The organism is Paracoccus saliphilus (genome assembly GCF_028553805.1).
GTDB lineage: Bacteria > Pseudomonadota > Alphaproteobacteria > Rhodobacterales > Rhodobacteraceae > Paracoccus > Paracoccus saliphilus.
The window spans coordinates 1,424,116-1,649,077 of the sequence record NZ_CP067140.1 but is presented as its reverse complement, the minus strand read 5'-3'; the positions used below and the strand labels follow the sequence as shown (position 1 = coordinate 1,649,077).

The window sequence follows — 224,962 nt, the reverse complement described above, 5'->3', positions numbered from 1 at the left end:
TCGTGGCGCAGGTTCTCGACGAGTTCGCGACCGTAGTTCAACTCGTCGGCGGTGCGGCAGGTATGCATCATGATGACCTGCTCGTAACGCTCATAGGTCTCGGGGTCGCGCATCAGGCTGGCGAAGGGCGCGATGCCGGTGCCGGTGGCCAGGAACCACAGCCGCTTGCCCGGCAGAAGCGCATCCAGCACCAGCGTACCGACCGGCTTGGGACGCAGGATGATCTCGTCGCCTTCCTTGATATGCTGCAGCTTCGAGGTCAGCGGCCCGTCCTGCACCTTGATCGAATAGAATTCCAGCTCATCGTCCCAGTTGGGCGAGGCGATGGAATAGGCGCGCAGAAGCGGCTTGCCGTTATCGCCAAGCAGCCCGATCATCACGAATTCGCCCGACCGGAAACGCAGCGAGGCAGGCCGCGTCACCCGGAACGAGAACAGGTGATCGTTCCAGTGCTTGACCGCGGTCACGGTCTGCGCATCGGGCAGGGTCTTCTTGGCAGTGGTCTGAGCGGCCTCGGTCACGGGCATATCCAGAGTCATGTGTGAATTCCTGAGCGTTCTAGTGTTTCTTTCGGCCGGGCGAAAGGCCCGTTCCGTATCTGTGTGCATTTCCGGAATGGGAACCGGTGTCCCGTTCCCCTGAAAAAGCTTCAGCCGGCAAGCTGTGCGCGATGATCCCAATCGCGCCAGTCGGCCCGCGCCAGCCATTGTTCCTGCGGTTGGCGTTCGGCGAGTTCCGGTGCGATTTCGACCTCGTCGAAGCCGACGCGGCGGGCCATGGCGTATTGATCCGCGATCAGTTTTCCGGTGGCCCGCAGGCGACCCTCGTAGCCGAGCGAGCGCAAGCGGCGGGCCAGGGAAAAGCCGCGCCCGTCACCCGTTGCCGGGAAATCTATGGCGATCAGCGCAAGATGCAAGTGATCGACCAGTTCCTCCGGGGCGGTATCGGGCGCCAGCGTGATCTCTGCCGCATCGCTCAGCGGGTGGAAGCCGTCGTCGCGGACGATGATCTGTTCGCTCATGCCGGAACCTTTCCGCGGACCATGCGTCCGCCAATGAAGTGAATGCCGCATTCGGATTTATCGCTGCCACGCCAACGCCCTGCACGGGGATCTTCACCTGGTTTCACGGGCGAGGTGCAAGGCGCGCAGCCGATCGAAGGATACCCTTTCGCGACCAGCGGATGACGCGGCAGGTTATTCTCGGTCATGTAGGTCTGCACATCCTCCATCCGCCAATGGGCCAGCGGGTTGACGCGCAGGCGCAGGGGCGGCTCGGGCTCGAAGAAATCCAGATCGGTGCGCTGCCCGCCCTGAAAGCGCTTGCGCCCGGTGATCCATGCGTCAAAGCCCGAGAGCGCCGTTTCCAGCGGCACGGTCTTGCGTAGGTCGCAGCAGGCATCCTGGTTGAACTGATGCAGGGTGCCGTCGGGATCGAGGCGCGAAACCTGCGCCTCGTCCGCCCGGATCACCCGCACATCGGTCAGCCCCAGCTTGGCCGAGACCTCGCGCTGATATTCCAGCGTCTCGGGGAACAGCATCTGGGTATCGATGAACAGCACCGGCAATCCCGGCGCCACGATCGAGACCATGTGCAGCAATACGACCGACTCGGCTCCGAATGACGATACCAGTGCCACCTTGCCCAGATCGGGATCGGTGACGGCACGGCGCAGCACCTCGGTCGCCGCATGGTGCCGGTATCGCTCGTTGAGCCGCTCGGCCCGAATATCGAGCGATTGATCAAGCATCAGCCGTCTCCGGATACAGGGCGGCCTTGAAGGGCGCGGGACCAAGGCGGCGATAGGCGTCGATGAAGGGTTCACCGGCGTCCTCGCGCAGTTCCAGATAGGCGCGCAGCAGCCGGTCGATGGCCGGAACCACCTCTTCGGCGGGAAAACCCGCACCGGCGCGCTGGCCGATGGCCGGAATGTCGTAGCCGTCGCCGCCAAGGGTGATCTGGTAGTTCTCGACCCCTGCCCGGTCCAGCCCGAGGATACCGATATGGCCCAGATGGTGATGCCCGCAGGCATTGATGCAGCCCGAGATGCGGATATTCAGCTTGCCGATCTCTTCTTCCAGCCCCTCGGCGCGGAAATGCTCGGCGATCTCCTGCGCGATGGGGATCGAGCGGGCGGTGGCCAGTGTGCAGTAATCCATGCCGGGGCAAGCGATGATATCGCTGGTCAGCCCGGCATTGGCCGTGGCCAGCCCGGCCTCGCGCAGCGCCAGGTAAAGCGCCGGCAGGTCGGATTTATGGACATGCGGCAGCACCACGTTCTGATCGTGGCTGATCCGTAGATCGGCATGGCCGTAACGTTCGGCCAGATCGGCGAGCAGCCGCATCTGTTCCGCCGAGGCATCGCCCGGCGTCGCCCCGGGAGCCTTGAAGGTCACGATGACGCTCGTATAGCCCTCGATCCGGTGGCTGTGCAGGTTGGTATCGGCCCAGCTACGGAAAGCGGGATTAGCCTTGCGCTCGGCCTCGAACCCGTCAAACGGCGCATTGCGGAACGCGGGCGGCGCGAAACGGTCACGGAACCCGGCCAGCGCCTCTTGATCGGCGCCGCGGAAATCATGGCGGCGGCGGGAAAATTCATCCTCGACCTCGGCCTTGAAGACATCCAGCCCGCGCTCGGACACGGTGATCTTGATCCGTGCCTTGTACTTGTTGTCGCGGCGGCCACTGAGGTTATAGGTCGCGATGATCGATTCCAGATAGGGCAGCAGATCGCCTTCCGGCAGGAAGTCGCGGATCACCTGGCCCAGCATCGGCGTGCGGCCAAGACCACCGCCCACCCAGACCTCGAAACCGGTCTGACCGTCACGCTGCACCAGCCGCAGCCCGATATCATGAGCAGCCACCAGCGCACGGTCGCGCGCACCGCCAGAGATGGCGATCTTGAACTTGCGCGGCAGGAACTGGAACTCGGCATGGTCGGTGGACCAACTGCGGATCAGTTCGGCATAGGGGCGCGGATCGGCGATCTCGTCCTGCGCCGCCCCGGCGAATGCGTCGGTGGTGGTATTGCGGATCGTGTTGCCCGAGGTCTGGATCGCATGCAGCCCGACCGAGGCCAGGTGATCCAGCATATCCGGAATATCCACCAGCTTGGGCCAGTTGAACTGGATGTTCTGGCGGGTGGTCCAGTGGCCGTAGCCCTTGTCGTAATTTTCGGCCAGATGGGCGAGCATCCGCATCTGGTCGGGGCTGATCGTGCCATAGGGGACTGCGATCCGCAGCATATAGGCATGCAATTGCAGATAGACGCCATTCATCAGGCGCAGCGGGCGGAATTCCTCTTCCGTCAGGCTACCATCCAGGCGACGAGCAACCTGGGCGCGGAACTGGGCCGCACGGTGGCGAACATAGTCGGTATCGACGGGGCGGGCGTCAAACATGGCTTGCCTCGGTTTTCTTGGCGGCCTGAATGCCGTGGTAATAATTGGAGGGACCGGTCTGGCGGAACGCCTCGCGGAAATGGGCGGGCTCGGGACCGTTCGGACCGCGGCGCGCTTCGACCATATAGGGACCGACCACCAGATCGGATTGCCCGATGGCCTTCAACAGCGCCAGTTCGGCGATGGCCTCGTCCTCGAACAAGGTTGCCTGCGCGGGATCGGCTGTCCAGCCATCGTCGCACATCCAGACGTTATGGCCTTCGCGCAGATCGTTCGCGGTGATGACGCCGGGCTTGGCAGTCGTCGGAGTGAAGGCTTTGCTCATCGTTCGGACCTTTCCATTGACACCCTCAATATAGAATTTTGTTCTGGATCTTTGCGATAGGGTCAGGAAAATAAGGACGAACGGTTCGGAGGACAGATCATGGCGGAAAAAACGTCGCAAGACGCGGGCTCAACGCAAACAACCGTCCGCCTCGACGAGGTGGATCGCAAAATCCTATCCCTGCTGCAAAAGGATGCCAGCCTGTCGCTGGACCAGATCGCCGACCGGGTGGGCGCCTCGAAGACCCCGGTCTGGAACCGAATCCGCAAGCTGCGCGAGGCGGGGGTGATCCGCCGGCAGGTGGCGATCCTGGACCCGGAGGCTTTGGGGCTGGAAGCCTGCTTCTTCGTGCTGATCCGCACCAGCGAGCATGAAAAGGACTGGGCGGCGCGGTTCCTGCAGGCGCTGCGGGATCGGCCCGAGGTGATCGAGGCGCATCGGCTGGCAGGCGATATCGATTACATCCTGAAGGTGCAGGTCAGGAACGCGCGGGCCTATGACCGCTTCTACCAATCGCTCATCGCCGAGGTGAAAATCCACAATGTCACCGCGCTGCTGTCGATGGAGGAGATCAAATCGACCAGCGCCCTGCCGATCCCCGAAACCGGGCGCTGATCCGCTGCGCAACAGCAGCGTGCGCAGCAAAGCGCAACAGCGGCGCACCAGATCCGGCTTTACCCAGCAAATGCTGGGAATCCTGCTGCACAGCCCGTACACTGAATGTGCACAGAACGTACACCGGCAGCGCAGGTTGCGCGGCGATTCTCCCGTTTTCGCGCGGAAGAAGAGGCTGCCCATGCAGGAACCCAAAACCGGCGCGCCAAATCCAGTACGAAAAACATACTGGACCGGGTTACGATGAAAATGCCTCTCCCCTTCTTCTTCACGCAAATATCCCCGGGGGGCACCGGGGGGCAGGCAGCCCCCCGGCCGTCGCGGGACGCAAAACCGGATTCCCCTCTCGCCGGAAATGCCCTAGCCTGCGGTGAATTCAAAAGGAGCCATTCCATGCCCGACGGTTACGTGATCTGGCACAATCCGAAATGCTCGACCTCGCGCTTCGTCCTCGATGCCCTGCGCGAGGCCGGGATAGAGCCAGCGGTGCGCAACTACCTGAAAGAGCCTCCGGCACGGGAGGAGCTACGCGAGGCACTGGCCGCGATGAAGATAGGTGCGCGGCAACTCCTGAGGAGTAAGAACAAATACTATCATGATCTTGAACTGAATAACCCAGAATTGACAGAGGATGATCTGGTCGCTGCGATGGCCGAGTATCCCGAGCTGATTGAGCGCCCGGTCCTCTTCGGTCCCAAGGGCGCGGGTTTGTGCCGTCCGAAGGAGACCGTGTTCGAGATGATCTGAGCGGCCCGCCCCATGCAGCAATCGATGAAACGCCACCCGCCCCTGCGCGACCTGATGACCGCGCTGCCGGATATATGCGCCGCGCCCCCGGATGATGCACCGATCCGCTATCTGTGCCAGCGGCCGGATTTCGGACAGCGCGATTTCGTGGACCGGCTGAACCTGACCGTCGAACAGGGCATTCCCGGCGAGCGCTGGCTACGTCATCCCTGGCTGCGCCTGCCCGATGGGCGTCCCGATCCGGCGATCCAGGTCTCGATCCTGCCTGCGCGCGTCTGCGACCTGATCTGGCAGCCGGGAGACGCCGCGCCGCATCCCGGCGATCCGATCGTCGCGGATCTGGATACCGGCCTCGACAACCTGCCCACCGGCAGCCTGATCGGGGCCGGAAGCGCGGTGCTGCAGGTATCCCCGGTCTTCAACACCGCCTGCGTCAAATGGCGGGTGCGCTATGGCGAGGACGCCTTCCGCTGGATCAATATGGAGGATCACCCCCGCCTGCGGCTGCGCGGTATCCTGTGCGCCGTGATCCGGGATGGCGTGGTCACGATGGCCGATCGGCTGAAGGTGTTACGACGGGGCGATGGGCCGGGTTCGGATATCGCCAAGGCCGGCTGAGACGTGTCCCGCGATGACCGGGGGCGAGCCCCGTCACCGGCAGGTCCCTTGAATCGGCGATGCACCCGGCGGTGCTGCCGCAGTGGATATTTACATGAAGAAGAAAGACTGATGCAGCGCGCGTTTCGACAATTTCTCACAGAAGATCGCAGAGGGGGGCCGCGATGATACCGCGTCACATGCAAGCGATGGTCCTGACCCGGCATGGCGGGATCGATGCGCTGGAATGGCGGACCGACATGCCGGTGCCGCAGCCCGGACCCGGCGAGGTTCTGCTGCGCATCACCGCCACCGCCAAGAACAATACCGACCGCAAGGTGCGCGAGGGGCTTTACGCCACGCAAGAGACCGGCGAGGCGATCAGTTTCCGGATGGCAGGCGAGACGCTGCGATTCCCGCGCATCCAGGGAGCGGATGTCGTGGGGCATGTGGTGGCGGTGGGCGAAGGCGTTCCGCCCGGGCGGATCGGCGAGCGCGGCCTGCTGGATTTCAACATCTATCGCGGCGATGATCCGCATCTGAACCTGACGCCGGATTATTACGGTCATGGCGCGGATGGCGGCTTTGCCGAATACGGTGTTTTCCCGTCGGACCAGGTTCACCATGTCCCGAATCCCGGCCTGTCGGATGCCGAGCTGGCCAGCCTTGGCATGTGTTCGTGGCAGACCGGTTATCACATGCTGACATCGGCCGGGGTGCGCGCGGGCGAGCATGTGCTGATCACCGGCGCGTCAGGTGGGGTCGGCACCGCGTTGATCCAGCTGTGCCGGGTGATCGGGGCGGTGCCGCATGCGGTCTCAAGCCCCGGCAAGGCCGAGGCTCTGCACGCCCTCGGGGCAGAGACAGTGATCGACCGCAAGCGGGTGACGGATTGGCCCGCCGACATCGCGCGGGCGACTGGCGGAGGTATCATCGATGCGGTGATGGATCTGGTCGGCGGCGATATCACGCCAGGGCTGATCGAGGCGATGTGCCGCGACCTGGGGGCACGCAAGACGCCTCCGCGACTGGCCATTGCCGGGGCGTCGGCGGGCAATGTGACACAGGTCCTGTGGACGCAGATCTATTTGAACCAGGTGCAGATCTTCGGCGTCTCTCATGGCACGCGGGCCGAGGCGCGGCAGTTGATCGACTGGATCCGCGCGGGGCGGCTGCGCCCGGTGCTGGCCGGGACCATGAAACTGTCGGAGCTGCACGAGGCCGAACGGATTTTCGTGGATCGCGGGGTGGATTTCCTGGGCAAGCTGGTGATCGTGCCGGATGCGGAATGGGAGCGGCACGGCGCCGGTCATGCGCTGAAGCGCTGATTCATTTCCACAGGACCGGTAGCATCGAGGCCACCAGCAGGATCGCCATCGTGATGTTGAACAGGCGCAGCCGCGCCGGCGTGGTCAGAAGGCGGCGCAGCCCCTGCCCCGACATGGCCCAGATCGAGACGCTGGACAGGTTGACGACCGCAAAGACCGCTCCGACGACCAGCGCCCCACCGACCCCCGCCGCATAGGCCGACAGCGCCCCCAATGCCATCGCCCAGGCCTTGGGGTTCACCCATTGGAAGGCGGCGGCCTGCAGGAAAGTGAAGGGGCGCGCCTGCGGTGACGAGGGTGCCTGTTGCGGTGGGGCGGCATTGGCGATTTTCCATGCCAGCCACAGCATATAGGCAAGGCTGATCCATTTCAGCGCGGTCTCAAGCGCCGGGTTCGAGGCGATCAACCGGTCGATGCCAAGCCCCACAAGCACGATCATCAGCGCAAAGCCCCAAGCGACGCCCAGCATATGCGGCACCGTCCGCCGGATCCCGAAATTCGCACCCGAGGCCATCAGCATCATGTTGTTCGGCCCCGGCGTCGCCGAGGTCACGAAGGCGAAGCCCGCAAGGGCCAGCAACAATTCGGTATTCATTGCGCCTCTCTTTCCAATCACGCAATCATGGCGCTTATTGCCCGCAATTTCATTGCCAAATAATCGGTATTCACTTTAATCTAGCAACTAATGAGCGCAGACGATCATATAAACGACCGGATATTGCGGGAACTTAGCCGCGATGGCCGCCTGCCCAATACCGAACTTGCGGCACGAGTCGGGTTATCGCCCTCGGCCTGCCTGCGCCGGGTTCAGGATCTCGAGCGGCGCGGGGTCATCTCGGGCTATCGGGCGGTCATCAGCCCGCAGGCGCGTGGAGTGGGCTTTACAGCCTATGTCACGATCGGATTGTCGAAGCACTCGACCGAGACGCAAAAGAAGCTGGAAAGGCTATGCCTTGCCGCCCCCGCCGTGCGCGAATGCCATAACATCACCGGCACGGTGGAATACCTGCTGCGGGTCGAGGTTGCGGACCTGACCGCATACAGGGAGTTTCACGCCGATGTGCTGGGCAATTTTCCCTGGATTGCGACCATCACCACGCATGTCGTGATGGACAGCCCCAAGGATGAGCGGGCATAGTTTACCGCCATTTTGCCAAGGGCGGCAGGCTCATCAGCACGGCATCGGGGTTGTGGCCGGTCTCCAGTCCGAATTTCGTACCGCGGTCATAGACCAGGTTATATTCGGCATAGAGCCCGCGATGGATCAACTGGGTTTCGCGGTCGGCCTCGTCCCACGCCTGCGCCATGCGTTTCTCGGCCAGGGGCAGGAAGGCGGGCAGGAATGCCTCGCCCACGGATTTGGTAAAGGCGAAATCGGCCTTCCATTCTCCGCTGTTCAGATCGTCGAAGAAGATCCCGCCGACACCGCGCGCGCGGCCGCGATGGGGAATGTAGAAATATTCATCCGCCCATGCCTTGAAACGCGCGTAATACTCGGCGCCATGCGGGGCGCAGGCAGCGCGGAGCGTGTCATGGAAATGCGCGGTATCCTCGGGATACTCGATGCAGGGGTTCAGGTCCGTGCCACCGCCGAACCACCATGCGCCCGGCGTCCAAAACATCCGAGTGTTCATGTGGACGGCGGGGGCGTGCGGGTTTTGCATATGCGCGACAAGGCTGATGCCGCTGGCCCAGAAACGCGGATCACCTTCGATCCCCGGCACACCGCGGGCAGCCATCGCGGATTGCGCCTTGGGCGACAGCGTGCCGTGAACCTCGGACCAGTTCACGCCGACCTTCTCGAACACGCGCCCGCCGCGCATGACGGCCATCATCCCGCCGCCACCGCCCTCTTCGCGCTTGGTGGGGGTGACGTCGAAGCGTCCGGCGGCAGCATCGCCCGGTCCGCGATCCTCCAGCGCCTCGAAGGCCTGCGTGATGCGCTGCTGCAATTCACGGAACCAGTCGGCGGCGCGGCGGCGTTGATCGTCCATGTGACCCTCGATAGTGAATTGTCAAACCCATGTCCGGGCGGTTAGCATTACTCGATCCGCTGTAAAGAGACTGGCCATGCCCCGCAACTCTGCCCTTTTCCTGATCGCAACCCTGCCACTGCTTGTCGCCGCTTGCGGTACACCGCAGGAACGCTGCATCAGCAAGCATACCCGTGAATATCGCAATGTCAGTCGCCTGCTGACCGAGGTCGAGGGTAATCTGCAGCGTGGTTATGCCTGGGAGGAGCGGCAGGTGGTACGTGACCGATTGACACAGTGCCGCGATGTCCGCCGCGACAAGGACGGCAATGTCCATGTCACCTATACCCCCTGCTGGCGGGATTACGTGGATACCGAGCGTTATCGCGTGCCGATCGATCCGGCTGCCGAAGCCCGCAAGCGCGACGGCCTTGCCGAGCGCAAGGCCGGGCTGGCGGCGCAGGCCGAAGCTTATGTCGAAGCTTGCAGGAAAGCCTTTCCCGAGGCTGAAGCCTGACGACCCTCGACTGGAGGGCGTCGCATCCTACAGGTCGAAATCATCCTCGTGCCGGACCGAGCCGATGGCCATCCAATCGGCGCGAATACGGGCGACGCGGGTATCGCCCCAGGTACGGAAAAGGATCTCGAAACCTTCGGGCGTGATATTCTCTGCCGTGATATCGGCACGCTGATTGGCCCGGCTTTCGATATCCCACATGCTGATCGAGACATGAACGAGAGGCGGCGCGAGGAACGGCTCGGAGAATTTTACGTTCCGCGTTTCCCTTCGGGGGCCATGTCCGGACCACATGATGCCGTTATCTTCAAATGCTGAAAAAAGCTGCACCGATCCACGCGTTACACCAACCGCTGTATGTCCGAATTTCTGCATCACCCCTCACTTCTAACCCGCGATCTTATAACGTGAAGTTAAAAAAGCGAAAGCCCCGGTTACAACCGGGGCTTGAAAACTTGATGGCCTCAACCCGGCCAAAAAGAAATGATCAATCAGGCCTCGAGGCCTGGTTCGGGTCCAGCCCGATATGGCTGCCCAGAGCTTCCATATCCGCCAGCAGCTTGATGGCGGCGGCGACGAATTCCTCGCCGGCCGAATGGGTCTCGGCCTTCTTCTCGGCGGCCTTCTTCTTGCGATGCGCCTCGGTCATCATCTCGTTGAAGATCTCTTGCGTGATCTCTTCCCTTGGATGTCCGCGCTCGGCCAGAAGGCTGACGGATTCGGCATTGATCTCGGCAAATCCGCCGGTCACGGCGAATTCATTGCTGGCGCCATCATCGGCGACCACGGTCACGAGGCCGGGACGCAGGGAAACGATGACAGGCGCGTGGCCGGGCATGGCGGTCAGATCGCCCTCGGTGCCCGGCAGGCGCACCTCGCGCACCGGGACGGAAATCAGTTTCCGTTCCGGCGAGACGAGGTCGAACTGCATGCTATCGGCCATTTTGCCTCCTTATGCGGCTTCAGCCGCGAGACGCTCGGCCTTGGCCTTGGCGTCCTCGATGTCGCCGACCATGTAGAAGGCGGATTCGGGCAGGTGATCGTATTCGCCGGCAACCACGGCCTTGAAGGAGGCGATGGTCTTTTCCAGCGGCACCTGGATGCCGTCGGAGCCGGTGAACACTTTTGCCACGTCGAAGGGCTGCGACAGGAAGCGCTGGATTTTCCGGGCACGGGCCACGGTCAGCTTGTCCTCTTCCGACAGTTCGTCCATGCCGAGAATGGCGATGATGTCCTGCAGCGACTTGTATTTCTGCAAGATACCCTGAACGTCGCGGGCCACCTGGTAATGCTCTTCGCCGACAACGGCCGGGTCGAGAATCCGCGAGGACGAGTCCAGCGGGTCAACGGCCGGGTAGATGCCAAGCTCGGAGATCGCGCGCGACAGCGTGGTCGTGGCGTCGAGGTGGGCAAAGGTCGTGGCCGGTGCGGGGTCGGTCAAGTCATCGGCCGGCACGTAGACGGCCTGGATCGAGGTGATCGAGCCCTGCTTGGTCGAGGTGATGCGTTCCTGCATCTGGCCCATGTCGGTGGCCAGCGTCGGCTGATAGCCAACGGCCGAAGGGATACGGCCCAGAAGCGCCGACACCTCGGAACCCGCCTGCGTAAAGCGGAAGATGTTGTCGACGAAGAACAGAACGTCGGTCCCCGAAGTATCGCGGAACTGTTCGGCGAGCGTCAGGCCGGTCAGGGCGACGCGCATACGGGCCCCCGGAGGCTCGTTCATCTGGCCGTAAACCAGGGCCACCTGCGACTCGGCCAGGTTGTCCGGCTTGATAACGCCCGACTCGACCATCTCGTGATAGAGGTCGTTGCCCTCGCGGGTCCGTTCGCCGACACCGGCGAACACGGAGTAGCCCGAGTGCACCTTGGCGATGTTGTTGATCAGTTCCATGATCAGAACGGTCTTGCCAACGCCGGCACCGCCGAACAGGCCGATCTTGCCGCCCTTGGAGTAAGGCGCCAGCAGGTCGATGACCTTGATGCCGGTCACCAGGATTTCCGAGCTGGTCGCCTGTGCGGCGAAATCCGGCGCGGGCTGGTGAATGGCGCGGGTTTCCGAGGCGGTGATCGGACCGCCCTCGTCCACTGGATCGCCGACGACGTTGATGATCCGGCCCAGGGTCGCATCGCCCACCGGGATCGAGATCGGGCCACCGGTATCGCTGACCGGTTCGCCGCGGACCAGACCTTCGGTCGAGTCCATGGCGATGGCGCGCACGGTGTTCTCGCCCAGATGCTGCGCCACTTCCAGGATCAGCTTCTTGCCGTTGTTTTCAGTTTCCAGTGCGTTCAGGATCGCCGGCAGTTCGCTTTCGAACTGCACGTCGACGACGGCGCCGATCACCTGGGTAATCTTTCCTTTGGCCTCTGCCATGTTGTCACCTCTGCGTTACGGTCAGAGCGCCTCGGCGCCCGAAATGATTTCAATGAGTTCCTTGGTGATCGCAGCCTGACGCGAGCGGTTGTACTCGGTCGTCAGCTTGTCGATCATGTCGCCGGCGTTGCGCGTGGCGTTATCCATGGCGCTCATCCGCGCGCCCTGCTCGGACGCCGCATTTTCCAGAAGCGCCGCAAAGATCTGCGTCGCGACCGAGCGTGGCAGGAGTTCGGCCAGAATGGCCTCTTCCCCGGGCTCGTATTCGTAGAGCGACGATGCGGAGGCCGCGTCTTCACCCTCGTCCACTTCGGCCGGAATGATCTGGCGGGCGGTCGGAACCTGGCTGATCACCGATTCGAAACGATTGTAGAAGATCGTGGCGACGTCGAATTCGCCACTCTCGAACCGGTCCAGAACCTCGTCGGTGATGTCGCGGGCGTTTTCATAGCCGACGCGCTTGACCTCGGACAGGTCGACGTGATGGACGAAGCGATCGCCATATTCACGCTTGAGCTGCTCGCGGCCCTTCTTGCCGACGGTCAGGATGGTGACATCCTTCCCCTGCCCGCGCAGCTTTTCGGCATGAGCGCGGGCCAGTTTGACGATGGAGCTGTTGAAACCGCCGGCAAGGCCACGCTCGGCGGTCATCACGACCAGCAGGTGCCGCTGGTCGCTGCCGGTGCCGGACAGAAGCCGCGGCGCCGATTCCGATCCCGCCGCACTCGCCGTCAGGCCGGCCATGACGGCGGCCATCCGGTCGGCATAGGGACGTGCGGCTTCGGCAGCTTCCTGCGCGCGGCGAAGCTTCGCCGCGGCGACCATCTGCATCGCCTTGGTGATCTTCCGCGTGTTCTTGACGCTTCCGATCCGGTTCTTGAGATCCTTGAGGCTGGGCATCTATTCCCCCTCTCAAGCGCGGGTTTTGTTGTATTCGTCCAGCGCCGCCTTGATCGCATCCTCGAGATCACCGACAACCTTGCGGTCATTCGAGGTGATATCGTCCAGCAGAGCCTTCTTCTGGTTCCGCAGGAACTGGATCAGCCCGTCTTCCCAGGCCACGACCTCGCGCACGGGCACTTCATCGACATAGCCCTTGGTGCCGGCATAGATCACGATGACTATCTCGGCATTGGTCAGCGGGCGGTATTGCGGCTGCTTCATCAGTTCGGTCAGGCGCGCACCACGGTTCAGCAGGCGCTGCGTCGCGGCGTCAAGATCCGAGCCGAACTGCGCGAAGGCCGCCATCTCGCGATACTGCGCCAGTTCCAGCTTGACCGGACCGGCGACCGATTTCATCGCCTTGGTCTGGGCCGAGGAGCCAACGCGGGACACCGACAGACCGGTGTTCACGGCGGGGCGGACACCCTGGAAGAACAGGTCGGTTTCGAGGAAGATCTGACCATCGGTGATCGAGATCACGTTGGTCGGGATATAGGCCGACACGTCGCCCGCCTGCGTCTCGATGATCGGCAGGGCGGTCAGCGAACCGGCGCCGTGATCCTCGTTCAGCTTGGCCGAACGCTCCAGCAACCGGCTGTGCAGGTAGAAAACGTCGCCCGGGAATGCTTCGCGTCCGGGCGGACGGCGCAGCAGCAGCGACATCTGGCGATAGGCAACAGCCTGCTTGGACAGGTCGTCATAGATGATCAGCGCATCCATGCCGTTGTCGCGGAAATATTCGCCGATCGCGGTGCCCGAGTAAGGCGCGAGGAACTGCATCGGCGCGGGGTCCGAAGCGGTTGCAGCGACGACGGTGGTATAGGCCATCGCGCCGGTCTCTTCCAGTTTCTGGACAAGCTGGGCGACGGTCGAACGCTTCTGGCCGACGGCGACATAGACGCAATGCAGCGTCTTCATGCCTTCGTCTTCGCGGCCATTATAGTTGAGCTGGTTCAGGATGGTGTCCAGCGCGATCGCGGTCTTGCCGGTCTGGCGGTCGCCGATGATCAGCTCGCGCTGACCGCGGCCGATCGGGATCATCGCGTCGACCGATTTCAGGCCGGTCGCCATCGGCTCGTGCACCGATTTCCGCGGCATGATGCCCGGCGCCTTGACGTCGGCCACGCTGCGTGCCTCGGCCTCGATCGGGCCCTTGCCGTCGATGGGATTGCCAAGGCCGTCAACGACGCGGCCAAGCAGGGCCTTACCGACCGGAACGTCCACGATCGAGCGCGTGCGCTTGACGGTGTCGCCTTCCTTGATCGAGCGGTCGTCGCCGAAGATCACGATACCGACATTGTCGGTCTCGAGGTTCAGCACCATGCCCCGGATACCGCCGGGGAATTCGACCATCTCACCGGCCTGCACCTTGTCGAGGCCATAGACACGGGCGATACCGTCGCCAACCGACAGCACCTGGCCCACTTCGGCCACTTCGGCCTCTTGTCCGAAATTCTTGATCTGATCCTTGAGGATCGCCGAAATCTCGGCTGCCTGGATTCCCATTATCCGACCTCTTTCATAGCATTCTGCAGGGAGGCGAGCTTCGAGCGGATCGAACTGTCGATCATCTGCGAGCCCAGCTTGACAATCATACCGCCGATGAGACCCTCATCGACACGGGTGTTGAGTTTGACCTTCTTGCCCGATTTCTCGGCCAGTGCCTTGGTCAGGCGCTGCTGTTGTTCATCGGACAGGGCGATGGCGCTGGTGACATCCGCGGTCACCTCGCCACGTTCTACCGCGATCAGTTCGCGCAGGCGTCCGACCAGCTGCGGCAACACGAACAGGCGGCGGTTGCGCGCCATCAGCTGCAAGGTGTTCGCCAATGTCGCCGACAACCCCATCTTCGCGGCGAGCTCAGCGATGGCTTTGCCCTGCTGGTCGCGGGAATAAAGGGGCGACGCGATCAGGTCGCGCAGATCGGAGCTATCATCCAGCGCATTCTGCAATTCATCGGTCTGGCGGGCGAGATCATCCAGCCCTTTTTCTTCCTTCACGATGTCGAAGACGGCCTGCGCATAGCGCCCGGCAATGCTCTGGGACATGGAAACAGAGTTGGCCACGGTCATCCTTTACGTTTGCGCAACCCCGCTGGCGGGCCGGGGCTTTGTCCGGTCTGTCGCGGGGTGCGGGTCGCGGTCGCACGGCTTTTGGAGGGCCGTCCTGAATTCTGCGCAGTCTCTAGCAGGTCGTTTACCGACCGGCAACCACTTAGCACACGGAAATGAGAGGCTTTGCGACCAAGGATGCGCTCAGCTTGGCGGGATGACCTGTCCGACCGGCGACAACCCGCCCCGAAGGGTGCGACAGGCTGTCGCAGGGCGCCGAGAGGGCGGGCAAATCGCGGCTTCGCGAGACCGATATGCCCGGCGTGATTCCCCGCCCGTCTCCGGAGGACGCGATGCGATCTCCTCAGCCATTCGAGCGCAACGGCTGCGACCGGCTGTCCGGCGATACGATGATCCGCCCCCTGACTGTGGGCGACCTGACCGGGCGCGGCCGTGTCACCCCGTCCAGAATGTCCAGCGGGCTGGGCACCTGCATCTTGACGCCCGGCCCGACCGGCCCGCGGACCTGCTTGCTGAGTTCGATCAGCACGACACCGGCGATCAGGACACGGCTGATCCTGGCCCCGGTCCGCTCCCACATCTGCGCGCTGCGCAGCCAGAAACGCCGGTCCGAGGGCGGGATATAGACCGCGGAGCCATGCCATTCGGTCACGAAGCCCGCTCTCAGCGTCTGCCCTTCCAACTGCCCCGCGGTATAGCTTCGGCCCAGGCCGAATGGCGTGCGGTCCGAGGCCGCCCATAGCCCCGCCCGGTTCGGCACCATCACGATCATCCGCCCACCGGGCCCAAGCACTCGCCAGGCCTCTGCCAGCAATGCGGCGGGGTAATCGCTGGTCTCCAACCCGTGCAGGATCACGAGGCGATCGATACTGCCGGTCTCGATCGGCCATGCGGTTTCGTCACAGAGCACGCTGTGATTAGGCAGTCCCGCCGGCCAGCCCATCACTCCCTGCGGCCCCGGCATCAGAGCCGTGACCCTGCGCGCCACGTCCAGATAGGGACGGAGCATGGGTGCCGCGAAACCGAATCCCGCCACATTCATGCCGGTGCAACTGCCTGACCGCCAGCGCCCGGTCAGCCTGTCGCGCAGGATTCGCTGCACAACGCGGCCCAGGGCCCGTTGATAATAGAAACGCCGCAGATCCTCGATATCGTGATGCATTGCACCCCGGCCATGCTTTTGTCAGTTTCGAACACATCATATGGGGAAGGATTTGCCAATGCCGCTGGAACTGATCACCATTCGATGCCTGAAGGACAATTATGCCTATCTTCTTCGCGGCGAGGCGGGCACCGCGCTGATCGATGCCCCCGAAGCCGCGCCGATCCTGGCGGAACTGGATCAGAGAGGCTGGGGGCTGGACAGGATTCTGCTGACCCATCATCACGGGGATCATATCGACGGCGTCTCCGAGATCGTGAAACGGACCGGCGCAACGGTCATCGGCGCAGAGGCGGACGCGCATCGACTGCCGCCCCTGGATATCCGGGTCACGCCGGGCGATTCGCCGCAGGTTCTGGGCGAGACTGTCCATGTCATCGACGTATCGGGCCACACGGTCGGGCATGTCGCGTTCCATTTCCCGCAATCGAGCTATGCCTTCACCGCCGACAGCCTGATGGCGATGGGCTGCGGACGGCTGTTCGAGGGTGATCCGGCAATGATGTGGAACAGTCTGGGCCGCCTGAATGCCCTGCCCGGCGAGACGCTGATCTGCTCGGGCCATGATTACTGCGCCGCCAATGGTGCCTTCGCCCTGTCTGTCGATCCGGGCAATGACGCGCTGAAGGAACGATTGGCCGGGGTCGAGGCGGATCGCCTGCCCTGCTCTCCCGCCACATTGGCCGAGGAACGGGCGACGAATCCCTTTCTGCGTGTCAAGGAGCTCCGTAAGTTCCTGAACATGGAAAATGCATCTGATGTCGAGGTTTTCGCACGGTTGCGCAGCATGAAGGACAGTTTCTGATATCTTTTCAAGGTAACAACCCGAATCCACATGCCTGCCAGGGGACCTTGAAAACCGCCCATGGTGACATCACATTTGCCTCAGCCGTGGCAAAAAACCCGGACAAATTTAAAAAACTGCTTGAAGCCGGGCCGATTCCACCAAATCTTAAAACTACCATGACAGTCTGGGCCGGTGGGCACATCGCCCATACCGCCAGCCGACTGACAGGAGACGACCGTGCCAAGTTTCTCGACTTCCCTGGAACAGGCCATTCACCAGGCGCTTGCGCTGGCGAACGAGCATCGACACGAACTGGCCACGCTGGAACATCTGCTTCTGGCGCTGACCGAGGAGCCGGACGCCGTCAAGGTGATGCGCGCCTGCAATGTCGATCTGGACGAATTGCGCAAGCTGCTGATCGATTTCATCGAGGATGACCTGTCCACGCTGATCACCGATGTCGAAGGGTCCGAGGCCGTGCCGACCGCGGCCTTCCAGCGGGTGATCCAACGTGCCGCGATCCATGTCCAAAGTTCGGGCCGGCAAGAGGTGACCGGCGCGAATGTGCTGGTCGCGATTTTCGCCGAGCGGGAATCGAATGCGGCCTTCTTCCTGCAAGAGATGGACATGACCCGCTATGACGCGGTGAATTACATAGCCCATGGCGTGGCCAAGAACCCGACCTTCAGCGAGCCGCGCAAGGTGGTGGGTTCGGACGAACCCGAAGAGGCCAAGCAGGCAGAGCCCGTGCAGGAGGCCAAGGAAGAAACCGCACTCGCGAAATATTGCGTCGACCTGAACGCCAAGTCGGAAAAGGGCGATGTCGATCCGCTGATCGGCCGCGAGAACGAGGTCGAACGCTGTATCCAGGTGCTTTGCCGCCGCCGCAAGAACAACCCGCTGCTGGTGGGCGATCCGGGCGTGGGCAAGACCGCCATCGCCGAGGGGCTGGCCAAGAAGATCGTCGAAGGACAGACACCGGACGTGCTGTCGGGCGCCACGATCTTTTCGCTCGACATGGGCGCGTTGCTGGCCGGCACCCGCTATCGCGGCGATTTCGAGGAACGTCTGAAAGCCGTCGTCAAGGAGCTTGAGGGCCATGAAGACGCGATCCTGTTCATCGACGAGATCCACACGGTCATCGGCGCGGGTGCGACCTCGGGCGGGGCGATGGATGCATCGAACCTGCTGAAACCTGCCTTGGCGGGCGGCAATATGCGCTGCATGGGCTCGACCACCTACAAGGAATTCCGCCAGCATTTCGAAAAGGACCGTGCGCTCAGCCGCCGGTTCCAGAAGATCGACGTGAACGAGCCCTCGGTGCCCGATTCGGTCAAGATCCTGATGGGATTGAAGCCGCATTTCGAAAAGCATCACGAGCTGCGCTATACCAATGACGCGATCAAATCGGCGGTCGAACTGGCCTCGCGCTATATCAACGACCGCAAGCTGCCCGACAGCGCCATCGACGTGATAGACGAGGCCGGGGCGGCGCAGCACCTGGTTGCAGAGAGCAAGCGTCGCAAGACCATCTCGCCCAAGGAGATCGAGGCGGTGGTGGCCAAGATCGCCCGCATTCCGCCCAAGAATGTCAGCAAGGACGATGCCGAGGTACTGCGCGACCTGAACGGCTCGCTGAAGCGTGTCGTCTTCGGCCAGGATTCCGCGATCGAGGCGCTGTCATCGGCGATCAAGCTGGCGCGGGCCGGGTTGCGCGAACCCGAAAAGCCCATCGGCAACTACCTGTTCGCCGGGCCCACGGGCGTCGGCAAAACCGAGGTCGCCAAGCAACTGGCTTCGACTCTCGGGGTGGAACTGCAGCGTTTCGACATGTCGGAATACATGGAGAAACATGCCGTCAGCCGCCTCATTGGCGCGCCTCCGGGCTATGTCGGTTTCGACCAGGGCGGGCTGTTGACCGATGGCGTGGACCAGCATCCGCATTGCGTGCTGCTGCTGGACGAGATCGAGAAGGCGCATCCGGATGTCTACAACATCCTGTTGCAGGTCATGGATCACGGCAAGCTGACCGACCATAACGGTCGGCAGGTGGATTTCCGCAACGTGATCCTGATCATGACCTCGAATGCCGGGGCTGCCGACCAGGCCAAGGCCGCCATCGGTTTCGGCCGCGAACGGCGCGAGGGCGAGGATACTGCCGCGATCGAACGAACCTTCACGCCCGAGTTCCGCAATCGCCTGGACGCGATCATCAGCTTTGCGCCGCTGTCGCGCGAGGTCGTGGTCCATGTGGTCGAGAAATTCGTGCTGCAACTCGAGGCGCAGTTGATGGACCGCAATGTCCATATCGAACTGACCCCGGAAGCTGCCGACTGGCTGGCCGAAAAGGGTTACGACGATACGATGGGTGCGCGCCCCCTGGGCCGGATCATCCAGGAGCATATCAAGAAGCCCCTGGCCGAAGAGCTTCTGTTTGGAGGGCTGCAGAAAGGCGGCGTGGTCCGGGTGAAGATCGAGGACGACAAACCGGCCTTTGACATCACCGGCCCCGACGCCCCGCGTATCGGGAAGTCGAAAACGCCGTTGCTGACGGCAGAGTGACAACCAACTCCCGAAAGGGCGATTGAACGATGACCCGCCTTGCGTCGCGCAAGGCGGGTTATTTTTATGGGTTTATCCGTTTCGCAGCCGTGCCCGGATCAAGCCGCGCAGGGAATTGCCGCAGAACAATTCGCCCCGCGTCAGATCCTCCGGATACAGAACCGCCTCTTCTGCCTCGTCAGTATTCAGGAGCGATTGCCGCAGCACGCCGGGCAACAGCCCGCAAGATGCGGCGGGGGTCAGCAACCGCCCTGCCCTGCGCAGGAAGATATTGGTGATCGTGCCCTCGCAGATTTCGCCCTGTTCGTTCAGCAGGATGGCCTCGTGGCAATCTGCGGGCATATTCGCGCGGGCAGCATCATAAGCCGGACGACGCGAGGTCTTGACCCGCAGCCACGGATCGTCACGCTCCAGCCGCACCTTTGAGATCGCGACATCCCAATAATCGGGATTCGGAGGTAGCGTCTGATGTTCCGCCGTGACTTTCCCATCGGCATCGACGGTGAGGCGCACCCGCAGAGTCTGCTGCGTCGGCAGGGTGGCAAGGGATGCCATGACCGCATTTTCATCCAACGGAAAGCCCACCGCGGCGCAATCCCTGCGCAGCCGTTCCAGGTGCAGCGGCCAATGGCGAATCCGGCCATCCGGCCCGGCCCGCATGGTCTCGATCACTTTCAGCCCTGCGGGGACAGGCCCAGAAATGCGGATTTGCATATCGCCTCCTCCCATTCCGATCCGGCGCGGCTGTCATGGGTGATGCCGCCGCCGACATTCAGCCGCAGACGCCCTTCACCATCCATGACCGGCGTCCGGATCGCGACATTGAAGCGCATCGGTCCCGCCGGATCGGCCCAGCCAATGGCCCCGCAATAGACCCCGCGAGACGCCTGTTCCAGTTCGGCGATGATCTCCATCGCGCGGATTTTCGGGGCGCCGGTGATCGAGCCGCAGGGAAACAACGCCCGCAGGACATCGCTCAGCCCGGCATCATCGGTCAACTGCCCGGTGACGGTCGAGGTCATCTGGTGAACCGTCGTATAGGGCTCGATCTCGAACAGTTTCGGCACGCGGACGGAACCGGGCAGGCAAACCCGGCTGATATCGTTTCGCAGCAGATCGACGATCATCAGGTTCTCGGCCCGGTCCTTTTCCGAAGCCGCCAGCGTCTCGGCCGCTGCCTGATCCTCGGCCGGGGTCGCACCGCGCGGGGCGGTGCCTTTCATCGGCCGGGTCTCGATCCGGCCCGCGTGATCGGTGGCGAAGAACAGCTCGGGGCTGCGCGACAGAACGACCGGACCGCCCAGATCGACGAAAGCCCCCTCTCCCACCGGCTGGCGTGCCGCCAAGGCGGCATAGATGGCCAGCGGATCGCCCTCTGCCTCGGCCTCCATCGGGAAGGTCAGGTTGATCTGGTAAGTGTCGCCCGCCTCGATATAGCGATGCACCTCGGCAATCGCCCGGTCATAGCGGTCGCGGGACCAGAGCGGGCGCGGCGCGCCAAGACCTATCCCGGCGGAATCGGGAAGTGCGGGAGCGGGGCGGGGTTTGTCGAACACCCCCATCAGGATCAGCGGCACATCGCGGTCCGACGGCATCAGCGGTGCAAGCCGGGGTGTCAGCGCATAGCCCAGCTCGTAGGACAGGTATCCCGCCAGCCAGCATCCCCGCGCCCGCGCTGCCTCCATCGCCGCCAGTGCCGGAATGATCCCGGCCGGCGTATCGGCGCGGATCACCGTTTGCGGGGCGGTGAACAGCGTGCCCCCCGGCAGCGGGCCGTGATCGAAACGGACCTGCCCGCTCACTTCGCCACCTTTGCCTTTGCGGCCAGGTCACGGGCAACGGCAAAGGCGCCCTTGATGCGATCGGCATCCGTCTTCCAGTCGCGGCGAATGATGATCTTGTTATCCGTGACCTTGGCCTGCCCACGCTGATCGGTCAGGAATTCCACCAGCCCCGCCGGGTTGGGGAACTTGTCGTTATGGAATTGCACTGTCGCGCCTTTCGGCCCGGCATCCAGCTTGGCGATCTGGGCGCGCTTTGCCATCGCCTTGATGCGGATCACCAGCAACAGGGTATTCACCTCTCGCGGCAGCGTACCGAAACGGTCGATCAGCTCGGCGGCAAAGCCTTCGAGTTCGACCTTGGTAGTCAGCTCGGCAAGGCGGCGATACAGGCCAAGCCGCACATCGAGATCGGGGATGTAATGTTCGGGGATCGTCACCGGCACGCCGAGATTCAACTGTGGCGCCCATTCGTCTTCTGGCGTGCCCTCGATCTCGCCCGATTTCAGCTTGGCGATGGTTTCCTCGAGCATCGCCTGGTAAAGTTCGAAGCCGACCTCCTTGATATGGCCGGATTGCTCTTCCCCCAGCAGGTTGCCGGCCCCGCGCAGGTCCAAATCCTGCGAGGCGAGGTTGAAACCAGCCCCGAGGCTGTCGATGGCGCCAAGGAATTTCAGCCGCCGGATCGCCTGCGGGGTCAGGGGGCTGCGCGGTTTGGTGGTCAGGTAACAATAGGCGCGGGTCTTCGAGCGCCCCACCCGGCCCCGGATCTGGTAAAGCTGCGCCAGCCCGAACATGTCCGAGCGCCAGACAACCATCGTGTTCGCCGTCGGAATATCGAGACCGCTTTCGACGATCGAGGTCGCCAGCAGCACGTCATGGCTGCCGTCGTAAAAGGCGTTCATCCGCTGATCCAGATCGCCCGCCGCCAATTGGCCATGCGCGACGATAAAGGTGATCTCGGGGACGTTCTCGGTCAGCCAATGCTCGACATCGGGCAGGTCCGACAGGCGCGGGACAACGAAGAAGCTTTGTCCGCCACGGTATTTTTCACGCAGTAGCGCCTCGCGGATGGTCACGCTGTCGAATTCGCTGGCATAGGTGCGGATGGACAGGCGGTCCACGGGTGGCGTGCCGATGATCGACAGGTCGCGCACCCCGGTCAAAGACAGTTGCAGCGTGCGCGGGATCGGCGTCGCGGTCAGCGTCAGCACATGGATATCGCTGCGCAACTCCTTAAGCCGTTCCTTGTGGGTGACACCGAAATGCTGCTCTTCGTCGATGACCAGCAGGCCAAGGCGCTTGAAGCGCACCTGCTTGGCCAGCACGGCATGGGTTCCGACGACGATATCCACCGAGCCGTCGGCCAACCCCTCACGCGTCTTGGCAGCATCCTTGGTGCCGACGAAGCGCGACAGGGGACGGACGCTGATCGCGGTGCCGCGGAAACGCTCGGCGAAGGTGTTGAAATGCTGGCGGGCAAGCAAGGTGGTCGGCGCGATGACGGCCACCTGCAATCCCTGAGAGGCGGCGACAAAGGCTGCGCGCATCGCTACCTCGGTCTTGCCGAAACCGACATCGCCGACGACCAGCCGGTCCATCGGACGGCCCGCCGACAGATCGGACAAAACATCCTCGATCGCCGCCGCCTGATCGTCGGTTTCGCTATAGGGAAACCGCGCGGAGAAAGCCTGCCAGTCGTGATCCTCTGGTTCCAGAACCGGGGCGGGACGCAGCAGGCGTTCGGCGGCGACTCGCATCAGCTTGTCGGCGATCAGCTTGATACGTTCCTTCAGCCGCGCCTTGCGGGCCTGCCACGCACCGCCGCCGAGCCGGTCCAGCATTCCCTCTTCATGGCCGTAGCGGCTGAGCAGTTCGATATTCTCGACCGGTAGAAACAGTCGGTCGCCGCCCGCGTATTCCAGCGCCACGCAATCATGCGGCACGCCGGCGGCCGTGATCGTTTCCAGCCCGGTATAGCGCCCGATACCATGCTCGACATGCACGACCAGATCGCCGGGGGTAAGGGCTTGTGTGTCCTGCAGGAAATTCTCGGCCCGGCGGCGTTTCTTCGCGCCACGGATCAGGCGGTCGCCCAACACGTCCTGCTCCGAGATCACCGTCAGTCGGCCAAGCGCCCGTCCATCCGCCGTGAACCCCTCTTCCAGCGGCCAGACGGCCAGGCCTAGGGCTCCGGGCCTGTCGGGCAGGTCGCGAATATCGCCGATCTGTTGCGCACCGGTGACGCCTTCATCCGAGATCAGCCCGGCCAAACGGTCGCGGGCACCATCGGAAAAGCTGGCGATGATGACGCGGCCATCCTTGCACAATCCCTGAATATGATCAGATAGCGCATTGAACAAATTCAGATTTTCCGACTGCCGCTCGGGCGCGAAATTGCGCCCCGGCCGTCCGCCCGCATCCAGCACGCCCGGCCCCGGAGGCTGGGGCAGCACAGACAGGCGCAGCACCCGATGCGGGTCGAGCCAATTGCCCCATTCCTCTTCGGTCGGGAACATCTCGTCGGGCGGCACCGGCTTGTAGACGGTATCGCTGCGCCCCTTCATCGCCATCGCTTCGCGGCGGGCCTGAAACTGTTCGCGGATCATCTCGCGCCGGGCATCGATGACCTGCCCGACATGATCGTCCATCACCACCGAGGCGCCGGGAAGGTAGTCGAAAAGACTCTCCATCCGGTCATGGAACCATGGCAGCCAATGCTCCACCCCCGACATCTTGCGACCGGCACTGACCCCTTCATAGAGCGGATCGTTGCTGCCGCCCCCGTATTCGGCGCGGTAGTTCTGGCGGAACCGGGTGATCGCGGGCTCATCGAGGATGACTTCGGACATCGGCGCGATCTCGACGCGCGACAGCTTTTCGGTCGTCCGCTGGCTGACCGGATCGAAACGGCGCGCACCGTCCAGAACGTCGCCGAACAGGTCCAGCCGGATCGGCCCGGATTCGCCCGGCGGGTAGATATCGATGATCCCGCCACGGATGGCGTAATCGCCGGGCTCGGTCACGGTCGGAGATTGCACGAAGCCCATCCGGATCAGGAAATCGCGCAGCCCCGCCTCGTCGATGCGATCACCGACACGGGCGGCGAAACTGGCCCCGCCGACCAGCTCACGCGCCGGGACCCGTTGCAGCACCGCGTTCAAAGTGGTCAGCAGGACGAATGGCCCCCTGACCGCCCCCTGCGCGAGACCGGCCAGCGTTGCCATGCGCGCCGCCTGTATTGCGGGTGCGGGCGAGACCCGGTCATAGGGCGTGGTATCCCATGCCGGGAAATCCAGGATCGCCAGCCCCGGCGCCAGGAATCCCAGGGCCTCCCGCATCGCCGCCATGCGGCGGTCATCGCGGGCGATATGGATGACCGGCGCACCGCCATTCTCGGATCGCGCCGCTTCGCGGGCGATCAGGGCGGCGTCATAGCCTTCAGGCGCGCCAGAGAGGATCAACTGGTTGGACATGGGGCGTCAGGTAAAGTGCGGGGCAGCGGTGTCAAGGTCACATCCCGTTCGGGTGCATCAGTGACCACAGAACGCCCCACATCGCTGTTATTGCCACGGCGAGGATCGACAGGACAGTCACCAGCCTGCGATGCCAGATCATGCGCCGAATGGCTTCCTTGGCGATGGGCTCCAACTGCCGATCTGCCTCTTGGTTCTGTAGCAGGGGGGTAAGCCGATAGGCCAGCCGGACCCGCATCCAGAACAGAATCAGGAAAGGCAGCAACAACAATGTCAGAGCCTGCGCCATTTCAAGATCATGGCCAAAGCCCAGCCCCGCCAGCGACGTCATCAGGAAAACCGTCACCCCCAGAAAGATCGATCCTTCGCGGCGGCTCAATTGCCAGCGCGGCAGGGTCAGCGACAGCCAGTCCAGCAGCGAGATCACGGCGGGCCCGTCCATTTCATCGCGTGACATCGCACGATGGGCACGAATGAGAATCTCGACCGGCACGCCGATGATATTGCGGCCGCTGACCGACCACATGCCGATCACGACCAGCCAATACCAGATCGTCCCGAAAGAGCGGCTGTCCAGAAAGCTGATGATCCCGTCGATTTGCGGCACGCGGCTGGTTCCTTGTCCTTGGTCGCGCGCGACCTTAGAACGGCTGCAGGCGAAGGGAAAGCCGGTCCGGCGGCCCTTTTGCCTCGACCCTGATGAGGATACCGCCATGGCCAACCCGATCATTGCCCCCTTCCCCTCCACGCGGCTGCGCCGGATGCGCCGCACGGCCAATCTGCGCGCCATGATCTCGGAAACCGATCTGAGCGCCGCCAACCTGATCTGGCCGATCTTCGTGACCGAGGTCGCGGGCGCCGAGGGCGAGATCCCCTCGATGCCGGGTGTCGAGCGGCTGACCCTGGATGGGGCAAAGCGGGCGGCAGAAAAGGCCGCCAGGCTGAACATTCCGGCAATATGCATCTTTCCGCATTCGGATCAGGAGCTTAAGACGGAAAGCTGCCAACGTGCATGGGATCCGGACAATATCGGCAACCGGGCGATCCGCGCCATCAAGGAGACAGTGCCGGAACTGGCGGTGATGACCGATATCGCGCTCGATCCCTATAACATCAACGGTCATGACGGTTTCGTGGTCGATGGCGAAATCGTCAATGACGAGACCGTCGAGGCACTGGTCAAGATGGCGCTCGCGCAGGCTGACGCCGGTGCGGATATCCTCGGGCCATCGGACATGATGGACGGGCGGATCGGCGCATTGCGGGCCGCGCTGGAACTCGAAGGCCACAAAGACGTCGCGATCCTGTCCTATGCGGCGAAATTCGCCAGCGCCTTCTATGGGCCATTCCGTGACGCGGTCGGCGCCTCGGGGCGGCTGGTCGGCGACAAGAAGACCTACCAGATCAATCCCGGCAACCGCCAGGAGGCGCTGCGCTGCGTGGCCCGCGATCTGACCGAGGGGGCCGACATGGTGATGGTCAAGCCCGGCATGCCCTACCTGGATATATGCCGCGAGGTGAAGGATCGCTTCGCCGCACCGACATTCGCCTATCAGGTCAGCGGCGAATACGCGATGCTGGAAGGCGCGATCCGCAACGGATGGTTGTCGCGCGACGCGATGCTGGAAAGCCTGCTCGCCTTCCGCCGGGCCGGATGCGACGGAGTTCTCAGCTATTTCGCGCCCGCCATTGCCGAAATGCTGGCATGATAGCCTCGTCTCGCGTATCCTGACGCCAACGGGCCACCAAGGAGCCCGACGGCACAAGCGAGGCGAAGACATGAGCAGTTTCGAAAAGATGACCCGGCGCAAAATGCTGGCCGCGGGTGGGGCAGCATTGGCACTGACCGGGTGTAGCAACGCGGTGGGAACGAATGCGGCATCCCGGCTGGACGCCCGCGTGGACCAGACACATCAATACCTGATCCAGACCTACCCCAGTGCACAATCCATGGTGCAGAACGCCAAGGGTGTGCTCTACATGCCGCTGATGACCGAGGCGGCGATTGGCTTTGGTGGAGCCTATGGCCAAGGCGCGCTTCGGATCGGCGGAGCGACGGTGGACTACTATTCCGCCACACAGGCCAGTGTCGGCTTTCAACTGGGAGCACAGCAATTTGCGCATGTGCTGATTTTCCAATCCGATGCCGCCCTGGCCGCATTCCGCGCCGCCCCCGGTTGGGTGGCCGGGGCCGATGCCTATTACGCCATTCCAAAAGGTGGCATGTCAGTGGGTGCTGACTCGGTCACCGCACAGCATCCAGTTGTCGCACTGATTTTCGGGCAAGCGGGTCTGATGGCAGGCGCGGCGATCGAAGGCACGAAATACACCCGGGTGATTCCGTCGTCGCTCAGCGACATACGCTTTGGCGGCCTTGGCCTGCCCGCCAGACAGCCGGGCTGAACGCCCGGCTCTCGACCTACAGCACCTGCGCTGTCACCGGATCGGCCAGACAACGTCCACCATCGACGGTAATGATCTGGCCGGTCACGAAACGCGATCCTTCGCTGACCAGGTACAAGGCCGTGTCCGCGACCTCTTCGGCGCCGGCGATCCGGCCCAGTGGCGTGCCGGCGATGATCTGGCCGCGCAACTCGCCGTCTTCCTTCAGCGCACATTTCAGCTCATGCGACATGACGCTGCTGAAGCTGACTCCGTTCACGCGGATACGATGCGGCGCCAATGTCAGTGCCAGCCCCCGCGTCGCCTGTTCCTGTGCCGCGCAGGCGATGGAATAGCCGAGCATCGCCGGAACCGGCCGGGTTGCCGCCAAGGTCGAGATATTGACGATCGATCCGGCCTGCGACACCTCTTCCTCGCTTGCGGCTTGCTTGATCATCCGCTTGGCGACCATCTGTGACAGGCGCAGCACCGAGATCATGTTCTGCCTCAGCATCTCTTCGAGCACGCCGGGATCGGTATCCAGCGGGTCCGAGCCCTTCACGAAACGATGTGCATTCACGAGAATATCGACGCGGTCGAAGGCATCGAGCGTTGCCGATAACAGGTTCGCCATCGCCAGACGTTCGGACAGGTCGCCTGCGAAATAGCGGACCGGACCACTCTCGGTATCGTAATCCGACATCTGCGTTTCGAGCGGCGCCTCGTCGCAATCGGCGAACATGACATTTGCCCCGCGCTCGACGAAATGCTTGGCGATGGCCAGGCCGATGCCCCGCCCCGCGCCGGTCACGATGGCTGTCTTGCCCTGAATGGAAAGGCTCATCTACGTCCCCTTTGACGTTTCCCGCCACGGCCTGCGCCGCTGGCTTCGAACAGCTTGAAACGATTGTCCCCGCCGATTTCCGTCACTTGCGCGAAATGCTCGCGCAGCACGGTTTCATAGGGCAGATGGCGATTGGCCACCAGCCACAGTTTTCCCGCGCCAGTCAAAAGCCCTGCCGCCGTCGCGATGAAGGCCGCGCCCAGCTTGGGGTCGGCATCCCGGCCATTGTGAAAAGGCGGGTTCATGATCACGCCATTGACCGGATCGGGCAGGTGAAAATCCCGCGCATCGGCCCAATGGAACTGCGCCCGCGGATCAGGGATATTGTCGCGGGCCGATTGCAACGCGGCATGATCGGCCTCGACCAAGTGAACCACCTCGACGCCCGGATGTGCAAGCGCCTGCGCCGCCAGCCAGCCCCATCCCGCGCCCAGATCGACCAGCCGGGTCGGAAGGCGCTCGGGCAGACGCCGGGCCAGCAGGGCCGAGCCCGGATCGATCCCGTCCGCCGAGAATACGCCCGGACGGGTCACGAAGCCCGGAGCGACCTCGACCGGGCGTGCGGCCCAATCCTCTGGCAGCCGGTCATTTTCGGTCAGCATGACGCGAAAAATCTTGCCATGCGCCTTGCTGTGAACCTCGTCCACGCCACACAGGCTTCGCAATTCCTTCAGGATTGAATCGACGCCATCGGTCTTTCGGCCATCGATCCACAGGACTCCGCCGGACAACAACCGTTCCACGGCGGCAGCGATACGGGCGCGGGCCTCGGATTTGGCGCGCGGCAAGATCACGATCGCGGTCTCGAACCGCCCGTCTACTTGCGGCTCCACGCTGAACCCGCGCGAAGCCAGCATCCGGTGATCGGGGAAGTTTCCCTGCACGATCCTGGTTCGTGCCGGGTCGAGCGGCGACAAGTCATCGCTACCGCCTGCGCCAAAAACCAACACATCGCCCCCGGGATGGCCATCCGGGAAGGCCAGTTGCAATCTTGATCCTGTCAAGGTCTACTCTTTTTCCATGGTACATTGCAGGGGATGCTGCTGACGTCGTGCCAGTTCCATCACCTGCGCCACTTTGGTTTCGGCAACCTCATGCGAAAAGACACCGACCACGGCGACCCCTTTGCGATGAACGGTCAACATGATCTCGATCGCTTGCGCATGGGTCATGCTGAACAGGCGCTCCAGAACATGAACGACGAATTCCATCGGGGTGAAGTCGTCATTCAGCATCAACACCTTGTACATCGGTGGCCGCTGCGATTTCACGCGCGGCTTCACCACCAGATCGGATTTTTCGTCCGGGTCGTTCGGGTCGGTCATCCAATGCGTCATCGCGGTTGAGCTCTGGCCTTTCGCGGATTGAGGGGCGTGTTGCAATCATTGCGGCGCCCTGCGTTCCTTGGCCAAAATATAGTCAAATTATGCCGGGATGAAAGCCCCCCGTTTGCGCAGCGACGCAACGCGACAAACGACACCCGGCGGGAGATACGCGATCAACCGTTACGCGCAATAAAATATGTAAAATGCACTGTTTTCTGAATTATCCAATCATGCTATAGTCAAAAAATTAACAATAGGCGTGCGATAAACGACGCGCCGCATGAGGCAGAAGAGACCGCGACAGTGACCCTATTACCCCTGACAGCCCGGCTGTGGGCTCTGACCCTGCTGGCCGTAATGGTGCCCGCGACCTTGTCGGCTGCGCCTTTCGCGGCCTATGTCATGGACGCGCGCACAGGAAAGCCCATCTACACGCAGAATGCAGACACCAAGCTTCATCCTGCGTCCCTGACCAAGATGATGACCCTCTATCTGGCATTCATGGCCGTTGAACGGGGGCAGGTCCGATTGGATACCAAGTTCCCGATCTCGTCCAATGCCGCTGCCGAGCCGCCCTCGAAACTGGGACTGAAGGCCGGACAAAAGATCGAGCTGCGCTACCTGATCCGCGCCGCGGCGATCAAATCCGCCAACGATGCCGCCACCGCCATCGGTGAGGGGCTCGCCGGATCGGAAGAGGCCTTCGCCCGGCAGATGACACAGATGGCCCATGCCCTGGGGATGAGGAATACGCAGTTCCGCAATGCCAACGGCCTGACGCAGGACGGGCATTATTCCACCGCCCATGACATGTCGATCCTCGGGCGGCGGGTGTTTTACGATTTCCCGCAATACTATAACCTGTTTTCGCGCCGCTCGGCGGATGCGGGAATTGCCAAGGTCTCGCATACGAACAAGCGTTTTCTCGACAGCTATTCCGGCGCCGACGGTATCAAGACCGGCTATACCAGGGCTGCGGGCTTCAACCTGACGGCTTCGGCCAAGCGTGGAAACAAGCGCCTGATCGCGACCGTCTTCGGCGGCACATCGACCGCACAGCGCAACCAAGTCATGGCGCAGCTTCTCGATTCAAGCTTCACCCGCGTGCCAAGCCGCGTACGTGAGGTGCGGCCGGGCCCGCCTCCCACACTGAAACAACGCATCGTGCGCCGGGCCCGGGTGGCGCCGACGCCCGCCGCAACGCAACCGCAACCGCAGCAGTTGACGCTCAAGGCCTCGGCCCCGCCCGAGCGGACCAGTGCCGCGACCCCTACCCCGCCCACTCCGGCGGCTCAGCCACAATCCTCCGGCCGTCTCGCCTTGAATGTCAGCGCGAGGCCCCGCCTGCGCCCAAGTGCAAACGCGGATGCCGTGGCCAAGGCGGTCCAGATGGCGGTAGCCTCGGATGAGGTCGGCGACACGTCATCGGCCAGCCTTGCGACTCCGGTCCTGGCGAATTCGTCTCGCCCGGTTCCGGCACCCCGCTCACGCGGGAGCAGCAGCGACCAGGGCAATGCAAGCACGGCCGCGGTCGTGGCAGAGGCAAAGCCTTCCCCGCAGGCAGGCTCGGGATCGCTGGCACTTGTTGCCTCGACACCGCCCGAACCGCGTTCCGACACGGTCATTCTCGCCGCAATGGGCGAAGGCGACGTCGCGAATCCCGCTGCCCTTGAAATCGTGTCACGTGCCGAAAACAGCGGACGTCATTGGGGGGTGGTGCTCGGCCTCTATCGTTCGAAGGCCGAGGCTGACGAACTGCTGATGCAAACCGCACTGCAAGGCGGGGACATACTGGAAAACGCCAATCGGCACGTCGCCGATACCTTGCGCGGCTTTCAGCCGAGCCTTGCGAACCTGACCAAGGCGAATGCGCAGCTCACCTGTGAACGGCTGCAGGCAAAGCAACAGGACTGCCAAGTGGTCGGTCCCTGAGACCAACGAAGAACCGGATGAATCAGAAAGGGCGAGGCATGACTGCCTCGCCCTTTTTCCATCTGCCGGTCCATCCGGACCAAGCGGTTTTTCTTTTCAGTTGTCCATCTTCAGCGCCTGGATAAACGCCGTCTGCGGAATCTCGACCTTGCCGAACTGGCGCATCTTCTTCTTGCCGGCCTTCTGCTTTTCCAGCAGCTTCTTCTTTCGCGTCGCATCGCCGCCATAGCATTTCGCAGTCACGTCCTTGCGCATCGCCGACAATGTCTCGCGCGCGACGACCCGGGAACCGATCGCCGCCTGGATCGGGATCTTGAACATGTGGCGCGGGATCAGCTCTTTCAGCTTCTCGACCATGATGCGCCCCCGGCCCTCGGCCCGGTCGCGATGCACCATCATCGCCAGCGCATCGACCGGCTCATCATTCACAAGGATCGACATCTTGACCAGGTTGTCTTCGCGATATTCGCTGATCTGGTAGTCGAAGGAGGCGTAACCCTTGGTCACCGATTTCAGCCGATCATAGAAGTCGAAGACCACTTCGGCCAGCGGCAGGTCATAGACAACCATCCCACGGCTGCCCGCATAGGTCAGGTCCAGCTGGATGCCGCGCCGATCCTGGCACAGCTTCAGCACATCGCCCAGATATTCGTCGGGCACCATGATCGTCGCCTTGATGCGCGGCTCTTCGATGTGATCCACAAGCGTCAGGTCGGGCATGTCAGCCGGATTGTGCAGCTCGCGCATCTCGCCATCGCGCATATGCAGCCTAAAGACCACTGAAGGCGCAGTCGTGATCAGATCAAGGTCATATTCACGCTCCAGCCGGTCGCGGATCACTTCCAGATGCAAAAGGCCAAGGAAACCGCAGCGGAAGCCGAACCCGAGCGCCGCAGAAGTTTCCATTTCATAGCTGAAGCTGGCATCGTTGAGGGCCAGTTTCTCGATGGCGTCGCGCAGGGTGTCGAAATCATTCGCATCGACCGGGAAAAGGCCACAGAACACCACCGGCTGCGCGGGTTTGAAGCCCGGAAGCGCCTTGGTCGTGGGCTTTTTCTCGTGCGTGATGGTATCGCCCACGCGGGTGTCGCGAACCTGCTTGATCGAGGCGGTGAAAACGCCGATCTCGCCCGGTCCAAGTTCCGCGATATCGCGCATGGCCGGGGTCAGCACGGCCAGCTTGTCCAGACGATAGGTCGCGCCGGTCTGCATCATCTTGACCTGGTCGCCCTTGCGGATCACACCATCCATGACGCGGATCATCACGACCACGCCCAGATAGGGATCGTACCAGCTATCGACCAGCATCGCCTTGAGGGGCGCGTCACGCTCTCCCTTGGGTGCGGGCAGGCGTTGCACGATGGCCTCCAGCACATCGGGGATGCCAAGGCCGGTCTTGGCGCTGATCGGAATGGCTTGGGACGCGTCGATGCCGATCACATCCTCGATCTGCTCCTTCACCCGGTCAGGTTCCGCCGCGGGAAGATCGACCTTGTTCAGCACCGGGACGATCTCGTGATCGGCGTCGATGGCCTGGTAGACATTGGCCAATGTCTGCGCCTCGACCCCCTGCGTGGCGTCCACGACCAGCAGCGAGCCCTCGACCGCGCGCATGGAGCGGCTGACCTCATAGGCGAAATCGACATGGCCCGGGGTATCGATCAGGTTCAGGATATAGGTATGCCCATCCTGCGCCGGATAGCTGATCCGCACGGTATTGGCCTTGATGGTGATACCGCGCTCGCGCTCGATATCCATGGCATCCAGGATCTGGGCCTTCATGTCGCGCTCGGCGACAGTGCCCGTCAGCTGGATCAGCCGGTCGGCCAAGGTGGATTTACCGTGGTCGATATGGGCCACGATCGAGAAATTGCGTATATGGGACAGCTCGGTCATGGCGAGGCTATACAAGGCCGCGCAGGCCGCGAAAAGAGGGATTTGCGTCCATCGCCAAGGTTACTTCCAAGGCAGGGCCACTCTTACCTCTCGCCGCGCCGGATCAGGCCGTCCGGCGGGCGGCGCTTTTGTCCACGCAGCCGCGCCTCTCGCCACATGGCATACCCGCCCGAGACCGCGATCAGCGCCGCGCCCGCCAGCGTCGGCGCGTCCGGACGCTCTGCGAACACCACGACCGCGACGATCAGCGCAAAGCCAAGTCGCGTATAGCGGAACGGCGCCACTGCCGAGGCTTCGCCAAGGCGGGACGCCGTCACCAGCGCGGAATAGGCCGTGACACCGAAGACCATTGTTCCCGACAATAGCGCCCAGTCCTGAACACTCGGCACGACAGGCGCCCCGGCAGCGACCAGCCCCATCAGCAACCCGGCCGGAACCATCGCCCCGTAAGCCGCCCCCGACAGCTGATCCGAGGGTATGTCCGCCGGGATCCGGCGCGTCGCCAGGTCGCGCATGGTCAGGGCCGCGACGCCCAAAAGCGCCCAGAGGCCCGCAGGCTGGAACGCTTCTGTTCCCGGGCGCAGGATCAGCAACACGCCGACGAACCCAAGCAGGACCGAGCTCCAGCGTCGCCAGCCGACCTTTTCCCCCAGGAACAGCGCCGCTCCGAGCACAAGCGTCAGGGGCAGCACCTGCAGGATTGCCGAGGCCGCCGCCAATTCGCCCACCGCCAGCGCGGTCACAAAGCCGAACGCTCCGCCGACCTCGCCGAGATTGCGGGCGACGACCATCGGATGCAGCAATGCCCGCGACCACATCCGTTGCCCGCGCCATGTCATGCGCAGCCAGAAAATCAGCATGCCGAATGCCCCGACCATCGCCAGCAATTGATAGACCGGCATCCCCGCGGTCAACTGCTTGATGAAGGCATCCTCGAGCGAGAACAGCGCCATCGACAATGTCATCAGCACTGCCGCGCGAAGATTGTCACTCATTCCCTGGCCTCGATCCGCTCGATCAGCCCCGGCAGCTCCGAGATCGCCCCGAGCCTGTGAAACTGCGGATGGTCGGGATCGTCGTCCCGCTCCACCTGCCAGGTCAGGTCATGCGGGATCAGCACCCCCCGCGCCCCCAGTTCCAGAACCGGCAGGACATCGCTTTTGACCGAATTCCCGGCCATCAGGAAACGCCCCGGTTCAATATCATGCCGTGCCAGGACCCGCGCATAGGCATCGGGGGTCTTGTCCGCCACGATCTCGATTGCCTCGAAACGCTCGACCAGCCCCGAGGCCGCGACCTTGCGCTCCTGGTCCATCAGGTCGCCCTTGGTGATCAGGATCAACCGCCGCCCGGCCAGTGCCTCCAGCGCCTCGGGCACGCCATCCAGAAGATGCAGCGGATGGGACAGCATCTCGTATCCCAGATCCAGTATCTGCCGGATCACCGAACCCGGAACCCGGCCATCGGTCAGCTCGATGGCAGTCTGAACCATCGACAGGGTAAAGCCCTTGATCCCGAAGCCATAGCGCGAGAGGTTCCGCTTTTCGACATCGTAGAGGCGGCGGCTGATCTCTTCCGGATCGCCGTGATCGGCGAGCAATTCGGCAAAGCCGGTCTCGGTCAGCCGAAAGAAGCGCTCGTTCTCCCAAAGGGTATCGTCGGCATCCAGCCCCACCGCCTCTATCATCATGTCCCCCTTGATCACGTTCGGATGATCGAGATCACGCCGCCTCACGCTTGTCAAATCGCTGCTTACCCGAATCGCCCCTTCGCGAAACCTTTACAGACGCCCGGCCCACAAGATGTTGACGAAACTGATCTTCCCTGTGCCATCTACTAAGGGCCGTTACAGATTGAGTCGAAGTAACGTTTTTGCTATATCTTGTGTCTATAAGGGCAGAACAAGCCGGCCAACCGGCCGCCCGAGGCAGTAAGGAACCGAGGAGACAGTTCATGTTCAACCGCATCGTCATTGCGGCCGCGGCCGTTGTGTTGACCACACCGCTTGCCATGGCCGGCCCCATCGACAACGCCTGCATCCGATCCGACCGCGCACGCGGCAATGCACCGCTTTGCGGATGCATCCAGCAGGTGGCGGACCAGACATTGTCCCGCTCGGACCAGCGCCGCGCCGCGCGCTTCTTCCGCGATCCGCACAAGGCGCAGGAAGCCCGGACATCCGACAGCAGCCGCGACAGCGCCTTCTGGTCGCGCTACAAGAAATTCGCAAATACCGCCTCTGCCTATTGCCGGTAAGGCGATGCGCATCACGGTCCTGACCGGCGCCGGAATTTCGGCCGAAAGCGGACTGGCGACTTTTCGTGCCTCGGACGGGTTATGGGAAAACCATCGCATCGAGGATATCGCCACGCCCGAAGCGCTCGAGCGCGATCCGGCGCTGGTCCATGACTTCTACAACATGCGCCGCCAGAAAGCTGCCGAAGTGCAGCCGAATGCCGCCCATCGCGCATTGGCGAAACTGGCCGGCGCGCATGACCTGACCCTGATCACCCAGAATGTGGACGATCTGCACGAGCGAGGCGGAAGCCCCGATGTCATCCACATGCATGGAGCGCTGAACAGCGCGCTATGCGGATCATGCGACGCGCGCTGGCAGGCGCCGAAACTCATGCGCCCCGAGGATCGGTGCCCCGCTTGCGGTGCTTGCGCCACGCGCCCCGACATCGTCTGGTTCGGTGAGGTGCCCTATCACATGGAGCGGATCTGGCAGGCATTGGACGAGGCCGAATTGTTCGCCGCCATCGGCACATCGGGGAATGTCTATCCAGCGGCGGGATTCGCGCAGCATTCCGCACGATCCGGGGTGGAATGCATCGAGTTGAACCTGGAGGAAAGCGCCAATAGCCGGGATTTCTCGCGACGCATCCCTGGACCAGCCAGCCGGACCGTGCCCGAATGGGTCGAGACGCTGCTGGCCTGATCCGCGTCTCGCAACAACATCCACCTATCACCGCAACTGGGGCTTTGTTCTCCCGGATTCCTTTGGGAGCATTTGGAGGATGCCCCTGATCGAGGCATTCCAGCGGATGGTTCCCGCATGAACTGCGCAAATTTTATTTTACCATTTGATAAAATTTCTGACCTGTGCCAGCCTGATCATATCCAACAGGTGAGCCAGGAGACGAAAATGTCCCAAGCCAGACTGTCGCCGGGTGTCGCGCCCGGACGCCTCAGCAAGGAAGAACTGTCGGCGAATTTCGCCGATGTCGCCCCTCCGCTGGACGGTCACGAAGCGCGCGTCGCCGCCGACCGCTGCTATTTCTGCCATGACGCGCCCTGCGTCACGGCTTGTCCAACCTCTATCGATATTCCCCTGTTCATCCGCCAGATCGCGACCGGCACGCCGGATGCGGCGGCGATGACGATCCTGCATGCGAATATCCTGGGCGGCATGTGCGCCCGTGTCTGCCCGACCGAGAACCTGTGCGAAGGCGAATGCGTGCGCATGGATGCCGAGGGTCAGCCGGTCGAGATCGGCGCCCTGCAACGTTATGCGACCGACGGGCTGATGGCGCAGCAGGGCCATCCCTTCCGGCGTGCCGAGCCCACGGGCAAGCGCATCGCCGTGGTCGGTGCAGGCCCGGCGGGCCTGGCAGCGGCGCACAGGCTGGCCGCCAAGGGCCATGATGTGATCATCTTCGAGGCGCGCGAGAAACCGGGCGGGCTGAACGAATATGGCATCGCCAGCTACAAGGCCGTGGACGATTTCGCTCAGGCCGAGATCGAATGGCTGATGGGGATCGGCGGGATCGAGCTGCGCCACGGGCAAAGCCTCGGTCAGCAAATCACGCTGGACGGCCTGCGGCAGGAATATGACGCGGTGTTCCTGGGCATGGGGCTTGGCGGAGTGAACGCGCTGCGCGCCGAGGGAGAGGATCGCGAGCATGTCACCGACGCGATTTCCTTCATTCGCGAACTACGACAGGCCAGCGACCTGACCGCCCTGCCCGTCGGCCGCGACGTTGTGGTGATCGGCGGCGGCATGACCGCCGTAGATGCTGCCGTGCAGTCGAAATTGCTGGGGGCCGAGAATGTCACCATGGTCTACCGCCGCGGGTCCGAGCGCATGGGCGCCAGCCGGCACGAACAGGATCACGCCACCTCATCCGGCGTGAAAATCATCTGCAATGCCGCCCCGGTCGCCATTCACGGCAATGGCGCGGTGGCCGAGATCGAGTTCTGTTATACGCAGGACGGCCTGACCATAACCGACGACCGGTTCCGGCTGAAGGCCGACCAGGTCTTTCGCGCCATCGGCCAGCAGTTGCAGGATCCCCCGGACGGCCTGGCGCTGGAGGGCGGCAAGATCGCCGTCACCGGTCCGGGCCGCACGGGCCTGCCCGATGTCTGGGCCGGGGGCGACTGCGCCTTGGGCGGTGATGACCTGACGGTGACCGCCGTGGCCGAAGGCCGCGATGCTGCCGAGGATATCGACGCCCGCCTGACCGGCCGACCCGCCGAGATCCCCGGCTGACCCAATTTCGCGCTTTGACAAGGAGGCTGAGACATGGCCGATCTGCGCAGTGACTTCATCGGAATCAAATCTCCCAACCCGTTCTGGCTGGCCTCTGCCCCGCCGACCGACAAGGAATACAATGTCCGCCGGGCCTTTCAGGCAGGCTGGGGCGGCGTGGTCTGGAAAACCCTCGGCTCCGAGGGACCGCCGGTGGTCAATGTCAACGGCCCCCGCTATGGCGTGGTGCACGGCCCCGACCGGCGGGTTCTGGGGATCAACAATATCGAGTTGATTACCGACCGCCCACTGGAAGTGAACCTGCGTGAGATCAAGCAGGTCAAGCGCGACTATCCCGACCGGGCGCTGGTCATCAGCCTGATGGTGCCCTGCGACGAGGAATCCTGGCGCACCATCCTGAAACAGATCGAGGATACCGGCGCCGACGGGGTTGAGCTCAATTTCGGTTGCCCCCATGGCATGAGCGAACGCGGCATGGGCAGCGCCGTCGGCCAGGTGCCGGAGTATATCGAAATGGTGACGCGTTGGGTGAAGCAATATTCACGCATGCCCTGTATCGTAAAGCTGACACCCAATATCGCGGATGTCCGCAAGCCGGCCGAGGCCGCCAAGCGCGGTGGGGCCGATGCGGTCAGCCTGATCAACACGATCAACTCGATCACCTCGGTCGATCTGGACCTCTTCGCCCCAGAGCCGACCATCGACGGCAAGGGCGCGCATGGCGGCTATTGCGGCCCGGCGGTCAAGCCCATCGCGCTGAACATGGTGGCCGAGATCGCCCGCAATCCCGAAACCCACGGCCTGCCGATCAGCGGTATCGGCGGGGTGACGACCTGGCGCGACGCCGCCGAGTTCATGGCGCTCGGCGCCGGTAATGTGCAGGTCTGCACGGCGGCGATGACCTATGGTTTCAAGGTCGTGCAAGAGATGATCTCGGGCCTGCGCGGCTATCTCGACAACCACGAGATGGCGTTGTCGGATCTGATCGGGCGGGCGGTGCCCAATGTGACCGACTGGCAATACCTGAACCTGAACTATGTCACCAAGGCGGTGATCGACCAGGAGGCCTGTATCAAATGCGGGCGGTGCTATGCCGCTTGCGAGGATACCAGCCACCAGGCCATCGCGATGAAGCCGGGCCGCGTCTTCGAGGTCATCGAAGAGGAATGCGTCGCCTGCAACCTCTGCCTCGATGTCTGCCCGGTCGAGGATTGCATCACCATGCGCGAACTCGCCCCCGGAGAGCTGGACAAGCGCACCGGCACCAAGCGCGGCGATTACGCCAACTGGACCACGCATCCCAACAACCCTATGGCAAAGGCGGCGGAATAATGCCGCTGGCCGCCCTGCCCCGCGGGTTCGTCGTCCAGAGCGCGGCGCGCCTGTCCGGGTTCGCTCCTACCGCTTCTTCTTCATCCAAATATCCCGGGGGTCCGGGGGCAGCGCCCCCGGCCATCGCGGGACGCAACGAACCGGGCGTTTCGATTCAACGCGACACGCTCTAGCAGGGCAGCCAGGCCTTCCGCATCACGTGATGGTCATCAGCAGTCCTGCCGCCAGTCGGGCGCGCTCGGTCAGGCTGTCGATCTCGATATGCTCGTTCAGTGTGTGCAGCCCTTGCCCCCGTAGGCCAATGGAATCGAGCGTCGGCACGCCCATAGCGCCAGTGAAATTGCCGTCGGAACCGCCCCCGGCGCTGCCTGCACTCAGCTCGAAACCTATCTCGGCAGAGAGCGACTTGGCGATGTCATATAGCTCAAGAGTGCCGGGCTTGTCAGGCGACCAGACCGGCCTTGTGACGCCCCGGGTCACTTCGAAAGCAACGCCGTTCTCTTCGGACTGAAGCGCCTCCATGGCGGCGATGCCCCGGTCCAGATCCTCCTGCGTCTTGGCCATGCTGAGCGCCTCGGCCCGGCATTCCGAAGAGACACAGTTCACCCATTGCCCGGCATGGATGACACCAACCGAAAAGGTGCAGTCCTCGGTGGTCATCGCCTCGATTTCCAGGATTTTCTTCGCCATGGCGGCGATGGCGGAACGCCCCTCTTTCAGGGCCCATCCGGCATGGCTGGGCCGCCCCTTGGTCAACAAGTTGAAACGGGCGATGGCATAGCGGCCAATCACCGCGCCACCATCGGCTTTCGCGGGTTCGGGGACCAGCACGGCGCGCATGTTCCGTGCCTCGTCCTCGATCAGTTGCCGCGTCGATGGGGTTCCGACTTCTTCATCGGGGGTGAAAAGGAAGGTGACGGGCAATGGCGTTTGCAGCCCGGCCTTTATGATCTGGCGCATTGCCTCGAGGTAGACATAGTTTCCGCCCTTCATGTCCTGGATGCCGGGTCCATAGCACAGCCCATTCTCGCGCCGGAAAGGCAGCTTCTCCAGTGTGCCGATCGGGTGAACCGTATCCAGGTGCCCCGACACGAGAATCCCCGGCTGGCCCTGATCTGGATGCGGGAATGTTGCGCGGATCGAATCTCCGAAACCGCCGGTGCCGGGGATCGTCTCGACCGTGGCGCCCGCTTCGGTCAGGTCGCGTGCGGCCAGCGCCATCATGCGGCTGACCGCGGAAGCATCCCATGTCGGGCTTTCACATTCGATCCAGGGGCGCAGCCCGGCCAGAATTTCTTCGGTGTCGAATGGCAGGTTCAGGGGATTCATGCGGCCTCCAACGGCAAGCGGCGCTCGATCAGCCGCGCGTAAATCGAAGCGCCCACTGGCAGGATCGCCGAGTCGAGGACAAAGCCCGGATTATGCAGGGGCACGGTGCCCGCGTGCCCCAGATTGCCATAGGCGCCGGGAATGACTTGCAACATGTCGGCAAAGTCTTCCGAGCCGGTAAAGGGCTGGCTGCGGTTGCTGACATTGTCTTGCCCGACGATATCGGCGGCCGCGGCGAGCCATTCATCCGACAGCGCAGGATCATTATCCAGAACATCGAAGATTTCGCGGAATTCCACATCGACGCTGACGTCAAAGCCGGTGGCGAAACCCGCGCATATCTCGCGCATGCGGCGTTGCATCAGGTCGCGCACCTCGGGTTTGAAGAAACGGATCGTGCCGGCGATCTGCGCGGTTTCGGGCACGACGTTATAGGCACTGCCCGCATGGATTTGCGTCACCGACAGCACCGCGCTGTCCAAGGCGGGCATGTTGCGGCCAAGGATCGTCTGGAACTGCCCGACCAATGCCGAAGCGGTCACCAGCGCATCGCGGGATTGCTGCGGCATGGCGGCGTGGCTGCCCTTGCCCGTCACGGTAATATCGAAAAACGAGGCCCCCGCCATGGCCGTTCCCTTGCAGATCGTCGCCCGGTTCGGCTGTCCCGTCGGCTGGTTGTGCATGCCGTAGACCTCATCGACCGGAAAGCGCTGGAACAGCCCTTCGGCGATCATGCCGCGCGCGCCGCCCAACCCTTCCTCGGCGGGCTGAAAGATGAAAACAGCCGTGCCGTCAAAGTTGCGGCTGGCCGCCAGGTATTTCGCGGCACCGAGCAGCATCGTGGTATGGCCGTCATGACCGCAGGCATGCATCCTGCCGGGATTCTGAGAGGCATAATCGAGGCCGCTGGTTTCCTGGATGGGCAGCGCATCCATATCCGCACGCAACCCGACTCGGCGGTTGCCCTGACCGCGCCCATGCAGAATCCCGACCACGCCGGTCTTCGCGACACCTTCGTGAACGTCGTCGAACCCGAATTCACGCAACTTTTCGGCCACGATTCCGGCGGTGCGGGTTTCCTCGAAACCGATTTCCGGATGCGCGTGCAAATCGCGGAAGATGGTCTCAAGCTCGGCTGTTCCGGCTTCGATCTCAGGCAGGGCTGGCATGTGTCACCTCGGTCATCTCTCTGAAGTTCTGGAAATCCCACGAGCGGCCGGGAGCGGCCTCGATCAGCGCGCGGGTATATTCATGGGCGGGGTTGACCAAAACCTCGGCCGCCGCGCCCTTCTCGACGACCGCACCGTGTTGCATGACGATCACCTCGTCGCAGATCTGGGCGGCAACCCGAAGATCATGGGTGATGAAGACAATCGCGATGCCCAACTCGTCCTGAAGCTGCTCCAACAGCGTCAGCACCTGCGCCTGAACCGAGACATCCAGCGCCGATACGGCCTCGTCGGCGACCAGCACATCGGGGCGCATCATCACCGCGCGGGCAATCGCGATCCGTTGCCGCTGCCCGCCCGAGAACTGGTGCGGATAGCGCTTCAACGCATTCTCGGGCAGTCCCACGACGGTCAGCATCCGGGCGGCCTCGGCCAGCGCATCGGCACGCCGGGTGCCATAGTTCAGCGGCCCCTCGATCAGGCTTTCGGCGACGGTCCAGCGCGGGTTCAGCGACCGCATCGGATCTTGGAACACCACCTGCAGCTTCTGGCGATGCGGGCGCAGGGCATTGCGGGACAGGCCGGCGATATTGTGACCGTCCAGCATGATCCGGCCGGAGGTCGGATCGATCAGCCGCATGATGCAGCGCGCCACCGTGGATTTCCCGGACCCGGATTCACCGACGATGCCAAGGGTGCGCCCGCGAGTCAGGGTAAAGCTGACATTCTTTGCCGCATGGGTTTGCGGCAGCTTCTTCAGGATGCCGCCGCCGCCGTAAATCTTGTCCAGCGACTCGACTTCCAGCACGACCTCGCCTTTTTCAGGACGGGCCACGCGGGGCGACAGGCTTGGCACCGAGGAAAGCAGCTTGCGGGTATAGTCGGCCTGCGGGTGACGTAGGATTTGCTCGACCGGACCGTTTTCGACGATCTCGCCATGTTTCATCACATAGACGGTATCGGCGATCTCTGCGACGACACCCATGTCATGGGTGATGAACAGAACCGCCGTGCCATGATTGGTCTGCAATTCCGCGATCAGCGACAGAATCTGCTGTTGGGTCGTCACGTCCAGCGCAGTGGTCGGCTCGTCAGCGATCAGCAGCACCGGTTCCAGCACCAATGCCATGGCGATCATGATCCGCTGCCGCTGTCCTCCCGACAACTGGTGCGGGTAAGATCGGAACACCCGCTCGACATCGGGCAGATGTACCTGCTCCATGATGGCGATGGCGCGCGACCGACGCTCTGAAGCCGGGTAGTTGGTGTGAAGCTCCATCACCTCCATGATCTGGTCGCCGACGCGCAAGACCGGGTTCAGCGCCGTCATCGGTTCCTGGAAGATCATCGCGACACGCGCGGCGCGAAGTTCGCGCATCTGTGCCTGACTCAGTGGCAGCAGATCCCGGCCCTGCAGGTTGATCCGCCCCTTCGAGACCTTCAGCGCCTCGGGCAGCAGCCCCATGATCGCCAGCGAGGTCACGGATTTACCGGAACCGGATTCACCGACCAGGCAAACCGTCTCGCCCTGACGGATGGTTACGTCAATGCTTTCCAGCACCTGCGGTTGTCCCGGCGTGTCGGGCAGGTTCACGCTCAGCTTCGCCGTTTCCAGCGCGACGGGGGATGTCTCGAATGTCTGTGTCTTGAAACGCATCGTTCAGCCCGCCCGTTTCTTCAACCGAGGATCCAGCATGTCACGCGCGGCATCGCCCAGAAGATTGATCGACAGGATGCACAGTGACAGCATCACGCCGGGATAAAGGATCAATTCCGGCTTGATCCGGAAGAACTGCCGCCCCTCGGCCATGATATTTCCCCAGGTCGGTGTCTCGGTGCTGACGCCTGCGCCGAGGAAGGACAGGATCGCCTCGGTCAGGATCGCCGAGGCAAGGATATAGGTGCCCTGCACGATCAGCGGCGCGAGCGTATTCGGCAGCAGATGCCGGATCAGGATCTTGGGCATGGAGGTACCGAGGGCGATGGCGGCCTCGACATAGGGTTCCTCGCGCGCGGCGAGGACGACGGCGCGGACCAGCCGGACGGCGCGCGGGATCTCGGGGATGGTGATCGCGGCGATGACCGAGCCGACCGAAGGACCGTTCAATGCGACCAGCGCGATGGCCAGCAGGATCGCGGGGATCGCCATGAGCGCATCCATCATCCGCATGATGATGGCATCGGCACTGCGGAAAAATCCGGCAACCATGCCGATCGCGAGGCCCAGTATGACCGAGACGACGGCGGCGGCGATGCCGATCACCAGTGACAATCGGCCGCCGATCAACACCCGGCTGAGGATATCGCGGCCATAATTGTCGGTGCCAAGCGGGTGGCCATCGACCGGGCCTTTCAGCCGCACCAGCGGGTCCATCGTCAGCGGATCATGCGGGGCGAGCCATGGCGCGAGGATCGTGATGACGACGATCAGCAGCAAGACGACGGCCGCTATTTTCGGGCCGATGCCAAAATGCGGCAGGCTGATCGCCCGCAGGACCGGCTGCATGGCCGAGGAAGGCGGGGGTGTCTGTGACATCAGTAGCGAATCCTCGGATCGAAGAATGTATAGCTGAGATCGATGATCAGGTTGACCAGCACATAGAGAAAGCTGGTCAGCAGGATCATCGCCTGGATCACCGGGTAATCGCGCGCAAGGATCGCATCCACCGTCAGGCGGCCGATACCGGGGATATTGAACACGGTCTCGGTCACCACCACCCCGCCGATCAACAGCGCAAAGCCGGTGCCGATGACGGTCAGGATCGGCACCGCGGCATTCCTGAGCGCGTGCCGGAACAGCACCCGCTTTTCCGGGGCTCCCTTGGCCCGCGCCGTGCGGATGTAATCCTCGCCCAGAACCTCCAGCATGTTGGCGCGCGTCATCCGGGCAATCAGCGCGACATAGATCGTCGTCAGCGTCAGCGCGGGAAGAAAGGCGTTATGCAGGAATGCGCCCAGTCCCGAGGAAATCGGCGCGTAACCCTGGACCGGGAACCAGCCCAACTTGAGCGAGAAGACCAGGATAAGGATATAACCGGTCACGAAAACCGGAACCGAGAAGCCCAGCACCGAAAAGGTCATCACCGCGTAATCGGCTCCGCTGCGATGTTTCCAGGCCGCGAGTACGCCCATCGGAATTGCAAGCGCCACCGACATCAGGATCGTGAGCAGCGCGATGGCCAGCGTCGGTCCCATCCGCTCGGCGATCATCCCCGCCACCGGTGTGCTGGAGATGAGCGACGTCCCCAGGTCACCACGCAGAAGCTGTCCGACCCAGCTCACGAATTGCACATGCAGGGGCTGGTTCAGGCCCATCGCTTCGCGGATACGTTCAAGCTGCGCGGGCGTGGCCATGTCGCCAGCGATGATCGCCGCCGGATCGCCGGGGGTCAGCCGCAACAAGAGGAAAACGAAGACCGCCACCAGCAGCATCACGGGAATGACGGCCAGAATACGGCGCAGGATGTAACCTAGCATTGGAAGTCCTTGGTTCTGCAGAACGGATCGGTCCGGGTCCGGGGCGGCAATCTCTCACAGCCCCGGACTGTCAGAATGGCAGGATCATTCCGCCTTTTCGATGTTCCAGAATACCGGCACGGGGGATTCGATCATTCCGGTGATCACGTTCCGCCGCGCCTGCGGAAGACTGTACTGGCCAAGCGGGACCAGCAGCACATTGTCAATCGCATGGGTCTGGATTTCCTCGCTCACCTCTTTCTGGCCAGCCTCGTCCTCGGCGGCGATGTAGTCGGCTTTCAACTGCTCGATCGTTTCATCGGTCGGCCAGCCGAACCAGGCATCGTCTCCACGTCCGTTCAGCATCGGGTTGCTGATCGGGTTCGAGATTTCAGGCACCATCCAGTTGGTGATGAACATGTTCCAGCCACCCTCTGCAGGGACCGCCTGCCCGGCACGCCGCGTCACCAGCGTCTGCCAGTCCATCTGCTGCATATCGACATTGAAGCCCGCCTCGCGCAGCATCTGCGACACCACGACCGGCTGCGTCGCGAGTGCGACCAGGTCGGTCGGCGCCATCAGCAAGACCGGAGTGCCGTCATAGCCGGCCTCTTCCAGCAATGCCTTGGCCTTTTCCATGCCGCCGCCCTCGGTCAAGGTGCTTGCATCCGTCTCGCTGCCCAAAGGCGTGCCGCAACCCAGGACCGCGCCGCAGATCTGATAATATTCCGGATTGCCGATCATCGCCGCGAGAACCGATTCCTGCGAGATCGCGGCAAGCGCTGCCTGACGGATTTTCGGATCGTCGAATGGCGGATGCAGGAAGTTGAGCCGCGTCATCGTCTGCATCCCCGTCGGTTCGCGCACCTCGACGGTGACATTCGGATCGCCTTCCAGCAGCGGCAGCAGATCGACCTGCAACTGTTCGATATAGTCGATCTCGCCCCCCAGCAGCGCGTTCACGGCCGTCTGGATATCGGGCATGTTCACCCATTTCACCTTGTCGACATTCACATGCTTGCCACCGGCCATCCAGTCCGCCGGCTCATCGCGCGGGACATAGTCGTCATATTTTTCATAGGTCACGCTGACGCCCGGCTGGAACTCTTCCTCGACAAAGCGGAAGGGGCCCGAGCCGGTGTAATCGGTGATCGCTTCATCAGCTGGGGTCTCGGCAACGCGGGCGGGCATGATGAACGGGGGCAGCGCCGATTGCTTGGAGAGCACGTTCAACATCGGAACGAAAGGCTCGCTCAACACCCAGGCGATGGTCTTGTCATCGGTCGCCTCCAGGCTTTCGGTGCGATCCATGATGACCTGACCGCCTGCATCGTTTTCAGCCCACCGCTTCAACGAGGCGACCGCATCCGTCGCCGTCACCGGTTCGCCATCGTGGAAGGTCAGCCCATCGCGAAGCGTGAAGACATAAGTCTTGCCGTCCTCGGATATCTCCCAATCGGCCATCTGGGGCTGTGGCTGAAAATCGGAATCCTGGGCGATCAGGACGTCATAGATCATATAGGCGTGGTCGCGGGTGATATGTGCGGTGGTCATCACCGGATCCAGCACGCGCAGGCCGGAATGCATCACGGCGGTGACGGTTTTCTCGGCCCAGGCCGCGCCTGCCAGCATGGAGGTGGCAAGCAGACTCGCAGTAAGTGTCTTGAACATGATGTTCTCCCTGTTGTGTATTTCTGCGCAGGCTGATCTTGGCGTCAGTTTTGCGCGGGTGAAGTAAAAGGTGGTCCGCCCGGTGCCAGCCGCATGTCAGGCCGCAGATTCCGGAACGGCAGGCTTTTCGGGCTGACGGGCATGGGTCCGGGGGCGGTGCATGTCAGGATCGCCCCGGAAATGTCGTTGAAATCCGCGCGGAAATGGACCGAACTCTTGTTGACGAGAATGGCCTGGGCCTCGGGTTCGATGCCGACGAAACGATACATCTCGCGATCGGCCATCTGGGCTTTTTCCGAGGTCACGACGATGCGAACGCCGCCGATGCGCAAACAGACTGAGGGACCAAGCTGCAGATGCGCGCCACCATAAAAACCACCCGTCGCGCGACAAGCGCCGTCGGACAGCCTCTCAACGATAAAACGGCCCTCGAAAGGGGCATCGCCGGGTATGCCGGACTTGCCGCCAAGCGCAATATCGATCTCGGCACCTTCACCGGCAGCATGGGCAGCGGCTGCGGCGGCGGGATCGGTCAGTAATCCAAGCGCCGCGTCCCGGGCATCGCAGGCCACCAATGCGCGCAACATGCCCGTCGTGTCGGAATTGCCCCCTGCACCGGGATTGTCCTGCGTATCCGCAATGATGATCGGACTATCCGCATGTTGCGCCAAGCGCATCGCCTCGCGGACCCCGTCTTCAGGGCCGAATGTGCACCCCTCGAATTCCGCCTCTGCCTCGGTCACTGCGGATGCGATCCGCTCTGCCGCCGCATCCGCCTGTGCCTGCGTATCGCCGTAAGCCACGACCGAAGGTCCGCAATCCGCGAAATCGGCTGCCGGGAACCCCATGAACAGCGATGCCGAATGCACCCCCTCCATGGGCTCCGACGCCAATGCGTAGAGGCGCTTGCCCGGTTGCGCCAATGTCGATTGCCAGGCGATCGCGATCAGAAAGTCCAGCTGCCGGAATGCCTTGAAATTCGGTCCACCTCGCAACAGCCGTTGCAACTGGACAGCCGCGCGCCGTCCCGTTTCGGCCATGTCGATATGCGGATAGGTCCGGAAACCGATCAGGGCATCCGCGTGTTCAACCATCTCCTTCGTGATATTGCCATGGAGATCCAGCGCGGCGACCACGGGCACATCCGGGCCGACCTCTTCGCGCACCCGGCGGATCAGCGCCCCCTCACCGTCAGGGACGGTTTCGGCAACCATGGCCCCGTGCAGATCCAGAAACACGCCATCCACCGGTGCGGCATCACGCAGCCGCTGGAGGATCTCGTCCGTGATGGCGGTGTAGCATGGCAAGGTCACCGGCGCGGATGGAACCGCGCCCGCCCATAAAAGCGGAAGCAATTGCCACCCCGCCGCCTCGCCAAAGCCGACGGCACCGGCAACTGGCAAATTCACATTGCGGGCACGCTGAAGAATCTCTTCCCCACGGGAAATCGGCAGATACCCTCCTCCGTGTCGGAAAGCATCCAGCCCCGCCGGACTGGGCGCAAAGGAGTTGCTCTCATGAACGAAGCCAGCCACCGCGATACGGGGTGCTGTCCTGTCAATCTCTCGCATGGTGTATTGCAATCCGATACAACTGCATTGAAAATCAAGCTTAGGGGCTGGCTCTTCAACCTGTCAATGCTGCGGATCAAATGTCATCGATAAATCGGGAAAAGTTCATGCGAACTCAGGACGACCCAATTTTTGTGCAGTCTCTGGGCCGTGCGGTGCAGGTTCTCGAAGCTTTTCAGCAGGCCGACGGGCCACTTTCACTGGCAGAGATCGCCTCGCGCGCCGGAATCACCCGCAGTGCCGCCCAACGAATCGTGCATAGTTTCCGCGAGTTGGGATATATGCGGCTCAGTGCCGATGGTCGGGGCTTCATGCTCGATCTCGGCATACTCGACCTGGCCTATAACTATCTGCGCTTGAACCCGCTGCTGCGCCGGGCCAGCCCCATCCTCCTGGAACTGCGCCGCAATGTGCGCGAACGGGTAGATCTGTCGCTCTTCAACGGTCAAAGGATGGTGTATGCCGCAAGGATGCAAAGCAAGCGCGAGATGTTCTTCGCGACGCTGATCGGTAATAGCGTTCCCACATTCTGCACATCCGGAGGCTGGGCGGCGATGGCAATGCTGCCGGACGATGAAGTCGACGAGCTTCTCGCTGCCGCTGATCTGAGACCACTGACCCCGCGCACACTGACCGATCCGCAGGCCATCCGCGATCAGATCGCCTTGACCCGTCAGAACGGGCACGCCCTGGCAATCGAGCAAATCCTGATGGGCGAGGTCGCCGTCGGCGTCGCGATTTCCGGTGCCGACAATCGGCCGCTCGGCGCCATCCACATCGCCGGCTCCCTGTCGGAATGGCAGCCCGAAGAGTTTCGCCGCCGCGTCGCCCCGCTTGCATCCGAAGCCGCCAACGCGATTGCGTCAAGCTGACCGTTCCGGATCGAAACACGATCACCCATGGCCTCTTGTCGATTTCGCTCGACCTCCTGTTATTTCTTCGCGGCTATCCAGGAGACAAAGATCACTGGCACAAGGCACGCACAGCACCGGAAAAGGCAGAATTCGTCATTGCACAACCCGATTTCCGCGGCTATTCACCCGTGTAGGCACCCGTAGCTCAGCTGGATAGAGCGCTGCCCTCCGAAGGCAGAGGCCATAGGTTCGAATCCTATCGGGTGCGCCAATCATTTCAACAACTTACAGTGAAAACTGGCTGCGGCGCTATTTGCTTAGCTAGCACATAGCTAGCAATGTCAGATGGATTTGCGCTGGAGAATCGTCCAACGCCCACCATACGGATCGCGGTAGAGGCCAGTTCGGCACATCAGGTTTTCATTGACGCGAGGCCACATCCTGCACAACCTAGTTTCCCCAACGAGGAAGTTTTCATGGGCGATTTACTTGCAGTCTTTGCCGCGAAGATCGTCAGCATCGCTCTTTACAAGCGCTGGTCATTGAAAATCGCGCTGGCGTGGTGCCTGCTTCCCGCTCCCTTATCGGCGGAGGACGTTCCCCTCTTCACCCCTACGGAGCGCATATACGAAGCCTGCGGAGGCTTCGGAGACGGATCAGATGTTCACCTATCAACCTGCTTCGCCTATCTCGTTGGTGTTGTCGATACTGCGAACGAGGCTAATTTTTTGGCCCAAGGGTTGCGGTTAGGACATTTCAACGAGAGCACAGGTGAATTCCACCCGAGAGTTGTTCACCAGCATTGCCCGCCGAAAGCACTTCCTGTTGATCTCGTCAGAGACATTTTCCTGGATTATGTCGAGAACACCTTGCCTGACCGCGATATGGATGCTCCCGCAGCAGGTACGGTCTTATGGGCCCTCGCCAAGAGATATCCCTGCGATGGCTAAAGCAAAAGCCCCCGTGCTTGGCAGGGGCTTCGGCTTGGATTGCTCCGACCGGAGCCGGGGCGATCAGTCAGGCGACGAGTGCGCGTGCCTCGACCCAGAGACGTTTACCCAGGTGGCTTTGGTCAAGCTCATGTTCGCCATCGAGCGTATAACCCATGATCTTGTATATGAAGTCCATCGGCCCTTGGCTCGGCATGTCGATAATGCCGTCCGCTAGTTCCATCACCTTGTCGCCCCAGGCGTCCACCTGATCGTCGGACAAGCCATCAGCATTCTGTATGGCTCGCAAACGCACGATCTCTCGGTATGTTGCCTCGATTGGCGTGACGGTGCCGGATACGGCAGAACCAGCGATGAGCGTAGCTGGCGCGGCGGCTATAAGCTGACGGCGGTTCATGCTGCATCCTCCTTTTTCCAGATGCCTGCTCCGACTTTTCGGCCCAAGACTTCCGTTCCATCAATCACGATGGCCATGAGGGCCTGCGAAACCTCAAGAGTAGTGGAAACCGAGGCGGTGCGTTCTTCAATGGAGCAAAGACCACTGCCATCGTTATCAAGCGCTAGGCACGCCGTGCGGATCATCTGAGAAGCCATATAAGCGCAAGCCTCTGCCCATTCTTCTGGGTGCTGCGTCTTGATCAGATTCTCGGGGCTGTATTGGTAAGTCATGCGTCACCGCCTTGCCGCAACTCATTCGCGATGCCGTCGAGCTGGCGCAGCACATCCCTGATGATCTCGGTTGTATGGCTAGCTCCGAAATTCAGGTGCGCATTATCCCGATTGCAGGTTGCGTCATACAAGAGCTCGTTTTGCATCAGCCCTTCATTAAGCCGATCGTGTGCGTCGTTGACCTTGTGAATGAGTTCCTTGCTCATGCCATCTCTCCTTCCATGATACGATTGACGCGGCGCAGAGCCGCGCGGGTGTAGCTGCGATATTCACGCTCGGCGGGCGAATACCCGGCGGCGCGTTCTGTGGCGTCCAGCGCCAGGGTGAGAAGATCGTGGATCTCGGCCAGCCATTCAGCAGGCAAGCCGATCCCGTTCGCCCGAGGGCGGTGTTTGAGTGCCATTGTGGTAATTCTCCTTCTTGGGTATGATCCCTATAGATCATCATAACATATGATCCCAACGGATCAAGAGGAAAATATGACAGGCAATCAAATCCGTGCTGCCCGATCACTTCTAGGCCTATCTCAGGCGCAAGTTGCCGAATCTGCGGGGATATCTGTACCGACCGTGAAGCGTGCAGAGGGAAGCGGCGCGATCAACGCCTCAGCCGATGCCGTCGCCGCGATCCGCGCGGCCCTGGAAACCGCTGGCGTTGAGTTCATTGCAGAGAATGGCGGCGGTGCTGGGGTTAGACTCAGAAAATGACCATCGATATCAATCAGGCTAACGAAGGAGTCCGCAGCTTTATTCGTGGGGGAATTGCGGGAGTTTTGGCGCTGAATTCTGGAGCCATGATTGCGCTTCTAACGCAATTATCTGATCTTGCCGAAAAGACTGGTTCGGACGCATTGCGCTGTTCGTTTCGCTTATGGATCATGGGTGATGTATTTGGTGCGCTCTGCTGGATGTTTGCAAGTCTGGCTGCATCAGCGCATGTTCGCGAGATGAAAACACAAGAAAGAATCTGGACGCCTGTCGGATACCTATCATTTCTTGCCTCTTTGACTTTCTTCGCATTTGGTGCATGGCAACTTGCCGATTCTACGCTGCCAAATTAGTACAAATCGAAACTATAGGTTGCTGTTTATCCAATCATTTGTTCCTGAATTAGCCTTCTGATGCGCGGGTCGATCATCAAACGGCACAACGATCAACTGATCATTATCATCTATGAACTTCGCAAGATGCTCACGTAGTGTCGCTGCTTTGGCAGTGTTGACATTGAGAAAATACACTGATTGCAGTGGCTTATGGCCTCCAAGCCTATCCATTTCATCCCAGAGAGGTTGATAATCTTTATTTGGGGCCCTCAGGTCATAGCTGATAACATATAGCGGCATTCTTCACTCCAAATTAAAGGATTCAGTGTGCCGCCTTGTTCTTCGATTCTGCAAGCAAAAAACCGCCTATTAATGAAGTCACAGGCATGTGAATATGCGTAAACGAATCAATCGATCTGGAGATATTCATGCGCTTCACAGCTTTCAGTTTTAGCATCGCAATTGCAGGGCTTAGCGCCTGCACCCCTGTTGATCCGATCGTTAGCGATTTCAACGGAGCCAGCGTGAAAATTCAGCGCAATACATTGACTTCGGATTCGGAGGAGGTTGCGAAAAGTAAAACCTTAGCTGAGGCAACCCGAATCTGCCAAGCTGGAGGAAAGGCACGAGCCGAGCCCGCGTCAACTCGGACGCTTCCTGGCAACGAATATGTCGTTGAAGACCTGTTTCTGTGCCTTGATCGCTGACGAATATTGAGGCCGGGCATTACCTGCTCGCCCATCATCTAGCCGATACGCACCGGGTAAAGCTGTGGAAGTGATTTGGCAATCTTGGAGTGATTACATCGTCGGTTATGTTAAGGCTTGGAGCCACGTTGTAGCGCTGGTTAGTTGGTCTGACGCAATGGTCCAGTTTTTGGCAACATTGCTAGCGGGGATAATGTCGTTTGTCGTTGCGTACTGGACAGTTTCACGGCAGGAAAAGCTGAGTGCAGAAAAGAAAGCGACAGCGGATCGAGCTGTCGCTGAGAATGCCGCAACAATAGCCTTATATAAGCTGATCGATTGTGGCGAAATTTTGGGAAGCATGCGAAACCTTCTTGATGAACAATTCATAACTGCCGCTATTGATGGATATGCTAGCGAGCCTTTTCAAATTGTACGTCCAATGCAAGGCAAAGATTATCCGCCAGAAAGGGTAAACCTTGATGAGGTTTCTTTTCTGGCAAAATCTAAGAACATCGATCTCATATCCGATATTTCTCTGGTATATAGGCGCACGATCAACTGCACTCACCTTTCTGAGACACATAGCAGAGAGCGCATTGCGCTACATGAGTGGATTCATAGCCTGCCCGGGCACACGGGCGATCTTAATGGCGACATCGCTCAGGACGCTATCCCAATCGAATTTCGTTCACAATTTGAACGTAGGTCTGCCAATCTGAACCTTATAATCGCCTCGTGGATAGACCAGCTTGAAGACACCATCTCTCTCACCGAGAGTGTGATTGATCGGCTGGGTAAAGCAAGTAAAGCGGAGTTTGGAGACCAGTTCCTCACTCTCGCGGTTCAATTCCCTAGCGCACCTATCAGCTTCGAAGATGTTCGAGGCGCATGTCTAGCCGCAAGTTCTCGCTTCATCATAAAATGCGAACAATCATCATCGGCTTAATCCTCGAACAGTCGCTTCTGCGCTTGTTCTGGTGGCAACGGCAGGTCCAACACACCAAGAACGGTCAATTCAGACCCAGCAGCTTTTTTGACGTGCTTGTCTGACGAATAGATTATTGACGCCCCAGCAGTCCGCGCGATAGATACAATCTGATAATCGAACTTTGCTTTCTGTTTGCCCTGCGTCAATGGCTTCGGCGCAACATTCATTTGCGCAGCGTGCTCAACTGCTGCCAGCATGTCAAAATCGACAACCTCGAAGTGCCGTGATTTGTTTATGATGTTCAGCCATTCCGTTGCGGCACCATTGGCCATCACCAAGACTTCTGCCAGTGCTGGCGTGGGTATGATAATCTTTGCAGAATTTGCCGCGAGTTCTAAAATCAAGTGGTTCACACGATCATAGCAGCGATGCAGCGGTTCTCCCGTATCGGGATCATTCGGGCTCTTTGCGTCTTTCTCGAAAAAGAAGATCAGAACAGATGCATCAAGGGCGACAATCAATGTGTCTCTCCGTCGCCGTTCCGTTCGGCCAGCAGCGCCGCAACTGGGTCTGGCACTTCACCCCACTTGCTACCCCCGACATCGCGCAGGCGGGCAACGACATCGCTTAGCGGAGTGTCGTCCAGAACCTCGAAACTGTCGATCTTGAACCTGTCCAACCGCCACACACCATTCGATTCACGAAACCAAGTGCCAGTTCCGTGCACTCGAACAATCCCGCCGAGATAATGCTGCGCAAGCTGCCGAGCAGCTTCTTCGCTAGTATAAAGACCTGTCAAAGGAGTTTGCCCGTCGCGAAGGTGAACCGGGATCGTATCACCCGTTCCTCCCACCCGAACCACTTGACCGGTCAGGCTGCCCTTTTGTTTGATCGGCCCAAAGACGGGGGGCAGTTGTTTTTCAATACCGGGGAACGGGATCACGACACGATCTCGGCCATCACGCAAACTACCGGTTGCGTGGTCTTTCCGCAACATTTGGTCCAGCGTCTCAACCGAATTCACTATGTCCTTGGGCGGCGCAGGGCTATTTGCTGCTTCGATACGACCTGCGACACGAGTCTGTGCAGGCGAATCAACCAAGGCATGGAGGGCCACGCATCCTTCGGTCACTTCCTTGAAATGCACATTGGGCTTTTCCCCTAGAAGCTGGGCAAGAGCGTGCAAATACTCGGCAAGGCGATCCATGGGGATCGTCTCCGGGTGGTAGCTGCCCTCGATATGAAAACTATATTCCATTGCTCACAGTCCAAGGTTCAAATGAAAGATAGCCAATCACCGACCATATGGCGAGAGGGCAGGCATGGGCCTGGGAAACGCCCTTGCCTATTCTATAAGTGCCAGAGGCATGACGGGATCATGACCAGCCGCTCGCCGGGATACTGCGCCTGCAATTCTTCCGCCGACACATCGTCCAGTCGCTCCACGACTCTGATCGGGCGATCACGTGCCTCCAACTTTTCCAAGCGCCGCTCGAAGTTCTTCATTGGTTTGCTCCTGCTCAAAGCGCACGATCTGCGTAATCGATGACGACCACCTTTTCGCCGGGATAGCGGGCCTGCACCTCTGCCTGCGTTTCGCCGGGTTCCGCAATCAAGATACGGATCGGCTTTTCGCGTTCTTCCAGGCGTTCCAGCCTGCGCTCGAAATTCTTCATTCGATAGCCTCCTTGATTTCGGGCACGGCCCATAGGTTCAGGAATTCTTTCACGCCGGGATGATTGCCGAAGGGCAGCAACCGACGCCCTGCGGTGACCTCGCCTGAGCCGAATTCCCCGGTCAGTGCGCCGCGTGCCAGCATCGCAGCATTCTCCAGCGCGCCGGCGGTTGGTCCGGCAAGGGCGCTCGACGTGTTGCGCACCTGGTAGCGCGAGGCTCGTTCGGGATCGTCATCCCCGGTCATGAGGGCGAGCAGGTAATACGTGCCCGGCGCTCCAAGCGATTCCGCGATATTGTTCATCTCCATCACGAGGGGAACGACGCCGGATCGGTCCACGCCTTCCGCCAGCCATGTTCCGGGATTGTCGCTCGGCTCGCCATCATAGCTGAGCGCCTTGAGCCAGTAGACGAACATTCCCATGCTGGACATCAACAGGGCGTTCTGAATGAATCGCGCCTGATCCTCCTGGAGCCCCACCATCATGGTCTTGCGATGCGAGGCCAGCGCGAAGGATTTGAACTGCATCGCAGGCTTGAGAAACCAGTATTCCTCGATCAGGGGCATCTTGTCACCGATGCCGGGTGTGACGATCACCGTATCCGCCTCGCCGCGCAGGGCTGCCGAATAGATGCGCCGGATATCGGCGGGCCAATGTTCCAGGCCGGGATCGACAATCCCGTCGATCTTCGTGGCATGCGCCGCAAGCTGCCCCTTGATCTTCTCCCAGTTGGCCGACGTGATCTTGAGCCGTTGCAGCATCCGCTGATCCCGTGTCGCGAGGCCATTCTCGGCCATCCGCAGCATCCGGGCATTGGCGAGATAAACGACGGATTCTTTCAGGAACTGGTTCCAGTGCAGCATGCCGGACAGTAGGCCCGACTTTGAACCCATCCAGCTCAGTGTCTCCTCCGCGCGGCCTCTGCGGGCATAGGGATCGGTGATATCCGCAATGCGCATCAGGCGATTGTTCAGGAGAACTTCGGCAATGCCCGCCGCCTCCGCTGCCTTCTTCTGCGACACCCGGAAGCCTTTCAGATCGCGCATCATCGGCAGCAGCGCATCGCGGGCGACCGGCGCGATACCATTGGCCATGGTGATCTTAAACACATCCGGCAGGGACGAGCGCACCACGTCGCCAAGAGCACGGATGTAGTTGTAGGTCATGGCCATCTGCATGGCGCGGTAAGGCCTGGACGCCCGTTCCTTGGCTAAATAGGTGCCGCGCACCATGTCTCGGGCCGCTTCAAACGAACGGATAACCCGCTGGCCTTCATCGTGGATGGCCTTGCGATCCTTCTCGGTTTTCGCCGCATCGCGCAGGGCGTCATATTCGCTGCGGATTTCCCCGATCTGGTCCTTCATGTCGGCGCGACCGAACCTGCGGGTCAATTCGACTTCTGCCGTCATGATCCGGGAATAGCGGTTCATCACGAATTCAGCGTCGTTGATCAGGAAATCCTCGAAATCGACATCGGCGACATTGAGTGTCCGTTCTTTCAGCGGGCCGCGCGCCTTTACCGTCACCCGCATACCGTCCAGCGGGCTGTCGGCGTCCACGAGCTGGTGAAATACGTCCTCGGCGGCAACACGGGCGTAGGTATCAACCTCATCCGCAGAGAGCGTCGGATCGGCCCGAGACATATCGCCGGAAAACTTGGCCGAGAGACGATCCTGGAATTCCCGCGAGCGCGCCACGATGCGGTTCTGGTCCCACATGCGGGTGAGATAGCTTGCCGCCGTGGTGGGCCGGACATCCTCGGGCAGCTTGCCCATCCTGATAGCTTCATCCTTGAGCGGATCGACCACGGATTGCCGCAATCGCTGCGCCGTCTGGCTGATGGCCTCATGCTCAGGATCAGCATCACCGCGCCGCATGGCAGCCGCCACACGCTCCGAAAACTCCCGACGAGACAGGGTGCCGCCGGAACTGGCGAATGTCTTGAAGTCTTCCCGGAACGTCTTGGCGATGACAGCCTGATACCTGTCGTTCTCGACATCCACCACCCGCTCAACGCTTGGCTCCATCCCGAGACGATCCGTGCCGGAATAGGCGTATTCATTCGCAATGAGAGCATCGCCGTATTGCCTCGCTTTCGGGCTCTGGGCCTTGGCGAAACGATCCGTATAGCTGAGCCCCGACACCGGCAGCCCGCGCACCCTCTCGGCTGCTCGCGTGGGCAATGCGAAGTCGGTCAGTTCCGGCCTGATCGGCACATCCGCCCCGGCGGCAGCGGGTTCTCGCAATTCCGCCTCAATCGCCTTGCTGGTCGCCTGGAACGCTTCCTTGCCCTCTGCCGATCGCGACAAGGCTATACCAGCGGCACCACCAAGGATGCCCCCGAGAATGACGGAGCCACCGATGGCAAAGGCGCTTTCCTCTGCCGTCCGGGTTTCCTGCTGAGATTGCAATACAGCCTCCACAGTCGCCGCCTCAGTGCCCGCAACGCCTGCGGTGGACAAAGCAAGCCGTCCTACCGTTGTGCCGGTCCTGACGCCGCCTGCGAGCGCACCGAAGGGCACCAGGGACGGAACATCGGCCACACCGGCAAGCATCTGCGCCGCAAATCCCGAGATACCCGCCTCTTGCAGCATTCGGCGATCTGAGTTCTCGCGATCAATCCGGGCTTTAACCGCACCCACCTCGATCATCGTTTCGGCATCGAGAAAGTTTTCGAAATACGGCTCATACTCGGTCCCGGCAATCTGATCCCACACATTCACCGATGGCGAGGCATGGATCTCGGATAGCGTCGGCTGGCTGTTGATATAGGCCGCCGTGGACCCGACAATGTTCTCCGTGCGGAACGCGGGGCCAAGCGCATCGAGGAAACCGACATCGGCATCCACGCGGCGCGGGGTTTGCGGGAAATCGGACCGCGCTACAGAGGGCGTGCTATCGACGATCATGATTGACCTCCGTGATTGATGGGATCGAACGTGCCCGGCTTCGGATTACCCATGAAATCGCGGTTGAAAGAGAGTGCCGCCGCCGGTTTCCGGGCCGCGTCAATGCGGTTTCGCGCGACCTCGGCCTTGTAGCTGGCATCGCCCGCCAGCTTCTTCGCCGTGAGTTCCAGCGCCTGTTGCACGATACTGGCCACGAATTCCGGCGATACATCGTTATTCTTGTCGTCCTGTGCCTTGGCCTTCGGTTTCGCGACCGGCTTGTGCGGCGTGGTGATCCCGGCAGGTTGCGCCAATTCACGCTGCCTGCCGCCTGAAACCAAGCTGAGAGGGTTTTTCATTTCGGTTTATCCTTGTTTTGAATGCATTCCTGCGCTGATTGCTGATCGTCATCCGGCATCCATGCGCACCATTTCCGCGTCGACATGATCACGGTGCGGGAAACGGGCCGTTGTTCGACCCGCTCCTGATTGCGCTCGGCTGTCATGCCGCCTCGCCATCTGGTTTGCCGTGCAGTTCCTCATTCCGCACGCGGCGCTCCGCAGCCTTTTCCGCATGCTGCTGGATGACCTGCTCGATGATGCTGATATGCGGGAAGCCCTCGCCTGGCAGTTCCGGGCCGGGTTGATGCGGATACGCGCCAGCGCCGTTGCGGAGCGGGGCGAGTGCATTGTTGAGCCAGGTGTGGATCGATTTGCGCCCCAGCACGTTGGAATCCCAGCCGGGCGCCAGTTCGTATATCGCGAGCTCGATTTTTTCTGCCTCGCGCAGGTCATCCAACAGTTTCTCGGTAGCCTTGGCAATTTTCGGCATCTGCTTGGCCAGCCTGTCGCGCAGCTTCGCCGCTTCGGCCTTGGCTATGTCCGTTTCCGGCTTGGCGGCGTCCATCAGTTCCTGACGGCGCACCAACAGATCGCGCGCCGTCTGCGCCTTCTCGATCTCCTGGTTCAGCCACCAGATTTGCCCCTCCGCCTCGGACGATTTCGCCTGGCCCCGCGCGGCGGCTTCGGACATCCTGTGATTGGTGATGGTGTCGGTCAGGTAGACAGCGCGTTTGCGTTGTGCCGCAGTCATCTGCTCGCGCAGATCGGCCAGCGTGTCGTCCAGTTTTGCAATTTGCTGTTGAGGGTTTTGCATCGGAATGTTCCTTGTGTTGATGCGGGGTCAAGTTTTGGAATTTTCGAGGATCGCGATCCGCGCCTCGATGTCATTGGTCTCCAGCGTCTTGCGGAAGCCTTCGATCAGCCCCATAATGCTCGCGCCTTCCAGCGGGGTGATTTCCCCATCGGACACCGCGCGCAAAACCGACTGTGCGGCCTTCACGGCGTCCTCTGCGCCCGACATGGGCGGCAAGTCGAACTCGACGGACTGATCCTTCCGGGCAGGCGCGATCCGTTCGAGACAGAGGCGTAGAGCGGTCGTGTCGCCCTCCAGCGCCGCGTCGATTGCCCGCCGGGTCAGTGCCGCAGCTTCGCCCTGCAGCATGGCCTCCACGGCCTGCGTGGTCTTGTGGCGGGCGCCACGTGGCCGACCGGGATTGCCGGGGGCAAACGTGCCATCGGAATTGCGGCCCGTTTTTTTGCCGTTGATACGGTCAGTCATTGCCTGCCTCCTGACGCATGGCGAACTCCAATCCCTCAGCGGCGCTTTCGAGGAACATGGCCGCACCTGACGTTTTCGTCTCGCCTGCTTTGTATGCGGACGCGGCATAGATCATGCGCAGCGCCTGGTTCACGTCGCGGCTGACACCCTGAATCGCCGCGAGCATGTGCTGATGCTTGGGAGTGATCATGCCGGTGCCTCCAAATGAGACTTCCCGGATTCGCCCACAATCATAATACACCCTCTCCCCTGCCTCTTAGGTGCTGAGAGAGAATAGAGACCCGATTGGCGCTTGGCCTTGCTCGGTGGGGCGAGTTCCACCAGAAACCCACGATCCAGAAGCACATCACGGGCATGTTCGATTTGGCGGCGAGGCCATGCCGGATTACCTGCGTCGCTCATCGCACGCGGGGCGAGATTGAACGCCTGACGGTTTCTGTGCCAACGCTGCAATAGAACATAAAGCCCATGCGCAAGCGGCTCATCCATCAGCAGCTCATCCATGATCCTGTCTCCTTCGGTGAGTTGCGGTTTTTTGAGGCCGAGATAATTTCGGCCCATGGCTTCGTATTTCCATGCAGAGCGGGCGCAGCGTTCGGCCTCGGAACTGGTGAGAGGGTCTGGAAAGGCGGCATTCCATGTGGCGCAGGCATCGATCAGGGTCTCCACATCGTCACAGTGCCGCGCCTGGGTCATCGCCCAGCGCCAGAGGGTATCGTTGCGCTTGCCATTTCTGACGGTCTCGGCGGCGTGGGCTTCGAGGGCATCCGGCGGGATCGTCGGCAGGTTGGCGACATCGGACAGGCTGCCCTTGGTGAAGGCATAGGCGGTGCCCAGATCATCGCGCCAGGATGGAGGGGCAATGGTGAAACCGCTGCCCAGAACGTCAATCGGCTGGCCGTGGAATGGCCGGATTTGGCGGCCTTCACCATTATGGCGATACCATAGCTTGGCCTTGCCGCTGGCCGTGCGAATGACAATCGGGGTTTCGCCGAACTGTTTGAGTGCCGATGAGATCCATGCATCACCGACGGCATCGACATCAATCTCGGTCAGGCCGGATGGCTTCCCCATGACAATGCCAAGGCCATCAGCTGCGCCCAGCTGGTCAATTGACGCCCAGAGCCGCCCGCGTCGAGGCGTAGCATCCTGCCAGCCTTTCACTGCGGGCCGCTTATTGCGGGTATCCACCGGAAAAACCGGAATCCCGCTATCCGCATATTCGGCGGCGTTCTGGGCATAAATTCCCATCAGGCATCGCTCCGCGCATGATGCTTCCGATGGCAAGACCGGCACCAAAACTTGACAGACAGCGGGGCGAGATAATCGTCGTGGTGAGCATCTACCGGCCCCGCAGCGCCGCATTTCTCGCAAGCGTCGGGGCGCTTTAAAATGCCGTTACGGATGGCATTATCCGTGGCGACATGAGCCCATCGCTTGAGCGGGTTGCGCTTCCGCCATTCAGCCTGGGCGCGATAGGCTTTGCGCGGCGTGGCGTTCGTGGTATTCTTCTTATGACAATGTTCCCGATCCGCCGTTCCCGTTCCTGCGGGGGCGGCGTTCTGTTTTTCAGTGGGCGAGGCGGACATCATTATGCGGCCTCGCTCGTACTAACGACGACAGGAGTGGTTCGTCCTTGAGCCCATTCGAGAGCGTCGCACCAACGGTAAAGCACACGCGGGCCAAACTTAGAAAAAGCGGGCCCGCCGCCGCGCGTTGCCTTCGTGGCAAGTGTGGCGGGGCTGACGGGAAAACCCGCCGCGGTGAGAGCCTCTGCGGTTTTGACCCGCGTCAGAAGCGTATCCGGGGATATCGTCATTTCTGATCCTCATCATTTGCGCGCGATGGATTGCGCTTGTGATGGATCAGTCATAGCAACCGGGTCTGATACGACCGGACCAGCCTTATCAACTATTTCGTAGGCTTTGAAATTTTCTGCCTGATTGAAGTTTCACTGTAACCTGTCGAAGTTGCCCCAACGAGCGTTTGTGCGACGGCTGATTTGCTCCAATCTGGATGGCGCCGCCAGATTTCGTCGGCCTCTCCTTGGAGCTGACGCTCATTATCCTTGCGGTCTTGATGCCTCTCATCATTTAGCCATTCCAAGGTTGGTCTGGTCTTTCCAAGGCCGAGTTTCTGTTTCGCGCCACGCTTGGCACTTTGGATCAGCGGCTCTCCGGCAGGCGTCATTGCCCCGAGAGCAATGAGTTGCTCATGTAGTTGGCCGAGCGACATGGATGCCGACAGGAACGTATCGAGCAGTTTTTCCTTGTCAGGTAATTGTGCAAGTTCCGAGCGAATGTCACGCACAACGGCGGATTGCTCCAAGAACATCAGCGCGACATGGTAAACGGAACCTTCGCCACATATCCTCTCGGCTTCCTTTGAGTTTCGAAGCCCAGACTTGTGCGCAAGATTGACAAGACACGCGCGCACCTTCTCGAAATGTCCAAGATGGTCTTCAACAGAAGTAACCTCCCGGCGAGGTGGCAGAACGTCCCGATGTGGTGCGGGTGTCTTTGGCGTCTTGCGGCCCGCGTTCAGTGGATCGATGCTCATCCGCGCACCTCATCAAGGTTGATGATCTCTCCGGTCGGAACAGGCTCTCCCATCGCCTCGGCAATCTTGTCGGCCACCTTATCCGCAGCCGCCAGCAGCACCGCGTCAGCATGGTGAGTATATCTGGACGTCACCGAGCCCGCCCGATGTCCGAGCAGGGCTGCGATTGTCAGTTCACTCGCCCCACCATCGGCAGCGACGCTAGCAAAGCTATGCCTGAGCACATGCGCAGTGACATCTGGAGGCAGGCCAGCCACCGCGACGATCTTTTTCATATACTTGGGAAGGCCCGACATAATCGTATTGCCGCGAGCGGGGCGGAATACGAGTGCACCGGGTTCCCCGCGAACCATAGCCTGAAGTACGTCGCAGGCCCTATGCGATAGTGGCCGGATACTCGCGCCGGTTTTGGTGTCATGCAATGTTGCCGTCCTGGTTTCCAAATCCACGGCACGCCAGCGCAAGTTGAGCGCCTCGCCTCGCCGCCAGCCGGTCAGCGCCAGGAACCGAACGCAGGCAATGGCATCGGGCCAGATCGCCCCATGTTCCGCAACAGAAAGGCCGTGCAGTGCATCGCCGAGCGATTTATATTCCGCAGCGGAAAGACGTCGGTTGCGCTTGCCATCTGCGTATCTTGTGACACCGCGCACCGGGTTGTCGTCGCGCCAACCTTTCTCTTGAGCATATGTGAAAAGTGCCCCCAAAAGACCAACTGTCCGCGATGCCGAACCCTTGCCGCCGCGAACATTCGAGATGGCCCGCGGCTTGTCCAGCCTCACCCGCCGATGCGTTTTCCCCTCTGCCACAGCGGCCATGAATTTTTTCACATCGTTCCTGGATACGGCAGCAACCTTCATCGAACCGAGAAGCGGCTTGATATGTGCATCAATCCGGCTGCGATCAGTTGCGATGGTGGAAGGCTTCTTCGCGATGCCTCGCCTTGTCAGGAGTCGCCCGTTCTCAGCATCGGCCATATAGATGTCCGTCAGATCGGAAATCGTCGGCGCTTCCCGCTTGTTTCGCCTGTCGGCTGCCGGGTCCCTGCCCTGTGCCACCTCCCCAAGAATGCGCCGGGCTTCCTCGCGGGCTTCATCCGGCGTCCAAGGCGAACCGTGTCGGCCAATCGTCTGCATACGCTGCCTGCCCTCCGCAGTTCGGTATACGACGATATAGGATACCGCTTCGCTACGCTGGCGACGCGCGCCAAACCCTGTCACCGACGCGTCGTAAATCGTCTGCCCACGCTGTAGGGCGCGAATATCGCGCAGACCAATTCGCTTTCTTTCGGGCATTGCGCTCTCCATCCCCTAGCTAGCACGAAATTTGCTAGCTAGGCCGCCTCTAGCTAACATATAGCTAGCACATTTCAACAAACCGGCGCAACGGCGAGCAACTAAGATCAATAATTAATTGATGTTTTACAGGTAATTAAACAGATATACGCAACTCCGAACCAACAAGATCAACTCATAGAAATTGCCCTCCGAAGGCAGAGGCCAAAGGTTCGAATCCTTTCGGGTGCGCCATAAAATCAACAACTTAGAGCTTTGAATTTTCGACTTCGGTCCTGTTTTGGTGCGAAAATGAGTCATTTCACCCCCGCATATCCATAGCCTTGACGGCTGTTGCTTGATGATTCGAACTGTGGTGTCCGTAGGTGCGCTCGATGGTCTCGGCGCTGATCGAGAAATACCCGGCCGCGTCCCAGATCGTCGCCCCGCGCTGCAATGCCCAGGTGATCGCAATGTGTTTCAGAGTGCGCGGCGTCACGCCCGAGAGGTCAATGTTCACCCCATGCAACCGGGCGAGGATTTCCACCTCGCTCCAGGCACTCACCCATGCGTTCTTGTCGTCCTTGACCGTTTCCCGGCGCAATTTACCGTCACGCTCGATGCGGCGCTCAACGATGTAGATGCGGCCGTTACCCGCCTGCCAGCGAAGTTGGGCGGGGTAGCGGCTCGGCAGCCGGGCCGGTCGTTGGCGCTTGTGGGTTTCTACCTTCTTTCCGGGCTTGCGGTAGAGGACACCGGTTCTCGTGTCCACATGGCCGCCGACAGGACTTGGCCGGTCAATGTGCATGGCTAGGATCGTTTCCTTCCGGCTGCCGGTATAAAGGCCATGCAGGATGAAATCCGCCAGATGCCTGCCGTCGCGGTTCAGGGATCTGGCTCCACGGATCAGCCATGCGGCTTCCTGCCGTGTCAGTCACCGTACGCGGCTCGGCGGCTTGTCCTTCGGTGCGTGGATCAGGCAGCCCTCTCCGTGGCAGTAATTAATCGCGGCCTGCAGGACGTTCAATTCACGCCTGATCGTTCCGCTGCTGATCGCGTCCTGCCCTTCTTCGTCCTGCTACGCGCATATAGGCGGCAGGCCTCGCCCTTCACATGTGCCATGGTCAGATCGTTTCAGAATTGGTCTAGGGCGTCGATGGAACGGGCGCGGGACAATTGCCAATCAGCCTTCCCTCATCACTGCAGCCACATGGCCCGTTCGATGGCTGTACGCGTGCAGATCGACGAAGCAGCTTCTTCCACAAGATCGCTCGACCAGCGCAATCGGCTCCATGCACCTAGAACACATTCCTCGCCAGATAGAGCCCGACCGTGATAACCTCTGACATGACCGTCCTCCTTTGTGGATCATCGCAGCCCTACCTTGGCGCTGAAATGCCGTCGGAGGGCGGTCACATCATCAGAGCCGTGTAGCTCCCATCACATCATTTCAATATCACTCTCAGAAGGCAGCTTTAAGCGCATCGGTAAGAGCCACCTTATCTGTCTCGGAAACCGTGAACGGAAGCACAGCAGGATCTTTCGAGGTTAATGCAGTGAGTTCATCAATCCCTAGACGTGGGAAGATGTTTCTTCCGAAGCCACTACAGTAATCAGCAAATTTATAGTCATGTGATTTATGGCTCTTTATATCCAACCAATAGCAGGGAACTTGAAAGCTGTCTGCTACTATGAGGCCATGCAAACTAGATGATACGATCCCTCGACAAGAAGATATTGCCTTCAGGACATCTAGCGCCGGAGCAGTTGGATCGATGAACATACAATTATTATCTTGTGCCGCCTCCCGAATTTTTGGCGAATTACGGTGTGAAAAATGTGGAACAATCCCCCATATGTGCGTCTTTTTCTGAGGTTCAACAAGTAAATCAGACAGCACACCTGGATCACCCAAGGGAAGATCATCTTTAAGCCCTAGGGCTGTGCGTGTTTTTACCCCTCTAACTGCCAGCGGATTAAGACAAGTATGCAAGCGCTCAATATCTTCCTCCATCAGGCCGCTGCCCCAAATCAGCAGTTTGCTACTACGTTTCGCTCGTTTAGCAGCTTTCGAAACCTGCGATAAGATGCTGCCGATACTTGCCAGATCACATCTATCAGGTTCGGCCCATTCGACAGGGCGTTGGAGAATATGCGAAACGAGAAGTGGCCCGAGTTCGTCACCAAAATTTCCGGCCGCTCTCCCCCCTCCCCTACGAAACCAGTAGACTTGTAGCGCTTTTGAAGTTGCTGATCTGGTATTCATTTCATCTGCACTCATTAGATTCTTTATTTTATACAAAGTCATCTCTACTTCCCAGATACAGGCATCTCGCCAATCGCATCCTTCAAAATGCGGGAGATAGATTCTGATGCTGATTCCGCAAGGTTTAGCTGTGAAATTTGCCGCTCAACGTTCTTAGGTTGATCTATATTTATAACGATAGTACCCGGATGCTCGGCAATAAACTTATTAAATCTTGAAAAAGGATCGTCTATTTTTCCAGACGCAATCATCTCTTCGACATCAGCTGCCGTCTCGCCCCCACTAAAAAGAGTCTTCAGAGCAGGAAAGCCTTGCCTTTTCTTTTGCATATATTTCGCGCGGCTATGCATTATATACTCACCAAAGCCATCCAAAACTGATGATCTATCGCGCGTGATAAATACAATCACTTCTTCGTCGAGAGGCCAATCCGTTTCAGGGCTGGTCATGGTAAAGTTATCAAAATATCGACAGCCAAGTTGTGTCGATCTATCATTCTTCTTGGCGCGCTTTAATCCCTCGACTAGATGGGTGATAGGGCGTTTATCAAAATCCTTAGCGTACCAAAACATAGCAGCATTATCTCGACAGCTCTCAGCCAATCTTTTTACAATACTTGGTGTGTCCCGCAAGCCAATAGTTGTGACACTCAGAAGAACAGACTTCGGAATATCACCCGTTAGAATACTTTCGGAGACCTTCACTGGCGACATAGTCTGCACCAGATGACGTGATTCAGAGATTTCTGATTCAGTGATATTACCTTCTGTGCAACGCTTCAGTATATCCCTCAACTTATCTGATGATTCGTTCTTTAAAATTTCTTTCAATCGATTTTCGCTACTTGCGACAGCATGATGATGAAGATCACTCAACTCCTTATCAGATTTCAGTCGCTTTAATTTTGCTCGGAATTTCGGAGCGAGTTTAGAAAGCCGAAGGTCAAGTGCCTCATTTTTATCCGCTGATTTCCAATAATCAACGCCATGACGGCTCGAATTCATCAGGCCGTCACCTCTAAATATCTTCAACATATATTCATCTAAACTCTTAATCATAAAATGGGCCACCTCTGCACTTTCCCGAAGAATCTTATTTTTCCCGCCATTCCAAGTGAGTATTTCGGGATCTATTCGATTCCCGTCAGGGTCGATCCATAAAAATTCTTCCTCGCTCGCAAGGCTTTTTCCCTTTTGCATCACTTTTTTTGGAAAATGAATTGCAAGACGCAGGTTCTTATTTTGCTTAAATAGCGTCTTAACACCGGATTTCGGATTATCCGAGACATCCATAGAATAGGTAAATCGATCGATAGCCGGGCGATCTTTAAACGTAATTTGCTTGGATGATCCAAATATTCGCCACGGGATAACCATCATCGTTGCATTTCTTGCCTCCATGGATGCGATCAGAGATTTAACATCAAAAGGCTTTTTTTTGACTGCAAGAAATTCATCTGCATCCAAAACCATAACATAATCTGATGACCTTACCTCGTCGGTTGCGTTAGCCATTTTCAGAGCATGCGAATGTGGTTTTTTTCCAAGCGGCACTTCGTTTAAATAATAATAAATTTCGCCTTTTTTATGTAGCCGTGACAACATTTGATGTGTTCCATCAGTACAGTCATTTGCGAAAACAACTATACGATCGAAACCAATTGATCGATGATATGCGACCCATTCCAAAATATAAGGCGCTTCATTCTTCATTGACGTAACTATGGTCGCTATAGTCATATACTCAAACCCTCTCTTGTAACGCACGACAAACTTCAATGAGTGTAGCATCTACACCTTCATCGGAGTGGCCGTCAATTTGAGACATATTTTTGGTATCCACACCCTGGTGCATGCCCCCGACCTCCAGTCGGATCTGCTTCAGCGCAAACGAATCGTGCTCTGATCTTACACCGGCAAGCACTGCGTTTTCTACCACCCCCATCATCTCGTCTGGTCGATCCAAGTATCGCTACAAAGCGCTGAGCGGAAACTTGCGCCTGCGGGCGCGCGGCATTTGCCGGCAGGTCTACCGAGAGAACGAGGTTCACATCTTGCGTGAGGTATTGTCGAGCGATCACGTACACATGTTCGTGTTGGTGCCGCCGAAGCTCGCCATTTCCGATCTGGCTGGCGCTGTTGCAGAATGCGTCGTCGGGACGGGCTTTCCCCTTTCCCCGGAGACCTCGGGTCACGCGTTCAATCTCGGCCTAGCCGAGTGCGTTGAAACGGTTCATGAGGGCGATGCGGAGCTCGCCTCGACTTCGGCGGTCCGCCGGTCGGGGTCTCGCGAGGCGATCCTCTCTCCGAAGAATTTGAGGCCGCGCATCTTCGCCTCGATCCGACTTCGGACGTGATAGCCCGTCCACCGCTTCCAGATCGCCCGACCAAGGCGCCGGGTCGCCATGGAAATGTCATTGCGGGCCATTGCCGCGGGGCAATCTTCCTTCCAGAGGCGACCGTTCTTGCGGATGGGTATGATGGCAGTGCCGCGCCGCGCGCGAGGATCGCGCTGTGGCAGCGACGGGTGTCGAAGGCCCCATCACCAGTCACGGTCCCGATCTGCTGATCCGGCGGGATTTGGTCCAGCTGGCCTGGCAGAACGGGACTGTCACCCTCGCGGCGTGACGTGAATTCTACGGCCCGGATGTCTCCGGTGCCCGTGTCCATCGCAAGATGAACCTTGCGGTATTGGCGTCTGCGGTGGGTGCCGTGCTTGCGGGCCAGCCATTCGCCATCACCAGGAAACTTGATCCCCGTGCTGTCCACCAGCAGGTCGAGGGGCCTGACGGCTCGAGATCGCGACGGCGATGTTCCTCTGTCTGCGGCTCAGGGTGGAAAAGTCGGGAACCGGCCAATCCAGCCCAGCCATCTGCAGAATGCTCGACACCATCCCCCTCGCCATGGTCACTCGGACCGGTGGCGTTTCCATGGCTCGATTTGCCGGAGCGGCAGACCGAACAGCACTTTCACCATCAGGCAGAACTGAACCGCCGCGTCGGAGAATACCGGTGGTCGACCCGGAAGCCCGGCCTCGGGGGCATGCCAGGCCATGTCCTTGTCGAGCCAGATCAACAATGATCCACGCCGCTTCAGGCCTTCGTTGCAAGACGTCCAGTTCGTTGTGCGGTGGCGGGCAGGTTCGGGCTTGCGCATGCCGAGCGCTCTAACCTACCGGATGCGCAACGTGAATTCTGCCGACGACGAGGCCTGAAACAACGCCCATGCGGTCTGGGCATAGGTTCTATCGCGAACCTTTCCACTTGAGGCGAAGGTATTGTCGGATCGACGTTCATGTCTGACACAACAGTCATTGGGACGGCAGGTGATGATCTCGGCCAAAGGGGCGTAGTTTCCCAAGGATGTGATCCTCTTCGCGGTCTTCTTTTATGCCCGCTACACCGTGTCGAATAGGGATCTCGAAAAGATCACGGCTGGACAGGGGGGGGGTGTGGACCATGCCACACTAAACTGTTGGGTCGCGAAACATGCAGACCAGACGGCAGAACAGGTGCATCGGCTCAAGCGTCCGGCAGATCGGTTCTGGCGGATGGATGAGACTACATTCGGGAAAGGGCCACCCTTCTGGAAGTTCAAGCCCTGAAAAGTTTCGCGGCCAGTTCCAACGTATACGGAAACGACGCCGCAAAAGTTTTGCCATGACCCAATCCTTCGAGGACAGTGACTTCCACGTCCAGATCCTCGCGCTGTGCGAGACGTTTCGCCAATGCCATCGTTTCCGGTGAGGGTCGATTCTCGACCGGAGGCGGGGTGCCATGGCGATGTTCGTTGTCGCCGAGCATGATCCGAACCGGAGCAATCTTGCCAATCGGAAGCTGCGGGGCTTCGAGAATCATTTGCTGTAAGACACTGCCACCGAAGCCGCTCGAGGGGCTTATCGGCGCCCAGCCTGCAAAGGCTTGAGGCTGGGACAAAAGACAGTGCAGCGCTATAGGCCACCATAGGAATGGCCCCATAATACTCGTCGTAACGGATCAAGCGGACATTCGGCCTCGACGGCTTCACGCAGCGCTCCGGTCAGACGGGCGCGGAATGCATTGGCGCCACCGGTTTCGCGCCCTCTGCCTTCTTCGGGATTCGAAACAAGACTTTCCGGAGTATAGTCCAATGCCCGTGCCGTTGTGTCGAAGATCCGGTCTACTGGATAGCCGACGCCAATAATGACAAGCCCCGAATGGCGTGTCAGGTGATCCGCATGGATGCGATCGAATACCGCATTCCCGTCCAGCATCCAGAGTGATGGCCAACCTTCCGGAGGTGCGATCGCCTTCGGCACGGCCAGAAAGAGACGATAGCCACGCCCATCCACGACAATGTCGAACCTGGAGAGGGCGTGGGTTTCAGGCGGATTGTCGAACACATGATATTCCGGCGGTTTGTCAAAACGATAACGGGAGGTTCCCTGCGCGGCCAGTTTCCCGGCAAGACAAATCGCCGGTAGACTGGCCAGCAGGGATCGGCGACTTGTATCAGTCACAACGGCGTCTCTGTCCGATTGGCTGAAATCGAGCTGCCGGGCAATAAACCGGATCTCAGAAATTCGTGGTCAACCCGAGCCATAGCCTGCGCCCCTCCTCCACCGTCCGGAACTCTTCCTCGCGGATCTCCTTGTTCAGCACATTGTATATGGCTGCGTTCAGGGTGGCATTTTCATTGATCCGGTAATTCACGCCCAGATCGACAGTGGTATAGGGTGCGTATTTCTGTCCGGTTTGTCCGTTGATTTCCACTTCGCGGCCATCATCACCGATCCGCAGGCCGGAAGCAATTTCAGAACCATGGTAGTTTGCACTGATCCATGTATCCAACCCGTCAACCGGGGTTACCCAGTCAAACCGGAGGCTGGCCATGTGCTCGGGCGTCCGGGCAAGCGGAAAGCCCGCAAAATCGCCGGTTTTCTGCTCGGAATCTGTATAGGTATAAGAGGCCCGGGCAGAAAGCGACGGAGTGATCGACCAGTCCCCGGCAAGCTCTAGCCCGGTGATCTCGGCACGATCAACGTTGAAGTTCCGATATATGACGTAATCGTATCTATTACCATCCGATCCAAGATATTGTGGACCGTCCAGCCAAGGGTCTCCGGTGTTGATTTGCTGTAGCTTGTTCTTGAATTTCGTATGAAATGCCGTCGCGCTGAGCGTGAAGTTATCGGCTTCATACATCGCGCCGATCTCGATATTCGTCGTTTCCTCCGGCTCCAGATCCGGGTTGCCCAGGATAACCCCGCAAGACGGCGGTGTATTGCTGCTGCATCCACTACCTCCAGTGGTATAAGCATAACCCGGTGTGATGGTCCGAATGTCAGGCGCGCGATAACCTGTCGAGACACCCCCCTTTATCGTCAGGCTCGGCGAGGCATTCCAGACCCCGTAAATGCGTGGGTTGACCTGTTCGCCATAATGCTCGTGGTCGCTGTAGCGCATGCCAAGGGTCAAGGCGAAGTCATCGCGCAGCCGCCATTCATCCTCGGCATATAGCGCCCATTGATCGACCGTGAATTTTTCGTCGTAACGCTGATCATCGGGCAGATCGGCCTGGGCGCCAGGGTTCTGGTCGTGCAGCGTCGTGCGTATGAACTGTGCCCCGAAAGTCAATTGATGTTGACCATGCCAGTTGAAAGGCTTGCTCGCCTTGGCATCGAGAACCGTGTTGCGGATCTCGGGTGAACGCAGATTCTTGATATATTCTGCACCCAGTTCATCACGGTCGAACGTGGTTCGCTCACCAATTTCTTGCGACAGACTGATATCCGTTTCCATGTCACCATACCGGCCTATATGAGACAAGGACCAATGCTTTCGATCATGGTCCCGGTAGCTCAGATCACCATATTCCTCGCTGGTGATCTGGGTCCGCCCTGCCTCAAGGCGCAGTTCGTTCTGATCATCAATCTGCCAGGTCAATCGACCAGTCAGATCGTAATCATCCGATCCGGCGGGTCCGCCTTCGACCGAGGACGCGTCCTGATCGAACTTCCGCCCCCAGATCTGCAAGCCCAGCTTGTCTTTGACAATTGGGCCGGACGCATAGAATGATAACTGCCTGCTGTTTTCAAAGCCATCTTCGCTGGGCAGAGTGGTTTCAGCGGTAACCGAACCACTCCAGCTATCGGCGACAGGCTTGGTGATGATATTGCTATGCCCCGCGCAACGCTACTCGTTCGCAGGATATTTCAATAACTTCGATATGGCGGGTCAGAACATCAATCCCACGGAAACGATGGATGAGGTGAATGCGCAAGTTCCGGCAAATACCCTACCTGCTTTCCCGCCGATCGCATCACCACAACCATCATGGGGCGGACAACAGGAGGAGCAACTGTTGCGACATTACAGGATAGGTAGGGCGGCATTGTCGATTGCCTGCGTCTTGATGGCATTCTCGACGATGTCGAATGCAAAAGACACTCGGCTTGGACCAGTGAAGGTGGAAGGTGGGCTCGTTGCGGGCGTACCTTCCGACACTGAGGGAATTACCGCCTTTCTTGGCGTGCCATTCGCCGGAAATGTCGGAGGCGATAACCGCTGGCGCCCCGCGCCTCCTGTCAAACCCTGGGAGGGAATTCATCTTGCGGATACCCCCGGCCCAAAGATGTTCCAAGACCACGATCCGGAAGGCAACGAGATCGCCAATGATGATGGGCTGGTGCTCAACATCTGGACCCCAAGCCAGGGCGCTGACGAGAACCTGCCGGTTTATATGCTGATCCATGGCGGCGCGAACCGGACCGGCTCGGCGCAATATGATGACCTTCAGGCAGCCGAACTGGCCTCACACGGCCTTATCGTCGTATCGGTCCAGTACAGGTTGGGACCTTTTGGCTTCATGGCCCTGCCGGAAATGGCCGAAGAAAACCCCCAGGGCGCTGTGGGTAATTACGCAATACTCGACCTTGTCGACGCGTTGGAATGGATCCGCGACAATATCGATGGCTTTGGCGGCGATCCTGAAACCGTCACCATCGGCGGCCAGTCGGCGGGCGCAGAGAACACGGTGGCACTCTTGCGCTCACCGCTTGCGGAAGGGCTTTTTGACCGGGCGGTCATATCGTCAAGCTTCACCGGATTCCTACCGGGCAAGACCATGGCCGTCGAAGCAAAGATGAAGAATAATCAGGCCGCAGTCGACGAACTTTTCGGGCGGCCCATGACACTTGCGGAACTGAGGGAAATTCCCGACGAGACTTGGCTCGCACCGTTCAATGGCAGTGACAGATCACTCTACCGCCTACTGTCCAATGCAACGGCCAGCAACCAGTTCTACACCATTGACGGCCATAGCTTCACAGAAGATTCGGTGGACCTGCTGCAGCCGGGCGATTTCGGCGGGCTCGACATCATGATCGGGCAGACCGCAGATGAACGCACCAGCCTGGGCGGCGATCCGGATGGCGAGATGACGCCTGAAGAGTATCGTCAGGCAGTTCTCGATTTGGCGACTGCCCGCCCCTACATGGTGGGCTGGGAGAATGAGGAGGTATTTGATCTCTATGTGCCGATGACCGATCTGGACGCCTACCGGCTTCACATACGGATGCAGAACGACCGGATGTTTCAATATGTGCGACTGGGCGCTGAATTTGCCAAGGCCCATAGCGAAGACGCGGATATCTGGTTGTGGTATTGGGATCACGCGCCTCCCGGCGACAACGAGGGATTCCGTGGTGCTTATCACGCGGCGGATATCTATTATTTCAACGCTTCACTGCGTGAAGATGACCCGAACCAGCGCCCATGGACCGACCCGGATCTTGCCATGCGGGATTTGGCAAGCGGCTATCTCGCCAACTTCGTCAAGACGGGAGATCCCAACGGTGAGGGTTTGCCCGAATGGGGCCAGGTCACCGCGGAAACGGGCGGCCAATTCATACGGTTCCATCAGGGCGAGGCCAAAATGCGGACACAAACCCTCTACCCGTCCCGAGACGCCTATCATCGCAAGATGGTGTTGGAGGGGCTAGGCAAGGCCGAAAACGACATATTCGGGCAATGAAAGCACTAGGCTCCATCACATTGCGTTTCAGGGCCAAAATAGGATCGTGGCGGCAAGTGCGATGGTGGAGAGGAAGGTCTCCGAACAGCGATCATATCGGGTTGCCACGCGGCGCCAATCCTTCAGCCGGCCGAACATGATTTCAATCCGATTGCGGCGTTTGTCTCGCCGCTCGTCGTATTTCATAGTCTTCTTGCGGAACTTTCGACCCGGGATGCAAACCTTCATCCCTTTGTCTTTTAATGTTTCTCGAAGCCAGTCGGCATCGCATCCACGGTCCCCGAGGATCCAATCCGCCTTCGGCAGGCCGTCCAGCAGGGCCGCCGCACCGGTATAATCGCTCACCTGTCCGGCCGACATGAAGAACCGGATCAGGCGGCCCTTCGCATCTGTGACGGCATGCAGTTTGGTGTTCATCCCGCCCTTGGTTCTGCCGATCAGGCGCCCACGCCCCCTTTTTTAACGCCCAGGCTGGTCGCTGTGCGGTGTGCCTTGAGATATGTCGCATCGATCATCACCGTTTTCTCCTCGCTGGTTTCGGCAGTCAGGCCAATCATGATCTGTGCGAAGATTCCCTTCTCGCTCCATCGCTTCCAGCGATTATAGAGCGTCTTATGAGGGCCATATTCTTTCGGCGCATCGCGCCAACGTAACCCATTGCGGTTAATGAAAATTATGCCGCTCAAAACACGACGGTCATCAACACGTGGCTTGCCGTGGGACTTCGGGAAATAGGGCTCAAGACGCGCCATCTGCTCGTCACTCAGCCAGAAGAGATTGCTCATATTACCGCTCAATTTCCGACCGGTGAATCACGCCATGCAACGAAAATCAATGGGGCCAGACCCTAGGGGAGCAAAACCCTTTTTTCCTCCGAAGGTGGAGGCCAAGGGGGGAATGAAACCCACCGGGTTCACAAATTATTTCAACATCTTATCATAAAAATACGTCACGGAATTTCTCCTTGGCCAGCTCATAGCTAGCGATTTCGTACGGAAACGAACTGGAGAATGGCCCCATCGAGATTCAGCTGGTTGCGTCAGCCGTGCCGGGAAACAGCCAATGATCCTGACAAGCTTGTTCCATAGCCTCTGGATGAGGTATCTGCAGGCAAAAAGAAACTCAGGACTTATCTGCCTCTGCCGCAAGAACCATTCTCACGAGTGCCGGCAAGTTCCTGGCATTCATTCTGGCCATGACATTCGCACGATGAGCCTCCACCGTCCGCGGACTGATATTGAGATTGTAGGCAATGGTCTTGTTGGGCAAACCCGCGACAATGCCCTCCATCACCTGGCGTTCTCTTTCGCTGAGTTGATCGATCCGCTGGCGCGTAGCCAAGACATCCTCCGCATTGCGCAACTTTCTCCCCAATTCGGCAATTGCCCCTGCAACCGCATCCAGCAGAACCTCATCCACGAACGGCTTCTCGATGAAATCGAGCGCACCGGCCTTCATCGCCTCGACCGCCATCGGCACATCGGCATGCCCGGTGATCACAATGGCCGGTATCATCGCATCCTCGCGTTGCAATTGTTGAAGCAGTTCGACCCCGTTCATTTCGGGCATCCGCAAATCGGTCACAAGACAGGCATGATCCAGATCCTTGGCAACCGAGAGAAAGGAGCTTGCCGAGTTATGTACCCGTACCGCATGACCCGATACGGTCATCAGGAAGGCCAAGGATTTTCTGACAGGCTCCTCGTCGTCAACGATATGGATTACCACTTCATCGCTCATCTTCCAGCTATCGCTCCGTCTTCATGGGCAGGGTAAAGCGGAAAACCGCTCCTCCCTTCTCGTTGTTCTGCATGGTCAATTTACCGCCGTGGGATTCGATGATCCGCTTGGATATGGACAGCCCCATCCCCATGCCCCCGGGCTTGGTCGTCACGAAAGGCTGGAACAACTGACCGGTTATTTCCTCGGACACGCCGGGGCCGGTATCGCAAACCTCCACCACGGCTTGTTCTGCCGCGCCTTGCCGAATGCGTACCACCAGTTCGCGCATTTCGCTTTCCTTCATGGCATCCATGGCGTTCCGCATGAGGTTTATCAGCACCTGCTGAATCTGGATGCGATCCACCACGACCTGCTTCGGGCCCGTCTCGAAATCGAACACCGTATGCAGGCTCATCTCGCGCGAACCGACCAGGGCCAGGGCACCAGCCTCTTCGACCAGCTTGTTGAGGTCCTCGGGTCGCTTCTCGGTACTGCCGCCCGTCACGAATTCGCGCAGGTGATGAATGATCTTCCCCGCCCGCAGCGATTGGTCCGCGGTTTCCTCCAGCGCCTCGCGCAAGTGCAGGGCAGCCGCATCATCCATATTCTTCAGCAGCCGTTTGCACCCCTGCACATAATTGGCAATCGCCGATAACGGCTGGTTCAACTCATGCGCCAGGGTAGATGCCATTTCACCCAGCTCGTTAAGCCGGGACAAACGCGCCAACTCTCCCTGTATTTCTTCGAGTCGAGCCTCTGATTCCGCGCGCTCGGTAAGGTCGCGGATGAAGCCGGTGAAAAAGGTTTCGCCGCCACTCCTCGTTTCACCGACCGCAAGCTTCATCGGGAATGTGGAACCATCCTTCCGCCTGCCGACGACGACACGATCGACGCCGATGATCCGACGTTCACGCGTCGTTTGATACCTGTGAATATAACCGTCATGTTCACCCCGGTACGGCTCCGGCATCAGCATATTGACATTCTGCCCCACCGCTTCGGCTTCGGGATAACCGAACTGACGAACCGCGGCCTGATTGAACGAGATGATCCTGCCTTGCTTGTCAATGACGATTGTCGCGTCAAGAACCGTGCAGAGAATCGAGCGCAGATGGGCTTCTCGCGCCTCAAGCTGCTCCCGCAGATCGCGCACTCGCGCTCTTGCGTCGCGATGGCCCAGGCCCACAAGGACCAGGGCCACTGACAGCAACAGGAAACAGATCGCATCGACCAGATCGATGCCTGGCAACAGTTCGATCGCGACGACAGGAACGATGCCGCCTGCCACCAGTACGAACAATCCGGGCCGCCGTCCTGCGAACAAGGCCGCAACAAGTACTGCCAGCGAAAGAAGTGGCGGAAGCCACGAAAATCCCACTCCGTCAAAAATCATCTGTCGCCTCGATGCTTCCATCGAAATATCGGCGCAAGATCTTAATATTTGACGGCAGAGCGAATGAAAGAATCGTCAGATATCTGTATGATTTTAACAAAAACAAAAACATATTAACGGTTTACGCAGGCGGGCGCCTCCAACATATCGGGTAGGCAATATCGTGGAAATGACCTGTTCCCCAGTTGAAGCATGCTGTCAAGCCGCGTGGGGTGCTTGACATGTCGGCAGCCTCATTCCTGCCAAATGTCCCCTTGACAGATTTGCCCCCGGAACATTCGGGAACATCGCCTCGCACGGCCAGTGCTTTGAAAGTCATCCAAGATTATGCAAGGCAATCATAACCGTGCCTGTCCCCATGCTGTGGCGAAGCCCATGCCGGAGATATCCGCCTCGGCACCAGGACCACTTATATCATGGGCGACCCCGATGATCGGTGGGCCGGAAGCCAGCAGGAAACGCTTCAGGCCGGCAGGTTCTCGTCCAATCGGACCATTCAGAATACCGACAGGATCTCGTCAAGCGGCTTCTTGACCTTGGCAATGGCCGGGACATGAGCTTCATCGGCAGGTAACCCGACGGGCAGGATCATCACCGGCTTTTCATTCTCGGGCCGCTCGCAAAGCTCGTTGAGGAACTTCATCGGATTGGGAGTATGCGTCAGGGTGACCAGTCCGGCATGATGGATCGCGGCAATCAGCAACCCGCAGGCAATGCCGACGCTTTCGGGAACATAGTAATGCTTGTGCCGCTCACCGTCCCGCACCCCGTAGCGCTGCGCGAAAACCACGATCAGCCACGGGGCAATGGTCAGGTGGGGCTTTTCGGGTCCGGTGCCAACCGGCTCCAGCGCCGCCAGCCAGGCATCGCCGCCACCGCCGGCATAAAAGGCCCGCTCTTCCTCTTCCGCCGCCTCGCGGATACGCGCCTTCATTGCCGGATCTCCGATCGCGACAAAATGCCAGGGCTGCTGGTTTGCCCCCGATGGCGCGCTTCCCGCGGTCTCGATACAGGCCTCGATCACCGCGCGCGACACCGGCGCATCGGAAAAGTCGCGCACGCTATGCCGTCGCCGCATGTGGTCCCGAAACGCCCGCACTGACTCCAGCGAGGCATCGGGCGACAATTGCACGCGGTCGGGCAAGGGCACGGGTTCGTAGGTCACGCTTTCCTCCGTCTTTCGCTCAAACAACAGTCCTTGCCGCGATACGCCCAAGATATCCACAGCATCGCAACCGCAGGTTTGCCGAAGGAGGCCTTCATGTCCAGCGTGACGGAACCCTCCCTACCCTTCGATCTGCGCGATCATCCGTTCCAGCCGCTCCATCGCGCGGGCCGCATCGGCGATATCGGGCGCGCCACGCGGATCGCCGCGAAATGTCGCGGCGACGTCGGATAACAGGGCGGCATAGCCCTTGTGATCCTCGTTCGCGGCGGCGGTGAAATTCGGCGTCCAGCTGAGCGTATCGCAAGCCGGATCAAGCGTGGCGCCCGGATCGTCCGCCTTGAAGGGCGGGTCGCGGTACAGGGACACGTTGATGATATTGTCGATATGCAGGCGGGCATGATCGCCCATGATCCGGATCTCTTCCATCGGCGTGCCGCGCGACTGAACTGTGCCCATCACCACGTTGCCGATGATCCCGCTTTCCGTCGTGAAGCCCATATGCAAGAGCAGCTTGCCGGGCTGCGGCGAGATTTTGCGAATCCGGACATCCCCGAAATCCTCGCCGATGAACCACGGGATCAAGTCCATGTAATGCACGCAGTGATGCAGGTAGAAGCCGGTATAGTCCGGCTCGCCCTGGAAATAGGTCGGCGCGGTCATATAGGCGCCGGTGATGCCGAGGATATCGCCGAAATCGCCGCCGGTCAGGACATTTCTGGCGATCCGGTTGCCGGTGGAATAACGCTTCATGAAGCCCACGATCACCGGCTTGTCGGCCTTTTCCGCCGCCCGCGCCAGTTCTTGCGCACCAGCGGCGGTTGCGGCTGGCGGCTTCTCCATGAAAACCGGCAGCCCCTTTTCCAGCGCCGCAAGACTGGCCGCGTGGTGAAGCTCGGGTCCAACCGCCATACCGATTGCATCCAGCCCGGGCGTCGCGACCAGTTCGCGGAAATCGGAATGCAGCTCTGTCACCCCGTATTCGGCAGCAGTCCGTTTCAGCGCCTCGCCATCGCGGTCGCAAAGCGCGGCAATGCGGATATCGTTGCGCCCCAGTTGCGGCAAGAGCATCTGCCGCGCATGACGGCCGCAACCGATCCAACCTATATTGATCATTGGTCCACCTCCGCCAGCGTCAATGCGTTCCGGATCACGCCAAGACCCGCGCGCAGCTTGGCGCTCTCGTCCTCTCGTGGGGCGCGCCAATGGGCGATGGGCAGGCCGACGCGGTCGTCATCGCGGCGGAAGGGTTCGAGCGAGATCGGCCCGCGGTAATCGACTTGGTGCAGGGCGCGCATGATCGCCGGCCAGTCCAGATGACCGGTGCCGGGATGGCCGCGATGGTTCTCGTTGGCCTGGAAATGCACGATACGGTTCCCGGCGAGGCGGATGGCGTCGGGGACCGAACGTTCCTCCATGTTCATGTGGAAGGTATCCAGCATGACCCCCAACCCCTTGTCGCCGACCGCATCCACGACCTCGACCGCCTGACGCGTCGTCGAGACGATATCGGTTTCGAACCGGTTCAGCGCTTCCAGCGCGAATGTCACCCCTGCAGCCCGCGCGATGGGCGCAACCTTGGCCAGTCCACTGATCGTGCGCTCTGCCCGTGCCGCGATCTCGGCATCCGAGCGCGGCACCGGGGGCCGCCCGGCAAAAACCATCGGCTCACCGTAAAGCGGACCGCCGACGATGTCCGCACCGATCTCCGAGGCGGTCTCGACGCAGCGTTTCAGATAGTCGATCCCGCCCTGCCGGTTCGCCGCAACCTCCGAGGCGATGCTGCGCTGCGGGTTCACCCGCGCCGCCAGTACGAAAAACATACCGGCATCCTCTGCGGCCTTCCGGACATCCGCAAGCGGCAGGTTGTCCTCGGGTTCGGGCACCAGAAGTTCCACGAAATCAAAGCCAAGCTCGGCTGCCTTGGCGACGTAATGCAGATCCTTGCCCGTGAAGGGGCGGGTAAATTGCATCGAGATGATGCCAATCGGGTTGTCCAAGTTCTTTTCCTTTTCGTCTCAGCCCTTCACCGCGCCCTGCGTCAGGCCGGAGATCAGGCGTTTTTGCACCAGCAGGAACAGCACGGTGGCCGGCAACGCGCCGACAATGCCGCCGGCGGTCAGCAAGCCCCATTGCACCTCGTATTCCCCGATCAGGGTCTGCACGGCGACGGTGATCGTCCGCACGTTCCGCCCGCCGAGGGTGAGGGCATAGAGATATTCGTTCCACGAGGTGATGAAGATATAGATGCCGGTGGCGATGATCCCCGGCAGACAGAGCGGCAACACGACACGGCGCAGCGCCTGCATCCGCGTGCAGCCATCGGTCATCGCCGCCTCGTCAAGCGAACGCGGGATGCCGTTCATGTAGCTGACCATCATCCAGATCGAGAAGGGAATGGCGACCGTGGAATTGGCGATGATCAGCGCCAGATGGGTGTCCAGCAGCCCCAGGATCCGCATCAGCACGAAAAGCGGCAGGATCAGCAGCACCAGCGGGAACATGTTGATCAGCAGGAATTGCAGCATCAGGATGCGCTTGCCGCGGAAATTGAACCGCGAGAACGCATAGGCGGCGGTGACCGACAGGGACAGGCCGACCGCCACGGTTCCCGCGGCAACGATGAAACTGTCGATCAGGTTATCCGCGAAGCCCACCGTGGCGAACAGCCTCGTATAATTCTCGATCGTGGCGTTCCAGATCGACGGGCCCTCGGTGAAGAGCGTCGATTCCCGGCTGATCGAGGTAAGGAACATCCACAGATACGGGCCAAGGGTGAAGGCGAGGATCGCCAGAATCGGCAGATCGACCGTCAGGATACGACGCAAGGTAGAGGGTTTCCGCAGGGCCATTATTGCACCGCCTTTCCGGTACGGCGCAGGTAGAAGAGCACCACGACCATCAGAAGCAGGGTGAACATGACGGCGATTGCCGAGCCATATCCGAAATCCAGATTGGTGCGCGCCTTGATGAAGGCATAAAGCGGCAGCGTGTGGGTCGAATATCCGGGTCCGCCTCCGGTCATCACGAAGATGACGTCGAAGCTGTTGGCCACCCAGATCGTCCGCAGCAGCACGGCGGTTACCATCACGCCCGAGATGCCCGGCAAGGTGATGTGCCAGAATTGCCGCCAGGTGGAGGCCCCGTCGATGGAAGCGGCCTCGTAATAGCTTTGCGGGATGGATTGCAGACCGGCAAGGATCATCACCGCGAAGAAGGGAAACCCTTGCCAGGTCAGCGTCAGGATGATCGAGGCCAGCGCGGTATCGGGATCGGCCAGCCACGGGATCGCCTTCTGGATCAACCCGAGACGCAGCAGGAACTCGTTCGCGACGCCGTAATTGCTGTCATAGATCCAGACCCACATCAGCGCGATCACCACCGAGGGCAAGGCCCAGGGAATGATGATCAGCGCGCGCGCCAGCGGCCGCCACGGAAAGCTCTGGTTCAACAGCAGCGCCGTCACCAGCCCCAGCAACAACTGCGCCGGAATGGTGGTGGCCATCCAGATGATCGTGTGCCGCAGGGAAATCCAGAACACCTCGTCGGCAAGCGCGGTCCTGAAATTCTCGAGCCCTACCCAGGTGAAATCATTCGGGCGGAACAGCACATATTCATGCAGGCTCATCCAGGCGGTCTGGACCATCGGGAAGAACACGATGGCCAGGGTGACTAGCACCGCGGGCGAGAGCATCGCATAGGGCAGCACCTGACGCGACAGGGGGCGGCGCGGCGTCGTGCCGGTGGTCATCGGGGCATCGGTCATGTCCGGGACAATCAGGTTCTGGTGGGGAATGGGAAATAGACGGAAAGCCGGGGCAGCGATGGCGTCAAGCCACCCCTGCCCCGTACGCGCCGAGGATCAATCAGCGCTTCCGAAGAGCTCGGCGATCTCGGCATTCATCTGCTCTGCCGTGATCTCGCCGGTCAGGACGCGCTGCATATTGGTGGGCCAGACCGTGTTCACGAAATCGGCGGTTTCAGTCACATTCGGCAGCATATGTGCGAAGGGCAAGGACTCCACCGTCGCCTTCACAAAGCGCTCGGGATGCATGTCCCAGCTGTCGCTGTCGGATTTCACCACCGGCAACTGGCCGGTCGCCTCGTTGAAGCTGGCATTGTTTCCGGCGGAGGACAGGAACGAGATCCATTTCCACGCGGCATCCTTGTCCTCGGCATTCGCCAGCACGGCGGTGCTTTCATCGCCGAAGGCGGTCCATCTGCCGCCGCCGCATTCCGGCACCGGCGCTGCCGAAACCTTGTCGCCAAGCGCCTCGACCATGTCATTGGACGAACCGATATGGTGGATGGTCATCGCCGTCTTGCCGGCCTTGAATGCGCCGATGATTTCCTGGAACCCGTCATTGGGTGCCGAGGGCGGGAAAACCTCGTCTTTCTGGAACAAATCGGCGACGAATTGCGTGCCCGCCAACCCGGCCTCGGATGTCAGGCCGTCGCCCATGTCCACGCCTTCGCGGCCAAGGGTGAAGCTGGCCCAGTGATCGTGACCGCCCTTGGCGCCGCGCAGGCCGAAGCCATAGACATCGGTCTGCCCGTCGCCATCGGTGTCACGGGTCAGTACCTTTGCCGCCTCGCGGAATTCGTCGCAGGTCGCTGGAATCTCAAGGCCAAGCTCTTCGAACATGTCCGCGCGGTAATAGAGATACAGCACCACATATTGCACCGGCAGGTAATACTGGCTGCCGTCCGGGCCTTTGGTCAGATCCAGCAGGTTGTCCTGCAACTGATCCCTGCCCTCCCAAGTCTCGATCCGATCATCTATAGGCTCAAGCGCGCCCATCTCGACCAGCCGAGGTTGGGCGAACATCTTGACCATGGCCGCATCCGGGGCGTTATTGCCGATCACCGCCGTGTAAAGCTGATCGTAATAGCTGTTCCACGGGATATTCTCGGCCTCGATGGTGATATCCGGATTGGCCTCTTCGAAAGCGGCGACAAGATCGTCCATCGGATTGTCGGCATTGTCAAAATGGTACCAGAACCGGACCGTCGAATCCGCATGCGCCAGGCCCGCCGTGACGGCCAGCACCGATGCCAATCCAAGAGTTCTTGCACGTAGCATGTCTTTCCTCCCTGTCTGTGATCTGACCGCGCTCCTCACGCGGCCCTGTCCCTGAAAACCTCTCCCGCGCGAGCGAATGCCTGCCGCGCCTCGGGCAATGCCGAGCCCATCTGCATGAAGCCATGGATCACGCCCTCGACCGGATCGAACGGATCGTCCCGGCCAATCGCGCGCAGCCGCGCGACCATCTGCTCGCTCTCGGACCTGAGCGGGTCCAGCGCCGCCGCGTTCAAGTAGAGCGGCGGTAGTTGCGCGAGCGCCTCGTCGCGGGCAAGCAACGGCGCAACAAACGGATCGTCGCGACCATCCACCGGCACATACCATTCCCAGTAACGCTGCATCTTGGCACGCGTCAGGCCCGGACCCTCGGCATGCTGGTCATATGATTCCGTGGTGAAATCAGCGCCATAAACGCCATAGAATAACAGTGCCTGTGCAGGCAGTTCCTCGCCCCCGGCAATCAGGCGCAGCATCGCGGCCATAGCCAGGTTCGCACCGGCGCTGTCACCGCAGATACTCCACCGACGAGACGCATCACGCGCTTGCCATCCCGCGATCACGTCATCGAGCCCGGCGGGATAGGGATGCTCGGGCGCGAGGCGATAATCGAAGGTCAGCACCGGGCAGGCACAGGCCAAGGCCAGGCGGCGCGCGGCATCCTCATGGGTGGTCGGGGAACAAAAGGCCCATCCACCGCCATGCACATGCAGCAGCGCGTCGCGACCGTTATCGTTCGGCGGCACGACCCATCGCGCGGGCATATCGGCATGCATCACGGTCCGTGCCTCGGCCATTCGCGGCAGATCGGCATTCCAGCGCTGGTTCCCCAGTGCCGCAAGGCAACGGCCATGCTGCGGCGGCAGCGTGGTCGGATCGGCCAGACCGGCATCCTCCTGCGCCAGCCGGTCCAGGATCGCTTGCATGGAGGCGCTCGGCCGCCTCATGCGTCTCCCTCCCCGGTCAGCGTCGGACCGAAATCGACAATGGTGGTGATATGATGATCCAGCACCGCGCCAAGCGCCGCCACGTCCTGCGCCGCGAGCGCATCGAGGATCTGCACATGCCGCTCGGCCGTTTCCTCCAGCCCGCGATTGGGCTGTGAGTTGAGGATCTTGTAGCGATGGTTGTGCAGCAGGCAGCGGGTCAGGATCGGTGTGACGAGCGGCAGATCCGCAGCCTCGAAAAGCCTTGTGTGGAAACTGCGGTCATGCACCGAAAGCAGGTATTCGTCCCCGTCGCGCGCGGCGTTGCGCATGGCGTTCAGCAGATCGTGCAGATCGGATTGCAGCCCGGAATCCGCATGCTGTATGACGCGCTCGAGGTATCCGCATTCCACCTCACGGCGGATGGCCAACAGGGCGCGAGCGTCATCGGCGCGGCAGGCGGCGACATGGGTGCCGCGATGCGCTTGCCGCTTGACCAGCCCCTCTTCGTTCAACTGCATCAGTGCCTCGCGCACCGTGCCCTGACTGCAGCCGAAACGCTGCGCCAGATCAAGTTCGGTCAGTGCCAGTTCCGGCGCGAGCTTCCCAAGGATGATCTCTTTCTGTAGCGCCACGTACAGCGCATGGCTGCGCCTGCTTGACTGGCGCGGGACCAGATCGGTCACGGGTGACTTGCTGAACGTCTCGACGGCCATGTGTCGCGCCTTTTCCTCGCCGCTCTGGTTTTGGGCTTGATTGCGATTATCAATATCGATAACATTGCAATTATCGATAATGCAAGTCCGAAAATCGGGCGACTATCCGGGAGGAAACCCATGGCAGAGATCCGCCTCGATGGAATCGTCAAGGATTACGGCGCGGTGCGCGCGATCCACGGTGTCGATCTGCACATCAATGACGGTGAGTTCGTGGCCTTTGTCGGCCCGTCTGGCTGCGGCAAGTCCACCATGCTGAGGATGGTTGCCGGGCTCGAGGAAATCTCGGGCGGACGGCTCTATATCGGCGACAAGCTGGTCAACGAGATCGAGCCACGCGGGCGCGATGTCGCCATGGTCTTTCAGGATTATGCGCTCTACCCGCATATGTCGATTGCCGAGAATATCGGCTTCGGCCTGAAGATGCGCGGATGGAAAGCAAAAGACATCCAGCGCCGTGTGACCGATGCCGCGCGCATCCTGCAAATCGAAAGCTATCTCGAACGCAGGCCCGGTCAGCTTTCAGGCGGACAACGTCAGCGCGTTGCCATGGGACGCGCCATCGTCCGCGAGCCATCGGTGTTCCTGTTCGATGAACCATTGTCGAATCTCGACGCCAAGCTGCGGGTCGAGATGCGCACCCAGATCAAGCGGCTGCACGCCATGCTGGGCACCACGACGATCTACGTGACCCATGACCAGACCGAGGCGATGACGCTGGCCGACCGGGTGGTCGTATTGCGGGCGGGGCATATCGTGCAGGAAGGCCCGCCGATCGAGCTTTACACCCGCCCAAATTGCCGTTTCGTCGGGGAATTCATCGGCTCGCCACAGATGAACATCCTTTCCGGCGTGGTGGATCGTTCGAATGGGCGGCCGAAGCTGCGAGCCGATGGCGTCGCGCTTGAGCTGGGCGAGGTCGCCGCATCGGATGGTGCAAAGCTGGATGTCGGGATCAGGCCCGAGCATCTGAGCTGGGCGACACCGGATACCGGCCGTGTCTCGCCCGTGGTCGATGTGTTCGAACCGCTCGGATCGGATACGATGGCGATCTGCCGCTTCGGCGATTTCGAACTGACGGCCCGGCTCGATCCCGGCATCACCTTGCGCCGCGAACAGGCGATCCACCTGGATTACGACCCGGCGAACCTGCATTATTTCGACGGTGAAAGCGGCGTACGGCTGAACGCCGCCTGACGCCCTGCCCAAGCCGGGATAAACTTATGGCGCGATGATCTCGATCAACGCGGGCCCTCCGTGTCGGCGTGCCGACCGCAAGGCTGCGACCAGCAGCGTCAGGTCGAGTTGCCCCGGAGCCAATGCGTCCTGATGATCGGTTTCGCATAGCCGGATACGTTCGGCAGGAATGTCATATGCCGCCGCGATCATTGTGAAATCGGGGGCGCTCGGCCTCACACCGATGGGGGTGATGTCGCGCGAGAGCATGTAATCCTCGATCTCCTGGTAGCCTTGATTGTTCCAGACCACGAAGATGACGGGCGTCTTCTCGTCCCTGGCGGCGCCAAGCGCCCCAAGACAGAACTGGAAGCCGCCATCGCCGACGAGGCAGATGACAGGCGCATCGCCCAATGCGACGCCCGCCCCCACGGCGGCAGGCGGACCGTATCCAAGCGCCCCGTAGCCGGTGGCAGCGTTGAACCAGCGCCTCGGGCCCGAAGCCTCCCAATAGAGGTTCCCGGCATAGACCAGCTGCGTCGAATCCCCGACCATCGTGGCATCGGGAAGCGTGTCCCGGATCGATGACAGCACCTCGATCATCGCTTTCATCTTCGGCAGCAGGCTGGCGAGCGTAGCGTCGCGTGTATCGGCGGCACGGGCAGCCCCCGCTTTCGCCACGCCAGCGAGGGGCAGATGCGAGGACAGCAGCCCCGTAGCTTCGGCAGCGTCCCCCTTGATGAAGACCGTGGCCGGGATGCTGCCGGCTTCGACCGTCTCGTCGCGATCAATGCGGATCAGGTTCCCGGGCGGAACGAAACCGCCATCCACATAGGCATCATAATCCGTCGGCCCGAACTGCGTGCCGATGGCGATCACCAGATCGGAGTCTCGCATCAGGTCCCGGACGGCGGCAAGGCTCGGGCTTGCCGGGACATCCAGGGGGTGACCCGCAAGAAGCCCCCGCCCGTTCGTCGTCGTCACCACCGGGGCATCGAGCCGTTCGGCCAGATCGCGGATCTCGGCCTCGGCCCAGACTGCACCGCCACCGGCAAGGATGAGAGGCTTGGTAGAGGCCGCACATATCCGGGCTGCGCGTTCAACGGCCCCATGATCGATGCCGGAGGCCGGCTTTTCCGGAACAGCAGCGGGCGGCAACGCCCCCACCTCCGCCTCCATCAGATCGGTCGGGATCTCAATATGCACGGGACCGGGACGGCCCATTGTCATCTTCGCGAAGGCGTGGTCAATCAGAGATGGCAGATCCTTTGGCCGCTCGAGGCGTTCGGAGGACAGGGCCAGCGTCCGGATCATGGCCGCTTGGTCGGGCAGCTCGTGCAGATAGCCTTCATACCGGCCCAGGGTCGCCCGCGCATTCACGCCGGAAATCACCAGCATCGGGATGGAATCCGCCCGCGCCTGTGCCATCGGAGTGATGGCGTTGGTCAGACCGGGTCCGGTAATCAGCAGGCAGACGCCGGGCTTTCCCGATGCGCGCGCATAGCCATCCGCCATGAAACCGGCATCCTGTTCGTCGCGCGGCGTCACGTGATGGATGCCTGAACCGGCAAGGCCACGGTAAAGCTCGGCCGTATGGACGCCGGGAATTCCGAACACGGTATCGACGCCGTGACGTTCCAGCAGGCGGACCAGCATCACGCCGACAGTCATGGTTCCGCTCATGTCGCCAGGCACTCCGCCCGCTGCACGAGATCACCGGCAAAGGATGCAATCCGCCCGCAGGCCTCTGCCAGTTTCTCGTCTGGAACGGTCAGGCTGAGCCGGACCAGCTTTCCCCCGGCATTGCCAAAGGAACTGCCCGGCATGACGGACACGCGCCGTTCCTCCAACAGCCTCAGCGCGAAGTCATGGCCGGTCAAGCCGGTTCCCGAGACATCCAGCAGGACGAACATCCCGGCTTCCGGAGGCACCACCCTCAGCCCCGAAACATTGTCGAGCCTTTCCGCGATCATCGCGGCGCGGGCCTTGTATTGCCTACGCATCCCGCCCGCGGTCGGCAGGTCATGCGTCAGGGCATAGGCGGTCATATCGGCGATGAAGGGCTGCCCCCCGAACAGCATCGACTCGGACAGTGGAAGTAGCCGCTGACAGAATTCCGCCGGTCCGACCGCCCAACCGCTGCGGAAACCGGGGGCGGCATGCGACTTGGAAATCGACGAGACCGCGATCACCCGATCCGCCAGCTCGGGCAGATCGAAGGGCGAGGCAAAATCCGCGTCGAAGGTCAACTCTTCATAGACCTCGTCGCTGACAATCCACAGGTCGTGCTTGCGGCAGATTTCGCCGATGGCGGCGATCTCGTCGCGCGACAGGACCGCGCCGCTTGGGTTATGCGGGCTGTTGAGCAGAAGGACCCGGCTACCCGGCGTAATCGCGGCTTCCAGATCCTCAGGTTGCAAATGGAACCCTTTCTCCGCCCGCAGCGGCACGGGCAGAATCCCGGCGCCGGGCGCACGGATCACCGCTTCATATGTTGCGTAATAGGGATCGGGCACCAGCACCTCGTCACCCGCCTCCAACAATCCCATCATGACAGCGAAAAGCGCGGTCTGAGTGCCCGGAAAGCACAGGACATTCTCCTCGCGGATCTCGCGGCCGGTGCGGCGCGAGTATTTCCGCGCCAGCGCCGAAACCACCGAATCCTCGCCCCGCCCGTTGGAATAGCGGGTGCGACCGGCACGCATCGCCTCGGCGCAGATGTCCAGAAGCGCGTCGTCAGGCGGCACATCCGGCTCTCCGATGGTCAGTTCGATGACGGAAGCGTCATGCGCCGCAAGCTCGCGGCCCCGCAGATGAATCTCCCATTTATCGGATCCGAGATTGGCGAGGCGATCGGTTATCGAAGCATAGCGCATGGTCATGTTCCAGTTTCAGCAGTATCGGGCAGCTTGATATCAAGCAGTGATTCAATGGCGCGAAGGCCAAGATCGATCAGCCGGTCTTCGTCGAAGTCATCCATCAGGCAGCCCTCCAGCCACAATCCGTCGATGATTGCATTGACGATGATTCCGAGACGTTCGAGTTCTTCCCCAGAGATCCGACGTCCATCGGCTAACAGGGTTTCGTCGATGATCTTTTCGGTGGCGCGACGAAAGGTGAGATAGCCATTCTTGTGTTCCTGCGCGAGTTGAGGCGACAGGCGGACATGGCTGATAAATGTCGCCCATACCGAAAGCAGGCGTGGGTCCGAGACCGTTCCGCCAAGGCAAGCCGTCACGAATTTCACCATCCGCTTATGCGGTGGCGTATCGGGCAAGGCGACAACCTCCAGCGCGGGACGGATCATCAATTCGATCGTATGGCGATAGGCCGCCATGATCAGGTTGCTCTTCGATTCGAAATGGTGACGGATCAGACCGTTGCTGATCCCGGCTCGGGCCGCCACCGCGCGAACCGTTGTCGCCTCGATCCCCAGATCCGCGATGCAGTCCAGCGTGGCCTCGATCATGTCGCTGCGGCGCTCGAAATCCGGTGCGCGCCTGAATGAACCTGACATAGCCTGCCCCCCTGCTGCGCCCCGATGCCATCGATACCTACTACTATGCACTTGCATAATAATTATTCAACTGTACAGTTTGTCGGAACGCAAAATAGAAACCACTGAACCATGCCGCAACCAGGGGGTGACGCAATCCTTGCATGACACCCCGTCGGTCAGGTGCCGCGACTAATGGCGCCGACCCCATCGGAACGGCTCAATCTGGAGGCGATTTGCACATGAGCGAAGGTGATCAGGCGATTTCGGTTATCGACCTGCACAAACGCTTTGGACAGCTGAAGGTGCTGAAAGGCGTTTCGCTCGACGCGCATGAGGGCGACGTGATCGCCATCATCGGCGGCAGCGGCTCTGGCAAGTCCACATTCCTGCGCTGCATCAACATGCTGGAACACCCCTGCTCGGGTTCGGTCGCCATCCACGGCGAAACCGTCACCATGAAAAGCGACGGGAATGGCGGTCAGGCTCCGGCCAGCCGCAAACAGGTCGAGAAACTGCGGGCACGCCTTGGCATGGTCTTCCAGAACTTCAATCTGTGGCAGCATAAGACCGTGCTTCAGAATGTCATCGAGGCCCCGATCCACGTGCTGGGCACCCCAAGGGACGAGGCCATCGCCACGGCAGAGACACTGTTGCGGCGCGTCGGCCTGTTCGAGAAGCGGGACATCTATCCGGCCTTCATGTCGGGCGGCCAGCAGCAGCGCGCCGCGATCGCACGCGCGCTCGCCATCCAGCCGCTGGTGATGCTTTTCGACGAGCCGACCTCGGCGCTGGATCCCGAACTGGTCAGGGAGGTGCTGTCGGTGATCGGCGATCTCGCCGAGGAGCAGCGCACCATGATCCTCGTAACGCATGAGATGGAATTCGCGCGCAATGTCGCCAGTCACGTGATCTTCCTCCATGACGGAGTCATCGAAGAACAGGGCCCGCCAGATGCCATATTCGGCGCCCCGAAATCCGAGCGGCTGAAGAAATTCATCAGCTCGGTCCATTGAACAACGACAAAGAAACGACAGCAAAGAAAGGGAGCAACATGACATCATTTTTGAAAACCGCCTGCATCGGGCTGGCAATCGGGTTCGCGGCAAGCGCCGCCCAGGCCGAGGAGATCAAGCTGGGCATCGCCGCGGAACCCTATCCGCCCTTCACCTATCCCGACGCATCCGGAAAATGGCAAGGCTGGGAGGTCGATTTCGCCAATGCAGTCTGCGAAGAGGCCGGGCTGGATTGCGTCATCACGCCCCTTTCATGGGACGGCATAATCCCCGCGCTGAAATCCGAGAAGATCGACATGATCGTCGGCTCGATGTCGATCACGCCCGAGCGGCTCGAAGAGATCGACTTCTCGGATAAATATTACAACACTCCGACCATCGTGATCGGCCTGAAAGAGCTCGATTTCGACGCAAGCCCCGAGGGCCTATCCGACAAGATCCTCGGCGTCCAGTCCTCGACCATCCACCAGGTCTATGCCAACAAGCATTTCGCTCCGGGCGGCACCTCGATCAAGGAATACCAGACCCAGGACGAGGCGAATAACGATCTCGCCTCCGGTCGCCTCGATGCCGTTCAGGCCGACGCCATCGCGCTGAAAGCCTTCCTCGAAACCGAGGCGGGACAAGCCTGCTGCGAGGAAAAGGGCCAGGTCGCCGATGATGTCGAGGTCCTTGGCCCCGGTGTCGGCATCGGCCTGCGCAAGGGAGATACGGAACTGAAGGAAAAGCTTAACGCCGCCATCGCGACGATCCGCGAAAACGGCACCTATGACGCTTTCTCCGAAAAGTATTTCGACTTCGATCCCTATGGTTCGTGACCAAGGCACCGGCGGTTGCGGCGAATGCCGCAGCCGTCACGACACATCCGGCAATAGAAACCATTCGGGGAGTGGAGCACCGTGATCGATTGGAGCCTGCTTGCGCTCAACCCGCCTGGCTGGGGCGGTGTGCTGCTTCGGGGTTTGCTGAGCACGATGCAAATCGCGGTCGGTGGCTACTTGCTCGGCCTTGTGATCGGGCTGTTCGGTGCAGTCGGCAAACTCAATGGCGGCCCATTGATGCGCGACCTGCTGGAGATCTATACAACTGTCGTCCGCGCCGTCCCCGAACTCGTCCTGATCCTGATCCTCTATTACGCAGGCACCGATTTCCTGAACAAGATGCTGGCGCTGTTTGATTACGACGCGGTCGATATCAGCGGCCTCGTCGCGGGTATATTCGTCATCGGAATCGTGCAGGGCGCCTATTCGACCGAGGTCATTCGCGGTGCGATCAAATCCATCCCGCCCGGCCAGATCGAGGCCGCCCGCGCCTATGCCATACCACCGGCCAAGATCCTGCGCAGGATCACCATCCCGGCCATGCTGCCATATGCCATTCCCGGCCTCTCCAATCTCTGGCTGATCGCGACGAAGGACACGGCGCTGCTGGCCGTGGTCGGCTTCAGCGAACTGACATTGGTGACGCGGCAGGCTGCGGGAACGACCAAAAGCTATATGCTCTTTTTCCTCGCGGCCGGTGCGCTCTACCTGGCGATCACGCTGATCTCGAGATTTCTCATCGGCATCCTTGAGCGCCGCTCGCGTCGCGGCCTTGCCGGGGTGAATTGACATGACGACAGCTCCCCTCCCCGCGAATGAAACCGCCCGCCGCGATCCCTGGCTGAAACCCCATCGCCTCGTGCTGATCCTGATTGCCGTGGCGCTGGTTGCCGCCGCCATCATCTTCGGCCGTTGGGACTGGCTGCCGCGCTACCTGCCGCGGCTTTGGTCTGGCCTGCTGGTCACATTGGCGATGCTGTTCGGCTCTGCCCTGCTCGGCTTTGTCCTTGCCGTGCCGCTCGGTCTGGTTCAGGTCACCGGCCCGTGGTGGCTGAAAGCCCCTGCCGCGGCATTCTGCACGATGATCCGGGGCACGCCCCTGCTGTTGCAACTATGGCTGCTCTATTACGGGCTCGGCTCACTGTTTCCGATGATTCCGGGCATCCGGGAGTTCTTCCTCTGGCCCTATCTGCGCGAGGCCTGGCCCTATGGGCTTGCCGCGCTGACCATCTCTTTCGCTGCCTATGAGGGAGAGATCATGCGCGGCGCCTTCGCGGGCGTGCCATCCGGCGAATTGCAGGCTGCCCGCGCCTTCGGCATGAGCCCGGCAAAGCTGCTCTGGCGCATCTGGCTGCCGCGCGCGCTGCACCGGGCCTTGCCGACACTGAATGGCGAAACGGTCCTGCAGCTCAAATCCACGCCGCTCATCGCCACGATCACGGTGGTCGATCTTTACGGCGTGATCTCACGCGTCCGCCAGGAAACCTATCTCACCTATGAGCCGCTTTTCCTGCTGGCGCTGATCTACATGCTGCTGACCGCCATCCTGGTCCTCGCCTTCCGCTATTTCGAGAACCGCATCCCGACCCGAGGAGTATGAATTGAACTCTCAGCCCCTGCATAACGACCTTGCCGAGCTTGTCGCCATTCGCCGCGACCTGCATGCGCATCCCGAGCTTGGCCTCGAAGAGGTCCGCACATCGGACCTGGTGGCAGGACAGTTGAGCGAGATGGGCTACAAGGTGGAGCGCGGCCTTGCCCGGACCGGGCTGGTGGCAACGCTGAGCCATGGCAGCAGCCGGAAATCTATCGGCATCAGGGCCGATATGGACGCGCTGCCCATCGCCGAGGAAACCGGCCTGCCCTATGCCAGCACGACGCCGGGCCTGATGCATGCCTGTGGCCATGACGGCCATACCGCGGTATTGCTGGGCGCGGCGCGGGCCATCGCCGAACGGCGCAATTTCGACGGCACGGTACACCTGATCTTTCAGCCGGCGGAAGAAAATTTCGGCGGCGCGAAACTGATGATGGACGAAGGGTTATTCGACCGATTCCCCTGCGACGCGGTCTTTGCCCTTCACAACGATCCGATGCGGCCATTTGGGCAATTCGCCTTCCGCGACGGCCCGATCATGGCCGCCATCGACGAGGTTACCATCAAGCTTCGCGGCTATGGTGGCCACGGCTCCGAGCCTGAACATGCCGCCGATCCGATTGTCGCCGGTTCCTCTATCGTGATGGCGCTGCAAACCGTGGTCTCGCGCAATATCGCTGCGCTCGACGCGGCCGTGGTGAGTGTCGGGGCCTTCCATGGCGGAACGGTCAGCAACATCATCCCATCCGATGCCGAGATGATCGTGGGCGTCCGCACATTCGATCCGCTGGTCCGTGACGAGATCGAGGCTCGCATCAAGCGTATCGCCGCGCATCAGGCCGAAAGCTACGGGCTGACCGCCGACGTGGACTACCAGCGCAGCTACGATTCGACCGTGAACCACAAGGCGGAAACCGATCTCGCACGCGAAGTTGCCATACGCGTTGCCGGGGCGGAACAGGTGCTCGACATGGAACGTCCGATGATGGGTAGCGAGGATTTCGGCTACATGCTGGCCGAACGTCCGGGCAGCTATTTCTTCCTCGGCGGCGCTCGCGGCTCCGATGACTATCCGTTGCATCATGCGCGCTACAATTTCAACGACGACCTGCTGCCGATCGGAACGGCATTCTGGACCGATCTGGTCGAAACGTACCTTCGCCCGCTTTGATTCTCTCCCATTCATGAACAACGAGGCCCTCATGACAACCGTCCCCGTCCATTCATTCAACTCTGCCATCGTTCGGGTTCCGGGCAGCTCTGTTGTAAAGGGACTGCGCGCCGATGATCGCGGTGACCCCTCCTTCGAGGGGATCAGGGCCGAACACGAGGCCTATATCGCCGCCCTGCGCGCCGCCGGAGTCGAGGTCACCGTGCTGCCCGCGCTGGAAGGCTTTCCGGACTCGATCTTCGTCGAGGATCCCGCGCTGGTCTTTTCCGAAGGCGCGATCATCCTGCGTCCCGGCGCCGAAACCCGGGCCGGAGAATCCTCGGAAATCGCTCCGACCCTGCGCGAGATGTTCCCGACGGTGGTCGAGTTGCCTTCACCCGGCCACGCGGATGGCGGCGATGTGCTGAACACAAGCGGCAAGGTGATGATCGGCCTTTCGGCGCGGACCGACCGCGAAGGGGCGGAAGGGTTGATGGCCTGCCTCGAAAATCTCGAGCGCAAGGGACAGATCGTCCAGACGCCCAAGAATGTGCTGCATTTCAAGACTGATTGCTCTTTGCTGGACGACGAGACCGCGCTGGTGACGCATCGCCTGGCCGGCTCCGGGATCTTCGACGGGTTCCGCGAGGTCGTCGTGCCCCATGGCGAGGAAGCAGCAGCCAATGCCCTGCGCGTCAATGACGTGGTGCTGTTGGGAAGCGATTTTCCACGAACCGCCGAGATGCTTGACGGGTTGGGCTACAAAGTCGTCACGTTGAAAACTACGGAAATCGGAAAGATCGACGCGGGACTTTCCTGCATGTCCCTGCGCTGGCGGCGGTAACTCGCCCGGCTGTCTTGCAGCCCGGGCGTCCCTTGCGGCACGGCTTTTCACTATCGCGCTGCAAACACAGGCTAAAAAACCAGACAAGAGGCAATACAGATGCGATTTGGCTTGGATGAGCAGCAGGAGATGATCGTTTCCACCGTCCGTAGCTTCGTGGAGAACGAGATCTACCCCCATGAAGCATTGGTCGAGAAGACCGGCGAGGTTCCCACAGAGATCGCGCAGGAGATCAAGCGGAAGGTCATCGATCTCGGCTTCTATGCCTCGAACTTTCCCGAAAGCGTGGGCGGGCCGGGCCTGTCGCATCTCGAATTCGCGCTAGTGGAGCGGGAGTTAGGGCGCGGCTCGATGGCGCTGACGCATTTCTTCGGCCGTCCGCAGAACATCCTCATGGCCTGCAAGGGCGATCAGGTCGAACGCTACCTGATGCCCGCCGTCCGGGGCGAAAGGATGGACGCGCTGGCGATGACCGAGCCCGATGCCGGTTCGGATGTTCGGGGGATGAAATGCACCGCCACCCGCGATGGTGGCGATTGGGTCCTGAACGGATCGAAGCATTTCATTTCCGGCGCGGATCACGCGGATTTCTTCATCGTCTTCGTTGCAACCGGGGTCGATGAGACGCCCCGAGGTCCGAAAAAGCGGATCACCTGTTTTCTCGTCGATCGGGACACGCCGGGTTTCGAGGTCGCCAAGGGATACAACTCGGTCTCTCATCGCGGCTACAAGAACTGCATTCTCTATTTCGACAATTGCCGCTTGTCCGACGCCCAGGTTCTTGGCGAAGTGGATACCGGTTTCGACGTAATGAACGAGTGGCTCTATGCGACGCGGATCACCGTGGCGACCATGTCCGTGGGGCGCGCGCGCCGGGTTTTCGACCACGCCCTACATTTCGCGGCGGAGCGCGAGCAATTCGGCCAGCCGATTGCCAAGTTCCAAGGGATCAGCTTCCAGGTCGCCGACATGATCACCGAGATCGACGCGGCCGATTATCTGACCCTGGCGGCTGCATGGCGGCTGGATCAGGGTCTGCCCGCCAATCGTGAAATCGCCTCGGCCAAGCTTTACGCCTCCGAGATGCTGGCGCGGGTGACCGATGCCACATTGCAAATTCATGGCGGCATGGGGCTGATGGATGAATTGCCCATCGAACGGTTCTGGCGCGATGCCCGCGTCGAGCGGATCTGGGACGGAACATCCGAGATCCAGCGCCATATCATCAGCCGCGAACTCTTCCGGCCATTGGGGGCCTGATCCATGGCGGATCTGAACCGTCTCCTGTCGCCGCGCGCGGTCACGGTCATCGGCGGCGGGACATGGTGCGAGAATGTCATCCGGGAATGCCGCGGGCTCGGCTTTTCGGGCCCGATCTGGCCCATACATCCCACACGGGACGAGGTCGGCGGGCTGCCCGCCTATCCCGGCATTGATCGATTGCCCGGAACACCGGATGCCGCCTTTATCGGCGTCAACCGCGCCCTGACGGTGGAGATCGTGGGGCAATTGTCCGATCTCGGTTGTGGCGGGGCGGTCTGCTTTGCCGCCGGTTTCCGGGAAGCGGCGGCAGAGCTTGCCGATGGCGAAAGCCTGCAAGGGCAGCTTGTCGCCGCCGCCGCCGCAGGAATGCCGATCCTGGGGCCGAATTGCTATGGTTTCGTCAATGCGCTCGATGGGGTGGCGCTCTGGCCGGACATGCATGGGCTGCGGCTAGTCGAGCGAGGGGTGGCCGTGATCGGCCAGTCCTCCAACGTGCTCATCAACCTGACCATGCAGCGCCGCGGCCTGCCGCTGGCAGCGGTGATCGCTGCTGGTAACCAGGCACAGGTCTCGATGGCCGATGCCGGAATCGCCCTACTGGAAGATTCGCGGATCACCGCGCTCGGCCTGCATATCGAGGGGATCACCGATTTGCCGTCCTTCGAGGCGCTGGCCCGCCGGGCCCGGGAGCTCGACAAGCCGATCGTCGCCCTCAGGGTCGGCGCCTCGCAACAGGCGCAAGAGGCAGCGGTTTCGCATACCGCCTCTCTCACCGGCAGCGATGCCGGGGCGCGCGCGCTTCTGACGCGGCTTTCCATCGCGCAGGTGAACAGCGCGTCGGAACTGATCGAAACCTTGAAAATCCTCCATGTCACCGGTGGCCTTTCGTCGCCGCGCATCGCCTCGGCCTCCTGCTCGGGCGGCGAGGCCGCCTTGATGGCCGATCTCGGCCAGGCGGCGGGGGTGGAATTCCCGGTGCTGGACGAGCATCAGGAATCCAATTTACGCAAGGTTCTCGGGTCACGGGTCGCTCTGGCCAATCCGCTTGATTACAACACCTATATCTGGGGCGATGAGGCGGCGCTGACGGCCTGTTTCACCGCGCTCTGCCAAGGCGACATCGCGCTCGGCTGCGTGGTGATCGACTTCCCGCGCAATGACCGTTTCAAGGCCCCCGATTGGGACAAGGTTGTCCGCGCCGTGGCCGCGACGCGGATCGCGACGGGAAAACCGATGGCGCTGCTGTCGCTCTTGCCCGAAGGCATCCCCGAAAATGTGGCCAAGCAAGCCATCGCCCGAGGGCTGTTACCCCTGTGCGGCATGGGAGAGGCCATGGCCGCCATCCGTGCCGCCGCGACAACCACGCGACACGAGGATACTCCCCCGCCTCCGCTGCTGGTACCCCGCGACGGCAGCCCTGCCCGGATCCGCGTTTACAGCGAGGCCGAGGCGAAGTCCCTGCTGGCCCAGGCTGGCCTGCACATCCCCGGATCGGGTCGGGCCCATTCGCCCGAAAAAGCCGCAACCGAAGCCGAGCGGATCGGTTTTCCGGTGGTTCTGAAAGGCGAGGGCATCGCCCACAAGACCGAGATGGGGGCCGTCGTGCTGAACCTCGGGTCCGCCGATGCGGTGCGACAGGCCGCCGAGGGAATGCCCGCCACCAGTTTCCTCGTGGAGCAAATGATCTCGGGCGGCATCGCCGAGCTTCTGATCGGCGTCACCCGCGATCCGGCGCATGGTTTCGTCCTGACCATCGGCCTTGGCGGCATTCTGACGGAACTGCTCGCCGATACCGTCTCGCTGCTCTTGCCCGTGAGTGAACAGGATATCCGGGCCGCTCTTGGCCGGTTGCGCAGCGGTGCCCTGCTGACCGGCTATCGTAACCGGGCGGCGGCAGACCTGGATGCGGTGATCGCGGCCATCATGTCCGTGCAGGATCTGGTCCGTCGGAACGCGGATATCCTGTATGAAATAGAAATCAATCCGCTGATATGTCTGCCCGAAGGGGCCGTCGCCGCGGATGCCCTGATCCGAATGGGAGAGGTAGAATGACCAGCTCAAACCTGAAAGAGGAACGCCGTGGCGGGGTCCTGGAGGTCACCCTGAACCGGCCGAAGGCCAACGCCATCGACGCCGCGACCAGCCGAGAGATGGGAGAGATCTTCACCCGGTTCCGCGATGATCCGGAATTGCGGGTCGCGATCATCACCGGTGCCGGGGAGAAATTCTTCTGCCCCGGTTGGGACCTGAAGGCAGCCAGCGCAGGCGAAAATCCCGACGCGGATTACGGCAAGGGCGGTTTTGGCGGGCTTCAGGAACTGCGCGGCCTCAACAAGCCGGTCATCGCGGCCGTCAACGGCATCTGCTGTGGCGGTGGGCTTGAACTCGCGATCAGTGCCGACATCATCCTTGCCGCCGATCACGCCAGTTTCGCCCTGCCGGAAATCCGCTCGGGCACCGTGGCCGATGCGGCGTCGATCAAGCTGCCCAAGCGCATCCCCTATCACATCGCGATGGAGATGCTTCTGACCGGACGCTGGCTGGATGCCGAGGAAGCCGCGCGTTGGGGGCTGATCAACCGGATCGTGCCGCGTGGGCAGCTGATGGATCAGGCCCGCGCCATGGCGGATGAACTGGCCGCTGGCCCGCCCCTGGTCTTCGCCGCGCTGAAGGAAATCGTGCGCGAGGCCGAGGACATGAAGTTTCAGGATGTGCTGAACCGTATCAATGGCAGCCAGTTCGAGACGGTCGAGCGGCTCTACCGCTCCGAGGATCAGAAAGAGGGCGCCCGCGCCTTCGCAGAGAAACGCGACCCGGTCTGGAAGGGCCGATAACAGAAAAAGGAGCCATCATGCCCCTGCAGATGAACCGGAATGTCTTTCTCACCGCGGCCATCACCGGTGCCGGTGCAACCCAGGACAAAAGCGCCCATGTCCCGCGTTCGCCCAAGGATATCGCCGACAGCGCCATTGCCGCCGCTCGGGCGGGCGCGGCAATCGTGCATTGCCATGTCCGCGATCCCGATACCGGCGCGCCGTCGCGCAAGCCCGAATATTACCGCGAACTGACGGACCGGATCCGCTCGGCAGATGTCGATGTGGTGCTGAACCTGACCGCCGGGATCGGCGGCGACATGACATTCGGCGATCCGGAAACCCCGCTGCGGCTGGACGAGGCGAATACCGACATGGCCGGTGCGAGCGAGCGGATGATCCATATCCGCGAATGCCTGCCCGAGATCTGCACGCTGGATTGCGGTTCGATGAATTTCGGCGATGGCGAATATGTCATGACCAACACGACGGGAATGCTGCGCGCCACCGGCCGGATGATGACCGAGCTGGGCGTGAAACCCGAGATCGAGGCATTCGATACCGGTCATCTCTGGTTCGCCCGGCAGCTCGTCGAGGAAGGCGTGCTCGATTCTCCCGCGCTGGTCCAGCTTTGCATGGGTATCCCGTGGGGCGCGCCGAATGACCTGAATACCTTCATGGCGATGGTGAACAACATACCGCAGGGCTGGCACTGGTCGGGTTTCAGCCTCGGCCGTGACCAGATGCCATATGTGGCCGCCACCGCCCTCGCCGGAGGAAATGTCCGCGTCGGGCTGGAGGACAACCTCTACCTGGAGCGCGGGGTTCTCGCGACCAATGCGCAACTGGTCGAGAAAGCCGTCGCGCTGCTGGATAAACTGGGAGCGAAGGTGATGGGACCGGCGGAAACCCGCGAGTTGCTGGGGCTGACGAAGCAGGCTCCGGGAAGCCGCGACGCATGAGCCGCGCGGCCATCATCGGCGGCGGTGTGGTGGGCGGCGGATGGGCCGCCCGGTTTCTGCTGAACGGTTGGGACGTCGCGCTGTTCGACCCTAACCCCGAAACCCGGCGCCGGATCGGCGAGGTGCTGGACAATGCCCGCCGCGCCCTGCCCGCCATCTATGATCGCGCAATGCCCGCCGAAGGGCGGCTGGAGTTCTGCGACAGCATCGCCGAGGCGGTGTCCGCCGCGCAATGGGTGCAGGAAAGCGTGTCTGAACGCCTGTCCCTGAAACACGCGGTCTATGCGGAAATCGCGGAATCCCTCGATGAGGGATGCTTCATCGGCTCCTCGACATCGGGTTTCAAGGCCAGCGAGTTGTCGGCCTGTGGCGTGCCGGTGGCGGTGGTGCATCCGTTTAACCCGGTCTACCTGCTGCCATTGGTCGAGATCTCGGGCGAAGCCGCCCTTTGCAGGCAGGCGGCAGGGGTCGTGACCGGGCTTGGCATGTTTCCCCTGATCCTGCGCAAGGAAATCGACGCCTTCATCGCGAACCGCTTTCAGGAGGCGGTCTGGCGAGAGGCCTTGTGGATGCTGAAGGACGGCATCGCGACCACCGGGGAAATCGATGACGCGATCCGCATGGGCATCGGCCTTCGCTGGGCGCAGATGGGCCTGTTCGAGACCTATCGCATCGCCGGGGGCGAGGCCGGGATGGCTCATTACCTCTCGCAGTTCGGCCCAACACTGAACTGGCCATGGAGCAGGCTCACGGATGTGCCGGAACTGGACGACGACCTGATCTCTACCATCAGCACCCAATCCGACGAGCAATCCGGCGCCCTGCCGGTCCGCGAACTCGAACGGCTGCGCGATGACAATCTCGTCGGCATCCTCCGCAGCCTGCGTCAAAGGGGCAGCGGCGCGGGGCGGGTGATCCTCGATCATGAAGCGGCGCTTGCCGCAGGCGGCGAGATCGATGGCCTGCCCGTCACCGCACGGCGGGCCGTTCCCGTGACTTGGACCGACTATAACGGCCACATGAACGAAGCCGCCTATCTGGAGCTTGGCACGGGGGCGACGGACGGGTTGATGAAACTCGTCGGGGCGGACGAGGCCTATATCGCCTCGGGCAAAAGCTTTTTCACGGTGGACAGCCGCATCCGTTATCTGGACGAGGTGCATCGCGACGAGATCCTGACCGTCACCACGCAGGTGATCTCTGCTATCGGGAAAAAGATGCATCTTTTTCACCGGATGCTGAAAACCGATGGAAGCCTGGCGGCCACCATCGAAACCCTGCTTCTGCATACCGACCTGAGCACGCGCCGCAGTTGCCCGCCGGATCCCGTCGTGGCCGAAGCACTGGCAGGATTGGCAAAGGCTCATACGTCGCGATCTGTTGAAGGTTGCGGCGGCGCGGTCGGAGACCGAGGCTGATCCTGCTTGCCCTCTGGGGAACTGCAGTGAAGGCCGCCGGATGTCCGCTTCGCGGCTTCGGGTAAAAACCGTTGTCGCGAACTTCTCGAACCTGTGGACAGGCCGAACTGTGACCGGCCGCACAGAACCACCTTATCTGGGAAAATCACGCCTGAAATTAAATGAGGCCATGACATAGGTCATGGCCCCGCGCGTATATAACGCTGTCTCCCTGCCGGACTGGCCGGTCATCATTGCGTGCACGCTAGTCGCGCGTCTGTGATACGTCAACAGTCTTAGCGATCACTTTTCCACATAATGGGCCGGTCGGCACTCTCACGGGACCACTCTACCCCCGGGAGATGCGGAATCATGCCTTCGCATGTCGAAAGTCAAGGCAAGGTGAAGCCCTGTGTATTGTTCCGCACTGACAAGCCTTCAAAGACGTGCTAGGCGATTGCAAAGCATCGAGCAAAGGGAAGAAACGACGATGTCCATTAAACCTTCGCATACGCTTCTGGCAGCTTTGGCCGTCATCGCGGCCCCCGCCTTCGCGCAGGACGCGGAAACGCCCGAAACAGACGCACCCGCCAGCGACGGCACCGTCCAACTGCCCGCAGAGGCGGAAGGAGCTGCCGCCCAGGCCGAAGAGCTGGCAAATGAAGCCGAAGACGCGGCGGCAGAGGCCGAAGCGGCCATCGACGACGCCGCAAAAGCGGTAACAGGCGCCGAGGAAGCTCCGGCCGAAGAGAGCGCCGAAACCGAAGCCAGCGAATCGACCGAGGGTGAAGCGGCACCCGATGCCGCCGAGGCGGCCGACGACGCGGCGACCACGGAAGATGCTGCAACCGCAGACGAAGCCACGGACGAGGCTGCGCCCGCAGACACAACAGAGGCTGCCGAGACCGAGGAAGCCGCCCCGACTGCCGAAGAGACCGCACCCACAGAGGGCGCACCTGCAGGGGAAGAGGCCGCTGCGGAAGAATCGGGCGAACCGGAAACCGGCTCCTATTATGCAAAGTCCACACATCAGGACTGGACCATCCGCTGCATCAGGGCCGAAGAGGGAACCGATCCCTGCGAGCTGTATCAACTCCTGAAAGACAGCGAAGGCAACTCGGTCGCCGAAATGACCCTGATCCCGCTGAGCAACGGTGATGTGGCAGCCGGCGCCACCATGGTGGCGCCGCTGGAAACCGACCTGACCAGGGGCCTGAGCCTTTCGATCGACAACGGTGAAATGCGCGGTTATCCGTTCAGCTTCTGCGCCCCGGTCGGCTGCGTGTCCCGCATGGGCTTCACCGATGGCGAAGTGAACGAGTTGAAGCGCGGTGCCAAGGCCACCATCTCGCTCTTGCCTTTCGGCGCAGATCCCGAGAACCCGGTCAATCTGGACCTGTCGCTTGCTGGCTTCACCGCCGCATTCGACGAGATGTCCACCTTGGCCGCAGAGGCTCAAGCGGCTGCCAGGGCCCAGGCAGAAGCCGACGAAGCGCCTGCAGAATAATCGCTGTTTCGACAGCCGGAAAAAATGGAAAACCGCGCCATTCCCTGGCGCGGTTTTTTCTTGTCCGGCATATCCGGTGTTTTCAGACGCGTTGCAGGGCGATCACCGCGTTCAGCCCGCCAAAGGCAAAGGCATTGGACAATGCCGCATCGATCTGCGCCTCGCGCGCCTCGTTCGGGACCACATCCAATGCACATTCCGGATCGGGCTCCTGGTAACCGATGGTCGGCGCAATGACTCCGTCGCGCAGCGCCATGATACAGGCCAACAGCTCTACCGCGCCGGTCCCTCCGATCAGGTGACCATGCATCGACTTGGTCGAAGACATCATCAGCCGGTCGGCATGATGGCCGAAGGCATGGGCGACAGCGGCGCATTCGGTCTTGTCATTCGCAGCCGTGCCAGTGCCATGGGCATTGATATAACCGATCTGCTCGGCATTCAGTCCGGCATCCTGCAAGGCCCCACGGATCGCGCGCTCTGCCCCCTGGGCCGAGGGCATGACGATATCCTGCGCATCCGAGGACATCGCGAAGCCAACCACCTCGGCCAGGATTTCCGCACCGCGAGAGCGTGCAGCCTCGTAATCCTCGAACACGAACACCCCGGCCCCCTCGCCCTGCACCATGCCGTTGCGGTTGGCGCTGAACGGGCGGCAGGCGTCCTTGGACATGACCCTCAGCCCCTCCCATGCCTTGACCCCGCCAAAGCACAGCATCGCCTCGGACCCGCCGGTCAGCATCACCTGCGCGGCACCCGAACGGATCATCTGGAAGGCCAGCCCCATGGCGTGATTCGAACTGGCGCAGGCTGTGGCGACGGTGAATGAGGGTCCCCGCAGTCCGAATTCCATCGAGACATGGCTGGCGGCAGCATTGTTCATCAGCTTGGGAACAACGAAGGGATGAACGCGGTTCTTGCCCTCTTCATAGACGGCCCGGTAATTGTCGTCCCAGGTATTCAACCCGCCCCCGGCAGTCCCCAGAACCACGCCCGCGCGCAGCCCCAGCTTGCCCTGGAAATTCAGCCCCGCCTGCGCGACCGCCTGTTTGGCCGACAGGAGCGTGAACTGGGTGAATTTATCATAGAGCAGGATTTGCTGGCGGTTGAAATAGCTCTCGGGCTGCCAGTCATGGATCTGCGCGCCGATCTGGATCGACAGCCGGTCCACATCGCGGAAGTCCAGCTGGGTGATCCCGCAGCGCCCCTCGCGGAAGGCGCCGAGCGTAGATGCGACATCATGGCCAAGCGCATTTATCGTGCCGGCCCCGGTGATGACCACCCGGCGCAGGCCATCTCGCGTCAATGGATCGAAGGGTGCTGAGGATTTCGGGGTCTCGGCCTTCTTCTTGCCGGTCCTTTTCGCACTCATGCAGCCTTTTCCGCCACCAGCCGCTCGACCGCGGCGATGATCGTGCCCATGTTCGAGATGTCGAAATCCGATTTCTCGGGTTCATTGGCGTTGAAGGGAATCGTGATGTCGAATTCCTCTTCCAGCGCGAAAATCGATTCGACCAGGCCCAGGCTGTCGATGCCCAGTTCCTCCGGTGTCGCCTCGTCGCTCACCTGGTCGGGTTCGAGCATCGCCTGCTCGGCAATGATGTTCTTGATTCGGGATTTTACGGTGTCAGTCATACGGCCTCCTGTTCATCCCTTTTCCAACAGGCGTGTAACGGTTTCTTGAAGCTTTGCAACTTGGCCTGCAAGTCGCGGTAAACGACGGGTCGCCTTCTGGATTTCCATCTGGGTTTCCATCTTCACCGCCGGATGACCAAGTATCACCCTGCCCGCAGGCACGCGGGTGAATATCTTGCTCGCCCCGCCCGCGATCACGTCATCGCCGATCTCGATATTGTCCGAGACCCCCACCTGCCCCGCCAACACCACCCGGTCGCCGATCTTCGAGGATCCGGCCACACCGACCAGGCCGCAAAGCAGGCAATCCTCTCCGACGGTGACATTGTGGCCGATCTGGACCAGGCTGTCGATCTTGGTGCCCGAACCGATGCGGGTGGCGCGAATGGTGCCGCGATCTATCGTGGCATTCGCACCGATCTCGACATCGTCACCGATCTCGACCCCGCCCAATGAATGAATACGGGTCCAGTGCTGCTGCTTGATCCCGTCCCGCGCACCAAGCGTGCGGCGGATTTCCTCGATCCCGGATTCCTCGGGCGTCACGAAGGAAAACCCGTCGCCCCCCACGGAAGCCCCGGGCTGGACGATCAGCCGGTCTCCAGCCGTCACGCCGTGGGCGATCCTCGCGCCGGGATGGATCAGCGCATCGCGGCCAAGAAGGGTTCCTCGCCCGATAGAGACATGCGCCCCGATCCGCGCGCCCGGCCCGATGCGCACATCGCCACCGATCACCACGAATGGGCCGATTGCCGCCCCCTCGCCGATCTCGGCGCTGTCCTCGATCACGGCGGTGGGATGAATGCCGGGCGCGATGTCGGGACCGGGATCGAAAGCGCGGGTCAGCCCGGCCATGACGAGACGCGGGCGCGGCGCAAAGATCGCCGCCTTCAGCCCGTAATCCTGCGGGTCCATCCCCTCGGCAAGGATTGCCATGCAGCCCGGTTGCAGGGTTTCGGCATATTTCGGCGCCATCGCCAAAGCGATCACCCCGCCATCCGCCCCGACAGGACTCGTGCCGGACGGTTCGGCCGCGCCGGTCACGGGCAAGGACAGATCGCCCCAAGCCTGCGCATCCAATGCGCGCGCAAGTTCGCCAATGGTTACAGACATGTTGCACCCTTTCGGGAGCGATTTAATCCCTTTACGCGCCCAAATCCAGAGCAGCCTTTTCCATCCGCGCCCAGATCGCGGCGTCACGCCCATATATATCGTTGAAATAGCGGATTTGTCCCGTCTCGTCCGGAAAGGCGGTAAAATAGACCAGGTGCACCGGCACGTTCGGCTTGAGATGCAGCCATGTCTCGCGCCCGCTATCCAGCGCACGGTGGAATACCGCTCGCGGATCACTGCTCTGCGACGACAATAGCTGATAGGCCAGATCGAAAGGATCGCCGATCCGGACGCAGCCATGCGAATAGGCGCGTTGCTGCTTGGCAAAGAGATATTTCGTCGGAGTGTCGTGCAGATAGATGTTCCAGCGGTTGGGGAAAATGAACTTCACCAACCCCAAGGCATTGTCACCACTCGGTTTTTGCCGCATCCGATAGGGGAAACTGGATTCCGTGTAGCGGGCGAAATCGATATTGTCGCGCGGTACGACATTGCCATTGCCGTCTATGACATCGAGATGCGAAACCGCATGTCGGTTCGCCTTCAGCTTGGGCAGATATTCCTTGACGGTGATCGAGCGCGGCACGTTCCAGCGCGGATTGACCACCACATATTCCATCTGATCCGAGAATTCCGGCGTCTGCATATCCGACGCGGTCTTGCCGACGACGGCGCGGGTGCGGAAGACCTCCTCGTCATTCTCCATGATCCGCGCGGTGAATTCGGGGATGTTGACCCAGACCAGCCGATCTTCCAGATCCTCGCCGCCCATCCAGCGCATCCGCTCCAGCGCGACGAGGACAGCGCGGCTTCGCGCATCCGCACCGTCCGAGTTCAGCCGCCGGATCGTGTTCGGCCCGGCCACGCCATCGGGCCTCAGCCCAACCGCCTCCTGATAGCGGGACACGGCTTGCGACAGCGCCTCGTCATAAAGCCGGGGCTGCGTGGCGGCGGCATCGAAGCCGATGCTTGCCAGGCGCCGGCGCAGCGGCAAGACCCCCTCGCCCTGCATTCCCACGCGCCAGACCGCCTCGGGCGCCTTGGGCAAATCCGCGGAAGGAGTCAGGGAAGTTCTTTCCCGCAAGACCGCCTGCAACGCCTTGTAGGCCCTGTTCTGCGGCGCCAATCCCGCCAGGAACCCCGCGGGATCGTCATGCGCCGCAAACTCGTTCATCAGCTTCGCGATCGAAGGACGGGTCACTTCGCGGTGAATGCCCGGCACCTCGGCGGGATCGATCATGCCGCCGGTCAGATCACGGATCAGCCGCGCAAGGATACGGGCATGCAGCATCTCGGCCGCGAAATCCTGACCAGCCCCGGCAAGCGCCTGCGGGCGGTAACGTGACGCGGGAATGCCATGCGCGGGCATCGCCGAGATCGTATCGCGCAGGGCCTTGCGAAGAGTTTCGCCTTCCGGCCCCGTGAAAATCGGCTTCAACTCGTTCGCGCCATAGAAGGCCGCCAATGAGGGATGGCTTGCCACCGCCTCGGCCAATGCCATCTCGTCGGGCGAAAAATGCAGGCGTGGCGCCATCGCCACAGTCGCTGCCCCACCCTGAAGCGCGGGAGACTGCGCAGCCACGCCCTGCGCGCAGCCAAAGACCATGACCGAAACCGCGAGGGCCTTGAACTCAAAACGCCGCATCGAAACCTCATCAATTATGTACTATTTTTGCCATCGCCCCTGCCCATGGTCCATTGGTTGTCATGCGGTGCCAGCAACATCCTTTCGCGTCAGTTGCAAAATCACCACAACCCGCAACCTATGAGCAACAGATCGCGGTATCGGCAATTTTTCGCCGATACCTTCCGCAAATTAACTCGGCCGGAACAAATTAGTTTCTACATGAACGGAATTTTGACATATTGTTAAGCATCTGGGGATATCTCTCAAGAAGCCGCAGAAACGCGGCCAGTAGAACGAAGCAGGACAGGCGATCTGACATGACAACGGAACTTTTTTCCCGGCGCGGGATACTGGGCGTGTTTGCGGCGACCACAGTCGCGGCTGCACCAGTGATGGCCAATGCGTTTGGCTTCTTGCGCGGATCGGGCGATATCCGGCGTATCCGGATGTATAACGGTCGCACGGGCGAAAGCATCGACACCGTTTACTGGGTCGACGGCAAATATATCCGCGAGGCGCTGAACGAAATCAACATCTTCATGCGTGACTGGCGCACCGGCACGGCGATCGGAATCGATCCGCGGGCCATTGACGTCGCGGCGGCCTCGCATCGGTTGTTGCAGACCAACGAACCTTACATGATGCTGTCGGGCTACCGCTCGCCGCAGACCAATGCGATGCTGCGCCGGCGCTCGTCGGGCGTGGCCAGGAACTCGCTGCACATGACCGGCAAGGCTGCGGATCTGCGGCTGAAATCGCGTTCGGTCAACCAGATGTTCAAGGCGGCTGTCTCGTGCAAGGCGGGCGGCGTTGGGAAATACTCGCGCTCGAACTTCGTGCATATGGATTGCGGTCAGGTTCGTAGCTGGGGCTCCTGAGCAACACCGCCCTCGAATACGCCTTTCCTGATGCGCTGCCGTTTCCGGAAGCGCATCGTTCCGGCGATCAGCCGGGACATTTTAGCTATCCCACTGGTCAGATATCTCTCCTGCGTTGACAGGGCTCGCGTAGTCTGTGACCTTGAATAGGTCGCAGTCCCGGCTCGGCGGCGCTTAGAAATATTCGAGAAAGTTCATGACCCTGCCATCAGGCCGACGCCACCGCATCGCAAAGAAACTTCAAGCCGCAGCGATCGAACTTGCCGTCAGGGACGGGCTGAACAACATCACCACCGAGGCGATCTCTTGCGCGGCCGGCGTCAGCGCGCGGACCTTCTTCAATTATTACCCGTATAAGGAAGCCGCCCTCATGGGGCCTTCCCCGGATTATCCCGAGGATGCCACTGAGATCTTCGTGAACAGCCATGGCAATCTGCTTGAGGATCTCGAGATCCTGATCACCGCGCATATATCGCGCTTCCTGGATGAGCGCGAAATGCTGGGGCATCTGTTACGGCTCAGTGAGACCGATCCCAAGCTGATGGCCCTGCGCAACAATGCCATGCTGGCTCGGCGCGGCAGGATGGCGGAACTACTTTCGCGCAGGTTGCCCGACACGGATCCCCGGCTTATCCATATCCTGTCCTCGGCGATCATCGCCGCCACCAATGATGCCACCCAAAGATGGGCATCGGGTGCGGCCGACGATTTCGTCCAGACGGCACTCGACAATCTCTCCTTAATTCTGCCTGCAGCGCAATTACTCGGGCAAAGGGAATAGCGGCAATTCCCGCGCATCCCCCAAACCGGGCTCAGCCCTCTTCCTGAATTCTCGCAAGGCTGATGATACTGTCGCCATATTTGCGCTGATCTATCAGTACAAGCGGCGCCGGAATTTCCGGAGCTCGCGCCTCCTCCCAGATGATCATCGCATCGGGGGCGACCCATCCGCCTTCGAGTGCAGAGATGACGGCCTTCTCGCCCAAGCGCTTCCCATAGGGCGGGTCGAGGAAGATCACCCCGTAGGACGTCCCGGCATTCACCCCTAGTTTCGTGGCATCTCCCCGTCGGATCTCGACCCTGTCCGTCACCCGCGCGCGTTCGGCATTGGCACGGATCAGCGCCTGCGACCTGGGCCCGTTATCCACGAAGGTCACGTGATCCGCACCACGCGACAATGCCTCCAGCCCCAGGGCACCGGTTCCCGCGAACAGGTCCAGCACGCGGGCATTCGGAACGGGGTTGCCATGATTACCATTGATCAGCAGGTTGAACACCGCCTCGCGCACCCGGTCAGTCGTCGGGCGCAGATGGGCAGCCGCATCCCCCTGCCCCAGATCCGCCAGTTTCAGCCCCCTAAACGTGCCGCCGACGATCCTCATGCAAGCAGCGCCTTGAGATCGGGAGTGCCGGGGATGAGATCGGGATCGGGAGACCGCCCCGCCTCGATCAGGCGCTTGCCGATCATATAGGCGCGGACATCGTTCAGGGCATCGACGGCCCGCAACTCGGCGCCCGAGAAATACCAGACCGAGCCGCCATGCGTCCCGTCGCCCGGCCGGGTAACGATCCGGTCGTAATCCGTGCCAAGACCGGCGATCTGCAGCTTGGCGTCGAACTGATCCGACCAGAACCACGGTTTGGCAGCATAGGATTTTGCCGCACCGCAGATATTATCCGCCACGGTCTCGGCCATGTCGATGGCGTTGCCCACGCTTTCCAGCCGGACGCGCCCGCCGCGCCAGGGAAAGCTGGCGCAGTCGCCCGCAGCCCAGATCGCCGGGTCCGAGCTTTGCCCGTATTCGTTCGTGGCGATCCCGTTGTCGAGCGCCAGCCCCGCATCCCCTGCCAGAGCCGTTTCCGGCGTGATCCCTATCCCGGTCACGACCAGGTCGGCAGGCAACGTCCGGCCATCGCCCAATGCGACACCCGTCACCCGCTCGTCGCCGGTCAGGCGGGTAACCGCCGCGGCCTCGATGATCTCGACACCATGCGCGCGGTGCAGATCCCGGATCATCTCCGCGGTCTCGGGCGCGGCCACCCTGCCAAGGATACGCGTCGCGGCCTCGACCAGCGTGACCTCCAGTCCCAGCTTGCGCGCCACCGAAGCGGCCTCCAGCCCGATATAGCCGCCGCCGATCACCACCAGCCGATGGCCGGGCTGCATTTCCGGTGCCATCAGGTCCACATCGGACAGGTTGCGGATGACATGGACCCCCGGCAGGTCTCCACCGATTTCCACCGGCAGGCGGCGAGGCGAGGCGCCCAAGGTCAGCGCCAGCGCATCATATTCGACCTCTCCCCGATCCGTGGTCACCCTGCGGCTCTCGCGGTCGATCGAGGTGGCGCGTTCCTCCAGCCGCAACTCGATCCCCTGCTCCCGCCACCATTCGGGTGCGCGCAGGACCAGCCGGTCGACGCCCATCTCGCCCAACAGATAGGCCTTGGAGAGCGGCGGGCGCTGATAGGGCGCGGCGGATTCCGCCCCGATCACGGTCAGCGGCCCGTCATGGCCATTGGTCCTGAGCCGCGCCGCCATCGAGGCTGCCGCCTGCCCCGCCCCGAGGATCACGATCCGCATCACGCCGCCTTTCCGCATCTGGTTTGTCGCCGGGTTGCAACCTATAGTCAGGCCGAATCCAATGCAATTCATGGAGGACAGGCAATGAGCATTTCGACAGGCGACGATTTTCCCCAAGGCAAGCTTCTGCGCGTCGGCGAAAGCGGCCCCGAAGCGGTCGATACGGGCGATCTGGCCAAGGGGCGGGTCGCGATCTTCGGCCTTCCGGGCGCCTTCACCGGCACCTGCACGAATGCCCATATGCCCAGCTTCATCCGCACCGCCGACCAGTTCCGCGCCAAAGGGGTGGACCGGATCATCTGCCTGACGGTCAACGATCCCTTCGTCTGCGACGCATGGGCCAAATCGACCGGCGCGCCAGATGCGGGGATCGAGGTTCTGGCCGATGCCGATGGCAGCGTGACCAAGGCGCTCGGGCTGAACTTCGACGCCCCGCCCGCCGGGCTTTACGGCCGCTGCAAGCGCTTTGCCGCATTGCTGAAGGACGGCAAGCTCGAGGTGATCGATGTCGAGAATTCGCCGGGCCAGTGCAGCGTCAGCGCCGGAGAGGCCCTGCTGGAAAAAGCCTGAAGAGGCATGGGGCGGGAATGCGTCCCGCGATGGCCGGGGGCGCTTCGCCCCCCGGACCCCCAGAGGATATTTGCATGAAGAAGAAGGAATAAGGTTGGATTCAGCCGATCCGAATACGATTGGTGAGATCGCATGAGCATCTTCTATTTCGCCTATGGCTCGAACATGTTGCCGGCGCGGCTTGCGGCGCGCTGTCCTTCGGCGAAACTGATCGGTCGCGCAGATGTGCCCGGATACGGGGTTCGCTTTGCCAAGCACGGAATGGACGGGTCCGCCAAGGCGACGCTGGTTGTGGCAGAGGGCGCGGCATCGGGGGTGTTATTCGCCCTGGACCCGAAGGATCTGGCGGCGCTGGATCGGGCCGAAGGCGTCGGGCGCGGATATGACCGGCTTGACGATTTCAGGGTTCGTCATGACGGGCAAAGCCTTGATACCGTGACCTATATCGCGCCGAACCCCGTGCAGGGGCTGGCCGCCTTCGACTGGTATCTGGCGCTGGTATTGGCCGGGGCGCAGCTTCATCGTTTCGACAAGGAAGCAATCGCGAAGTTTCGAGCGGTCCCGTGGCAAGCCGATCCCGTACCGGACCGGCCGGGGCGCGTGACTGCACTGGCGGCGCTGGCCGCGCATGGCATCGCCGATCCGGTGGCATTCTTGCAGCAGGATGGCGATCCGGTCTGAGGCCGGGAAGACCTCACATCGGGGTCGTTTGGCCGATCATGGCGAAAATGGCGGCGAAAACCGCACCCCAAATCAGCGCATTCCACCAGAAAGGCTTGTGAGGTCCGAACAGCGCCCGGTTCGGGTCTCGGCCATTGCCCTGACGGAATTTTTCCTCGCGCCTGGCAAAAACCTTGCGTTGTGCAGGCGATCTCGTGGCAAGCGCAAGCAGCGGGCCCGCAACGATCCCCACCAGGATTGCGAAGAAAATCATCATGTTCGAACGCTCCATCCAGCCTTGCCCCATCATTCGGAAATCACCCGGAACTGCAAGCGGCACAGGAAGCCGAAGCTCTACCCATCCTTGCGGAACGGCCCCCAATCGGTGAGCATCTCGATCTCTTCGCCCATCGCGTCCCGCTCCTGGTCGAGGTAATCGGCCACCGCACGCAGGAAGCCTTCCTCGCGCAACCAGTGCAGCGAGTGGATCTCGACCGGCAGGTAACCGCGTGCCAGCTTGTGCTCGCCCTGCGCCCCGGCCTCGACGCGGGACAGGCCATGCGCGATGGCGTAGTCGATGGCCTGATGGTAGCATAGCTCGAAATGCAGGAAGGCGTGATCCTCGACACAGCCCCAATAGCGGCCGTAAAGCGCGTCCGGACCGATGAAATTCAGCGCCCCCGCGATGGGCTGCCCGTCACGTTCGGCCAGCACCAGCAGAACATCATCGCGCATGGTTTCCTGCACAAGATCGAAAAAACCGCGGGTCAGGTAGGGCTGGCCCCATTTGCGATTGCCAGTGTCCTGGTAGAAACCCCAGAACGCGTCCCAATGCTCGGGCCGCAGATCGTCGCCGGCCAGTTGCCGGATGGTGCCGCCAAAGCCCTGCGCGCGCTGCCGTTCCTTGCGAAGCGCCTTGCGCTTGCGCGATGACAGTTCGGCCAGGAATGCGTCGAAACTGTCGTAATCGCGGTTGAGCCAGTGGAATTGCTGGGTGACGCGCGGCAGGAACCCTGCCTCTTCGCCCAGCCTGGCCTCTTCCGCGGTGCAGAAGGTCACATGGGCGCCCGAGCAGCCGGCGCGCTCCGCGACCTGCGCCATCCCCGACAACAGCGCCTGCCGCACAGCCGGATCGGGCGATAACAGGCGCGGCCCGGTCACCGGGGTAAAGGGCACCGTGCATTGCAGCTTGGGGTAATAGCGCCCGCCTGCCCGCATATAGGCCTGCGCCCATGCGTGATCGAAGATATATTCCCCCTGGCTATGCGATTTCGCGTAAAGCGGCGCGGCGCCGACGATCCGGCCATCGCTTTCGACTGTCAGATGCAGCGGCTGCCAGCCGCTTCCCGGCCCGACCGATCCGGATTGCTCCAGCGCATCGAGGAAACGATGGCTGGTGAAAGGATGATCACCGGCCAGCCCGTCCCAGATTTCCGCTGGGATCTCCGAGATGGCAGGATGGGTGGTGAGGGTGAGAGAGGCGCTCATGCGGTGAAACTAGGCATTCCGGCGGGGTTTGTCAGGGGGCGAATGATCCAGTCGGCGGAATTGTCATCGCCCTGTCTTGAGAACGACCGACCCCTGACATGTTCTGCACCGCATCGCCGAAAAATGCGGCAGCCCGTCAAACAACCGCGCCGATCTGCCACGGCAGGAACTCATTGTCTCCCAACCCCAGGGCCTCGCTTTTGCTGGCATGGCCCGAAGCGGTGGCAAGGATCAGCTCGACAATCTGCCGCGCCTTGTCCTCGAGGCTCACCCCCGCCGACAGGATATCGCCGCAATTCAGATCCATGTCGTCGGCCATTGCCTCGAACAGCCGGTCATTCGTGGCCAGCTTGATCGTCGGCGCGGGTTTCGAGCCAAAAGCCGAACCGCGCCCGGTGGTGAACACGATCAGTTGCGCGCCGCCCGCGATCTGCCCGGTGGCCGAAACCGGATCGTAACCCGGCGTATCCATGAAATTCAGCCCCGGCGCGGTGATCGGTTCGGCATATTCCAGCACCGCCTCGAGGGGCGCGGTCCCGGCTTTTGCCACCGCGCCCAACGATTTCTCGAGAATCGTCGTCAGCCCACCGGCCTTGTTGCCGGGGCTGGGGTTATTGTCGAGCGAGGCGCCGTTCCTGGCGGTGTAATCCTCCCACCAGCGCAGCCGTTCGAGCATCTTGTCCGCAACTTCGCCCGAGGTTGCGCGATCCAGCAGCAACCGTTCCGCGCCATAGATCTCGGGCGTCTCGGACAGCACGAGCGACGCACCCTGCGCCGCCAGCATATCGCTCGCCAGCCCAAGGGCAGGATTGGCGGTAATGCCCGAGAACCCGTCCGAGCCGCCGCATTGCAGCCCGATCTTCAGCGCGCTTGCCGGGGCCGGTGCGCGGCGGGCGCGGTTCACCTGCGGCAGCATCTCGCGCACCCGCGCCTTGATCGCATCAATGGTCCGGCGCGTGCCGCCGTTTTCCTGGATGGTCAGCCCATGGAACCGGGCAGCAGCGCCCAGCTCCTGTTTCATGCGGGAAATCTGCATGACCTCGCAGCCCAACCCGACGAACAGCGCGGCGGCGACATTGGGATGCCCCGCATGGCCGGTCAGCACGCGCTGCAACGCCCGCCATCCCGGCCCGCTATCGGCCATGCCACAGCCCGAGCCATGCGCCAGCGCCACGACGCCATCGACATTGGGGAAATCCGCCATGGCCCCCTCGACCCGCAATTCCTCGGCAGCGCGGCGGATCGCCGTGGCCGAGCAATTCACCGTCGAGACCAGCGCGATATAGTTGCGCGTGCCGACCTGCCCGCCCTCGCGGTGATAGCCCTGGAATTCCAGCCCCGAAGCCGGGTGCCGGGCAAGCGCTGCCCGCGCCGCCTCGAGGCCCGCACCGGGCTGATAGTCGCGGCCATGGTCGCCAAAGGCGCAGTTGTGGCTGTGGACATGCGCGCCCTGCGCAATGGGCGCAGAGGCATAGCCGATGACCTGCCCGTATTTCACCACCGCCTCGCCCGTCGCGATATCCTTGCGGGCGATCTTGTGACCGGCCGGAGCGATGCCCTTTTCGGTCAGGATCGCCACATTATCGGCCGGGTTGAGGATCAGGGGTTCAGGCATTCACACTCTCTTCTATCATCGCCTTGGCGCCCTTTTCGATCAGCCCCGACAATGCGGCCGTCAGGTCATCGGCGAAGCCCGCATCGTCGCGCAAGGCAGGGGGAAAGACCTCGGCCAGCGCAAGGAAACCCCGCACGGTCCGCGCCGGGTCCGCCTGCCACAGCTCTGCCAGCCGGGGCGCAAGCGGGTCCTTGACCTCGATGGGCTGCCCGGCCTCGTCGCGGCCCGAAACATAGCGCATCCATGCCGCCACCGCCAAGGTCAGCCCCGGCACCGCCCGGCCCGCCGCCCGCGCCTCGGCAATTGTGCCGAGGATCCGCTGCGGCAGTTTCTGGCTGCCATCCATGGCGATCTGCCATGTCCGGTGGCGAATTGCGGGATTGGCATAGCGGTCATGCAGCGCATCCGCGTAAGCCGCCAGATCTACGCCGGGGGGCGGGGTCAGCGCGGGAATGATCTCTTCCTGCCACAGCCCCCGCACGAAAGCAGAGAACTCCGGATCGGCGACCGTGTCGGAGATGGTCTCATATCCCGCGAGATAACCCAGATAGGCCAGCGAGGAATGGGTGCCGTTCAGCATCCGCAGCTTCATATGCTCGAAAGGCGTCACATCCTCGACCATCTGCACACCGACCGATGCGAGGTCAGGGCGGGCGTCATCGACGAAACGATCCTCGACGACCCATTGCCGGAAGGGCTCGTGCATCACCGGGGCCTCGTCGCGCGTGCCGGTCAATGCCTCCAACCGGTCCAGATCGGCGGGGCTGGTCGCGGGCACGATCCGGTCCACCATGGTCGAGGGAAACGCGCCCTCGGCCTCGACCCAATCGGCCAGCGCCGGGTCGATCAGCCGGGCAAGCTCCAGCACCACACCCTGCACGACATGACCGTTTTCCGGCAGGTTGTCGCAGCACAGCACCGTGAATGGCCGCAGCCCCGCAGCCCTTCGCGCCTGCAAGGCCCGCACAAGGAATCCCGGCGCGGATTTCGGCAGCGGCTCGGCCAGATCGTGACGGATATCGGGATGCGCACGATTCAGCCGCCCGGTCGAGGGTTCATGGCAATAGCCCTTCTCGGTCACGGTCAGGCTGACGATCCTGACCTGCGGCGCGGCCATCACGTCCAGCACCGCCTGCCGGTCCTCGGGCGCGACCAGCACTTCGCGCAGCACGCTGACGACCTGCGGCTTCTCGCCTTCGGGGCCAAGCTCCAGCGCGGTATAGGCCCAACCCTGCGGGCGCAGCCGGTCGCGGGTGCCAGGGGATTGCAGCGACACGCCGGTGATGCCCCAATCGCCGCCGGATTTTGCCATCGCCTCGGCGATATAGATCGCACCGTGGGCGCGGAAAAACGCGCCAAGCCCCAGATGCACGATGCCCGCGGGCGTATCTTCGGGTTCGCGGTAAAGCCTATCTCGCAAGCCATCCTCCATCGACATTCAGCACCGCCCCGTTGACGTAATCCGAGGCCGGCGCGGCCAGGAACACCGCCGTCTGGCCGATATCCTCGGGCTTGCCCCAACGCCCCGCCGGGATCCGCTCGAGGATCGATTTCGAGCGGTCGGGATCGGCGCGCAGGGCCTGCGTGTTGTTCGTCTCGATATAGCCCGGCGCGATCGCGTTCACGTTCAGCCCCCGCGCCGCCCATTCATTCGCCATCAGCCTGGTCAGCCCCGCCACCCCATGCTTGCTGGCCGTGTAGGAGGGCACCCGGATGCCGCCCTGGAAACTGAGCAGGGAGGCGATATTGACGATCTTGCCCCGCCCGCGCGGCAAAGCCGCCTTCGCGAATGCCTGGCATGTGAAGAACAGGGCCTTCAGGTTCACGTCCATGACGTCGTCCCAATCGGCCTCGGAGAACTCCACCGCATCCTCGCGCCGAATGATACCGGCATTGTTCACCAGGATATCGATGCGCTCAGCGGCAAAGACATCCCGCGCCGCCATCGGATCAGTGAAATCCAGGCGCATGGTCCGGCCCGAGCCCATCAGCGCCAGCGTCTCGTCGCAATCGCGCCGCCCGGCGGCGATCACCTCGGCCCCGGCCTGCGCCATCGCCACCGCAATCGCCTGCCCGATCCCGGTATTCGCGCCGGTCACCAGCGCGACCTGTCCCTCCAGCGAAAAGGCTGTCACCGCAAATCCTCCGGCTGGATGAAGTCCATATCGGTGAAATCGACATTATCCCCGGCCATCGCCCAGATGAAGGTATAGCCGCCGATCCCCGCGCCGGAATGGATAGACCATGTCGGAGAGATCACCGCCTGCTCATTGGCAACGAACATGTGCCGCGTCTCTTGCGGATCGCCCATCAGGTGCAGGACACGGGCCTCGGGCTCCATCCCCCAGTAAAGATAGGCCTCCATCCGGCGATCATGGATATGCGCGGGCATGGTGTTCCAGACCGAGCCATCCTCCAGCGTCGTGTAGCCCAGCACAAGCTGGCAGCTTTCCATCACCAGCGGATGGATGAACTGGCGGATGGTCCGCTTGTTCGAGGTCTCGACCGCGCCCAGCTTGACCTCTTTCGCCTCATCCACCGTCACCAGGCGGCAGGGCAATTCGCGATGCGCGGGGGCCGAGGTGATATAGAACCGCCCCTCGCCCGAGAAGGTCACCGGGCCAGAGCCCATGCCCAGGTAAAGCACGTCCCCTTGCGCCATGTCCCAGCCCTGCCCGGCCGCCTCGACCCGGCCCGGACCGCCGATATTGACGATCCCCATCTCGCGCCGGTCAAGGAAATTCGGGGTCTTGGTCTCTTCGATCCGGTCCAGCGTCAGCGGTTTGCCCTTGGGTACGGCGGCGCCAAGGGTAAAACGGTCGTAATGCGTGTAAACCAGCCGGATCTCGCCATCGGCGAACATCCCCTCGGCCAGGAAATGCTGGCGCAGAGTGGTAGTGTCCATGCCCTTGGCATGTTCGGGATGGATCGCGTGGCGGGTTTCGACATGTGTCATGTTCGCTCCTGTAATCTGGCGGAATTCATCTGTGGCGGATCAAACGGGCGGACAGGGCCGCGCGGGGATATAGCGGCGACGCAGTAATTGATCCGGAAGAATCGAGGTCATTTCAAAATCTTCCCGCATCCTTCACAGAAAATCGTCGCGGCGCGGGGTGAAGCTGTCGATCAATTCCCCCTCCTCAAGGCACAGGCAGCCATGCTCGGCGCCCGAGGGGATCACGAAGGCATCGCCCGGCCCGACCTCGAACTCGCGGCCATCCATGGTGAAACGGTAACGGCCCGTGCGGACATAGGTCGATTGCACATGTGGATGACTATGCGGCGCGCCCCGGTCGCCCGCCCTGAAGGCAAAGCGGACGACCATCAATTCGGGCGCATGGGCAAGGACGGTACGGATAGGATCGCTCATCTGAACACCGAGGGCAGCCAAAGGGAAAGGGCGGGTATGTAAGTCACCAGCATCAGGGTCAGCACTGCCGCGCCATAGAATGGCCAGATCGTGCGCATCGCCTGCCAGATGCTGATCCTGCCTACCGCGCAGCCGACGAACAGCACCGCGCCCACCGGCGGCGTGCACAGCCCGATGCCAAGGTTCAGGATCAGGATCACCCCGAAATGCACCGGATCGACCCCGAACGCCTGCGCCACCGGCAAAAAGATCGGCGTGGTGATGACGATCAGCGGCGACATGTCCATGAATGTGCCCAGGATCAGCAGGATGAGGTTCATCAAGAGCAGGATCACCAGCGGGTTGTTCGATACGTTCTGCAGGAACTCGACCAGTTGCGCCGGCACTTTCAGATAGGCCAGCAGCCAGCCGAAACAGGCCGCGCAGCCGATCACCAGAAGCACCATCGCGGTGGTGCGGACCGCACCCTTGGTCGCCTCGACGAATTCGCTCCATGGCAGGCTGCGATAGACCAGCGCAGTGATCAGCAGCGCATAGACCACCGCGATATTCGAGCTTTCCGAGGCGGTGAAGATACCCGAGCGCACCCCGCCGAAGATGATCGCGATCAGGATCAGGCCGGGCAGCGCCGAGACGAATAGCACGCCCATCATGCGCAGGCCGGGGAAAGGCTCGGTCGGGTAACCCTTCTTGCGGGCGACCCACCAGGCGGCGGTCATCAGCATCAGCGCCAGCAACATCCCCGGAATGATCCCGGCGGTGAACAGATCGGCGATGGACAGCCGTCCGCCCGCAGCGATGGAATAGATGATCATGTTATGCGATGGCGGAATCATCAGCGCGATGATCGAACTGACAACGGTGATATTCACCGCATAATCAACATCATATCCGCGCTTCTTCATCTGCGGCACCATCAGCCCGCCGACAGCCGAGGCATCGGCGGCGGCAGAGCCGGACACGCCGCCGAACATCAGCGAGGCGATGATATTCACCTGCCCCAGCCCGCCCCTCATATGGCCGACCACGCTGCCCGCCAGCGCCACCAGCCTGCGGGCGATATCGCCGCGCACCATCAGGTCGCCGGAATAGATGAAGAAGGGAATGGCCATCAGCGCAAAGACCGAGATCCCGGAATTCAGCCGCTGGAACACCACCACCGGCGGCAGGCCCAGGTAGAGCACGGTGAAAAAGCTTGCCGCACCAAGGCAGAAGGCGACCGGCGTGCCGATCAGCAGCAGCCCGGTGAAACTGCCGAAAAGAATCCAGTATTCCATCGGTTCACGCTCCGTTTTGCCGGTCGGGTTCCGGCAGGTCGTCATCGGCATCGTCGCCAAAGCGCAGGGTGCGCAGCCCCGCCGCGCGACGCAGGATCCGTTCGATCGAGAACAGCATCAGCAGAACCCCTCCAGCCATCAGCGGGGCGAAATCCCATAGCCGCGAAATGCCGAGACCAGGGATCTCTCCGCTCGCCGCCTTGGCGGCCAATTGCCCGCCAAACCAGGTCATGCCAAAGCCGAAGGCCACGACCACGATATCGGAGAGACTGTGAAACCATGCCCGCCAGCTTTCCGGCACGACCATCAGGCCCACGTCGAATGACAGGTGATAACCCTCTTTCACGCCAACCGCCGCGCCGAGAAAGATGAACCAGCCCATCAGCATGACGCTGGCCGGCTCGGCCCAGAACAGGCTGCTGCCCAGAAGATAACGGAAACAGACCTGCGCAAAGACGAATGCCGTCATCAGCACCAGCCCCACGCCCGCGATCCACAGCCCGGCCCGGGCCAGCGCGCCGGTCCATCCGGCCAGCTTTACCAACGCGTCACGCATCACCTGCCCTCCGATGGGAATGCCGCCCGCGGGAAACCCGCGGGCAGCGCTGCGATCACTCGGTTGCCTGTATCCGTTCAACCAGATCCTGATCTTCGGGCGAGGTTACGTATTTCTCGTAAACCGGTGCCATCGCCTCGATGAAGGGGGTCTTGTCGATTTCCTTGATGATCTCGGACCCGGCCTCGACCACCTTTTCCTCGGAAGCGGCTTCCTGATCGGCCCAGAGCTGGCGCTGCAACTCCGCCGAATTCCGGGCGGCCTCGCGCATGATCTCTTGGTCCTCGGGCGACAGCTTGTCCCAGGTTATCTTCGAAACGGCCACCACTTCCGGCACCATCAGGTGTTGGTCCAGCGTGAAATATTTCGCCACCTCGGCATGACCCGAACTGTCATAGCTGGGATAGTTGTTCTCGGCCCCGTCGATCACCCCGGTCTGGATCGATGAATAGACCTCGCCATATGGCATGGGCGTGGCATTGGCGCCAAGCGCGTCCATCATGTCCACGAAGACATCGTTCTGCATGACGCGGAACTTCATCCCCGCAAGATCCTCGATCGATTCGATGGGTTTCTGCGAATTGTAGAAGCTGCGCGCCCCGCCATCGTAATAGGCCAGCGCGACGAGGTCGTGCTCCCCGAATTTCGCGCCCACCTCTTCGCCGATGGGACCGTCGAGAACGTTATGCATATGCTCTTCCGAGCGGAACAGGTAGGGCAGCGAGAAAAGCTGCGTCACCGGCACGATATCGTTGAACGTCCCGAAAGAGGCGCGGACCATGTCGATCACCCCGAACTGGGTCTGTTCGATCGTGTCCTTCTCTTCGCCCAGCTGCGCCGAGGGGAAGACCTCGATGCAGATCCGGCCCTCGGTCTTTTCCTTGACCTCCTCGGCCATCGCCTTGACGCCCTCGACGGTCGGGTACCCGTCGGGATGGGTGTCCGATGACCGCAGGGTCGTTTCGCATTCCGCAGCCGCAGCCGTCGCCAAAGCGGCGGATGCCAGCAATCCGGCCATTGTCGTCGTCAGGAACTTCATTTTGTTTCCTCCCTATGTGAAGTTCAAAGCCTGTAGGCCCGTTTCGCGAGCTCGTATGTCAGGTCACGCGCCAGCTCATGCGCCTCGTCCTCGGCCAGCCGCCCGGTCGCGACCAGCGTGGCAAGATAAGCGCAGTCCACCCGCCGCGCGACATCATGCCGGGCGGGGATCGAACAGAAGGCGCGCGTGTCGTCGTTGAAACCGACGGTATTGTAGAAACCCGCCGTCTCGGTCGTCATCTCGCGGAACCGGCGCATTCCCTCGGCGCTGTCGTAAAACCACCATGCCGGGCCAAGGCGCAGGCAGGGATAGACCCCGGCCAGTGGCGCCAATTCGCGCGAATAGGATGTCTCGTCCAGCGTGAACAGGATCACCGTCAGATCAGAGCGCATCCCCACCGCGTTCAGCAGCGGGCGCAGGGCGGTGACGTAATCGGTGCGGCCGGGAATATCGAACCCCTTGTCGCGCCCGAACATCGCCATCACCTGATCGGAATGGTTGCGCCGCGAGCCGGGATGGATCTGCAGCACCAGCCCGTCCTCAAGGCTCATCCGCGCCATCTCGGTCAGCATATGGCCGCGGAAGGCATCCGCCTCTTCAGCCGAGCATTCCCCGCGCAGCGCCTTCTGGAACAGCCCCGCCGCTTCGGCCTGCGGCAAATCCTCGGTCCGGGCCGAAGGATGGCCGTGATCCGACGAGGTCGCGCCGAATTCCTTGAAATAGGCCCGCCGCGCGCGATGGGCATCCAGGTAACCCTGCCATGTCGCGGTGTCGAACCCAGTCTGTTGCCCCATCAGCGCGATGTTATCGGCGAAACCACCCATCTCGGGATCAATCACGCCATCGGGACGATAGGCGGTGATCACCCGCCCGTCCCAATCCGATTCGCGGATCATCCGGTGCCAGCGCAGATCGTCGGTCGCCGCCTCGGTCGTGGCGATCGCCTCGATACCGAAACGCTTAAACAGGGCGCGTGGGCGGAATTCCGGTCGGGCGAGGCAATCGGCGATATGGTCGTAATACCAATCCGCCGTTTCCGCCGTCAGCCGCCGGTCGATGCCGAAGACATGCTGAAAGGAATGATCCAGCCACATCCGCGACGGCGTGCCCCGGAACAGGTGGTAATGGCTGGCGAAGAGCCGCCAGATCCTGCGCCCGTCCGTCTCGACCGGGCCGCCATCGGCGCGGGGCACGCCCAAATCGGCCAGGTCCACCCCCTGCGAGCAGAGCATGCGGAAAACGTAGTGATCCGGTGTCACGAAAAGCTGGGCGGGATCGGGAAAAGCCGCGTCCTCGGCAAACCAGCGCGGATCGGTATGGCCATGCGGGCTGATGATCGGCAGGTCGCGGATCTCGGCATGAAGCGTGCGGGCCAGATCACGGGCGCGGCCCTCGGCAGGAAATAACCGGTCCTCGTCCAGCAAAGCCATGCGTCCTCCCCGACTCACTTGCCCTCTCGCGAGTCTGCTAATATGCTAGTTTACAAGTTGGGTCAACCGGAGCAGTTCGCCATGCCGTCACAGAACACACCGCCCCATCACGGGCTGCCGACACTGGACGATCTGCGCCCACGCACGGTGACCGACCAGATCTTCGAGGAATTGTACAAGCGCGTAATCGATCTCAGCCTGCCGCCCGGAACCCGCCTGTCCGAGGCCGAGGTAGCCGCGAAGATGGGCGTTTCGCGGCAGCCGGTGCGGGATGCCTTCTACCGGCTCTCGCAACAGGGTTTCATCGAGATCCGCCCGCAGCGCGCCACCATCGTCACCGCGATTTCCGAGGAATCGATCCTGCAGGCGCAGTTCATCCGGCTGGCGCTGGAGACCGCCTGCCTGCGCAGGGCCACCGAACGGCTGACGGCGGATCATCTTGCGGCGCTGGACCGGTTGGTCGAACGGCAGGACGCGACGGTCAAGGCCGACCAGCGGGCCGAGTTCCACGCGCTGGACGATCAGTTTCACCACGATATCTGCGCCTATACCGGCCTGGAATTCGCATGGACGCTGATCAAGGAGAACAAGGGTCACATGGATCGCGCGCGCTACCTGTCACTGTCCTTCGGCGCACCCAAGGCACTGGCCGAGCATCGCGAGATCATGGCGGCCCTGCATGCCCGCGACGCGGATCGCGCCGTCGCCGCCTGCGAAAGGCATCTGGGCCGGATCGCCGAGATCTTCCCGCGCCTGCGCGCCGACAATCCCGACGCTTTCGGCAAGCGGCAGGAAGCGGAATCGTAAGACCCGCCTCCTTGCGTCCCGCGACGGCCGGGGGCGCTGCCCCCATCCGGCTGACGCCGGCTTCCCCCGGGATATTTGCATGAAGAAGAAGCGGCGGGCAATTTGCCTGCTCCTTGATCTTTCATCAAGATGGCGCTTGACTTCGAGTGTGCTCGAAGCCCTAGCTTGTTCCGCGTCTGACACGAGAAGGACGCCATGAAGATCGCCGACCTCGCCCGACGCTCCGGCCTGACGCCGCATACCATCCGCTATTACGAGCGGATCGGGCTGATGCCACCTGCGGAGCGGGACGGGGCGGGGCATCGCGATTATGGGACAGATGCGCTGCGCTGGACCATATTCATCGGCCATATGAAAGCCGCCGGAATGCCGATCCGCGAGATGCTCCGCTATGCGAAACTGCGAAGCCGGGGCGACGGGACCGAAGCCGAGCGGGCCGCGATCCTGCGGGCGCGCCGGGATTTGGTCGCGCAGCAGATCGCCACGCTGACGGCCACCCTTTCCGTGTTGGACGACAAGATCGCCAGCTATGCAAATGACAGGGCTGACCATGACGACACGGAACGAGACAAGGCTTGAACGGGGCAAGCGGCAATTGGCGCGGATCGATGGCGAAGGCGGGCAGCGCGTCATCGAGGCCCTTGCCGATATCGCCCCGGATTTCGCGACCTACCTGCTCGAATTTCCCTTCGGCGATATCTATTCCCGTCCGGGGCTGCCCCTCCGCGACCGGGAACTCGCCACGATCTCGGCCCTTGCCGCCATGGGCAATGCCGAACCGCAACTGAAGGTCCATATCCAGGCGGGGCTGAATACCGGGCTCTCGCGGCAGGAAATCGTCGAGACACTGATGCATATCTCGGTCTATGCGGGTTTTCCCGCCGCCCTGAACGGCCTCTTTGCCGCCAAGGAGGTTTTTGCCGCGGCAGAGCCCTCGTAAGCGCTGGAAATTCCTTTGCGGGGCCGGTAGACAAGCGTCGATCAAAAGGACGCATTCATGGCCCGCCATCTCATCACCTCTGCCCTGCCCTATATCAACGGCATCAAGCACCTGGGAAACCTTGTCGGCTCCCAGCTTCCCGCCGATCTTTACGCGCGCTACCTGCGCGGACGCGGGCATGAGGTGATGTTCATCTGCGCCACCGACGAGCATGGCACCCCCGCCGAGCTGGCCGCCGCCAAGACCGGCGAGCCGGTAGCCGAATACTGCGCCCGGATGCATGGCGAGCAATCGGCGCTGGCGCGGGGCTTCGGCCTCAGCTTCGACCATTACGGGCGGTCCTCCAGCGAGCGCAACCGCGCCCTGACCCAGCATTTCGCCGGAGTGCTGGCCGATGCGGGCTATATCCGCGAGGTCAGCGAGAAGCAGGTCTATTCCCTCGATGACGGCCGCTTCCTGCCCGACCGCTATATCGAGGGCACCTGCCCGAATTGCGGTTACGAGCGCGCGCGCGGCGATCAATGCGAGAATTGCACCAAGCAACTCGATCCGACCGACCTGATCGATCCACGCTCGGCCATCAGCGGCAGCACCAACCTGGAGGTGCGCGAGACCAAGCATCTCTATTTGCGGCAATCGGCGCTCAAGGGCGAGATCGCCGACTGGATCGATTCCAAGACCGACTGGCCGATCCTGACCACCTCGATCGCGAAGAAATGGCTGACCGACGGCGACGGGCTGCGCGACCGGGGCATTACCCGCGACCTGAACTGGGGCGTGCCGGTCAAGCGCGGCAATCAGGACTGGCCGGGCATGGAGGGCAAGGTCTTCTATGTCTGGTTCGACGCGCCCATCGAATATATCGGCGCCACCGCCGAATGGGCCGATGCCAATGGCCGGGCCGAGGCCGACTGGCGCGGCTGGTGGCGCGTGGACGAGGGCGCAGGCGATGTCACCTATACCCAGTTCATGGGCAAGGATAATGTGCCCTTCCACACACTGTCCTTCCCCTGCACCCTGATCGGGTCGGGCGAGCCGTGGAAGATGGTCGATTACATCAAGTCCTTCAACTACCTGACCTATGATGGCGGGCAGTTCTCGACCTCGCAGGGGCGCGGCGTGTTCATGGATAACGCGCTGGAGATCCTGCCCGCCGATTACTGGCGCTGGTGGCTGCTGTCCCACGCCCCCGAATCCGGTGACAGCGAGTTCACATGGGAGAATTTCCAGCAATCGGTGAACAAGGATCTCGCCGATGTGCTGGGCAATTTCGTCAGCCGGATCACCAAGTTCTGCCGCTCGAAATTCGGCGAGGCAGTGCCCGAGGGCGGCGCATATGGCGCGGACGAGACAGCATTGATCGAGGCGCTGACCACCCGCATCCGCGCCTATGAGGGGCATATGGACCGGATGGAGATCCGCCGCTCGGCCGCCGAGCTGCGCGCCATCTGGGTGCTAGGCAATGAATATCTGCAGGGCGCGGCGCCTTGGGCAACCTTCAAGAGCGACCCGGAAAAGGCGGCGATGCAGGTCCGGCTCGGCCTCAACCTGATCCGGCTCTACGCGGTCCTGTCAGCCCCGTTCATCCCCTTTGCCTCGAAATCGATGCTGGAGGCGATGCGGACCGATCTGGCCGACTGGCCGGGCGACGTGGCAGAGGCGCTTGCCGCCCTGCAGCCGGGCCGCCATGCCTTCACCGTGCCCGAGGTGCTGTTCGCCAAGATCACCGACGACCAGCGGGTGGAATGGGAAGAGCGGTTCAAGGGCGCGCGGGAATAACCGCGAAGAAACCTCCGGCAGCGTGCCATTCCGTCTTGCGAAAACGAAAATTCCGGGGTCAATAGTACTCCGCGCATACCCCTGACAGGGCATGTCGCGGTGTTTTAACGATCGGAATTTTCATATGTTCAAGAAACTGACTGCCGAGTCTCTCGGCACCTTCTGGCTCGTGTTCGGAGGCTGCGGCAGTGCCATTTTCGCCGCCGCCTACCCGGAACTCGGCATCGGCTTTACCGGGGTCTCGCTTGCTTTCGGCCTGACCGTTCTGACCATGGCCTATGCCGTCGGCGGCATTTCCGGAAGGCATTTCAACCCCGCCATCTCTATCGGCCTTGCCGCCGCCGGGCGGTTCCCGCTGGCCCGCCTGCTGCCTTATATCGCGGCGCAACTGGTCGGGGCGATCCTTGCGGCAGGCGCGCTCTACCTTGTCGCTTCGGGCAAGCCGGGCTTCGAGGCCGGAGGCTTTGCGGCAAACGGGTATGGCGCGCATTCGCCGGGCGGCTATTCGCTGCTCGCCGCCTTCACCATCGAGACGATTCTGACCGCGTTCTTCCTGATCGTCATCCTGGGCGTCACCCATGGCCGCGCGCCAACAGGTTTCGCGCCCATCGCGATCGGATTGGCGCTGGTGCTGATCCATCTCATCTCGATCCCGGTCACGAATACCTCGGTCAATCCTGCCCGCTCGACCAGCCAGGCACTCTTCGCCGATGGCTGGGCGCTTGGTCAGTTGTGGCTGTTCTGGGCCGCCCCGATCCTCGGCGCGGTCATCGGCGCGGCGATCTGGAGGTCTTTCGGCGAAAGGGGCTGACGCCGTAAACCCGAACCACTGGAAGGCCCGCTTGCAAGGCGGGCCTTTCTCGATCTGACGGAAATGGCCGGGATCATGGCCCGTCATATTGAAGGGGGCTGCCCGCCCCCGCCGCGCGTTCCGCGCGCCTCCCCCGGGGATATTTGCATGAAAAAGAAAGAGGTTGGAGCGGGTGAAGCGTTCCAGCCATCCTTCGTTTCCGGGCATGAGCGGGAGGGCAGGCAATGGTTCGGGAAGTTTATTTTCCGTAACTGCAGCGCGCGCCGCCTGTGTACGCGCTGTGTACGGGCCGTGCATCATTGGTGCATACCTTGTGCAGCCCGAAACCCGGCATTTGCTGGGTGATTCATGTCATGCGTTGCGCCCCTGCCCGTGATGCAGCGCGCGGTGGCGTTGCCTCTCGGATCATGCTTATCATGAGCCCAGATGAAAGGAGATCCAGATGACCCATTGCATCCTTCTCGGCGCCCCGGTGGACGAAGGGCAGCGCCGCCCCGGCTGCCTCATGGGTCCCGCCGCCTATCGCGTGGCGGGCATCGCGGATACGCTAGCCACGCTTGGCCATAGCGTCGAGGATCGCGGCGATGTCACCCCCGCGCCCCCGGGACAAGAGAGCTGCGACAATCCCGCCATCCATCACCTGCCTGAAATTGTCAGCTGGACCAATGCCTTGCGTGAAGCGACCAGCACCGCCCTGTCGGATGGCATGCCGATCATCATGGGCGGGGATCATTCCCTCGCGCTAGGCAGCGTGGCCGGAGTCGCCGCCCACGCCGCCAGCATCAGCCGTCCGCAATTCGTGATCTGGCTGGATGCGCATAGCGATTTTCACAGCATCCAGACCACCACATCCGGAAATCTGCACGGAACTCCGATGGCTTATGCCAATGGCCGCCCCGGTTTCGCGCCCCTGCCACCCTTCCCCAACCCGATCCCGGGCGGGAATATCTGCATGTTCGGCATCCGCAGCGTCGATCCGGCCGAATACAGCGCCATGCAGGAAACCGATATCATGGTGAATGACATGCGCGTGCTCGACGAGCAGGGCATCGCCGCACCGCTCAGCGCCTTTCTCGACCGCGTGGCGGCCGCGAACGGGATGTTGCATGTCTCGCTCGATGTGGATTTCCTCGATCCTTCCATCGCCCCGGCGGTCGGCACCACCGTCCCTGGCGGCACCACCTTCCGAGAGGCGCATCTGGTGATGGAATTATTACATGAATCCAACCTTGTAACCTCTCTGGACCTGGTCGAGCTCAACCCGTTCCTCGATGATCGCGGCCGCACCGCCAAGCTGATGGTCGACCTGGTCGGCTCGCTGATGGGGCGCAAGGTCTTCGACCGGCCCACCCGCAGCTATTGAACGGTCTTCATGGAACTTGCAGGTTCCGCTTGATTAATCCCCGCAGCTTGGCTAGCCAATCCGGGTCAAGCTGCCGCCTCGCGCGGCATGTCATTGCGGGCGTGGTGGAACGGTAGACACAAGCGACTTAAAATCGCTAGGGCCCAGCCCGTGCGGGTTCGACTCCCGCCGCCCGCACCAATCCTGATACAGAAATGCCGACAAGGCCAATTGGCGGATATGTGATGCCCGAAACCGCTTCTGCCGATCTCCAGACCATCGCCGCGCGGCGGGCCGAGGTCACGCGTTTCACCCGCGCCCGCTATGGCATCAGCGGCACCTTGAGGCTGCATCGCGCGGCTTTCGGGCTGGACCTGTTGAGGGCGCCGCTGAATGTCGCGCTGGCGCCGCTTTTCCTGCTCACCCGGCTTCTTGCGATGTTCATTTCGGCGATGGGCGCCAAACGCGCCGGGACATGGCTCGCGGGCAGGCATATCTTCCTGAAATCCGACATCGCGCGCCGGATCGAAACCGATCTGACCGGGTTTCTCGACCATCTCGCCACGCGGGGCATCGGCCCCCGCGCCGGGCCAGAGACCATCCGGCAAGAGATCGCCCGCCACACCGAGACCCGCAATGCGGTGGCCGAGATCACCACCTCTCTTCTGGTCCTGCTTGCGGGGCTGCTGCTGTTCGACCGGGCAACGCCGGGGATTATCTCGCTGACCGGTCCGCTGGCCGAGATGCGCGCCTATTCCACCGCGATCGAGGATTTCACGCTCGGGCGGGGCATGGGCCGGATGTGGTATGCCGTCTTTCCGGTCGAGCTTACCCCCATGCAGATCATCCTGACCGGTGTCATTCTTGCGATGATCGGCTCGATCGTCACGACATTCGCAGGCCTGATCGCCGATCCGCTGCAGGTTGCGACCGGCCTGCATCGCCGCCGGCTGATGCGCCTGCTCACGCGGCTGGATCAGGCCGAAGCCCCCTCATCAAGCCTCGAAGGCGAGCATCTTCTGGCGCGGATCGGCGATCTGGGCGATGTGGCGCTCAGCCTGTGGCGATCCCTGCGCAGCTAACCGCGGCCGCGATAGCCCGGCACACCCTGATCGGGCAGCCACAGCCCGGAGGGGGCCGCCCCCGTCTGCCAGAAAACGTCGATGGGCATCCCGCCGCGCGGATACCAGTAGCCGCCAATGCGCAGCCATTGCGGGGACAGAGTCTCGACCAGCCGCTTGCCGATGCCGACCGTGCAATCCTCGTGGAAAGCGCCGTGATTGCGGAAACTGCCCAGAAAAAGCTTCAGCGATTTCGATTCGACCAGCCATTCGCCCGGCACGTAATCGATCACCAGATGGGCGAAATCGGGCTGGCCAGTGATCGGGCAGAGGCTGGTGAATTCCGGTTGGGTAAAGCGGACTGCGTAAACCTCGCCCGGCTGCGGGTTCGGCACCCGTTCCAGCACCGCCTCTTCAGGGCTTTGCGGCAGTTCGCTGCTGGCGCCAAGCTGGGTCAGCGCGTCGGTGTAATGGCTCATCTCGGGCTCCTGTTTTGACCGGGTGGGCTGCGACCGGAAGCGTTCCGATAGCAGCGATCCACGATCCGCGTCAATCCGGCCCCTTGCGCCCGGCTGCCACGCGGGCCACCAATACGCCATGAATCTGAACATCGCCATCATCGGCGCCGGAATCGGTGGCCTGGCCGCCGCCGCCCTGCTTGCCCGAGACGGTCATCGCCTGACATTGTTCGAGCGTTTCGACGCGCCGCGCCCGCTTGGCTCGGGGCTGGTGATCCAGCCTGTCGGGCTGAACGTGCTGGACGATCTTGGATTGGGAGAAGAGGCCCGCCGCCTGTCCTCTCCGATCACGCGAATGCTGGGGCATGATGCGCGCGCCGACCGGCTGGCGCTGGATGTCGCCTATCCGCAGGGCGATCCCGGACGCGCGCTGCATCGTGCCAGCCTGTTTCACCTGCTCTGGCAGCTTGCGCAAAAGTCCGGAATCGAGCTGATCACCTCGGCCATCGTGTCCGACCTGCCGCAAGACGGCCCGCGCCGCCGGGTCGCGCTGCAGGACGGGCGCGATATCGGTCCCTTCGACCTGGTCATCGATGCCGCCGGGGCGGGCTCGGCGATCTCGCCGCTGCGGGCGCGGCCGCTTGGCTATGGCGCGCTTTGGACAAGCGTTGCGTGGCCCGGGGGCCATGACCTGTCGCGGGATCAGTTGCGCCAGCGCTATCGCGGCGCGCGCCGAATGGCCGGAATCCTGCCGATCGGGCAGATGCCCGATGACCCAACCCCAATGGCCGCCGTGTTCTGGTCGCTGCCGACCAGGGACATTCCCCGCTGGCGCGAAACCCCACTGGAAGCCTGGCGTCAAGAGGTGCTGAGTCTTTGGCCCGAGATCGAACCATTTCTCGCCAGCATCACCAGCCATGACCAGCTTACCCCGGCCAGCTACAGCCACGGCACGCTGCGGCGACCCTTTGCCCCGGCATTGGCGCATATCGGCGATGCCGCCCATCGCGCCAGCCCGCAACTGGGACAGGGCGCGAATATGGCGCTTCTGGATGCGCAGGCCTTGGCCATCGCCCTGCGGTCCCTGCCGGTCGAGGATGCCCTACCCGCCTATGCTGCCATGCGCCGCTGGCATGTGCGGCTCTATCAAGGGTTAAGCACGACCGTCACGCCCATGTACCAATCACGGCTCGACGGCCTGGCGCTGCTGCGCGACCATATCCTCGCCCCCGTCTCGCGCCTGCCGGGAATACGGCATGGGCTGACCCGGCTGGTCGCGGGCCGGCTGATCCCTCCGCTGGCGGGAGAGGTTCCGGCCCAATCCTCACCGCCCGTCACCGCAACGACCGGAGCAGCCCGATGATGCCCCCGCGCCTCGACTTGACCGAGGACCAGATCGACCGCGTGATACAGGTCTTCTACGCCGCCATCCGCCGCCACGAGGTCCTGGGGCCGGTCTTCGCGCGCCATGTCTCGGACTGGTCCACACATGAGGCCAAGATCGGCCGTTTCTGGAAGAAGGCGATCCTTTACCATCCGGGCTACGATGGCAGCCCGATGCTGGCGCATATGGCCGCAGGCGATGTGCGGGCCGAGCATTTCCCGCTCTGGCTGGCGCTTTTCGACGAAACGCTCCACCGCATCCTGCCGCCCGAACCCGCCGCGGCCTGGTCGGCGCTAGCCCACCGGATCGGGCGCGGTCTGCGCATGGGGGTCGAGGATCTGCATGGCAGGACAGACGGCCCGCCGGTCTTGCGATGAACTGAGCGATCAGCTCAAGGGGCAGAGGAAAAAGTCGACCGACCAATACGCGTCCTTCTTCTTCATCCAAATATCCCCGGGGGTCCGGGGGCAGGCAGCCCCCGGCCATCGCGGGACGCAATGAACCGTCGCCCCGAAAACCGGCCCCGGCCTAGCGTTTCCGCTCCCACCGTCCCGATTCCTCGGACCAGTATTCAGCGGTCACACCCGCGCCGGTCAGCGCCTTCCACTGGTCCCGCGCCCGTGCAACTGCAGCGGCATCTCCACCGTCGAAGATGACGCAGGCGCGCTCCAGCCCGGCGCATTCCCCGCCCGAGATCTCCGCCCCGTCCAGGGCCATCAGGCAGGCGGGCTCATTCGCCGCCGCCTGCCCCGGCACGGTCAGCAACACCGGCTGGCGCGCATCATGCGGCCCGCCCGCCAGCCCATGAGGCAGGAACCCGTCGCCCTGCCAAAGCTGACGGTCCAGCCAGTCCATCCTGTCCGGATCGGTTCCGCGCAGTTCCACCCGCCAGCCCGCCGCCAGCGATTTGCCGATCAGCACCGGCAACAGGTTCTCTGCCGGAGAGCGGGTCAGGTGATAGAACAGCGCGTTGCTCATCGAGCGGTCACTTGGCCTCGTATTTGTTGCGCACCAGCCGGTCCAGCGTCATCACGCCCCAACCGCTCGCCCCCTTGGGTGCCATCTCGGGCGCCGATGCGGGCAGGGTCACGCCCGCGATATCGATATGCGCCCAGGCCTGTTCCTTGCGGATGAAGCGCTGCAGGAATTGCGCCGCCGTGATCGTGCCCGCCGCACGCCCGCCCGAGTTCTTCATATCGGCCAGCCGCGACTTGATCAGCTTGTCATAGCTGGGTCCGAGCGGCAGGCGCCACGCACCCTCACCCTCGGCCTTCGCCGATGCGAGGATGTCATTGGCCAGCCGGTCATCATTCGAGAGCACCCCGGCATTGTCATGCCCCAGGGCGACAATGACCGCCCCGGTCAGGGTCGCCAGGTCGATGACCGCCTTCGGCTCGAACCGGGTCTGCGCATACCAGAGCACATCGGCCAGGACCAACCGCCCCTCGGCATCGGTGTTGATGACCTCGATCGTGTCGCCCTTCATCGAGCGGACGATATCGCCGGGGCGCTGAGCGCGGCCATCGGGCATGTTCTCGACCAGCCCAACGAGCCCCACGACATTGGCCTTGGCCCCGCGCAGCGCCAATGTCCGCATGACCCCCGCGACGACGCCCGCGCCGCCCATATCCATGGTCATGTCCTCCATGCCCGCAGCCGGCTTGATCGAGATCCCGCCGGTATCGAACACGACACCCTTGCCAACCAGCGCCAGCGGCGCCTCGTCCCCGCCGCCGTTCCAGCGCATGACGACAACCTTCGAGGGGGTCTCGCTGCCGCGGCCAACGGCCAGCAATGCGCGCATCCCCAGCTTGGCGAGTTCGTCCTCTTCCAGCACCTCGACGGTCAGGCCGATTTCCTCCATCGCCTTCAGCCGGTCGGCGAAATCGCTGGTGGTCAGCACATTGGCGGGCTCGCTCACGAGGTCACGGGTGAAGAAAACCCCCTCGGCCACGGCAGCGGCATCCTTGGCGGATTTGGCCAGCGCCTCTGGATCGCGGGCCATGAAGGTCACGCGCGGCTTGCCGGTTTCCGCCGCGTCATCCGCCTCGCCGCCGTTGTCCTCCTTACCGGCATCCGTCTGATACACGGAAAAGTCATAACCCCGCAATGCGATGCCCAGGGCGATCTCATTTGCACGCCGATGTCCGCCGGCATGGACCAGCACATGCGATTTGCCCAGTTTCGCGCCGATCCCGGCACCGGCCTTGCGCGCATCGGCCACCGATGCCCGCGGGGGCAGCATCACAAGCTGCAACGCATCGGCGGACATGCCCACGGGATAGGCCAGCTCCAGCGAGGCACCGGGTTTCAGCGCCTGCCCGGCCTTTGAGTCCAATGCGCGCCGCGCGGCAGCACGAGCGGCACGCGGCAGACCGGCCGGCAAGCGTCCCCCCGGCGAAACGATCACGGCAACCCGGCCCTCATGCCCGGCAAGCTTGTCGGCGGCGATTTCAGAGAAAGTGATTTCGACGGGGTGAGTCATTTGCCCTCCTGAGGATCTGTCGGTCGTGAACCTAGACCCGTAACTTGGCCTTGGCCAGAGGCGTCCTTGCCGCTAATCAGGGCAGAACGCGCCAGGATCAGAAAGCCCCGCCCGACATGCCCCGGATCGACCGCTATATTCTCAGCCAGTTGTTGACCCTGTTCGGGTTTTTCGCGCTGGTGCTGGTGTCGGTCTATTGGATCAACCGCGCCGTCAGCCTGTTCGACGACTTGCTGAGCGACGGCCAGACCGCGCTGGTCGTGCTGGAATTCACGGCGCTGACCCTGCCGATCGTGATCTCGGTCGTGTTGCCGGTGGCCGCGTTTGTCGCCTCGGCCTATGGCACGAACCGGCTGACCGGCGAATCCGAGCTGGTGGCGATGCAGGCTGCCGGGCTTTCGCCCTGGCGGCTGGCCCGCCCGGTGCTGGTCTTCGGCGTCTTTGTCGGGGTTCTGGTCGCGGTGCTGGTCCATGGCCTCGTCCCGATGGCGCGCACGCGGCTGGCCGAACGCCAGACCGAGATCGCCGAGAACGTGACCGCGCAGTTCCTGCGCCCCGGCGAGTTCCAGTATCCGGCCGAGGGCGTCACCCTGTTCATCCGCGAAACGGCCAGCGACGGGCGGCTTCTGGACCTGTTCATCGAGGATGCGCGCAACCCCGACGACCAGACCGTCTACACCTCGGAAGAGGCACTGGTCGTGCGGACCGAAACCGGGCCCGTCCTGGTCCTGCTGCGCGGCATGTCCCAGAACCTGCAATGGCAGCATGGACAAAGGCGACTGTCGGTCACGCGGTTTTCAGAGTTCAGCTATGATATCGGCGCCATGTTCGCCGCCGGGGACAGGCGCGGGCGCGACTTGCGCGAATATTCCACCTGGCGGCTACTGGATTCCGACCGGGAATTGCTGAACTCGACAGGAGGCACGACCGGCGAGGCGCGGCGCGAGGCGCATGAACGGATCGCCCAGCCCCTGCTGTCGCCCATCGCGGCGATGATCGGTTTCGCGGCGCTTCTGATCGGCGGCTTCTCGCGGTTCGGCGTCTGGCGGCAGGTCATCTGGGCAATCCTCTTGCTGATCCTCGTGCAGTTCGTCACCAACGCCGCCGCCGATCAGGTCGGGCGCGATCCGGGTTTATGGTTCCTGCTCTACCTGCCCGCGCTGATAGGGATGGCGATCTGCCTGGTGCTGCTCTGGCTCGCGGCGCGGCCCCGGCCGATCCGCCCGAGATGGCGCAGGGAGGAACCGGCATGATCCTGGCCCGCTATGTCGCCCGGCGCTTCCTGCGCAGTTTCCTGCTGGTCGCTGGCGTGTTCCTGCTGATCCTGTTCCTTATCGACATGATCGAGATGATCCGCCGTTTTGCCGATCACGATCTCGGGCTGGCGGGCGCAGCGCGGCTTGCGGCGCTCAATATCGCGGGCAGCTTCTATTCGATCTTCCCGCTGATCACCGTGCTGGGCGGAATCGCAATGTTCCTTGGCCTCGCCCGCAGCTCCGAGATGGTAGCCATTCGCGCCTCGGGACGGTCCGCCATAAAGGTCGTCACCGCGCCCGCCGTGACAGCGGCGCTGATCGGCATCCTGATCGTGAGTCTGTTCAATCCGCTCGTCGCCGTGACCGGCAAGCTGTTCGACAATGCCGTGGCGGCGATCGAACGGGACGGACGGCAAACCGTCTCGGTCGGGGACCAAGCGGTCTGGCTGCGGCAATCGTTGATGGAAGACGGTGAAGAATCCGGGCAGATCGTTATCCGCGCCCGCCGCGCCAGCCCCGACGCCACCACGCTTTACGATGCCAGCTTCATGATCTTCGGCGAGGAAAGCGGCCCTGTCCGCCGTATCGAGGCCCGCGAGGCGCGGCTGACCCCCGGCGAATGGCGGCTGAGCGATGTCAAGGATTATGCCCTGGACGAACCGAATCCCGAAGCCACCGCCACCGGCAGCGAGACCCTGTCGCTGGCATCCGACCTGACCGCCCAACGCATCCGCGACGGCTTCGGCCGGCCCGAGGCGATCCCGGTCTGGCAATTGCCGGGTTTCATCGCCGGTCTCGAACGCGCGGGCTTTTCCGCCGCCCGCCACCGCGTCTGGTTCCAGATGGAGCTTGCACGCCCCTTCGTGATGGCCGCCATGGTGATGATCGCCGCCGCCTTCACCATGCAACATGTGCGTGGCCGAAATACCGGGGTTGCGGTTCTTCTTGCCTTCGCCGCCGGGATCGGGCTGTTTTTCCTGCGCAACATGGCGCAGATACTCGGAGATAACGGGCAGGTTCCCGCGGTCATGGCTGCATGGGCGCCGCCGCTGGTCGGCATCTTGCTGGCATTGGGGCTGATCCTGCAACGGGAGGACGGATGAAGGCAGGAACGCGCATCGGGCTGACATATGCGGCAGGGCTTGCCGGGCTGGCGGCATTGTTGCCCGGACTGGCCGCGGGACAGACCGGTTTCGAGGGCGCCACGATTCCCGAGGGTGGAACCGTGGCGGCTTCGCCGATGGTGGATGACTGGGCCGGTGGTGCCGCGCTCGCACCGCAGGCGACTCCGCTTGGCAATCGCCCGGTGGCCGACCGGACCCCTGCCAGCCCCCTTCCTGAAACGGTCGAACCCGATACCGACATCGTCCTGCCCGGCACGGCAGCCGAGGCGGGCAGCCCCGAGGACGCGGCGACCGTGCTGGCCGACAACCTGGTCCTGCAGAACGATCAAACGCTGATCGCCGCGGGCGGCGTGGTCGTCTGGTATCAGGGTGCCCGGCTTGTCGCCTCGCGCCTGATCGTGGATGGCGACAGCGGCGATCTGACGATCGAGGGGCCGATCCACCTGTCGCGCCCCGGTGCCGCCGATCCCGAGGCAGAGGCGATCCTGATCGCCGATTCCGCGCAACTCGACCGTGAACTCCAGGATGGCATCATCCGTGGCGCAAGGCTGGTCATCGCGCGCGAATTGCAGCTCGCCGCCAGGCAGGCCACCCGCAGCGACGATGGCCGCATCACCCGGCTGGACAATGTCGCGGCCTCCGCCTGCCAGGTCTGCGCCAGCAATCCCGTTCCCCTGTGGGAAATCCGCGCCCGCGAGATCACCCATGACGCGGAAACCCGGCTGATGCATTTCGATTATCCGCAGTTCCGCGCCTTTGGCGTTCCGCTGGCTTCCCTGCCCTTCGAGGTGACCGCCCCCGATCCCACGGTCGAGCGGCAATCGGGTTTCCTGCGACCCGAGATCCGCACCACCTCGCGCCTCGGCTTTGGGATCAAGACGCCGTATTTCCTGACGCTCGGCGATCATGCCGACCTGACGATCACCCCCTATCTATCGGCCAGCCGCACCCGCACGCTGGAACTGCGCTATCGCCACGCCTATCGAGGCGGCGCGATGGAATGGAACGGCGCGATCACCCGCGACGACATCGATCCGGGAGAGACGCGCGGTTACCTGTTCGGTGCCGCCCGGTTCGAACTGCCTCGCGGCTATAACCTCGGTGTGCAATTGCAGGTCGCATCGGATCGCAGCTACCTGCTGGACTACGATGTGACCGACGCCGACCGGTTATGGAGCGGGGTGACGCTTGAACGGGTCAAGCGCGACAAGCTGGTCTTCGCGCGAATCGGCAACTACCACTCGCTGCGCGCGGACGAACCCAACGATACCTCCCCCGCACAGGTTGCCGACGCGATCTGGCAGCGCCGGTTCACCCCCGGCATGATCGGTGGCGAGGCAATGATGGAATGGTCGATTCACGCCCATCGCCGCCCCTCGGACGAGGATATCGACGGCCGCGACGTGGCAAGGGGCTCTTTCGGGTTGGACTGGCGCCGTAACCAGATCCTGCCGGGCGGCGTGATGGGCGCGGCCATCCTGGGGCTGGACGCCGACCTGTATCGCATCGCCCAGGACAGCGATTTCGACGATGTCGTCGCTCGCGCCGTGCCCATCGGCGGGGTCGAACTGCGCTGGCCGTTGATCGGCCATTCCGCCGGGGCCACGCATCTGGTCGAACCGGTGGCCCAGCTCCTCTGGTCGCCCCGCGGCGATGACGACGACATCCCGAACGAGGACAGCCGCCTGATCGAATTCGATGAAGGCAACCTGTTTTCCACCAACCGATTCCCGGGTTGGGATGCCCGCGAAACCGGGCTGCGCGCGAATCTCGGCGTCAGCTGGACCCGCATCGATCCGACAGGCTGGTCGATCGGCCTGACCGGCGGGCGGGTCTTCCGGGCGCATCACGAAGATCAATTCGTCGCGGGCTCTCCTCTTGGCGGAAATCGCTCGGACTGGCTGCTGGCCGCGCATTACGACAGCGGCGATGGGCTCGCCATCTCCAACCGGGCGCTGTTCGACGATTCCTTCGACTTCTCCCGCAACGAGTTGCGCCTCGGATGGCTGCGCCCGGATCTGCAAATCTCGGCCGGGCATCTGTGGATCGACAGCGAACGGGACGAGGGCCGGTCCGAAGATACCAACGAACTGACCGCGAATATCGGCTGGCAGATCGCCCCGGGCTGGTGGGGCAATGCCGAAACGCGATATAATTTCACCGCCGAGCAAGCACAGATGGCGTCGCTGGACGTCACCTATCGGAACGAATGCGTGAGCGTCGAAATGGGCCTGTCGCGTCGCTTCACGGATTCGGATAACGTGCGGCCGGAAACCAGTTTCGACCTCTCTGTCCGCCTTGGCGGCTTCGGTCGGCAAAAAGACGGATTGGGCACAGTGGCGCGGCGCAGCTGCATGCGCTAGTCTTGTGCCAATGAATGATTTGGGGGCAGCATATGCGGCATCTTCTCTCCGGCATCGCCATCACGGCAAGCCTGCTTTTCGGGCCAATCGCCCCGGCCTCGGCGCAAAACCCGTTCGAGCCGGTGCTGTATATCAACGACAAGGCGGTCACCCGCTACGAGGTCGATCAGCGGCAACGTTTCATGCGGTTGCTGGGCGCTCCGGATATCGACCGCCAGGGTGCCGAGGATGCGCTGGTGCAGGACCGCCTGCGCATGTTCGCCGCCGAGCAGATGGGGATCGAGACGACCGAGGAAGGCCTGCAGGCGGGGCTCGATGAATTCGCCAGCCGCGCCAACATGAATTCGGCCGAGTTCACCGCCGCGCTGGAGCGCGCGGGGGTCGAATACCAGGTCTTTCGCGATTTCGTCGAGGCCGGGGTCGCATGGCGCGGCGTCATCCGTCAGCGCTTCATCCCGCAGATCAATGTCAGCGATGCCGAGGTCGACCAGGCCCTGAAGCGCGAGATCGAGACCCCGATCGTCAACCGCGTACTCCTGTCAGAGCTGATCATCCCCGCTCCCGAGGGCCGCGAGGATCAAGCGATGCAGCTCGCCAATTCGATCGCCGCAAGCAACCCAAGCGAAGCGCAATTCGCCGAAGCCGCGCGCGAATATTCGGCATCGGATTCGGCCGAGGCCGGTGGACGGCTGAACTGGGTGAATATCGACAATCTTCCCCCGTCGCTGCGCCCGGTGATCCTGAACCTGCAGCCGGGGCAGACAACCCAGCCCCTGCAGGTTCCCGGCGCGGTGGTGCTGTTCCGGCTGCGCGACAGCCAGGGCACGTTGCGCCCCGGCGCGCGCGAACAGGTGCTGGATTACATGACCTTGCGGCTCGCATCGTCCAGCGATGCCGCTTCGTTGGCGGCGCGGACCCGCAGTTGCGACGATCTCTATGTCCAGGCCGGGGCCGAGATTTCCGCGCAGATCAATCGCCAGACCGCCTCGCAAAACGCCATCCCGGCGCTGATCGCCACGCAACTCGCCTCGCTGGACGCGGATGAGGCCGCGGTCGTGAATTATGGCAATGGTGCCGAGCTGGTGATGCTCTGCTCGCGCCAACCGGCCTTGCTGGCAGACCAAGACGAAAATGTCGCGACGACCGCCGAAGAGCCGGACGGGGTCGAAGCCGCCATTCCCAATCCCTCGGGCATTCCCACCCGCGAGGCGGTTCGCGAACAGATCTTCAACCGCAAGGCCAATGAAATGGCCAATGCCTTCCTGCAAGAGCTTCGTGCCGATGCGGTCATCCGCAGGCCGTGACGACACCATGACCAAGCGTATCCTGCTGACCTGCGGAGAGCCGGCCGGAATCGGTCCCGAACTGGCGATCCGCGCCTTGGGCTGCGGGGTCGATTATGCCTGGATCGGTGATCCGCGCCACTTGCCCAAGGGCGCCGCCTTTACCGAGATCGCGGTTCCGAATGACCGGGTGCCCGCCGGGCATCTTCCGGTCCTGCGCCATGATTTCGCGGAACCCGCGACTCCGGGACGGCCCGACCCGGCCAATGCGCAAGGCGTGATCGATGTGATTGCCCGCGCCGTCGATCTGGTCACGCGGGGCGAGGCGGCGGCCATCACCACCCTGCCGATCAACAAGCAGGCCCTGAAAGAAGGCGCCTCCTTCCGCTTCCCCGGTCACACCGAATATCTCGCCCATCTGGCCGGGGATGTGCCAGTGGTGATGATGCTCGCCTCCACCTCGGTTTCGCCACCATGCCGGGTCGTGCCTGCCACCATCCATATCCCGCTTGCCGAAGTCCCGGCCACCCTGACATCCGATCTGCTGGAACAGGCGATCCGCATCACCCATGCCGCGATGATCCGCGATTTCGGTATCGCCGCGCCGCGCATCGCGGTGGCGGGCCTGAACCCGCATGCCGGCGAGGGCGGCACGATGGGGTGCGAGGAAGCCGAGCGCATCGCCCCGCTGCTCGACCGCCTCCGCGGTGAGGGCATCGACCTGGCCGGCCCGCTACCCGCCGATACGATGTTCCACGCCCCCGCCCGCGCGCGTTATGACGCGGCGATCTGCGCCTATCACGACCAGGCCCTGATCCCGATCAAGACGCTGGATTTCGCCGGGGGCGTCAATGTCACGCTCGGCCTGCCCTACATCCGGACCTCGCCCGATCACGGCACCGCCTTCGACATCGCGGGAACGGGCTGCGCGGATCCGGCCTCGACCATCGCCGCCCTGCGGATGGCCCGCGACATGGCGGACAAACCCTGATGATTCTTCTTCATGAAAATATCCATCCGGCAGCACGGGCATGAGCAGCATCGACGGCCTGCCCCCCTTGCGCGACGTCATCGCCCGTCATGAATTGCGCGCGAAAAAGCAGCTCGGTCAGAATTTCCTGCTGGACCTGAACCTGACCGCCAAGATCGCGCGGCAGGCGGGCGATCTGTCGCAATGCGACGTGCTGGAAATCGGCCCCGGTCCCGGCGGCTTGACCCGCGGGCTTCTGGCCGAGGGCGCGCGCCATGTGCTGGCCATCGAAAAGGATGCCCGCGCCCTGCCCGCCCTTGCCGAAATCGCGGAGGCCTATCCTGGCAGGCTGACGGTCCTCAATGACGATGCGCTCAAGATCGATCCGCTGGTGCATCTGACCCCGCCGATCCGCATCGCCGCCAACCTGCCCTATAATATCGGCACCGAGCTGCTGATCCGCTGGCTGACGCCCCCTGATTGGCCGCCTTTCTGGGAAACGCTGACCTTGATGTTCCAGAAGGAAGTCGCCGAGCGGATCACCGCCCGTCCGGGCAGCAAGGCCTATGGCCGCCTCGCCCTGCTGGCGCAGTGGCGGGCCGAGGCGCGGATCGTGATGACCCTGCCGCCCGAAGCCTTCGTTCCGGCGCCCAAGGTGCATTCCGCCGTTATCCAGTTGACCGCCCTGCCCGAGCCGCGTTTTCCGGCCAATCCGAAAATCCTGTCGCAGGTCACCGCCGCCGCCTTCAACCAGCGCCGCAAGATGCTGCGCGCGTCGCTGCGCGGCCTGCATCCCCGGATCGAATCGCTGCTGGAACAGTCGGGCATCGCCCCCACCTCGCGCGCCGAAGAAATCGATCTCGAACATTTCTGCGCCCTTACTCGCATCCTCGAAAACGCGAATCGCGGCCAGAAATGAGAAAAGGGCCGCATCGAGCGGCCCCTTTTTCATGATGTCACAGCGTTTTCAGCAAGAATGGATCGCGGGTGGCCTCTGAACGTTAAAGCAGTTTGCGGTTAATCAGGCTCAGTTCCGAATTGCGTCCCGCGATGGCCGGGGGCGCTGCCCCCGGACCCCCGGGATATTTGCATGAAGAAGAAGCCGGGAGAGTGAGTTCGATAAAGCGCAAATTGCTCTATCGCGACATATCAGCTCTTCTCGGTATCGTTCCCGCTCGGCTCCGCCTCGGTAGCAGCCGGAGCTTTGCCATCCGCCTTTGCCGAATCCGAGGATTTGCGACGGGTCGTCGTCCGTGGCGTCTTGCTCGCGGTGGCCGTACGGCTTCGCGTTGTCGTCCGCGGCGCACGGGCTTTCTTGGCAGTCCCGGCCTCGGGCGTCTCAACCAGACCGCCGCCCTCATCCTCTGAACCGACCGCATCGGGCAATCCCAGTTTGGGCTGTTCTACAGCCTCGGACGACGCCTCTGGTTTTGGTTGTTCCGTCTTCTCGGCAACGGGTTCGCGGCGTGGACGACCCCGGCGAGCCGGGGCCGGCTTGTCGGCAGCGGCCGGCTGATCCTCCGTCTGAGGCTTCTCTGTCCGAGGTTTCTCCGCCTCTTGCGTCGAGCCGGGCGTTGCCGAGGTTTTCACGTCATTTTCAGCGTGATCCCGGCCATTGCGCGGCGGTGAATTGGTGTCACGGGCAAAACTGTTGTCGCGACCGGAATCGCGCTGCGCATTGTCCCGCCCGCCATTATCGCGTCCACCAGTGTCTCTTCCACTGTTGTCGCGGTTACCATTATCGCGGCCACCGTTGTTATCACGTCCGCCATTGTCGCGGTCGTCATCGGCATTCTGGCGATGATGCGGATTCTGATTTTGCTGATATTGCTGCTGCCGCTCGGCCATCTCGCGCTGAGCTTCACTCAGCATCCGCGTGTAGTGCTCCGCATGCTGAAAAAAGCTCTGCTCTGCCACGCGATCATGCGAAAGCTGCGCATCGCGCGCCAGCGTCAGATACTTGTCGATGATCTGTTGCGGTGTGCCACGTACCTTGCCCTCGGGACCCGAGCTGTCAAAGACACGATTTACGATATTCCCCAGCGAACGCTGACGATTAGACTTGTTGCGCGAACGTGATTTCGATGATCTCATCAGTTTGTCTGTCTGTGGTTCCAGTTGGGTCTGGACAACGTTTCAGGCGGCGTCCGCGGCGAAATCCGCGCCCTGCCGTTCAGCCTTGTCCTGCTCTGTCGCTGTGCGCGAGGCGCAGCTTGTCTTTTCGGCATTGTCAGGCTGACCAGTGCGGTGGCCTTTCGGCCCCGGCACGCCGCTGACTAACCATGCGAGGCGGGTCATGACAAGGGAAAAGTTGTGACTTTTATCCATTTCCCCTCAAAAACCGCCCTTCAACTGCCAAAACGGGCCAAAACGACACGGTCTCGCCCGTCCAGATCGGGAATCAGGCGGGTTTCTGCACCCTGCCTGCGAAAAATTGTCGCAACCGCCGCGCCCTGTGTCGAACCTATCTCGACCAGGACATGCCCACCCGGTGTCAGGTGCTCCGCCGCCCCTGCCGCAATGGCACGATAGGCCGTCAGGCCGTCCGCGCCGTCCGTCAGTGCCTGATATGGCTCCCACTCGCGCAGTTCGGGCGCAAGCCCGGCCATTTCCTCAAGCGCGATATAAGGCGGGTTGGAGACGATCAGGTCATAGCGCCCGGTCACGCCGTCATACCAGTCCGCAGCGATCAGCTGCGCGGTCACTCCAATGACTTGGGCATTCTCGCGCGCCACGTCAAGCGCCGCCGGGGAAATCTCGGTTCCGGTTCCCGCGCGACCGGGGCGCTCTGCAAGCAGGGAAATCAGGATCGCCCCGGTCCCTGTGCCCATGTCCAGTACATTGCGCCAAGGCAGCTCCAGCGCCGCCTCGACCAGCGTTTCGGTTTCCGGGCGCGGGTCCAGCGTGTCGCTCGTCACGCGGAATTCATGCTTCCAGAAGGCCCGCCTGCCGATGATCTGGCTGACCGGACGGCGTGCGACACGGGCATCGATGGCGCGCGTGAATGCGGCCTCGAGATCCGGCGAAACCTGATCTTTCAGATATTGCGCCAGATGATGCCGCTTGACCCTTGCGCCAAGAACCTCGCCCAGCACATGCATGAATAGCAGGGAGGCGTCGCGGTAAGCATCCTCGACCCCCGCACCCTCCAGCCGTTCCTGCGCGGCAAGGCATAGCTCTTTCCCGGTCGGCGGGCTCATCCGTCCGCCGCCAGACGCGCGGCCTGGTCGTAAGAGGTCAACGCATCGATGATCTCGCCCAGGTCGCCCTGCATGACCTTGTCCAGCGCATAGAGTGTCAGGTTAATCCGGTGATCGGTCATCCTGCCCTGCGGGAAATTATAGGTGCGGATGCGTTCGCTGCGATCGCCGCTGCCGACCTGGCTTTTGCGATCCGCCGCCCGCGCGTCATCGGCGCGCTGCCGTTCCATGTCGTAAAGGCGTGCCCGCAGCACCGCCATTGCGTTGGCCCGGTTCTGGTGTTGGGATTTCTCGGAAGACATCACCACGATTCCCGTCGGGATATGGGTGATCCGCACCGCCGAGTCGGTGGTGTTCACATGCTGCCCCCCCGCACCCGAGGCTCGCATGGTGTCGATACGGATATCGTTCGCGGGAATGTCGATATCAACATCCTCCGCCTCGGGTAGGACGGCGACCGTCGCGGCGCTGGTATGGATACGCCCGCCCGATTCGGTCTCGGGCACGCGTTGCACGCGATGCACCCCGGATTCGTATTTCAGCCGGGCGAAGACGCCATCGCCCTCGATCCGGGCTGTGGCCTCCTTGACGCCACCAAGCTCGGTCTCGCTATATTCCAGCAACTGGAACGACCAGCCCTGCGCCTCGGCATAGCGGCGATACATCGCCAGCAGGTCGCCCGCGAACAGGGCGGCTTCGTCGCCCCCGGTGCCGGGCCGGATCTCGATGATCGCGGGACGGGCATCGGCGGCATCCTTGGGCAACAGGGCGATGCGCAGGTTCTGCTCCAGCTCGGGCAGTTCCTCGCGCAGTTGCGCCAGTTCGTCCTCGGCCAGTTCCCGCATTTCGGGATCGCTCAGCATGGCCTCGGCCTCGGCCATCTGGTCACGCGCCTCCCGCCAATGGGCGATCTGCTCGACCACTGGTTTCAGTTCGGCATATTCCCGGCTGATCCGGGCAATCTCAGCGGGATCGGCACCGGCATTCAGCTGCGCCTCGAGAAACTCGAAGCGTTGGGTGATCTGGGCAAGGCGGTCTTCAGGAAGCATGAACGGGGATTACCCCCACCGCGTCCAGCCGTAAAGCGCGATCAGCTTCATCGACGATCGTGCCATGGCACTGGCCGCAACCGCGAGATGCCCACCGTAGCGGCGAATCACCTTGCACTCGCAGCATCTGCCGCTATAAGTCCCCATCCTTCCGCCGAGACACATGCAACCGGCGCAGTCTCTCGTGGCGGGTGCGGAAGGGAAGACCCGCCTATGAAATGCGCCCGAAAATGAAAGGATCGCCATGCCTCTGTATGAGCATGTGCTGATCGCCCGCCAGGACCTGTCGAACACGCAGGCCGAAGGGCTGATCGAACATTTCTCGACCGTACTCGCCGATAATGGCGGCAAGGTCGTGGATCACGAATATTGGGGTGTCCGCACCCTCGCCTACAAGATCAACAAGAACCGCAAGGGCCATTACGCCTTCCTGCGCACCGAGTCGCCCTCGGCTGCCGTGCAGGAGATGGAGCGTCTTGCCCGTCTGCATGACGACGTGATGCGCGTGATGACCATCCGCGTGGACGAGCACCAGGAAGGCCCCTCGGTGCAGATGCAGAAACGCGAAGAGCGTGGCGATCGCCGCGAACGCCGCGAGCGGAACTGAGAGGATCTGAACAATGGCAAGCAAACCGTTTTTCCGCCGCCGCAAGGTCTGCCCCTTCTCGGGCGACAACGCGCCGACTATCGACTACAAGGACACCCGTCTGCTGCAGCGCTATATCAGCGAACGCGGCAAGATCGTGCCCTCGCGCATCACCGCCGTCTCGGCCAAGAAGCAGCGTGAACTGGCCCGCGCCATCAAGCGCGCCCGCTTCCTCGCCCTGCTTCCCTATGCCGTGAAGTAAGGAGGATATCATGCAAGTCATCCTGCTGGAACGTGTGGCCAAGCTGGGCCAGATGGGCGAGGTCGTGGACGTCAAGCACGGCTATGCCCGCAACTTCCTGCTGCCCCAGGGCAAAGCGCTGCGCGCCTCGGAAGCCAACATCGCGGCATTCGAGGAACGCAAGGTCCAACTCGAGGCGCGTAACGCCGAGAGCAAGGCCGAAGCACAGAAAGTCGCCAACAAGCTGGACGGCCAGACCTTCGTGGTCATCCGTTCCGCATCGGATTCGGGCGCGCTTTACGGCTCCGTCTCGACCCGCGACGCGGCCGATGCAGCGACCGAGGCCGGCTATTCCGTCGATCGCAAGCAACTGGTTCTCGGCCAGCCGATCAAGAACCTGGGCCTGCACGATGTCACCGTCGTGCTGCACCCCGAGGTCGAGGCCGTGATCTCGCTGAACGTCGCGCGCTCGAAGGAAGAAGCCGAGCTTCAGGCTCAGGGCAAGTCGATCCAGGACCTGGCCGCCGAAGCCGATGCCGAAGCCGAATTCGAGATCGCCGAACTGTTCGACGATATCGGCGGCGCCTCCTCGGACGAGGACGGCGAGGCAGTGGACAACCGGGAATAACCCTTCCGGTTTTGCCAGGAATATTCGAACCGCGCCGGTAAATCGGCGCGGTTTTTCTATGGCCGGGGATCAGATTCCGAGGCCAGGTGCCTGTTTTCGAAGATTTTTCTTGTATCGGCGGCCGGTTGATCTCGACCGTTTCAGGCCACTCGACCGCAAGGCAAATGCCGTGATTAAGCCAATTTCACGCGAGAGCGTGCCGCGTAGAATCGGAAATACCGGGCATTTGCGTCCCGCGATGACCGGGGCGCTGCCCCGGACCCCGGGATATTTGGATGAAGAAGAAGTGACAGGAGCCAATCTGCACAGGCGCAACTCGCTCTAGCGCTTGGCATGTCCTGTTGGCCGGGTGATAAGGGGGCATGGATCTGTCGCTTTACATCACCGCCTTCGTCACGCTCTTCGTGGTCATCGACCCTGTCGGGCTGGCGCCGATCTTCATCGCCCTGACGCCAAAGATGAACGCGACCGAACGGGGCCGCATCGGCCTGCGCGCCGTCGTCATATCCGCGATCCTGCTGACGCTGTTCGGGCTGACGGGCAAGGCGATCCTGTCCGGCATCGGCATCTCGCTTCCCGCCTTTCGCATCGCGGGCGGGATATTGCTGTTCCTGACCGCGCTGGACATGCTGTTCGAGCGGCGAACCGAACGGCGCGAGGGGCAGAATATCGACGATCAGCCCGAGAACGACCCCTCGGTCTTTCCCTTGTCGACACCGCTTTTGGCCGGTCCCGGATCGCTGGCGACGATGATCCTGCTGGTCGGGCAGGAAACCGGGGTGCTGCATGTCGTGATGGTGCATCTGGTGATGCTGGCGGTCCTGGCAATCGCGCTCGCGCTGTTCCACCTGGCCACGCCGCTGGCCCGCGCGCTCGGCCGCACTGGCACGATGGTGGTCACGCGCCTGCTCGGCATGTTGCTGGCGGCGCTGTCGATCCAGTTCGTGATCGACGGGCTGCAGGGCACGGGGTTGTTCTGATGCTGGGCGAGGATTGGGCGCAACTGATCTATTACGGCCTGCTTCTGATATTCATCGGCGGCGCGCTGTTGTTCGAGCTGTCGGGGCGCGGCAGCCAGGGGCTACGGCAGATCATGCTCTGGGGCGTCATCTTCGCAGGCGCCACCTTCGCCGCGAATCTCTGGCTCGACCGGGGCACACAGCAGGTCATCTCCGGGGGCCGGGTCGAGATCCCGGTCAGCCGCGACAACCATTTCTACCTGACCGCCGAACTGAACGGCACACCGGTGCGCTTCGTCGTCGATACCGGCGCCACCTCTATCGCGCTCGGTGCCGAGGACGCGCGCAGGATCGGCATCGACCCCGAGGATCTCGCCTATATCGGCACAGCGCGGACGGCGAATGGCACCGTCCGGACCGCCAATGTCACCATCGAGGAATTCGCCATAGGCGATATCGTCGATCGCAATGTCCCCGCCACGGTGATCGGCGGCGAGTTGGACGGCTCGCTTCTCGGCATGTCCTATCTGCGGCGCTTCGCCCGGGTCAGCTTCGAAGGCGACCTGATGGTGCTGGAGCGCTGAAACATCAGCGCTCCACAGGACCTCTACCGTCTCATCGCGGCTCGCTCTGCAATGCCCGGAAGATCGTGTAGCACATCAGCAGCATCACGACCGAGAACGGAATCCCCGTCGCGGTCACCCCGGCCTGCAGGGCCTCCAGCCCACCGCCGATCAGCAGCACGATGGCGATCAGCCCCTCGATCGTGGCCCAGAACAACCGCTGAGGTTTCGGCGCGTCGGTCTTGCCCCCGGCGGTAATCGTATCGACCACCAGCGAACCGGAATCGGATGACGTGACAAAGAAGATCAGCGCCAGGATGATGGCGATGGTCGAGACGATCCCGGTGAAGGGCAATTCGTTCAGCATCCCGAACAGCGACAATTCGGGGCTGTAATTGTCGATCACGTATTCCTTGACCAGGCTGGCATCGGGATTGGCGAAAAGCTGATCAATGGCCACGCCGCCAAACACGCCCATCCAGATGAAGATCGTCATGCTGGGAATCAGCAGCACGCAGATCACGAATTCACGGATCGAGCGGCCCCGCGATACACGGGCGATGAACATGCCCACGAAGGGCGCCCAGCTGACCCACCACGCCCAGTAGAACGCCGTCCATCCCTCGCGAAAGGCGTCATCGGTCCGGCCGAATGGAGCCGACATCGGGATGAATTCCTCGACATAGGTGACGAGCCCGGTCCAGAACCCGTTCAGCCCCGCAAGCGTCGGTCCGACGAACAGCACGAAGAGAAAGAACAGCAGCGCCATGATCATGTTGATCTCGGACAGTTTCTTCACCCCGCCATCGAGACCGCGCCAGACCGAGACCAGCGCCACCATCGTCACCAGGACGATGACGATCACCTGCGTGGTGATGCTGATCTCCAGCCCATAGACGAAATTCATCCCGGCATTGGCCTGCTGTGCGCCCAGCCCAAGCGAGGTGGCCAGCCCGAACAGCGTCGAGAAGACCGCGAGGATATCGATGACATGACCCCACCAGCCCCAGATCCGCTCTCCGAGGATCGGGTAGAAGGCCGAGCGGATCGAGAAGGGCAGCCCCTTGTTATAGGTGAAAAGCCCGAGCGCCAGCGCCATCACCACATAGACGGCCCAGCCATGTATGCCCCAATGCAGATAGGTTCCGGCGATGCCCATCGCCCGCGCCCGCTCGATTGCCTCCGTGTTGATCGTGCCATCCTCGCCAAAGGGCGAGGGCGTGCCAAGCGGCGATGACACCGCCATGTGATAGACCGGCTCCAGCACCCCGAAGAACAGCAGCCCGATCCCGATCCCGGCGGCAAACAGCATCGAGAACCAGGACAGGTAGCTGTATTCCGGCCGCGCCTCCTTGCCGCCCAGCCTGATCGAGCCATAGGGCGTGAAGATCAGCACCACGCAGAACAGGATGAAGAAATCGACCACGATCATGAAATACCAGTCGAGCGTACCCGTCGCGAAGCCGACAATGGCCTTGAAGATCTCGCCCGCGGTGCCCGGAAAAAGCAAGGTCAGCAGGATGAACAGCATGGCGGTCAGCGACGAAACGACAAAGACCGGATTGTGAATGTCGAAGCCGAACGGGCCTACCTGCCCCTCGATATTGTCCTGGCCGATCGTGAAGTCGGTATCCAGCGCACCTTCCAGCGGCGGAACCGGATCGCTTGGATTACTCATATCCCCCTCCCTGCGTAATATTGTTTCAGCCAGTCTAGCGGACAGATTTGACCAAACAACCCGGGCTCGTGCGGTGTTCTTACAACAAATGGGGCAATTTCACCTCAATTTGGCCCGAATATTCCCGTTTTTCAGGGTGGAGACACGCTCTCCGGATGCGCTGCAACAAATGCAGACAGGGCTGCACAATTGCCCTGCACCGCCGTGATCCGCGGCAAATCGTCAAAACCGACGCCCCACCGGGTCGCGTTGTAAAGCTGCGGGATCAGTGCACAATCGGCCAATCCCGGCTGATCGCCATGACAGAAACGCCCGCTCCAGCCCGGATGATCCAGCATCGCCTCGACCGCAACCAGCCCCCGGCAGATATTGTCGCGGTTCCATTCCGCGCGCGCCTCGGCACCCGCCAGCTCTTCGATCCGCGTCAGGACGGAACTGTTCGAAACCGGATGAATCTCGCAGGCGATCGCCAGCGCGATGGCCCGCACATGGGCACGCCCTGCCGCATCCGAGGGCAAAAGCGGTGGTTCGGGCCGAGTCTGGTCCAGGTACTCCAGGATCGCCAGCGATTGCGTCAGCACCAGCCCGTCGATTTCCAGGACCGGCACAAGGGCTTGCGGGTTGATCCTGCGATGCGCCTCCTCGCGATGCGCGCCCTTGAGCAGATCGACCGAGACCCGCTCATGCGCGATGCCCTTCAACCCCAGACCGATCCGCACCCGGTAAGAGGCCGAAGAACGCCAGTAATCATGCAGCACGACCCGATGATGTCCCATGACCTACTCCGTCGCCGGCAGGATCTGCCCGGTGCAGGGGCCGAAGCCGACCCGGTATCCCTGCCCCTCGGCAAAGGCGAACAGCCCGACCTCGTCGCCATCCTCGAGAAAACGCCGCTCCTGCCCATTCACCGTCACGGGGGTCTTGCCGCCCCCGGTCATCTCCAGCAGCGCCCCGGTCTGGTCCCGCTCCGGTCCCGAGATCGTCCCCGAGCCCAGCAAATCACCCACCCGCATTGGACAGCCCGAGCTGCTATGATGCGCCAGTTGCTGGGCGCTGGAATAATACATGACGTTGTAATTGGTCTGCACCATCTTCTGGCCGTTCAGGCTCCAGCCCACGGTCATGTCGTAGAATCCGGGCTGTTCCTCGCGCAGATAGGGCAGCAGTGGGTTCACCCGCTCGGCCCCTTCGCAGCGGAACGGTTCCAGCGCGGCCTGCGTCACGATCCAGGGGCTGATCGTGGTGCCAAGCGCCTTTGCCTGGAACGGTCCGAGCGGCTGGTATTCCCATGCCTGGACATCCCGCGCCGACCAGTCGTTCAGCAGCACATAGCCAAAGATCATCCGCTCGGCCTCGGCCACGCTGACCCGCTCGCCCAGTTCGCTGTCACCGCCGACCACGGCACCCAGTTCCAGCTCCAGGTCCAGGCGGCGGCAGGGCGACCAGACCGGCCCCTCCTCTCCCCTGAGTTGCCCCATCGGGCGGCGGATCGGCGTGCCCGACACCACCACGGACGAGGCCCGCCCGTTATAGCCGATCGGCATATGCGTCCATTGCGCAGGCAGCGCGTTCTCCGGCCCTCGAAACAGCACGCCGACATTGAAGGCATGGTTCTTCGAGGCATAGAAATCGGTGAATTCGCTCACCCGGATCGGCATATGCAGCCGCGCATCCGCCATCGCCACCAGCGGCAGGGACCTGTCTCCATCCTCGGCCAGCAATTCCGTCAACCGGGCGCGGATTTCATCCCACTTCGCCCGCCCCTGCGCGATGAACCCGTTCAGCTGCGGCAAGCCGAAGGCCCCTTCCGCATCGATCAGCCCACGCGCCTCGCAAACGGCCAGATCGACGATCCGATCCCCGATGGCCACCCCGCAGCGCGGCGCCTCGTCACCGATGGAAAACACCCCGTAGGGCAGGTTCTGAACGGGAAAATCGCATCCTTCCTCATTGGCACTCGCCAGCCACGACCGCATTCCGCTCCCCTTCTTCTTCATGCAAATATCCCGCGGGGGCTCCGGGGGCGCGAAGCCCCCGGCTTTCTCATTTCACCCCCGGCGTGCCATCGAATTTCTTCTCAAGCCGGTTCCAGACCTCGATATACTCCTTCTGCATCGGAGCCTCTTTCGCAGCGAATTCAGTCAGATGTTGCGGAAAGCGAGTCTCGAACATGAAGGACATGGTCTGGTCCAGCTTCTCGGGCTTCAACTCGGCATTCGACGCGCCCTCGAAAGCGTCTCGGTCGGGGCCATGGGGCAGCATGCAATTATGCAGGCTCATCCCGCCCGGCGCGAAGCCCTGCGGTTTGGCGTCATAGATGCCATAGATATTGCCCATCAGCTCGGACATGATGTTCTTGTGATACCATGGCGGGCGGAAGGAATGCTCGGCCACCATCCAGCGCTCGCGGAACAGCACGAAATCGATATTCGCCGTCCCTTCCTGCCCCGAAGGCGCGGTCAGCACCGTGAAGATCGACGGATCGGGATGATCGAACAGGATTGCGCCGACCGGAGAATATGTCCGTAAATCATATTTATACGGGCAATAGTTACCGTGCCACGCGACCACGTCCAGCGGGCTGTGATCGATGATCGTCTCGTGGAACTGCCCGCACCATTTGATGACCACGCGGGATTGCACATCCCTGTCCTCGAAAGCTGCTACCGGGCATTTGAAATCGCGCGGATTAGCGAGGCAGTTCGCCCCGATCGGACCCCGGTTCGGCAGATCGAATTTCTGTCCGTAATTCTCGCAGACGAAACCGCGGCACGGCCCCTCCAGCACTTCGACCCGGTAAACCAGCCCGCGCGGAATGATGGCGATCTCTCTTGGCTCCAGCTCGATCACGCCCAGCTCGGTACAGAAACGCAGCCGCCCCTCTTGTGGAACGATCAGTAATTCGCTGTCGGCGGAGTAGAAATACTCGTCCTGCATGGAACGCGTGACAAGATAGATATGGCTCGCCATCCCGACCTGGATATTCACATCCCCCGCCGTGGTCATGCTGCGCATGCCGGTGATCCATGTCAGGTCCTCGTCCTCCGCAGGCATCGGCACCGGATCCCACCGGTATTGCCCAAGGCTGGTGACGGTTGGCAGCACATGCGGCGCGGTCTTCCAGTAAGGGACATCGATTGCCCGAAATTCGCCGGTATGCCGGACCGAGGGTCGGATGCGATAGCACCATGTCCGCTCGTTCTGGCCGCGCGGCGCGGTGAAGGCAGTGCCGGAAAGCTGCTCGGCATAAAGCCCATACGCGCATTTCTGGGGCGAGTTCTGCCCCTGCGGCAGCGCCCCCTCCAGCGCCTCGGTTTCGAAATCATTGCCAAAGCCCGGCATATAGCCCTGATGCGTACCGATCGTGCCCGCCGAACGGGTCATGCCATTGGACAGCTCATGCTTCGCCATCTTCACCCTCCATCGCAACAACTGATCATTGCTGTTGCAACGAAACTATCGTTGCTGATGCAATGATGTCAAGCCCGGGGCACAACCCGTTCCCGCCGCTGGATTATCGACCGTCAAATGCATATCTTTTCACAAGGCGTCGATGTTCCAGGCGGCGACCGGAGGGGGGAGGATTTTATTGAAACCGGATGAAATACAGGACCATTTCAAGCCACTCCTGCATCAAGAGCTGATCCGGCTACGCGCTGAATCCGAAGAAACGGCCGAGTCGCGCAGGCCAGTCGAACTCGATCAGCAAAGCGTCGGCCGGTTGTCGCGCATGGATGCGATGCAGAATCAGGCCATGGCCAGCGCTGTCGAAGCGCGCCGCGGCCAACGCATCCGCGCCATCGAGGCCGCCCTGTCACGCATGGCAGAGGGCGAATTCGGCTATTGCGAGGAATGCGGAGAGCCGATCCCCTTCGCGCGGCTCGAACTCGACCCGACTTACGGCTGCTGCGTTGCCTGTCGCAGCGGACGGGGCTGATCGGCCTAGGATCGGGCTTCCGCAAGATCGCCGTTCAGGCGCCGCAGGATCAGCCAGCAAAACCCCACCATCGCAAAGCACCATAGCGACATGAACCGGCTCTGCACCGGCAGGTCCACGCCGTGATCGATCAGCACCCCGGTAATCCCCGGCCCGATCGCGGTCGAGATCACCATGATGGTCGTCGCCAGTGACCGGATCGCCCCCAGATGCACCGTCCCGTAAAGCACCGGGAACAGCACTCCCCAGAGCGAACTGGCGATCCCGAGCGTCATGCCAAGCGAGCCAAGCACGACATACCAGGTCGCGACATGGCTGGCCGACCCAAGCAGAGCGACGCCGAACCCCATCGGGATCAGCAAGACTGGCAGCAATCGCTGCGGACCGACCTGATCCGCCGCCCATCCCGTCGCGAAAGCCGCGATCACCGACGAGATCCCGAATGCCGTGTATCCCGGAGCCATCTCGACCAGGCTCCAGCCCTTGACCGCGGCGACATGAGCCTGGTGAAAATAGATCACCGTGCTGATGAAACCGGGGGTCAGCAGGATCGGCAGCAAGGCGGGCAGCAACCAGTGCCGCACCGCATCGCTCCGCCGCCATTGCCGCCCCATCAGTCCCGGACGTGGCGTCTGGTCCGCATGTCCCGCGGGCGACCTGCCCTCGGAAAGCAAGACCAACAAGGCCGGCGTCACGACCAGCAAAAGAACCGCCGCCACCGCGATCCATGTCTGCCGCCAGCCAAGTGCTCCGATCATCAGCACGGCAAGCAGCGGGATGACGATCTCTCCCGCAGGATGCCCCAATGCGGCAATCGACACGGCCTGACCCCGCCTTGCCTCGAACCACCGGCCCATTGCGGTCATGGCGATATGGGTGAACATGCCCTGCCCGCAAAAGCGCAGCAGGAACAACACGATCCCCAGCATCCAGACCGATTGCACGGCAGCCATCCCCAGGGCGGCACAGGCAAAGATGATGGTCATGACCGGGGTCAGCCGCGACAGCCCGACCGTATCGGCCACCGATCCCCGCAGGAACATCAGCGCGGCAGCGCTCAGCGTCGCACCGGTATAAAGGCCGCCCCAACTGCCATCGGTCAGCGCATATTCGGCCTTGATGAAATCGGCAAAGAGCGAGATGAACCATGTCTGCCCGAAAGCCGATGCGAATGTCAGAAGAAACCCGACGCCGAGCCAGCGGATATTCGTATGAAAAAAGTTCAGCATCGGATCGGGCCATGTCTTCGACCGGACCAGCCCTGCCCTCGGCAGGTCAGATTGTCCGGCACTGTTCCAGGTCTGTGCGGTAAACGGAACACGGCAGGCAATCACATCTGCCAAGCTCCCGCAGATTGATTGCACAGGCGACACCCGGCTGCAAGACACGGGCCTGCATGGCAGCCGATAGATATTCTTGTTGCTCTTGCAACGTTTTTTTGATGATCTGCCGCAAAAGGAGAGCCCGATGCCGTTCAATCTGGATGAGTTCCTGCCCTATCGCCTGAATGTCGCGGCCACCCAGATCAGCCGCCGCTTCGCCGCATTGCATCAAGAGCGCTCGGGCCTGTCGATCCCGGAATGGCGGGTGATGGCGCATCTGGCCAATGAGGGCGCGGTGAGCGTGCGCGATATCCACAAGCGGGTTAATCTGGACAAATCCATCGTCAGCAGGGCGGCGTCGCGGATGGAAAGCGTGGGATTGCTGCGCAAATCCGGCCACGAGACGGACCGCCGCCTGATCGCGCTCGAACTGACCGGAAAGGGCCATGACCTGATGCAGGATCTCGGTCGCATCGCCGATGTATTCCAGGCTGAACTCCGGGCAGAGCTGGGCAAGGACGCGGCAAGTTTCGAGGCTGGACTGGATCGGCTCATCGCCAATGGCGCAACCGAAGAGCAACCCTGATCACGAAACGATTTCTGGCGGGGTCAGGGTGCGAATGGCCACCATAGTCGCGCTTATACAGCCGGGATAATTGCGCACATACAGGCGACGCCCGACTTGCAACCGGCCCGTGTTAACCCTACCAAGCAACAAAGCGACCCAGACCCGAAGGACCACCATGGATCTCGATGCCCGCCGCAAAGCCGACCCCGATCACTGGAAACTGGCCAGCGCCATCCGCGTGCTGGCGATGGACGCGGTCGAGGCCGCGAAATCCGGCCATCCCGGCATGCCGATGGGCATGGCCGATGTGGCCACAGTGCTGTTCCGCAATCACCTGAAATTCGACGCCTCCGCGCCGCATTGGTTCGACCGCGACCGGTTCGTGCTGTCGGCGGGTCATGGCTCGATGCTGCTCTACTCGCTGCTGCACCTGACCGGCTACCAGCAGATGACCATCGAGCAGATCAAGCATTTCCGGCAACTGGGCTCGATCACCGCGGGCCACCCTGAATACGGACATGCCGAGGGGATCGAAACGACGACCGGCCCGCTTGGGCAAGGCATCTCGACCGCCGTCGGCATGGCCATGGCCGAAGAGGCGATGCGCGCCGAATTCGGCGCCGAGCTCTGCGATCACCGGACGTGGGTCATCGTCGGCGATGGCTGTCTGATGGAAGGCATCAGCCAAGAGGCCGTCGGCCTGGCCGGTAACCAGCAACTGGGCCGTCTGATCGTGCTGTGGGACAATAACGACATCACCATCGATGGCCGCGTCAGCCTGTCGGACAAGACCGACCAGATGGCGCGCCTTGCCGCATCGGGCTGGCGGGTGCTCGAATGCGACGGCCATGACGCCGCCGATATCGACCGCGCCCTGACCGAGGCCGCCAAGGATGACGGCCGCCCGGTCCTGGTCTCGTGCAAGACGATCATCGGCTTCGGCGCACCGACGAAATCCGACAGCGCCAAGGCCCATGGTGCGCCGCTTGGCGCCGAAGAGATCGCCGCAACCCGAAAGGCCTATGGCTGGGACAGTGAGACCGCCTTCGAGATTCCCGAGGGCATCGCCGCAAGCTGGCGCGAGATCGGCGCTCGGGGCGCAGCCGCGCGCAAGGAATGGCAATCCCGTGTCGATGCGCTCAGCTCGAATCCCCGCGACGATTTCGCACGCCGGATCGGCAACGAGGTCAACCCGCAGCTCGCCCAGACCATCCGCGAGATGAAGCAGAAAACCTCGGAAGAGCAGCCCAAGCTCGCCACCCGCAAGGCCAGCGAGAACGTGCTCGCGGCACTGAACCCGGTGATGCCCGAGAATTTCGGCGGCTCGGCGGACCTGACCGGATCGAACAACACCCTGACGCCCGAGATGGGTATCTTCAACGCCGGGAACCGGCTTGGCCGCTACATCCATTACGGCATCCGCGAACATGGCATGGCCGCCGCGATGAACGGCATCTGGCTGCACGGCGGTTTCCGCCCCTATGGCGGCACCTTCCTGACTTTCACCGATTACGCGCGCGGCGCAATGCGGCTGTCGGCGCTGATGGGCCTGCCGGTGACCTATGTCATGACCCATGACAGCATCGGCCTGGGCGAGGACGGCCCGACCCACCAGCCGGTCGAGCATCTGGCCATCTGCCGCGCCACGCCAAATACCATCACCCTTCGCCCCTGCGATCAGGTCGAAACCGCGGAAGCCTGGGAAATCGCCCTGTCGCACGATACTGCGCCCTCGGTCATGGCGTTGTCGCGGCAGAACCTGCCAACGCTCCGGAGCAATCACCAGGACGAGAACCTGTCGCTGAAGGGCGCCTATGTGCTGCGCGAAGCATCTGGCGGCAAGCCCGCCGTGGTACTGATGGCCACCGGATCGGAAGTCGAGATCGCCGTCGCCGCCCGCGAGACGCTGGAGGCCGAGGGCACCCCGACCCGCGTCGTCTCGGTCCCCTCGATGGAACTGTTCCGCGCCCAATCCCAGGCCTATCGCGAAGAGGTTCTGCCGGGCGGCACCGTCCGCATCGCCATCGAGGCCGCCATCCGCCAGCCCTGGGACTGGCTGCTATTGGGCGAGCGCGGGCGCGAGGAGAAATCCGCCTTCATCGGCATGGAGAGCTTCGGCGCTTCGGCCCCTGCACCGGCGCTCTACAAGGAGTTCGGAATCACCGCGGAGGCCGTGACTGAGCGCGCAAAGGCGCTGTTGTGACAAGGATTCTTGCCTCCGGCGGGGATATTTTCATGAAGAAGAAGCAGCCGGGCATCTGTCCGGCTGTTTCGGTGCACGGCTGATGCAAGTCCTGGCGCGGGCCTTTGCTCTGATGGGGCGCGAGCGGGACGGGCTACGCCGTCCTGCGGCGGGTGGAAACGCGGCCGGGATAGCCCTGCTCCTGGGGGCGATCCTTGGATTCACCCTGATGGACGCCACCGCGAAATTCCTGACGCAGCATTATCACCCGGCGCAGGTGGTCTGGGCACGTTTCGTCGGCAATATCCTGATTTTTACTGCCATTTTCCGAGGGCGCATATTCGGCCTGCTGCGAACGCGGCAACCGGGATTGCAGGCAGGCCGGGCCCTGATGCAGCTTGGCTCGGTGGGGCTGTTCTTCACCTCGTTGCAATATATCGGGTTGGCCGAGGCGACCGCGATCATGGATCTGAACCCGGTGCTGATCACCTTGGGCGCCGCGCTGTTCCTGGGTGAAAGGATCGGACCGCGCAGGGTGACGGGGATCGCGGCGGCGATGATCGGAGCATTCATCATTATCCGCCCCGGATTGGGTGTTTTCCAGCCTGCCGCGCTCCTGCCGCTGGCCGGGGCCTTCACCTTTGCCATGGGCGCCTTGCTGACACGCATGGTGCGCAGCGATTCGGTCGAAACCTCGGTCATGTGGTCGGCGGTGTTCGGCACTGTCGCGACCTCTGCGATCGTGCCCTTCATCTGGCAGCCGATCGATCCCGCGCATTGGTGGGTTTTCCTGCTGCTGGCCTTTTTCGGCACGCTCAGCCAGTGGCTTCTGGTCCGCGCCTTCTCCACCGCCGAGGCCGGGGTGCTGGCGCCCTTCGGTTATACCGGGCTGATCTGGGCCGGGTTGTGGGGCCTGCTGTTCTTCGGCCAGTTTCCAGACCGCTGGACCATCCTTGGGGCAGCCATTATCGTGGGCGCAGGTCTCTATGTCTGGTCGCGCGAAGCCCGTGCGGCGCGAAAGGATCAATGAGCGAAGATGACAGATTACCGCTGAGCGACCGGCTCGCGAATGGCGCCTTTCTAGCGGTCATGGGGCTGGTGCGGCTGCTGCCATATGAGCGGCGCATCCCCGCCATGGGCTGGCTGTTCTCGCATCTGCTGGCACCGGTCGCGGGCTGGCGGCGTCGGATTCGTGACAACCTGGCATTGGCAAGGCCCGATTTGACCGGCAAGGAGGTCGAGGCATTGGTGCGCGCGGTGCCAAGCAATGCCGGCCGCTCGGTGGCCGAGATCTATTCGGGCGAGGAATTCACCCGCCGCATCCGCGAGGCCGATCCGCTGGAAGGGCCGGGCCTGTCCGCGCTGGAAGCCGCCTTCGAGGCGGGACGGCCAGTCATCATCGGCTGCGCCCATTTCGGCAATTACGACGCCATGCGCACGGCGCTGGCCAGTCGCGGCTGGCCGGTCGGCGCGCTATATAGGCCGATGAATAACGAGGCCTTCAACCGCCACTATATCCCGGCGATCACCGCCATCGCAGAGCCGCTCTTTCCGCGCGGGCGGGCCGGGCTGGCGGCGATGCTGCGCTTCCTGAAAGGAGGCGGCTGGCTTGCCCTCGGCTTCGACCAGCATGACCGGCACGCGCCCGAGCTGGAATTCTTCGGTCTGCCAAGCAGGACCGTTCTGACCCCGGCCGAACTGGCGATCCGCTATGACGCGTTGATCCTGCCGGTGCATGGCATCCGCCAACCCGACGGGCTGTCCTTTCGCGTCCATGTGGGTGAACCGGTCGAACATGGTGAACCCGCCGCGATGATGCAGGCGCTGAATGACGATCTCGAGGCGCTGGTGCGCCGCCATATGGAACAATGGTTCTGGGTTCACCGGCGTTGGAAATGAAAAAGGCAGCCCCGATGGCCGCCTTTTCCCGTTAACAATGCAACATTTGCTCAGCCGACCTTGACGCCGTTTGACGGAGCCGCTGCCGCCTCGCGGCGGGCGCGCAACTCCTCGGCCACCAGGAAGGCCAGTTCCAGCGACTGGCTGGCATTCAGGCGCGGATCGCAGGCGGTGTGATAGCGGTCGGACAGATCCTCGTCCGTCACCGCGCGCACGCCCCCGGTGCATTCGGTCACGTCGCGGCCGGTCATCTCGAAATGCACGCCGCCGGGAATGGTGCCCTCGGCGCCATGGATCGCGAAGAACTCGCGCACCTCGCGCAGCACGGAATCGAATGGCCGGGTCTTGTAGCCCGAGGCCGATTTGATCGTGTTGCCATGCATCGGATCGCAATGCCAGACGACCTTCGCCCCCTCTTCCTGCACCACCTTGATCAATTGTGGCAGGTGATCCCCGACCTTGCCCGCACCGAAACGCGAGATCAGCGTCAGCCGCCCCGCCTCGTTCTCGGGGTTCAGCTTGGCGAGAAGCAGCTTGAGATCCTCGCTCGTCATGCTTGGGCCGCATTTCAGACCGATCGGGTTATGCACGCCGCGGCAGAATTCCACATGCGCGCCATCGGGCTGACGGGTGCGGTCGCCGATCCAGATCATGTGACCCGATCCCGCAACCGTCACCCCGGTCGTCGCATCGACACGCGCCAGTGCCTCTTCATATTCCAGCAGCAGCGCCTCGTGGCTGGTGTAGAAATCCACCTTGCTCAACTGATGAGCGGTGTCGGAATTCACGCCCGCTGCCTGCATGAAGGCCATCGCGTCGCGGATACGGTCGGCGATATCGCGGTATTTCGCCGCCTCTGGCCCGCCGACGAAATCGGCGATCCAGTTCTGGACCAGGTGCATGTCGGCATAGCCGCCGGTCGAATAGGCCCGCAGCAGGTTCAGCGATGACGCCGCCTGCGTATAGGCAGCCAGCATCCGGCCCGGATCGGGAACCCGCGCCTCGGAGGTGAAGTCGAAACCGTTGATGATATCGCCGCGATAGCTGGGCAGCTCGACGCCATCCACCGTCTCGGTCGGGGCGCTGCGGGGCTTGGCGAACTGGCCCGCCATGCGTCCGACCTTGACCACCGGAAGCTGCGCGCCCCAGGTCAGCACCACCGCCATTTGCAGCATCACCTTGAAGGTGTCACGGATATTGTCGGCGCTGAACTCGGCAAAGCTCTCGGCGCAATCGCCGCCCTGCAGCAGGAAGGCGCGGCCTTCCGACACTTCGGCAAGCTGCGCGCGCAGGCGCAGCGCCTCGCCCGCGAAAACCAGCGGCGGGTAACGGCGAAGCTGCTCCTCTGCCACCGCCAACGCGGCGGCATCGGTATAATCCGGCATCTGCACGCGCGGATAGGCGCGCCAGCCAGCCTTGTCCCAGTTCTGGGCAGCGGCGGGTTTGCGATTCTCCTGCGTCATGGCACATGCTCCTTGAAAGACTGTCGGGCCGATATAATCGCTTCGCCCCCTCAGGGAAAGAGCACATTGCCTCGCAAACACGAAGCGAGTACCATGAGAGGCGAGATTTTCGGATCTTGCGCATAAGCAAATGGGACGAGACGCATAATTTCAGATCTTGCGCATATCTGAAATTCCCTGTTGTGAGGTGGTCGCTACACTTGCGCAGAGACAGCTCCATGCAATCCGACAAACCGCGCCGTTTCACCTTCCTGCTCCTCGACCGTTTCACGTTGCTGCCCTTCTCGGCAGCGATAGAGCCGTTGCGGTTGGCCAACCGCGCTGCAGGGAAACAACTATATCAATGGCGGCTGGTTGGCCCACCGGGCGATGCGGCCATCTGCTCGAACGGCACCCGCGTCATGCTGCATGAGGGGCTGGAGGGCGATGTCCCGACGGATCGCGACGAGGTGGTGATCGTCTGCGGTGGCACCGAGGTCTCGCATGAGGCAACAAGGCCGGTGCTGAACTGGCTGCGCCGCAAGGCGCGAGGCGGCGCGTCGATCGGGGCGGTCTGCACCGGCGCTTGGGTGCTGGCGGTGGCCGGGCTGCTCGACGGCCGCAAAGCCACGATCCACTGGGAATATCATGACGGCTTTGCCGAGGCTTTCCCCGAGGTGACGCTGTTCCGCTCGGTCTTCGTTCATGACGGCAACCGGCTGACCGCGGCGGGCGGCACCTCTTCGATCGACCTAATGCTGCACCTGATCGCCGAAGCGCATGGCGACGAGCTGGCCGCCGAGCTGGCCGACCAGATGCTGCATACCGGCATCCGCACCGACCAGGACAGGCAGCGCCTCTCCATCCCGACACGGATCGGTGTGCGCCATCCAAGGCTGGCCGCCGTCATCGCGCGGATGGAAGCCAATGTCGAAGACCCGGTCAGCCCGGCAAGGCTGGCTACCGATGCCGGCATGTCGACGCGTCAGCTCGAACGGCTGTTCCGCCGCTATCTCAACCGCAGCCCTAAACGCTATTACATGGAAACCCGGCTCGCCCGCGCGCGCAACCTGCTGATGCAGACCGAGATGTCGATCATCGAGATCGCGCTGGCCTCGGGCTTCTCCAGCCCCTCGCATTTCTCGAAATGCTACCGCGCCCAATATGGCAGCACCCCCTATCGCGAGCGCGGAACCGGCATGTCCGCGCATCTGCGGCAGGTAACCCCCGTGGACATATAGGCCCGGCTCGTCCGGTCGGGCTTAAGCCTTCCGCAACCTCTTCCCGCTAAACCCGGTCATCGACGGACCGCTGCAGGCCCGGCCGCGACGCCGGGCCTTGCCGCGACTTCGGCAACTGCGGAACAGACGGGTGAAGATGCGATGAAATACGAAATCACGATGCTGACTTTCGACGAACCAATCCCAACGGGAACCGTGAGTGGAGGATTCGCCCCCTGGTCGAACAGCCATGTGAACGTGCCCTTCGACCTCGGCGGCGCACAAGAAGACATCATCCTGCTGGAGGACGACGATAGCAGCTTCAACAGCCGATATAGGGATCTGGACAAGACCGGGCAATCCCTGATCCAGGACACGGTTTTCGGCAATGATCCCAGTGCGGTGCCCACAGGCACACGGCTCGCCAGCTTCATCGGTTCTCGTATCGAGGACAGTCACGGCAATCATTTTCGCGTCATGTTTCCCCGCGTTTTCTCCGAGGAACGATTTGGTACGGAACTGGGGAACAAGCACTCGGTCCTGGTTTTCCCCGAGCCTCGGCAGACAGAGGACGGCACTCTTGCCTATCCAATCTTCGACAGGACAGAAACATTCAGGTTCATCGGCACCGTCAACGTGTTCAGAGAAGATCAAAACGTCCCGGACTACCCACCCTCGGTGCCATGTTTCACGACCGGCAGCCTCATCGAAACAACCTCTGGCCCGCGACCCATCGAAACGCTCTGCCCCGGCGACCTGGTCGTGACCCGCGACCACGGTCCGCGCAGCATCGCCTGGATCGGCCACCGGCATGTGGACAACCGTCAGCTTGATCTCTGCCTCAATCTGCGCCCGATCCTGCTCCGGGCAGGCGCGCTCGGCCCCGGCCTGCCCGAGCGGGACCTGACGGTCTCGCCCCAGCACCGAATCCTCGTCAATTCCAGGATCGCGCGACGCATGTTCGATCAGGACGAAATCCTCGTCGCCGCCAAGCATCTGGCCAATCTTCCGGGGATAGAGGTCCTCTGCCCAGAAGATGGCGTCACCTATTGGCACATGCTGTTCGACAATCATGAACTCGTCCTCTCGAACGGCACCTGGACCGAGAGCCTCTTCACCGGCCCGCAGGCGATGCAATCCCTCGGAGGCGCCGCGCGGCGCGAGATCCTCTCGCTCTTTCCCAAACTCGCGCAGCCGGGCTATCGCCCGCGATCCGCCCGACGGCTGCTGAACGGGCGCGAGGGACGCAAGCTGGCGAAACAGCATGTCAGGAACGGAAAACCGCTCGTCTCCGACAGCCGCACCCGGGCTTGAGCTTCCTTCCGGCTCGGCCTATCTCTGCTCGCATGGAACAGATCGATATCCGCCCGGCAGGTTTCCCGGATGACACGCCAACACTGCGGCAACTCTTCCGCGAATATGCGGATTGGCTGGCAGTGGATCTCGACTTCCAGGATTTCGAGGCCGAACTGGCCGCCCTGCCCGGCAAATACGCCCCGCCAACGGGAATCGCGTTGCTGGCAGAGCGCGCCGACAATCTCACCCTCGGCTGCGTGGCCATGCGCCCTCTAAATGAGGGAACTTGCGAGATGAAACGCCTCTACCTACGCCCCGAGGCACGCGGCACCGGGTTGGGCCGCAAGCTCGCGGCACATGTGATCGAGGCGGCGCGTCAAGCCGGATATCGCCGCATGGTGCTCGACACGCTCGATCACATGCAGGACGCCCTGCGCCTCTATGACCGTCTCGGTTTCCGACCCATCGCGCCCTATTATCACAACCCCATCCCCGGCGCGGTCTATCTCGGTCTCAACCTGCCTCCATCCCATGAGCCTCACCGCACCCGCTGATCCCGATTAACTTTACCGCCCCGCGCCCACGCAAAGGAAAAAGGGCCACCCTCCTCAGGCAGCCCTTCTTCTTCATGCAAATATCCCGGGGAGTCGCCGGAATGGCGACGGGACAGAGCCCCTATTTCACCGTAATCCGCCCATCAAGCATGGGCGCATAATCCGGTCCCTGAGCAGCCAGGTAATCGGCCAGAACCTCCGCTAGGTCGGGACCGAAATCATAGGCGTTCTGCGCGTTGTTCGCGAAAACGTCATAGCCGTCCCCGCCTCCGCGCATGTAGTTGTTGGACACCACGCCATAGACCGCCTCGGGATCGATCGGCGCCCAATCGCCATCCTGCGCGACCATCACCTCGCTGATCCGGCTTCCCACCTCGGCGGCGGGATCGACCGTGTATTTCAACCCGGCCACCTGCGCGAAGCGGCCTGCGCCCTCCTCATACTGGCTGGCACCGTTCTCCAGCGCCGCCACCACATCGGCCCCCTTCAGCTCAAAGGTCGCCAGCGTGTTCTGGAAAGGCAGCACGGTATAGACCTCGCCCATGGTGATCGGCCCCTCGTCGATAGAGGCACGCAGCCCGCCGCCATTGGCAATCGCGATGCTCATGCCCTGGTCCTTGACCCGGTCCAGCATCGCATCGGCCACCAGCGTGCCCATCTCGCATTCCTTGGCGCGGCAATTCACACGGTCTCCCCCGATTGGCGCCGCCGTCTCGGCCACCACCTTCTGCCGCAACTCTTCGATCGGCGCCGCCATTTCCTCGACACGGGCGGCAATCGCCTCGTCCTCGGGCACCGAATTGTCCAGCAGGATCGGCTCGCCCTCGGCCTTGGTCAGATTTCCTGCATCGTCGAAGGTCAGCACCAGGTGGCCCAGATATTTCGAATAGGCATAGGCGGTTGCGACCGGAACCTCGGCACCTTCCGGCCCCTCGACCATGGTCGGATAAGGCCCCTCGGCCCCCTCCATATCGCCCAGCAGCGTATGCGAATGCCCGCCGATGATCGCGTCGATCCCCGCCACCTCTACGGCATAGTCCTGATCGCGCAGATAGCCCACATGGGTCAGCGCGATGATCTTGTTCACTCCCGCATCGGTCAGTTCCTGCACATCCCCCTTCAGGCTCTCGATATCGTCCATGAAGATGACATTCGGACCGGGAGAAGAGGTCTCGGGCGTATCCATCGCCAGCGCCGACACGATCCCGATCTTTTCGCCACCGACCTCAAGCGTCAGCGTGTCGCCGATCTTCTCCTTGAGGATATTCGACTGCGACAGGTCCAGGTTGCCCGAAATTACCGGAAACTCGACCCCATCGGCCAGCACCACCGCCCCTTCCGGGCCATCATCGAATTCGTGGTTGCCAAGCGCCATCGCGTCATAGCCGATATCGGTCATGAACTCGGCCACGTCCTTGCCCTTGTAGGTCGTGTAGAAGAGCGACCCCTGGTACTGGTCCCCCGCATCCAGCACCAGCACATTGCCGCCCTCTGCAGTGATCTGCTCGCGCAGCTCCCCGATCTTGGTCGCCACCCGCGCCACGCCGCCAAAACATTCTCCGGCCTCGCGGGTCTCGGCATCGCAGGTGCTGTCATATTTGTTGATCGGCTCGATCCGGCTGTGCAGATCGTTGGTGTGCAGGATATGCAGCACCGTCTCGGCCTGGGCCGCCCCGGCGAATAACGCCATGACCGAAGCCGCCGTCAGAACGCGAACACTCATCCCTGTTTCCCTTCTACCCTGTTGATATCCCTCGGCCAGATTGACCCAAGCCCGGAAGCTGGTCAAATCCCTAATGCGGGTTATAGCAGTTTGCGGTTAATCAGACTCAGTTCCAAATTGCGTCCCGCGATGGCCGGGGGCGCTGCCCCCGGACCCCCGGGATACTTGCATGAAGAAGAAGCGGGGGAGAGTGAGTTCGATCAAGCGTAAATTGCTCCAGCCGCCGGTCGTAACAGCGATACGACAAGGCGCTGTGCATAAATGCTCTGCCGAAGCGACCGGCATCTTGACCCCACCCCCTCGCACACGGCAAATGCGCCCATGTTGATCTATAAAATCCTCCGTGCATCCGAATGGGCCACCCTGCGGTCCGATGGCCACAGCGCCGGCGCCCCGGTCGATATTGCCGACGGTTTCGTGCACTTCTCGACCGCCGCCCAGCTTCCCGGAACGCTGGCCAAGCATTTCGCGGATGAGGACGACCTCACCCTGCTGGCCTGCGACGCGCAGGCATTGGGCGACGATCTGCGGTGGGAGCCCTCGCGCGGCGGCGATCTCTTCCCGCATCTCTACCGCACGTTCGAGATGACCGATATCCGCTGGACCCGCGCCATCACGCGCGGCGCAGATGGCCACGAGACAGGACCACTGGAATGAGACTGATCGAGAAGCTCGGCCTTCGCGCCCTGCATTGCCTCGACCCCGAACAGGCGCACGACCTGTCGATCCGGGCTCTCGCCATGGGCCTCGTCCCCCTGCCCGGCGCGCCCGTCACCTCGGACCGGCTGCGCAGCGAACTCGCCGGGCTCAGCCTGCCCAACCCGGTCGGCCTGGCGGCGGGCTATGACAAGAACGCCCGCGCCGCCGCGCCGCTGATGCGTGCGGGCTTCGGCTTTGTCGAGCTTGGCGCCGCCACGCCCCGCCCTCAACCGGGCAACCCGAAACCGCGCCTTTTCCGGCTGACCCCGGACCGCGCGATCATCAACCGCTTCGGCTTCAACAATGACGGTGCAGCGGCCATCGCCGCCCGCCTCGCCGCCCGCCCCAAGGGCGTCCCCGTGGGCCTCAATATCGGCGCCAACAAGGACAGCACCGACCGGGCCGCCGATTTCGCCGAGGTCACCCGCATCGCGGGCGGTTCCGCAGATTTCCTGACCGTCAACGTCTCCTCCCCAAATACCGAGAAGCTGCGCGACCTTCAGGGCGCTGATGCCCTCGCCGCGCTGCTCGACGGCGTCATCGCCGCCCGCGACGCCCTGCCCCGACGCGTGCCGGTTTTCATCAAGATCGCCCCCGATCTCGACGATACCGCGCTGTCGGACATCGCCGCGGTCGCCCGCAATGCCCGCATCGACGCGATTATTGCCACCAATACCACGCTGTCACGCGACGGGCTGACCGATCCGCACGGTTCCGAAACCGGAGGCCTCTCCGGCGCGCCCCTGTTTCGGCGCTCGACCGCCATCCTCGCCCGCCTCTACCGCGAAACCGGGGGCGAGATCCCCCTGATCGGCACCGGTGGCATCGGCTCGGCACAGCAGGCATGGGACAAGCTGCGTGCCGGGGCCTCGGCAATCCAGCTCTATTCGGCACTGATCTATCAGGGCTTCTCGCTCGCCCCCCGGATCGCCGAGGAACTCGACGCCCGCCTCACCCGCGACAAGCTCAGCCTGCCCGAACTCACCGGCAGCGGCGCAAGCGACTGGTTGTAAATCCGGGCGCCTCCCACTTCTTCTTCATGCAAATATCCCGGGGAGTCGCCGGCACGGCGACGGGGCAGAGCCCCGCAAAACCGCGCCACCGGAAAACCCGGTCACCGGCTCCCGGTGCTAAAGGTAATCCTCGATCCCCAGCAACTGGTTCATCGATTGCGACGGCTCCGAACAGCCCGCATCGCCGATCACCCGCGCCGGCACCCCGGCCACGGTCTTGCAAGAGGGAACCTCGTGCAGCACCACCGAGCCCGCCGCGATGCGCGAATGATGGCCGATGCGGATATTGCCCAGCACCTTGGCACCGGCGCCGATCATCACCCCGTCACCGACCTTGGGATGCCGGTCGCCATCCTCCTTGCCGGTCCCGCCCAGGGTCACCGAATGCAGCATCGACACGTCATTGCCGACCGTCGCGGTCTCGCCGATGACGATGGAATGGGCATGATCGATCATCACCCCGGTGCCGATCCGCGCCGCCGGGTGGATATCGACCCCGAAACATTCCGAACAGCGCATCTGCACGAAATAGGCCAGGTCGCGCCGCTCCTGCCGCCACAGCCAATGCGCCATGCGATAGGCCTGCAACGCCTGGAAACCCTTGAAGAACAGGATCGGCTGGATCAGCCGATGCGTCGCCGGGTCGCGGTCATAAACCGCCAGCAGATCGTTTCGCGCCGCATCGCCCAGCTCGGGCGACATCCGATGCGCCTCGTCCCCGATCTCGCGCAGGATCTGCTCGCTCATCTCGCCCGAGGCCAGCTTCTGCGAGAAGCGATAGGCCAGCGCGGCCTCCAGGCTGCGGTGATGCAGCAGCCCGGAATGGATCACCGATCCCAGAAGCGGCTCATCCTGGATCGCCTGCGACGCCTCGTCGCGAATCTGCGCCCAGACCGCGTCACGATCCAGATCCAGAGGCGTCTTGCTGCCTTGCTGCATATTCATCCCGGCACCTGTTCGCCATTTGTCAGGGTCCCATTCATAACCCAGAATGACCGCCGGGAAAAGCGGGGGACGGCAATTCGCCCGGACTCCGAACCGAGACGATCACAAGGTTCCGTGCGGCTTTCATCCCCTTCAGGACCGAATGGCACATCGAGGACCGGATCAAAACCGCCCAGCTCAATGATGCCGGTTCCGAATTCCTGGCGACTTGCCCGACATTTCCCGGCGTTCCCGCACTCAGCCCTCCATTCGCGGCAAGCGCAACTCCCACCAATGCACCGCCAGCCTGACCCGGCCAGCCGCGAACTCGCCACCCTCGGCCGTCATGACCAGTGGCGCGGGCGCGTAATAGCTCACCGGACTGCCCAGTATCCCGCGCGCCCAGGAATTCTTCTGAATTCCCAACCCCTTGCCAAAGCGATCCTCTGCGCCCTTGGTTCCCAACCGCCACTTGGACAAACTCCCGCGCAGCGGCTCGATCACCCGCGCCACCGCGCCGATCACCATCACCCCATCCGGGATGATCACCGGAGTCTCGAAACTGGCACCACTGCCCACCGAGACCTCGGCCTCGGCCATCCCGGCCACCATCCCCGAGCCATACCCGCCAAGCGTGACCGCCCCGACAACCCATTCCGCACCGTCATGGATCGCCTGCGCGCCACGGTCGGCGACAAAGCCCCGCATCCCCGCCGAGGGCGTCACGAAGACCCAACCGCCATTCGAACCGATGGCGATCCGGCCCCCTTGCCCCGCCCATGCGCCTTCCGCCCCCGAGGGCACGCCCCAGCACTGCCCGTCGATCACCGCCAGCGGCGGCAACCGAACCGAGATGCTTTGCAACACCAGGTTCACCATCCCGTCCAACCGCATCAGCGCCTCGTTCACCGTCACATGCTTCTGCGCCTGTGCAGGCTGCAACAGCGGCATCTTAAGCCGCATCGTGTCATGCGCCGTCATTGAAATCCCTCCTGACAAATGGCCCGGCCCCGAACTGGTCCGACAGTTGCGCAACCGCGACCGTGAACGCCCCTCCGGCAAGCGCCGCCGACCAGACCTCCTCCGGCACCCGGTATTCCGGGACAGGAACCTGAACCTGATGGATCACCTCGCCGCCCCGGCTCAACCGCAGCAGATAGGCCTCCCGCGCCTCGCCCAGCGGCACATCGGGCCCGTCCCAGCCATCGCCATCCACCCGCGCCCGCCGGATCCAGCTGACCCGCCGCCCCTCGATCCGCAGATGACAAGGCGCATAGGGGCGCAGCCCGATCCCCCTCGCCCCGGTCACAAGCCCCCGGTAACTGGCATCGTCGGGCGCGCGCAGCGCCGGGCCGATCCGCCAGAACCGCTCCTGTCCACGCGCCGAGGGCGGCAAGGCCACCTGCCGCACCGCCCCGTCGATCAGCACCACCAGCGACCCGGCTGGCCAAAGGCGAGGCATCACCCCATCCGTCCCCGCCTGCCCGCGCAGACGTTCGCGGATTTCCCAGATCCCGTCACCCACCGGCTCGGCCCGGGCGAATTGCAGCAATTCCCACCGCTCCGCCGATCCATCCCCGATCGCCAGCAGATTGGCCCCGGACAAAAGCGCCCGCCGCCCGACCGAGCGCAACGGATCTTCCACCGAACGGGCCATCACCCCGGGCGCATCACGCGACGGAAAGAGCGGCATGAACCCGGTGCTGTCATAGCGCCCATGCGATGGCCGAAAGCCAAGGATGCCACAATGCGCCGCCGGAATGCGGACAGAGCCCGCCGTGTCCGACCCGATCGCCGCAGGAACCATACCGGCGGCGACTGCCGCAGCCGATCCGCCGCTGCTTCCACCCGCCGAACGCTCCGAATCGCAGGGGTTCCGGACCGCACCCGTATGCCGGTTGTTGCTGGTGATGCCAAAGGCAAGCTCGTAAAGATTGGTCTTCCCGAAGCAAAGCGCCCCGGCATCGAAGAGCGACCGGATCATCGGTGCCGTGCGCCGGACGATATTGTCGCGCAGCACCGGCGTGCCGCCGCCCGTCGGCAGCCCCTCGATATCGATACTGTCCTTGATCGCCAATGGCACGCCATGCAACGGGCCCAGCGCCTCTCCCCTTGCTTGGCGCAGATCGGCCTGCCTTGCCGCGTCCAGAACCCGCTCGGGATCGAAATATGTGAACGCGTTCAAGGTGCTGAAAGCCTGCGCCCGTTCGACAAGCGCCGTCGAGTATTCCAGCGCAGAGATCTCGCCCGACCGGATTCGTCCCACCGCGCCCGTCAGGCTGATTTGATGCAGTTCCACTTCCGGCTCCGGCCTCGGTCATGTTCCCCGGTACCCTAGAGCAATTCGCGCTTTATCGAAATCACTCTCCCCGCTTCTTCTTCATGCAAATATCCCGGGGGTCCGGGGGCAGCGCCCCCGGCCATCGCGGGACGCAATTCGGAACTGAGCCTGATTAACCGAAAACTGCCCTAGCATGAGGTCCGAAGCACCGGAATGCCGCATGAAAAAGCCCGCCACGAAGGGCGGGCTAACTGAAAAACATTGTCCCCTGCACGGTGCGAGAGGCCCCGCCGGGAGGATACCTGCCTGAAAATCGATACGAGCAACAATGCGGGCACCCTACCGCGCCCATATGTCAGCAATGTGAAAAATGCCTTGTCCGGCAGAGTGCACCCAAAAAAATGCCCACGCCAGAGAGACGGCGCGGGCAAGTATCTGGACACACAACAACGGGAACGATGACCGTTGTGCCGCTCACCATGACGGAACTGAACCGTTCAGTCCATGCGCATGATTACCTATGAAAAAACCCGCGCCGGTGATGGCGCGGGTGAATACTCGTGAACGTATCAACAGGAGGTATGAAGTCCTGCTGTACACAGCTTCTGCCACCAGAAGTCTGTATATGATATACGCGTAATTACCTAGATTGGTTCCGCTCTGGATAGAATTAACGTCCGATTACCGGAATCGTCGCAATACCCCACGCGGGATCGGCAGCCCACCGCTCATCGCCCGGCCTCAGCTCCGGATTTACTGCAGAGGGTTTACTGCGGCGTCAGCCCCCTGATCCGCTCGGACCGGCGACGCAACAGCTCGACCGTCGTCAGAAGCGCAATCGAGAACAGCACCAACAGCGTCGCCACCGCCAGGATCGCCGGGCTGATCTGTTCACGGATGCCGTTCCACATCTGCCGCGGGATGGTCTGCTGCTCGGGCCCTGCGATGAACAGCACCGCCACCACCTCGTCAAAGCTGGTGACAAAGGCGAACAGCGCGCCCGAGATCACGCCCGGCAGGATCAGCGGCATGGTCACCCGGAAGAATGTCGTCCGCGGATTGGCCCCAAGCGAGGCCGCCGCCCGGTTCAGCGACTGGTCGAAACCCACCAGCGTCGCCGTCACCGTGATGATGACAAAGGGAATTCCCAAGGTCGCATGGGCAAGGATCACCCCCAGATAGGTGCCCGCCAGCCGCCCGCAATCGGTCGGCAGCCCGATCAGCCCCAGAAGCTCGCAAGGGTTCGAGTAGAAGAAGAACATCCCCGTCGCGGTGATGATCAGCGGCACGATCATCGGCGAGATCAGGATCGCCATGATCGCCCGCCGGAACGGCATCTCCGGTCGCGACAGGCCCAGCGCGGCAAGCGTGCCCAGCGAGGTTGCCAGCAGCGTCGAGAAAACCCCGATGATGATCGAGTTCTTCGCCGCCTTCACCCATTTCGCATTGGCCCAGGAATCCGCCCACCAGCTTGCATCGCGAGGCCCGTCGGGTGCGCTCATGCCAAAGGTCAGCAGGCTGTCATACCAGCGCATGCTGTATCCCTCGGGATCGAAGGACAGCATCTTCTCGGTAAAGGTGAAATAGGGCTCGGTATTGAAGGACAACGGGATGATCACCACGATCGGGGCGATCAGGAAGAAGAAGATCAACCCGCACAGCACCAGGTAGGTATAGTGCCAGACACGCTCCAGCCGCGTGGCATATGATGGAACAGCCATTCGCGATTACCCCAATTTCAGATTGTCTACGCCCACCAGCCGGTCATACAGCCAGTAGAGGATCAGCACCGATCCCAACAGCAGCGCTGCCAGCGCCGCCGCCATGGACCAGTTCAACGTGTCGGTCATATGCTGCGCGATCAGGTTCGAGATCAGCTGCCCGCTCGCACCGCCGACCAGCGCCGGTGTGATGTAATAGCCGACCGCGAGGATGAAGACCAACAGCGCCCCCGCCCCCAGCCCCGGCAGGGTCTGCGGGAAATAGATCCGGCGGAACGCCGTCCAGCTCGTCGCGCCCAGGCTGCGGGCGGCCCGGACATAGGACGGGTTGATCGTGCGCATCACCGAATAGAGCGGCAGGATCATGAAGGGCAGCAGGATATGCGTCATGGCGATGATCGTCCCCGCCTGGTTATAGATCATCTGCAAGCGTTGCGAGCCGCCGATCACACCCATCCAGACCAGGATATCGTTGATCACGCCTTGTTGCTGCAACAGCACCATCCATGATGTCGTCCTGACCAGAAGCGAGGTCCAGAAGGGCAGCAGCACCAAGATCATCAGCAGGTTGGATTTCCGCATCGGCAGGGTCGCCAGCAAATGCGCGATCGGAAAGCCCAGCGCGAAGGTCAGGAAGGTGATCAGCGCCGACAGCCAGAAGGTCCGCATAAACAGCATGACATAGATCCGCTGTCGCGGTTCGACCTGCTCGATACTGCCATCCTCGGCTCGGGTCCGGTCCACCGCCGCCAGGTAGAAATTCGAGGTCACCGGCCGCGACGCGTCGCGCATCGCGCCCCAAAGCTGGGGATCGGCCCAATCCTCGTCCATCTCCAGCAGTGCTTCGCGGTAAGGCGGCTCGATCCCCCGGCGCACCTTCCGCCCGGTCGAGGTGAACAGCGACCGCGTGCCCGGCACATCATAGTTGATCCGCGTGCCGACGACACCGATGGACCGCTCTTCGGCCGATGCCAGCAGGTCATTGGCCAGCGCCGTCCATGCCGCATCATTGGGCTCGGTCCCGCGCGGATTCTCGGCGAACCATTGCGAGATCTCGGGCATATTGGCCGAGAAACCGTCATTGTAAAAGGACCGCTGCAACATCTGCCCGATCGGCACCACGAAGGTGATCAGGATGAAAGCCAGCAGCGGCAGCACCAGAAAAAACGCCCGCCGCCTGGCCCGCGCCTGCGACCGGGCCAGGGACCAGGCCAGCGGCTTGCCATCGGCGGTGGTCAGTGGCCCGTCGGGCGCTGCGGCGGCAGAAGTTGCGGCTTGCGGATCGGAAGCGTGCGCCATGATATCCCCGGAATTCAAGCCGCCGCCCCGATCTGCACCGGGGCGGCGGCAATCTTACATCACGAACCGGCAAGCCAGCTGTTGAAACGCTCGGTCAGCTCGGCATCGTGATCGGCCCAGAATTCCGGATCGTCGAATACGGCAGTTTCAAGATATTCCGGATTGGTCGGCATATGCGGCCCCATCTCGGTCTCGCCATCCTGGTAAAGCCCGACCAGCGCCGCCGAGGATTTCCGCGCCGGACCATAGGCGATATATTTCGCCTGCTCGGCCAGCTGCTCGGTGCTGGTGGCGAATTTCAGGTAGTCCATCGCCGCCTCGGGATTGGGCGAGCCCTTCGGAATCGCGAACATGTCCAGATCCATGTATTGCCCGTCCCAGATGATCTCGAAGGGCTTGCCCTCGGCAACCATCGCATCGAAGAAACGGCCGTTATAGCCGGTCGCCATACTCACCTCGCCATCGGCCAGAAGCTGCACCGGCTGCGCCCCGGCCTCCCACCAGACGACGCTGTCCTTGATCGTGTCCAGCTTGTCGAAGGCTCGGTTCACGCCCTCTTCCGTCTCGAGCGCATCGTAAATCTCGTCCGCGGGGACGCCATCGGCGATCAGCGCAAGGTAAAGCGTGCGCTTGGGCGTCTTGGGCAACCCGCGCTGACCGGGGAAAGCCTCCAGGTCAAAGAAATCGGCCGCCGTCGAAGGCGCATCGCCCTCGAATTTCGTCGTGTCATAGGCGATGACCGTGCCCCAGTAGATATTGGCCACCGCGCAATCCTGCAACGCGCCGTCGATGAAATCCTCGACCGCCGGGGTGCCGTCGGGCGCGGGCGGCAGATCGGCGGGGTCGATCTCGACCAGCGCGCCCTCATCGCATAGACGGATCGCGTCGCTGACCTCGATATCGAAGACATCGCCGGTGACGTTATTCGCCTCGACCTGCGCTTTCAGCGGGGTCGAGGGGTTGTCGGCGGCGATCATGTTGACCTTGATGCCGGTCTTTTCCTCGAATGGCTTGTTATAGGCCTCGACCTGCGATCTCTCATAGGCGCCGCCCCAGGACACGACATTCACCTCCTGCGCGGCGGCGGACAGGCCGAACCCGGCCAGAGCGGTAGATAGGATTAAAGTGGTTTTCATTTGTTACTCCCGTTGGTTTTACGTGTTTTTCTTCGATTTGGCCCTTTGCGGGCAGTGAAGGGCGATATTCCTCCGCCCTTTCTTCTTCATGCAAATATCCCACGGGGTCGCCGGTTGGGGCGCCACTGGTTCGAGAACCAGCCGGCGACGGGGTGTGAAACCCCCGGCCTTCGCGGGACGCAGGCTCAGCTGGCCAGCCAGCTGTTGAACCGCTCGTTCAGCTCGGCATCGTGATCGACCCAGAAATCCAGGTTCGAGCCTAGCGCATTGGTCATGTTCTCCTCGGTCGTGGGCAGATGCGGGCCCATCGGATCCTCGGTGCCCTCGATATTGCCGACCAGCGCGGCGGCCGATCTGCGCGGCGGACCATAGCTGATGAACTCGGCAGCGCGGGCCTGCTGCGCGGGCGCGGTCGAGAAGCTGACGAATTCCAGCGCCTCTTCCATGTTCGGCGCGCCTTTCGGGATCACCCAGCCTTCCATCTCGTAGATCTGGCCGTCCCAGATGATCTCGAACGGCTTGCCCTCGCCCTGCGCGGCATTGAAGATCCGCCCGTTGAAGGCAAAGGCCATGGTCACCTCGCCATCGGCCAGAAGCTGCGGCGGCTGCGCGCCGGCTTCCCACCAGATCACGTCATCCTTGATCGTGTCCAGCTTGGCAAAGGCCTGTTCCACGCCCTCGGGAGTTTCCAGCAGGTCATAGACCTCACCCGCCGGCACGCCATCGGCCATCAGCGCCAGTTCCAGGTTGAACTTGGCGCCCTTGCGCATGGTGCGCTTGCCGGGGAAACCCTCGAGATCGAAGAAATCCGCCGGGGTCGTGGGCTTGGCATCGGGGAACTTGCTGTCGTCATAGGCCAGCACCATGGAATAGACATCGGTGCCCACGAAGCAATCGGTGATCGCGCCCTCGATGAAATCCTCGGCCGCATCGCCGCCACCCTCTGCCGGGGCAAGCCCCGAGGCGTCGATCAGTTCCAGCAGCCCCTCGTCGCAAAGCCGCACCGCGTCGGCATATTCGACCGAGGCGACATCGGTGGTGACATTGCCCGCCTCGACCATCGCCTTGATCGGCGTGGCCGGGTTGTCGGCATCGGCGACATTGACCTTGATGCCGGTCTCGGCCTCGAAAGGCTTGGCGTAGGCCTCGACATGGCTGTTGCCATAGGCGCCGCCCCAGGACAGCAGGTTCACATCGGCGAGTGCCGGCATTGCGACCAGGCCGAGTGCGGTTGTCAAAGCAAGAGTTTGTTTCATGGTTTCAGCTCCAAATATCTGAATATTTTCGCTTTATTCTCGTTGTCCCGGCCTGCCCCAGGCCGGAATCAGGATCGGACGCCGCCGGTCAGATCGGATCCAGCGCGCGGGCGTCCTGCGGATGCCAGCCGATGCGGATCTTCTGGCCAGGTTCCAGCCGTGTTTGTCCGATGGTGTTGCGGCATTTCATGATGAAATCGTCATTCCCCGCCACGCGCAGCCGGGTCCGCAGGATATCGCCCATATAGACCACCTCCAGCACATCGGCCTCGATCGTATGCGCGCCGGGCGGCATCATCTCGGGCTTGAACTCCACCCGCTCGGGACGGATCGACACGGTGGTCTTCTGCCCGCGCTCGCGGATATTGACCGCGGTCGCGTCGATTACCTCTCCATCTCCCAGCTTGACCAGCGCCTTGTCGCCATCCAGTTTCTCGATAACCCCGGGCAAGGCGTTGTTTTCACCGATGAACCCGGCAACAAAGCTGTTCTCTGGCTGCTCATAGAGCTGGTTCGGCGTGGCAAGCTGCTGGATACGGCCATCATCGAAGACCGCGATCCGGTCCGACATGGTCAGCGCCTCGGTCTGGTCATGGGTGACATAGACGACGGTGATTCCAAGTTCTTCGTGCAAATGCTTGATTTCGAACTGCATATGCTCGCGAAGCTGCTTGTCCAGCGCGCCCAGCGGCTCGTCCATCAGCACCAGGTGCGGATCGAAGACCAGTGCCCGCGCCAAGGCGATCCGCTGCTGCTGCCCGCCCGACAATTGCGCCGGGCGGCGATTTGCAAAGGCCCCCATCTGCACCATGTCGAGGCTGCGCTTGATGCGGGTCTCGCGTTCCGCCTTGCCCATGCCCCGCACTTCCAGCGGAAAGGACAGGTTCTCGCCCACCGTCATATGCGGAAACAGCGCATAGTTCTGGAAGACCATGCCGATGCCGCGCTTATGCGGCGGCACCTGGTTGATGGGGCGGCCATCGAGACGGATCTCGCCATGAGTCGCGGTCTCGAATCCTGCCAGCATCATCAGGCATGTGGTCTTGCCCGAACCGGAGGGGCCGAGCATCGTCACGAACTCTCCCTTGGCGATGGACAGGTTCAAGTCTTTGACGACAAGTGTTTGGCCGTCATAGCTTTTCTGCACGTGTTCGAAAGCGACGAATGCGTCACCCGAAGTATTGTCCAGCAATAGGCGCTCTCCCTGTTATGCTATGGTTGTTCAGCGCGAAGCGAGTAAAACCCCGTATCCGATCAATGGCAACACCGTTTGCGATTTTTCTTTCGCGCGTTGCGGCCCGGCTGGTCAGATTGACTTGAGCTTCGCCTCGGGCCACAAGGTTTCTGACACGCGGATTCACCAGGGGAGGACCGATGAAAAAGGTCTATTCGAATGCGGACGAGGCGCTTGATGGCCTCTTGAAAGACGGGATGCTGATCGCGGCAGGCGGTTTCGGCCTTTGCGGGATTCCCGAATTGCTGATCGACGCGATCGTGAAAAGCGGCGTCAAGGACCTGACCGTGGCCAGCAACAATGCCGGGGTGGACGGATTCGGCCTCGGCAAGCTTCTGGACAGCAGGCAGATCAGGAAGATGATGTCCTCCTATGTCGGTGAGAATGCCGAATTCATGCGGCAATACCTGTCGGACGAACTGGAACTGGAATTCAACCCGCAGGGCACCCTGGCCGAGCGGATGCGCGCCGGCGGCGCGGGCATTCCCGGCTTCTACACCAAGACCGGCGTCGGCACCCAGATTGCCGAGGGCAAGGAGGCCAAGACCTTCGACGGCGAGGATTATATCCTCGAGCGCGGCATCTTCGCCGATCTGTCCATCGTCAAGGCATGGAAGGCCGACGACACCGGCAATCTCGTGTTCCGCAAGACGGCGCGCAATTTCAACCCTCCGGCGGCGATGTGCGGGCGCGTCTGCGTGGTCGAGGTCGAAGAGATCGTGCCGCGTGGCAGCATCGATCCCGACCATATCCACCTGCCCGGCATCTATGTGCATCGCATCATCCAGGGCGATCACGAAAAGCGCATCGAACAGCGCACCACCCGCAAGAAGGAGACCGCGTAATGCCTTGGGATCGCAACCAGATGGCCGCGCGGGCGGCGCAGGAACTGGAAGACGGCATGTATGTCAATCTCGGCATCGGGATTCCGACGCTGGTGGCCAATTACGTCGGTGACAAGGACATCACCCTGCAATCCGAGAACGGCATGCTGGGCATGGGCCCCTTCCCCTATGAGGGCGAGGAGGATCCGGACCTGATCAATGCCGGCAAGCAGACCATCACCGAGCTGGACCGCACCTCGTTCTTCGACAGCGCGATGAGTTTCGGCATGATCCGCGGCGGCAAGATCGCGGCGGCGATCCTGGGCGCAATGGAGGTGGCCGAGAATGGCGATCTCGCGAACTGGATGATCCCCGGCAAGCTGGTCAAGGGCATGGGCGGCGCGATGGACCTGGTCGCCGGTGTGCGCAATGTCATCGTGGTCATGGATCACACCAACAAGGCCGGTGAGTCGAAGCTGTTGAAGCAATGCACCCTGCCGCTGACCGGCAAGGCCGTCGTGAACCGGATCATCACCAACCTGGGCGTTCTGGATGTCGTCGAGGGTGGGCTGAGGATCGTCGAGACCGCCGATGGCGTGACCGAAGACGAGATCCGCGCCGCGACCGAGGCGACGATTGTCGGTTGAGGCGTTGAATTGAGCGGATGGGATGGCGGGGGGCGTTGCCCCCCGTCGTCATCTGCATGACGACTCCCCCCAGGATATTTGCCTGAAGAAGAAATATACGAGGCCCGGATGACGCCCGAGCAGATCACCGAATTGTTTACCCGGCAGGACGGGACATATCTCTGCGCCCGCTGGGGGCGGCCGGTGGCGCCGGTGATTTTCGGGCTGGCGGATGAGAGCCTCGATATCTTTCGGGGCGCGATCAGGGCCGGGTTCGCGCATGCCGGGCATCCGGTTGCCGAGACCGATCCCGAAATGGGCAGCAACCTGATGCTGTTCTTCCTGCGTGACTGGGCCGAGCTGGAAGAGGTTCCCGATCTCGACCGGCTGACCGGACAGCCCGGCCTGCCCGCGCGGCTGCAAGCCGATGATGCGGATCAATACCGGCTGTTCCGCTTTGACGCCGATGGCGGGATCCGCGCCTGCATGGGATTCTTGCGCATGACCGGAGCCCTGGCCGAGGCCCATCCGGCCGCGCTGGCCGAAGCCGTGACGATGCGCAGCGCGCTGAGTTTCGCCCGCGACATCGCACCCTCGCCGGAGATGGCGGCGCTGATCCGGGCGGCCTATGATCCGGTCCTGCCCCTGGCCGCGACGGATCCCGCCCATGCCTTGCGGCTGGCGGCGCGGATGGCGGCGGCGAAAGAGGGCTGAACTCGCCGGGCCGCTAAGGCAGCCGCAGATGCGTGGTGAAATCCAGGAAACTGCGCATCGCCGCGGTCATCAGCTTTCCCGTCGGATAGACCAGGCTGACCGGGATATCGGGCAGCGCGAAATTGGTCATCAGCGGCAATAGCCGCCCCGCCTCGAGATCATCGGCGATGGTGAATTGCGGCAGCAGCGCCACGCCCTTGCCGCCGACGGCCAGGGAATGCAGCAGCTCGGTGTCATTGGTCGAGAAGACCGGCTGGACCTTCTGGTAGAACACCTCCTTGCCGCAGCGCAGGGGCCATGTCCCCGGCCCGCGCAGATTGGTGTAATGCAGGCAGCTATGGCGTGTCAGGTCCGAAGGCGCCACCGGCTCGCCATGCCGTTCAACATAGCCGGGCGAGGCGACCAGCAGGATCCCCGCCTCGTGCAGCTTGCGGGCATGCAGCGCCGAATCCTCGAGGAAACCGATCCGGATCACCGCGTCATAGCCGCCGCCGATCAGGTCGGTGACCCCGTCATCCAGCACCATCTCGAGCCGGATATCGGGGTGATCGTCCATGAAGCGCATCAGATGCGGCCGGAACAGCTTGTGGATATAGGAGGCCGGCGCCCCGATCTTGAGCGCGCCGGCGGGATGGGCCGAGGCGTCGCGCACCATCTCGTTCGCGCCGTCGAGCTGGCGCAGCACCTCGCGGATTTGGCGGCTGTATTCCAGCCCCAGCGCGGTGGGGCGCAGGGCCCGGGTCGTGCGCGACAGCAGCCTCGCCCCCAGATCGGCCTCGAGATCCGAGATATACTTGCTGCACAGGCTGCGCGATATCCCCATCCTCCGGGCCGCGGCAGAGAAGCTGCCCTCGTCGAGAATGCTGATGAATGTGCGGAGAACGGTGATGTCCATGGCGGATGAGATGTTCTCATAATGCAGTTTGCGCAAGGGCTTGGGGTGAAAAAAACGTGCGGGGGGTTTGGTGGGTGAGAGGGTCACGCGAGGGTTAGCTGCGTGGGATGGTTGTGCGCGTAGGGTCGGGGCTTCAGGAAAAAATGCGTGGCGCGGGTTTTGCGGGTATTTTGCGGACGGAGCAAACATTGCACCTTTCCTCTTCATGGCTTCTTATCCTGCATAACTAAAGGAAAGAGCATGAAAACCTGGCCAGACATCTCAAATGCGGAGGATTTTAAGCGGTGGCGGTCTGCCCCAGACCTCTGGTTGCCTGTCGTCATGGGAATTGCGCACGGGGCAAATGTCGATGCCGTGTCACCCACTTCCTTCAAGACCGGCACCAATCTTGTTATCGACTTGACCGGCGATGCCATCCTGAAGATTTTCCCTCCGATCTACGCCGCACAGTTCGCGGCCGAGCGCCTTGCGCTGCGCCAGCTCGACGGACGTCTGACCGTCCCAATTCCCCGAATCGTGGCGGAAGGAAAGGACAGCGGTTGGTCATGGCTAATTATCACTAAACTGTCCGGCAGAGTAGGTTCCGAGGTCTGGCCAGAGCTATCTGAGCAAGAGCGCATATACATCCTGGGTGACATCGGGCGCACCATTGCTGAAGTTCAAACCGTCGATCCCGGTAAGTTGCTTGAAATGCCGCCCGCGTGGCCGGACTTCATCAAGCACCAAGCCGAAGGCTGTATCGAGCGGCATAGGCGTCAGGGATTGCCGGAGCACCTGTTGGCCGAACTGCCGCCTCTTCTGCGCGCCGCGCCCTCGGTACTGCCGGCGGAAGTGCAACCTGTGATCCTAACTGGGGAATGGATCCCAGAAAACCTGCTTCTGACAGAAACACCTGATGGCTGGCGGCTCGCAGCTGTCATCGACTTTGGCGATGTGATGACAGGCTGGCGGGAATACGATCTCTTGGGTCCGAGCACCTTCATGTGTGCAGGCGTTCCTGGCCGGCTCCGGGCCCTCCTGGAAGGCTATCGCATGTCCGCAGAGGATTACGATGATGCCATGCGGCGACGCCTGACAACGCTAATGATGCTCCACGGGGCAAGTGACCTGCGCCACATCGCCATCAACGATTGGCAGTCGTCGGTCAAGCGGCTTGAGGACCTTGAAGACCTGCTCTGGCCTCAGACCCTGTGGGCCTGACGAAGGGCGGCTATGGACTCAAAGCCCCTCAGTTACCCCGCCCCCCAAACAAAAAAAGCCGCCCCAAACGGGACGGCCTCACCTGTCGCTGCCGCGCCATGAGGCATCCGCGGGATTGCGGATGCCTCCGGGCGGAGCAATCAACGCTCGTAATGGGTCTTGGCCCATTCGCTGGTCGGGAAGCTGGTCACGGTGATCAGATCGTCCGCGGACAGATTGGCGCTCTGCAATTCGCGCGTCGTCAGCACCTTGCCGGCCTTGACCTCGATTTGCGTGGTATTGGGGGCCGGGCGTTCGACGCTGGCATTGCGGTGGGTTTCGGGGAAATTGCTTGCCGAAGCAGCGCCAGCAGCAAGGGCGAGAGCGACCAAACCGGTTGTAATGACTTTCATTTTCGTCTTCCTTCTTCAATCGGCGCTTGATTGCGTCGGTTCGATGACACCGAGATAGGCCCGCCGCCGGGGGAAGATTAGGCGCGATTTTTCGCTTTCTCTGTTCGACAGGATTGCACAATCTGCAAGTGCTGCAGGTTGCGTCCGGCGGGCGGTTGTGAACGAGATAGGTTCCGAAAGACGATCCCTGCCGAATGGAGCCCTGATGACACATCGCCTGACCCTGCGCGTCTATTACGAGGACACCGACCTGGCCGGGATCGTCTATTACGCCAATTACCTGAAATTCATCGAGCGGGGACGGTCGGAATGGCTGCGCGCGCTCGGCATCGACCAGGCGGCGATGAAGGAAAACGGTGGACATGTCTTTGCCGTGCGCCGGGTCGAGGCGGATTACCTGCGCCCGGCGAAATTCGACGATCTGCTGGAGGTCACGACCGATCTCGCGACCGCATCGCCCGCGCGGGTGGTCCTGAACCAGTCGGTGCGGCGCGGCGAGGAAGTGCTGTTCACCGCCCGCGTCACCGTCGCCTGTCTTGGACCATCGGGCCGCCCTGCCCGGCTGCCCGCCCCGCTCGCCGCCGCGCTCAAGGGAGGCGCGCATGGCTGACACGAAACGGATCGCCATGTGGTCGGGGCCGCGCAACCTCTCCACCGCGATGATGCGCGCATTTGGGGCGCGCGGCGATTGCGCCTGCGTGGACGAGCCCTTCTATGCCCATTACCTGACCCGCACCGGCCTGCCCCATCCGATGCGCGACGAGGTGATCGCCAGCCAGGCAGCCGATTGGCGCGAAGTGCTGCCCGGTCTGACCGTGGACCCGTGCGGGCAGCCGATCCAGTATCAGAAGCACATGGTCCAGCATATGCTGCCCGGCATGGATCTGGACTGGACCGATACACTCGCCAATGTCTTCCTGATCCGCGAGCCGGAACGCGTCGCCGCCTCTTTCGCGGCCAAGCGCGGGCTGCCCGATCCGGCCGAGCTGGGCTTTGACCGGCAATGGGAGATGTTCCGGCAGATGGCGGCGCGCGGTCCCGCGCCCCTGGTCATCGACAGCGCCGATATCCGCCGCGACCCGGCCCGTGCGCTGTCGGCGCTGTGCGAAGGCATCGGCATCGCCTATAGCGGGAGGATGCTGTCATGGAGCCCCGGCCCGCATCCGGAAGACGGGGTCTGGGGCGCGGTCTGGTATGACGCGGTCAACCGCTCGACCGGCTTCGCCGGGCCCGAGGGGCCGCTGCCGGAACTGGAGGGCGATCTGGCCCGGCTGGCAGACAACCTGCGCCCGGCCTATCAGGCCATCGCGGCGCACAAGCTCTCGTTCCGCTGACTTCGCGGCACGACGAATTGACGCTATTGTGTTGTAGCGGGGGGTGAAACTGCTGATAAACAAGCGGTAGAAGGCCCGCGAAACGCGCCCGACAAGATGAGGCAGTGACAATGGAACCCATTCAGGCCGCACAGGCCCTCGATTTCTCGCTGGTGGCGCTTTTCATGCGCGCCTCGCTGACGGTCAAGGTCGTGATGATCATCCTGATCATCGCCTCTTTCTGGGGGTGGGCAATCATCATCCAGAAATTCCTTACCTTCGCCAATGCAAGGCGGGAGGCAGGCAGATTCGACCGTTCCTTCTGGTCCGGCGAGCCGCTGGACGACCTGTATGACCGGCTTGGCGAGCGCCCCTCGGGCGCATCCGAACGGATTTTCTCGGCCGGCATGACCGAATGGCGCCGCAGCCATCGCGAGGACGGGGCGCTGATCCCCGGCGGCACGCAGCGCATCGACCGGGCCATGAACGTGGCCATCCAGCGCGAGGAGACGCGGCTGTTCCGCGGGCTGTCCTTCCTTGCCACGGTGGGGGCGACCGCGCCCTTTATCGGGCTTTTCGGCACGGTCTGGGGCATCAAGAACGCCTTCGAGGGCATCGCGATGTCGCAAAATACCAGCCTTGCCGTCGTCGCGCCGGGCATTGCCGAGGCATTGCTGGCAACCGCTCTTGGCCTGCTGGCGGCGATCCCGGCGGTGATCTTCTATAACAAGCTGTCGGGCGATGCCGATCGCGTCGTCGGCAACTGGGAAAGCTTCGCGGATGAATTCTCGACCCTGCTGTCGCGGCAGCTGGACGATGAAGGCTGAGGGCGGGCGATGTCGGATATCGTCAAACGGGTAAGGCGCAAGGGTCGCGGACGCAGGCGCAACGCGCCGATGTCCGAGATCAACGTCACGCCCTTCGTGGACGTGATGCTGGTGCTGCTGGTGATCTTCATGGTCGCCGCGCCGCTGATGACCGCGGGCGTGCCGCTGAACCTGCCGCGCACCGCCGCGACCGCCGTTCCCTCGGAACAGGAGGAGCCGCTGGTGGTCTCGATCCCCGCCGAGGGCGAGGTCACGCTGATGAACGAACCGGTCGCCGACGACCAGGTGGTCGAGCGGCTGCGCGCCATATTGGCCGAGCGGCAGACCGACCGCATCTTCCTGCGCGCCGATGGCGGCATTCCCTATGCCCGCGTCGTACAGGTGATGGGCGCCCTGAACGCCGCCGGATTCACCAATATCGTGCTGGTCACCGATACCGGCGGCCCGCGGATGGATGGCTGATCCATGTCCGACCGGGAAGAGCGCATCGGCTGGTGGATCTCGGGCGTCGCGCATGCGGCGCTGATCCTCTGGGCGCTTCTGGGCGGGGTACTGCTCCGCCCGCAGCCCTCGCAGCCCGTGCGCATGACCGAGGTGGCGACGATGAGCGGGGCCGAGTTCGAGGAATATGCCGCCGCCTCGCGCGGGGCCGGTCCCGTCGCCCCCGAGGCCACGGCGGTCGCCGAGATCTCGGAACCCGAAACCGAGGATGCGCCGGCGGCTCCGGCTGCCGAGGCGACCGCACCGGACTCCGAGGATGAGGCGCAGGAACTGGCAGAGCCCGACACATCCGAGTCACAGCCGGATCTGAGCGATTTCGAGCCGCGCGAGCCGGTGGATGTGGCGACCGACCTGCCCGACACGCCCGCAGCGCCGGAGCCTGTCGAGGAGGCCGCCCCGCCCGCCCCGGCGGAAAGCGCGCAGCCTGAAGCCGATGCCCAGCCATCGCGGCCCGCACCATCGGAACAGGATGAGAGCATCGAGCCGGTGGCGCCTCGTTCCGCGCTGGCGCTGGACCAGTCGACACGCCCGCAGGACCGCCCGGACGGGCTGGTTGAGGCTTTCAACGCCCGCGTCGCCGAGCAGGAGGCCGCAAGAGAGGCGGCGGCAGAGGCCAGCCGCGAGGCAGAGCGCCTTGCCACAGAGGCCGCAGAGGCCGCGGAACGGCAGGCGGCCGAGCAGGCACGGCAGGAGGCGGAGGCCGAGGCTGCCGCGCAAGCAGAGCGCGAAGCCGAGGAGCAACGCGCGGCAGAGGCTCGGGCGGAAGAGGAACGCCGGGCGGCGGAGCAAGCCGCGCGGGAAGAAGAGCAGCGTCAGGCCGAAGAAGAACGTCGCGCAGCCGAACAGGCTGAACGCGAAGAACAGGAACGCCAAGCCGCGGAACAGGCCGCACGCGAAGAAGAGCAGCGCCGCGCCGAAGAGGAAGCCCGACGGGCCGAGGAAGAACGGCAGGCAGCCGAACAGGCCGCACGCGAAGAACAGGAACGCCAAGCCGCGGAACAGGCCGCGCGCGAGGAAGAGCAGCGCCGCGCCGAAGAAGAAGCCCGCCAGGCCGAGGAAGAACGCCGGGCCGCAGCCGAGCGCGAAGAAGCCGAACGCCGCGCAGCCGAAGAGGAAGCCGAACGCGAGGCCGCAGAACAGCAGGCGCTGCAAGATGCCCTGCGCGAAGCCCAGGAAGCCGAATCCGGCAGCGAAGGCGAGGACACCGCCTCAACCGGCCAGACGGGCGGGGACGATGTTCAGCGGATCGAAGGCGGCAGCGGTGCCTCGGTCGAGCAGGACCCGCTCTCGGCGGCTCTGTCCGAGGCCATGTCGCAAGGCAACTCCCCCCCGGCAGACGAGCCCGAACCGGCCCCCGAGCCGAACCAGCTCAACCCGGTGCCGATCACGCCGACGCCGCTACCGGATCCCGATCAGCAATCCGAGGCAACGACAGGAACAGGGGGGGCTGCGCCGCTTGGCCAGCCCCTTTCGCTGTCGGAACGCGAAGGATTCAGGCTGGCGCTGGAGGATTGCTGGAACCGCGGCGCATTGTCGATCGATGCCGCCCGCACCACGGTTTCGATCGAGTTCAGGATGACTCCCGATGGCCGCCCCGAACCGGCCAGCCTGCGCCTGATCGATTCGCAGGGCGGATCTTCACAGACCGCCGTGCAGATCGCCTATGAAACCGCCAGCCGCGCGATCCGGAATTGCGGACGGTCGGGATTTCCGCTCCCGCGCGAGAAATACGGGCGCTGGCGCGATGTCATCGTGGATTTCCGCCCGGAAGGAATTGCATTCGAGTAGTAAGGTCGGGGCGAAACCCGGCTTTTGCCCCGACGCCAATGACGCTAAAGAGGACAGCATGTTCCGTAACCTGACCCTTGCCCCCGCCCTCGCCCCCGCGCTTGCCCTTGTGCTTTGCGCGACCGGCGGCACCATGACCGCCCTTCCCGCGCTGGCGCAGGACGGCCCGCTCAGAATCGAGATCACCGATGGCGTCTCTGAACCGGTCGCCATGGCGATCCCGGAATTTCACGGCGATGCCGAGGCCGCCTCGAAAATCCGGCAGGTGGTCGCGGATGACCTGACCGGCACCGGGCTGTTCCGCGAGATCCCGGCCGAGGCGCATGTCGCCAGCCGCGGCAGTTTTGCCGATGCCGTCGCCTACGAAGAATGGCGCACGATCAACGCGCAGGCGCTGGTCACCGCCGAGGTGACCGGAGAGGGCGAAGAGATCAGCGTCAAGTTCCGGCTGTTCGACGTTTTCGCGGGCCAGCCGCTTGGCGACGGGATGCAATTCGTCGCCCGCGCCAGCGACTGGCGCCGCGCCGCCCACAAGATCGCCGACCAGATCTATTCCCGGCTGACCGGCGAGGCCCCCTATTTCGACAGCCGGGTGGCCTTCGTACAGGAAACCGGCCCCAAGGATGCCCGGATCAAGCGGATCGGGGTGATGGATTACGACGGCGCGAATATCCTGTGGATGACCGACAGTTCCTCGCTGGTCCTGGCGCCGCAATTCTCGCCCGATGGCAAGAAGATCCTGTTCACCAGCTTTGACAGCGGCTTTCCGCAGATCCAGTCGCTGGACGTGGCCTCGGTCACCGCCAAGGCGGTCACCCAGGGGGGCGGCAGCATGGCCTTTTCGCCCCGCTATTCCCCGGATGGCCGCTGGATCGTCTATTCGCTGGAGAAAAGCGGCAACACGGATATCTGGCTGATGGATGCCGCCACGGGCGCGCAGCGGCCGCTGACCGACTCGCCGTCGATCGAGACCTCGCCCAGCTTCAGCCCCGACGGCAAGCAGGTCGTGTTCGAATCCGACCGTTCGGGCACGCCCCAGCTTTACGTGATGGGCCTTGAGGGCGGCGAGCCCACCCGGATCAGCTTTGGCGAAGGCCGCTATGGCGATCCGGCATGGTCGCCCAAGGGCGACATGATTGCCTTTACCAAGCAGCTTGGCGACCGCTTCCATATCGGGGTGATGCGCAAGGATGGCGAGGGCGAGAAGACCCTGACCGATTCCTTCCTTGACGAAGGCCCGACATGGGCCCCCAATGGGCGCGTCATCATGTTCACGCGTGTCACACCGGGCGGCGATGGCCAGCCGCGCCTGCACTCGGTCGATATCACCGGGCGCAACATGCGCCCAATGAAACTCGATTTTGCCGCATCGGATCCCTCCTGGGGTCCGCTTTTGCCGTAGGGACCTTGCAATGAAACCATATCTGATCCTTCTCTCCGCCTCTTTCCTCGGGCTTGCCGCCTGCACGCAGCCTGCCCCGCCGCCGCAGGTGCAGGACCCTTATGCCAACCAGGGCAATGGCGCGCTTTACCAGGGCGACCTGGCCGGGGGCACGCTGAGCGGCGAGGCGACCGCCCAGTATTTCAACGACCAGGTCGGCAACACGGTGCTGTTCGCCGCCAACCAGACGACGCTGAGCGGCGATGCCCGCGCGATCCTGGCCCGGCAGGCCGAATGGCTGAACAAGCACGGCAATTTCTCGGCCGTGGTGCAGGGCCATGCCGAGGAAACCGGCACCCGCGAATACAACCTCGCCCTGGGCGCGCGGCGCGCCAGCGCGGTCCAGGAATACCTGGTCGCGCAAGGCGTATCCTCGGACCGCGTCCGCACGCTGAGCTTCGGCAAGGAGCGCCCCGCCGAGATTTGCTCGAACGAAAGCTGCTATGCCCAGAACCGCCGCGCCGTCACCGTGGTGAGCGATACGGGGACTGGCACGTGATCCGCCGGGCCGTCGCCGCCGCCACGCTGGTCGCGATGATGGCTCTGCCGGTCGCGGCGCAAGAGCCGACGCTGGCCGACCTGCGGACCGAGGTCTCTGATCTGCGCAGCCAGTTGCAGGATCTGCGGGCCGAGTTGCGGGCCGCCGGATCGGAAGGCTACCAGCAGGTCGGGGGCGCCGCCGCCATCGACCGCATGAATGCCATGGAAGAGCAGCTGACGAAGCTGACCAACCAGACCGAGCAGTTGCAGAACCGCATCCGGCAGGTGCTCGATGAAAACACCCGGCGCATCGACGATGTCGAGTTCCGCCTGTGCGAGATGGACGAGACCTGTGACCTGGGTGCGCTGACCACCCCCGATCCGGTCGAGGCAAATTCCGGCGTGACCGTGGTTCCGCAGATCGAATCGGGTTCCGCCCCCGCCGCCGGGCAAAACTCCACGGCCTCCACCGCCGAACGGGCCGATTTCGACGCGGCCCATGACGCGCTGAACAACGGCGATTTCCAGCGTGCCGCCGAGATGTTCGCCGCCGTCGCCGAGAAACATGCGGGCGGTCCGCTGACGGCAGAGGCGTTGTATCTGCGGGGAGCGGCTCTGGACAATGCGGGGCAGCCCCAGGCCGCCGCCGCTGCCTGGCTGGAGGGGTTCACCGCCGATCCGAACAGCGCGCGGGCCGGTGACAGCCTGCTGGGGATCGCCCGCGTGATCGAGAATGACGGCGATCCGGTCGCGGCCTGCCTCTATCTTGCCGAGATCCCGGCCCGCTTCCCTGACAGTGCCCCCGCCATCGAGGCCGAGAGCCGGATGGTGGCGCTGGATTGCGGCAATAACGGTCCCGCCTCCGGGGAAACCGCCGAGATGGACCCCGAGGCTGCCGCCGATCTGGCCGAACATGAATGAGCGGATGAATGTGCGCCGCCGGGACTGATCCGGCGGCACGGATTCACGCGGCGCTGGACCGCCTGGCGGGCGATCTGCCCGGTCTCGGCGTGGCGGTTTCGGGCGGTGGCGATTCCATCGCCCTGATGCATGTCATTGCCGAATGGGCCTCGGGCCGGAATATCCGCGTGGCGACGGTGGATCACTGCCTGCGCCCGGAAAGCACCGATGAGGCAGAGCGGGTCGCGCAGGCGGCATCCGCGCTGGACCTGCCCCATGACCGCCTGCCCTGGCAGCATGGTGGCGATCTGCCGGGAAACCTGATGGCGAATGCGCGCAATGCCCGGCTGACGCTCTTGTCGGAATGGGCAGGGGAACACCGCCTGCCCGCCATCGCGCTTGGACATACGGCCGATGACCAGGCGGAAACGCTGCTGATGCGCCTGATGCGTGGCGCGGGCATCGACGGTCTGGCGGGCATGGCAGAGCGCCGCGAGGCGATGGGGATCACCTGGCTGCGCCCGATGCTGCAGGTCGGTCGGGCGGAACTGCGCGAATGGCTGACAGGGCGGGGCATCGGCTGGATCGACGATCCCAGCAACGAGAACGCCGATTTCGACCGCGTCCGAATCCGCCAGGCGATGGCGGCGCTCGGGATCGCTCCCGATGCGCTGGCCCGCTCGGCAGAGAACCTGCGCGACGCGCGCGAGGCGCTGTCCCATTGCACGGCAGAGACCGTAGCCGGGGCGATTGCCCGCAACGGCACGCTGATCCTGCCCCTTCTGCCGATTCGCGAGGCACCGCCGGAAATCGCCCGCCGCCTGCTGATCGCCGGTTGCCGCTGGATTACCGGCGCGGATTATCCCCCGCGCCGCTCGACCGTGCTGCATGCGATGAAAGCGATCTCATCGGGCGGCCGGGTCACGCTGGACGGGGCGCTGATCGAGCCCACGGAGAGTGATTTGCGGTTCAGCCGCGAACCCGCCGCCGCGCTGCGCGCCGGGACCAGCCGCGGCCCCACCTGGGATAACCGCTGGAGAATCATCGGATTGCAACCGCAAGAACATGTCGCGGCCCTGGGATATTCGCCCCTGTCAGGGACGGATTGGCGCGCCACCGGCCTGACGCGGGACGAGGCCGCCGCCAGTCCGGCGATCTGGAACGGCGGTGAACTGGTGGCCGCACCACTTGCGAATGGGGAAAAAACTCACCAAATTTTGCCTCTCCGGGACAAGAATGATTTGCTCGGCTTGCTGATGGCGCATTGAACCTGCGGCGATAATCCCTATTTTCATCTCAAACCGTATCTTGCCGGAGGACCCGTTTTGGGCAACGCACGTAATCTCGCCTTCTGGGTGGTTCTGTTCCTGATGATTCTGGCGCTGTTCAATCTGTTCAGCGATGGCTCATCGAACATGAACAGCCGGCAGATCAGCTATTCCAACTTCATCGAACGTGTCGACAAGGACCAGGTCACCGCCGTCACCATCGACGGCGAAGAGCTGACGATCACCGGCACCGATGGGCAAAGCTATACCTCGGTCCGCCCGGTCGGCGAGGAAATCGCCGACAAGCTGATCGACAAGGGCATCGAGGTGCAGGTGGTCAAGCAGCAGCAATCGGGCTTCATGTCCCTGTTGGGGGTCTGGCTGCCCTTCATCCTGCTGATCGGCGTGTGGATTTTCTTCATGAACCGGATGCAGGGCGGTGGAAAAGGCGGCGCGATGGGCTTTGGCAAAAGCCGCGCGAAACTGCTGACCGAAAAGCATGGCCGGGTGACATTCGACGATGTGGCCGGCATCGACGAGGCCAAGGAAGAGCTGGAGGAGATCGTCGAATTCCTGCGCAATCCGCAGAAATTCAGCCGTCTCGGCGGCAAGATCCCCAAGGGCGGGCTGCTGGTCGGCCCTCCGGGCACCGGTAAGACCCTGCTGGCGCGCGCAATCGCCGGCGAGGCCGGGGTGCCGTTCTTTACCATCTCGGGCTCGGATTTCGTCGAGATGTTCGTGGGCGTCGGCGCGTCTCGGGTTCGCGACATGTTCGAACAGGCCAAGAAATCCGCCCCCTGCATCGTCTTCATCGACGAGATCGACGCGGTGGGCCGTTCGCGCGGTGTCGGCATCGGCGGCGGCAATGACGAGCGCGAGCAGACGCTGAACCAGCTTCTGGTCGAGATGGACGGGTTCGAGGCCAATGAGGGCATCATCGTCATCGCCGCGACCAACCGCAAGGACGTGCTGGACCCCGCGCTGCTGCGCCCGGGCCGTTTCGACCGGCAGATCCATGTCCCCAATCCCGATATCAAGGGCCGCGAGAAGATCCTGGCCGTGCATTCCCGCAAGGTGCCGGTCGGTCCCGATGTCGATCTGCGCCTGATCGCACGCGGCACGCCGGGCTTCTCGGGCGCGGACCTGATGAACCTCGTGAACGAGGCCGCGCTGATGGCGGCGCGGATCGGGCGGCGTTTCGTCGCCATGGTCGATTTCGAGAATGCCAAGGACAAGGTCATGCTGGGGGTCGAACGCCGCAGCATGGTGCTGACGCCCGAGCAGAAGGAAAAGACCGCCTATCACGAGGCCGGTCACGCCATTGTCGGCCTGTCGCTGCCGAAATGCGACCCGGTCTACAAGGCCACCATCATCCCGCGCGGCGGCGCGCTCGGCATGGTCGTCAGCCTGCCCGAGATGGACCGGCTGAATTTCCACAAGGACGAGGTCAAGCAGAAGCTGGCCATGACCATGGCCGGCAAGGCCGCCGAGATCATCAAATACGGTGAGGATGGCGTGTCCAACGGCCCGGCCGGCGATATCCAGCAGGCCAGCCAGCTTGCCCGCGCCATGGTGATGCGGTGGGGCATGTCGGATAAGGTCGGCAATATCGACTATGCCGAGGCGGCCGAGGGTTATAACGGCAGCACCGGCGGTTTCTCGATCTCTGCCTCGACCAAGGAGCTGATCGAGCAGGAGGTCCATGACCTGATCGAAGAGGGCTATCAGCACGCCCGCAGCATCCTGCTTGAAAAGGAAGAGGAATTCGAGCGTCTTGCCCAGGGCCTTCTGGAATACGAGACCCTGACCGGCGAGGAAATCCGCAAGATCACCCGGGGCGAACATCTGGAGGACGATGACGATGACGCGCCGGGCAGCCTGATCCCCTCGGTGGCCTCGGTGCCCAAGGCTGGCAAGCCCGCTCCGGGCGGCGATCCGGCCCCGGCATAGGCTCAAGACAAGACCCCGGCCCATAAGGACCGGGGTCTTTCATTTCAGCATGATGTGGATCAGGCCAGTTTCGGGGTGATATTCAGCGATCCACGGGTCGCGTCGGAATAGGGGCAGACCACGTGGCCGCCCGCGACCAGGTCCTCGGCGGTCTCGCGATCGACACCCGGCAGGCTGACGCTGATCTCGACATCCAGACCGAAACCGGTGTCTTCGCGCGGACCGATCCCCACGCTGACCTGCACGCTTGCGTCATCCGGCACCGCGATCTTCTTGGATGCCGCATAATGGCGCATCGCCCCCATGAAACAGGCCGCGTAACCGGTCGCGAACAGTTTCTCGGGGTTGAGCCCGTCGCCACCCGGCCCGCCCAATTCCTTGGGAACGGTCAGATCGGCGGTGAAACTGCCGTCATCCACCTTGGATTTTCCGTCACGTCCGCCTCCGGTCGCAGTGGCACTGGTCCGGTAGGCAACATTCTTCGTCGGCATCGCGATCTCCTTTCGATCTTCTGCGCATAACCCGGATGCTATCCCCGATCGCGGCGCCACGAAACAGCAAAGCTGCGACCAAGGCATCGCTTGCAACCGGCCCCGTCCCGGTGCATGTCCCGGTCAGCATGAGTGAGATAGACGATATTCCGGACATGCCCGCCCTGCGCGCCGAAATCGACGCGCTGGATGCCGAGCTGATCGCGTTACTGGCCCGGCGCCGGGCACTGATCGACCGGGCCGCGCAGATCAAGAAGGACCGCGCCCTGCCCGCGCGCATCGATTGGCGGGTCGAGGAGGTCGTCGCGAATGCGCGCCGTCACGCCACGGCAAAGGGCCTCGACCCCGAGCTGATCGGCACGATCTGGCGCCAGCTGGTCGAGGCCGCCATCGCGCAGGAAAACCGCCATCTGAAGGGAGACCACGAATGACAGCCACTCCGATCGACGGGAAAGCCTTTGCAGCCGGGTTGCGCGAGCGCATCGCCGAACATACCGCCGCCATGAAGGAACGCGGCATCACGCCGGGCCTCGCCGTGGTTCTGGTGGGTGAGGATCCGGCCAGCCAGGTCTATGTGCGCTCGAAGGGCAAGCAGACCCGCGAGACGGGCATGAACTCCTTCGAGCATCGCCTGCCCGCTGAGACGCCCGAGGCCGAGCTGCTGGCGCTGGTCGAGCAGTTGAACGAGGATCCGGCGGTGAACGGCATCCTCGTGCAGCTTCCCCTGCCCGATCATATGGACGAGGCCAGGGTGACCAACGCGATCCGGCCGGAAAAGGATGTCGACGGCTTCCATATCCTGAATGTCGGACGGCTGGCCACCGGGCAGAAGGCAATGGTGCCCTGCACGCCGCTTGGCAGCCTGATGCTGTTGCGCGACCGGTTGGGCAGCCTGTCGGGCAAGAACGCCCTTGTCATCGGGCGCAGCAATATCGTCGGCAAGCCGATGGCCCAGCTGTTGCTGCGCGACAGCGCCACGGTCACCATCGCCCATTCGCGCACGCAAAACCTGCCCGAACTGTGCCGAACCGCCGATATCGTCATCGCCGCCGTCGGCCGGGCGCATTTCGTCAAGGGCGACTGGATCAAGCCCGGCGCGACGGTGATCGATGTCGGCATCAACCGCACCGATGACGGGCTTGTGGGCGATGTCGATTTCGCCGAGGCCGCGCAGGTCGCGGGCGCCATCACCCCGGTCCCCGGCGGTGTCGGCCCGATGACCATCGCCTGCCTGCTGGCCAATACCCTGACCGCCACCGCCCGCGCGAACGGCCTGCCCGACCCCGAAGGGCTGACACCGTAACCGCTCGCCGGATTTCCCGGCTTCTTCTTCACGAAAAATATCCCGGGGGGCCCGGCCCGCAAGGGACGGGCGGGGCAGAGCCCCACCCGGCGCCTATCCCTCGAACAGGTCTTCCTGTCCGGGGGCGACCGGCGCCGCCAGCCCCATATGCCGCCAGGCACGAGGGGCCAATTGACGGCCACGAGGCGTCCGCGCGATCAGCCCTTGCTGCAACAGGAAGGGCTCGATCACCTCCTCGATCGCATCGCGGCTTTCCGACAGCGCCGCCGACAGGGTCTCGACCCCGACCGGGCCGCCGCCATAATGTTCGGCCATCAGCTTCAGGTAGCGGCGGTCGGCCCCGTCCAGCCCGATATCGTCCACGCCCAACCGGGTCAGGGCGGAATCGGCAATGGCGCGGGTCAGGCGGCCATCGCCCTCGACCAGCGCGAAATCCACCACCCGGCGCAGCAGCCGCCCCGCGATGCGCGGCGTGCCACGCGAGCGGCGGGCGATTTCAAGCGTGCCCTCCTGTTCGACCTCGATCCCCAGCAACCGGGCGCCGCGCTGGACGATATGGTCGAGTTCCTCGACCTCGTAGAATTGCAGCCGGGTCGGGATGCCGAAACGATCCCTGAGCGGCGTGGTCAGCAGGCCCAACCGCGTCGTCGCCCCGACAAGGGTGAAGGGCTGCAGCTCGATCCGCACGGTCCGCGCCGCCGGGCCCTCGCCGATCACCAGGTCCAGCTCGAAATCCTCCATCGCCGGGTAAAGCACCTCTTCCACGGCCGGGTTCATGCGGTGGATCTCGTCGATGAACAGCACGTCGCGGGCCTCGAGATTGGTCAGGATCGCCGCCAGATCGCCAGCCCGCGCCAGCACCGGCCCCGAGGTCATGCGGAAATTCACCCCCAGTTCGCGCGCCATGATCTGGGCGAGCGTGGTCTTGCCAAGGCCCGGAGGGCCGAAGAACAGCGTGTGGTCCATCGCCTTCCCGCGCATCTTCGCGCTTTCGATGAAGACGCGCAGATTGGCGCGCGCCTCGGCCTGGCCTACGAAATCGCCAAGCGCCTGCGGGCGCAGGGCCCGGTCCTCGGTCTCGCCCTCCAGCGGTTCGGGACGCAGGGTGGGATCGGGCTCGCTCATGCTATCCCTTCGGCGCGAGCGATTTGAGCGCCGCGCGGATCAATGTGGATGTATCGGCCCCGGTTTCACGCGCCTGCGTCTCGGCCACGGCAGAGGCGGCCTCGGAATGGCCATAGCCAAGATTGGTCAGCGCCGACAATGCCTCGGCCGCGGCCTTTGCCGTTCCCCCGCCGGCCGGGTCGGGTTGCGCCGGGGCACCGGCCACGGGGGCCGGGGCATCGGCGGCGGGCGTGCCGGGTTCGATGCCCGGCGCGCCCGCAACCCCTCCGGCATCGACGGTCAGGTCGCCGCCAAGCGCCATGATCGCCGGGGCCTTGTCCTTCAGTTCCAGCACGATGCGCTGCGCCAGCTTCGGCCCGACCCCCGGCGCCTTGCGCACCGCCGACCAGTCGCCCAGGGCGATGGCCCGCGACAGCCCCTCGGCCCCGAGCGTGCCAAGCAGGGCCAGCGACACTTTCGCGCCCACACCCTGGACCGAGGTCAGCAGCCGGTGCCATTCCTTTTCCAGCAGCGTCGAAAAGCCGAAAAGCTGCAGCAAATCCTCGCGCACAAGCAATTCGGTATAGAGCGCGACGGCCTGCCCGACCGGGGGCAGGTTCATCGAGGTGCGTTCGCTGACATGGACGATATAGCCGATTCCCCGCACGTCGATCAGCACGTGATCGGCGGCACGATGCAGGATCACCCCGGCGATGCGCCCGATCATGCGACACCTTGTCGCAGGCCCGCGACCCTCAATGTCCGGCCCTGCAGGTGATGCGCGTGGCAAATCGCGATCGCCAGCGCATCGGCGGAATCCGGTCCGTTGAACTGGACCCCCGGCAATTGAACCCGAACCATGTGCTGCACCTGCTCCTTCCCGGCATGCCCGACGCCGACCACGGTTTTCTTGACCGCGTTGGGCGCGTATTCACCCACGGCGATACCCGCCTCTGCCGGGGCCAGCAAGGCGATCCCGCGCGCCTGACCCAGTTTCAGCGTGCCTGCAGCGTCCTTGTTCACAAAGGTCTGCTCGACCGCGGCGGCATCGGGGCGATACTCCGCGATCACTTCGGTCAGCCCGCGGAACAGCACCGAGAGGCGCGCGCCCAGATCCTGCGCGCTGCCATCGGCTGTCGTTTGGATCACGCCGTTGGCCACATGCCGCAGCCGTGGCCCGTCGACCGAGATCACCCCCCAGCCCATATTCCTCAATCCAGGATCGATGCCCAGAACACGCATGGCTGCCCCTTTGTTTTTTCAAGAACTAGCACGAAACAAGAACATCGGCTAGGGGCAGTTACCGATTTCCGGGGCATTTGCTTGACTCCCCCGCCCCAATTGGAAAGACAAAGGAAAAAAGAACGCGTAGACGTCCAACAGGAACGGGGAAACATGTCGCCAGCCCTCATCGCCCTGCTGCCATTCATCGGGGCATTGCTGCCCGGTCTGCTTGTCCGCTCTGGCCGCTCCGTCGCGGCCACGGCCTGCGGAACCGCGACATTCGTGGCGCTTCTGGGGCTGCTGCTGCATGTTCCCGCCGTGATGCGCGGCGAGGTAATCACCGCCCGATTCGAGTGGTTGCCGCTGATCCAGCTCAACGCGAATTTCCGCATCGACGGGCTGGCGATCCTGTTCGGCACGCTGATCCTGGGGATCGGGCTGTTGATCATCACCTATGCGCGCTTCTACCTGTCGCGGCAGGATCCGGTGGGCAAGTTCTACACCTACCTGATGCTGTTCCAGGGCGCGATGATGGGCATCGTGCTGTCGGACAACATCCTGCTTCTGCTGATTTTCTGGGAGCTGACCTCGCTCTCGTCCTTTTTGCTGATCGGCTATTGGCGGCATCTGCCCGCCGGGCGGCAGGGCGCACGCATGGCGCTGGCCGTGACCGGCATGGGCGGGCTGGCGATGATCGCGGGGATGATGATCCTCGGGCAGATCGCGGGCAGCTATGACATCAGCGATATCCTGCAGGCGAAGGACGCGATCCAGGCCAGCCCGCATTACACCACCGCGCTGATCCTGATCCTGATCGGCGCCTTCACGAAATCGGCGCAGTTCCCGTTCCATTTCTGGCTGCCGCATGCCATGGCCGCCCCCACCCCGGTCAGCGCCTATCTGCATAGCGCGACCATGGTGAAGGCGGGGCTGTTCCTGATGGCGAGGCTCTGGCCGGTGCTGTCGGGGACGCCGGAATGGTTCTGGATCGTCGCCACGACCGGGCTGATCACCATGCTGCTCGGCGCGGCCATCGCGCTGTTCAAGGACGACCTCAAGGCGCTGCTGGCATTCTCGACGGTCAGTCACCTGGGGCTGATTACCATGCTGCTCGGCTTCGGCACCGAAGAGGCCGCCATCGCCGCCGTCTTCCACATCATCAACCACGCCACCTTCAAGGCCGCCCTGTTCATGACCGCCGGGATCATCGATCACGAGGCGGGCACGCGCTCCATCGCCAGGCTTGGCGGGCTGCGCAAGCTGATGCCGATCAGCTTCGCCATCGGCACCATCGCGGCGCTGTCCATGGCAGGTATCCCGCCGCTCAACGGCTTCCTGTCCAAGGAGATGATGCTTTACGAGGCCAGCCACCTGGAACTGGCGCGGCAATTCTTCATGGTGGTGGCGACCGTCGCGGCGGTGTTCTCGGTCGGCTATTCGCTGCGCTTCATCTTTCACGTCTTCACCGGGCCCGAGCGGCACGATTATCCGCATCACCCGCATGATCCGGGCTTCGGCATGTGGGCAGGCCCTGCCCTGCTGACGGTGCTGGTGATCCTGATCGGGCTGTTCCCGAATGTCATGGCGGGCTGGCTGGTCGATATCTCGGCCAGCGCGGTCACCGGGCACGAGGCGCATGCGCATATCGCGCATTGGCACGGGATTAATGCCGCCCTGATCATGTCGATGATCGCCATCGCGGGCGGGGTAGTGCTGCTGAAGCTGCACAAGCCCCTGCTCGCCGCATGGGAGGCCGCCCCGCGCCCCGAGGCGAAGGAGATCTTCGATACGCTGGTGCTCGCCGCCGTCAAGGCCGGACGGGCGGTCACCGATGCCATGACCAATGGCTCGATGCCGCGGGCGCTGGCCTTCTTCACGCTCGCCTCGCTTTTCGCGGGCGGTTTCGCATGGGTCACGGGTTCCGCCGGTCCGATCACGCGGCCGATGCTGCCGATAGAGCCGGTGCCCTTCATCGGCTGGCTGCTGCTGATCGTGGCAACCGGCTGCATGGTCTTTGTTCACCGGATCCGCCTGCTGGCGCTGGTGCTCGTGGCCATCGTCGGGTTGATCACCTCGATCTTCTTCGCCTATTTCTCGGCCCCCGACCTCGCGCTGACGCAGATCTCGGTCGAGATCGTCACCGTGATCCTGCTGCTTCTGGCGCTTAATTTCCTGCCCAAACGGACATTGGTCGAGACCAGCGCCACGATCCGGGGCTGGGACGCCTTCATCGCCACCCTGGCGGGGGTCGGCTTTGGCGGGCTGACCTATGCAATCCTGCGGCGCGATTTCGCCTTTGACAGCATTTCGGGCTACATGCTTGATAACAGCTACAAAATGGGCGGCGGCACCAATGTCGTGAACGTCATCCTGGTGGATTTCCGCGGCTATGACACCTTTGGCGAGATCACCGTTCTGGGCATCGCCGCGCTGGCGATCTTCGCGCTGACACAGACCTTGCTGCAGGGCAAATCCTCGGCCCGGCTGCGCAACTGGGTCTATGACCAGCGCCGCGCGGGGGACCGTCATCCGCTGATGCTGGTGATCGCGACACGGGTGATCCTGCCCATCACGCTGGTGGTCGGCCTGTTCATCTTCCTGCGCGGCCATAACCAGCCGGGCGGCGGCTTCATCGCCGGTCTTGTCGTCGCGGTCGCGCTGCTGATGCAATACATGGCCTCGGGCTATGCCTGGGCGCAGGACCGCCAGACCATCCCCTATCACGCGCTGATCGGCGCGGGCGTGGTGGCGGCGGGCGTTACCGGGATCGGCGCATGGTTCAACGGCAAACCGTTCCTGACCTCGGCCTATGGCTATTTCAAGTTGCCCTTCCTCGAGGAGTTCGAGCTGGCGACGGCGATGGGCTTCGATCTCGGCGTGTTCCTCTGCGTCGTCGGCGCGGTGATGCTCGCGCTCAACTCGCTCAGCCGGATCGCCCGGCGGGCCGGGGAGACGGTGAACGAGAAGCCGATGGATATCGATTTGAGCGAAGAACAAGAAGAACCGAAAGGAGCCCTGTGATGGAGCTTCTCGTCGCGACTGCCATCGGCGCATGCACGGCTGCCGGGATCTACCTGATCCTGCGGCTGCGGACCTTCGCGGTGGTGCTTGGCATGACCATGCTGACCTATGCGATCAACGCGTTCCTGTTCGTGACCGGGCGACTGGTGGTGAACCTGCCGCCGATCCTGCAAAAATATGACGAGAGCGCGGTCTATACCGACCCGCTGCCGCAGGCGCTGGTGCTGACCGCCATCGTGATCTCTTTCGGAATGACCGCCGTGGTGGTGATGATGGCGCTCGGTGCTTTCATCGAAAGCGGTGACGACCGGATCAACATGCCCGAGGACGACCGGGTGATGCCGCCGCTGAAGACCATCGACGACCAGAGCGAAGCCGAGGACGAAAAAGCATGACCCATTGGCTGATCGCTCCGGTTCTCGTCCCCGCCATTCTCGGCCCGCTGATGATCCTGTGGATGCGGCATGACCTGCTGCAGCAACGGGTCTTCGGCGTCATCGGCAGCCTGCTGACCCTCGTCGTCGCCATCAAGCTGAACGTCATGGCGGCGGGCGGAGAGATCTTCGTCTATCGCCTCGGCAACTGGTCCGCCCCCTTCGGCATCGTGCTGATGCTGGACCGGCTGGCAGCGCTGATGCTGATCCTGACCGCGATCCTTGCGGTGATCGTGCAGCTTTACGGCATCGGCTCGGGTTGGGACCGCAAGGGCTGGCATTTCCACTCGCTCTGGCTGTTCCAGCTGATGGGCGTGAACGGCGCCTTCCTGACCGGCGACGCCTTCAACCTGTTCGTGTTCTTCGAGGTGCTGCTGATCGCCAGCTACGGGCTGATGATCCATGGCGGCGGCCCGATGCGGCTGCGGGCCGGGGTGCAATATATCAGCTACAACCTCGCCGGATCGGCGCTGTTCCTGGCGGCGCTCGGCACGCTTTACTCGGTGACCGGCACGCTGAACATGGCCGACATGGCCGAGCGCGTGGCGATGATGCCGCCCGAGGATACCGCGGTCCTGCGCACCGGCGCGGTGCTCTTGATGCTGGTCTTCGCCATCAAGGCGGCGCTGGTGCCGCTGCATTTCTGGCTGCCCTCGACCTATGCCAACGCGCCGGGACCGGTCGCGGCGCTGTTCGCGATCATGTCCAAGGTCGGGGTCTACGCGATCATCCGTTTCTTCACGCTGGTCTTTCCAAGCGACACCATCGTCGAGACCATCGCCACCGACCTGCTGTTGCCCGCCGCGCTGGTCACCCTGACATTGGGACAGATCGGCGTATTGGGCACGCGCAGCCTGACGCGGCTTGCGGCCTATGCGGCCATCGCCTCGATCGGGATGCTGATCATCTCGGTGGCGCGTTTCGACGCGCAGGGGCTGACGGCGGGGCTGTATTACATGCTGCATTCGACCCTGGCCGCGGCGGCGCTGTTCCTGGTCGTGGACATGATCGCCGCCCGGCGCGGAGGCGATTTCTGGTTGCGGCTGCGCCCGGCGATCCGCCATACCGGCCTCGTCTCGGCGCTGTTCTTCGCGACCGCCATCGCCGTCGTGGGCCTGCCGCCGCTCTCGGGCTTCCTGGGCAAGCTGATGATCCTCGACGCCACGCGCGACGATCCCTGGATGGCGGGCATCTGGGCCACGATCCTGGTCACCTCGCTGATCTCGCTGGTCGGTTTCGGCCGCGCCGGCTCGATCCTGTTCTGGAAATCGCATGAGCTGGATACCGAACCGGGCAACGACACGGATGAGGGCGAGCGGCCCGCGCCCGGCCCGATCCCGACCAAGCTGGAAACCGACGAGCCGATCCAGGATGTCGACGATTCCGCCGCGCCCTGGCTAGCATATCTCGCCACCGGTGGCCTGCTGGCCGGCAGCGTGGCGCTGACAATCTTTGCCGGGCCGATTACCGGTTACCTGCAAGAAACCGCCGATCAGCTGACGCAGCCTGCGCTCTATTACGAATCCGTGCTGCAGAACCAGGAGGGCACGCGATGATCCGCCGCATCTTCCCTCACCCGTATCTCTCGGCGCTGCTGGTGCTGATCTGGATGCTGCTGGTGAACCGCTTTGCCTGGGGCTCGCTGGTCTTCGCGGTCATCATCAGCGTCGCCATCCCGGCCCTGACCGAACCCTATTGGCCCGACCGCGCAAGGCTGCGCAATCCGGGCAAGATCCTCGCCTATATCGGCCTGGTGATCTGGGACATCATCATGGCCAATGTCCAGGTCGCGATGATCGTGCTGTTCAAGCCGAACCGCAAGCTGCAACCGGCCTGGATCACCATCCCGCTCGACCTGCGCTCGCCCGAGGCGATCACGGTTCTGGCCAGCACGATCACCCTGACACCGGGCACGGTCAGCGCCGATCTCTCGCAGGACGGTCACGCGCTGCTGGTCCATTGCCTGCACGCCCCCGACCCGGAATCGGTGATCGAGGAGATCAAGTCCCGCTACGAGGCCCGGCTGACGGAGATTTTCGAATGATCGAATATGCATTGTATTTCGCCTTCATCTGCTTCGGGCTGGGCCTGTTGTTCTGCCTCTACCGGGTGGTCTTCGCCCCCGGTGTCAGCGACCGCGTGCTGGCGCTGGACACGATGACCGTCAACATGATCGCGCTGATCGCCCTGTTCGGCATCCTTCACGACACCACGATGTATTTCGAGATCATGCTGCTTCTGGCCATGGTCGGCTTCGTCTCGACGGTGGCCTATGCGAAATTCATCCTGCGCGGCGACGTGATCGAGTGAGGGAAGGGAAATGACCATGTTCGCGGAAATCCTCATCTCGGTCCTTCTGGTCATCGGCGGCGTCTTCGGACTTGTCGGCTCTTACGGGCTGGTCAAACTGCCCGACCAGATGACCCGGTTGCACGCCCCCACCAAGGCCGCCACGCTCGGCGTCGGCAGCGTGCTGATCGCCTCGGTCGCCTGGTTCGGCTTTTTCGGGGAACATGCCAGCTGGCACGAATTGCTGATCACCCTGTTCCTATTCATGACCGCCCCGATCACCGGGCTGATGATCGCCAAGGCGCATATGCATCTGAGCTGGCGCGCCGACGAGCTTCCCGATTGCGGAGAGGATCGCAACTGGGCCACCTATGGCGATTCGGCCGAGCGCAGCCTGCTGGACAAGGATAGCGAGGACGAGGGCACCGAACGCGACCTGAGGGAATAATTCCACACCTCACGGGCGACGAACGAATCTTCGCCGCTTCTTCTTCATACAAATATCCCGGGGGTCCGGGGGCTGGCCCCCTGCCATCGCGGGACGCAATCACCGCCGCCCCGGTCTTCCCGCTATCTTCTCCGCCCCTATCGCTCGACCACTTCCAGCACGCCGGGCACTGCCCGCAGAGCCTGTCGCGCGGGCGTGGTCAGCGGCGCGTCATTGGCGACCTCGATCTCGATCATCTCATCGCCTTCGCGGATGCGCAGCAGCACCGGGCCACGGCTGCGCGGGGAGACCGTGATCTCGTTTTTGATCCGACCCAGCACTTCGGCCAGCCGCGGCACGGTGTCGGCGCCCTGCATCTCGACCGCCAGCGATCCGGCCCCGGCATCCGCGACCGCATCCTCCAGCCCGGTGACGGAATTGGCCAGCATCTTCACCTGGTCGCCTGAAGGTTCGACCTTGACCTGCAGCACGACATTCTCGCCCGGTTCCAGCCGGTCGCGGGCGGCGTTCAGCAGGTCCGAGAAGACCGTGACCTCGTATAGCCCGGTCGGATCGGACAGGCTGACAAAGGCATATTGCGTGCCCTTCGCCGATTTCCGTTCCTGCCGCGCAGATACCGTGCCGGCGATCTGGGTGACCAGCGGTCCGCCCTCGGCCTCGGCGGTGATCTCGGCGAGGGTCTGCACCTTCTTGCGGCGCAGCGCGGGCAGGTAATCGTCCAGCGGGTGGCCGGACAGGTAGAAGCCAACGGCGCGATGCTCTTCGCCCAGTTTCTCGGCGGGCAGCCAGACCTGCGCGACGGTGGCCCGTGGCGGCGGCAGATCCTCGCCCCCGCCGAAAAGCGAGGATTGCGAGGATACCGCCTGCTCTTGCACCGCCGTGGACCATGCCACCAGAGAATCCAGCGATTTCAGCACCCGCGCCCGGTTGTCGTCCAGCAGGTCGAACGCCCCTGCCCGCGCCAGCATTTCCAGCGAGCGCTTGCCGACCCGGCGCATATCGACGCGGCGGGCGAAATCATGGAGATCGGCAAAACCCGTCTCGCCGCGCGCCGTCTCGATCAGGCGCATCGCCTCGACACCGACGCCTTTCAGCGCGCCCAAGGCATAGTGAATGCGCCCTTCCTTCACGGTGAAGAGCGGCGCCGAGCGGTTCACGCAGGGCGGCACGATCTCGATCCCCATCCGGTCGCATTCGCGCTTGTAGACCGCCAGCTTGTCGGTCAGGTGAAGATCGCAATTCATCACCGCCGCCATGAATTCGACCGGGTGATTGGCCTTCAGCCATGCGGTCTGATAGCTGACCACGGCATAGGCGGCAGCATGCGACTTGTTAAAGCCGTAATTGGCAAATTTCTCCAGCAGGTCAAAGACTTCGCCCGCCTTTTTCTCTTCCACGCCATTGGCCACCGAGCCCTTGATGAATTTCGGGCGTTCCTTGGCCATCTCGGCGGCGATCTTCTTGCCCATCGCCCGGCGCAGCAAATCCGCGCCGCCAAGCGAATAGCCCGCCATGACCTGCGCGATCTGCATCACCTGTTCCTGGTAGACGATGATGCCCTGGGTTTCTTCAAGGATATGGTCGATCAGGGGATGGATCGATGTCAGGTCGCGGACGCCGTTCTTGACCTCGCAATAGGTCGGGATGTTTTCCATCGGGCCGGGACGATACAGCGCCACCAGCGCCACGATATCCTCGATACAGGTTGGCCCCATCCGCCGCAGCGCATCCATCATGCCCGAGCTTTCGACCTGGAACACCGCCACCGTGCGGGCGCTGGCAAAGAGGTCGTAGGTCGGCTTGTCGTCCAGCGGGATCAGGTTGATCTGGTCCACCGCGCCCTCGGGCGGTTCATACAGCTCTTGCCCGTCGGCCCCGATATGCAGATGCCGCCCGCCACCCCGGATCAGGTCCACGGCGTTCTGGATCACGGTCAGCGTCTTGAGCCCGAGGAAGTCGAATTTCACCAGCCCGGCCTGTTCCACCCATTTCATGTTGAACTGGGTCGCGGGCATGTCCGAGGACGGGTCGCGGTAAAGCGGCACCAGCTGATCCAAAGGCCGGTCGCCGATCACTACCCCGGCGGCATGAGTCGAGGCGTTGCGGTAAAGCCCCTCCAGCTTCTCGGCATAATCCAGCAGCCGCCCGACCACCTCTTCGCGCGCGGCTTCGCGCAGGCGCGGTTCCTCGGCGCGGGCCTTGGTGATCGAGACGGGCTTGACGCCTTCGACCGGGATCAGCTTGGACAGCCGGTCCACCTGCCCATAGGGCATTTGCAGCACCCGGCCCACATCGCGCACCGCCGCCTTGGACAGAAGCGCGCCGAAGGTGATGATCTGGCCGACCTTTTCGCGGCCATATTTGCCCTGCACATACTGGATCACCTCTTCGCGGCGATCCATGCAGAAATCGATGTCAAAATCCGGCATCGAGACCCGTTCTGGGTTTAGAAACCGCTCGAACAACAGGTTGTAACGCAATGGATCCAAATCGGTAATCGTCAGCGCATAAGCAACCAGAGAGCCCGCGCCCGAGCCCCGTCCCGGCCCCACCGGGATCTCGTGATCCTTGGCCCATTTGATGAAATCGGCCACGATCAGGAAATAGCCGGGAAAGCCCATCTGCTCGATGATACCCAGTTCGAATTCCAGCCGCTCGTGATATTGCTCGACCGGAACGGCATGGGGGATCACCTTCAGCCGCTCTTCCAGCCCCTCGCGGGACTGACGGCGCAATTCCTCGACCTCGTCATCGGCGAAGCGCGGCAGGATCGGCTTGTGACGGCTGACGGCAAAGGCGCAGCGGCGGGCGATCTCGACCGTGTTCTCAAGCGCTTCGGGCAGGTCGGCGAAAAGCACCGCCATTTCCTCGGGCGATTTGAAATAATGCTGCGGGGTCAGGCGGCGGCGCGGCTGCGCCTGATCGACATAGGCTTTCTCGGCGATACAGATCAGCGCGTCATGCGCCTCGAAGATTTCGGGCCGAGGGAAATAGACGTCATTGGTGGCGACCAGCGGCAGGTCCTTGTCATAGGCCAGCGCGATCAACCCTGCCTCGGACGCTGCCTCGGCCTCCATCGGCTTGCCATTTTCGCCCGGATGGCGTTGCAACTCGATATAAAGGCGGGTCGGAAACGCCGCCGCCAGCCGATCCGCCAGGGCGGAGGCCTGCGCGGCATGGCCCTGCGCGATCATCCGGCCCATTGGCCCGGTCGCGCCGCCGGTCAGGCAGATCAGCCCCTCGGCCCGTTCGCAAAGCTCGTCCAGGGTGACATGCGCAGGCGCGTTGCCTTCGCGCAGGTAAAGGCAGGTCGAAAGCGACATCAGGTTGAGCCAGCCCGCCCGGTTCTGCGCCAGCAGAACGACCGGGCCAGTCTCATCCGCCTGAAGGGTGATCTGGCAGCCGATGATCGGCTGCACCCCCTTCTCCATCGCCTTCACGCTGAATTCCAGCGCCGCGAACATGTTGTCGGTATCGGTCAGCGCCACGGCGGGCATCCCGGCATCGGCGGCGAGCGCAGGCAGCTTGCCCACGGGAATTGCGCCTTCCAGCAGGGAGTGCTCGGAATGGGTGCGAAGATGGATGAATCGGGGGGCTTTCGATGACATGCCTGGACAGTATCGCAATCACATCACGCGGCGCAATTGCCCGATCACCGGGGCAGCGCATTTCAACCGCAATGCTTCAGCCGAGGGTGTCGAGATAGCTGGAGGACCACCAGGAGACATCGTTCTCGATCACGCCTTGCAACAGCGCGGAATGGCGGCGGCGGCGTTCATCGGCGGGCATGCGGATCGCCTGCGCCATCGCCTCGGCAAGTTCCCATGTGTCATGGGGGTTGATGATCAGCGCCTCTTCCATCGCCTCGGCCGCGCCTGCGAAACGCGACAGGATCAGCACGCCGGGATCGGACACGTCCTGCGCCGCCACATATTCCTTGGCCACCAGGTTCATGCCATCGGCTAGCGGCGTCACCAGCCCGATCCGCGCCTGCCGATACAGCCCGGCGAGCACCGCGCGCGGCATGGCCCGGTGGATGAAACGGATCGGCGTCCAGTTCACCGTCGCGAATTGGCCGTTGATCCGGCCCGCCAGATGCTCGGTCTCTTCGCGGATGTCGCGATAAGCCTCGACCGCCTCGCGGGTCGGCGGGGCGATCTGCAGGAAGGCGATCTTTTCGTGCAGGTCGTGATTGTATTCCAGAAGCGTCTGGAAGGCGCGAAAGCGGTTCGGAATGCCCTTGGAATAATCCAGCCGGTCCACGCCGATCATCATCTCGGCCCCGGTCAGGCTGCGCATGCGATCCTCTGCCGGGGAATGGCGGGCCTCTTCGATGAAACTGGCGGTGTCGATGCCGATCGGAAACACGCCCGCGCGCAGCACGCGCCCGAGCAGGCGGTAATGATTGTCGCCCAGAGGCTCGATCTCGGACAGATCGCTGGCGGCATCCTCGAAATTCGACAGGTCGCGATGGGCCTGGAAGCCGAGCAGATCGTAATGGGACAGCCATTCGAACAGCTCGTCCGGGTTCGGCATGGCCGAGCAACTGGCGAAATCGGGAAAGGGGATATGCAGGAAATGCCCGATCGGGTTTTCGACCCCGAGCTTGCGCAACTCTCCGGCCAGCGGGAAGAGGTGGTAATCCTGCACCCAGATCCGGTCATCCGCGCGCAGATGCGGCACCAGCAGCCGGGCGATCTGCGCATTGACGCGGCGATAGCCTTCGGGGAAATCCCGCTCTATCCGCATCAGGTCCGAGCGCCCATGACAAAGCGGCCAGAGGATCGAGTTGGAATAGCCCAGGTAATATTGCTCGTAATCCCGCGCAGTCAGATCGAAGGCGGCGCGTTCGAACGAAGCCCCGGAATGAAAGACCAGCCGGTCGGCGGGATCGTCCACGGGTTCGCCGGAAAAGCCGACCCATAGCCCGCCAGAGGATTGCAACGCATCCTCGAGTGCGACGACAAGACCGCCTGACGGGTTGTCACCCAGAGGCAGCCGATTCGAGACGATAACCAATCTGGACATGGCCTATAACCTGTCAGGAGCGGCAGGCGCTGTCCAGCCAGCTTCGCAATGCCCGTGGATTTTCAAGACGGTATTTGGCGCAGCTTTGCCCTTCGCCGATCTTGATGCCGAAACCGCCACGGCTTTGCGCCTCGGCCATGCCCGCCTCGTCGGTCAGGTCGTCGCCGGCATAGACCGGGATGCGTCCTGCGAATCCCGGCATGTCCATGAATCGGGCCAGGGCGCGATCCTTGCCCGCCTCTGCGGGGCGCAACTCGAAGGCCATCTTGGCGGGCTGAAGGGCGAGCATCGGGTAATCCCCGGCCAGTTCCGCCATCGCCCCGGCGGCCCATTCCGCGAGATCCGGGACGGCGCGGTAATGAAGGACGACGCCATGCGCCTTGGGCTCGACCATCAGCCCGTCATGACGCGCGGCCAGATCGCGGGTGCGGGCATGGAGCGCCGCGACATCCAGCGCTTGCGCATTGACCGCCCTGGCCTTTTGGCCGGGCAGCGCCAGTTCGGCACCGTGACTGCCCGCGATCCCGCCGGGGAAGTCCGGCAGGAAGCGTCGCAGATCCGCAACCTCGCGCCCGGAAATCAGCGCGAGGGCACCGCCCTGCCGGCGATGCATCCGGTCAAGCAGGCCGGGCAGGTCATCGGGGATCACGACCGCATCGGGGGTGGGCGCGATATCGACAAGGCAGCCGTCGAAATCCAGGAACAGCGCGGCGTCAGGGGGCAATCGGGGCGGTATCGTCATGGGCAGCCTTCCATCGGGGTCGGTTCAGAACTCTACCCCCTGCTGCGCCTTGATGCCGTCGCGGAAGGGATGCTTGACCACCGCGATCTCGCTGACCAGATCGGCCAGCTCGATCAGCTCGGGCGGGGCGTTGCGCCCGGTCATCACGACATGGGTCATCGGCGGTTTCTCGGCGGCCAGAAACTCGATCACCGCCATCGGGTCCAGGTAGCCATAGCGGAAGGCGATATTGATCTCGTCCAGCAGCACCATGCGGATCTCGGGGTCGCGGATCAGGTCTTGCGCCCTGGCCCATGCGGCCTCTGCCGCGGCGATATCGCCACGTTTATCTTGCGTTTCCCAAGTGAAACCCTCTCCCATCGCGTGGAACTGGCAGAGATGCGGGAAATGCGTCTCGAGCAGGCGACGCTCACCCGTGTCGCGGCTGCCCTTGATGAATTGCACAACGGCACAGGGCATCTCGTGGCCGATACAGCGCATGATCATGCCGAAACCGGAACTGGATTTGCCCTTGCCCGGTCCGGTATGGACGATCACCAGCCCCTTTTCGCCGGTCTTTCCGGCCATCATCCGGTCACGGGCCGCCTTGATCTTGGACATTTTTTGCGCGTGGCGGGCCTGATCCTCGGCGGAAATATCGCGGCTGTCGGTCAAGAGAATGCTCCTTTGGTCGGGCCCGGCATGGGCAGTGACCGCAGGCTATCCCTGCGAGCCGCCTGCAGCAAGGCGATCGCCGAACAGCGCGAAGACCTGCCGGTAAACATCGCGCTTGAAAGGCACAATATGGGTGATCAGATCATCCGGCTGCATCCAGCACCAACGGTCGAATTCCGGGTGATCGGTATCGATGCGGATATCGCTGTCATCGCCCAGAAAGCGCAGCAGGAACCATTTCTGCTTTTGCCCGCCAAACTTGCCCTTCCAGACCTTGCCGAGCAATTCCGGCGGCAGATCGTAGAAGACCCAATCCGGGGCCTCCTCCAGCATCTCGACGCGGTCGGCACTGACTCCGGTTTCCTCGGTCAATTCGCGCAAGGCGGCCTGAGCGGGCGTTTCGCCCTTGTCGATCCCGCCCTGCGGCATCTGCCATGCCCCCTGGGAATCGATGCGCTGGCCCGCAAAGACCAGCCCATCGGGATTCACCAGCACGACGCCCGCGCAGGGCCGGTAGGGCAAACCGCCCGGCGTCAGGGCCTCGGTCATTCGCTGGCCGCCCCTTCGTCCGGGCCCGCGGCACCTTCGCCGGTCGCGGCGGGTGTGCTGTCGGAAGATACCTGCCCCGCGGTGAAGTTGACGGCGGCCAGGCCCTTGAGGACATCGACGGCATAGGCCAGCTGATAATCCTCTTCGCGCAGCTTGGCGGTGGCCTCGACCTCGGCGGCTTCTTCCTCGATCTGCTTGCGCTCTTCCTCGCTGATCGAATCGTTGTTCAGCGCGCCGCGCAGATCGGCCTCGGAACGGCCGAAATTGGACTGCGTGCGGGGTTCGTCCTCGTCCTCGCCCTCGTCGATCGGACGCTGTGGTTGCGCCACGATGATGTCGGGCTGGATGCCCAGTGACTGGATCGAGCGCCCCGACGGCGTGTAGTAAAGCGCCGTGGTCAGCCGGATCGCACTATCCGAAGTTACCGGCATTACCGTCTGCACCGAGCCCTTGCCGAAGGATTTCTCGCCCACCACGATGGCGCGGCGATGATCCTTGAGCGCGCCGGTCACGATCTCGGAGGCGCTGGCAGAGCCGCCATTGATCAGCACGACCATCGGTTTATCCTCTGCCAGATCGCCCTCTTCGGCGTTCCAACGCTCGCTTTCCTCGGGCTTGCGGCCACGGGTCGACACGATTTCCCCGGCGTCGAGGAAGGCATCGGACACGCTGATCGCCTGGTTGAGCAGCCCGCCCGGATTGTTCCGCAGGTCCAGCACGAAACCGGTCACCTGATCGATACCGCCCGCCTCTTCCACGGCCTTCTCGAGTTCGACCTTCAGCGTGTCATAAGTCTCGTCGTTGAAGGTCGAGATACGCAGGACGATCGCATGTCCTTCGATCCGGGTCTTGACCACGGTCAGTTTGATGGTGTCGCGCGTTATGCTGATATCGAAGGGTTCGTTCTCGCCCTCACGCAGAATTGTAATGGTGATTTCGCTGCCAACCGGGCCGCGCATCATGTCGACGGCCTCGTCCAGGTTCAGCCCCATCAGTGATTCGCCATCCACATGGGTGATGAAATCGCCGGATTTCACCCCGGCCTCGGCTGCCGGAGTATCGTCGATGGGCGAGACGACCTTGACCAGCCCATCCTCCTGGCTGACCTCTATCCCGAGCCCGCCGAAGCTGCCGCGGGTCTGGGTCTGCATATCCTCGTAATCATTGGCCGACAGGAACGAGCTATGCGGATCGAGCGAGGTCAGCATGCCGTTTATCGCCGCCTCGATCAGTTCCTTGTCTCCCGGTGCCTCGACATAATCGGCGCGCACCCGCTCGAACACATTGCCGAACAGTTCCAGCTGTTCGTAGATCGACGAGTTCTTGTCGGCCTCTTGCGCGACCAGGGGTCCGGCAATCTGGGTGGTGAACAACGCCCCGGCAAGAACGCCCCCCAGACCTGCGATCAGATAATGTTTCATAATGGCCTTTCCTGCCTCAGTCCTGTCCTGGATCGACAACCGGATTCAGCACGAACCAGTCCGCCGGGTCCAGTGTTTCCGTCCCCTTGCGCAATTCCAGATACAGGGTTTCGGTCTGCCCTGCATCCCCTCCACGCGCTGCATCGGCGACGAATTGCGCCCCGAATTCCTGTTCCGGCGCCTCGGAGCCGCCCATCAGCCCCACCGGATCGCCCGCGCCCAGCACATCGCCGACCTCTCCGAAGACCTGCGACATGCCTGCGAATATCAGAAGATAATCCTCTGCGGGTTCGACAATCATCACATTGCCGTAATCAAGCAAGGGCCCGCGATATCGAATCGTCGCGGGCCAGGGGGTGGTCACCAGCGCGGCGGGCGGCGCGGCGATGATCCAACCGGGACGGCTGACGCCTGCCGCGTCGGCCTCGTTGTAGGATCGCCGGATCGAGCCAACCACCGGCAGTTTCAGGCTGCCCTGCGCGCCCTCGAAATCCTCCATCGGAGCACCGATATCGGTTTCCAGCGCGTCGATGCCAACGGCGAATTCATCGAGGCTCTGTGCCGCTTCCTCGAGCTGTTGCAGTTCTTCGGGCGCTTCGCCGAACCGCGCCGGCATGGTCGAGCGGTCGGTCACGGCACTGGCCAGAAGCCGCCGCGCCTCCTGCACCGAGGCAAGCCCGCTGCCCAGCATATCCGCCGCATTGGCCTGCAAATCGCGCACCGTCGCGATTTCGTCCAGATCGGCCTGCAACCGCTCTGCCTCGGCGCGCAGGCCCGGCGTCACATCCGAGAGGATCATCCCCGATTGGGCACTCGCCAAGGCACCGCCCGGATGCAGGAGCAGGGCCGTCTCGGGCGATTGCTGCAAGGAGGTCATGGCCCCCAACACACGGGCCAGCCTGCTGCGCTGTGCCTCGAATTGCGACCGCAGCTCGGCCTCGCGCGCGCTGGCCTGACGCAAGCCGGCACGCAGCGCGCCCAGCCCCTGCTCGTAGCCGCGGATCACCTCGGTCAGGGCGACGACCTGGTCGTCGGCGGTCACCGCCTCGTCCAGCTTGCCCATCGCGGCACGCAACTGCGCCGCCGCGCCCTGGGCCTCGGCCACGGCTTCGTCGGCGGGAGTCGCGGCGGCGGTCCCGAAAACAGGCAGGGCCAGCAGCCCGCAAACGGCTATCACGCAGGGAAAACGGCTCATGCGGTCACGATCAGGCTTTCGCCGGTCATCTCGGCGGGTTGCTCCAGCCCCATCAGGTCCAGCACGGTCGGGGCCAGATCGGCCAGCCGCCCGTCGCGCAGTTGCGCGGCAGCGGGGCCGTTATAGACGATGACCGGCACGGGGTTGAGCGTATGGGCGGTATGCGGCCCGCCGGATTCAGGGTCGATCATGGTTTCGCAATTGCCGTGATCGGCGCAGATGACTGCCGCGCCCCCCGCCGTATCCAGCGCCTTCAGCATCCGGCCCAGCCCCTTGTCCACGGCAGCGCAGGCGCGCTTGGCGGCATCGAGGCTGCCGGTATGGCCGACCATGTCGGGATTGGCGTAATTCACCACGATCAGGTCGTAGCCCGCCCCGATCGCCTCGACCAGCTTGTCGCTGACCTCTTCGGCGGCCATCTCGGGGGCGAGGTCATAGGTCGCCACCTTGGGGCTTTGGGGCATGAAACGATCCTCGCCCGGCTCGGGCACTTCCTTGCCGCCATTCAGGAAGAAGGTCACATGCGGGTATTTCTCGGTCTCGGCCAGCCGGAACTGCCGCAACCCCTTCGAGGCAACCCAGGCCCCCAGGGTATTGACGACCTGCTGCTTGGGATAGGCGGCGGTCATGAAATCGTTATGCCGGTCGCTGTAATCGACCATGCCCAGCATGGCCGACCATTCCGGCCGATCACCGGTATCGAATTCGGCGAATTCCGGATCGGCCAGCGCCGAGAGGATCTCTCGCGCCCGGTCGGCACGGAAATTGAGGCAGAAGAACCCGTCGCCATCCAAAGCGCCATTATAGCCGTCGATCACGAAGGGCTGGATGAATTCGTCGCTCTCTCCCCGTGCGTGGGCCGTTGCCACCGCCTCGGCGGCGCTTGCCGCATCCTCGCCCTGCCCGGCAACCATGGCGCGGAAGGCCCGTTCGACCCGGTCCCAACGCTTGTCGCGGTCCATGGCGAAATAACGCCCGATCACCGTGCCGATCCGCGCGCCCTCGGGCAACTTGTCCTGCAATTCAGCGATGAATTCCCCGGCCGAGCGCGGCGGCACGTCGCGCCCATCGGTGATCGCGTGGATCACCACCGGCACCCCTGCATCCGCGATTGCCCGCGCCGCGGCAAGGACATGGGCGATATGGCCATGCACCCCGCCATCCGAGATCACCCCCATGAGATGGGCGGTGCCGGCAGTCTGTTTCAGCCGGTCGATGAAATCTGTCAGCGCCCGGTTCCGGAAGAAGCTTTCATCCTCGATGGCGAGATCGATCTGCCCCAGATCCATCGCCACGACCCGGCCCGCGCCGATATTGGTATGCCCGACCTCGGAATTGCCCATCTGCCCGGAAGGCAGGCCCACATCCGGCCCGAATGTCGTCAGCCGCGCATGCGGGCAATCGCGCATCAGGCGGTCGAAATTGGGGGTGTCGGCCTGATCGGGTGCGCTTTGTTCGGGGCGGTCCGATATTCCCCAACCGTCGAGAATGCACAGGATCACGGGTTTCGTCATTTGGGCCTCGTCTTGATTTGGGCCTTGTTACGCCTGTGCGGGCGTTGCGGCAACCGGGAAGGCCGAGAGGGGGGCGCTGCCCCCGCGCCCGTTCCGGGCGCTCCCCCGGGATATTTGCATGAAGAAGAAGGCAATGGAGTATCATGGGCCGCAGGGCCGGTTCCGGCGCGCGGGGCATCTCCGCGATCAGTCACGGTGATAGGGGCTGCCCGCGAGGATGGTTGCCGCACGGTATAGCTGTTCGGCGAGCATCACCCGCACCAGCATATGCGGCCAGACCATCCTGCCGAAGCTGATCTGCCAGTCGGCGCGGGCGCGCAGGGCCGGATCGAGGCCATCTGCCCCACCGATCACGAAACAGAGATCGCGGGCCCGGTCGCGGAAGGCGGCGATCCGGCGCGCGAAATCCGGCGATGTCGGCTGTTCTCCCCGCTCGTCCAGCATGACCAGCACCGCGCCTGCGGGGATCGCGCGCGACAAAAGCTCGGCCTCGGCGGCCATGCCGGTGCCGCGCTTATCCTCGACCTCGATGACCCGGATGGGCGACAGGCCAAGCCCGCGCCCGGTCCTGGCAAAGCGGTCGAGATAATCGGCGACCATCGCCGCCTCGGGGCCCTTGCGGAGCCGCCCCACGGCGGCGATGTCGATGCGCATCGCCTATTGCGGGCGGGAGCTGGCCTCGCGCACGCGGCTGAGCGCGTCGGCGGGCATCCACATCTTCTCGAGCTGGTAGAAGTCGCGGACCTCGGGGCGGAAGACATGGACGATGACATCATCGGTGTCGATCAGCACCCAATCGCCGGTATCCTTGCCCTCTATCCGGGCAGTCCGTCCGGTTGCCTGCTTGAAGCGTTCGGCCAGTTTCTCGGCGATGGCCCCCACCTGGCGCGCGCTGCGGCCCGATGCGATCACCATGTGATCCGCCATGGCCGACCGTCCGCGCAGGTCGATCGTAACGACGTCCTCTGCCTTGTCATCTTCCAGCGAGGACAGGATGCGGGACAGCAGCTGTTCGCTGCTCAGCTGGTTTCCCGCGGCGGTCGCAGCCGGCGTGGAGGCCGGCGAGACGTCTTGTGACAGGGTTGTATCCTCCGGTCAGCGCGCCGATCGCCCCCGGCGCAGGGGTTCCCTAAAGATAACATCTTTTCGGCTCATCTCAATCACCGCCGTTAAAATCCTTTCCATCCGGCGGGGCGCCACCCCCGCCGAGCGCGAGCGAATCGTTCAGCACACGAACCTCGCGCTGCGGGAAGGGGATGGAGATGCCGTTCTCCTGGAAGGCGTCCCACAAGGCCAGGAACACCAGTCCGCGCACATTGGTCAGCCCGCCCGTCGCGTCCCCGATCCAGAAACGCAGCACGTAATCGACCGAGCTGTCGCCGAACCCCGTCACCCAGCACACCGGTTTGCGATGAGAGGCGACGCGATCGACTCCAAGTGCCGCATCTATCGCTATCTTACTGACTTCATGGGGATTATCGGCGTAGGACGCGCCGAAGGTGACGTCGAGGCGCACGAAATTATGGCTATGCGACCAGTTGACCACCTGCCCGGTGACCAGGTCCTCGTTCGGGATCAGGTATTCCTTGCCGTCGCGGGTGACGACGCTGACATAGCGGGCGCCGAGTTCCTCGATCCAGCCGAACGTGTCGCCGAGGCTGATCACGTCCCCGGGCTTGATCGACTTGTCGAGCAGGATGATCACGCCCGAAACAAGATTCGACACGACCTTTTGAAGCCCGAAGCCCAGCCCGACGCCGACCGCGCCGGAGAACACCGCCAGCCCCGTAAGGTCGAAGCCGACCGCCTTCAGCCCGACGATGATGGCGAGGCTAAACAGCAGCACCTGCAAGAGCTTGGCGGTCAGCACGCGCATGGTCGGCGAGATATCGTCATTCTTCGAGAGCCGCCCGGCGATCAGGCGCGACAACAACCGCGCACCGGCAACCATCAGCCCTGTCACCATCAGCGCCTTGAGAACGGTCAGGAGCGATAGCCGCAACTCTCCGATGGTGATCGCGACGCTGTCGAGGAATTCGCCCACCGGTTCGGTCAGGCCCAGCAGGTACAGCGTGACCCAGATCCATGCGGCCCAGCTGATGAGACGGCGCAGGAACCGGTTGGCGATGATCCGGGCGAGCAGGAAAATCCCAGTCCATGCGGTCGCGATCGTGGCGGCCAGCGCGATCAGCTGGCTGCGCGACGGCCATGTCACCTCGCGCATGACCAGCACGACGGTCCATGCCAGCACCGTGAAAACAAGCAGCAGCAGCTTGCGGTCGATCAGCAGCCCGAGCCGCAGCCGCCATTTCGGCCAGTTCTCACGGCTGCGCAGCCATCCGGTCAGCAGCGGCGAAACAACGCGTGCCACGGCCCATGCAACCCCGATCAGCCCGATCACGGCAATCAACTGATACAGGCGGGTCGGCACCAGCATGGTCTGGAAAAACAATGCCATGCGCGACCACAAACCCTGTGCGGCGTCGAGCATTTCGGGGCTCACCTGCTCCATTCGCACCTCCTTTTCGCGATTAGAGCCCGCGAGGCCCCATCCGGCAAGCCCTGCCGATATTGCTTCGCGCTGAAATCGGGCGTAAAACGCCCCCATGGCCGGATTCATCTATTTCGATATCCATGACCGCGCGCGATTGCCTTCGCGGTTCTACGGTGAAACGCTCTGCGTGACGGCGCGCGGCTGATGGGCCGCGGCCTTGCGTCGCCCCTGCCCGATCCACACATCAATCGCATCACAGCCGAAAGCCAAGAGCCATGACGATTCCCGAAACCGCCCCGCGGACATTGTATGACAAGATCTGGGACGCCCATGTCGTCGATCGTTCCGAGGACGGCACCTGCCTGCTCTATATCGACCGCCACCTGGTCCACGAGGTGACCAGCCCGCAGGCCTTCGAGGGGCTGCGCTTGACGGGCCGCACGGTCCGCGCCCCCGAACGCACCATCGCCGTGCCCGATCACAACGTGCCCACGACGCTGGACCGCCAGAACGGCATCGACAACGAGGAATCCCGTATCCAGGTCGATGCGCTGGACAGGAATGCCCGTGAGTTCGGCGTGCATTACTATCCGGTCAACGATGTCCGGCAGGGCATCGTGCATATCGTCGGACCCGAGCAGGGCTGGACCCTGCCCGGCATGACTGTGGTCTGCGGCGACAGCCACACCGCAACGCATGGCGCATTCGGCGCGCTCGCCCATGGCATCGGCACCTCCGAGGTCGAGCATGTGCTGGCCACGCAGACGCTGATCCAGTCGAAGTCGAAGAACATGAAGGTCGAGATCACCGGCCGTCTCGCCCCCGGCGTCACCGCCAAGGACGTGGTGCTGGCGATCATCGGCAAGACCGGCACGGCGGGCGGCACCGGCCATGTCATCGAATATTGCGGCGAGGCGATCCGCAACCTGTCGATGGAAGGCCGCATGACGATCTGCAACATGGCCATCGAGGGCGGCGCCCGGGCCGGGCTGATCGCGCCGGACGAGACCACCTTCGAATATGTCAGGGGCCGGGCTCATGCCCCCAAGGGCGCCCAATGGGAAGCCGCGCTGGCATGGTGGAAGACGCTGCATTCCGATGACGAGGCGCATTGGGACAAGGTCATCACGCTGCGGGGCGAGGATATCGCACCGACTGTGACCTGGGGCACCAGCCCCGAGGATGCGCTGCCGATCACCGCGCATGTCCCCTCCCCCGAGGATTTCTCGGGCGGCAAGGTCGATGCGGCGAAGCGGGCGCTGGATTACATGGGGCTGACCGCCGGGACGAAGCTGACCGATATCGCCATTGACGCGGTCTTCATCGGTTCCTGCACCAATGGCCGGATCGAGGATTTGCGCGCGGCCGCCGATGTGCTGCGCGGGCGCAAGCTGGCCGATGGTGTGCGCGGGATGGTCGTCCCCGGCTCGGGGCTCGTGAGGGCGCAGGCCGAGGAGGAAGGGCTGGACCAGATCTTCAAGGACGCAGGATTCGAATGGCGGCTGGCCGGATGCTCGATGTGCCTGGGCATGAACCCGGACCAGCTTGCACCGCAGGAACGCTGCGCCGCCACCTCGAACCGCAATTTCGAGGGGCGGCAGGGCTACAAGGGCCGAACCCATCTGATGTCGCCAGCCATGGCGGCGGCGGCCGGGGTGACGGGCCATCTGGTCGATATCCGCGAATTCACGTCCGAAACCGTCTGAGGAGAACCCGATCATGGATAAATTCACCACCCTGACCGGGATCGCGGCGCCCATGCCGCTGGTCAATATCGACACCGATATGATTATCCCCAAGCAGTTCCTGAAAACCATCAAGCGCACCGGACTGGGCGTGAACCTGTTCGACGAGATGCGCTATGATCGCGACGGCAACGAACTGCCGGAATTCGTGTTGAACCAGCCCGCCTACCGGGACGCAGAGATCCTTGTCGCCGGGGAAAATTTCGGCTGCGGCTCTTCGCGCGAGCATGCGCCCTGGGCATTGCTGGATTTCGGCATCCGTTGCGTGATCTCGACCAGCTTCGCCGATATCTTCTTCAACAACTGCTTCAAGAACGGCATCCTGCCGATCGCCCTGCCGCAGGACGCGGTGGACGCGCTGATGGATGACGCGCGCAAGGGCGCCAATGCCCGGATGATCGTCGATCTGGAGAACCAGACGGTCAGCACCTCGGACGGCCAGAGCTTCGGCTTCGAGATCGATCCCTTCCGCAAGCATTGCCTGTTGAACGGGCTGGACGATATCGGGCTGACCATGGAAAAGGCCGAAAGCATCGGCAGCTTCGAGGCCCAGATGGAACAGGCCCGCCCCTGGGTCTGATCCCGCGCCCGGCCCCGTCCGATCCGGGGCCGGTCACTCCTGCCTGCCGCGCAGTTTCGCCTGCGCCAGTTCCCGCAATACCTCTGCCCGGCCGAATTCACGGGCGGCCTCGCGCCGCGCCTTCTCGAAACGGGGTGTCAGGCGTTCCAGTTCGCGATCCGCGACGCGCAATTCCCGTGCCGCGCGGCCGGCCTGCGCATTCGCCATCCGTGCCTCGGGCAGGCTGAGCGGCGCATGGTGGCGGTAGCTTTGCTCGAGCACGCCCTGCAACTGTTCGACCCGCTGCCGCGCTGCCATCATATGCTGGTTGAAGGCCGCGAATTTGCGCAGCTCACGCTCTGCCTTCAGGCGGGCGATCCGTTCGAGCGCGGCGAGTTTCCCGGCATCCTTCACCATCCCTCGCGCGCCTTCTTGCGCATATTTTCGGCAAAGCGGATGGCGATGGCGACCGCCGCGAAATTCTCGCGCCGGATCTCTTCCCCGATCTGGACGGTGGCATGCAGCGCACGCGCGCAGGGCGGATCGGAATAGACCGGCACCTTGTGTTCGCGCGCCCGGTCGCGGATGCGGGCGGCCACGTCATCGGTTCCCTTGGCCAGGCAGACCGGCGCCCGACCGCTGCCGCGCTTCCATTCCAATGCCACGGCGTAATGGGTCGGGTTGACGATGACGACATCGGCGCGGGCGACATCGGCCAGCATCTGTTTCATCGCGATATCGACCGCCCGCTGGCGGCGCGCGGCCTTGAGATGCGGGTCGCCCTCGGAATCCTTCTGCTCGTCATCGACCTCCTTGCGGGTCATGCGATGCTTGCGCAGATGTTCCTGCCGTTTCCAGAGCAAATCGATCACCGCGAAAACCGCCGATATGGCGATGGCCATCATCAGCACCTTTCCCAGCAACTCCCCCAGCCAGGCAATCCATTGCGCATCCGCACCCAAGGCGCTGGAGGCGAGCCGATCGAGAAGCGAGGCGAACAGGTACCAGCCGCCCAGACAGATCAGCATGGCCTTGAGCAGCGAGATGCCGAAGGTCACCAATCCCGACCCGCCGAATTTCTGCGCGGCATTCTTGACCGGGTTCAGGCGCTTGGGATCGAAGGCAAGCTTCTTGGCAGAGAAGACCAGCCCGCGCTGCGCGATCAGCGCCAGCAGGATCGCCGCGACCGGCACCAGCAGCAAACCGAAAAGCGCGAGCCCGGCATACCGGCCAAGCGACGACGCCAGGGCAAAGGCGAAACCCACCGGCCAGTCCTCGGCACCCATCCCGCGCGCGGCCATCGCCATCCATTGCGTCACGGCAAAACCCGCACCGACCGCAAGGACCAGCCATGATCCGATATACATGGCCAGCACGTTCACCTCGGTCGAGCGGGGAACGTCGCCATCCTCGCGGGCCTTTTGCAGCTTTCGCTCGCTTGGCTCGAACGGCTTGTCGTCTTTCTTGTCTTCGCTCATCCGGGATCCGGCAAGCTGTAGTCAAGCACCGCGTTGGCCCATAGGTCCACCAGCAAGGGGCCCAGCAAGGCTGCCCCGGCCAGCGCCAGAAGGATGGAGGCGGGCGAGCCGATGAAGACCACCGGCAGGGCAGGCATGACCCGGTTGATCACGCCGGAAAGCGCCTGGAACATGAAACCGCCAAGCGTGAACGGCGCGGCAAGGACCAGCGCCAGGCCGAAGCCGCGGGCGAATATCCGGATCGCCTCATGGGCAAGCATCGCGGCATCGGGCCATCCCGCGGGTGGCCAGAGCGTCAGCCCGTCGGCGATGAAGCGCAGCAGCATGATCGGCAGGCCCATCGCCATCAGGATCGCGATCCCACCCAGATGCAGCAGGTTTCCAAGAGGATGCGGCGCCGCCTCGTTGGGAACACCGACGATCTGCGACAGCGAGGCCGTCGCGGCGATGGCCGTCGTGGCGATATCGATCGCACCTGCAAGGATACGCAGCAAGGCCCCGCTGGCAAAACCTATCGCCATCTCTGCCGCGATCTGCGCGGCGATCTCCAGCGGGGTCTGCGGGATGGGGACGGCCGGAACGATGGCCGCCAGCAACGGAGTCACCGCCATGGCGACAGCGACCCGCACCCGCGCCGGGATGTTGCGCTCGCCCAGGGCGGGCAGGATCAGGATCGTGGCCTGAACCCGCGCATAGACCAGCACCATCGCCCAACTGAGCCCCGGAAGCAGCGTTGTGAGCTGATCCCACATCACGCCGCCTCTATCGTACCCACCAGTTGCAACTCGGCAGAGCTGTCGACCTCTTCCAGGCCGATGACCGGCATCGCGATCCCGTTCGAGGTCAGAACGGCACGGATCGTCCTGCGCCGGTGATCGGGCGCAAGGATGACCGCGCGAGACGAAAACACCCCGGCCTGCGCCTTGCGCACCGCCGTCATCAGCCTGCCGGACAGGGCGGGGGTGATGGCTCCTCCGCCCACGCGGCCCGTCTCGCCATCGGATCTGACGAATTCGGCCTCCCATGACGGATGCAGTTGCAGGGCCTCGATCCGGCCCGTTTCATCGGCATATTGCTGGGTGATCTGGCCGCGCAGGCGCTTGCGCACCAGCTCGTAGATGGTCTCGACCGACTCGATGGCGCGGAACTCGCAGATCGCATCGACGATCATCGGCAGGTTGCGGATCGAGATCTGTTCCTCGAGCAACGCACGCAGGATCGCCAGAATTGTTTCGGGCGTCACCTTGTCGGGGATGATGCTTTCGAAATAGCGGCCATAGCGTTCGGCCCGCGCCGGATCGGACAGGGATTTCAACTCGTCGACCTGGCGCTGCAAGGCGGTCAGGGTCAGCAATGCGGGCAGGTTCGCCCTCACCGCCTCCATCAGATGGGTGGACAGGACTTCCATCGGGCTGACCACCGTCGCCCCCATCGTTGCGGCATTGTCCTGATCCTCGGTCGAGATCCAGCGGGCGGGACTGGAATAGACCGGCTCTTGCACCGCGATACCGCCCAGCTCCTGCAGCAATTCATCCGGGCCGAGCGCCAGCACCTCCCTGACGCGCAGGCTGCCGCGTCCCCGGATCACGCCCTGAATGCGAATCCGGTAATCGCCGGGAAGCAATTCATCCGTGTCGGTGATGCGGACATCCGGCAGGATCACGCCAAAGCTGCGCGCGACATGGATGCGCAGGTTAGAGATCCTGCTGCCCAGCCCGCGCGCCTCGTCCAATGCGGCGGTGACCAGATCCGTCCCGATCTCGACCATGATCTCATCGGTGTCCAGGATGTCGCCGATCCGTTCCGCCGGACGCTCGGCTGGAATATCGACAGGCTCGGGCGGCAATTCCTCGGCCCGCGCCAGACGACGCGCCAACAGCCAGGCCCCCGCCCCCATGACCAACGCCAGTGCAAGGAACAATCCGCGTGGCATACCGGGAACGAATGACATCAGTGCCATTGCCGCTGCCACGACGGCGATGGCCTGCCAGCCGGACAGGACCTGCCGGGAGACAAGCTGCGCCGTGGTGTCCGTCGCCCCGCCCCGCGACAAGAGCAATGCAGCGGCCATCGAGGTGACGAGGGCCGGGATCTGGCTGACAAGGCCGTCGCCGATGGTCAGATGCGAATAGCTCGCCAGCGCCTCGCCAATCGGCATGCCATGCACCGCGACGCCCACGCTGAGGCCGATCAGCAGGTTGATCAGGGTGATAACGATACCCGCAATCGCGTCGCCCTTGACAAATTTTGAGGCGCCATCGAGCGAGCCGAAAAAGCTGATCTCGCGCTGCTCGAGGATCCGGCGCTGTTTTGCCTCTTCATGGGTGATGGCACCGGCGTTCAAATCGCCATCGATGGCCAGTTGCTTACCCGGCAGCGAATCCAGCGCGAAACGCGCCGCGACCTCGGCCATCCGCCCGGAGCCCTTGGTGATGACCATGAAATTGACCACCGAGATCACCGCGAAGATGGTCAGCCCGACCAGCAGCGAACCACCCGCCACGAAATCCGCGAAGCCGCTGATCACCTGCCCGGCAGCACTCTTGCCCGTATGACCCTCGGTCAGGATCAGCCGCGTCGAGGACACGTTCAGCGACAGGCGGATCACCAGGGACACCAGCAAGAGCACGGGAAAGGCCTGGAAATCGGCGGGCTTGTCCACCAGCGAGGCCATCACCAGAACCAGCGTCGCGGTGGCGATGGACAGGGCGATGCCGAAATCGAGCAGGCCGGGCGGCAGCGGGATCACCAGCGAGATGACGATCAGCACCAGCCCGCCGGTCACCAGAAGCTGGGCGTCGGGAATGAATGCCGCCCGCGAGGAAATGGCGCCGACGGGTTTCATTCAGGTGCCTCGTCCAGGGCCGGAGGGAGGGCCGGGCGCAGAACGTCCTCCAGCGCCCAGATATCGCCGCTCAACAGGCCGGAGCGCCGCAGGAAGACGATGGCCTGCAGGCGATCCGCCGGGTCCATCTGTTGCAGCAGCGACCGGTAATCCCGCGGAAGCCCCGTTCCCTCCAGCAGCCAGGCCGACGCCTCTTCCATGAATGCCGAAGCCTCGGGCGAGGTCTCGGAAGCATCCGGCAATGCGGTGGCCGCAACGGTCAATAGCGCCGGGATCAGCATCATCCCGCCTTTTTCAGTTCGCGCAGCGCGGTTTCAAGCCCGTCGAAGCTGGGCCGGACATGTTCGGGAACCGCCTGCCTGCCGACCTCGACGCAGAGATTCGTTGCATGCTGATGCAGCCCCGCGACAAGGACAGATTTAATGACGTCGTAGAACCCCATGTCCTGCTTGACGACCGCCTCGAGACGATTTGCCAGGGGCGCGACGAAGCCATAGGCCAGGAAGACGCCGAGAAAGGTTCCGACCAAGGCCCCTCCGATCAGTTGCCCCAGCACTGCAGGTGGCTGATCGATCGAGCTCATGGTCTTGATCACGCCAAGGACGGCGGCAACGATGCCAAGCGCGGGCAAGGCATCGGCCGTGCTCTGCAAGGCATGCGGAACATGCATCGCTTCCTCGCGCATGCTTGTGATGCGGCGCGAGATGATATCCTCGACCTGGTAGGGATCATCGTAATTCAGGCTGGCCGAACGCAGCGTGTCGGCAATCAGCGAGACGATCTGACGATCCGCCAACAGGCGCGGATAGGCCGAGAAGATCGCCGATTCATCCGGATTCTCGATATGCGCCTCCAGCCCGACCGGGTTGTCGCGCGCGATGCGCAGCAATTGAAACAGCAGGCACAGCACATCCTGATGATCCTGGTTGGTCCATTTCGGGCCCTTGAAGGCGCGGACGATTCCGCCAACGGTCCCCTTGAGCGTATGGGCGTCGTTCGAGAGCAGGTAAGCCCCCACCGCCGCGCCCATGATCATCATCATTTCGAAAGGCAGGGAATGCAGGATCACATGCATATGCCCCCCGGCGAGAAGATAGCCGCCGAAGACCATTGCCGTGGTGACAACCATACCGATTATCCCGAACATGCGGGGCGCTCCTTATCGTTTCCGGACGCTTCGCGCGCCCATTTCTGCAGTTAAGAGCGCGGCCTGCCGGGGCTCTACCGCGGCGATGATCCGCGCGCCGGTTTCCGGATTGACCCGCATCAGTATTTCTGCCGCGAAATCAGAGGGAAGATTGGTCAGGATCGCCGCGGCCTCGGCTGGTTTCATCTGGTCATAAAGCGCGATCAGCCGGTCGATATCGTTCCGCACGGCCTGCGTCGCGCCATCCCGACCGGATTGAAGCCCCGCTTTTTGCGACTTCAGTTCCGCCACCCGTTCGCGCAGTGCGGCCTCAGCCTTGGCGATCTCTGCCTTCTTGGCGTCGAGGCTTTCCATATAGCGTTCGATCCGCAGGGCACGGGTTTGCAAGGTATCGGCCAGTGCAACTGCCTCGGGGATATCCGTGCAGCCGCGCATCAGCCCTGCCGGCTCGGCGAATGCAGCGAAGGGATCGGTCAGGCGGTAACTCTGGAATTCCCAGATGAGCCCAACAGCGGGCAGGCTGAAAACCAGCGCCAGAATCGACAGCATCCGGTTACGCATCGGCTGTCTCCGGCACGCGCTTGCGCAGACGGCGCGATGTCCGCGCATTGGAGCGGGGGGCGAAATTCACCGCCTCGCCCATCGTCTGGTGCAGGTCCCACAGCGCGCGCTCTTTCCGCGCCAGGTCGATCTGCTCGGCCAGGGAATCGCTGGCCGATGCCGCCTCTGCGCGGGCGTTTCGGATCGCTTGTTCAAGCCGGTCCACTTCGGCCACCATGACCGCGATGGCACCGCCCAGGCCGTTCTCCAGATCGTTCAGCCGCCGCAGCCTGCGCGCCAGCGCGACGCAGAACACCGCCAGACCGCCCGAGGCCACGATCAGCAAGAGTTGCAAAATGACCCCGGCATTCATTTGATTCGAAACTCCGTGATCAGCAAATCCTTCACCGGTTCTTCCCCGAGGACATAGCGGGTCCGGGTCACGAGCTCGGCCCTGATGATCTCGAGCACTCCGCGCTTGTCATAGGCAGTCTCGTCGACACCCGACAGAAAGCCGGTAAACGCGTCCTGAACGCGCGGCATCAGATGCTCGATCTCGGCGCGATGCGCCTGAT

227 protein-coding genes, 2 tRNA genes and 4 pseudogenes (2 of these 233 running past the window's edge) are annotated in these 224,962 nt (G+C 62.7%); 97 read left to right on the top strand and 136 right to left on the bottom strand.

The window, feature by feature from the left end; all coding sequences use genetic code 11:
- From JHX88_RS07860 to JHX88_RS07840, 5 genes are all read right to left on the bottom strand, one after another.
- On the bottom strand, positions 1-539 hold the 5' portion of the coding sequence (locus JHX88_RS07860) for a ferredoxin--NADP reductase (RefSeq protein WP_076526064.1). It extends 304 nt beyond the left edge of the window; the window shows 539 of its 843 coding nt (coding positions 1-539); the start codon lies at positions 537-539; its stop codon lies off the left edge, out of view.
- Positions 540-649: 110 nt separating this feature from the next.
- Entirely contained in the window at positions 650-1,021 is a 372-nt protein-coding gene (locus JHX88_RS07855; RefSeq protein WP_076526063.1) for a DUF934 domain-containing protein, read from the bottom strand.
- Positions 1,018-1,749, bottom strand: coding sequence for a phosphoadenylyl-sulfate reductase (locus JHX88_RS07850; RefSeq protein ID WP_076526061.1), 732 nt, complete (start codon positions 1,747-1,749; stop codon positions 1,018-1,020). Before JHX88_RS07850 ends, JHX88_RS07855 begins: the two co-directional genes overlap by 4 nt.
- On the bottom strand, positions 1,742-3,400 hold the full coding sequence (locus tag JHX88_RS07845; RefSeq protein ID WP_076526059.1) for a nitrite/sulfite reductase: 1,659 nt from the start codon (positions 3,398-3,400) through the stop codon (positions 1,742-1,744). Before JHX88_RS07845 ends, JHX88_RS07850 begins: the two co-directional genes overlap by 8 nt.
- Entirely contained in the window at positions 3,393-3,725 is a 333-nt protein-coding gene (locus JHX88_RS07840; RefSeq protein ID WP_076526057.1) for a DUF2849 domain-containing protein, read from the bottom strand. Before JHX88_RS07840 ends, JHX88_RS07845 begins: the two co-directional genes overlap by 8 nt.
- A 99-nt stretch (positions 3,726-3,824) precedes the next feature.
- Here JHX88_RS07840 and JHX88_RS07835 point away from each other — a divergent pair, with 99 nt between their 5' ends.
- From JHX88_RS07835 to JHX88_RS07820, 4 genes are all read left to right on the top strand, one after another.
- Positions 3,825-4,340 (top strand): Lrp/AsnC family transcriptional regulator, encoded by a 516-nt coding sequence (locus JHX88_RS07835; RefSeq protein WP_076526055.1) that lies wholly within the window; start codon positions 3,825-3,827, stop codon positions 4,338-4,340.
- A 393-nt stretch (positions 4,341-4,733) separates the two neighbouring features.
- Entirely contained in the window at positions 4,734-5,087 is a 354-nt protein-coding gene (gene arsC, locus JHX88_RS07830) for an arsenate reductase (glutaredoxin) (protein WP_076526053.1), read from the top strand.
- A gap of 24 nt (positions 5,088-5,111) precedes the next feature.
- The gene (locus JHX88_RS07825; RefSeq protein ID WP_076526304.1) at positions 5,112-5,705 is read left to right on the top strand and encodes a hypothetical protein; all 594 of its coding nucleotides are present in this window, start codon (positions 5,112-5,114) and stop codon (positions 5,703-5,705) included.
- Positions 5,706-5,869: 164 nt separating this feature from the next.
- A complete protein-coding gene (locus tag JHX88_RS07820) occupies positions 5,870-7,012 on the top strand; it encodes an alcohol dehydrogenase family protein (protein WP_076526052.1) in 1,143 nt (380 codons plus the stop codon).
- A 1-nt stretch (position 7,013) separates the two neighbouring features.
- Here JHX88_RS07820 and JHX88_RS07815 read toward each other — a convergent pair whose 3' ends face one another.
- Positions 7,014-7,607: a LysE family translocator gene (locus JHX88_RS07815; RefSeq protein ID WP_076526050.1), complete on the bottom strand. Its 594-nt coding sequence runs from the start codon at positions 7,605-7,607 to the stop codon at positions 7,014-7,016.
- Between the two features lie 90 nt (positions 7,608-7,697).
- Here JHX88_RS07815 and JHX88_RS07810 point away from each other — a divergent pair, with 90 nt between their 5' ends.
- A complete protein-coding gene (locus JHX88_RS07810) occupies positions 7,698-8,150 on the top strand; it encodes an Lrp/AsnC family transcriptional regulator (protein WP_076526048.1) in 453 nt (150 codons plus the stop codon).
- A 1-nt stretch (position 8,151) separates the two neighbouring features.
- Here JHX88_RS07810 and hemF read toward each other — a convergent pair whose 3' ends face one another.
- Positions 8,152-9,006 (bottom strand): oxygen-dependent coproporphyrinogen oxidase, encoded by an 855-nt coding sequence (hemF, locus tag JHX88_RS07805; protein WP_076526046.1) that lies wholly within the window; start codon positions 9,004-9,006, stop codon positions 8,152-8,154.
- Positions 9,007-9,082: 76 nt separating this feature from the next.
- Here hemF and JHX88_RS07800 point away from each other — a divergent pair, with 76 nt between their 5' ends.
- Positions 9,083-9,502, top strand: a complete 420-nt coding sequence (locus tag JHX88_RS07800) for a hypothetical protein (RefSeq protein WP_076526044.1) — start codon at positions 9,083-9,085, stop codon at positions 9,500-9,502.
- A gap of 27 nt (positions 9,503-9,529) precedes the next feature.
- On the opposite strand, the gene JHX88_RS07795 is transcribed toward JHX88_RS07800, so the two are convergent.
- From JHX88_RS07795 to JHX88_RS07765, 7 genes are all read right to left on the bottom strand, one after another.
- The gene (locus JHX88_RS07795; RefSeq protein WP_076526042.1) at positions 9,530-9,877 is read right to left on the bottom strand and encodes an H-type lectin domain-containing protein; all 348 of its coding nucleotides are present in this window, start codon (positions 9,875-9,877) and stop codon (positions 9,530-9,532) included.
- 112 nt (positions 9,878-9,989) lie between these two features.
- Complete coding sequence (locus JHX88_RS07790) at positions 9,990-10,445, bottom strand: F0F1 ATP synthase subunit epsilon (protein ID WP_076526040.1); 456 nt, start codon at positions 10,443-10,445, stop codon at positions 9,990-9,992.
- 9 nt (positions 10,446-10,454) lie between these two features.
- Positions 10,455-11,879 (bottom strand): F0F1 ATP synthase subunit beta, encoded by a 1,425-nt coding sequence (gene atpD / locus JHX88_RS07785; RefSeq protein WP_076526038.1) that lies wholly within the window; start codon positions 11,877-11,879, stop codon positions 10,455-10,457.
- A 21-nt stretch (positions 11,880-11,900) separates the two neighbouring features.
- Entirely contained in the window at positions 11,901-12,779 is an 879-nt protein-coding gene (locus JHX88_RS07780) for a F0F1 ATP synthase subunit gamma (RefSeq protein WP_076526036.1), read from the bottom strand.
- A gap of 12 nt (positions 12,780-12,791) precedes the next feature.
- Positions 12,792-14,327, bottom strand: a complete 1,536-nt coding sequence (gene atpA / locus JHX88_RS07775) for a F0F1 ATP synthase subunit alpha (protein ID WP_076526035.1) — start codon at positions 14,325-14,327, stop codon at positions 12,792-12,794.
- Positions 14,327-14,893 carry a F0F1 ATP synthase subunit delta gene (locus tag JHX88_RS07770; RefSeq protein ID WP_076526033.1) on the bottom strand — a complete coding sequence of 189 codons (567 nt, stop codon included), beginning with the start codon at positions 14,891-14,893 and terminating at the stop codon, positions 14,327-14,329. Before JHX88_RS07770 ends, atpA begins: the two co-directional genes overlap by 1 nt.
- 343 nt (positions 14,894-15,236) lie before the next feature.
- On the bottom strand, positions 15,237-16,055 hold the full coding sequence (locus JHX88_RS07765) for a class I SAM-dependent methyltransferase (RefSeq protein ID WP_076526031.1): 819 nt from the start codon (positions 16,053-16,055) through the stop codon (positions 15,237-15,239).
- A gap of 58 nt (positions 16,056-16,113) precedes the next feature.
- On the opposite strand from JHX88_RS07765, the gene gloB reads away from it, so the two are divergent.
- Both gloB and clpA read left to right on the top strand, forming a co-directional pair.
- Positions 16,114-16,860 (top strand): hydroxyacylglutathione hydrolase, encoded by a 747-nt coding sequence (gene gloB / locus JHX88_RS07760; protein WP_076526029.1) that lies wholly within the window; start codon positions 16,114-16,116, stop codon positions 16,858-16,860.
- Between the two features lie 219 nt (positions 16,861-17,079).
- The gene (gene clpA, locus JHX88_RS07755) at positions 17,080-19,404 is read left to right on the top strand and encodes an ATP-dependent Clp protease ATP-binding subunit ClpA (RefSeq protein ID WP_076526027.1); all 2,325 of its coding nucleotides are present in this window, start codon (positions 17,080-17,082) and stop codon (positions 19,402-19,404) included.
- A gap of 72 nt (positions 19,405-19,476) precedes the next feature.
- Here clpA and JHX88_RS07750 read toward each other — a convergent pair whose 3' ends face one another.
- From JHX88_RS07750 to JHX88_RS07735, 4 genes are read right to left on the bottom strand one after another with little or no spacing between them, the layout of a single operon-like run.
- Complete coding sequence (locus tag JHX88_RS07750; RefSeq protein ID WP_076526025.1) at positions 19,477-20,118, bottom strand: aminotransferase class IV family protein; 642 nt, start codon at positions 20,116-20,118, stop codon at positions 19,477-19,479.
- Complete coding sequence (locus tag JHX88_RS07745) at positions 20,079-21,206, bottom strand: aminodeoxychorismate synthase component I (RefSeq protein WP_076526023.1); 1,128 nt, start codon at positions 21,204-21,206, stop codon at positions 20,079-20,081. The genes JHX88_RS07750 and JHX88_RS07745 overlap by 40 nt, the downstream gene beginning before the upstream one ends.
- Entirely contained in the window at positions 21,203-24,661 is a 3,459-nt protein-coding gene (gene mfd / locus JHX88_RS07740; protein WP_076526021.1) for a transcription-repair coupling factor, read from the bottom strand. Before mfd ends, JHX88_RS07745 begins: the two co-directional genes overlap by 4 nt.
- A 37-nt stretch (positions 24,662-24,698) precedes the next feature.
- Positions 24,699-25,268, bottom strand: coding sequence for a hypothetical protein (locus JHX88_RS07735; RefSeq protein WP_076526302.1), 570 nt, complete (start codon positions 25,266-25,268; stop codon positions 24,699-24,701).
- A 106-nt stretch (positions 25,269-25,374) separates the two neighbouring features.
- On the opposite strand from JHX88_RS07735, the gene hemB reads away from it, so the two are divergent.
- Positions 25,375-26,370 carry a porphobilinogen synthase gene (hemB, locus tag JHX88_RS07730; protein WP_076526019.1) on the top strand — a complete coding sequence of 332 codons (996 nt, stop codon included), beginning with the start codon at positions 25,375-25,377 and terminating at the stop codon, positions 26,368-26,370.
- A gap of 70 nt (positions 26,371-26,440) precedes the next feature.
- Positions 26,441-27,064, top strand: coding sequence for a lipid-binding SYLF domain-containing protein (locus JHX88_RS07725; protein ID WP_176011441.1), 624 nt, complete (start codon positions 26,441-26,443; stop codon positions 27,062-27,064).
- Between the two features lie 16 nt (positions 27,065-27,080).
- On the opposite strand, the gene JHX88_RS07720 is transcribed toward JHX88_RS07725, so the two are convergent.
- The 3 genes from JHX88_RS07720 to clpS are packed head-to-tail and all read right to left on the bottom strand — an operon-like array spanning position 27,081 to position 29,212.
- Complete coding sequence (locus JHX88_RS07720; protein ID WP_076526017.1) at positions 27,081-27,887, bottom strand: SDR family NAD(P)-dependent oxidoreductase; 807 nt, start codon at positions 27,885-27,887, stop codon at positions 27,081-27,083.
- Positions 27,884-28,891 carry a class I SAM-dependent methyltransferase gene (locus tag JHX88_RS07715; RefSeq protein WP_076526015.1) on the bottom strand — a complete coding sequence of 336 codons (1,008 nt, stop codon included), beginning with the start codon at positions 28,889-28,891 and terminating at the stop codon, positions 27,884-27,886. The genes JHX88_RS07720 and JHX88_RS07715 overlap by 4 nt, the downstream gene beginning before the upstream one ends.
- A gap of 3 nt (positions 28,892-28,894) precedes the next feature.
- A complete protein-coding gene (gene clpS, locus JHX88_RS07710; RefSeq protein WP_076526299.1) occupies positions 28,895-29,212 on the bottom strand; it encodes an ATP-dependent Clp protease adapter ClpS in 318 nt (105 codons plus the stop codon).
- A gap of 303 nt (positions 29,213-29,515) precedes the next feature.
- On the opposite strand from clpS, the gene JHX88_RS07705 reads away from it, so the two are divergent.
- The gene (locus JHX88_RS07705) at positions 29,516-31,144 is read left to right on the top strand and encodes a D-alanyl-D-alanine carboxypeptidase family protein (protein ID WP_336389933.1); all 1,629 of its coding nucleotides are present in this window, start codon (positions 29,516-29,518) and stop codon (positions 31,142-31,144) included.
- Between the two features lie 96 nt (positions 31,145-31,240).
- On the opposite strand, the gene lepA is transcribed toward JHX88_RS07705, so the two are convergent.
- The 3 genes from lepA to JHX88_RS07690 all read right to left on the bottom strand — a co-directional run bounded on the left by lepA (position 31,241) and on the right by JHX88_RS07690 (position 34,730).
- Entirely contained in the window at positions 31,241-33,040 is a 1,800-nt protein-coding gene (lepA, locus tag JHX88_RS07700; protein ID WP_076526297.1) for a translation elongation factor 4, read from the bottom strand.
- 83 nt (positions 33,041-33,123) lie between these two features.
- Positions 33,124-34,035, bottom strand: coding sequence for a DMT family transporter (locus JHX88_RS07695; protein WP_076526011.1), 912 nt, complete (start codon positions 34,033-34,035; stop codon positions 33,124-33,126).
- On the bottom strand, positions 34,032-34,730 hold the full coding sequence (locus JHX88_RS07690; RefSeq protein ID WP_141225831.1) for an HAD family hydrolase: 699 nt from the start codon (positions 34,728-34,730) through the stop codon (positions 34,032-34,034). The genes JHX88_RS07695 and JHX88_RS07690 overlap by 4 nt, the downstream gene beginning before the upstream one ends.
- Before the next feature lie 263 nt (positions 34,731-34,993).
- Between JHX88_RS07690 and JHX88_RS07685 the strand changes: the two genes are divergently transcribed.
- From JHX88_RS07685 to preA, 4 genes are all read left to right on the top strand, one after another.
- Positions 34,994-35,296: a hypothetical protein gene (locus JHX88_RS07685; RefSeq protein WP_076526009.1), complete on the top strand. Its 303-nt coding sequence runs from the start codon at positions 34,994-34,996 to the stop codon at positions 35,294-35,296.
- A 4-nt stretch (positions 35,297-35,300) separates the two neighbouring features.
- Positions 35,301-35,981, top strand: a complete 681-nt coding sequence (locus tag JHX88_RS07680; RefSeq protein ID WP_076526007.1) for an NAD-dependent deacylase — start codon at positions 35,301-35,303, stop codon at positions 35,979-35,981.
- 207 nt (positions 35,982-36,188) lie between these two features.
- Positions 36,189-37,535 carry an NAD(P)-dependent oxidoreductase gene (locus JHX88_RS07675; protein WP_076526005.1) on the top strand — a complete coding sequence of 449 codons (1,347 nt, stop codon included), beginning with the start codon at positions 36,189-36,191 and terminating at the stop codon, positions 37,533-37,535.
- A 33-nt stretch (positions 37,536-37,568) separates the two neighbouring features.
- Positions 37,569-38,867: an NAD-dependent dihydropyrimidine dehydrogenase subunit PreA gene (gene preA / locus JHX88_RS07670; RefSeq protein WP_076526003.1), complete on the top strand. Its 1,299-nt coding sequence runs from the start codon at positions 37,569-37,571 to the stop codon at positions 38,865-38,867.
- Positions 38,868-39,062: 195 nt separating this feature from the next.
- Here preA and JHX88_RS07665 read toward each other — a convergent pair whose 3' ends face one another.
- The 7 genes from JHX88_RS07665 to JHX88_RS07635 form a co-directional block, all read right to left on the bottom strand.
- Positions 39,063-40,196 carry a M20/M25/M40 family metallo-hydrolase gene (locus tag JHX88_RS07665; protein WP_076526001.1) on the bottom strand — a complete coding sequence of 378 codons (1,134 nt, stop codon included), beginning with the start codon at positions 40,194-40,196 and terminating at the stop codon, positions 39,063-39,065.
- Entirely contained in the window at positions 40,193-41,365 is a 1,173-nt protein-coding gene (locus JHX88_RS07660) for a M20 aminoacylase family protein (protein WP_076525999.1), read from the bottom strand. The genes JHX88_RS07665 and JHX88_RS07660 overlap by 4 nt, the downstream gene beginning before the upstream one ends.
- Complete coding sequence (locus JHX88_RS07655) at positions 41,349-43,022, bottom strand: ABC transporter ATP-binding protein (protein ID WP_076525997.1); 1,674 nt, start codon at positions 43,020-43,022, stop codon at positions 41,349-41,351. Before JHX88_RS07655 ends, JHX88_RS07660 begins: the two co-directional genes overlap by 17 nt.
- 3 nt (positions 43,023-43,025) lie before the next feature.
- Entirely contained in the window at positions 43,026-43,901 is an 876-nt protein-coding gene (locus tag JHX88_RS07650; RefSeq protein WP_076525994.1) for an ABC transporter permease, read from the bottom strand.
- On the bottom strand, positions 43,901-44,842 hold the full coding sequence (locus JHX88_RS07645; protein WP_076525991.1) for an ABC transporter permease: 942 nt from the start codon (positions 44,840-44,842) through the stop codon (positions 43,901-43,903). The genes JHX88_RS07650 and JHX88_RS07645 overlap by 1 nt, the downstream gene beginning before the upstream one ends.
- Before the next feature lie 84 nt (positions 44,843-44,926).
- Positions 44,927-46,492 (bottom strand): ABC transporter substrate-binding protein, encoded by a 1,566-nt coding sequence (locus JHX88_RS07640; RefSeq protein WP_076525988.1) that lies wholly within the window; start codon positions 46,490-46,492, stop codon positions 44,927-44,929.
- A 44-nt stretch (positions 46,493-46,536) separates the two neighbouring features.
- Complete coding sequence (locus JHX88_RS07635; RefSeq protein ID WP_076525985.1) at positions 46,537-48,063, bottom strand: M81 family metallopeptidase; 1,527 nt, start codon at positions 48,061-48,063, stop codon at positions 46,537-46,539.
- Between the two features lie 107 nt (positions 48,064-48,170).
- Here JHX88_RS07635 and JHX88_RS07630 point away from each other — a divergent pair, with 107 nt between their 5' ends.
- The 3 genes from JHX88_RS07630 to JHX88_RS07620 all read left to right on the top strand — a co-directional run bounded on the left by JHX88_RS07630 (position 48,171) and on the right by JHX88_RS07620 (position 49,867).
- Positions 48,171-48,935, top strand: a complete 765-nt coding sequence (locus tag JHX88_RS07630) for an IclR family transcriptional regulator (RefSeq protein WP_272848212.1) — start codon at positions 48,171-48,173, stop codon at positions 48,933-48,935.
- 176 nt (positions 48,936-49,111) lie between these two features.
- Positions 49,112-49,188, top strand: a tRNA-Arg gene (locus tag JHX88_RS07625).
- A gap of 205 nt (positions 49,189-49,393) precedes the next feature.
- Positions 49,394-49,867, top strand: coding sequence for a Rap1a/Tai family immunity protein (locus JHX88_RS07620; protein WP_076525979.1), 474 nt, complete (start codon positions 49,394-49,396; stop codon positions 49,865-49,867).
- 67 nt (positions 49,868-49,934) lie between these two features.
- Here JHX88_RS07620 and JHX88_RS07615 read toward each other — a convergent pair whose 3' ends face one another.
- The 4 genes from JHX88_RS07615 to JHX88_RS07600 are packed head-to-tail and all read right to left on the bottom strand — an operon-like array spanning position 49,935 to position 50,939.
- Positions 49,935-50,264, bottom strand: a complete 330-nt coding sequence (locus tag JHX88_RS07615; RefSeq protein WP_076525977.1) for a hypothetical protein — start codon at positions 50,262-50,264, stop codon at positions 49,935-49,937.
- The gene (locus JHX88_RS07610; protein ID WP_076525974.1) at positions 50,261-50,536 is read right to left on the bottom strand and encodes a hypothetical protein; all 276 of its coding nucleotides are present in this window, start codon (positions 50,534-50,536) and stop codon (positions 50,261-50,263) included. The genes JHX88_RS07615 and JHX88_RS07610 overlap by 4 nt, the downstream gene beginning before the upstream one ends.
- Positions 50,533-50,742 (bottom strand): hypothetical protein, encoded by a 210-nt coding sequence (locus tag JHX88_RS07605; RefSeq protein WP_076525972.1) that lies wholly within the window; start codon positions 50,740-50,742, stop codon positions 50,533-50,535. Before JHX88_RS07605 ends, JHX88_RS07610 begins: the two co-directional genes overlap by 4 nt.
- Positions 50,739-50,939, bottom strand: a complete 201-nt coding sequence (locus JHX88_RS07600; protein ID WP_076525970.1) for a hypothetical protein — start codon at positions 50,937-50,939, stop codon at positions 50,739-50,741. The genes JHX88_RS07605 and JHX88_RS07600 overlap by 4 nt, the downstream gene beginning before the upstream one ends.
- Positions 50,940-51,015: 76 nt before the next feature.
- Here JHX88_RS07600 and JHX88_RS07595 point away from each other — a divergent pair, with 76 nt between their 5' ends.
- Together JHX88_RS07595 and JHX88_RS07590 are read left to right on the top strand one after the other, a co-directional pair.
- A complete protein-coding gene (locus JHX88_RS07595) occupies positions 51,016-51,243 on the top strand; it encodes a helix-turn-helix transcriptional regulator (RefSeq protein WP_076525968.1) in 228 nt (75 codons plus the stop codon).
- Positions 51,240-51,596: a hypothetical protein gene (locus tag JHX88_RS07590; RefSeq protein ID WP_076525966.1), complete on the top strand. Its 357-nt coding sequence runs from the start codon at positions 51,240-51,242 to the stop codon at positions 51,594-51,596. The genes JHX88_RS07595 and JHX88_RS07590 overlap by 4 nt, the downstream gene beginning before the upstream one ends.
- A gap of 12 nt (positions 51,597-51,608) precedes the next feature.
- On the opposite strand, the gene JHX88_RS07585 is transcribed toward JHX88_RS07590, so the two are convergent.
- Positions 51,609-51,878, bottom strand: a complete 270-nt coding sequence (locus tag JHX88_RS07585) for a CRISPR-associated endonuclease Cas2 (protein ID WP_076525964.1) — start codon at positions 51,876-51,878, stop codon at positions 51,609-51,611.
- Positions 51,879-52,006: 128 nt separating this feature from the next.
- Between JHX88_RS07585 and JHX88_RS07580 the strand changes: the two genes are divergently transcribed.
- Positions 52,007-52,285 (top strand): hypothetical protein, encoded by a 279-nt coding sequence (locus tag JHX88_RS07580; protein WP_141225825.1) that lies wholly within the window; start codon positions 52,007-52,009, stop codon positions 52,283-52,285.
- A gap of 64 nt (positions 52,286-52,349) precedes the next feature.
- On the top strand, positions 52,350-53,213 hold the full coding sequence (locus JHX88_RS07575; RefSeq protein WP_141225824.1) for a hypothetical protein: 864 nt from the start codon (positions 52,350-52,352) through the stop codon (positions 53,211-53,213).
- On the opposite strand, the gene JHX88_RS07570 is transcribed toward JHX88_RS07575, so the two are convergent.
- The 17 genes from JHX88_RS07570 to JHX88_RS07490 all read right to left on the bottom strand — a co-directional run bounded on the left by JHX88_RS07570 (position 53,210) and on the right by JHX88_RS07490 (position 67,214).
- Positions 53,210-53,716 (bottom strand): PIN domain-containing protein, encoded by a 507-nt coding sequence (locus JHX88_RS07570; RefSeq protein WP_076525960.1) that lies wholly within the window; start codon positions 53,714-53,716, stop codon positions 53,210-53,212. The two genes, JHX88_RS07575 and JHX88_RS07570, sit on opposite strands and share 4 nt — an antisense overlap.
- Positions 53,713-54,453: a hypothetical protein gene (locus JHX88_RS07565; RefSeq protein ID WP_076525958.1), complete on the bottom strand. Its 741-nt coding sequence runs from the start codon at positions 54,451-54,453 to the stop codon at positions 53,713-53,715. Before JHX88_RS07565 ends, JHX88_RS07570 begins: the two co-directional genes overlap by 4 nt.
- A 92-nt stretch (positions 54,454-54,545) precedes the next feature.
- A complete protein-coding gene (locus JHX88_RS07560) occupies positions 54,546-54,701 on the bottom strand; it encodes a hypothetical protein (protein WP_176011440.1) in 156 nt (51 codons plus the stop codon).
- Positions 54,702-54,715: 14 nt separating this feature from the next.
- Positions 54,716-54,871 (bottom strand): hypothetical protein, encoded by a 156-nt coding sequence (locus JHX88_RS07555; protein WP_176011439.1) that lies wholly within the window; start codon positions 54,869-54,871, stop codon positions 54,716-54,718.
- Positions 54,868-57,780: a hypothetical protein gene (locus tag JHX88_RS07550; protein WP_076525955.1), complete on the bottom strand. Its 2,913-nt coding sequence runs from the start codon at positions 57,778-57,780 to the stop codon at positions 54,868-54,870. The genes JHX88_RS07555 and JHX88_RS07550 overlap by 4 nt, the downstream gene beginning before the upstream one ends.
- Positions 57,777-58,118, bottom strand: a complete 342-nt coding sequence (locus JHX88_RS07545; protein WP_076525953.1) for a hypothetical protein — start codon at positions 58,116-58,118, stop codon at positions 57,777-57,779. The genes JHX88_RS07550 and JHX88_RS07545 overlap by 4 nt, the downstream gene beginning before the upstream one ends.
- On the bottom strand, positions 58,115-58,264 hold the full coding sequence (locus JHX88_RS07540) for a hypothetical protein (RefSeq protein ID WP_176011438.1): 150 nt from the start codon (positions 58,262-58,264) through the stop codon (positions 58,115-58,117). Before JHX88_RS07540 ends, JHX88_RS07545 begins: the two co-directional genes overlap by 4 nt.
- On the bottom strand, positions 58,261-58,914 hold the full coding sequence (locus JHX88_RS07535; RefSeq protein ID WP_076525951.1) for a hypothetical protein: 654 nt from the start codon (positions 58,912-58,914) through the stop codon (positions 58,261-58,263). Before JHX88_RS07535 ends, JHX88_RS07540 begins: the two co-directional genes overlap by 4 nt.
- 27 nt (positions 58,915-58,941) lie before the next feature.
- Positions 58,942-59,379, bottom strand: coding sequence for a DUF5681 domain-containing protein (locus JHX88_RS07530; protein ID WP_076525949.1), 438 nt, complete (start codon positions 59,377-59,379; stop codon positions 58,942-58,944).
- Entirely contained in the window at positions 59,372-59,569 is a 198-nt protein-coding gene (locus JHX88_RS07525) for a hypothetical protein (RefSeq protein ID WP_076525947.1), read from the bottom strand. The genes JHX88_RS07530 and JHX88_RS07525 overlap by 8 nt, the downstream gene beginning before the upstream one ends.
- Positions 59,566-60,630, bottom strand: a complete 1,065-nt coding sequence (locus tag JHX88_RS07520) for a bifunctional DNA primase/polymerase (protein WP_076525945.1) — start codon at positions 60,628-60,630, stop codon at positions 59,566-59,568. The genes JHX88_RS07525 and JHX88_RS07520 overlap by 4 nt, the downstream gene beginning before the upstream one ends.
- Entirely contained in the window at positions 60,630-60,971 is a 342-nt protein-coding gene (locus JHX88_RS07515; protein WP_176011435.1) for a hypothetical protein, read from the bottom strand. The genes JHX88_RS07520 and JHX88_RS07515 overlap by 1 nt, the downstream gene beginning before the upstream one ends.
- 319 nt (positions 60,972-61,290) lie before the next feature.
- Positions 61,291-61,938: a hypothetical protein gene (locus tag JHX88_RS07510; RefSeq protein WP_141225823.1), complete on the bottom strand. Its 648-nt coding sequence runs from the start codon at positions 61,936-61,938 to the stop codon at positions 61,291-61,293.
- Positions 61,935-63,230: a site-specific integrase gene (locus JHX88_RS07505; protein WP_076525939.1), complete on the bottom strand. Its 1,296-nt coding sequence runs from the start codon at positions 63,228-63,230 to the stop codon at positions 61,935-61,937. Before JHX88_RS07505 ends, JHX88_RS07510 begins: the two co-directional genes overlap by 4 nt.
- Before the next feature lie 301 nt (positions 63,231-63,531).
- On the bottom strand, positions 63,532-64,017 hold the full coding sequence (locus tag JHX88_RS07500; RefSeq protein WP_076525937.1) for a hypothetical protein: 486 nt from the start codon (positions 64,015-64,017) through the stop codon (positions 63,532-63,534).
- Positions 64,018-64,671: 654 nt separating this feature from the next.
- Complete coding sequence (locus JHX88_RS07495; RefSeq protein WP_076525935.1) at positions 64,672-65,517, bottom strand: polysaccharide pyruvyl transferase family protein; 846 nt, start codon at positions 65,515-65,517, stop codon at positions 64,672-64,674.
- 2 nt (positions 65,518-65,519) lie between these two features.
- Positions 65,520-67,214, bottom strand: coding sequence for a glycosyltransferase family 2 protein (locus JHX88_RS07490; protein ID WP_176011436.1), 1,695 nt, complete (start codon positions 67,212-67,214; stop codon positions 65,520-65,522).
- Positions 67,215-67,386: 172 nt separating this feature from the next.
- Here JHX88_RS07490 and tnpA point away from each other — a divergent pair.
- A pseudogene (gene tnpA, locus JHX88_RS07485) lies at positions 67,387-67,603 on the top strand (IS200/IS605 family transposase); the annotation flags it as partial.
- An 81-nt stretch (positions 67,604-67,684) separates the two neighbouring features.
- Here the strand turns inward: tnpA and JHX88_RS07480 are convergent.
- A pseudogene (locus tag JHX88_RS07480) lies at positions 67,685-68,630 on the bottom strand (IS5 family transposase).
- A gap of 208 nt (positions 68,631-68,838) precedes the next feature.
- Here JHX88_RS07480 and JHX88_RS07475 point away from each other — a divergent pair.
- Positions 68,839-69,036 (top strand): annotated as a pseudogene (locus JHX88_RS07475) (IS6-like element ISPmar1 family transposase); the annotation flags it as partial.
- Positions 69,037-69,067: 31 nt separating this feature from the next.
- Here JHX88_RS07475 and JHX88_RS07470 read toward each other — a convergent pair.
- The 3 genes from JHX88_RS07470 to JHX88_RS07460 all read right to left on the bottom strand — a co-directional run bounded on the left by JHX88_RS07470 (position 69,068) and on the right by JHX88_RS07460 (position 71,488).
- Positions 69,068-69,331, bottom strand: coding sequence for a hypothetical protein (locus tag JHX88_RS07470; protein WP_141225932.1), 264 nt, complete (start codon positions 69,329-69,331; stop codon positions 69,068-69,070).
- Positions 69,332-69,423: 92 nt separating this feature from the next.
- Positions 69,424-69,972: an alpha/beta hydrolase-fold protein gene (locus tag JHX88_RS07465; RefSeq protein ID WP_076528441.1), complete on the bottom strand. Its 549-nt coding sequence runs from the start codon at positions 69,970-69,972 to the stop codon at positions 69,424-69,426.
- Positions 69,973-70,027: 55 nt separating this feature from the next.
- Positions 70,028-71,488 (bottom strand): TonB-dependent receptor domain-containing protein, encoded by a 1,461-nt coding sequence (locus JHX88_RS07460; protein WP_272848211.1) that lies wholly within the window; start codon positions 71,486-71,488, stop codon positions 70,028-70,030.
- 133 nt (positions 71,489-71,621) lie between these two features.
- On the opposite strand from JHX88_RS07460, the gene JHX88_RS07455 reads away from it, so the two are divergent.
- Positions 71,622-73,487: a carboxylesterase/lipase family protein gene (locus tag JHX88_RS07455; protein ID WP_336389955.1), complete on the top strand. Its 1,866-nt coding sequence runs from the start codon at positions 71,622-71,624 to the stop codon at positions 73,485-73,487.
- 27 nt (positions 73,488-73,514) lie between these two features.
- Here JHX88_RS07455 and JHX88_RS07450 read toward each other — a convergent pair.
- The 11 genes from JHX88_RS07450 to JHX88_RS07400 all read right to left on the bottom strand — a co-directional run bounded on the left by JHX88_RS07450 (position 73,515) and on the right by JHX88_RS07400 (position 84,489).
- Positions 73,515-74,272, bottom strand: a protein-coding gene (locus JHX88_RS07450) for an IS5 family transposase (protein ID WP_141225934.1) whose coding sequence is annotated in 2 segments (ribosomal slippage) — positions 73,515-73,936 and positions 73,936-74,272 — 759 coding nt in all. Because the reading frame shifts where the segments join, the coding sequence is not laid out codon by codon here.
- A gap of 337 nt (positions 74,273-74,609) precedes the next feature.
- Complete coding sequence (fixJ, locus tag JHX88_RS07445) at positions 74,610-75,227, bottom strand: response regulator FixJ (protein WP_076528447.1); 618 nt, start codon at positions 75,225-75,227, stop codon at positions 74,610-74,612.
- 7 nt (positions 75,228-75,234) lie between these two features.
- Positions 75,235-76,509, bottom strand: a complete 1,275-nt coding sequence (locus JHX88_RS07440; protein ID WP_272848210.1) for a PAS domain-containing sensor histidine kinase — start codon at positions 76,507-76,509, stop codon at positions 75,235-75,237.
- A gap of 589 nt (positions 76,510-77,098) precedes the next feature.
- Complete coding sequence (locus JHX88_RS07435; RefSeq protein WP_272848209.1) at positions 77,099-77,767, bottom strand: nitroreductase family protein; 669 nt, start codon at positions 77,765-77,767, stop codon at positions 77,099-77,101.
- A 120-nt stretch (positions 77,768-77,887) separates the two neighbouring features.
- Entirely contained in the window at positions 77,888-78,883 is a 996-nt protein-coding gene (locus tag JHX88_RS07430) for a Gfo/Idh/MocA family protein (RefSeq protein WP_076528451.1), read from the bottom strand.
- Positions 78,880-79,767 carry a sugar phosphate isomerase/epimerase family protein gene (locus tag JHX88_RS07425; protein ID WP_076528453.1) on the bottom strand — a complete coding sequence of 296 codons (888 nt, stop codon included), beginning with the start codon at positions 79,765-79,767 and terminating at the stop codon, positions 78,880-78,882. The genes JHX88_RS07430 and JHX88_RS07425 overlap by 4 nt, the downstream gene beginning before the upstream one ends.
- An 18-nt stretch (positions 79,768-79,785) precedes the next feature.
- Positions 79,786-80,619 (bottom strand): carbohydrate ABC transporter permease, encoded by an 834-nt coding sequence (locus tag JHX88_RS07420; RefSeq protein WP_076528455.1) that lies wholly within the window; start codon positions 80,617-80,619, stop codon positions 79,786-79,788.
- Positions 80,619-81,533: a carbohydrate ABC transporter permease gene (locus JHX88_RS07415; protein WP_076528457.1), complete on the bottom strand. Its 915-nt coding sequence runs from the start codon at positions 81,531-81,533 to the stop codon at positions 80,619-80,621. Before JHX88_RS07415 ends, JHX88_RS07420 begins: the two co-directional genes overlap by 1 nt.
- Positions 81,534-81,629: 96 nt before the next feature.
- Entirely contained in the window at positions 81,630-82,850 is a 1,221-nt protein-coding gene (locus JHX88_RS07410; RefSeq protein ID WP_076528459.1) for an ABC transporter substrate-binding protein, read from the bottom strand.
- 35 nt (positions 82,851-82,885) lie between these two features.
- Positions 82,886-83,794, bottom strand: coding sequence for an alpha/beta hydrolase (locus JHX88_RS07405; protein ID WP_076528461.1), 909 nt, complete (start codon positions 83,792-83,794; stop codon positions 82,886-82,888).
- A complete protein-coding gene (locus JHX88_RS07400) occupies positions 83,791-84,489 on the bottom strand; it encodes a GntR family transcriptional regulator (RefSeq protein WP_076528464.1) in 699 nt (232 codons plus the stop codon). Before JHX88_RS07400 ends, JHX88_RS07405 begins: the two co-directional genes overlap by 4 nt.
- 120 nt (positions 84,490-84,609) lie before the next feature.
- Here JHX88_RS07400 and JHX88_RS07395 point away from each other — a divergent pair, with 120 nt between their 5' ends.
- The gene (locus JHX88_RS07395) at positions 84,610-85,686 is read left to right on the top strand and encodes an ABC transporter ATP-binding protein (protein ID WP_076528466.1); all 1,077 of its coding nucleotides are present in this window, start codon (positions 84,610-84,612) and stop codon (positions 85,684-85,686) included.
- A 24-nt stretch (positions 85,687-85,710) separates the two neighbouring features.
- Here the strand turns inward: JHX88_RS07395 and JHX88_RS07390 are convergent, their stop codons facing one another.
- From JHX88_RS07390 to JHX88_RS07380, 3 genes are read right to left on the bottom strand one after another with little or no spacing between them, the layout of a single operon-like run.
- Positions 85,711-87,348, bottom strand: coding sequence for a 5-guanidino-2-oxopentanoate decarboxylase (locus JHX88_RS07390; protein ID WP_076528468.1), 1,638 nt, complete (start codon positions 87,346-87,348; stop codon positions 85,711-85,713).
- Complete coding sequence (locus tag JHX88_RS07385; protein ID WP_076528519.1) at positions 87,345-88,541, bottom strand: pyridoxal phosphate-dependent aminotransferase; 1,197 nt, start codon at positions 88,539-88,541, stop codon at positions 87,345-87,347. The genes JHX88_RS07390 and JHX88_RS07385 overlap by 4 nt, the downstream gene beginning before the upstream one ends.
- 2 nt (positions 88,542-88,543) lie before the next feature.
- Positions 88,544-89,182, bottom strand: coding sequence for a TetR/AcrR family transcriptional regulator (locus tag JHX88_RS07380; RefSeq protein WP_076528470.1), 639 nt, complete (start codon positions 89,180-89,182; stop codon positions 88,544-88,546).
- A gap of 221 nt (positions 89,183-89,403) precedes the next feature.
- Between JHX88_RS07380 and JHX88_RS07375 the strand changes: the two genes are divergently transcribed.
- From JHX88_RS07375 to JHX88_RS07320, 12 genes are all read left to right on the top strand, one after another.
- Positions 89,404-90,177 (top strand): ABC transporter ATP-binding protein, encoded by a 774-nt coding sequence (locus tag JHX88_RS07375; protein ID WP_076528473.1) that lies wholly within the window; start codon positions 89,404-89,406, stop codon positions 90,175-90,177.
- Between the two features lie 38 nt (positions 90,178-90,215).
- Entirely contained in the window at positions 90,216-90,995 is a 780-nt protein-coding gene (locus JHX88_RS07370; RefSeq protein ID WP_076528475.1) for a transporter substrate-binding domain-containing protein, read from the top strand.
- Between the two features lie 81 nt (positions 90,996-91,076).
- Positions 91,077-91,787 carry an ABC transporter permease gene (locus tag JHX88_RS07365; RefSeq protein ID WP_076528477.1) on the top strand — a complete coding sequence of 237 codons (711 nt, stop codon included), beginning with the start codon at positions 91,077-91,079 and terminating at the stop codon, positions 91,785-91,787.
- Position 91,788: 1 nt separating this feature from the next.
- Entirely contained in the window at positions 91,789-92,598 is an 810-nt protein-coding gene (locus JHX88_RS07360; protein ID WP_076528479.1) for an ABC transporter permease, read from the top strand.
- A 1-nt stretch (position 92,599) separates the two neighbouring features.
- Positions 92,600-93,766, top strand: a complete 1,167-nt coding sequence (locus JHX88_RS07355; RefSeq protein ID WP_141225935.1) for a M20 aminoacylase family protein — start codon at positions 92,600-92,602, stop codon at positions 93,764-93,766.
- Between the two features lie 31 nt (positions 93,767-93,797).
- Positions 93,798-94,589 (top strand): dimethylarginine dimethylaminohydrolase family protein, encoded by a 792-nt coding sequence (locus tag JHX88_RS07350; protein ID WP_076528521.1) that lies wholly within the window; start codon positions 93,798-93,800, stop codon positions 94,587-94,589.
- A 99-nt stretch (positions 94,590-94,688) separates the two neighbouring features.
- Positions 94,689-95,849 carry an acyl-CoA dehydrogenase family protein gene (locus JHX88_RS07345; RefSeq protein WP_076528483.1) on the top strand — a complete coding sequence of 387 codons (1,161 nt, stop codon included), beginning with the start codon at positions 94,689-94,691 and terminating at the stop codon, positions 95,847-95,849.
- Positions 95,850-95,852: 3 nt separating this feature from the next.
- Entirely contained in the window at positions 95,853-97,904 is a 2,052-nt protein-coding gene (locus tag JHX88_RS07340; RefSeq protein WP_076528485.1) for an acetate--CoA ligase family protein, read from the top strand.
- The gene (locus JHX88_RS07335) at positions 97,901-98,686 is read left to right on the top strand and encodes a carnitinyl-CoA dehydratase (RefSeq protein ID WP_076528487.1); all 786 of its coding nucleotides are present in this window, start codon (positions 97,901-97,903) and stop codon (positions 98,684-98,686) included. The genes JHX88_RS07340 and JHX88_RS07335 overlap by 4 nt, the downstream gene beginning before the upstream one ends.
- Before the next feature lie 17 nt (positions 98,687-98,703).
- Positions 98,704-99,627 carry a beta-keto acid cleavage family enzyme gene (locus JHX88_RS07330; RefSeq protein WP_076528489.1) on the top strand — a complete coding sequence of 308 codons (924 nt, stop codon included), beginning with the start codon at positions 98,704-98,706 and terminating at the stop codon, positions 99,625-99,627.
- Positions 99,624-101,045, top strand: a complete 1,422-nt coding sequence (locus JHX88_RS07325; protein WP_076528491.1) for a carnitine 3-dehydrogenase — start codon at positions 99,624-99,626, stop codon at positions 101,043-101,045. The genes JHX88_RS07330 and JHX88_RS07325 overlap by 4 nt, the downstream gene beginning before the upstream one ends.
- Positions 101,046-101,514: 469 nt before the next feature.
- On the top strand, positions 101,515-102,531 hold the full coding sequence (locus JHX88_RS07320; protein WP_084203310.1) for an invasion associated locus B family protein: 1,017 nt from the start codon (positions 101,515-101,517) through the stop codon (positions 102,529-102,531).
- A gap of 82 nt (positions 102,532-102,613) precedes the next feature.
- Here JHX88_RS07320 and JHX88_RS07315 read toward each other — a convergent pair whose 3' ends face one another.
- The 4 genes from JHX88_RS07315 to JHX88_RS07300 all read right to left on the bottom strand — a co-directional run bounded on the left by JHX88_RS07315 (position 102,614) and on the right by JHX88_RS07300 (position 106,924).
- Entirely contained in the window at positions 102,614-103,822 is a 1,209-nt protein-coding gene (locus JHX88_RS07315) for a beta-ketoacyl-[acyl-carrier-protein] synthase family protein (protein ID WP_076528523.1), read from the bottom strand.
- 77 nt (positions 103,823-103,899) lie between these two features.
- Positions 103,900-104,166: an acyl carrier protein gene (locus JHX88_RS07310; RefSeq protein WP_076528493.1), complete on the bottom strand. Its 267-nt coding sequence runs from the start codon at positions 104,164-104,166 to the stop codon at positions 103,900-103,902.
- Positions 104,167-104,178: 12 nt separating this feature from the next.
- The gene (lpxD, locus tag JHX88_RS07305) at positions 104,179-105,279 is read right to left on the bottom strand and encodes a UDP-3-O-(3-hydroxymyristoyl)glucosamine N-acyltransferase (protein ID WP_076528495.1); all 1,101 of its coding nucleotides are present in this window, start codon (positions 105,277-105,279) and stop codon (positions 104,179-104,181) included.
- Positions 105,280-105,310: 31 nt separating this feature from the next.
- A complete protein-coding gene (locus tag JHX88_RS07300; RefSeq protein WP_084203311.1) occupies positions 105,311-106,924 on the bottom strand; it encodes a L,D-transpeptidase family protein in 1,614 nt (537 codons plus the stop codon).
- A gap of 299 nt (positions 106,925-107,223) precedes the next feature.
- Between JHX88_RS07300 and mepK the strand changes: the two genes are divergently transcribed.
- Both mepK and JHX88_RS07290 read left to right on the top strand, forming a co-directional pair.
- Complete coding sequence (gene mepK, locus JHX88_RS07295) at positions 107,224-107,784, top strand: peptidoglycan L,D-endopeptidase MepK (protein WP_076528496.1); 561 nt, start codon at positions 107,224-107,226, stop codon at positions 107,782-107,784.
- Positions 107,785-107,980: 196 nt separating this feature from the next.
- A complete protein-coding gene (locus JHX88_RS07290) occupies positions 107,981-108,565 on the top strand; it encodes a TetR/AcrR family transcriptional regulator (RefSeq protein ID WP_076528498.1) in 585 nt (194 codons plus the stop codon).
- A 31-nt stretch (positions 108,566-108,596) separates the two neighbouring features.
- Here the strand turns inward: JHX88_RS07290 and rsmD are convergent, their stop codons facing one another.
- Entirely contained in the window at positions 108,597-109,166 is a 570-nt protein-coding gene (rsmD, locus tag JHX88_RS07285) for a 16S rRNA (guanine(966)-N(2))-methyltransferase RsmD (protein ID WP_076528500.1), read from the bottom strand.
- Positions 109,163-110,365, bottom strand: a complete 1,203-nt coding sequence (locus tag JHX88_RS07280) for an NAD(P)/FAD-dependent oxidoreductase (protein ID WP_076528502.1) — start codon at positions 110,363-110,365, stop codon at positions 109,163-109,165. The genes rsmD and JHX88_RS07280 overlap by 4 nt, the downstream gene beginning before the upstream one ends.
- 84 nt (positions 110,366-110,449) lie before the next feature.
- Between JHX88_RS07280 and JHX88_RS07275 the strand changes: the two genes are divergently transcribed.
- Both JHX88_RS07275 and JHX88_RS07270 read left to right on the top strand, forming a co-directional pair.
- The gene (locus tag JHX88_RS07275) at positions 110,450-110,935 is read left to right on the top strand and encodes a peroxiredoxin (protein WP_076528504.1); all 486 of its coding nucleotides are present in this window, start codon (positions 110,450-110,452) and stop codon (positions 110,933-110,935) included.
- Between the two features lie 132 nt (positions 110,936-111,067).
- Positions 111,068-111,616 carry a gamma-glutamylcyclotransferase family protein gene (locus tag JHX88_RS07270; RefSeq protein WP_076528506.1) on the top strand — a complete coding sequence of 183 codons (549 nt, stop codon included), beginning with the start codon at positions 111,068-111,070 and terminating at the stop codon, positions 111,614-111,616.
- 13 nt (positions 111,617-111,629) lie between these two features.
- Here JHX88_RS07270 and JHX88_RS07265 read toward each other — a convergent pair whose 3' ends face one another.
- The 11 genes from JHX88_RS07265 to uxaC form a co-directional block, all read right to left on the bottom strand.
- On the bottom strand, positions 111,630-111,872 hold the full coding sequence (locus tag JHX88_RS07265) for a hypothetical protein (protein ID WP_141225936.1): 243 nt from the start codon (positions 111,870-111,872) through the stop codon (positions 111,630-111,632).
- Positions 111,873-111,949: 77 nt separating this feature from the next.
- Positions 111,950-113,083, bottom strand: a complete 1,134-nt coding sequence (locus tag JHX88_RS07260; RefSeq protein WP_076528510.1) for a GNAT family N-acetyltransferase — start codon at positions 113,081-113,083, stop codon at positions 111,950-111,952.
- Between the two features lie 136 nt (positions 113,084-113,219).
- Positions 113,220-114,698: a UxaA family hydrolase gene (locus tag JHX88_RS07255; protein ID WP_076528511.1), complete on the bottom strand. Its 1,479-nt coding sequence runs from the start codon at positions 114,696-114,698 to the stop codon at positions 113,220-113,222.
- The gene (locus JHX88_RS07250) at positions 114,691-116,130 is read right to left on the bottom strand and encodes a mannitol dehydrogenase family protein (RefSeq protein ID WP_076528513.1); all 1,440 of its coding nucleotides are present in this window, start codon (positions 116,128-116,130) and stop codon (positions 114,691-114,693) included. Before JHX88_RS07250 ends, JHX88_RS07255 begins: the two co-directional genes overlap by 8 nt.
- Positions 116,108-116,833: a 2-dehydro-3-deoxy-D-gluconate 5-dehydrogenase KduD gene (kduD, locus tag JHX88_RS07245; protein WP_272848208.1), complete on the bottom strand. Its 726-nt coding sequence runs from the start codon at positions 116,831-116,833 to the stop codon at positions 116,108-116,110. Before kduD ends, JHX88_RS07250 begins: the two co-directional genes overlap by 23 nt.
- Positions 116,830-117,654 carry a 5-dehydro-4-deoxy-D-glucuronate isomerase gene (gene kduI, locus JHX88_RS07240; RefSeq protein WP_076527111.1) on the bottom strand — a complete coding sequence of 275 codons (825 nt, stop codon included), beginning with the start codon at positions 117,652-117,654 and terminating at the stop codon, positions 116,830-116,832. Before kduI ends, kduD begins: the two co-directional genes overlap by 4 nt.
- 132 nt (positions 117,655-117,786) lie before the next feature.
- Positions 117,787-118,068, bottom strand: a complete 282-nt coding sequence (locus JHX88_RS07235) for a cupin domain-containing protein (protein WP_076527112.1) — start codon at positions 118,066-118,068, stop codon at positions 117,787-117,789.
- Complete coding sequence (locus JHX88_RS07230) at positions 118,065-119,345, bottom strand: TRAP transporter large permease (RefSeq protein WP_076527113.1); 1,281 nt, start codon at positions 119,343-119,345, stop codon at positions 118,065-118,067. Before JHX88_RS07230 ends, JHX88_RS07235 begins: the two co-directional genes overlap by 4 nt.
- 4 nt (positions 119,346-119,349) lie before the next feature.
- Positions 119,350-119,901, bottom strand: a complete 552-nt coding sequence (locus tag JHX88_RS07225) for a TRAP transporter small permease (RefSeq protein ID WP_076527114.1) — start codon at positions 119,899-119,901, stop codon at positions 119,350-119,352.
- Between the two features lie 55 nt (positions 119,902-119,956).
- Positions 119,957-120,940 carry a TRAP transporter substrate-binding protein gene (locus JHX88_RS07220; protein ID WP_076527115.1) on the bottom strand — a complete coding sequence of 328 codons (984 nt, stop codon included), beginning with the start codon at positions 120,938-120,940 and terminating at the stop codon, positions 119,957-119,959.
- Between the two features lie 23 nt (positions 120,941-120,963).
- A complete protein-coding gene (uxaC, locus tag JHX88_RS07215; protein ID WP_076527116.1) occupies positions 120,964-122,370 on the bottom strand; it encodes a glucuronate isomerase in 1,407 nt (468 codons plus the stop codon).
- An 81-nt stretch (positions 122,371-122,451) separates the two neighbouring features.
- On the opposite strand from uxaC, the gene JHX88_RS07210 reads away from it, so the two are divergent.
- The 8 genes from JHX88_RS07210 to JHX88_RS07175 all read left to right on the top strand — a co-directional run bounded on the left by JHX88_RS07210 (position 122,452) and on the right by JHX88_RS07175 (position 129,131).
- Complete coding sequence (locus JHX88_RS07210; protein WP_076527117.1) at positions 122,452-123,177, top strand: GntR family transcriptional regulator; 726 nt, start codon at positions 122,452-122,454, stop codon at positions 123,175-123,177.
- A 195-nt stretch (positions 123,178-123,372) separates the two neighbouring features.
- Complete coding sequence (locus JHX88_RS07205) at positions 123,373-123,756, top strand: MerR family transcriptional regulator (RefSeq protein WP_076527118.1); 384 nt, start codon at positions 123,373-123,375, stop codon at positions 123,754-123,756.
- Positions 123,728-124,117 (top strand): carboxymuconolactone decarboxylase family protein, encoded by a 390-nt coding sequence (locus JHX88_RS07200; RefSeq protein WP_076527119.1) that lies wholly within the window; start codon positions 123,728-123,730, stop codon positions 124,115-124,117. The genes JHX88_RS07205 and JHX88_RS07200 overlap by 29 nt, the downstream gene beginning before the upstream one ends.
- Before the next feature lie 57 nt (positions 124,118-124,174).
- Positions 124,175-125,896: a methionine--tRNA ligase gene (gene metG / locus JHX88_RS07195; protein WP_076527120.1), complete on the top strand. Its 1,722-nt coding sequence runs from the start codon at positions 124,175-124,177 to the stop codon at positions 125,894-125,896.
- Between the two features lie 124 nt (positions 125,897-126,020).
- Positions 126,021-126,707: an aquaporin Z gene (aqpZ, locus tag JHX88_RS07190; RefSeq protein ID WP_076527121.1), complete on the top strand. Its 687-nt coding sequence runs from the start codon at positions 126,021-126,023 to the stop codon at positions 126,705-126,707.
- 442 nt (positions 126,708-127,149) lie between these two features.
- Complete coding sequence (gene rocF, locus JHX88_RS07185) at positions 127,150-128,070, top strand: arginase (protein WP_076527122.1); 921 nt, start codon at positions 127,150-127,152, stop codon at positions 128,068-128,070.
- Between the two features lie 95 nt (positions 128,071-128,165).
- Positions 128,166-128,250 (top strand) — tRNA-Leu (locus JHX88_RS07180).
- A gap of 44 nt (positions 128,251-128,294) precedes the next feature.
- Positions 128,295-129,131, top strand: coding sequence for a DUF6635 family protein (locus JHX88_RS07175; RefSeq protein ID WP_076527123.1), 837 nt, complete (start codon positions 128,295-128,297; stop codon positions 129,129-129,131).
- On the opposite strand, the gene queF is transcribed toward JHX88_RS07175, so the two are convergent.
- Positions 129,128-129,589, bottom strand: a complete 462-nt coding sequence (queF, locus tag JHX88_RS07170) for a preQ(1) synthase (RefSeq protein WP_076527124.1) — start codon at positions 129,587-129,589, stop codon at positions 129,128-129,130. The two genes, JHX88_RS07175 and queF, sit on opposite strands and share 4 nt — an antisense overlap.
- Before the next feature lie 118 nt (positions 129,590-129,707).
- On the opposite strand from queF, the gene JHX88_RS07165 reads away from it, so the two are divergent.
- A complete protein-coding gene (locus JHX88_RS07165) occupies positions 129,708-130,931 on the top strand; it encodes an FAD-dependent oxidoreductase (RefSeq protein ID WP_076527125.1) in 1,224 nt (407 codons plus the stop codon).
- The gene (locus tag JHX88_RS07160) at positions 130,928-131,329 is read left to right on the top strand and encodes a group III truncated hemoglobin (protein WP_076527126.1); all 402 of its coding nucleotides are present in this window, start codon (positions 130,928-130,930) and stop codon (positions 131,327-131,329) included. Before JHX88_RS07165 ends, JHX88_RS07160 begins: the two co-directional genes overlap by 4 nt.
- A 151-nt stretch (positions 131,330-131,480) precedes the next feature.
- Here the strand turns inward: JHX88_RS07160 and JHX88_RS07155 are convergent, their stop codons facing one another.
- Together JHX88_RS07155 and JHX88_RS07150 are read right to left on the bottom strand one after the other, a co-directional pair.
- Positions 131,481-131,930, bottom strand: a complete 450-nt coding sequence (locus JHX88_RS07155) for a DNA polymerase III subunit chi (protein WP_076527127.1) — start codon at positions 131,928-131,930, stop codon at positions 131,481-131,483.
- Between the two features lie 7 nt (positions 131,931-131,937).
- Complete coding sequence (locus tag JHX88_RS07150; protein ID WP_076527128.1) at positions 131,938-133,437, bottom strand: leucyl aminopeptidase; 1,500 nt, start codon at positions 133,435-133,437, stop codon at positions 131,938-131,940.
- Between the two features lie 116 nt (positions 133,438-133,553).
- On the opposite strand from JHX88_RS07150, the gene lptF reads away from it, so the two are divergent.
- The 6 genes from lptF to rsmA are packed head-to-tail and all read left to right on the top strand — an operon-like array spanning position 133,554 to position 141,352.
- Entirely contained in the window at positions 133,554-134,690 is a 1,137-nt protein-coding gene (gene lptF / locus JHX88_RS07145; protein ID WP_076527129.1) for an LPS export ABC transporter permease LptF, read from the top strand.
- Positions 134,687-135,796 carry an LPS export ABC transporter permease LptG gene (gene lptG / locus JHX88_RS07140; protein ID WP_076527130.1) on the top strand — a complete coding sequence of 370 codons (1,110 nt, stop codon included), beginning with the start codon at positions 134,687-134,689 and terminating at the stop codon, positions 135,794-135,796. Before lptF ends, lptG begins: the two co-directional genes overlap by 4 nt.
- Positions 135,793-138,180: an LPS-assembly protein LptD gene (locus tag JHX88_RS07135; RefSeq protein WP_076527131.1), complete on the top strand. Its 2,388-nt coding sequence runs from the start codon at positions 135,793-135,795 to the stop codon at positions 138,178-138,180. Before lptG ends, JHX88_RS07135 begins: the two co-directional genes overlap by 4 nt.
- A gap of 32 nt (positions 138,181-138,212) precedes the next feature.
- A complete protein-coding gene (locus JHX88_RS07130) occupies positions 138,213-139,484 on the top strand; it encodes a peptidylprolyl isomerase (protein WP_076527132.1) in 1,272 nt (423 codons plus the stop codon).
- 7 nt (positions 139,485-139,491) lie between these two features.
- Positions 139,492-140,454 carry a 4-hydroxythreonine-4-phosphate dehydrogenase PdxA gene (gene pdxA / locus JHX88_RS07125; protein WP_076527251.1) on the top strand — a complete coding sequence of 321 codons (963 nt, stop codon included), beginning with the start codon at positions 139,492-139,494 and terminating at the stop codon, positions 140,452-140,454.
- 40 nt (positions 140,455-140,494) lie between these two features.
- Positions 140,495-141,352: a 16S rRNA (adenine(1518)-N(6)/adenine(1519)-N(6))-dimethyltransferase RsmA gene (gene rsmA / locus JHX88_RS07120; protein ID WP_076527133.1), complete on the top strand. Its 858-nt coding sequence runs from the start codon at positions 140,495-140,497 to the stop codon at positions 141,350-141,352.
- Between the two features lie 890 nt (positions 141,353-142,242).
- On the opposite strand, the pseudogene JHX88_RS22440 reads toward rsmA, so the two are convergent.
- The 4 genes and pseudogenes from JHX88_RS22440 to prfA all read right to left on the bottom strand — a co-directional run.
- Positions 142,243-142,527, bottom strand: a pseudogene (locus tag JHX88_RS22440) (DUF4167 domain-containing protein); the annotation flags it as partial.
- Positions 142,528-142,569: 42 nt separating this feature from the next.
- The gene (locus tag JHX88_RS07110) at positions 142,570-142,761 is read right to left on the bottom strand and encodes a hypothetical protein (protein WP_141225875.1); all 192 of its coding nucleotides are present in this window, start codon (positions 142,759-142,761) and stop codon (positions 142,570-142,572) included.
- A gap of 20 nt (positions 142,762-142,781) precedes the next feature.
- Positions 142,782-143,633: a peptide chain release factor N(5)-glutamine methyltransferase gene (prmC, locus tag JHX88_RS07105; RefSeq protein WP_076527135.1), complete on the bottom strand. Its 852-nt coding sequence runs from the start codon at positions 143,631-143,633 to the stop codon at positions 142,782-142,784.
- Entirely contained in the window at positions 143,630-144,682 is a 1,053-nt protein-coding gene (gene prfA / locus JHX88_RS07100; RefSeq protein WP_076527136.1) for a peptide chain release factor 1, read from the bottom strand. Before prfA ends, prmC begins: the two co-directional genes overlap by 4 nt.
- Before the next feature lie 244 nt (positions 144,683-144,926).
- Between prfA and rpsF the strand changes: the two genes are divergently transcribed.
- The 5 genes from rpsF to JHX88_RS07075 all read left to right on the top strand — a co-directional run bounded on the left by rpsF (position 144,927) and on the right by JHX88_RS07075 (position 147,680).
- Positions 144,927-145,289, top strand: coding sequence for a 30S ribosomal protein S6 (gene rpsF / locus JHX88_RS07095; RefSeq protein ID WP_076527137.1), 363 nt, complete (start codon positions 144,927-144,929; stop codon positions 145,287-145,289).
- 13 nt (positions 145,290-145,302) lie between these two features.
- The gene (rpsR, locus tag JHX88_RS07090) at positions 145,303-145,530 is read left to right on the top strand and encodes a 30S ribosomal protein S18 (protein WP_076527138.1); all 228 of its coding nucleotides are present in this window, start codon (positions 145,303-145,305) and stop codon (positions 145,528-145,530) included.
- A gap of 10 nt (positions 145,531-145,540) precedes the next feature.
- On the top strand, positions 145,541-146,137 hold the full coding sequence (gene rplI, locus JHX88_RS07085) for a 50S ribosomal protein L9 (protein ID WP_076527139.1): 597 nt from the start codon (positions 145,541-145,543) through the stop codon (positions 146,135-146,137).
- A 362-nt stretch (positions 146,138-146,499) separates the two neighbouring features.
- The gene (locus JHX88_RS07080) at positions 146,500-147,117 is read left to right on the top strand and encodes a MarC family protein (RefSeq protein ID WP_076527140.1); all 618 of its coding nucleotides are present in this window, start codon (positions 146,500-146,502) and stop codon (positions 147,115-147,117) included.
- Positions 147,117-147,680 carry a retropepsin-like aspartic protease family protein gene (locus JHX88_RS07075; protein ID WP_076527141.1) on the top strand — a complete coding sequence of 188 codons (564 nt, stop codon included), beginning with the start codon at positions 147,117-147,119 and terminating at the stop codon, positions 147,678-147,680. Before JHX88_RS07080 ends, JHX88_RS07075 begins: the two co-directional genes overlap by 1 nt.
- 31 nt (positions 147,681-147,711) lie before the next feature.
- Here the strand turns inward: JHX88_RS07075 and JHX88_RS07070 are convergent, their stop codons facing one another.
- The 4 genes from JHX88_RS07070 to hmgA all read right to left on the bottom strand — a co-directional run bounded on the left by JHX88_RS07070 (position 147,712) and on the right by hmgA (position 152,748).
- Complete coding sequence (locus JHX88_RS07070; protein ID WP_076527142.1) at positions 147,712-149,337, bottom strand: BCCT family transporter; 1,626 nt, start codon at positions 149,335-149,337, stop codon at positions 147,712-147,714.
- 131 nt (positions 149,338-149,468) lie between these two features.
- The gene (maiA, locus tag JHX88_RS07065) at positions 149,469-150,113 is read right to left on the bottom strand and encodes a maleylacetoacetate isomerase (protein WP_076527143.1); all 645 of its coding nucleotides are present in this window, start codon (positions 150,111-150,113) and stop codon (positions 149,469-149,471) included.
- A gap of 3 nt (positions 150,114-150,116) precedes the next feature.
- A complete protein-coding gene (fahA, locus tag JHX88_RS07060; RefSeq protein ID WP_076527144.1) occupies positions 150,117-151,334 on the bottom strand; it encodes a fumarylacetoacetase in 1,218 nt (405 codons plus the stop codon).
- Positions 151,335-151,380: 46 nt separating this feature from the next.
- Positions 151,381-152,748 (bottom strand): homogentisate 1,2-dioxygenase, encoded by a 1,368-nt coding sequence (gene hmgA / locus JHX88_RS07055; RefSeq protein ID WP_076527145.1) that lies wholly within the window; start codon positions 152,746-152,748, stop codon positions 151,381-151,383.
- Between the two features lie 178 nt (positions 152,749-152,926).
- Between hmgA and JHX88_RS07050 the strand changes: the two genes are divergently transcribed.
- Entirely contained in the window at positions 152,927-153,274 is a 348-nt protein-coding gene (locus JHX88_RS07050; protein ID WP_272848207.1) for a TraR/DksA family transcriptional regulator, read from the top strand.
- Between the two features lie 5 nt (positions 153,275-153,279).
- On the opposite strand, the gene JHX88_RS07045 is transcribed toward JHX88_RS07050, so the two are convergent.
- Positions 153,280-154,608: an MFS transporter gene (locus JHX88_RS07045; protein ID WP_141225876.1), complete on the bottom strand. Its 1,329-nt coding sequence runs from the start codon at positions 154,606-154,608 to the stop codon at positions 153,280-153,282.
- A 133-nt stretch (positions 154,609-154,741) separates the two neighbouring features.
- Between JHX88_RS07045 and JHX88_RS07040 the strand changes: the two genes are divergently transcribed.
- The 4 genes from JHX88_RS07040 to JHX88_RS07025 all read left to right on the top strand — a co-directional run bounded on the left by JHX88_RS07040 (position 154,742) and on the right by JHX88_RS07025 (position 159,245).
- Positions 154,742-155,182, top strand: coding sequence for a MarR family winged helix-turn-helix transcriptional regulator (locus JHX88_RS07040; RefSeq protein ID WP_076527148.1), 441 nt, complete (start codon positions 154,742-154,744; stop codon positions 155,180-155,182).
- 157 nt (positions 155,183-155,339) lie between these two features.
- Complete coding sequence (gene tkt, locus JHX88_RS07035) at positions 155,340-157,367, top strand: transketolase (RefSeq protein ID WP_076527149.1); 2,028 nt, start codon at positions 155,340-155,342, stop codon at positions 157,365-157,367.
- Between the two features lie 82 nt (positions 157,368-157,449).
- Positions 157,450-158,376 carry a DMT family transporter gene (locus JHX88_RS07030; protein ID WP_272848206.1) on the top strand — a complete coding sequence of 309 codons (927 nt, stop codon included), beginning with the start codon at positions 157,450-157,452 and terminating at the stop codon, positions 158,374-158,376.
- Positions 158,373-159,245 (top strand): lysophospholipid acyltransferase family protein, encoded by an 873-nt coding sequence (locus tag JHX88_RS07025; protein WP_076527150.1) that lies wholly within the window; start codon positions 158,373-158,375, stop codon positions 159,243-159,245. Before JHX88_RS07030 ends, JHX88_RS07025 begins: the two co-directional genes overlap by 4 nt.
- Positions 159,246-159,295: 50 nt before the next feature.
- Here the strand turns inward: JHX88_RS07025 and JHX88_RS07020 are convergent, their stop codons facing one another.
- Positions 159,296-160,708 (bottom strand): class II 3-deoxy-7-phosphoheptulonate synthase, encoded by a 1,413-nt coding sequence (locus JHX88_RS07020; RefSeq protein ID WP_076527151.1) that lies wholly within the window; start codon positions 160,706-160,708, stop codon positions 159,296-159,298.
- Between the two features lie 218 nt (positions 160,709-160,926).
- On the opposite strand from JHX88_RS07020, the gene JHX88_RS07015 reads away from it, so the two are divergent.
- The 3 genes from JHX88_RS07015 to JHX88_RS07005 all read left to right on the top strand — a co-directional run bounded on the left by JHX88_RS07015 (position 160,927) and on the right by JHX88_RS07005 (position 163,757).
- Positions 160,927-161,928 (top strand): GlxA family transcriptional regulator, encoded by a 1,002-nt coding sequence (locus JHX88_RS07015; RefSeq protein WP_076527152.1) that lies wholly within the window; start codon positions 160,927-160,929, stop codon positions 161,926-161,928.
- Positions 161,929-162,069: 141 nt separating this feature from the next.
- Positions 162,070-163,221 (top strand): Hint domain-containing protein, encoded by a 1,152-nt coding sequence (locus JHX88_RS07010; RefSeq protein ID WP_076527153.1) that lies wholly within the window; start codon positions 162,070-162,072, stop codon positions 163,219-163,221.
- A 32-nt stretch (positions 163,222-163,253) separates the two neighbouring features.
- On the top strand, positions 163,254-163,757 hold the full coding sequence (locus JHX88_RS07005; RefSeq protein WP_076527154.1) for a GNAT family N-acetyltransferase: 504 nt from the start codon (positions 163,254-163,256) through the stop codon (positions 163,755-163,757).
- A gap of 121 nt (positions 163,758-163,878) precedes the next feature.
- On the opposite strand, the gene JHX88_RS07000 is transcribed toward JHX88_RS07005, so the two are convergent.
- Positions 163,879-165,480: a bifunctional metallophosphatase/5'-nucleotidase gene (locus JHX88_RS07000; protein WP_076527155.1), complete on the bottom strand. Its 1,602-nt coding sequence runs from the start codon at positions 165,478-165,480 to the stop codon at positions 163,879-163,881.
- A gap of 321 nt (positions 165,481-165,801) precedes the next feature.
- Between JHX88_RS07000 and JHX88_RS06995 the strand changes: the two genes are divergently transcribed.
- Together JHX88_RS06995 and JHX88_RS06990 are read left to right on the top strand one after the other, a co-directional pair.
- Positions 165,802-166,137, top strand: coding sequence for a DUF952 domain-containing protein (locus JHX88_RS06995; protein ID WP_076527156.1), 336 nt, complete (start codon positions 165,802-165,804; stop codon positions 166,135-166,137).
- On the top strand, positions 166,134-167,192 hold the full coding sequence (locus JHX88_RS06990) for a quinone-dependent dihydroorotate dehydrogenase (protein WP_076527157.1): 1,059 nt from the start codon (positions 166,134-166,136) through the stop codon (positions 167,190-167,192). The genes JHX88_RS06995 and JHX88_RS06990 overlap by 4 nt, the downstream gene beginning before the upstream one ends.
- Before the next feature lie 117 nt (positions 167,193-167,309).
- On the opposite strand, the gene cysE is transcribed toward JHX88_RS06990, so the two are convergent.
- The 8 genes from cysE to JHX88_RS06950 all read right to left on the bottom strand — a co-directional run bounded on the left by cysE (position 167,310) and on the right by JHX88_RS06950 (position 177,001).
- Complete coding sequence (cysE, locus tag JHX88_RS06985; RefSeq protein ID WP_076527158.1) at positions 167,310-168,137, bottom strand: serine O-acetyltransferase; 828 nt, start codon at positions 168,135-168,137, stop codon at positions 167,310-167,312.
- A gap of 237 nt (positions 168,138-168,374) precedes the next feature.
- A complete protein-coding gene (locus JHX88_RS06980) occupies positions 168,375-169,097 on the bottom strand; it encodes a DUF2793 domain-containing protein (RefSeq protein ID WP_076527159.1) in 723 nt (240 codons plus the stop codon).
- Positions 169,084-170,415: an amidase family protein gene (locus tag JHX88_RS06975; RefSeq protein ID WP_076527160.1), complete on the bottom strand. Its 1,332-nt coding sequence runs from the start codon at positions 170,413-170,415 to the stop codon at positions 169,084-169,086. The genes JHX88_RS06980 and JHX88_RS06975 overlap by 14 nt, the downstream gene beginning before the upstream one ends.
- A gap of 749 nt (positions 170,416-171,164) precedes the next feature.
- A complete protein-coding gene (locus tag JHX88_RS06970) occupies positions 171,165-172,118 on the bottom strand; it encodes an ABC transporter permease (protein ID WP_076527161.1) in 954 nt (317 codons plus the stop codon).
- A 6-nt stretch (positions 172,119-172,124) separates the two neighbouring features.
- Positions 172,125-173,417, bottom strand: a complete 1,293-nt coding sequence (locus JHX88_RS06965) for an ABC transporter permease (protein ID WP_076527162.1) — start codon at positions 173,415-173,417, stop codon at positions 172,125-172,127.
- 59 nt (positions 173,418-173,476) lie between these two features.
- Positions 173,477-174,553, bottom strand: a complete 1,077-nt coding sequence (locus JHX88_RS06960) for an ABC transporter substrate-binding protein (protein ID WP_076527163.1) — start codon at positions 174,551-174,553, stop codon at positions 173,477-173,479.
- A 185-nt stretch (positions 174,554-174,738) separates the two neighbouring features.
- Positions 174,739-175,809, bottom strand: a complete 1,071-nt coding sequence (locus JHX88_RS06955) for an ABC transporter substrate-binding protein (protein ID WP_076527164.1) — start codon at positions 175,807-175,809, stop codon at positions 174,739-174,741.
- 88 nt (positions 175,810-175,897) lie between these two features.
- Entirely contained in the window at positions 175,898-177,001 is a 1,104-nt protein-coding gene (locus tag JHX88_RS06950; RefSeq protein ID WP_076527165.1) for an ABC transporter ATP-binding protein, read from the bottom strand.
- Between the two features lie 182 nt (positions 177,002-177,183).
- On the opposite strand from JHX88_RS06950, the gene JHX88_RS06945 reads away from it, so the two are divergent.
- The 3 genes from JHX88_RS06945 (at position 177,184) to JHX88_RS06935 (ending at position 179,207) form a co-directional block, all read left to right on the top strand.
- Positions 177,184-177,888 (top strand): CoA transferase subunit A, encoded by a 705-nt coding sequence (locus tag JHX88_RS06945; RefSeq protein ID WP_076527166.1) that lies wholly within the window; start codon positions 177,184-177,186, stop codon positions 177,886-177,888.
- Positions 177,888-178,514 carry a CoA transferase subunit B gene (locus JHX88_RS06940; RefSeq protein WP_076527167.1) on the top strand — a complete coding sequence of 209 codons (627 nt, stop codon included), beginning with the start codon at positions 177,888-177,890 and terminating at the stop codon, positions 178,512-178,514. Before JHX88_RS06945 ends, JHX88_RS06940 begins: the two co-directional genes overlap by 1 nt.
- Positions 178,515-178,622: 108 nt before the next feature.
- Positions 178,623-179,207, top strand: coding sequence for a hypothetical protein (locus JHX88_RS06935; protein ID WP_076527168.1), 585 nt, complete (start codon positions 178,623-178,625; stop codon positions 179,205-179,207).
- Positions 179,208-179,220: 13 nt separating this feature from the next.
- Here the strand turns inward: JHX88_RS06935 and JHX88_RS06930 are convergent, their stop codons facing one another.
- A complete protein-coding gene (locus tag JHX88_RS06930; protein ID WP_076527169.1) occupies positions 179,221-180,102 on the bottom strand; it encodes a LysR family transcriptional regulator in 882 nt (293 codons plus the stop codon).
- 240 nt (positions 180,103-180,342) lie between these two features.
- Here JHX88_RS06930 and JHX88_RS06925 point away from each other — a divergent pair, with 240 nt between their 5' ends.
- Positions 180,343-181,302: an aminoglycoside phosphotransferase family protein gene (locus JHX88_RS06925; RefSeq protein ID WP_076527170.1), complete on the top strand. Its 960-nt coding sequence runs from the start codon at positions 180,343-180,345 to the stop codon at positions 181,300-181,302.
- A gap of 140 nt (positions 181,303-181,442) precedes the next feature.
- On the opposite strand, the gene JHX88_RS06920 is transcribed toward JHX88_RS06925, so the two are convergent.
- Complete coding sequence (locus JHX88_RS06920) at positions 181,443-181,694, bottom strand: hypothetical protein (RefSeq protein WP_076527171.1); 252 nt, start codon at positions 181,692-181,694, stop codon at positions 181,443-181,445.
- A 205-nt stretch (positions 181,695-181,899) separates the two neighbouring features.
- Here JHX88_RS06920 and ybgC point away from each other — a divergent pair, with 205 nt between their 5' ends.
- The 10 genes from ybgC (at position 181,900) to ftsH (ending at position 192,162) form a co-directional block, all read left to right on the top strand.
- Entirely contained in the window at positions 181,900-182,304 is a 405-nt protein-coding gene (ybgC, locus tag JHX88_RS06915; protein WP_076527172.1) for a tol-pal system-associated acyl-CoA thioesterase, read from the top strand.
- The gene (locus JHX88_RS06910; RefSeq protein WP_076527173.1) at positions 182,297-183,028 is read left to right on the top strand and encodes a sulfotransferase-like domain-containing protein; all 732 of its coding nucleotides are present in this window, start codon (positions 182,297-182,299) and stop codon (positions 183,026-183,028) included. Before ybgC ends, JHX88_RS06910 begins: the two co-directional genes overlap by 8 nt.
- A gap of 110 nt (positions 183,029-183,138) precedes the next feature.
- On the top strand, positions 183,139-183,834 hold the full coding sequence (gene tolQ, locus JHX88_RS06905; RefSeq protein ID WP_076527174.1) for a protein TolQ: 696 nt from the start codon (positions 183,139-183,141) through the stop codon (positions 183,832-183,834).
- 9 nt (positions 183,835-183,843) lie between these two features.
- Positions 183,844-184,296, top strand: a complete 453-nt coding sequence (gene tolR, locus JHX88_RS06900) for a protein TolR (protein ID WP_076527175.1) — start codon at positions 183,844-183,846, stop codon at positions 184,294-184,296.
- Between the two features lie 3 nt (positions 184,297-184,299).
- Complete coding sequence (locus tag JHX88_RS06895; RefSeq protein ID WP_076527176.1) at positions 184,300-186,123, top strand: hypothetical protein; 1,824 nt, start codon at positions 184,300-184,302, stop codon at positions 186,121-186,123.
- Positions 186,124-186,193: 70 nt separating this feature from the next.
- Positions 186,194-187,525 (top strand): Tol-Pal system beta propeller repeat protein TolB, encoded by a 1,332-nt coding sequence (gene tolB, locus JHX88_RS06890; RefSeq protein WP_176011472.1) that lies wholly within the window; start codon positions 186,194-186,196, stop codon positions 187,523-187,525.
- A gap of 10 nt (positions 187,526-187,535) precedes the next feature.
- Complete coding sequence (pal, locus tag JHX88_RS06885; RefSeq protein ID WP_076527178.1) at positions 187,536-188,063, top strand: peptidoglycan-associated lipoprotein Pal; 528 nt, start codon at positions 187,536-187,538, stop codon at positions 188,061-188,063.
- The gene (locus JHX88_RS06880; protein ID WP_272848205.1) at positions 188,060-188,965 is read left to right on the top strand and encodes a tetratricopeptide repeat protein; all 906 of its coding nucleotides are present in this window, start codon (positions 188,060-188,062) and stop codon (positions 188,963-188,965) included. The genes pal and JHX88_RS06880 overlap by 4 nt, the downstream gene beginning before the upstream one ends.
- Positions 188,966-188,973: 8 nt before the next feature.
- On the top strand, positions 188,974-190,212 hold the full coding sequence (gene tilS / locus JHX88_RS06875) for a tRNA lysidine(34) synthetase TilS (RefSeq protein ID WP_084203226.1): 1,239 nt from the start codon (positions 188,974-188,976) through the stop codon (positions 190,210-190,212).
- 57 nt (positions 190,213-190,269) lie between these two features.
- Entirely contained in the window at positions 190,270-192,162 is a 1,893-nt protein-coding gene (ftsH, locus tag JHX88_RS06870; protein ID WP_076527179.1) for an ATP-dependent zinc metalloprotease FtsH, read from the top strand.
- A gap of 59 nt (positions 192,163-192,221) precedes the next feature.
- On the opposite strand, the gene JHX88_RS06865 is transcribed toward ftsH, so the two are convergent.
- The gene (locus tag JHX88_RS06865; protein ID WP_076527180.1) at positions 192,222-192,653 is read right to left on the bottom strand and encodes an organic hydroperoxide resistance protein; all 432 of its coding nucleotides are present in this window, start codon (positions 192,651-192,653) and stop codon (positions 192,222-192,224) included.
- Between the two features lie 128 nt (positions 192,654-192,781).
- Here JHX88_RS06865 and JHX88_RS06860 point away from each other — a divergent pair, with 128 nt between their 5' ends.
- Positions 192,782-193,084, top strand: coding sequence for a chorismate mutase (locus tag JHX88_RS06860; protein WP_076527255.1), 303 nt, complete (start codon positions 192,782-192,784; stop codon positions 193,082-193,084).
- Positions 193,081-193,956, top strand: coding sequence for a bifunctional methylenetetrahydrofolate dehydrogenase/methenyltetrahydrofolate cyclohydrolase FolD (gene folD / locus JHX88_RS06855; RefSeq protein WP_076527181.1), 876 nt, complete (start codon positions 193,081-193,083; stop codon positions 193,954-193,956). Before JHX88_RS06860 ends, folD begins: the two co-directional genes overlap by 4 nt.
- 93 nt (positions 193,957-194,049) lie before the next feature.
- Here folD and ruvB read toward each other — a convergent pair whose 3' ends face one another.
- From ruvB to ruvC, 3 genes are read right to left on the bottom strand one after another with little or no spacing between them, the layout of a single operon-like run.
- Positions 194,050-195,081 (bottom strand): Holliday junction branch migration DNA helicase RuvB, encoded by a 1,032-nt coding sequence (gene ruvB / locus JHX88_RS06850; protein ID WP_076527182.1) that lies wholly within the window; start codon positions 195,079-195,081, stop codon positions 194,050-194,052.
- Between the two features lies 1 nt (position 195,082).
- A complete protein-coding gene (gene ruvA, locus JHX88_RS06845) occupies positions 195,083-195,787 on the bottom strand; it encodes a Holliday junction branch migration protein RuvA (protein ID WP_076527183.1) in 705 nt (234 codons plus the stop codon).
- Positions 195,784-196,302, bottom strand: coding sequence for a crossover junction endodeoxyribonuclease RuvC (gene ruvC, locus JHX88_RS06840; RefSeq protein WP_076527184.1), 519 nt, complete (start codon positions 196,300-196,302; stop codon positions 195,784-195,786). The genes ruvA and ruvC overlap by 4 nt, the downstream gene beginning before the upstream one ends.
- 153 nt (positions 196,303-196,455) lie before the next feature.
- Between ruvC and JHX88_RS06835 the strand changes: the two genes are divergently transcribed.
- The 6 genes from JHX88_RS06835 to JHX88_RS06810 are packed head-to-tail and all read left to right on the top strand — an operon-like array spanning position 196,456 to position 202,476.
- Positions 196,456-199,305, top strand: coding sequence for a monovalent cation/H+ antiporter subunit A (locus JHX88_RS06835; protein WP_076527185.1), 2,850 nt, complete (start codon positions 196,456-196,458; stop codon positions 199,303-199,305).
- Positions 199,305-199,700: a Na+/H+ antiporter subunit C gene (locus tag JHX88_RS06830; protein WP_076527186.1), complete on the top strand. Its 396-nt coding sequence runs from the start codon at positions 199,305-199,307 to the stop codon at positions 199,698-199,700. The genes JHX88_RS06835 and JHX88_RS06830 overlap by 1 nt, the downstream gene beginning before the upstream one ends.
- The gene (locus JHX88_RS06825) at positions 199,697-201,295 is read left to right on the top strand and encodes a monovalent cation/H+ antiporter subunit D (RefSeq protein ID WP_076527187.1); all 1,599 of its coding nucleotides are present in this window, start codon (positions 199,697-199,699) and stop codon (positions 201,293-201,295) included. Before JHX88_RS06830 ends, JHX88_RS06825 begins: the two co-directional genes overlap by 4 nt.
- Positions 201,292-201,783: a Na+/H+ antiporter subunit E gene (locus JHX88_RS06820; protein WP_076527188.1), complete on the top strand. Its 492-nt coding sequence runs from the start codon at positions 201,292-201,294 to the stop codon at positions 201,781-201,783. The genes JHX88_RS06825 and JHX88_RS06820 overlap by 4 nt, the downstream gene beginning before the upstream one ends.
- Positions 201,780-202,049: a K+/H+ antiporter subunit F gene (locus JHX88_RS06815; RefSeq protein ID WP_076527189.1), complete on the top strand. Its 270-nt coding sequence runs from the start codon at positions 201,780-201,782 to the stop codon at positions 202,047-202,049. The genes JHX88_RS06820 and JHX88_RS06815 overlap by 4 nt, the downstream gene beginning before the upstream one ends.
- 10 nt (positions 202,050-202,059) lie before the next feature.
- On the top strand, positions 202,060-202,476 hold the full coding sequence (locus JHX88_RS06810; RefSeq protein WP_084203227.1) for a Na+/H+ antiporter subunit G: 417 nt from the start codon (positions 202,060-202,062) through the stop codon (positions 202,474-202,476).
- Between the two features lie 137 nt (positions 202,477-202,613).
- On the opposite strand, the gene dnaE is transcribed toward JHX88_RS06810, so the two are convergent.
- From dnaE to JHX88_RS06755, 11 genes are all read right to left on the bottom strand, one after another.
- Positions 202,614-206,084 (bottom strand): DNA polymerase III subunit alpha, encoded by a 3,471-nt coding sequence (dnaE, locus tag JHX88_RS06805; protein ID WP_076527190.1) that lies wholly within the window; start codon positions 206,082-206,084, stop codon positions 202,614-202,616.
- A 76-nt stretch (positions 206,085-206,160) separates the two neighbouring features.
- Entirely contained in the window at positions 206,161-207,504 is a 1,344-nt protein-coding gene (locus JHX88_RS06800) for an alpha,alpha-trehalose-phosphate synthase (UDP-forming) (protein WP_076527191.1), read from the bottom strand.
- A 13-nt stretch (positions 207,505-207,517) separates the two neighbouring features.
- A complete protein-coding gene (gene otsB, locus JHX88_RS06795; RefSeq protein ID WP_076527192.1) occupies positions 207,518-208,246 on the bottom strand; it encodes a trehalose-phosphatase in 729 nt (242 codons plus the stop codon).
- A gap of 24 nt (positions 208,247-208,270) precedes the next feature.
- Positions 208,271-208,846, bottom strand: coding sequence for a cob(I)yrinic acid a,c-diamide adenosyltransferase (gene cobO, locus JHX88_RS06790; RefSeq protein ID WP_272848258.1), 576 nt, complete (start codon positions 208,844-208,846; stop codon positions 208,271-208,273).
- A gap of 99 nt (positions 208,847-208,945) precedes the next feature.
- Positions 208,946-209,449, bottom strand: coding sequence for an RNA pyrophosphohydrolase (locus tag JHX88_RS06785; RefSeq protein ID WP_076527194.1), 504 nt, complete (start codon positions 209,447-209,449; stop codon positions 208,946-208,948).
- On the bottom strand, positions 209,446-210,870 hold the full coding sequence (locus JHX88_RS06780) for a S41 family peptidase (protein WP_076527195.1): 1,425 nt from the start codon (positions 210,868-210,870) through the stop codon (positions 209,446-209,448). The genes JHX88_RS06785 and JHX88_RS06780 overlap by 4 nt, the downstream gene beginning before the upstream one ends.
- A 16-nt stretch (positions 210,871-210,886) precedes the next feature.
- Positions 210,887-212,065 (bottom strand): murein hydrolase activator EnvC family protein, encoded by a 1,179-nt coding sequence (locus tag JHX88_RS06775; RefSeq protein ID WP_084203228.1) that lies wholly within the window; start codon positions 212,063-212,065, stop codon positions 210,887-210,889.
- On the bottom strand, positions 212,062-213,579 hold the full coding sequence (gpmI, locus tag JHX88_RS06770) for a 2,3-bisphosphoglycerate-independent phosphoglycerate mutase (protein ID WP_076527196.1): 1,518 nt from the start codon (positions 213,577-213,579) through the stop codon (positions 212,062-212,064). The genes JHX88_RS06775 and gpmI overlap by 4 nt, the downstream gene beginning before the upstream one ends.
- Before the next feature lie 186 nt (positions 213,580-213,765).
- Positions 213,766-214,233: a 23S rRNA (pseudouridine(1915)-N(3))-methyltransferase RlmH gene (gene rlmH / locus JHX88_RS06765; protein WP_076527197.1), complete on the bottom strand. Its 468-nt coding sequence runs from the start codon at positions 214,231-214,233 to the stop codon at positions 213,766-213,768.
- Between the two features lie 3 nt (positions 214,234-214,236).
- Positions 214,237-214,659 (bottom strand): ribosome silencing factor, encoded by a 423-nt coding sequence (gene rsfS / locus JHX88_RS06760; protein ID WP_076527198.1) that lies wholly within the window; start codon positions 214,657-214,659, stop codon positions 214,237-214,239.
- A 76-nt stretch (positions 214,660-214,735) separates the two neighbouring features.
- Positions 214,736-216,091: a mechanosensitive ion channel family protein gene (locus tag JHX88_RS06755; protein ID WP_084203229.1), complete on the bottom strand. Its 1,356-nt coding sequence runs from the start codon at positions 216,089-216,091 to the stop codon at positions 214,736-214,738.
- A gap of 257 nt (positions 216,092-216,348) precedes the next feature.
- Between JHX88_RS06755 and leuC the strand changes: the two genes are divergently transcribed.
- Entirely contained in the window at positions 216,349-217,779 is a 1,431-nt protein-coding gene (gene leuC / locus JHX88_RS06750; protein ID WP_076527199.1) for a 3-isopropylmalate dehydratase large subunit, read from the top strand.
- A 13-nt stretch (positions 217,780-217,792) separates the two neighbouring features.
- Positions 217,793-218,398: a 3-isopropylmalate dehydratase small subunit gene (gene leuD / locus JHX88_RS06745; protein ID WP_076527200.1), complete on the top strand. Its 606-nt coding sequence runs from the start codon at positions 217,793-217,795 to the stop codon at positions 218,396-218,398.
- 33 nt (positions 218,399-218,431) lie between these two features.
- Here leuD and JHX88_RS06740 read toward each other — a convergent pair whose 3' ends face one another.
- The 9 genes in view from JHX88_RS06740 to JHX88_RS06700 are tightly spaced (at most 12 nt apart) and all read right to left on the bottom strand, a layout consistent with a single transcriptional unit that may run on beyond the window.
- On the bottom strand, positions 218,432-218,794 hold the full coding sequence (locus tag JHX88_RS06740; RefSeq protein WP_076527201.1) for a hypothetical protein: 363 nt from the start codon (positions 218,792-218,794) through the stop codon (positions 218,432-218,434).
- Complete coding sequence (flhB, locus tag JHX88_RS06735; protein WP_076527202.1) at positions 218,788-219,855, bottom strand: flagellar type III secretion system protein FlhB; 1,068 nt, start codon at positions 219,853-219,855, stop codon at positions 218,788-218,790. Before flhB ends, JHX88_RS06740 begins: the two co-directional genes overlap by 7 nt.
- Positions 219,852-220,607, bottom strand: coding sequence for a flagellar biosynthetic protein FliR (locus JHX88_RS06730; protein WP_076527203.1), 756 nt, complete (start codon positions 220,605-220,607; stop codon positions 219,852-219,854). The genes flhB and JHX88_RS06730 overlap by 4 nt, the downstream gene beginning before the upstream one ends.
- Entirely contained in the window at positions 220,607-222,700 is a 2,094-nt protein-coding gene (locus JHX88_RS06725) for a flagellar biosynthesis protein FlhA (RefSeq protein ID WP_076527204.1), read from the bottom strand. Before JHX88_RS06725 ends, JHX88_RS06730 begins: the two co-directional genes overlap by 1 nt.
- The gene (locus JHX88_RS06720) at positions 222,697-222,984 is read right to left on the bottom strand and encodes a hypothetical protein (protein WP_084203230.1); all 288 of its coding nucleotides are present in this window, start codon (positions 222,982-222,984) and stop codon (positions 222,697-222,699) included. The genes JHX88_RS06725 and JHX88_RS06720 overlap by 4 nt, the downstream gene beginning before the upstream one ends.
- Positions 222,981-223,847 (bottom strand): flagellar motor stator protein MotA, encoded by an 867-nt coding sequence (motA, locus tag JHX88_RS06715; protein WP_076527205.1) that lies wholly within the window; start codon positions 223,845-223,847, stop codon positions 222,981-222,983. Before motA ends, JHX88_RS06720 begins: the two co-directional genes overlap by 4 nt.
- Before the next feature lie 12 nt (positions 223,848-223,859).
- Positions 223,860-224,408: a MotE family protein gene (locus tag JHX88_RS06710; RefSeq protein WP_076527206.1), complete on the bottom strand. Its 549-nt coding sequence runs from the start codon at positions 224,406-224,408 to the stop codon at positions 223,860-223,862.
- Positions 224,401-224,760, bottom strand: a complete 360-nt coding sequence (locus JHX88_RS06705; protein WP_076527207.1) for a hypothetical protein — start codon at positions 224,758-224,760, stop codon at positions 224,401-224,403. Before JHX88_RS06705 ends, JHX88_RS06710 begins: the two co-directional genes overlap by 8 nt.
- Positions 224,757-224,962, bottom strand: partial view of a flagellar basal body-associated FliL family protein gene (locus tag JHX88_RS06700; protein WP_076527208.1) — the 3' portion only. Its footprint extends 256 nt past the window's final position; 206 of the gene's 462 nt are visible here — the last part of the coding sequence; the start codon falls outside the window, past its right edge — the gene reads right to left on this strand; its stop codon occupies positions 224,757-224,759. The genes JHX88_RS06705 and JHX88_RS06700 overlap by 4 nt, the downstream gene beginning before the upstream one ends.

Excerpts from the sequence above, each read along its gene's own strand:
- JHX88_RS07855 (WP_076526063.1), bottom strand. The coding sequence starts at position 1,021 with ATGAGCGAACAGATCATCGTCCGCGACGACGGCTTCCACCCGCTGAGC.
- JHX88_RS07850 (WP_076526061.1), bottom strand. The coding sequence starts at position 1,749 with ATGCTTGATCAATCGCTCGATATTCGGGCCGAGCGGCTCAACGAGCGA.
- JHX88_RS07845 (WP_076526059.1), bottom strand. The coding sequence starts at position 3,400 with ATGTTTGACGCCCGCCCCGTCGATACCGACTATGTTCGCCACCGTGCG.
- JHX88_RS07840 (WP_076526057.1), bottom strand. The coding sequence starts at position 3,725 with ATGAGCAAAGCCTTCACTCCGACGACTGCCAAGCCCGGCGTCATCACC.
- JHX88_RS07835 (WP_076526055.1), top strand. The coding sequence starts at position 3,825 with ATGGCGGAAAAAACGTCGCAAGACGCGGGCTCAACGCAAACAACCGTC.
- arsC (WP_076526053.1), top strand. The coding sequence starts at position 4,734 with ATGCCCGACGGTTACGTGATCTGGCACAATCCGAAATGCTCGACCTCG.
- JHX88_RS07825 (WP_076526304.1), top strand. The coding sequence starts at position 5,112 with ATGAAACGCCACCCGCCCCTGCGCGACCTGATGACCGCGCTGCCGGAT.
- JHX88_RS07820 (WP_076526052.1), top strand. The coding sequence starts at position 5,870 with ATGATACCGCGTCACATGCAAGCGATGGTCCTGACCCGGCATGGCGGG.
- JHX88_RS07815 (WP_076526050.1), bottom strand. The coding sequence starts at position 7,607 with ATGAATACCGAATTGTTGCTGGCCCTTGCGGGCTTCGCCTTCGTGACC.
- JHX88_RS07810 (WP_076526048.1), top strand. The coding sequence starts at position 7,698 with ATGAGCGCAGACGATCATATAAACGACCGGATATTGCGGGAACTTAGC.
- hemF (WP_076526046.1), bottom strand. The coding sequence starts at position 9,006 with ATGGACGATCAACGCCGCCGCGCCGCCGACTGGTTCCGTGAATTGCAG.
- JHX88_RS07800 (WP_076526044.1), top strand. The coding sequence starts at position 9,083 with ATGCCCCGCAACTCTGCCCTTTTCCTGATCGCAACCCTGCCACTGCTT.
- JHX88_RS07795 (WP_076526042.1), bottom strand. The coding sequence starts at position 9,877 with ATGCAGAAATTCGGACATACAGCGGTTGGTGTAACGCGTGGATCGGTG.
- JHX88_RS07790 (WP_076526040.1), bottom strand. The coding sequence starts at position 10,445 with ATGGCCGATAGCATGCAGTTCGACCTCGTCTCGCCGGAACGGAAACTG.
- atpD (WP_076526038.1), bottom strand. The coding sequence starts at position 11,879 with ATGGCAGAGGCCAAAGGAAAGATTACCCAGGTGATCGGCGCCGTCGTC.
- JHX88_RS07780 (WP_076526036.1), bottom strand. The coding sequence starts at position 12,779 with ATGCCCAGCCTCAAGGATCTCAAGAACCGGATCGGAAGCGTCAAGAAC.
- atpA (WP_076526035.1), bottom strand. The coding sequence starts at position 14,327 with ATGGGAATCCAGGCAGCCGAGATTTCGGCGATCCTCAAGGATCAGATC.
- JHX88_RS07770 (WP_076526033.1), bottom strand. The coding sequence starts at position 14,893 with ATGACCGTGGCCAACTCTGTTTCCATGTCCCAGAGCATTGCCGGGCGC.
- JHX88_RS07765 (WP_076526031.1), bottom strand. The coding sequence starts at position 16,055 with ATGCATCACGATATCGAGGATCTGCGGCGTTTCTATTATCAACGGGCC.
- gloB (WP_076526029.1), top strand. The coding sequence starts at position 16,114 with ATGCCGCTGGAACTGATCACCATTCGATGCCTGAAGGACAATTATGCC.
- JHX88_RS07750 (WP_076526025.1), bottom strand. The coding sequence starts at position 20,118 with ATGCAAATCCGCATTTCTGGGCCTGTCCCCGCAGGGCTGAAAGTGATC.
- mfd (WP_076526021.1), bottom strand. The coding sequence starts at position 24,661 with ATGTCCAACCAGTTGATCCTCTCTGGCGCGCCTGAAGGCTATGACGCC.
- hemB (WP_076526019.1), top strand. The coding sequence starts at position 25,375 with ATGGCCAACCCGATCATTGCCCCCTTCCCCTCCACGCGGCTGCGCCGG.
- JHX88_RS07725 (WP_176011441.1), top strand. The coding sequence starts at position 26,441 with ATGAGCAGTTTCGAAAAGATGACCCGGCGCAAAATGCTGGCCGCGGGT.
- JHX88_RS07720 (WP_076526017.1), bottom strand. The coding sequence starts at position 27,887 with ATGAGCCTTTCCATTCAGGGCAAGACAGCCATCGTGACCGGCGCGGGG.
- clpS (WP_076526299.1), bottom strand. The coding sequence starts at position 29,212 with ATGACCGACCCGAACGACCCGGACGAAAAATCCGATCTGGTGGTGAAG.
- lepA (WP_076526297.1), bottom strand. The coding sequence starts at position 33,040 with ATGACCGAGCTGTCCCATATACGCAATTTCTCGATCGTGGCCCATATC.
- JHX88_RS07695 (WP_076526011.1), bottom strand. The coding sequence starts at position 34,035 with ATGAGTGACAATCTTCGCGCGGCAGTGCTGATGACATTGTCGATGGCG.
- JHX88_RS07690 (WP_141225831.1), bottom strand. The coding sequence starts at position 34,730 with ATGATGATAGAGGCGGTGGGGCTGGATGCCGACGATACCCTTTGGGAG.
- JHX88_RS07685 (WP_076526009.1), top strand. The coding sequence starts at position 34,994 with ATGTTCAACCGCATCGTCATTGCGGCCGCGGCCGTTGTGTTGACCACA.
- JHX88_RS07680 (WP_076526007.1), top strand. The coding sequence starts at position 35,301 with ATGCGCATCACGGTCCTGACCGGCGCCGGAATTTCGGCCGAAAGCGGA.
- JHX88_RS07675 (WP_076526005.1), top strand. The coding sequence starts at position 36,189 with ATGTCCCAAGCCAGACTGTCGCCGGGTGTCGCGCCCGGACGCCTCAGC.
- preA (WP_076526003.1), top strand. The coding sequence starts at position 37,569 with ATGGCCGATCTGCGCAGTGACTTCATCGGAATCAAATCTCCCAACCCG.
- JHX88_RS07665 (WP_076526001.1), bottom strand. The coding sequence starts at position 40,196 with ATGAATCCCCTGAACCTGCCATTCGACACCGAAGAAATTCTGGCCGGG.
- JHX88_RS07660 (WP_076525999.1), bottom strand. The coding sequence starts at position 41,365 with ATGCCAGCCCTGCCTGAGATCGAAGCCGGAACAGCCGAGCTTGAGACC.
- JHX88_RS07655 (WP_076525997.1), bottom strand. The coding sequence starts at position 43,022 with ATGCGTTTCAAGACACAGACATTCGAGACATCCCCCGTCGCGCTGGAA.
- JHX88_RS07650 (WP_076525994.1), bottom strand. The coding sequence starts at position 43,901 with ATGTCACAGACACCCCCGCCTTCCTCGGCCATGCAGCCGGTCCTGCGG.
- JHX88_RS07645 (WP_076525991.1), bottom strand. The coding sequence starts at position 44,842 with ATGCTAGGTTACATCCTGCGCCGTATTCTGGCCGTCATTCCCGTGATG.
- JHX88_RS07640 (WP_076525988.1), bottom strand. The coding sequence starts at position 46,492 with ATGTTCAAGACACTTACTGCGAGTCTGCTTGCCACCTCCATGCTGGCA.
- JHX88_RS07635 (WP_076525985.1), bottom strand. The coding sequence starts at position 48,063 with ATGCGAGAGATTGACAGGACAGCACCCCGTATCGCGGTGGCTGGCTTC.
- JHX88_RS07630 (WP_272848212.1), top strand. The coding sequence starts at position 48,171 with ATGCGAACTCAGGACGACCCAATTTTTGTGCAGTCTCTGGGCCGTGCG.
- JHX88_RS07620 (WP_076525979.1), top strand. The coding sequence starts at position 49,394 with ATGGGCGATTTACTTGCAGTCTTTGCCGCGAAGATCGTCAGCATCGCT.
- JHX88_RS07615 (WP_076525977.1), bottom strand. The coding sequence starts at position 50,264 with ATGAACCGCCGTCAGCTTATAGCCGCCGCGCCAGCTACGCTCATCGCT.
- JHX88_RS07610 (WP_076525974.1), bottom strand. The coding sequence starts at position 50,536 with ATGACTTACCAATACAGCCCCGAGAATCTGATCAAGACGCAGCACCCA.
- JHX88_RS07605 (WP_076525972.1), bottom strand. The coding sequence starts at position 50,742 with ATGAGCAAGGAACTCATTCACAAGGTCAACGACGCACACGATCGGCTT.
- JHX88_RS07600 (WP_076525970.1), bottom strand. The coding sequence starts at position 50,939 with ATGGCACTCAAACACCGCCCTCGGGCGAACGGGATCGGCTTGCCTGCT.
- JHX88_RS07595 (WP_076525968.1), top strand. The coding sequence starts at position 51,016 with ATGACAGGCAATCAAATCCGTGCTGCCCGATCACTTCTAGGCCTATCT.
- JHX88_RS07590 (WP_076525966.1), top strand. The coding sequence starts at position 51,240 with ATGACCATCGATATCAATCAGGCTAACGAAGGAGTCCGCAGCTTTATT.
- JHX88_RS07585 (WP_076525964.1), bottom strand. The coding sequence starts at position 51,878 with ATGCCGCTATATGTTATCAGCTATGACCTGAGGGCCCCAAATAAAGAT.
- JHX88_RS07580 (WP_141225825.1), top strand. The coding sequence starts at position 52,007 with ATGCGCTTCACAGCTTTCAGTTTTAGCATCGCAATTGCAGGGCTTAGC.
- JHX88_RS07565 (WP_076525958.1), bottom strand. The coding sequence starts at position 54,453 with ATGGAATATAGTTTTCATATCGAGGGCAGCTACCACCCGGAGACGATC.
- JHX88_RS07560 (WP_176011440.1), bottom strand. The coding sequence starts at position 54,701 with ATGAAGAACTTCGAGCGGCGCTTGGAAAAGTTGGAGGCACGTGATCGC.
- JHX88_RS07555 (WP_176011439.1), bottom strand. The coding sequence starts at position 54,871 with ATGAAGAATTTCGAGCGCAGGCTGGAACGCCTGGAAGAACGCGAAAAG.
- JHX88_RS07550 (WP_076525955.1), bottom strand. The coding sequence starts at position 57,780 with ATGATCGTCGATAGCACGCCCTCTGTAGCGCGGTCCGATTTCCCGCAA.
- JHX88_RS07545 (WP_076525953.1), bottom strand. The coding sequence starts at position 58,118 with ATGAAAAACCCTCTCAGCTTGGTTTCAGGCGGCAGGCAGCGTGAATTG.
- JHX88_RS07540 (WP_176011438.1), bottom strand. The coding sequence starts at position 58,264 with ATGACAGCCGAGCGCAATCAGGAGCGGGTCGAACAACGGCCCGTTTCC.
- JHX88_RS07535 (WP_076525951.1), bottom strand. The coding sequence starts at position 58,914 with ATGCAAAACCCTCAACAGCAAATTGCAAAACTGGACGACACGCTGGCC.
- JHX88_RS07530 (WP_076525949.1), bottom strand. The coding sequence starts at position 59,379 with ATGACTGACCGTATCAACGGCAAAAAAACGGGCCGCAATTCCGATGGC.
- JHX88_RS07525 (WP_076525947.1), bottom strand. The coding sequence starts at position 59,569 with ATGATCACTCCCAAGCATCAGCACATGCTCGCGGCGATTCAGGGTGTC.
- JHX88_RS07520 (WP_076525945.1), bottom strand. The coding sequence starts at position 60,630 with ATGGGAATTTATGCCCAGAACGCCGCCGAATATGCGGATAGCGGGATT.
- JHX88_RS07515 (WP_176011435.1), bottom strand. The coding sequence starts at position 60,971 with ATGATGTCCGCCTCGCCCACTGAAAAACAGAACGCCGCCCCCGCAGGA.
- JHX88_RS07510 (WP_141225823.1), bottom strand. The coding sequence starts at position 61,938 with ATGAGCATCGATCCACTGAACGCGGGCCGCAAGACGCCAAAGACACCC.
- JHX88_RS07505 (WP_076525939.1), bottom strand. The coding sequence starts at position 63,230 with ATGCCCGAAAGAAAGCGAATTGGTCTGCGCGATATTCGCGCCCTACAG.
- JHX88_RS07500 (WP_076525937.1), bottom strand. The coding sequence starts at position 64,017 with ATGCACATTGACCGGCCAAGTCCTGTCGGCGGCCATGTGGACACGAGA.
- JHX88_RS07495 (WP_076525935.1), bottom strand. The coding sequence starts at position 65,517 with ATGACTTTGTATAAAATAAAGAATCTAATGAGTGCAGATGAAATGAAT.
- JHX88_RS07490 (WP_176011436.1), bottom strand. The coding sequence starts at position 67,214 with ATGACTATAGCGACCATAGTTACGTCAATGAAGAATGAAGCGCCTTAT.
- JHX88_RS07470 (WP_141225932.1), bottom strand. The coding sequence starts at position 69,331 with ATGATTCTCGAAGCCCCGCAGCTTCCGATTGGCAAGATTGCTCCGGTT.
- JHX88_RS07455 (WP_336389955.1), top strand. The coding sequence starts at position 71,622 with ATGATATTGCTATGCCCCGCGCAACGCTACTCGTTCGCAGGATATTTC.
- fixJ (WP_076528447.1), bottom strand. The coding sequence starts at position 75,227 with ATGAGCGATGAAGTGGTAATCCATATCGTTGACGACGAGGAGCCTGTC.
- JHX88_RS07430 (WP_076528451.1), bottom strand. The coding sequence starts at position 78,883 with ATGATCAATATAGGTTGGATCGGTTGCGGCCGTCATGCGCGGCAGATG.
- JHX88_RS07420 (WP_076528455.1), bottom strand. The coding sequence starts at position 80,619 with ATGGCCCTGCGGAAACCCTCTACCTTGCGTCGTATCCTGACGGTCGAT.
- JHX88_RS07415 (WP_076528457.1), bottom strand. The coding sequence starts at position 81,533 with ATGACCGATGCCCCGATGACCACCGGCACGACGCCGCGCCGCCCCCTG.
- JHX88_RS07410 (WP_076528459.1), bottom strand. The coding sequence starts at position 82,850 with ATGCTACGTGCAAGAACTCTTGGATTGGCATCGGTGCTGGCCGTCACG.
- JHX88_RS07405 (WP_076528461.1), bottom strand. The coding sequence starts at position 83,794 with ATGAGGCGGCCGAGCGCCTCCATGCAAGCGATCCTGGACCGGCTGGCG.
- JHX88_RS07400 (WP_076528464.1), bottom strand. The coding sequence starts at position 84,489 with ATGGCCGTCGAGACGTTCAGCAAGTCACCCGTGACCGATCTGGTCCCG.
- JHX88_RS07395 (WP_076528466.1), top strand. The coding sequence starts at position 84,610 with ATGGCAGAGATCCGCCTCGATGGAATCGTCAAGGATTACGGCGCGGTG.
- JHX88_RS07390 (WP_076528468.1), bottom strand. The coding sequence starts at position 87,348 with ATGAGCGGAACCATGACTGTCGGCGTGATGCTGGTCCGCCTGCTGGAA.
- JHX88_RS07385 (WP_076528519.1), bottom strand. The coding sequence starts at position 88,541 with ATGCGCTATGCTTCGATAACCGATCGCCTCGCCAATCTCGGATCCGAT.
- JHX88_RS07380 (WP_076528470.1), bottom strand. The coding sequence starts at position 89,182 with ATGTCAGGTTCATTCAGGCGCGCACCGGATTTCGAGCGCCGCAGCGAC.
- JHX88_RS07375 (WP_076528473.1), top strand. The coding sequence starts at position 89,404 with ATGAGCGAAGGTGATCAGGCGATTTCGGTTATCGACCTGCACAAACGC.
- JHX88_RS07370 (WP_076528475.1), top strand. The coding sequence starts at position 90,216 with ATGACATCATTTTTGAAAACCGCCTGCATCGGGCTGGCAATCGGGTTC.
- JHX88_RS07360 (WP_076528479.1), top strand. The coding sequence starts at position 91,789 with ATGACGACAGCTCCCCTCCCCGCGAATGAAACCGCCCGCCGCGATCCC.
- JHX88_RS07350 (WP_076528521.1), top strand. The coding sequence starts at position 93,798 with ATGACAACCGTCCCCGTCCATTCATTCAACTCTGCCATCGTTCGGGTT.
- JHX88_RS07345 (WP_076528483.1), top strand. The coding sequence starts at position 94,689 with ATGCGATTTGGCTTGGATGAGCAGCAGGAGATGATCGTTTCCACCGTC.
- JHX88_RS07340 (WP_076528485.1), top strand. The coding sequence starts at position 95,853 with ATGGCGGATCTGAACCGTCTCCTGTCGCCGCGCGCGGTCACGGTCATC.
- JHX88_RS07335 (WP_076528487.1), top strand. The coding sequence starts at position 97,901 with ATGACCAGCTCAAACCTGAAAGAGGAACGCCGTGGCGGGGTCCTGGAG.
- JHX88_RS07330 (WP_076528489.1), top strand. The coding sequence starts at position 98,704 with ATGCCCCTGCAGATGAACCGGAATGTCTTTCTCACCGCGGCCATCACC.
- JHX88_RS07325 (WP_076528491.1), top strand. The coding sequence starts at position 99,624 with ATGAGCCGCGCGGCCATCATCGGCGGCGGTGTGGTGGGCGGCGGATGG.
- JHX88_RS07320 (WP_084203310.1), top strand. The coding sequence starts at position 101,515 with ATGTCCATTAAACCTTCGCATACGCTTCTGGCAGCTTTGGCCGTCATC.
- JHX88_RS07310 (WP_076528493.1), bottom strand. The coding sequence starts at position 104,166 with ATGACTGACACCGTAAAATCCCGAATCAAGAACATCATTGCCGAGCAG.
- lpxD (WP_076528495.1), bottom strand. The coding sequence starts at position 105,279 with ATGTCTGTAACCATTGGCGAACTTGCGCGCGCATTGGATGCGCAGGCT.
- JHX88_RS07300 (WP_084203311.1), bottom strand. The coding sequence starts at position 106,924 with ATGCGGCGTTTTGAGTTCAAGGCCCTCGCGGTTTCGGTCATGGTCTTT.
- mepK (WP_076528496.1), top strand. The coding sequence starts at position 107,224 with ATGACAACGGAACTTTTTTCCCGGCGCGGGATACTGGGCGTGTTTGCG.
- JHX88_RS07290 (WP_076528498.1), top strand. The coding sequence starts at position 107,981 with ATGACCCTGCCATCAGGCCGACGCCACCGCATCGCAAAGAAACTTCAA.
- rsmD (WP_076528500.1), bottom strand. The coding sequence starts at position 109,166 with ATGAGGATCGTCGGCGGCACGTTTAGGGGGCTGAAACTGGCGGATCTG.
- JHX88_RS07280 (WP_076528502.1), bottom strand. The coding sequence starts at position 110,365 with ATGCGGATCGTGATCCTCGGGGCGGGGCAGGCGGCAGCCTCGATGGCG.
- JHX88_RS07275 (WP_076528504.1), top strand. The coding sequence starts at position 110,450 with ATGAGCATTTCGACAGGCGACGATTTTCCCCAAGGCAAGCTTCTGCGC.
- JHX88_RS07270 (WP_076528506.1), top strand. The coding sequence starts at position 111,068 with ATGAGCATCTTCTATTTCGCCTATGGCTCGAACATGTTGCCGGCGCGG.
- JHX88_RS07265 (WP_141225936.1), bottom strand. The coding sequence starts at position 111,872 with ATGATGATTTTCTTCGCAATCCTGGTGGGGATCGTTGCGGGCCCGCTG.
- JHX88_RS07260 (WP_076528510.1), bottom strand. The coding sequence starts at position 113,083 with ATGAGCGCCTCTCTCACCCTCACCACCCATCCTGCCATCTCGGAGATC.
- JHX88_RS07255 (WP_076528511.1), bottom strand. The coding sequence starts at position 114,698 with ATGCCTGAACCCCTGATCCTCAACCCGGCCGATAATGTGGCGATCCTG.
- JHX88_RS07250 (WP_076528513.1), bottom strand. The coding sequence starts at position 116,130 with ATGGAGGATGGCTTGCGAGATAGGCTTTACCGCGAACCCGAAGATACG.
- kduI (WP_076527111.1), bottom strand. The coding sequence starts at position 117,654 with ATGACACATGTCGAAACCCGCCACGCGATCCATCCCGAACATGCCAAG.
- JHX88_RS07235 (WP_076527112.1), bottom strand. The coding sequence starts at position 118,068 with ATGAGCGATCCTATCCGTACCGTCCTTGCCCATGCGCCCGAATTGATG.
- JHX88_RS07230 (WP_076527113.1), bottom strand. The coding sequence starts at position 119,345 with ATGGAATACTGGATTCTTTTCGGCAGTTTCACCGGGCTGCTGCTGATC.
- JHX88_RS07225 (WP_076527114.1), bottom strand. The coding sequence starts at position 119,901 with ATGCGTGACGCGTTGGTAAAGCTGGCCGGATGGACCGGCGCGCTGGCC.
- JHX88_RS07220 (WP_076527115.1), bottom strand. The coding sequence starts at position 120,940 with ATGAAGTTCCTGACGACGACAATGGCCGGATTGCTGGCATCCGCCGCT.
- uxaC (WP_076527116.1), bottom strand. The coding sequence starts at position 122,370 with ATGGCTTTGCTGGACGAGGACCGGTTATTTCCTGCCGAGGGCCGCGCC.
- JHX88_RS07210 (WP_076527117.1), top strand. The coding sequence starts at position 122,452 with ATGCCGTCACAGAACACACCGCCCCATCACGGGCTGCCGACACTGGAC.
- JHX88_RS07205 (WP_076527118.1), top strand. The coding sequence starts at position 123,373 with ATGAAGATCGCCGACCTCGCCCGACGCTCCGGCCTGACGCCGCATACC.
- JHX88_RS07200 (WP_076527119.1), top strand. The coding sequence starts at position 123,728 with ATGACGACACGGAACGAGACAAGGCTTGAACGGGGCAAGCGGCAATTG.
- metG (WP_076527120.1), top strand. The coding sequence starts at position 124,175 with ATGGCCCGCCATCTCATCACCTCTGCCCTGCCCTATATCAACGGCATC.
- aqpZ (WP_076527121.1), top strand. The coding sequence starts at position 126,021 with ATGTTCAAGAAACTGACTGCCGAGTCTCTCGGCACCTTCTGGCTCGTG.
- rocF (WP_076527122.1), top strand. The coding sequence starts at position 127,150 with ATGACCCATTGCATCCTTCTCGGCGCCCCGGTGGACGAAGGGCAGCGC.
- JHX88_RS07175 (WP_076527123.1), top strand. The coding sequence starts at position 128,295 with ATGCCCGAAACCGCTTCTGCCGATCTCCAGACCATCGCCGCGCGGCGG.
- queF (WP_076527124.1), bottom strand. The coding sequence starts at position 129,589 with ATGAGCCATTACACCGACGCGCTGACCCAGCTTGGCGCCAGCAGCGAA.
- JHX88_RS07165 (WP_076527125.1), top strand. The coding sequence starts at position 129,708 with ATGAATCTGAACATCGCCATCATCGGCGCCGGAATCGGTGGCCTGGCC.
- JHX88_RS07160 (WP_076527126.1), top strand. The coding sequence starts at position 130,928 with ATGATGCCCCCGCGCCTCGACTTGACCGAGGACCAGATCGACCGCGTG.
- JHX88_RS07155 (WP_076527127.1), bottom strand. The coding sequence starts at position 131,930 with ATGAGCAACGCGCTGTTCTATCACCTGACCCGCTCTCCGGCAGAGAAC.
- JHX88_RS07150 (WP_076527128.1), bottom strand. The coding sequence starts at position 133,437 with ATGACTCACCCCGTCGAAATCACTTTCTCTGAAATCGCCGCCGACAAG.
- lptF (WP_076527129.1), top strand. The coding sequence starts at position 133,554 with ATGCCCCGGATCGACCGCTATATTCTCAGCCAGTTGTTGACCCTGTTC.
- lptG (WP_076527130.1), top strand. The coding sequence starts at position 134,687 with ATGATCCTGGCCCGCTATGTCGCCCGGCGCTTCCTGCGCAGTTTCCTG.
- JHX88_RS07135 (WP_076527131.1), top strand. The coding sequence starts at position 135,793 with ATGAAGGCAGGAACGCGCATCGGGCTGACATATGCGGCAGGGCTTGCC.
- JHX88_RS07130 (WP_076527132.1), top strand. The coding sequence starts at position 138,213 with ATGCGGCATCTTCTCTCCGGCATCGCCATCACGGCAAGCCTGCTTTTC.
- pdxA (WP_076527251.1), top strand. The coding sequence starts at position 139,492 with ATGACCAAGCGTATCCTGCTGACCTGCGGAGAGCCGGCCGGAATCGGT.
- rsmA (WP_076527133.1), top strand. The coding sequence starts at position 140,495 with ATGAGCAGCATCGACGGCCTGCCCCCCTTGCGCGACGTCATCGCCCGT.
- JHX88_RS07110 (WP_141225875.1), bottom strand. The coding sequence starts at position 142,761 with ATGGATAAAAGTCACAACTTTTCCCTTGTCATGACCCGCCTCGCATGG.
- prmC (WP_076527135.1), bottom strand. The coding sequence starts at position 143,633 with ATGAGCCCGCCGACCGGGAAAGAGCTATGCCTTGCCGCGCAGGAACGG.
- prfA (WP_076527136.1), bottom strand. The coding sequence starts at position 144,682 with ATGCTTCCTGAAGACCGCCTTGCCCAGATCACCCAACGCTTCGAGTTT.
- rpsF (WP_076527137.1), top strand. The coding sequence starts at position 144,927 with ATGCCTCTGTATGAGCATGTGCTGATCGCCCGCCAGGACCTGTCGAAC.
- rpsR (WP_076527138.1), top strand. The coding sequence starts at position 145,303 with ATGGCAAGCAAACCGTTTTTCCGCCGCCGCAAGGTCTGCCCCTTCTCG.
- rplI (WP_076527139.1), top strand. The coding sequence starts at position 145,541 with ATGCAAGTCATCCTGCTGGAACGTGTGGCCAAGCTGGGCCAGATGGGC.
- JHX88_RS07080 (WP_076527140.1), top strand. The coding sequence starts at position 146,500 with ATGGATCTGTCGCTTTACATCACCGCCTTCGTCACGCTCTTCGTGGTC.
- JHX88_RS07075 (WP_076527141.1), top strand. The coding sequence starts at position 147,117 with ATGCTGGGCGAGGATTGGGCGCAACTGATCTATTACGGCCTGCTTCTG.
- JHX88_RS07070 (WP_076527142.1), bottom strand. The coding sequence starts at position 149,337 with ATGAGTAATCCAAGCGATCCGGTTCCGCCGCTGGAAGGTGCGCTGGAT.
- maiA (WP_076527143.1), bottom strand. The coding sequence starts at position 150,113 with ATGGGACATCATCGGGTCGTGCTGCATGATTACTGGCGTTCTTCGGCC.
- fahA (WP_076527144.1), bottom strand. The coding sequence starts at position 151,334 with ATGAAGAAGAAGGGGAGCGGAATGCGGTCGTGGCTGGCGAGTGCCAAT.
- hmgA (WP_076527145.1), bottom strand. The coding sequence starts at position 152,748 with ATGGCGAAGCATGAGCTGTCCAATGGCATGACCCGTTCGGCGGGCACG.
- JHX88_RS07040 (WP_076527148.1), top strand. The coding sequence starts at position 154,742 with ATGCCGTTCAATCTGGATGAGTTCCTGCCCTATCGCCTGAATGTCGCG.
- tkt (WP_076527149.1), top strand. The coding sequence starts at position 155,340 with ATGGATCTCGATGCCCGCCGCAAAGCCGACCCCGATCACTGGAAACTG.
- JHX88_RS07030 (WP_272848206.1), top strand. The coding sequence starts at position 157,450 with ATGCAAGTCCTGGCGCGGGCCTTTGCTCTGATGGGGCGCGAGCGGGAC.
- JHX88_RS07025 (WP_076527150.1), top strand. The coding sequence starts at position 158,373 with ATGAGCGAAGATGACAGATTACCGCTGAGCGACCGGCTCGCGAATGGC.
- JHX88_RS07020 (WP_076527151.1), bottom strand. The coding sequence starts at position 160,708 with ATGACGCAGGAGAATCGCAAACCCGCCGCTGCCCAGAACTGGGACAAG.
- JHX88_RS07015 (WP_076527152.1), top strand. The coding sequence starts at position 160,927 with ATGCAATCCGACAAACCGCGCCGTTTCACCTTCCTGCTCCTCGACCGT.
- JHX88_RS07010 (WP_076527153.1), top strand. The coding sequence starts at position 162,070 with ATGAAATACGAAATCACGATGCTGACTTTCGACGAACCAATCCCAACG.
- JHX88_RS07005 (WP_076527154.1), top strand. The coding sequence starts at position 163,254 with ATGGAACAGATCGATATCCGCCCGGCAGGTTTCCCGGATGACACGCCA.
- JHX88_RS07000 (WP_076527155.1), bottom strand. The coding sequence starts at position 165,480 with ATGAGTGTTCGCGTTCTGACGGCGGCTTCGGTCATGGCGTTATTCGCC.
- JHX88_RS06995 (WP_076527156.1), top strand. The coding sequence starts at position 165,802 with ATGTTGATCTATAAAATCCTCCGTGCATCCGAATGGGCCACCCTGCGG.
- JHX88_RS06990 (WP_076527157.1), top strand. The coding sequence starts at position 166,134 with ATGAGACTGATCGAGAAGCTCGGCCTTCGCGCCCTGCATTGCCTCGAC.
- cysE (WP_076527158.1), bottom strand. The coding sequence starts at position 168,137 with ATGAATATGCAGCAAGGCAGCAAGACGCCTCTGGATCTGGATCGTGAC.
- JHX88_RS06980 (WP_076527159.1), bottom strand. The coding sequence starts at position 169,097 with ATGACGGCGCATGACACGATGCGGCTTAAGATGCCGCTGTTGCAGCCT.
- JHX88_RS06970 (WP_076527161.1), bottom strand. The coding sequence starts at position 172,118 with ATGGCTGTTCCATCATATGCCACGCGGCTGGAGCGTGTCTGGCACTAT.
- JHX88_RS06965 (WP_076527162.1), bottom strand. The coding sequence starts at position 173,417 with ATGGCGCACGCTTCCGATCCGCAAGCCGCAACTTCTGCCGCCGCAGCG.
- JHX88_RS06960 (WP_076527163.1), bottom strand. The coding sequence starts at position 174,553 with ATGAAAACCACTTTAATCCTATCTACCGCTCTGGCCGGGTTCGGCCTG.
- JHX88_RS06955 (WP_076527164.1), bottom strand. The coding sequence starts at position 175,809 with ATGAAACAAACTCTTGCTTTGACAACCGCACTCGGCCTGGTCGCAATG.
- JHX88_RS06945 (WP_076527166.1), top strand. The coding sequence starts at position 177,184 with ATGAAAAAGGTCTATTCGAATGCGGACGAGGCGCTTGATGGCCTCTTG.
- JHX88_RS06940 (WP_076527167.1), top strand. The coding sequence starts at position 177,888 with ATGCCTTGGGATCGCAACCAGATGGCCGCGCGGGCGGCGCAGGAACTG.
- JHX88_RS06935 (WP_076527168.1), top strand. The coding sequence starts at position 178,623 with ATGACGCCCGAGCAGATCACCGAATTGTTTACCCGGCAGGACGGGACA.
- JHX88_RS06930 (WP_076527169.1), bottom strand. The coding sequence starts at position 180,102 with ATGGACATCACCGTTCTCCGCACATTCATCAGCATTCTCGACGAGGGC.
- JHX88_RS06925 (WP_076527170.1), top strand. The coding sequence starts at position 180,343 with ATGAAAACCTGGCCAGACATCTCAAATGCGGAGGATTTTAAGCGGTGG.
- JHX88_RS06920 (WP_076527171.1), bottom strand. The coding sequence starts at position 181,694 with ATGAAAGTCATTACAACCGGTTTGGTCGCTCTCGCCCTTGCTGCTGGC.
- ybgC (WP_076527172.1), top strand. The coding sequence starts at position 181,900 with ATGACACATCGCCTGACCCTGCGCGTCTATTACGAGGACACCGACCTG.
- JHX88_RS06910 (WP_076527173.1), top strand. The coding sequence starts at position 182,297 with ATGGCTGACACGAAACGGATCGCCATGTGGTCGGGGCCGCGCAACCTC.
- tolQ (WP_076527174.1), top strand. The coding sequence starts at position 183,139 with ATGGAACCCATTCAGGCCGCACAGGCCCTCGATTTCTCGCTGGTGGCG.
- tolR (WP_076527175.1), top strand. The coding sequence starts at position 183,844 with ATGTCGGATATCGTCAAACGGGTAAGGCGCAAGGGTCGCGGACGCAGG.
- JHX88_RS06895 (WP_076527176.1), top strand. The coding sequence starts at position 184,300 with ATGTCCGACCGGGAAGAGCGCATCGGCTGGTGGATCTCGGGCGTCGCG.
- pal (WP_076527178.1), top strand. The coding sequence starts at position 187,536 with ATGAAACCATATCTGATCCTTCTCTCCGCCTCTTTCCTCGGGCTTGCC.
- tilS (WP_084203226.1), top strand. The coding sequence starts at position 188,974 with ATGTGCGCCGCCGGGACTGATCCGGCGGCACGGATTCACGCGGCGCTG.
- JHX88_RS06865 (WP_076527180.1), bottom strand. The coding sequence starts at position 192,653 with ATGCCGACGAAGAATGTTGCCTACCGGACCAGTGCCACTGCGACCGGA.
- JHX88_RS06860 (WP_076527255.1), top strand. The coding sequence starts at position 192,782 with ATGAGTGAGATAGACGATATTCCGGACATGCCCGCCCTGCGCGCCGAA.
- folD (WP_076527181.1), top strand. The coding sequence starts at position 193,081 with ATGACAGCCACTCCGATCGACGGGAAAGCCTTTGCAGCCGGGTTGCGC.
- ruvB (WP_076527182.1), bottom strand. The coding sequence starts at position 195,081 with ATGAGCGAGCCCGATCCCACCCTGCGTCCCGAACCGCTGGAGGGCGAG.
- ruvA (WP_076527183.1), bottom strand. The coding sequence starts at position 195,787 with ATGATCGGGCGCATCGCCGGGGTGATCCTGCATCGTGCCGCCGATCAC.
- ruvC (WP_076527184.1), bottom strand. The coding sequence starts at position 196,302 with ATGCGTGTTCTGGGCATCGATCCTGGATTGAGGAATATGGGCTGGGGG.
- JHX88_RS06835 (WP_076527185.1), top strand. The coding sequence starts at position 196,456 with ATGTCGCCAGCCCTCATCGCCCTGCTGCCATTCATCGGGGCATTGCTG.
- JHX88_RS06830 (WP_076527186.1), top strand. The coding sequence starts at position 199,305 with ATGGAGCTTCTCGTCGCGACTGCCATCGGCGCATGCACGGCTGCCGGG.
- JHX88_RS06825 (WP_076527187.1), top strand. The coding sequence starts at position 199,697 with ATGACCCATTGGCTGATCGCTCCGGTTCTCGTCCCCGCCATTCTCGGC.
- JHX88_RS06820 (WP_076527188.1), top strand. The coding sequence starts at position 201,292 with ATGATCCGCCGCATCTTCCCTCACCCGTATCTCTCGGCGCTGCTGGTG.
- JHX88_RS06815 (WP_076527189.1), top strand. The coding sequence starts at position 201,780 with ATGATCGAATATGCATTGTATTTCGCCTTCATCTGCTTCGGGCTGGGC.
- JHX88_RS06810 (WP_084203227.1), top strand. The coding sequence starts at position 202,060 with ATGACCATGTTCGCGGAAATCCTCATCTCGGTCCTTCTGGTCATCGGC.
- dnaE (WP_076527190.1), bottom strand. The coding sequence starts at position 206,084 with ATGTCATCGAAAGCCCCCCGATTCATCCATCTTCGCACCCATTCCGAG.
- JHX88_RS06800 (WP_076527191.1), bottom strand. The coding sequence starts at position 207,504 with ATGTCCAGATTGGTTATCGTCTCGAATCGGCTGCCTCTGGGTGACAAC.
- otsB (WP_076527192.1), bottom strand. The coding sequence starts at position 208,246 with ATGACGATACCGCCCCGATTGCCCCCTGACGCCGCGCTGTTCCTGGAT.
- cobO (WP_272848258.1), bottom strand. The coding sequence starts at position 208,846 with ATGTCCAAGATCAAGGCGGCCCGTGACCGGATGATGGCCGGAAAGACC.
- JHX88_RS06785 (WP_076527194.1), bottom strand. The coding sequence starts at position 209,449 with ATGACCGAGGCCCTGACGCCGGGCGGTTTGCCCTACCGGCCCTGCGCG.
- JHX88_RS06780 (WP_076527195.1), bottom strand. The coding sequence starts at position 210,870 with ATGAAACATTATCTGATCGCAGGTCTGGGGGGCGTTCTTGCCGGGGCG.
- JHX88_RS06775 (WP_084203228.1), bottom strand. The coding sequence starts at position 212,065 with ATGAGCCGTTTTCCCTGCGTGATAGCCGTTTGCGGGCTGCTGGCCCTG.
- gpmI (WP_076527196.1), bottom strand. The coding sequence starts at position 213,579 with ATGACGAAACCCGTGATCCTGTGCATTCTCGACGGTTGGGGAATATCG.
- rlmH (WP_076527197.1), bottom strand. The coding sequence starts at position 214,233 with ATGCGCATCGACATCGCCGCCGTGGGGCGGCTCCGCAAGGGCCCCGAG.
- JHX88_RS06755 (WP_084203229.1), bottom strand. The coding sequence starts at position 216,091 with ATGGAGCAGGTGAGCCCCGAAATGCTCGACGCCGCACAGGGTTTGTGG.
- leuC (WP_076527199.1), top strand. The coding sequence starts at position 216,349 with ATGACGATTCCCGAAACCGCCCCGCGGACATTGTATGACAAGATCTGG.
- leuD (WP_076527200.1), top strand. The coding sequence starts at position 217,793 with ATGGATAAATTCACCACCCTGACCGGGATCGCGGCGCCCATGCCGCTG.
- JHX88_RS06740 (WP_076527201.1), bottom strand. The coding sequence starts at position 218,794 with ATGGTGAAGGATGCCGGGAAACTCGCCGCGCTCGAACGGATCGCCCGC.
- flhB (WP_076527202.1), bottom strand. The coding sequence starts at position 219,855 with ATGAGCGAAGACAAGAAAGACGACAAGCCGTTCGAGCCAAGCGAGCGA.
- JHX88_RS06730 (WP_076527203.1), bottom strand. The coding sequence starts at position 220,607 with ATGTGGGATCAGCTCACAACGCTGCTTCCGGGGCTCAGTTGGGCGATG.
- JHX88_RS06725 (WP_076527204.1), bottom strand. The coding sequence starts at position 222,700 with ATGAAACCCGTCGGCGCCATTTCCTCGCGGGCGGCATTCATTCCCGAC.
- JHX88_RS06720 (WP_084203230.1), bottom strand. The coding sequence starts at position 222,984 with ATGATGCTGATCCCGGCGCTATTGACCGTTGCGGCCACCGCATTGCCG.
- motA (WP_076527205.1), bottom strand. The coding sequence starts at position 223,847 with ATGTTCGGGATAATCGGTATGGTTGTCACCACGGCAATGGTCTTCGGC.
- JHX88_RS06710 (WP_076527206.1), bottom strand. The coding sequence starts at position 224,408 with ATGCGTAACCGGATGCTGTCGATTCTGGCGCTGGTTTTCAGCCTGCCC.
- JHX88_RS06705 (WP_076527207.1), bottom strand. The coding sequence starts at position 224,760 with ATGAATGCCGGGGTCATTTTGCAACTCTTGCTGATCGTGGCCTCGGGC.